General features: G+C 37.5%; 238 protein-coding genes, 1 other RNA gene, 1 pseudogene, 3 riboswitches and 2 other annotated features (2 of these 245 running past the window's edge). Of the genes and pseudogenes, 204 read left to right on the forward strand and 36 right to left on the reverse strand.

Annotated elements, in window-relative coordinates:
* Window positions 1–520 carry the 3' portion of a ThiF family adenylyltransferase gene (locus AC4BHP_RS03545; protein ID WP_490551307.1) on the forward strand. Its footprint begins 500 nt before the window's first position, so the window shows 520 of its 1,020 coding nt (coding positions 501–1,020); its start codon lies off the left edge, out of view; the stop codon is at window positions 518–520.
* Window positions 521–661: 141 nt separating this feature from the next.
* On the opposite strand, the gene moaC is transcribed toward AC4BHP_RS03545, so the two are convergent.
* Window positions 662–1,150 (reverse strand): cyclic pyranopterin monophosphate synthase MoaC, encoded by a 489-nt coding sequence (moaC, locus tag AC4BHP_RS03550; protein ID WP_066107605.1) that lies wholly within the window; start codon window positions 1,148–1,150, stop codon window positions 662–664.
* Window positions 1,151–1,215: 65 nt separating this feature from the next.
* Between moaC and AC4BHP_RS03555 the strand changes: the two genes are divergently transcribed.
* The 16 genes from AC4BHP_RS03555 (at window position 1,216) to AC4BHP_RS03630 (ending at window position 16,588) form a co-directional block, all read left to right on the forward strand.
* Entirely contained in the window at window positions 1,216–2,472 is a 1,257-nt protein-coding gene (locus AC4BHP_RS03555) for a molybdopterin molybdotransferase MoeA (protein ID WP_490551308.1), read from the forward strand.
* 181 nt (window positions 2,473–2,653) lie between these two features.
* Entirely contained in the window at window positions 2,654–3,100 is a 447-nt protein-coding gene (locus AC4BHP_RS03560) for a molybdenum cofactor biosynthesis protein MoaE (protein WP_066107853.1), read from the forward strand.
* Window positions 3,097–3,330, forward strand: coding sequence for a molybdopterin converting factor subunit 1 (gene moaD, locus AC4BHP_RS03565; protein ID WP_066107599.1), 234 nt, complete (start codon window positions 3,097–3,099; stop codon window positions 3,328–3,330). The genes AC4BHP_RS03560 and moaD overlap by 4 nt, the downstream gene beginning before the upstream one ends.
* Before the next feature lie 132 nt (window positions 3,331–3,462).
* On the forward strand, window positions 3,463–4,479 hold the full coding sequence (moaA, locus tag AC4BHP_RS03570; RefSeq protein WP_219847589.1) for a GTP 3',8-cyclase MoaA: 1,017 nt from the start codon (window positions 3,463–3,465) through the stop codon (window positions 4,477–4,479).
* 255 nt (window positions 4,480–4,734) lie between these two features.
* Window positions 4,735–5,517, forward strand: a complete 783-nt coding sequence (gene modA, locus AC4BHP_RS03575) for a molybdate ABC transporter substrate-binding protein (protein WP_490551309.1) — start codon at window positions 4,735–4,737, stop codon at window positions 5,515–5,517.
* Window positions 5,518–5,526: 9 nt separating this feature from the next.
* Window positions 5,527–6,183 carry a molybdate ABC transporter permease subunit gene (modB, locus tag AC4BHP_RS03580; protein WP_066107591.1) on the forward strand — a complete coding sequence of 219 codons (657 nt, stop codon included), beginning with the start codon at window positions 5,527–5,529 and terminating at the stop codon, window positions 6,181–6,183.
* Window positions 6,184–6,506: 323 nt separating this feature from the next.
* The gene (locus tag AC4BHP_RS03585) at window positions 6,507–7,634 is read left to right on the forward strand and encodes a D-alanyl-D-alanine carboxypeptidase family protein (RefSeq protein ID WP_066107848.1); all 1,128 of its coding nucleotides are present in this window, start codon (window positions 6,507–6,509) and stop codon (window positions 7,632–7,634) included.
* Window positions 7,627–8,220: a nucleoside recognition domain-containing protein gene (locus AC4BHP_RS03590; RefSeq protein WP_066107588.1), complete on the forward strand. Its 594-nt coding sequence runs from the start codon at window positions 7,627–7,629 to the stop codon at window positions 8,218–8,220. Before AC4BHP_RS03585 ends, AC4BHP_RS03590 begins: the two co-directional genes overlap by 8 nt.
* Complete coding sequence (locus AC4BHP_RS03595) at window positions 8,220–8,750, forward strand: spore maturation protein (protein ID WP_139891721.1); 531 nt, start codon at window positions 8,220–8,222, stop codon at window positions 8,748–8,750. The genes AC4BHP_RS03590 and AC4BHP_RS03595 overlap by 1 nt, the downstream gene beginning before the upstream one ends.
* A gap of 226 nt (window positions 8,751–8,976) precedes the next feature.
* Window positions 8,977–9,705, forward strand: coding sequence for a 23S rRNA pseudouridine(2605) synthase RluB (rluB, locus tag AC4BHP_RS03600; RefSeq protein ID WP_066107581.1), 729 nt, complete (start codon window positions 8,977–8,979; stop codon window positions 9,703–9,705).
* Window positions 9,706–9,791: 86 nt separating this feature from the next.
* Window positions 9,792–10,319: a thiol-disulfide oxidoreductase ResA gene (resA, locus tag AC4BHP_RS03605; RefSeq protein WP_066107578.1), complete on the forward strand. Its 528-nt coding sequence runs from the start codon at window positions 9,792–9,794 to the stop codon at window positions 10,317–10,319.
* Window positions 10,320–10,334: 15 nt separating this feature from the next.
* A complete protein-coding gene (resB, locus tag AC4BHP_RS03610) occupies window positions 10,335–11,993 on the forward strand; it encodes a cytochrome c biogenesis protein ResB (protein WP_066107574.1) in 1,659 nt (552 codons plus the stop codon).
* On the forward strand, window positions 11,974–13,152 hold the full coding sequence (gene ccsB, locus AC4BHP_RS03615; RefSeq protein WP_066107571.1) for a c-type cytochrome biogenesis protein CcsB: 1,179 nt from the start codon (window positions 11,974–11,976) through the stop codon (window positions 13,150–13,152). Before resB ends, ccsB begins: the two co-directional genes overlap by 20 nt.
* Before the next feature lie 338 nt (window positions 13,153–13,490).
* The gene (locus AC4BHP_RS03620; protein ID WP_066107568.1) at window positions 13,491–14,210 is read left to right on the forward strand and encodes a response regulator transcription factor; all 720 of its coding nucleotides are present in this window, start codon (window positions 13,491–13,493) and stop codon (window positions 14,208–14,210) included.
* A complete protein-coding gene (locus AC4BHP_RS03625; protein WP_066107565.1) occupies window positions 14,210–15,982 on the forward strand; it encodes an ATP-binding protein in 1,773 nt (590 codons plus the stop codon). The genes AC4BHP_RS03620 and AC4BHP_RS03625 overlap by 1 nt, the downstream gene beginning before the upstream one ends.
* Window positions 15,983–16,114: 132 nt before the next feature.
* Complete coding sequence (locus tag AC4BHP_RS03630) at window positions 16,115–16,588, forward strand: mannitol dehydrogenase family protein (RefSeq protein ID WP_181162015.1); 474 nt, start codon at window positions 16,115–16,117, stop codon at window positions 16,586–16,588.
* A gap of 87 nt (window positions 16,589–16,675) precedes the next feature.
* On the opposite strand, the gene serA is transcribed toward AC4BHP_RS03630, so the two are convergent.
* On the reverse strand, window positions 16,676–18,259 hold the full coding sequence (serA, locus tag AC4BHP_RS03635; RefSeq protein WP_490551310.1) for a phosphoglycerate dehydrogenase: 1,584 nt from the start codon (window positions 18,257–18,259) through the stop codon (window positions 16,676–16,678).
* Between the two features lie 383 nt (window positions 18,260–18,642).
* Window positions 18,643–18,773, forward strand: a riboswitch (FMN riboswitch).
* Window positions 18,774–18,950: 177 nt separating this feature from the next.
* On the opposite strand from serA, the gene AC4BHP_RS03640 reads away from it, so the two are divergent.
* Complete coding sequence (locus AC4BHP_RS03640) at window positions 18,951–19,538, forward strand: ECF transporter S component (protein WP_066107555.1); 588 nt, start codon at window positions 18,951–18,953, stop codon at window positions 19,536–19,538.
* A gap of 54 nt (window positions 19,539–19,592) precedes the next feature.
* Here the strand turns inward: AC4BHP_RS03640 and AC4BHP_RS03645 are convergent, their stop codons facing one another.
* Window positions 19,593–19,841 carry a ferredoxin gene (locus tag AC4BHP_RS03645; RefSeq protein ID WP_066107552.1) on the reverse strand — a complete coding sequence of 83 codons (249 nt, stop codon included), beginning with the start codon at window positions 19,839–19,841 and terminating at the stop codon, window positions 19,593–19,595.
* 219 nt (window positions 19,842–20,060) lie between these two features.
* Between AC4BHP_RS03645 and AC4BHP_RS03650 the strand changes: the two genes are divergently transcribed.
* From AC4BHP_RS03650 to AC4BHP_RS03880, 47 genes are all read left to right on the forward strand, one after another.
* Window positions 20,061–21,116, forward strand: coding sequence for a YpbB family protein (locus AC4BHP_RS03650; protein WP_066107549.1), 1,056 nt, complete (start codon window positions 20,061–20,063; stop codon window positions 21,114–21,116).
* A 2-nt stretch (window positions 21,117–21,118) separates the two neighbouring features.
* Window positions 21,119–22,594, forward strand: coding sequence for a RecQ family ATP-dependent DNA helicase (locus AC4BHP_RS03655; RefSeq protein ID WP_148629894.1), 1,476 nt, complete (start codon window positions 21,119–21,121; stop codon window positions 22,592–22,594).
* A gap of 4 nt (window positions 22,595–22,598) precedes the next feature.
* On the forward strand, window positions 22,599–23,192 hold the full coding sequence (locus tag AC4BHP_RS03660; protein WP_066107543.1) for a CPBP family intramembrane glutamic endopeptidase: 594 nt from the start codon (window positions 22,599–22,601) through the stop codon (window positions 23,190–23,192).
* A gap of 113 nt (window positions 23,193–23,305) precedes the next feature.
* Window positions 23,306–23,764: a YpbF family protein gene (locus AC4BHP_RS03665; protein ID WP_066107539.1), complete on the forward strand. Its 459-nt coding sequence runs from the start codon at window positions 23,306–23,308 to the stop codon at window positions 23,762–23,764.
* Window positions 23,765–23,857: 93 nt separating this feature from the next.
* The gene (locus AC4BHP_RS03670) at window positions 23,858–24,508 is read left to right on the forward strand and encodes a CBS domain-containing protein (RefSeq protein WP_066107536.1); all 651 of its coding nucleotides are present in this window, start codon (window positions 23,858–23,860) and stop codon (window positions 24,506–24,508) included.
* A gap of 83 nt (window positions 24,509–24,591) precedes the next feature.
* The gene (locus AC4BHP_RS03675; RefSeq protein ID WP_490551311.1) at window positions 24,592–25,377 is read left to right on the forward strand and encodes a metallophosphoesterase; all 786 of its coding nucleotides are present in this window, start codon (window positions 24,592–24,594) and stop codon (window positions 25,375–25,377) included.
* Between the two features lie 74 nt (window positions 25,378–25,451).
* On the forward strand, window positions 25,452–26,042 hold the full coding sequence (locus tag AC4BHP_RS03680) for an adaptor protein MecA (protein ID WP_148629889.1): 591 nt from the start codon (window positions 25,452–25,454) through the stop codon (window positions 26,040–26,042).
* A gap of 263 nt (window positions 26,043–26,305) precedes the next feature.
* Entirely contained in the window at window positions 26,306–27,571 is a 1,266-nt protein-coding gene (locus AC4BHP_RS03685; RefSeq protein WP_066107527.1) for a Glu/Leu/Phe/Val family dehydrogenase, read from the forward strand.
* A 181-nt stretch (window positions 27,572–27,752) separates the two neighbouring features.
* Window positions 27,753–28,727 (forward strand): YpdA family putative bacillithiol disulfide reductase, encoded by a 975-nt coding sequence (locus AC4BHP_RS03690; protein WP_066107522.1) that lies wholly within the window; start codon window positions 27,753–27,755, stop codon window positions 28,725–28,727.
* 37 nt (window positions 28,728–28,764) lie between these two features.
* The gene (locus tag AC4BHP_RS03695) at window positions 28,765–29,730 is read left to right on the forward strand and encodes an asparaginase (RefSeq protein ID WP_066107519.1); all 966 of its coding nucleotides are present in this window, start codon (window positions 28,765–28,767) and stop codon (window positions 29,728–29,730) included.
* A gap of 108 nt (window positions 29,731–29,838) precedes the next feature.
* Window positions 29,839–30,519, forward strand: coding sequence for a glutamic-type intramembrane protease PrsW (prsW, locus tag AC4BHP_RS03700; protein WP_066107516.1), 681 nt, complete (start codon window positions 29,839–29,841; stop codon window positions 30,517–30,519).
* Window positions 30,520–30,937: 418 nt separating this feature from the next.
* The gene (sleB, locus tag AC4BHP_RS03705; protein WP_066107513.1) at window positions 30,938–31,786 is read left to right on the forward strand and encodes a spore cortex-lytic enzyme; all 849 of its coding nucleotides are present in this window, start codon (window positions 30,938–30,940) and stop codon (window positions 31,784–31,786) included.
* A gap of 10 nt (window positions 31,787–31,796) precedes the next feature.
* Window positions 31,797–33,158: a germination protein YpeB gene (ypeB, locus tag AC4BHP_RS03710; RefSeq protein WP_066107512.1), complete on the forward strand. Its 1,362-nt coding sequence runs from the start codon at window positions 31,797–31,799 to the stop codon at window positions 33,156–33,158.
* Between the two features lie 121 nt (window positions 33,159–33,279).
* Entirely contained in the window at window positions 33,280–33,939 is a 660-nt protein-coding gene (locus AC4BHP_RS03715; RefSeq protein WP_066107509.1) for a flagellar brake protein, read from the forward strand.
* Window positions 33,940–33,988: 49 nt separating this feature from the next.
* Window positions 33,989–34,168: a DUF5359 family protein gene (locus AC4BHP_RS03720; RefSeq protein WP_490551312.1), complete on the forward strand. Its 180-nt coding sequence runs from the start codon at window positions 33,989–33,991 to the stop codon at window positions 34,166–34,168.
* Between the two features lie 128 nt (window positions 34,169–34,296).
* On the forward strand, window positions 34,297–34,977 hold the full coding sequence (cmk, locus tag AC4BHP_RS03725; RefSeq protein ID WP_066107501.1) for a (d)CMP kinase: 681 nt from the start codon (window positions 34,297–34,299) through the stop codon (window positions 34,975–34,977).
* Complete coding sequence (locus AC4BHP_RS03730; RefSeq protein WP_066107498.1) at window positions 34,974–35,555, forward strand: lysophospholipid acyltransferase family protein; 582 nt, start codon at window positions 34,974–34,976, stop codon at window positions 35,553–35,555. The genes cmk and AC4BHP_RS03730 overlap by 4 nt, the downstream gene beginning before the upstream one ends.
* 141 nt (window positions 35,556–35,696) lie before the next feature.
* Window positions 35,697–36,836, forward strand: a complete 1,140-nt coding sequence (rpsA, locus tag AC4BHP_RS03735) for a 30S ribosomal protein S1 (RefSeq protein ID WP_490551313.1) — start codon at window positions 35,697–35,699, stop codon at window positions 36,834–36,836.
* Window positions 36,837–37,250: 414 nt separating this feature from the next.
* Window positions 37,251–37,877: a YphA family membrane protein gene (locus tag AC4BHP_RS03740; RefSeq protein WP_066107492.1), complete on the forward strand. Its 627-nt coding sequence runs from the start codon at window positions 37,251–37,253 to the stop codon at window positions 37,875–37,877.
* 285 nt (window positions 37,878–38,162) lie between these two features.
* Window positions 38,163–39,473, forward strand: coding sequence for a ribosome biogenesis GTPase Der (gene der / locus AC4BHP_RS03745; RefSeq protein ID WP_066107491.1), 1,311 nt, complete (start codon window positions 38,163–38,165; stop codon window positions 39,471–39,473).
* A gap of 21 nt (window positions 39,474–39,494) precedes the next feature.
* Window positions 39,495–40,529, forward strand: coding sequence for an NAD(P)H-dependent glycerol-3-phosphate dehydrogenase (locus AC4BHP_RS03750; RefSeq protein WP_066107488.1), 1,035 nt, complete (start codon window positions 39,495–39,497; stop codon window positions 40,527–40,529).
* 264 nt (window positions 40,530–40,793) lie between these two features.
* Window positions 40,794–40,994 carry a DUF2768 domain-containing protein gene (locus AC4BHP_RS03755; protein WP_066107485.1) on the forward strand — a complete coding sequence of 67 codons (201 nt, stop codon included), beginning with the start codon at window positions 40,794–40,796 and terminating at the stop codon, window positions 40,992–40,994.
* The gene (locus tag AC4BHP_RS03760) at window positions 40,987–41,730 is read left to right on the forward strand and encodes a YphF family lipoprotein (RefSeq protein WP_254654730.1); all 744 of its coding nucleotides are present in this window, start codon (window positions 40,987–40,989) and stop codon (window positions 41,728–41,730) included. The genes AC4BHP_RS03755 and AC4BHP_RS03760 overlap by 8 nt, the downstream gene beginning before the upstream one ends.
* Window positions 41,731–42,014: 284 nt before the next feature.
* Complete coding sequence (spoIVA, locus tag AC4BHP_RS03765; protein ID WP_066107482.1) at window positions 42,015–43,493, forward strand: stage IV sporulation protein A; 1,479 nt, start codon at window positions 42,015–42,017, stop codon at window positions 43,491–43,493.
* A 393-nt stretch (window positions 43,494–43,886) separates the two neighbouring features.
* A complete protein-coding gene (locus AC4BHP_RS03770) occupies window positions 43,887–44,159 on the forward strand; it encodes an HU family DNA-binding protein (protein ID WP_049670554.1) in 273 nt (90 codons plus the stop codon).
* A gap of 173 nt (window positions 44,160–44,332) precedes the next feature.
* Complete coding sequence (gene folE, locus AC4BHP_RS03775; protein WP_066107479.1) at window positions 44,333–44,899, forward strand: GTP cyclohydrolase I FolE; 567 nt, start codon at window positions 44,333–44,335, stop codon at window positions 44,897–44,899.
* A 32-nt stretch (window positions 44,900–44,931) separates the two neighbouring features.
* Window positions 44,932–45,159: a trp RNA-binding attenuation protein MtrB gene (gene mtrB, locus AC4BHP_RS03780; protein WP_066107475.1), complete on the forward strand. Its 228-nt coding sequence runs from the start codon at window positions 44,932–44,934 to the stop codon at window positions 45,157–45,159.
* Between the two features lie 127 nt (window positions 45,160–45,286).
* On the forward strand, window positions 45,287–46,045 hold the full coding sequence (locus AC4BHP_RS03785) for a heptaprenyl diphosphate synthase component 1 (protein WP_066107470.1): 759 nt from the start codon (window positions 45,287–45,289) through the stop codon (window positions 46,043–46,045).
* A 45-nt stretch (window positions 46,046–46,090) separates the two neighbouring features.
* The gene (locus AC4BHP_RS03790; RefSeq protein WP_139891730.1) at window positions 46,091–46,804 is read left to right on the forward strand and encodes a demethylmenaquinone methyltransferase; all 714 of its coding nucleotides are present in this window, start codon (window positions 46,091–46,093) and stop codon (window positions 46,802–46,804) included.
* Window positions 46,805–46,837: 33 nt separating this feature from the next.
* Window positions 46,838–47,800: a heptaprenyl diphosphate synthase component II gene (gene hepT / locus AC4BHP_RS03795; protein ID WP_490551314.1), complete on the forward strand. Its 963-nt coding sequence runs from the start codon at window positions 46,838–46,840 to the stop codon at window positions 47,798–47,800.
* Window positions 47,801–47,889: 89 nt separating this feature from the next.
* On the forward strand, window positions 47,890–48,336 hold the full coding sequence (gene ndk / locus AC4BHP_RS03800; RefSeq protein WP_490551315.1) for a nucleoside-diphosphate kinase: 447 nt from the start codon (window positions 47,890–47,892) through the stop codon (window positions 48,334–48,336).
* A gap of 192 nt (window positions 48,337–48,528) precedes the next feature.
* Window positions 48,529–49,332 carry a CheR family methyltransferase gene (locus tag AC4BHP_RS03805; RefSeq protein WP_490551316.1) on the forward strand — a complete coding sequence of 268 codons (804 nt, stop codon included), beginning with the start codon at window positions 48,529–48,531 and terminating at the stop codon, window positions 49,330–49,332.
* A gap of 161 nt (window positions 49,333–49,493) precedes the next feature.
* A complete protein-coding gene (gene aroC, locus AC4BHP_RS03810; RefSeq protein WP_140461596.1) occupies window positions 49,494–50,666 on the forward strand; it encodes a chorismate synthase in 1,173 nt (390 codons plus the stop codon).
* Entirely contained in the window at window positions 50,666–51,781 is a 1,116-nt protein-coding gene (gene aroB / locus AC4BHP_RS03815) for a 3-dehydroquinate synthase (RefSeq protein WP_490551317.1), read from the forward strand. Before aroC ends, aroB begins: the two co-directional genes overlap by 1 nt.
* Window positions 51,778–52,143, forward strand: a complete 366-nt coding sequence (gene aroH / locus AC4BHP_RS03820; protein ID WP_139891735.1) for a chorismate mutase — start codon at window positions 51,778–51,780, stop codon at window positions 52,141–52,143. Before aroB ends, aroH begins: the two co-directional genes overlap by 4 nt.
* A 26-nt stretch (window positions 52,144–52,169) precedes the next feature.
* Window positions 52,170–53,276, forward strand: coding sequence for a histidinol-phosphate transaminase (gene hisC / locus AC4BHP_RS03825; RefSeq protein WP_490551318.1), 1,107 nt, complete (start codon window positions 52,170–52,172; stop codon window positions 53,274–53,276).
* A 20-nt stretch (window positions 53,277–53,296) separates the two neighbouring features.
* Complete coding sequence (locus tag AC4BHP_RS03830; protein WP_139891737.1) at window positions 53,297–54,400, forward strand: prephenate dehydrogenase; 1,104 nt, start codon at window positions 53,297–53,299, stop codon at window positions 54,398–54,400.
* Window positions 54,401–54,419: 19 nt separating this feature from the next.
* A complete protein-coding gene (gene aroA, locus AC4BHP_RS03835) occupies window positions 54,420–55,718 on the forward strand; it encodes a 3-phosphoshikimate 1-carboxyvinyltransferase (protein WP_066107439.1) in 1,299 nt (432 codons plus the stop codon).
* Window positions 55,719–56,154: 436 nt separating this feature from the next.
* Complete coding sequence (locus tag AC4BHP_RS03840; protein ID WP_254654729.1) at window positions 56,155–57,402, forward strand: tetratricopeptide repeat protein; 1,248 nt, start codon at window positions 56,155–56,157, stop codon at window positions 57,400–57,402.
* Window positions 57,403–57,429: 27 nt separating this feature from the next.
* Entirely contained in the window at window positions 57,430–57,987 is a 558-nt protein-coding gene (locus AC4BHP_RS03845; RefSeq protein ID WP_066107436.1) for a ReoY family proteolytic degradation factor, read from the forward strand.
* A 189-nt stretch (window positions 57,988–58,176) separates the two neighbouring features.
* A complete protein-coding gene (locus AC4BHP_RS03850; protein WP_066107433.1) occupies window positions 58,177–58,629 on the forward strand; it encodes a DUF2487 family protein in 453 nt (150 codons plus the stop codon).
* A 182-nt stretch (window positions 58,630–58,811) separates the two neighbouring features.
* On the forward strand, window positions 58,812–59,315 hold the full coding sequence (locus AC4BHP_RS03855; protein ID WP_490551319.1) for a Rieske (2Fe-2S) protein: 504 nt from the start codon (window positions 58,812–58,814) through the stop codon (window positions 59,313–59,315).
* Between the two features lie 13 nt (window positions 59,316–59,328).
* A complete protein-coding gene (gene qcrB, locus AC4BHP_RS03860; protein ID WP_066107427.1) occupies window positions 59,329–60,003 on the forward strand; it encodes a menaquinol-cytochrome c reductase cytochrome b subunit in 675 nt (224 codons plus the stop codon).
* A gap of 45 nt (window positions 60,004–60,048) precedes the next feature.
* Complete coding sequence (locus AC4BHP_RS03865) at window positions 60,049–60,834, forward strand: menaquinol-cytochrome c reductase cytochrome b/c subunit (RefSeq protein ID WP_066107424.1); 786 nt, start codon at window positions 60,049–60,051, stop codon at window positions 60,832–60,834.
* Window positions 60,835–61,083: 249 nt separating this feature from the next.
* Entirely contained in the window at window positions 61,084–61,689 is a 606-nt protein-coding gene (gene lhaT / locus AC4BHP_RS03870; protein WP_139891740.1) for a lipoprotein heptaprenylglyceryl N-acetyltransferase LhaT, read from the forward strand.
* 59 nt (window positions 61,690–61,748) lie between these two features.
* Window positions 61,749–62,543, forward strand: coding sequence for a sporulation protein YpjB (locus AC4BHP_RS03875; RefSeq protein WP_066107420.1), 795 nt, complete (start codon window positions 61,749–61,751; stop codon window positions 62,541–62,543).
* Window positions 62,544–62,644: 101 nt separating this feature from the next.
* The gene (locus tag AC4BHP_RS03880; protein WP_066107416.1) at window positions 62,645–63,322 is read left to right on the forward strand and encodes a zinc metallopeptidase; all 678 of its coding nucleotides are present in this window, start codon (window positions 62,645–62,647) and stop codon (window positions 63,320–63,322) included.
* Between the two features lie 45 nt (window positions 63,323–63,367).
* Here AC4BHP_RS03880 and AC4BHP_RS03885 read toward each other — a convergent pair whose 3' ends face one another.
* Complete coding sequence (locus AC4BHP_RS03885) at window positions 63,368–64,240, reverse strand: YitT family protein (RefSeq protein WP_066107413.1); 873 nt, start codon at window positions 64,238–64,240, stop codon at window positions 63,368–63,370.
* A 145-nt stretch (window positions 64,241–64,385) separates the two neighbouring features.
* Here AC4BHP_RS03885 and AC4BHP_RS03890 point away from each other — a divergent pair, with 145 nt between their 5' ends.
* The 18 genes from AC4BHP_RS03890 to AC4BHP_RS03975 all read left to right on the forward strand — a co-directional run bounded on the left by AC4BHP_RS03890 (window position 64,386) and on the right by AC4BHP_RS03975 (window position 80,808).
* Window positions 64,386–64,718, forward strand: coding sequence for a nucleotide pyrophosphohydrolase (locus tag AC4BHP_RS03890; RefSeq protein WP_066107409.1), 333 nt, complete (start codon window positions 64,386–64,388; stop codon window positions 64,716–64,718).
* A gap of 3 nt (window positions 64,719–64,721) precedes the next feature.
* Window positions 64,722–65,516: a 4-hydroxy-tetrahydrodipicolinate reductase gene (dapB, locus tag AC4BHP_RS03895; RefSeq protein WP_066107408.1), complete on the forward strand. Its 795-nt coding sequence runs from the start codon at window positions 64,722–64,724 to the stop codon at window positions 65,514–65,516.
* 13 nt (window positions 65,517–65,529) lie between these two features.
* Window positions 65,530–65,934, forward strand: coding sequence for a methylglyoxal synthase (gene mgsA, locus AC4BHP_RS03900; protein WP_066107405.1), 405 nt, complete (start codon window positions 65,530–65,532; stop codon window positions 65,932–65,934).
* Between the two features lie 10 nt (window positions 65,935–65,944).
* Window positions 65,945–66,652, forward strand: a complete 708-nt coding sequence (gene bshB1 / locus AC4BHP_RS03905; protein WP_139891741.1) for a bacillithiol biosynthesis deacetylase BshB1 — start codon at window positions 65,945–65,947, stop codon at window positions 66,650–66,652.
* Entirely contained in the window at window positions 66,649–67,800 is a 1,152-nt protein-coding gene (gene bshA, locus AC4BHP_RS03910; RefSeq protein WP_490551320.1) for an N-acetyl-alpha-D-glucosaminyl L-malate synthase BshA, read from the forward strand. The genes bshB1 and bshA overlap by 4 nt, the downstream gene beginning before the upstream one ends.
* Window positions 67,797–68,981: a CCA tRNA nucleotidyltransferase gene (locus AC4BHP_RS03915; protein WP_490551321.1), complete on the forward strand. Its 1,185-nt coding sequence runs from the start codon at window positions 67,797–67,799 to the stop codon at window positions 68,979–68,981. The genes bshA and AC4BHP_RS03915 overlap by 4 nt, the downstream gene beginning before the upstream one ends.
* Window positions 68,954–69,946 carry a biotin--[acetyl-CoA-carboxylase] ligase gene (locus AC4BHP_RS03920; RefSeq protein ID WP_490551322.1) on the forward strand — a complete coding sequence of 331 codons (993 nt, stop codon included), beginning with the start codon at window positions 68,954–68,956 and terminating at the stop codon, window positions 69,944–69,946. Before AC4BHP_RS03915 ends, AC4BHP_RS03920 begins: the two co-directional genes overlap by 28 nt.
* Window positions 69,947–70,237: 291 nt before the next feature.
* A complete protein-coding gene (gene panB / locus AC4BHP_RS03925) occupies window positions 70,238–71,074 on the forward strand; it encodes a 3-methyl-2-oxobutanoate hydroxymethyltransferase (protein WP_066107390.1) in 837 nt (278 codons plus the stop codon).
* Window positions 71,071–71,913, forward strand: a complete 843-nt coding sequence (gene panC, locus AC4BHP_RS03930; protein ID WP_490551323.1) for a pantoate--beta-alanine ligase — start codon at window positions 71,071–71,073, stop codon at window positions 71,911–71,913. Before panB ends, panC begins: the two co-directional genes overlap by 4 nt.
* A 20-nt stretch (window positions 71,914–71,933) precedes the next feature.
* A complete protein-coding gene (gene panD, locus AC4BHP_RS03935; protein WP_066107385.1) occupies window positions 71,934–72,317 on the forward strand; it encodes an aspartate 1-decarboxylase in 384 nt (127 codons plus the stop codon).
* Between the two features lie 260 nt (window positions 72,318–72,577).
* A complete protein-coding gene (locus tag AC4BHP_RS03940; RefSeq protein WP_490551324.1) occupies window positions 72,578–75,181 on the forward strand; it encodes an exonuclease domain-containing protein in 2,604 nt (867 codons plus the stop codon).
* A gap of 101 nt (window positions 75,182–75,282) precedes the next feature.
* On the forward strand, window positions 75,283–75,453 hold the full coding sequence (locus AC4BHP_RS03945; RefSeq protein WP_066107380.1) for a YpmA family protein: 171 nt from the start codon (window positions 75,283–75,285) through the stop codon (window positions 75,451–75,453).
* 17 nt (window positions 75,454–75,470) lie between these two features.
* Window positions 75,471–75,947, forward strand: a complete 477-nt coding sequence (locus AC4BHP_RS03950; protein ID WP_066107378.1) for a cell wall elongation regulator TseB-like domain-containing protein — start codon at window positions 75,471–75,473, stop codon at window positions 75,945–75,947.
* A 17-nt stretch (window positions 75,948–75,964) separates the two neighbouring features.
* Entirely contained in the window at window positions 75,965–77,161 is a 1,197-nt protein-coding gene (locus AC4BHP_RS03955; RefSeq protein WP_490551325.1) for a pyridoxal phosphate-dependent aminotransferase, read from the forward strand.
* Between the two features lie 312 nt (window positions 77,162–77,473).
* Window positions 77,474–78,766, forward strand: coding sequence for an asparagine--tRNA ligase (gene asnS, locus AC4BHP_RS03960; protein ID WP_066107371.1), 1,293 nt, complete (start codon window positions 77,474–77,476; stop codon window positions 78,764–78,766).
* Between the two features lie 100 nt (window positions 78,767–78,866).
* Window positions 78,867–79,553 carry a DnaD domain-containing protein gene (locus AC4BHP_RS03965; RefSeq protein ID WP_066107369.1) on the forward strand — a complete coding sequence of 229 codons (687 nt, stop codon included), beginning with the start codon at window positions 78,867–78,869 and terminating at the stop codon, window positions 79,551–79,553.
* Window positions 79,554–79,636: 83 nt separating this feature from the next.
* On the forward strand, window positions 79,637–80,296 hold the full coding sequence (gene nth, locus AC4BHP_RS03970) for an endonuclease III (protein WP_490551326.1): 660 nt from the start codon (window positions 79,637–79,639) through the stop codon (window positions 80,294–80,296).
* Window positions 80,293–80,808, forward strand: coding sequence for a YpoC family protein (locus AC4BHP_RS03975; protein ID WP_490551327.1), 516 nt, complete (start codon window positions 80,293–80,295; stop codon window positions 80,806–80,808). Before nth ends, AC4BHP_RS03975 begins: the two co-directional genes overlap by 4 nt.
* A 96-nt stretch (window positions 80,809–80,904) precedes the next feature.
* Here AC4BHP_RS03975 and AC4BHP_RS03980 read toward each other — a convergent pair whose 3' ends face one another.
* Window positions 80,905–81,930 (reverse strand): Gfo/Idh/MocA family protein, encoded by a 1,026-nt coding sequence (locus AC4BHP_RS03980; protein WP_490551328.1) that lies wholly within the window; start codon window positions 81,928–81,930, stop codon window positions 80,905–80,907.
* Between the two features lie 167 nt (window positions 81,931–82,097).
* On the opposite strand from AC4BHP_RS03980, the gene AC4BHP_RS03985 reads away from it, so the two are divergent.
* From AC4BHP_RS03985 to AC4BHP_RS04020, 8 genes are read left to right on the forward strand one after another with little or no spacing between them, the layout of a single operon-like run.
* Complete coding sequence (locus AC4BHP_RS03985; RefSeq protein WP_490551329.1) at window positions 82,098–83,078, forward strand: helix-turn-helix domain-containing protein; 981 nt, start codon at window positions 82,098–82,100, stop codon at window positions 83,076–83,078.
* Window positions 83,071–84,237, forward strand: coding sequence for a Gfo/Idh/MocA family protein (locus tag AC4BHP_RS03990; protein ID WP_490551330.1), 1,167 nt, complete (start codon window positions 83,071–83,073; stop codon window positions 84,235–84,237). The genes AC4BHP_RS03985 and AC4BHP_RS03990 overlap by 8 nt, the downstream gene beginning before the upstream one ends.
* On the forward strand, window positions 84,234–84,728 hold the full coding sequence (locus AC4BHP_RS03995) for a hypothetical protein (RefSeq protein WP_490551331.1): 495 nt from the start codon (window positions 84,234–84,236) through the stop codon (window positions 84,726–84,728). Before AC4BHP_RS03990 ends, AC4BHP_RS03995 begins: the two co-directional genes overlap by 4 nt.
* Window positions 84,725–85,693, forward strand: coding sequence for a Gfo/Idh/MocA family protein (locus AC4BHP_RS04000; RefSeq protein ID WP_490551332.1), 969 nt, complete (start codon window positions 84,725–84,727; stop codon window positions 85,691–85,693). The genes AC4BHP_RS03995 and AC4BHP_RS04000 overlap by 4 nt, the downstream gene beginning before the upstream one ends.
* A gap of 15 nt (window positions 85,694–85,708) precedes the next feature.
* Window positions 85,709–86,569: a sugar phosphate isomerase/epimerase family protein gene (locus AC4BHP_RS04005; RefSeq protein WP_490551333.1), complete on the forward strand. Its 861-nt coding sequence runs from the start codon at window positions 85,709–85,711 to the stop codon at window positions 86,567–86,569.
* Between the two features lie 23 nt (window positions 86,570–86,592).
* Window positions 86,593–87,837 carry an ABC transporter substrate-binding protein gene (locus AC4BHP_RS04010; protein WP_490551334.1) on the forward strand — a complete coding sequence of 415 codons (1,245 nt, stop codon included), beginning with the start codon at window positions 86,593–86,595 and terminating at the stop codon, window positions 87,835–87,837.
* A gap of 11 nt (window positions 87,838–87,848) precedes the next feature.
* Window positions 87,849–88,778: a carbohydrate ABC transporter permease gene (locus AC4BHP_RS04015; protein WP_139891754.1), complete on the forward strand. Its 930-nt coding sequence runs from the start codon at window positions 87,849–87,851 to the stop codon at window positions 88,776–88,778.
* A 12-nt stretch (window positions 88,779–88,790) separates the two neighbouring features.
* Window positions 88,791–89,618 carry a carbohydrate ABC transporter permease gene (locus AC4BHP_RS04020; protein ID WP_139891755.1) on the forward strand — a complete coding sequence of 276 codons (828 nt, stop codon included), beginning with the start codon at window positions 88,791–88,793 and terminating at the stop codon, window positions 89,616–89,618.
* 262 nt (window positions 89,619–89,880) lie between these two features.
* On the opposite strand, the gene AC4BHP_RS04025 is transcribed toward AC4BHP_RS04020, so the two are convergent.
* On the reverse strand, window positions 89,881–92,625 hold the full coding sequence (locus AC4BHP_RS04025) for a transglycosylase domain-containing protein (protein ID WP_490551335.1): 2,745 nt from the start codon (window positions 92,623–92,625) through the stop codon (window positions 89,881–89,883).
* 36 nt (window positions 92,626–92,661) lie between these two features.
* Window positions 92,662–93,279, reverse strand: coding sequence for a Holliday junction resolvase RecU (recU, locus tag AC4BHP_RS04030; RefSeq protein ID WP_066107357.1), 618 nt, complete (start codon window positions 93,277–93,279; stop codon window positions 92,662–92,664).
* A 667-nt stretch (window positions 93,280–93,946) separates the two neighbouring features.
* Between recU and AC4BHP_RS04035 the strand changes: the two genes are divergently transcribed.
* The 3 genes from AC4BHP_RS04035 to AC4BHP_RS04045 all read left to right on the forward strand — a co-directional run bounded on the left by AC4BHP_RS04035 (window position 93,947) and on the right by AC4BHP_RS04045 (window position 95,354).
* The gene (locus AC4BHP_RS04035) at window positions 93,947–94,201 is read left to right on the forward strand and encodes a hypothetical protein (protein ID WP_066107354.1); all 255 of its coding nucleotides are present in this window, start codon (window positions 93,947–93,949) and stop codon (window positions 94,199–94,201) included.
* Window positions 94,202–94,271: 70 nt separating this feature from the next.
* On the forward strand, window positions 94,272–94,634 hold the full coding sequence (locus AC4BHP_RS04040) for a YppE family protein (protein WP_066107351.1): 363 nt from the start codon (window positions 94,272–94,274) through the stop codon (window positions 94,632–94,634).
* Window positions 94,635–94,700: 66 nt separating this feature from the next.
* The gene (locus tag AC4BHP_RS04045; protein WP_490551336.1) at window positions 94,701–95,354 is read left to right on the forward strand and encodes a YppG family protein; all 654 of its coding nucleotides are present in this window, start codon (window positions 94,701–94,703) and stop codon (window positions 95,352–95,354) included.
* Window positions 95,355–95,387: 33 nt separating this feature from the next.
* Here the strand turns inward: AC4BHP_RS04045 and AC4BHP_RS04050 are convergent, their stop codons facing one another.
* Complete coding sequence (locus AC4BHP_RS04050) at window positions 95,388–95,828, reverse strand: Hsp20/alpha crystallin family protein (RefSeq protein WP_066107346.1); 441 nt, start codon at window positions 95,826–95,828, stop codon at window positions 95,388–95,390.
* A gap of 333 nt (window positions 95,829–96,161) precedes the next feature.
* Here AC4BHP_RS04050 and AC4BHP_RS04055 point away from each other — a divergent pair, with 333 nt between their 5' ends.
* The 7 genes from AC4BHP_RS04055 to rnpB all read left to right on the forward strand — a co-directional run bounded on the left by AC4BHP_RS04055 (window position 96,162) and on the right by rnpB (window position 102,730).
* Window positions 96,162–96,944, forward strand: a complete 783-nt coding sequence (locus AC4BHP_RS04055) for an alpha/beta fold hydrolase (protein ID WP_066107345.1) — start codon at window positions 96,162–96,164, stop codon at window positions 96,942–96,944.
* A gap of 91 nt (window positions 96,945–97,035) precedes the next feature.
* Window positions 97,036–99,330, forward strand: coding sequence for a DEAD/DEAH box helicase (locus AC4BHP_RS04060; protein WP_148629863.1), 2,295 nt, complete (start codon window positions 97,036–97,038; stop codon window positions 99,328–99,330).
* Window positions 99,320–100,621 carry a ribonuclease H-like domain-containing protein gene (locus AC4BHP_RS04065; protein ID WP_490551337.1) on the forward strand — a complete coding sequence of 434 codons (1,302 nt, stop codon included), beginning with the start codon at window positions 99,320–99,322 and terminating at the stop codon, window positions 100,619–100,621. The genes AC4BHP_RS04060 and AC4BHP_RS04065 overlap by 11 nt, the downstream gene beginning before the upstream one ends.
* Before the next feature lie 290 nt (window positions 100,622–100,911).
* On the forward strand, window positions 100,912–101,274 hold the full coding sequence (locus AC4BHP_RS04070; protein WP_490551338.1) for a CotD family spore coat protein: 363 nt from the start codon (window positions 100,912–100,914) through the stop codon (window positions 101,272–101,274).
* A gap of 68 nt (window positions 101,275–101,342) precedes the next feature.
* A complete protein-coding gene (locus AC4BHP_RS04075; RefSeq protein WP_148629859.1) occupies window positions 101,343–101,897 on the forward strand; it encodes an SLOG family protein in 555 nt (184 codons plus the stop codon).
* A 72-nt stretch (window positions 101,898–101,969) separates the two neighbouring features.
* The gene (gene gpsB, locus AC4BHP_RS04080) at window positions 101,970–102,278 is read left to right on the forward strand and encodes a cell division regulator GpsB (protein ID WP_139891762.1); all 309 of its coding nucleotides are present in this window, start codon (window positions 101,970–101,972) and stop codon (window positions 102,276–102,278) included.
* Between the two features lie 68 nt (window positions 102,279–102,346).
* Window positions 102,347–102,730, forward strand: an RNA gene (rnpB, locus tag AC4BHP_RS04085) — RNase P RNA component class B.
* A 144-nt stretch (window positions 102,731–102,874) separates the two neighbouring features.
* Here the strand turns inward: rnpB and AC4BHP_RS04090 are convergent.
* On the reverse strand, window positions 102,875–104,119 hold the full coding sequence (locus tag AC4BHP_RS04090) for an MDR family MFS transporter (RefSeq protein ID WP_490551339.1): 1,245 nt from the start codon (window positions 104,117–104,119) through the stop codon (window positions 102,875–102,877).
* Window positions 104,120–104,224: 105 nt separating this feature from the next.
* Between AC4BHP_RS04090 and AC4BHP_RS04095 the strand changes: the two genes are divergently transcribed.
* From AC4BHP_RS04095 to AC4BHP_RS04105, 3 genes are all read left to right on the forward strand, one after another.
* Window positions 104,225–105,874 carry an ABC transporter substrate-binding protein gene (locus AC4BHP_RS04095; protein WP_490551340.1) on the forward strand — a complete coding sequence of 550 codons (1,650 nt, stop codon included), beginning with the start codon at window positions 104,225–104,227 and terminating at the stop codon, window positions 105,872–105,874.
* Between the two features lie 120 nt (window positions 105,875–105,994).
* Window positions 105,995–107,134 carry a THUMP domain-containing class I SAM-dependent RNA methyltransferase gene (locus tag AC4BHP_RS04100; RefSeq protein ID WP_066107325.1) on the forward strand — a complete coding sequence of 380 codons (1,140 nt, stop codon included), beginning with the start codon at window positions 105,995–105,997 and terminating at the stop codon, window positions 107,132–107,134.
* Between the two features lie 904 nt (window positions 107,135–108,038).
* On the forward strand, window positions 108,039–109,547 hold the full coding sequence (locus tag AC4BHP_RS04105; protein ID WP_490551341.1) for a carboxypeptidase M32: 1,509 nt from the start codon (window positions 108,039–108,041) through the stop codon (window positions 109,545–109,547).
* Between the two features lie 528 nt (window positions 109,548–110,075).
* Here the strand turns inward: AC4BHP_RS04105 and AC4BHP_RS04110 are convergent.
* The 3 genes from AC4BHP_RS04110 to AC4BHP_RS04120 are packed head-to-tail and all read right to left on the reverse strand — an operon-like array spanning window position 110,076 to window position 112,379.
* The gene (locus AC4BHP_RS04110) at window positions 110,076–111,731 is read right to left on the reverse strand and encodes a b(o/a)3-type cytochrome-c oxidase subunit 1 (RefSeq protein ID WP_490551342.1); all 1,656 of its coding nucleotides are present in this window, start codon (window positions 111,729–111,731) and stop codon (window positions 110,076–110,078) included.
* Window positions 111,731–112,207, reverse strand: coding sequence for a cytochrome c oxidase subunit II (locus AC4BHP_RS04115; protein WP_066107315.1), 477 nt, complete (start codon window positions 112,205–112,207; stop codon window positions 111,731–111,733). Before AC4BHP_RS04115 ends, AC4BHP_RS04110 begins: the two co-directional genes overlap by 1 nt.
* A 22-nt stretch (window positions 112,208–112,229) precedes the next feature.
* The gene (locus AC4BHP_RS04120) at window positions 112,230–112,379 is read right to left on the reverse strand and encodes a cytochrome c oxidase subunit 2A (RefSeq protein ID WP_066107311.1); all 150 of its coding nucleotides are present in this window, start codon (window positions 112,377–112,379) and stop codon (window positions 112,230–112,232) included.
* 313 nt (window positions 112,380–112,692) lie between these two features.
* A riboswitch (purine riboswitch) is annotated at window positions 112,693–112,809 on the forward strand.
* Window positions 112,810–112,947: 138 nt separating this feature from the next.
* Between AC4BHP_RS04120 and AC4BHP_RS04125 the strand changes: the two genes are divergently transcribed.
* Together AC4BHP_RS04125 and AC4BHP_RS04130 are read left to right on the forward strand one after the other, a co-directional pair.
* On the forward strand, window positions 112,948–113,544 hold the full coding sequence (locus AC4BHP_RS04125; protein ID WP_490551343.1) for a xanthine phosphoribosyltransferase: 597 nt from the start codon (window positions 112,948–112,950) through the stop codon (window positions 113,542–113,544).
* Window positions 113,531–114,847 carry a nucleobase:cation symporter-2 family protein gene (locus AC4BHP_RS04130; protein ID WP_490551344.1) on the forward strand — a complete coding sequence of 439 codons (1,317 nt, stop codon included), beginning with the start codon at window positions 113,531–113,533 and terminating at the stop codon, window positions 114,845–114,847. Before AC4BHP_RS04125 ends, AC4BHP_RS04130 begins: the two co-directional genes overlap by 14 nt.
* Window positions 114,848–115,181: 334 nt before the next feature.
* Here the strand turns inward: AC4BHP_RS04130 and AC4BHP_RS04135 are convergent, their stop codons facing one another.
* The 3 genes from AC4BHP_RS04135 to AC4BHP_RS04145 all read right to left on the reverse strand — a co-directional run bounded on the left by AC4BHP_RS04135 (window position 115,182) and on the right by AC4BHP_RS04145 (window position 116,435).
* Entirely contained in the window at window positions 115,182–115,610 is a 429-nt protein-coding gene (locus AC4BHP_RS04135) for a spore coat protein (RefSeq protein ID WP_490551345.1), read from the reverse strand.
* A 34-nt stretch (window positions 115,611–115,644) separates the two neighbouring features.
* Window positions 115,645–116,076 (reverse strand): spore coat protein, encoded by a 432-nt coding sequence (locus AC4BHP_RS04140; RefSeq protein ID WP_490551346.1) that lies wholly within the window; start codon window positions 116,074–116,076, stop codon window positions 115,645–115,647.
* Between the two features lie 131 nt (window positions 116,077–116,207).
* Entirely contained in the window at window positions 116,208–116,435 is a 228-nt protein-coding gene (locus AC4BHP_RS04145) for a spore coat protein (RefSeq protein WP_490551347.1), read from the reverse strand.
* 250 nt (window positions 116,436–116,685) lie between these two features.
* On the opposite strand from AC4BHP_RS04145, the gene AC4BHP_RS04150 reads away from it, so the two are divergent.
* From AC4BHP_RS04150 to AC4BHP_RS04185, 8 genes are all read left to right on the forward strand, one after another.
* The gene (locus AC4BHP_RS04150; protein ID WP_257469017.1) at window positions 116,686–116,817 is read left to right on the forward strand and encodes a hypothetical protein; all 132 of its coding nucleotides are present in this window, start codon (window positions 116,686–116,688) and stop codon (window positions 116,815–116,817) included.
* A 199-nt stretch (window positions 116,818–117,016) separates the two neighbouring features.
* Complete coding sequence (locus AC4BHP_RS04155; protein ID WP_257469018.1) at window positions 117,017–117,142, forward strand: hypothetical protein; 126 nt, start codon at window positions 117,017–117,019, stop codon at window positions 117,140–117,142.
* A 110-nt stretch (window positions 117,143–117,252) separates the two neighbouring features.
* Window positions 117,253–120,894 (forward strand): dynamin family protein, encoded by a 3,642-nt coding sequence (locus AC4BHP_RS04160; protein ID WP_490551348.1) that lies wholly within the window; start codon window positions 117,253–117,255, stop codon window positions 120,892–120,894.
* Complete coding sequence (locus AC4BHP_RS04165; protein WP_490551349.1) at window positions 120,872–121,705, forward strand: sulfurtransferase; 834 nt, start codon at window positions 120,872–120,874, stop codon at window positions 121,703–121,705. Before AC4BHP_RS04160 ends, AC4BHP_RS04165 begins: the two co-directional genes overlap by 23 nt.
* A gap of 90 nt (window positions 121,706–121,795) precedes the next feature.
* Window positions 121,796–122,686 carry a 5'-3' exonuclease gene (locus AC4BHP_RS04170; RefSeq protein ID WP_066107294.1) on the forward strand — a complete coding sequence of 297 codons (891 nt, stop codon included), beginning with the start codon at window positions 121,796–121,798 and terminating at the stop codon, window positions 122,684–122,686.
* 147 nt (window positions 122,687–122,833) lie between these two features.
* The gene (locus tag AC4BHP_RS04175) at window positions 122,834–123,298 is read left to right on the forward strand and encodes an NUDIX hydrolase (protein WP_066107291.1); all 465 of its coding nucleotides are present in this window, start codon (window positions 122,834–122,836) and stop codon (window positions 123,296–123,298) included.
* 139 nt (window positions 123,299–123,437) lie between these two features.
* Window positions 123,438–123,707, forward strand: a complete 270-nt coding sequence (locus AC4BHP_RS04180; protein ID WP_066107287.1) for a DUF6123 family protein — start codon at window positions 123,438–123,440, stop codon at window positions 123,705–123,707.
* A 140-nt stretch (window positions 123,708–123,847) separates the two neighbouring features.
* The gene (locus tag AC4BHP_RS04185; RefSeq protein ID WP_254654728.1) at window positions 123,848–124,582 is read left to right on the forward strand and encodes a DUF5694 domain-containing protein; all 735 of its coding nucleotides are present in this window, start codon (window positions 123,848–123,850) and stop codon (window positions 124,580–124,582) included.
* Between the two features lie 164 nt (window positions 124,583–124,746).
* On the opposite strand, the gene AC4BHP_RS04190 is transcribed toward AC4BHP_RS04185, so the two are convergent.
* Together AC4BHP_RS04190 and AC4BHP_RS04195 are read right to left on the reverse strand one after the other, a co-directional pair.
* Window positions 124,747–125,142, reverse strand: a complete 396-nt coding sequence (locus tag AC4BHP_RS04190; RefSeq protein ID WP_066107284.1) for a VOC family protein — start codon at window positions 125,140–125,142, stop codon at window positions 124,747–124,749.
* A gap of 49 nt (window positions 125,143–125,191) precedes the next feature.
* Window positions 125,192–125,587, reverse strand: coding sequence for a reverse transcriptase-like protein (locus AC4BHP_RS04195; protein WP_066107281.1), 396 nt, complete (start codon window positions 125,585–125,587; stop codon window positions 125,192–125,194).
* Between the two features lie 130 nt (window positions 125,588–125,717).
* Between AC4BHP_RS04195 and AC4BHP_RS04200 the strand changes: the two genes are divergently transcribed.
* Window positions 125,718–126,383 (forward strand): reverse transcriptase-like protein, encoded by a 666-nt coding sequence (locus tag AC4BHP_RS04200; RefSeq protein ID WP_066107277.1) that lies wholly within the window; start codon window positions 125,718–125,720, stop codon window positions 126,381–126,383.
* Window positions 126,384–126,391: 8 nt separating this feature from the next.
* The gene (locus AC4BHP_RS04205; RefSeq protein WP_490551350.1) at window positions 126,392–126,607 is read left to right on the forward strand and encodes a zinc-finger domain-containing protein; all 216 of its coding nucleotides are present in this window, start codon (window positions 126,392–126,394) and stop codon (window positions 126,605–126,607) included.
* 24 nt (window positions 126,608–126,631) lie between these two features.
* Here the strand turns inward: AC4BHP_RS04205 and cspD are convergent, their stop codons facing one another.
* Complete coding sequence (gene cspD / locus AC4BHP_RS04210) at window positions 126,632–126,832, reverse strand: cold-shock protein CspD (RefSeq protein ID WP_066107270.1); 201 nt, start codon at window positions 126,830–126,832, stop codon at window positions 126,632–126,634.
* A gap of 212 nt (window positions 126,833–127,044) precedes the next feature.
* Here cspD and AC4BHP_RS04215 point away from each other — a divergent pair, with 212 nt between their 5' ends.
* Window positions 127,045–127,515: a hypothetical protein gene (locus AC4BHP_RS04215; RefSeq protein ID WP_490551351.1), complete on the forward strand. Its 471-nt coding sequence runs from the start codon at window positions 127,045–127,047 to the stop codon at window positions 127,513–127,515.
* Between the two features lie 38 nt (window positions 127,516–127,553).
* Window positions 127,554–127,886 (forward strand): HD-GYP domain-containing protein, encoded by a 333-nt coding sequence (locus AC4BHP_RS04220; RefSeq protein WP_490551352.1) that lies wholly within the window; start codon window positions 127,554–127,556, stop codon window positions 127,884–127,886.
* A gap of 231 nt (window positions 127,887–128,117) precedes the next feature.
* Here AC4BHP_RS04220 and metA read toward each other — a convergent pair whose 3' ends face one another.
* Complete coding sequence (gene metA / locus AC4BHP_RS04225; protein WP_066107265.1) at window positions 128,118–129,026, reverse strand: homoserine O-acetyltransferase MetA; 909 nt, start codon at window positions 129,024–129,026, stop codon at window positions 128,118–128,120.
* 151 nt (window positions 129,027–129,177) lie between these two features.
* Between metA and AC4BHP_RS04230 the strand changes: the two genes are divergently transcribed.
* The 11 genes from AC4BHP_RS04230 (at window position 129,178) to AC4BHP_RS04280 (ending at window position 139,718) form a co-directional block, all read left to right on the forward strand.
* A complete protein-coding gene (locus AC4BHP_RS04230; RefSeq protein WP_139891777.1) occupies window positions 129,178–130,866 on the forward strand; it encodes a formate--tetrahydrofolate ligase in 1,689 nt (562 codons plus the stop codon).
* Window positions 130,867–130,903: 37 nt separating this feature from the next.
* Window positions 130,904–131,410, forward strand: a complete 507-nt coding sequence (locus AC4BHP_RS04235) for a hypothetical protein (protein ID WP_066107259.1) — start codon at window positions 130,904–130,906, stop codon at window positions 131,408–131,410.
* Between the two features lie 59 nt (window positions 131,411–131,469).
* Complete coding sequence (locus AC4BHP_RS04240; protein WP_490551353.1) at window positions 131,470–131,946, forward strand: glutathione peroxidase; 477 nt, start codon at window positions 131,470–131,472, stop codon at window positions 131,944–131,946.
* Between the two features lie 122 nt (window positions 131,947–132,068).
* The gene (locus tag AC4BHP_RS04245; protein WP_181162011.1) at window positions 132,069–132,911 is read left to right on the forward strand and encodes a DegV family protein; all 843 of its coding nucleotides are present in this window, start codon (window positions 132,069–132,071) and stop codon (window positions 132,909–132,911) included.
* Window positions 132,896–133,522 carry an HD domain-containing protein gene (locus AC4BHP_RS04250; protein ID WP_225983583.1) on the forward strand — a complete coding sequence of 209 codons (627 nt, stop codon included), beginning with the start codon at window positions 132,896–132,898 and terminating at the stop codon, window positions 133,520–133,522. The genes AC4BHP_RS04245 and AC4BHP_RS04250 overlap by 16 nt, the downstream gene beginning before the upstream one ends.
* Window positions 133,519–135,411: an ABC-F family ATP-binding cassette domain-containing protein gene (locus AC4BHP_RS04255; RefSeq protein ID WP_490551354.1), complete on the forward strand. Its 1,893-nt coding sequence runs from the start codon at window positions 133,519–133,521 to the stop codon at window positions 135,409–135,411. The genes AC4BHP_RS04250 and AC4BHP_RS04255 overlap by 4 nt, the downstream gene beginning before the upstream one ends.
* A 72-nt stretch (window positions 135,412–135,483) precedes the next feature.
* Window positions 135,484–136,629 (forward strand): conserved virulence factor C family protein, encoded by a 1,146-nt coding sequence (locus AC4BHP_RS04260; RefSeq protein WP_490551658.1) that lies wholly within the window; start codon window positions 135,484–135,486, stop codon window positions 136,627–136,629.
* A gap of 202 nt (window positions 136,630–136,831) precedes the next feature.
* On the forward strand, window positions 136,832–137,263 hold the full coding sequence (locus AC4BHP_RS04265; protein ID WP_066107248.1) for a BrxA/BrxB family bacilliredoxin: 432 nt from the start codon (window positions 136,832–136,834) through the stop codon (window positions 137,261–137,263).
* Window positions 137,264–137,393: 130 nt separating this feature from the next.
* Window positions 137,394–138,170 carry a class I SAM-dependent methyltransferase gene (locus tag AC4BHP_RS04270; RefSeq protein ID WP_490551355.1) on the forward strand — a complete coding sequence of 259 codons (777 nt, stop codon included), beginning with the start codon at window positions 137,394–137,396 and terminating at the stop codon, window positions 138,168–138,170.
* An 87-nt stretch (window positions 138,171–138,257) separates the two neighbouring features.
* Complete coding sequence (locus AC4BHP_RS04275; RefSeq protein ID WP_066107243.1) at window positions 138,258–138,851, forward strand: YpjP family protein; 594 nt, start codon at window positions 138,258–138,260, stop codon at window positions 138,849–138,851.
* 102 nt (window positions 138,852–138,953) lie between these two features.
* Complete coding sequence (locus AC4BHP_RS04280) at window positions 138,954–139,718, forward strand: TerC family protein (protein WP_139891783.1); 765 nt, start codon at window positions 138,954–138,956, stop codon at window positions 139,716–139,718.
* A 45-nt stretch (window positions 139,719–139,763) separates the two neighbouring features.
* Here the strand turns inward: AC4BHP_RS04280 and AC4BHP_RS04285 are convergent, their stop codons facing one another.
* Window positions 139,764–139,919, reverse strand: coding sequence for a hypothetical protein (locus AC4BHP_RS04285; protein ID WP_180349947.1), 156 nt, complete (start codon window positions 139,917–139,919; stop codon window positions 139,764–139,766).
* A 309-nt stretch (window positions 139,920–140,228) separates the two neighbouring features.
* Between AC4BHP_RS04285 and AC4BHP_RS04290 the strand changes: the two genes are divergently transcribed.
* Both AC4BHP_RS04290 and AC4BHP_RS04295 read left to right on the forward strand, forming a co-directional pair.
* Window positions 140,229–140,927 carry an anthrax toxin lethal factor-related metalloendopeptidase gene (locus AC4BHP_RS04290; RefSeq protein ID WP_490551356.1) on the forward strand — a complete coding sequence of 233 codons (699 nt, stop codon included), beginning with the start codon at window positions 140,229–140,231 and terminating at the stop codon, window positions 140,925–140,927.
* A 17-nt stretch (window positions 140,928–140,944) separates the two neighbouring features.
* Window positions 140,945–141,901: a thymidylate synthase gene (locus AC4BHP_RS04295; protein ID WP_490551357.1), complete on the forward strand. Its 957-nt coding sequence runs from the start codon at window positions 140,945–140,947 to the stop codon at window positions 141,899–141,901.
* A gap of 220 nt (window positions 141,902–142,121) precedes the next feature.
* On the opposite strand, the gene AC4BHP_RS04300 is transcribed toward AC4BHP_RS04295, so the two are convergent.
* Window positions 142,122–142,451 (reverse strand): hypothetical protein, encoded by a 330-nt coding sequence (locus AC4BHP_RS04300; RefSeq protein ID WP_490551358.1) that lies wholly within the window; start codon window positions 142,449–142,451, stop codon window positions 142,122–142,124.
* Window positions 142,452–142,734: 283 nt separating this feature from the next.
* Here AC4BHP_RS04300 and AC4BHP_RS04305 point away from each other — a divergent pair, with 283 nt between their 5' ends.
* The 10 genes and pseudogenes from AC4BHP_RS04305 (at window position 142,735) to AC4BHP_RS04350 (ending at window position 149,022) form a co-directional block, all read left to right on the forward strand.
* Window positions 142,735–142,995: a metal-sensitive transcriptional regulator gene (locus tag AC4BHP_RS04305; protein ID WP_066107222.1), complete on the forward strand. Its 261-nt coding sequence runs from the start codon at window positions 142,735–142,737 to the stop codon at window positions 142,993–142,995.
* A gap of 68 nt (window positions 142,996–143,063) precedes the next feature.
* Entirely contained in the window at window positions 143,064–143,540 is a 477-nt protein-coding gene (locus tag AC4BHP_RS04310) for a DsrE/DsrF/DrsH-like family protein (protein WP_490551359.1), read from the forward strand.
* Between the two features lie 85 nt (window positions 143,541–143,625).
* Window positions 143,626–143,919 (forward strand): annotated as a pseudogene (locus AC4BHP_RS04315) (rhodanese-like domain-containing protein); the annotation flags it as partial.
* 49 nt (window positions 143,920–143,968) lie between these two features.
* Window positions 143,969–144,547, forward strand: coding sequence for a sulfurtransferase TusA family protein (locus AC4BHP_RS04320; protein ID WP_066107211.1), 579 nt, complete (start codon window positions 143,969–143,971; stop codon window positions 144,545–144,547).
* Between the two features lie 2 nt (window positions 144,548–144,549).
* Window positions 144,550–145,677, forward strand: a complete 1,128-nt coding sequence (locus tag AC4BHP_RS04325) for an MBL fold metallo-hydrolase (protein ID WP_490551360.1) — start codon at window positions 144,550–144,552, stop codon at window positions 145,675–145,677.
* A gap of 22 nt (window positions 145,678–145,699) precedes the next feature.
* A complete protein-coding gene (locus AC4BHP_RS04330; RefSeq protein WP_066107202.1) occupies window positions 145,700–145,927 on the forward strand; it encodes a sulfurtransferase TusA family protein in 228 nt (75 codons plus the stop codon).
* Between the two features lie 64 nt (window positions 145,928–145,991).
* Entirely contained in the window at window positions 145,992–146,771 is a 780-nt protein-coding gene (locus AC4BHP_RS04335; RefSeq protein WP_490551361.1) for a sulfite exporter TauE/SafE family protein, read from the forward strand.
* A 288-nt stretch (window positions 146,772–147,059) separates the two neighbouring features.
* Window positions 147,060–147,752, forward strand: coding sequence for an SDR family NAD(P)-dependent oxidoreductase (locus tag AC4BHP_RS04340; protein WP_395940465.1), 693 nt, complete (start codon window positions 147,060–147,062; stop codon window positions 147,750–147,752).
* Between the two features lie 12 nt (window positions 147,753–147,764).
* A complete protein-coding gene (locus AC4BHP_RS04345; protein WP_139892006.1) occupies window positions 147,765–148,211 on the forward strand; it encodes a MarR family winged helix-turn-helix transcriptional regulator in 447 nt (148 codons plus the stop codon).
* 271 nt (window positions 148,212–148,482) lie between these two features.
* The gene (locus AC4BHP_RS04350) at window positions 148,483–149,022 is read left to right on the forward strand and encodes a hypothetical protein (protein WP_490551362.1); all 540 of its coding nucleotides are present in this window, start codon (window positions 148,483–148,485) and stop codon (window positions 149,020–149,022) included.
* Window positions 149,023–149,280: 258 nt separating this feature from the next.
* Here the strand turns inward: AC4BHP_RS04350 and AC4BHP_RS04355 are convergent, their stop codons facing one another.
* Window positions 149,281–149,811, reverse strand: coding sequence for a CotY/CotZ family spore coat protein (locus AC4BHP_RS04355; RefSeq protein ID WP_066107185.1), 531 nt, complete (start codon window positions 149,809–149,811; stop codon window positions 149,281–149,283).
* A 121-nt stretch (window positions 149,812–149,932) separates the two neighbouring features.
* On the opposite strand from AC4BHP_RS04355, the gene AC4BHP_RS04360 reads away from it, so the two are divergent.
* The 12 genes from AC4BHP_RS04360 (at window position 149,933) to AC4BHP_RS04415 (ending at window position 161,229) form a co-directional block, all read left to right on the forward strand.
* Complete coding sequence (locus tag AC4BHP_RS04360; RefSeq protein WP_490551363.1) at window positions 149,933–150,292, forward strand: DUF1360 domain-containing protein; 360 nt, start codon at window positions 149,933–149,935, stop codon at window positions 150,290–150,292.
* Between the two features lie 562 nt (window positions 150,293–150,854).
* Entirely contained in the window at window positions 150,855–151,343 is a 489-nt protein-coding gene (locus tag AC4BHP_RS04365; RefSeq protein ID WP_490551365.1) for a dihydrofolate reductase, read from the forward strand.
* A gap of 25 nt (window positions 151,344–151,368) precedes the next feature.
* Window positions 151,369–152,097 (forward strand): lysophospholipid acyltransferase family protein, encoded by a 729-nt coding sequence (locus AC4BHP_RS04370; RefSeq protein WP_225983582.1) that lies wholly within the window; start codon window positions 151,369–151,371, stop codon window positions 152,095–152,097.
* Window positions 152,098–152,370: 273 nt separating this feature from the next.
* The gene (gene ilvA / locus AC4BHP_RS04375) at window positions 152,371–153,639 is read left to right on the forward strand and encodes a threonine ammonia-lyase IlvA (protein ID WP_140461575.1); all 1,269 of its coding nucleotides are present in this window, start codon (window positions 152,371–152,373) and stop codon (window positions 153,637–153,639) included.
* Between the two features lie 149 nt (window positions 153,640–153,788).
* Window positions 153,789–153,983 carry a twin-arginine translocase TatA/TatE family subunit gene (locus AC4BHP_RS04380; protein ID WP_066107160.1) on the forward strand — a complete coding sequence of 65 codons (195 nt, stop codon included), beginning with the start codon at window positions 153,789–153,791 and terminating at the stop codon, window positions 153,981–153,983.
* A 79-nt stretch (window positions 153,984–154,062) separates the two neighbouring features.
* Entirely contained in the window at window positions 154,063–154,806 is a 744-nt protein-coding gene (tatC, locus tag AC4BHP_RS04385; RefSeq protein ID WP_490551368.1) for a twin-arginine translocase subunit TatC, read from the forward strand.
* 330 nt (window positions 154,807–155,136) lie between these two features.
* Window positions 155,137–155,979, forward strand: a complete 843-nt coding sequence (locus AC4BHP_RS04390; RefSeq protein WP_490551369.1) for a DegV family protein — start codon at window positions 155,137–155,139, stop codon at window positions 155,977–155,979.
* A 142-nt stretch (window positions 155,980–156,121) separates the two neighbouring features.
* Window positions 156,122–157,732, forward strand: a complete 1,611-nt coding sequence (locus AC4BHP_RS04395; protein WP_490551370.1) for an ATP-binding protein — start codon at window positions 156,122–156,124, stop codon at window positions 157,730–157,732.
* Between the two features lie 125 nt (window positions 157,733–157,857).
* A complete protein-coding gene (locus AC4BHP_RS04400; protein WP_490551371.1) occupies window positions 157,858–158,958 on the forward strand; it encodes a metallophosphoesterase in 1,101 nt (366 codons plus the stop codon).
* A gap of 157 nt (window positions 158,959–159,115) precedes the next feature.
* Window positions 159,116–159,700, forward strand: coding sequence for an SCO family protein (locus AC4BHP_RS04405; protein WP_175354300.1), 585 nt, complete (start codon window positions 159,116–159,118; stop codon window positions 159,698–159,700).
* Between the two features lie 94 nt (window positions 159,701–159,794).
* Complete coding sequence (locus AC4BHP_RS04410; RefSeq protein ID WP_490551374.1) at window positions 159,795–160,658, forward strand: SGNH/GDSL hydrolase family protein; 864 nt, start codon at window positions 159,795–159,797, stop codon at window positions 160,656–160,658.
* Entirely contained in the window at window positions 160,633–161,229 is a 597-nt protein-coding gene (locus tag AC4BHP_RS04415; RefSeq protein WP_490551375.1) for a YpmS family protein, read from the forward strand. The genes AC4BHP_RS04410 and AC4BHP_RS04415 overlap by 26 nt, the downstream gene beginning before the upstream one ends.
* Window positions 161,230–161,282: 53 nt before the next feature.
* Here the strand turns inward: AC4BHP_RS04415 and AC4BHP_RS04420 are convergent, their stop codons facing one another.
* Window positions 161,283–162,020 carry a DUF4397 domain-containing protein gene (locus AC4BHP_RS04420; protein ID WP_490551376.1) on the reverse strand — a complete coding sequence of 246 codons (738 nt, stop codon included), beginning with the start codon at window positions 162,018–162,020 and terminating at the stop codon, window positions 161,283–161,285.
* Between the two features lie 166 nt (window positions 162,021–162,186).
* Between AC4BHP_RS04420 and msrA the strand changes: the two genes are divergently transcribed.
* The 3 genes from msrA (at window position 162,187) to AC4BHP_RS04435 (ending at window position 164,225) form a co-directional block, all read left to right on the forward strand.
* Window positions 162,187–162,711 carry a peptide-methionine (S)-S-oxide reductase MsrA gene (gene msrA, locus AC4BHP_RS04425; RefSeq protein ID WP_490551378.1) on the forward strand — a complete coding sequence of 175 codons (525 nt, stop codon included), beginning with the start codon at window positions 162,187–162,189 and terminating at the stop codon, window positions 162,709–162,711.
* Window positions 162,712–162,746: 35 nt separating this feature from the next.
* Window positions 162,747–163,136: a peptide-methionine (R)-S-oxide reductase MsrB gene (gene msrB / locus AC4BHP_RS04430; RefSeq protein ID WP_490551659.1), complete on the forward strand. Its 390-nt coding sequence runs from the start codon at window positions 162,747–162,749 to the stop codon at window positions 163,134–163,136.
* 318 nt (window positions 163,137–163,454) lie between these two features.
* On the forward strand, window positions 163,455–164,225 hold the full coding sequence (locus tag AC4BHP_RS04435; protein ID WP_490551381.1) for a DUF7683 domain-containing protein: 771 nt from the start codon (window positions 163,455–163,457) through the stop codon (window positions 164,223–164,225).
* A gap of 118 nt (window positions 164,226–164,343) precedes the next feature.
* Here AC4BHP_RS04435 and AC4BHP_RS04440 read toward each other — a convergent pair whose 3' ends face one another.
* Complete coding sequence (locus AC4BHP_RS04440) at window positions 164,344–165,444, reverse strand: SGNH/GDSL hydrolase family protein (RefSeq protein ID WP_139891805.1); 1,101 nt, start codon at window positions 165,442–165,444, stop codon at window positions 164,344–164,346.
* A gap of 148 nt (window positions 165,445–165,592) precedes the next feature.
* Between AC4BHP_RS04440 and AC4BHP_RS04445 the strand changes: the two genes are divergently transcribed.
* The 9 genes from AC4BHP_RS04445 to AC4BHP_RS04485 all read left to right on the forward strand — a co-directional run bounded on the left by AC4BHP_RS04445 (window position 165,593) and on the right by AC4BHP_RS04485 (window position 175,012).
* Window positions 165,593–165,754, forward strand: coding sequence for a YjcZ family sporulation protein (locus AC4BHP_RS04445; protein WP_066107118.1), 162 nt, complete (start codon window positions 165,593–165,595; stop codon window positions 165,752–165,754).
* 209 nt (window positions 165,755–165,963) lie between these two features.
* Complete coding sequence (locus AC4BHP_RS04450; protein ID WP_066107115.1) at window positions 165,964–167,427, forward strand: NAD(P)/FAD-dependent oxidoreductase; 1,464 nt, start codon at window positions 165,964–165,966, stop codon at window positions 167,425–167,427.
* A 320-nt stretch (window positions 167,428–167,747) separates the two neighbouring features.
* Window positions 167,748–167,972 (forward strand): YozE family protein, encoded by a 225-nt coding sequence (locus AC4BHP_RS04455; RefSeq protein WP_077248138.1) that lies wholly within the window; start codon window positions 167,748–167,750, stop codon window positions 167,970–167,972.
* A gap of 102 nt (window positions 167,973–168,074) precedes the next feature.
* On the forward strand, window positions 168,075–169,829 hold the full coding sequence (locus AC4BHP_RS04460; RefSeq protein ID WP_490551384.1) for an ATP-binding protein: 1,755 nt from the start codon (window positions 168,075–168,077) through the stop codon (window positions 169,827–169,829).
* Window positions 169,830–170,215: 386 nt separating this feature from the next.
* Window positions 170,216–170,914, forward strand: coding sequence for a germination protein YodN (locus AC4BHP_RS04465; protein ID WP_066107111.1), 699 nt, complete (start codon window positions 170,216–170,218; stop codon window positions 170,912–170,914).
* Between the two features lie 225 nt (window positions 170,915–171,139).
* Complete coding sequence (locus AC4BHP_RS04470) at window positions 171,140–171,460, forward strand: YodL domain-containing protein (protein WP_066107108.1); 321 nt, start codon at window positions 171,140–171,142, stop codon at window positions 171,458–171,460.
* A 102-nt stretch (window positions 171,461–171,562) separates the two neighbouring features.
* Window positions 171,563–172,267, forward strand: coding sequence for a purine-nucleoside phosphorylase (deoD, locus tag AC4BHP_RS04475; RefSeq protein WP_148629813.1), 705 nt, complete (start codon window positions 171,563–171,565; stop codon window positions 172,265–172,267).
* 390 nt (window positions 172,268–172,657) lie between these two features.
* Window positions 172,658–173,467, forward strand: coding sequence for a M15 family metallopeptidase (locus AC4BHP_RS04480; RefSeq protein WP_490551385.1), 810 nt, complete (start codon window positions 172,658–172,660; stop codon window positions 173,465–173,467).
* Window positions 173,468–173,530: 63 nt separating this feature from the next.
* A complete protein-coding gene (locus AC4BHP_RS04485) occupies window positions 173,531–175,012 on the forward strand; it encodes a S41 family peptidase (RefSeq protein WP_254654731.1) in 1,482 nt (493 codons plus the stop codon).
* Window positions 175,013–175,094: 82 nt separating this feature from the next.
* Here the strand turns inward: AC4BHP_RS04485 and AC4BHP_RS04490 are convergent, their stop codons facing one another.
* Window positions 175,095–175,343, reverse strand: coding sequence for a DNA alkylation repair protein (locus tag AC4BHP_RS04490; RefSeq protein ID WP_066107097.1), 249 nt, complete (start codon window positions 175,341–175,343; stop codon window positions 175,095–175,097).
* 227 nt (window positions 175,344–175,570) lie between these two features.
* On the opposite strand from AC4BHP_RS04490, the gene AC4BHP_RS04495 reads away from it, so the two are divergent.
* From AC4BHP_RS04495 to AC4BHP_RS04505, 3 genes are all read left to right on the forward strand, one after another.
* Entirely contained in the window at window positions 175,571–175,930 is a 360-nt protein-coding gene (locus AC4BHP_RS04495) for a FixH family protein (protein ID WP_490551388.1), read from the forward strand.
* Window positions 175,931–176,256: 326 nt separating this feature from the next.
* A complete protein-coding gene (locus tag AC4BHP_RS04500; RefSeq protein WP_490551660.1) occupies window positions 176,257–176,466 on the forward strand; it encodes a helix-turn-helix transcriptional regulator in 210 nt (69 codons plus the stop codon).
* Window positions 176,463–176,885 carry a hypothetical protein gene (locus tag AC4BHP_RS04505; protein WP_490551389.1) on the forward strand — a complete coding sequence of 141 codons (423 nt, stop codon included), beginning with the start codon at window positions 176,463–176,465 and terminating at the stop codon, window positions 176,883–176,885. The genes AC4BHP_RS04500 and AC4BHP_RS04505 overlap by 4 nt, the downstream gene beginning before the upstream one ends.
* A gap of 446 nt (window positions 176,886–177,331) precedes the next feature.
* On the opposite strand, the gene AC4BHP_RS04510 is transcribed toward AC4BHP_RS04505, so the two are convergent.
* Together AC4BHP_RS04510 and AC4BHP_RS04515 are read right to left on the reverse strand one after the other, a co-directional pair.
* Window positions 177,332–177,718, reverse strand: a complete 387-nt coding sequence (locus tag AC4BHP_RS04510) for a hypothetical protein (protein WP_490551390.1) — start codon at window positions 177,716–177,718, stop codon at window positions 177,332–177,334.
* 261 nt (window positions 177,719–177,979) lie between these two features.
* Window positions 177,980–179,029, reverse strand: coding sequence for an IS1595 family transposase (locus AC4BHP_RS04515; protein WP_490551393.1), 1,050 nt, complete (start codon window positions 179,027–179,029; stop codon window positions 177,980–177,982).
* Window positions 179,030–179,574: 545 nt separating this feature from the next.
* Between AC4BHP_RS04515 and AC4BHP_RS04520 the strand changes: the two genes are divergently transcribed.
* The gene (locus AC4BHP_RS04520; protein WP_490551397.1) at window positions 179,575–180,057 is read left to right on the forward strand and encodes a DUF6385 domain-containing protein; all 483 of its coding nucleotides are present in this window, start codon (window positions 179,575–179,577) and stop codon (window positions 180,055–180,057) included.
* A 41-nt stretch (window positions 180,058–180,098) separates the two neighbouring features.
* Here AC4BHP_RS04520 and AC4BHP_RS04525 read toward each other — a convergent pair whose 3' ends face one another.
* The gene (locus AC4BHP_RS04525) at window positions 180,099–180,593 is read right to left on the reverse strand and encodes an Hsp20/alpha crystallin family protein (RefSeq protein WP_490551399.1); all 495 of its coding nucleotides are present in this window, start codon (window positions 180,591–180,593) and stop codon (window positions 180,099–180,101) included.
* 129 nt (window positions 180,594–180,722) lie between these two features.
* On the opposite strand from AC4BHP_RS04525, the gene AC4BHP_RS04530 reads away from it, so the two are divergent.
* Complete coding sequence (locus AC4BHP_RS04530) at window positions 180,723–181,487, forward strand: SDR family oxidoreductase (protein WP_066107081.1); 765 nt, start codon at window positions 180,723–180,725, stop codon at window positions 181,485–181,487.
* Between the two features lie 109 nt (window positions 181,488–181,596).
* On the opposite strand, the gene AC4BHP_RS04535 is transcribed toward AC4BHP_RS04530, so the two are convergent.
* Window positions 181,597–182,961, reverse strand: coding sequence for an MATE family efflux transporter (locus AC4BHP_RS04535; RefSeq protein ID WP_490551402.1), 1,365 nt, complete (start codon window positions 182,959–182,961; stop codon window positions 181,597–181,599).
* Window positions 182,962–183,142: 181 nt separating this feature from the next.
* Between AC4BHP_RS04535 and AC4BHP_RS04540 the strand changes: the two genes are divergently transcribed.
* Window positions 183,143–183,292: a YflJ family protein gene (locus tag AC4BHP_RS04540; protein ID WP_077248137.1), complete on the forward strand. Its 150-nt coding sequence runs from the start codon at window positions 183,143–183,145 to the stop codon at window positions 183,290–183,292.
* Between the two features lie 64 nt (window positions 183,293–183,356).
* Here AC4BHP_RS04540 and AC4BHP_RS04545 read toward each other — a convergent pair whose 3' ends face one another.
* Both AC4BHP_RS04545 and AC4BHP_RS04550 read right to left on the reverse strand, forming a co-directional pair.
* The gene (locus tag AC4BHP_RS04545) at window positions 183,357–183,914 is read right to left on the reverse strand and encodes a GNAT family N-acetyltransferase (RefSeq protein ID WP_490551407.1); all 558 of its coding nucleotides are present in this window, start codon (window positions 183,912–183,914) and stop codon (window positions 183,357–183,359) included.
* A gap of 278 nt (window positions 183,915–184,192) precedes the next feature.
* Window positions 184,193–184,975 carry an undecaprenyl-diphosphate phosphatase gene (locus tag AC4BHP_RS04550; RefSeq protein WP_490551409.1) on the reverse strand — a complete coding sequence of 261 codons (783 nt, stop codon included), beginning with the start codon at window positions 184,973–184,975 and terminating at the stop codon, window positions 184,193–184,195.
* 162 nt (window positions 184,976–185,137) lie between these two features.
* Between AC4BHP_RS04550 and AC4BHP_RS04555 the strand changes: the two genes are divergently transcribed.
* The 7 genes from AC4BHP_RS04555 to AC4BHP_RS04585 all read left to right on the forward strand — a co-directional run bounded on the left by AC4BHP_RS04555 (window position 185,138) and on the right by AC4BHP_RS04585 (window position 189,996).
* Entirely contained in the window at window positions 185,138–185,461 is a 324-nt protein-coding gene (locus AC4BHP_RS04555) for a DUF4870 domain-containing protein (protein WP_490551411.1), read from the forward strand.
* A 124-nt stretch (window positions 185,462–185,585) separates the two neighbouring features.
* Complete coding sequence (locus tag AC4BHP_RS04560; protein WP_490551412.1) at window positions 185,586–186,392, forward strand: hypothetical protein; 807 nt, start codon at window positions 185,586–185,588, stop codon at window positions 186,390–186,392.
* Window positions 186,393–186,488: 96 nt separating this feature from the next.
* Window positions 186,489–187,472, forward strand: a complete 984-nt coding sequence (gene dapF, locus AC4BHP_RS04565) for a diaminopimelate epimerase (RefSeq protein WP_490551413.1) — start codon at window positions 186,489–186,491, stop codon at window positions 187,470–187,472.
* Between the two features lie 30 nt (window positions 187,473–187,502).
* Entirely contained in the window at window positions 187,503–188,180 is a 678-nt protein-coding gene (locus AC4BHP_RS04570) for a phosphatase PAP2 family protein (protein ID WP_490551414.1), read from the forward strand.
* A 150-nt stretch (window positions 188,181–188,330) separates the two neighbouring features.
* Complete coding sequence (locus AC4BHP_RS04575; protein WP_139891815.1) at window positions 188,331–188,669, forward strand: hypothetical protein; 339 nt, start codon at window positions 188,331–188,333, stop codon at window positions 188,667–188,669.
* A gap of 208 nt (window positions 188,670–188,877) precedes the next feature.
* Window positions 188,878–189,495, forward strand: coding sequence for an NUDIX hydrolase (locus AC4BHP_RS04580; RefSeq protein WP_490551419.1), 618 nt, complete (start codon window positions 188,878–188,880; stop codon window positions 189,493–189,495).
* 342 nt (window positions 189,496–189,837) lie between these two features.
* On the forward strand, window positions 189,838–189,996 hold the full coding sequence (locus AC4BHP_RS04585; RefSeq protein ID WP_490551420.1) for a hypothetical protein: 159 nt from the start codon (window positions 189,838–189,840) through the stop codon (window positions 189,994–189,996).
* A 209-nt stretch (window positions 189,997–190,205) separates the two neighbouring features.
* Here the strand turns inward: AC4BHP_RS04585 and AC4BHP_RS04590 are convergent, their stop codons facing one another.
* The gene (locus tag AC4BHP_RS04590; protein ID WP_066107055.1) at window positions 190,206–190,802 is read right to left on the reverse strand and encodes a class I SAM-dependent methyltransferase; all 597 of its coding nucleotides are present in this window, start codon (window positions 190,800–190,802) and stop codon (window positions 190,206–190,208) included.
* Between the two features lie 124 nt (window positions 190,803–190,926).
* Window positions 190,927–191,028: riboswitch (SAM riboswitch) on the forward strand.
* 94 nt (window positions 191,029–191,122) lie between these two features.
* Between AC4BHP_RS04590 and AC4BHP_RS04595 the strand changes: the two genes are divergently transcribed.
* From AC4BHP_RS04595 to AC4BHP_RS04610, 4 genes are all read left to right on the forward strand, one after another.
* The gene (locus AC4BHP_RS04595; protein WP_066107052.1) at window positions 191,123–192,982 is read left to right on the forward strand and encodes a bifunctional homocysteine S-methyltransferase/methylenetetrahydrofolate reductase; all 1,860 of its coding nucleotides are present in this window, start codon (window positions 191,123–191,125) and stop codon (window positions 192,980–192,982) included.
* Complete coding sequence (gene metH / locus AC4BHP_RS04600) at window positions 192,979–196,422, forward strand: methionine synthase (RefSeq protein WP_490551421.1); 3,444 nt, start codon at window positions 192,979–192,981, stop codon at window positions 196,420–196,422. Before AC4BHP_RS04595 ends, metH begins: the two co-directional genes overlap by 4 nt.
* A gap of 417 nt (window positions 196,423–196,839) precedes the next feature.
* Window positions 196,840–197,418 (forward strand): SDR family NAD(P)-dependent oxidoreductase, encoded by a 579-nt coding sequence (locus AC4BHP_RS04605; protein ID WP_490551424.1) that lies wholly within the window; start codon window positions 196,840–196,842, stop codon window positions 197,416–197,418.
* 214 nt (window positions 197,419–197,632) lie between these two features.
* Window positions 197,633–198,253 (forward strand): sugar transferase, encoded by a 621-nt coding sequence (locus AC4BHP_RS04610; protein WP_490551426.1) that lies wholly within the window; start codon window positions 197,633–197,635, stop codon window positions 198,251–198,253.
* Between the two features lie 668 nt (window positions 198,254–198,921).
* Here AC4BHP_RS04610 and AC4BHP_RS04615 read toward each other — a convergent pair.
* From AC4BHP_RS04615 to AC4BHP_RS04625, 3 genes are all read right to left on the reverse strand, one after another.
* Complete coding sequence (locus AC4BHP_RS04615; protein WP_490551428.1) at window positions 198,922–200,142, reverse strand: dicarboxylate/amino acid:cation symporter; 1,221 nt, start codon at window positions 200,140–200,142, stop codon at window positions 198,922–198,924.
* A 321-nt stretch (window positions 200,143–200,463) separates the two neighbouring features.
* A complete protein-coding gene (locus AC4BHP_RS04620; RefSeq protein ID WP_490551429.1) occupies window positions 200,464–201,207 on the reverse strand; it encodes an NADPH-dependent oxidoreductase in 744 nt (247 codons plus the stop codon).
* Between the two features lie 328 nt (window positions 201,208–201,535).
* A complete protein-coding gene (locus AC4BHP_RS04625; RefSeq protein ID WP_148629805.1) occupies window positions 201,536–202,213 on the reverse strand; it encodes a helix-turn-helix transcriptional regulator in 678 nt (225 codons plus the stop codon).
* Window positions 202,214–202,954: 741 nt separating this feature from the next.
* Between AC4BHP_RS04625 and sdaAB the strand changes: the two genes are divergently transcribed.
* From sdaAB to trhA, 19 genes are all read left to right on the forward strand, one after another.
* On the forward strand, window positions 202,955–203,653 hold the full coding sequence (gene sdaAB / locus AC4BHP_RS04630; protein WP_139891822.1) for an L-serine ammonia-lyase, iron-sulfur-dependent subunit beta: 699 nt from the start codon (window positions 202,955–202,957) through the stop codon (window positions 203,651–203,653).
* A 23-nt stretch (window positions 203,654–203,676) separates the two neighbouring features.
* Window positions 203,677–204,555 (forward strand): L-serine ammonia-lyase, iron-sulfur-dependent, subunit alpha, encoded by an 879-nt coding sequence (sdaAA, locus tag AC4BHP_RS04635; protein WP_490551433.1) that lies wholly within the window; start codon window positions 203,677–203,679, stop codon window positions 204,553–204,555.
* Window positions 204,556–204,778: 223 nt separating this feature from the next.
* Window positions 204,779–206,098 (forward strand): aromatic amino acid transport family protein, encoded by a 1,320-nt coding sequence (locus AC4BHP_RS04640; RefSeq protein WP_490551434.1) that lies wholly within the window; start codon window positions 204,779–204,781, stop codon window positions 206,096–206,098.
* 577 nt (window positions 206,099–206,675) lie between these two features.
* Window positions 206,676–207,899, forward strand: coding sequence for a beta-ketoacyl-[acyl-carrier-protein] synthase family protein (locus AC4BHP_RS04645; protein WP_490551436.1), 1,224 nt, complete (start codon window positions 206,676–206,678; stop codon window positions 207,897–207,899).
* The gene (locus AC4BHP_RS04650) at window positions 207,896–209,326 is read left to right on the forward strand and encodes a sensor histidine kinase (RefSeq protein ID WP_490551437.1); all 1,431 of its coding nucleotides are present in this window, start codon (window positions 207,896–207,898) and stop codon (window positions 209,324–209,326) included. The genes AC4BHP_RS04645 and AC4BHP_RS04650 overlap by 4 nt, the downstream gene beginning before the upstream one ends.
* A gap of 175 nt (window positions 209,327–209,501) precedes the next feature.
* Window positions 209,502–210,368 carry a GNAT family N-acetyltransferase gene (locus AC4BHP_RS04655; RefSeq protein WP_148629801.1) on the forward strand — a complete coding sequence of 289 codons (867 nt, stop codon included), beginning with the start codon at window positions 209,502–209,504 and terminating at the stop codon, window positions 210,366–210,368.
* A gap of 215 nt (window positions 210,369–210,583) precedes the next feature.
* Window positions 210,584–213,424 carry a 2-oxoglutarate dehydrogenase E1 component gene (sucA, locus tag AC4BHP_RS04660; protein WP_148629800.1) on the forward strand — a complete coding sequence of 947 codons (2,841 nt, stop codon included), beginning with the start codon at window positions 210,584–210,586 and terminating at the stop codon, window positions 213,422–213,424.
* Between the two features lie 16 nt (window positions 213,425–213,440).
* A complete protein-coding gene (gene odhB, locus AC4BHP_RS04665) occupies window positions 213,441–214,694 on the forward strand; it encodes a 2-oxoglutarate dehydrogenase complex dihydrolipoyllysine-residue succinyltransferase (RefSeq protein ID WP_148629799.1) in 1,254 nt (417 codons plus the stop codon).
* Between the two features lie 352 nt (window positions 214,695–215,046).
* Window positions 215,047–215,295: a binding site (T-box leader), on the forward strand.
* Window positions 215,296–215,337: 42 nt separating this feature from the next.
* Window positions 215,338–215,573, forward strand: a binding site (T-box leader).
* A 51-nt stretch (window positions 215,574–215,624) separates the two neighbouring features.
* Window positions 215,625–217,016 carry an anthranilate synthase component I family protein gene (locus AC4BHP_RS04670; RefSeq protein ID WP_490551438.1) on the forward strand — a complete coding sequence of 464 codons (1,392 nt, stop codon included), beginning with the start codon at window positions 215,625–215,627 and terminating at the stop codon, window positions 217,014–217,016.
* Window positions 216,997–217,590, forward strand: a complete 594-nt coding sequence (locus tag AC4BHP_RS04675; protein WP_066107002.1) for an anthranilate synthase component II — start codon at window positions 216,997–216,999, stop codon at window positions 217,588–217,590. Before AC4BHP_RS04670 ends, AC4BHP_RS04675 begins: the two co-directional genes overlap by 20 nt.
* Window positions 217,583–218,620, forward strand: a complete 1,038-nt coding sequence (trpD, locus tag AC4BHP_RS04680) for an anthranilate phosphoribosyltransferase (RefSeq protein WP_148629797.1) — start codon at window positions 217,583–217,585, stop codon at window positions 218,618–218,620. Before AC4BHP_RS04675 ends, trpD begins: the two co-directional genes overlap by 8 nt.
* Complete coding sequence (trpC, locus tag AC4BHP_RS04685; RefSeq protein ID WP_490551440.1) at window positions 218,605–219,396, forward strand: indole-3-glycerol phosphate synthase TrpC; 792 nt, start codon at window positions 218,605–218,607, stop codon at window positions 219,394–219,396. The genes trpD and trpC overlap by 16 nt, the downstream gene beginning before the upstream one ends.
* Window positions 219,393–220,010, forward strand: coding sequence for a phosphoribosylanthranilate isomerase (locus AC4BHP_RS04690; RefSeq protein ID WP_066106992.1), 618 nt, complete (start codon window positions 219,393–219,395; stop codon window positions 220,008–220,010). Before trpC ends, AC4BHP_RS04690 begins: the two co-directional genes overlap by 4 nt.
* Window positions 220,011–220,015: 5 nt before the next feature.
* Window positions 220,016–221,215, forward strand: a complete 1,200-nt coding sequence (trpB, locus tag AC4BHP_RS04695; protein ID WP_490551661.1) for a tryptophan synthase subunit beta — start codon at window positions 220,016–220,018, stop codon at window positions 221,213–221,215.
* A complete protein-coding gene (gene trpA, locus AC4BHP_RS04700) occupies window positions 221,208–222,008 on the forward strand; it encodes a tryptophan synthase subunit alpha (RefSeq protein ID WP_490551441.1) in 801 nt (266 codons plus the stop codon). Before trpB ends, trpA begins: the two co-directional genes overlap by 8 nt.
* 122 nt (window positions 222,009–222,130) lie before the next feature.
* Window positions 222,131–222,616 (forward strand): DinB family protein, encoded by a 486-nt coding sequence (locus AC4BHP_RS04705; protein WP_066106986.1) that lies wholly within the window; start codon window positions 222,131–222,133, stop codon window positions 222,614–222,616.
* A 563-nt stretch (window positions 222,617–223,179) separates the two neighbouring features.
* Window positions 223,180–223,797: a 5'-nucleotidase, lipoprotein e(P4) family gene (locus tag AC4BHP_RS04710; RefSeq protein ID WP_490551442.1), complete on the forward strand. Its 618-nt coding sequence runs from the start codon at window positions 223,180–223,182 to the stop codon at window positions 223,795–223,797.
* 434 nt (window positions 223,798–224,231) lie between these two features.
* Complete coding sequence (locus AC4BHP_RS04715) at window positions 224,232–225,692, forward strand: NAD(P)H-hydrate dehydratase (protein ID WP_490551443.1); 1,461 nt, start codon at window positions 224,232–224,234, stop codon at window positions 225,690–225,692.
* Window positions 225,693–225,759: 67 nt separating this feature from the next.
* The gene (gene trhA, locus AC4BHP_RS04720; protein ID WP_066106977.1) at window positions 225,760–226,404 is read left to right on the forward strand and encodes a PAQR family membrane homeostasis protein TrhA; all 645 of its coding nucleotides are present in this window, start codon (window positions 225,760–225,762) and stop codon (window positions 226,402–226,404) included.
* Between the two features lie 58 nt (window positions 226,405–226,462).
* Here the strand turns inward: trhA and AC4BHP_RS04725 are convergent, their stop codons facing one another.
* Complete coding sequence (locus tag AC4BHP_RS04725) at window positions 226,463–227,167, reverse strand: type 1 glutamine amidotransferase domain-containing protein (RefSeq protein WP_066106974.1); 705 nt, start codon at window positions 227,165–227,167, stop codon at window positions 226,463–226,465.
* A gap of 580 nt (window positions 227,168–227,747) precedes the next feature.
* Here AC4BHP_RS04725 and AC4BHP_RS04730 point away from each other — a divergent pair.
* The 3 genes from AC4BHP_RS04730 to AC4BHP_RS04740 form a co-directional block, all read left to right on the forward strand.
* The gene (locus tag AC4BHP_RS04730; protein WP_066106955.1) at window positions 227,748–229,043 is read left to right on the forward strand and encodes an ABC transporter substrate-binding protein; all 1,296 of its coding nucleotides are present in this window, start codon (window positions 227,748–227,750) and stop codon (window positions 229,041–229,043) included.
* A gap of 86 nt (window positions 229,044–229,129) precedes the next feature.
* The gene (locus AC4BHP_RS04735; protein WP_066106952.1) at window positions 229,130–230,089 is read left to right on the forward strand and encodes a carbohydrate ABC transporter permease; all 960 of its coding nucleotides are present in this window, start codon (window positions 229,130–229,132) and stop codon (window positions 230,087–230,089) included.
* Window positions 230,086–230,686, forward strand: partial view of a carbohydrate ABC transporter permease gene (locus AC4BHP_RS04740; RefSeq protein ID WP_066106949.1) — the 5' portion only. Its footprint extends 242 nt past the window's final position; only the first 601 of its 843 coding nucleotides appear in the window; it begins with the start codon at window positions 230,086–230,088; its stop codon lies off the right edge, out of view. Before AC4BHP_RS04735 ends, AC4BHP_RS04740 begins: the two co-directional genes overlap by 4 nt.

The following is a 230,686-nucleotide window of genomic DNA, read 5'->3' on the forward strand; positions in this document are numbered from 1 at the left end:
CAGATGTCTTTTCCCGGCTTTGCCCTCGTTAAATGAAACCTGTGATTCGGTTGGAGTTATTGCTCCAGCCGTTCAAATTACAGCAGCCCATCAATGTACAGAGGTTATGCAATGGTTAACTGGTCATCCGGAGAAGCTGCGGGGAAAAGTATATCATTTTGATGTTTGGAATCATACCAGCTTAGAGGTTGGAGTATCTCGTATTAAAAAAGAGGATTGTCCTACATGCGGGCATTGTCCTGTATATCCTTCGCTCGAAAAAAGTGAAGAAATGAAATCGATGGTGTTATGCGGGAGAGACACTATACAAATCATCCCTCAAGCTAATCGCCGTGTATCTTTAGAAGATGCAGAGCGACTGGCAATAAGGCAGGGATATCGATTTAAAAAGACTCCTTATTTTATCCAATTTCATACAGAACAATATCGAATAATCTTGTTTACAAATGGGAGATTGTTAATACATGGGTTGAAGGATAGCACGGAAGGACGAAATTTATTTCATCAAATGTTTGGGTAGTACAGTGTCGGAAAAAGGTCATGGAAGACTGGACAACTGTGTCTAGCTTGCTGCAGGAGAAATGGAAGGAAGTCCATTCGGTTAACTTTTATAAAATATATAGCTAACCGAAAAGTGTAGCTAAACCTTCAATTTATCTCTTCAGCTACGCGTGTAATCACCGTTTTTGCCACCAGTCTTTTTCAAAAGCATGGTTGGCCCAATGACCATTTCTTTACCGGAGGCTTTACACATATCATAAATGGTTAATGCTGAAACAGATGCTGCCGTAAGTGCTTCCATTTCGACACCGGTCGCACCTATTGTTTTAACTTCAGTAAGAATACTAATTTCATAATGGGAGTTTGCTTCATCTATTTCCCAATTGAACTCGATATTGATACCAGATAGCGGGATAGGGTGACACATAGGAATAATAGAAGATGTTTGTTTGGCAGCCATAATTCCAGCAACCTGGGCAACGGCAAAGACATCTCCTTTTTTATTTGAATAATCAAAAATTTGAGCATAAATATGTTGGTTTACAAGAATAGAAGATTTAGCAAGAGCAGTCCGAACGGTTTTATCTTTATGGGAAACATCAACCATTTTGGCACGACCCTGTTCATTGAAATGAGTGAATTCTGTCATGGAAAAACATCCTTTCTATATGATTTATCCATAGTATAGCATTCTATTTGTAAGGAGATAAAAGAATGGTAGAAAAAAGAATACCAATTCAAATTTCAGCAGCAATAGAGAAAATTATGAAGGAAATACAACCTGCTTCAGCTGAAATTGTCCCTTTGTCAGAAGCATATGGCCGAATTTTAGCGGAACCGATTATTGCTAAACATGATGTTCCTCCATTTGATCGATCGGCATATGATGGATTTGCCATTCATTCCTCCGATTCAGTTGGAGCCTCAGACGGGCATCACGTATCCTTTCAGGTAATTGATGAGGTTGGAGCTGGATATATTTCTAAAAAGACACTTGCTCCCAGAGAAGCCATTCGGATTATGACCGGGGCGATGATGCCTAAGGATGCAGATGCTGTTGTTATGCTTGAACAGGTGATAGAACAGGAAGATCACATATCTATTTATAAATCATTTGAAATGAATGAAAATGTTTCTCCTAAAGGAGAAGATGCCAGGAAAGATGAACGGCTTATTGAAGAGGGGGCGTTCATTACTCCAGGTGTGATTGCGTTGTTGGCGACCTTTGGATATACGCACGTGAAAGTAGCCAAGAAGCCAGTAGTTGGTATTTTATCTACAGGTACAGAATTATTGGCAGTAGAGGATGATCTTGTACCAGGCAAAATCCGCAATAGTAACGGACCCATGATTAAAGCACAGCTGAAACGGATGGGAATTGAAAATCATACATATGGTATTCAAGCGGATAATCTAAAGCAATCCCTACAAACAGTGGAAAGAGCAATTGAAGAGACAGATTGTCTTATTACAACTGGTGGTGTTTCAGTTGGAGATTTTGATTTTATGCCAGTCATTTATTCACATCTTGGAGCGAATGTCTTATTTAATAAAGTAGCCATACGCCCAGGTAGTGTTACGACAGTAGCAGTGAATAATGGAAAGTATTTATTTGGTTTATCTGGAAATCCATCTGCCTGTTATTCGGGCTTTGAATTATTTGTTCGTCCTACCCTGTTAAAAATGATGGGTAGCTGTAAACCGTTTATGCCAAACGTAAAGGCTGCATTAGCAGAAGATTTTTTGGATGCTAATCCGTTTACTCGTTTTATTCGAGCAACGTATGAAGTAACTTCTTCAGGATTAAGCGCGACTCCTGCTGGTTTTAATAAATCGAATGCGGTTACATCCATTGCTAGGGGAAATACATTTATCGTTCTCCCCGGTGGAAAAAAGGGCTGGAAGGCTGGAGATGAAGTTGATTTATTGCTATTGGGAGTAGAGGAAGGTGCATCTCGATGGATGCTATGAAAGTTTGATTAATCGTAGGTTTATAAAAATAGGGGAAAACAACACTTATGGGAACCGGTTGGATATTATCAAAAAATCTATGTCCGTCAGTAAACATATGATGTCGCAGTCGGTAGAAGAAGAGTCATTGAATAGATGGATGCTAGTGATGGATGCTAGATTATACAGGGATGTGATGATCATGAAACCATTTGAAATAGTTCAAGATCCAATAGAGGTTCAAAAATATGCAGATTATGTATTACACGAGGGAGCGGGCGCAGTAACCGTGTTCTCCGGTCATGTAAGGGAATGGACAAACGGTGTTCGAACATTATCCTTGGCATATGAAGCGTATGGACCAATGGCTGAAAAAAAGCTGGCGGAAATTGGTAGAGAAATTGAAATGAAATGGCCGGGTACACGAGTGGCGATTGCTCATCGTATTGGACAATTGGAAATATCAGATATAGCCGTTGTTATAGCTATTTCTTCACCTCACAGAAAGAATGCTTATGAAGCAAACGAATATGCGATTGAACGGATTAAACAAATTGTTCCAATTTGGAAAAAGGAGATTTGGGAAAATGGGGAAGTATGGGTGGGGAATCAACATAAAAAGCCATTATCAGAGGAGTCAATAAAATGATAAAAATTCTCTATTTTGCAAGTATGCGAGACTTGACCGGTAAAGCGGAAGAGAACATCGAACGAATGGAATGGTCTGTCCGAGAGTTGCTGCAATGGGCAGAAGAAACCTATCCAAACTTCGAAAAGCATTCAGTCCTTGTTGCGATAAACGAAGAATATGTGACAGAAGATGAGAAAATTAGAGATGGAGATGTGGTGGTGTTTATACCTCCAGTTAGTGGAGGTTAAAGAAAACGCGTTTTTACAACTGTTAAGGACAGTAAGAGTTAGATGGATAAATGAAATTCCGCCGGAGAATACAAAGGGTGGTATTTGATAATATCAATGACCTGGAAACCGAATGAAAAGAAGGGAATAACCATGACCTCACAGTCTTTATTGGATAAATTAAAAAGACCGATTCGTGATTTGCGGCTATCAGTTACGGATCGCTGCAATTTCCGCTGTACATATTGTATGCCTAAAGAAATCTTTGGAGATGATTATGCGTTTTTAAAGAAACAAGAGCTTCTGACATTTGAGGAGATAGAACGAACAGTCCGTTTATTTGCAGGTCTTGGTGTAAAAAAGCTGCGTTTAACAGGCGGGGAGCCCTTATTACGAAGTCATTTATCTAAATTAGTTGAAAGGTTAGTGAAAATAGAGGGAATTGAGGATATTGGTTTAACTACGAATGGTCTTTTGCTTTCAAAGTATGCTCATGACTTATACAATGCTGGGCTAAGACGTTTAAATATTAGTCTTGATTCTTTAGATAACGAAGTATTCGGTCAGTTGAATGGTCGTGGCATTCAGCCCTCTATTATTCTTCGTAATATAGAGAATGCCGTTAACCTTGGCTTTCAGGTCAAGGTTAATATGGTCGTACAAAAGGGAGTCAATGATCATGATATCATCCCAATGGCTTCTTATTTTAAAAAGATGGGTGTAACTCTGCGCTTTATCGAATTTATGGATGTAGGTAATGATAATGGATGGAGTTTCAAAGAGGTTGTAGCGAAAAAAGAACTATATGAAAAGCTGTCTAAGGTTTTCGATTTAGAGGCTGTTGATGAGCAATATTTTGGAGAGGTAGCTAAACGCTATCGCTATAAAGATAGCAAGAGCGAAATTGGTTTTATCACATCCGTGTCGGATTCTTTTTGTTCTTCCTGTACAAGGGCACGGGTTTCATCGAATGGACATCTTTATACGTGCTTGTTTGCCTCAAAGGGCTATGATTTAAAAGAATTAATCCGTAGAGGTGTAACAGATGAGGAACTGCTGGACCACATTCGTCAAGTTTGGGAATTGAGGGCGGACCGTTATTCTGATGAACGGACGGAACAAACGATATCTAATAGAAAAAAGATAGGGATGTTCTTTATAGGTGGTTAATAGATCAATTTACTAGATTTTTTTAGTGAAGTCCTAAGAAGGACTGGTCAAGGAACATAGGCTAAGAATATCACGTTATGAGGCTAAGCCTTTGTGACCCACACCCCCTGTTACCCATCTTAAAGGGGATCCATAAACCCTTGAGGAACCAGGAGACTAAGCTGGATTAAGTGAAATCAGAAACGCTCTTCATTAAAATTAGACTGAATCTTGAGATGATTTCTGTTTAAGTAGGTATACATCAAGGAGGATTACATGGAAAAATCTGTATCGTTTTTTACAATGCTATTCCTTTTAGTCATTACTCTAGTTGCATGTTCTGAACAAGAAGTTAAAGAAGAAAAAGTAGAACTAAGAATTTCAGCTGCAGCTAGTTTGCAGGATGCGCTAAGAGACATTCAAGCTGTTTTTGAAAAAGAAAATCCAGAAATGAATATTACATATAATTTTGCTGGCTCCGGTGTGCTTCAGCAGCAAATCATGCAAGGTGCTCCTGTGGATTTGTTTTTATCATCTTCAGAAGATAAGTTTGAATCATTAATTACGGCAGAAATGATTGCGGACGGGGAGCATATCAATTTATTAGAAAATGAACTTGTTTTAATTGCTCCGAGTCCTAATGAAACTAACAAAATTAGTGGTTTTGAAGATTTAATGAATGGAACAATCGATAAGATCGCAATTGGTATTCCTGAATCTGTTCCTGCAGGAAAATATGCCAAGGAAACATTAGAAGTACTAGAAATATGGGATGAGGTAAAGAGTAAACTCATTTTAGCAAAAGATGTTCGACAAGTTCTGTCGTATGTTGAAACAGGTAATGTAGACGCTGGTATTGTATATAAAACAGATGCTCTTGTATCAGATAACAGTAGGATCATCTCGACGGCAAATAAAGAAAACCATACACCTATTATGTATCCTTTAGGTATTCTAAATGATACAAAATTTCCTGTTGAAGCAAAGAGATATTATGACTTTCTTCAATCGAAGGAAGCAACGGCCATATTTGAGGAATACGGATTCATAGTGAACTGAGGAATGAATATGTTACATGAATTTTTATCACCTATTATTCTTTCAATTGAAATAGCAGTGGTTTCGGGAATAATTGTTATCATATCAGGGACATTTATTGGCCGCTATTTAGCTATGAAATCTTTTAAGGGAAAAGCGGCTTTTGAGACATTTCTTATGTTGCCTCTAGTTCTGCCGCCATCAGTAGTAGGATTTATTTTGATTGTCTTGTTGGGAAAGCAAAGTATCATTGGACAAGCAATTGAGTGGATTTTTGAGAAGCCAGTCATATTTACTTGGTGGGCGGCTGTCATTGCTGCTACGATTGTGGCTTTTCCCCTTATGTATCAATCAGCTAAGTCTGGTTTTCAAGGTATTGACCATGAAATCGAAGATGCTGCTCGAGTAGATGGAGCAAGTAAATGGCAGGTTTTTCTTCATGTTTCCCTTCCGTTAGCATCGAGAGCGCTTATGACGGGCGGTATTTTAAGCTTTGCTCGAGCATTGGGGGAGTTTGGCGCTACTTTAATGTTTGCTGGAAATATTCCAGGCGTTACGCAAACAGTTCCGATAGCTATTTATACAGCCCTTGATTCGGGCAACATGCTCATGGCATGGATGTGGGTTTTAGCTATATTCTTACTATCTTTTCTCATGCTGTTCGTGATTCAATTAAAAAAAGAGTGAAGATTCATCACTGATCGTAAATGGGCAACGAAGTTTACATAAACTTTTAGTTGCCTTTTTTTTATGTAATTATTACCTGAAGAATTTTAGCATCCTCCTTCATACATAATCTAATTCACTTATCACTCACCCTGAATAACCTGTCTTCGAATATTTAAGAAATTAAGCGCATAGACTTGTACAAAAACATGAAGGGGACGAGTGTGGTGAAAGTGTACTCTTTCAAATATAAACGTAAGAAATATAACTCGAAACGTAATCTTTCAGTAAAGAACGATCCAATCCGCTTAGTGTTATGGAAGCTGGCAGGCACCATCCTCATTATGATTTTGTGTTTGGCAAGTTTACTTTCGCCGATAAAAACAGTTTCTGCACAAGCGCAAGAACTTGAAAGAATCCAAACAGGGGCTAAAAGTGCAATTATGATTGAGCAGAGCACCGGCCGGATTTTATATGAGAAGGATGCCCATACAAAACGAAGGATAGCGAGTATTACTAAAATTATGACCGCAATTCTTGCGATTGAATCGGGGAAGATGGATAAAACTGTAACGGTGACAGATGCGATTTTAAAAGCAGAGGGATCGGCGATCTATTTGCAGGTAGGAGAAAAAATAAAATTAAGCGACCTTGTTTATGGACTTATGCTCAGATCAGGAAATGATGCGGCGATTGCCATTGCTGAATATGTGGGAGGAAGTGTGGAGGGTTTTTCTGCATTAATGAATCAGAAAGCAGAATGGATTGGCATGAAGAACAGTCATTTCACCAATCCGCATGGTCTTGATGATTCTGATAACCATTATTCCACAGCCTATGATATGGCAATCCTAACTAAGTATGCGATGGGGAATAAAATGTATCAGAAAATTGCCGGAACTAAGATCCATCGGGCACCCAACCCGAATGAAGTATGGGACCGTGTTTGGAAAAACAAAAACAGGCTGTTAACGGAAAAATATAAATACACCACAGGCGGTAAAACAGGTTATACAAAAAAAGCGCGCCGCACGCTAGTGACAACTGCATCCAAGGATGGATTGGATCTTATTACGGTTACTATCGATGATTCTACAGATTGGGCTGATCATATAGCTCTTTTTGAGGCGGGATTTAACAATTACACATTAACTGAAGTAGTACCGCGTGGAGACATAAAAACGATAAAAAAAGGATTTTATAAAAATAAAGCTTATTTAAAATCATCGTTATCCTACCCGCTTACGCAAAAAGAACAAGAGGAGGTCGAAGTAAAGTATGAACTGAAAAAGCCCAAAAAACAGTGGAAAAAAGGAAAAAATCTTCCGGCTAAGGTTGGAAAGGTGAATTTAATTCTTGATGGACAAACGCTTATATCTAAACCGGTTTATCTACATAAAAAAGATCAAACTGTCTTCGATATATGGAAAGACGTCTTCTATACTTTTTCAGGTGTAAACACAAATGGTTAATTATATATGGGTCGGAATCAGTATAATTGGAATCATTTATGCGATGTTTACTGGAACAATGGCGGAAGTTAATGAAGCGATCTTTAAGAGTGCAAAAGAATCGGTCACTCTATGCTTCGGCCTTATGAGTGTCCTTGTTTTTTGGCTGGGCATCATGAAGATTGCAGAAGAGGCAGGTCTATTGGATAGTTTAACACGTTTGACAAAGCCAATCGTATCCAGGCTTTTCCCAGATGTGCCGCCAAATCATCCGGCAATGGGATATATCGTATCCAATATAATGGCGAACACATTTGGACTGGGAAATGCAGCTACACCCCTGGGTATAAAGGCGATGGAACAATTAAAGGACTTAAATGGCGGAAAGGATACAGCAAGCCGCTCTATGATTACGTTTCTGGCATTGAATACCTCTGGGCTGACGCTTATTCCAACAACCGTCATAGGAATCCGCATTCATTATAATTCAGCCAATCCGACAGAAATTGTCGGCCCGACCTTTTTGGCAACCGTCATTGCAACGATAGCAGCTATTATTTTAGATCGGTACTTCTACTGGAAAAGAGTAAGAAAGGGGATGGATTGATGCACTGGATCTCAACCATATCAATTTGGATGATACCTGTGGTTATCTTGCTCATCCTTGTCATGGGTGCCATAAAGAAGGTCCCGACCTACGAGAGTTTTGTGGAAGGCGGAAAAGATGGGATAAAAATCACATTTTCGATTATTCCCTATCTCATTGGTATGATGGTGGCCATTTCTATTTTTCGTGCTTCAGGTGCTATGGATTTGCTGATAGGCTGGATGAAACCGGTATTAAACTTCTTAGGTGTGCCTTCAGAGGTAGTACCTTTAGCCTTAATAAGACCCATATCGGGAAATGCTTCTCTCGGCATGGTCAGTGATTTGATTGCCACATATGGACCTGACTCTTTTATAGGGAAGGTTGCTTCCACAATCCAGGGGAGCACGGATACAACCTTATATGTCTTAACTGTTTATTTCGGTGCAGTAGGAATTAAGAAAATGGGAGATGCTTTAAAGGTGGGATTGTTAGCTGACCTCGTCGGGATTGGTGCGGCAATCTTATTAGCTGCTATTATGTTCCAATAGACACAAATTTGTCACAAAATGCTAAAAGAAGTGAAAAAAAATAGTCAGATTTAACAAAAATCGGTATAAAAAGCCGATTTTTTTGTGTTTCTTAGTAAGTAATGAAATAATATGCGTGATAGGACATATCACTTTCTGCAAAAACAAAGTATAATGAACAACTAGGTAGAATGCCTATTATTTGAGTAAAGAATACAGAAAAAGTAAAATTAGACAGGTGATTAAAATGGAAAGATTACAAAAAGTGATAGCACAGGCAGGAATCGCCTCCCGAAGAAAAGCGGAACAGTTAATCGTAGAAGGCAAAGTAACTGTTAACGGTAAGATTGTAAAAGAGCTTGGCGTTAAGGTTGGCCCAAATGATCAAATAGAGGTAAGTGGAGTACCTGTAGAAAAGGAAGAACCGGTATATTTTCTGCTTTATAAGCCAAGAGGTGTCATTTCCGCTGCCAACGATGACAAAGGGAGAAAGACCGTAACAGATTTATTTCCACTGATCAAACAACGGATTTATCCAGTAGGCAGACTGGATTACGATACATCAGGTTTGATCCTGCTGACGAATGATGGTGAGTTTGCCAATGCCCTGATGCATCCAAAGTACGAAATAGAAAAAACGTACGTAGCGAAAATTCAAGGTATTCCATCCCGCGAAATAATAAAGAAATTGGAACGTGGTGTTCAATTGGAAGACGGTAAAACAGCCCCTGCGAAAGCTAAATTGCTATCAATGGATCGCAGAAAACAGTCCTCTATTGTAGAGCTGACGATTCATGAGGGCAGAAACCGCCAAGTCCGCCGTATGTTTGAAGCGATTGGGATGCCCGTTATCAAACTTAAACGTGAAAGATATGGATTCTTGACGTTGCACGGTGTTAGTCCTGGAGATTACAGAGAGTTAACACCACATGAAGTAAAGCAACTGCGTTCTATGGCGCTTCATAAAGATAAGTAAATACAACCGTAGCGCTGCCCTAAATTAGTGCCTTTCTGGCAGCGCTATATTCTTGTGTGTCTAAAGCATAGCGGGAGGGAACTTTTTTGACCAAACAAAAGCGTAAATGGATGAGAATAGGGGTTCTGGCCCTTTTAGCTGGAGCCGTCATTTATGTGGTATTTTCGAGTTTAACCATGGACAAGGAAAAAACCCTTAAAATGAATGAAACCGCTCCAAACTTTGCTCTGACAGATCTTGAAGGGGTTAAGCATGTGTTAGAGGATTATAAGGGGCAGGGAGTGTTTCTGAATTTCTGGGGGACGTGGTGTAAACCATGTGAATATGAAATGCCTTATATTCAAAGTCAATATGAAGTGTTCAAAGATAAAGGTGTACAGGTATTAGCTGTCAATGTAAATGAATCTGATTTTGTCGTGAATAAATTTGTTCAAAGACATGGGCTTACTTTTCCGGTTGTCATCGATAAGGACAATCAGGTGCAGCATCAGTATCTGATTAATCCCTTGCCGGCCACATTTTTAATTGATAAAAATGGTAAGGTCGTAGATTCAACCACTGGTAGTTTAACTGAAGAGAAGATTCAAAAGATGATGGAGAAAATACAGCCATAACAAGGGGTAATAAGGATGAAGGAAATAACTTGTGAATGTGGTCATGTTAATCCATATGGAACGATATTTTGTGAAGCATGCGGTAAGGTGCTCAATAAGGAAGAAGAAGAAAAAAAATTATTGGATATGAAATATGAAGGCAGTGCCAGAAGATCGCAAACCTACAATAAATCAGTAGTTGATAAGATTTGGAATTTTTTCTCATCCGTAAAGGTTGGCGTAACCTTAATCATTCTTCCATTAATTGCAGCTTCTATCGGTACCATCTTCCCGCAAGAAATGTATATTCCAAATGGAGAACCCGCTGAAACGTTTTATGAAAGTAAGTACGGCTGGTTTGGTGAAGTGTATTATGAGTTAGGATTACATAATTTATATAGTTCATGGTGGTTTTTACTGTTAGTGTCCCTCTTAGGAGTTTCACTTGTTATCGCCAGTCTTGACCGCTTTATTCCGCTATTCAGAGCTTTAAAGAATCAGAGAGTAATCAGGAATGAGGGTTTTTTACGCAGACAGCGGATTTTTGGTGAAGCTGATATAGCAGAGGAAAAAGAAAACTATGAATTAATCAAAACGAGATTAAAAGAAAAGCGTTATAACATAAGAGAAGAGAACGGCAATATTTTAGCAGAGAAGAACCGTTTTTCGAGGTGGGGTCCTTATGTTAATCATATAGGCCTGATCATTTTCTTAATTGGCGGAATGTTGCGTTTTATTCCAGGGATGTATGTGAATGATTACCTCAGAATTCAAGAAGGTGAAAAGAAAGCTGTACCTGGAACGAATGGTGAGTACTTTGTTGAAAACCATAAATTTACTGTAGAAGTTTATGATAAAGATAAGGAAAAAGAAGAGTTTGAGGCAACGCTTGACCGGGTTGGTACGGTCGTAAAAAATTATCAAACAGATGCCACTCTTTATCAAGCGGTAGGGGATACCTTGCCAGGGGAAGAAGTAAAGCTTGAAAAAGTTAAAGATTATCCGATACGTGTAAATGAACCTTTGAAATTTGATTCCTTTGCTTTATATCAAACATCCTACGAGGAAAACATGACTAAAATGTCATTCACCTTAATTGATAAAGCAACTGAAAAGGAGCATGGCAACTTAACCGTTGATTTGAATAATCCGAAAGATAGCTATGACCTGGGTAATGGGTACTCCGTGCACCTGGAGAGTTATTTTCCTGATTTTGAATTTAATGAGAATGAGCAGCCGACAACAAAGAGTCGATTTCCAAATAACCCTGCGTTTATCTTCAAAATGGTATCACCAGAGCATCCAGAAGGAGAAGTTAGCTTTGTTGCGATTAAACAAACCCTTGAGCCTTTGGGTGAGACCGAATATAAACTTAAATTCAAAAATATAGAGACAGGTTTTGCAACTGTATTAACAGTACGTAAAGACCTAACTTTATGGGTACTTGCGCTCGGAGGGCTTATCTTTATGATTGGCGTTATACAGGGGGCTTATTGGAATCATAGGCGTATTTGGATTCAAAAGAGTGGGGATAAAATATTTGTGGCCGCTCATACGAATAAAAACTGGTTTGGTATCAGGCGGGAGATTAATGAAATATTAGAGGGGACTTCTATTCCATTACCGTATGATCAAGCCGAAGGGGAAGAGATTCAAGAAAGAGGGGGAAAACAGAGTGGCGACTTTAAGCAGTAATTTGCTATATATTGCTTTTGTGCTGTACTTAATAGCAACTTTTGTATTTGCGGGATCCATAAAAGGTAAGAACGATAAGTGGAGTTATGAAAAATGGGCAAAAGCTGGAATTATTATCACTATTATTGGATTTATTGCACAGCTGGGTTATTTTATCACACGTTGGATAGTGTCAGGACATGCTCCTGTCAGTAATCTATTTGAGTTTACAACATTCTTTGGAATGATGTTGGTTGGAGCATTTATAATGATTTATTTCATATATAAAACAGCCATTCTGGGAGTATTCGCGCTTCCGATTGCGCTGTTAGTTATTGCGTATGCCAGCATGTTTCCACGGGATATCTCGCCGCTTATTCCGGCATTAAAAAGTGATTGGCTGTATATACATGTTACTACTGTAGCAGCGGGAGAAGCTATTTTAGCAATAAGTTTTGTGGCCGGATTAATTTATCTGATACGGGCTGTTAAACAAACGAAAGCATCAAAAAGTACGTTTTGGCTGGAAGCCGTTTTATTAGGATTAATTTGTACGATTGGTTTTGTTGTATCTACTACTATGTTTTCTATAGCTGATTATAAAACTGAATATACTTGGGTCAATAAGAGCGGTGCAGAGCAAACAGAGGAATATAATATGCCGGCGTTGTTTGTCCCGAAGGAAGCAAAATTGGTTTCCGGTACAGGGATGGATCCGTTAATTGAATTGCCATTAATAATCAATTCAAAAAAACTGAATACAGTAGTTTGGTCCATCATGATAGGTGTCGTGCTATATGGAGTGTTGCGTTTAATTTTACGTAAGCGTATAGGAGCAGCTATACAGCCGTTGGCAAAATCAGTGAATTTAGATTTACTTGACGAGGTTGGATACAGATCCATTCTAATCGGATTCCCTGTATTTACTTTGGGAGGGTTGATATTTGCCATGATTTGGGCCCAAATAGCCTGGTCAAGATTTTGGGGTTGGGATCCTAAAGAAGTATGGGCTTTAATTACATGGCTATTTTATGCAGCATTTCTGCATCTGCGCATATCGAAGGGGTGGCATGGCGAAAAGTCAGCCTGGCTTGCAGTTATAGGATTTATTATCATTATGTTTAATCTTATCGCGGTGAATTTAATTATCGTTGGATTACACTCATATGCTAGCAATTAAGAAAAAAGAGGACTTCCAAGTATGGAAGCCCTTTGTTCTTAACTCTTCTTTAGAAAATCAGGCTTAAGCTATTAACTGCAATTATATTCCGATTTATGATGCTTTTACTATTTTTAAGTTGGATGACAACTGAATAGGAAGTTAGGCAAAATCTTATATTAAAAAAATCTGGTTGTATGATAGATATTATTTTTCTATAAATTTAACTTTATAGAATCGCTTTATTTATGTAAATATTCACTTTTCTATTCCTAAATATTTAGTATGCATGTATAATAAAACTGATATCGTGGATAAATTTGTATCGTTATTAGTTAATGCTTAAGGAGGTCCGGGTGATGGAAGAGAACAACATACGATTGCTTATAGTAGATGATGAGGACCGTATTAGAAGACTATTGAAAATGTATTTAGAGCGCGAAAAATATACAATTGATGAGGCTGCTAATGGGGAAGATGCTTTAGAACTTGCTTTGGCGAATGATTATGATTTAATCCTTCTGGATTTGATGATGCCTGGCAAGGATGGAATTGAGGTTTGTAAAGAACTGCGTGAAAAAAAGGCAACACCTGTTATTATGTTGACTGCTAAAGGGGAAGAAATAAACCGAGTGCAAGGTTTTGAAGCAGGCACGGATGATTATATCGTAAAGCCTTTTAGTCCAAGGGAAGTAGTCTTACGAGTGAAAGCATTGTTAAGAAGGTCATCGAAAAATTCCTATATTCAATCAGAGACCTCAACTAAAGATGTTGTCGTCTTTAATCATCTAACGATCGATAATGATGCGCATAGAGTATTGGCGGACGGTGTAGAGGTTGCATTAACACCTAAAGAATATGAACTATTATACTTTCTCGCTAAAACCCCGGATAAAGTGTATGATCGGGAACAATTGCTAAAAGAAGTTTGGCACTATGAATTCTTTGGGGATTTACGTACCGTTGATACACATATTAAAAGATTAAGAGAAAAATTAAATAAAGTATCTGAGGATGCAGCTAGAATGATTGTAACCGTTTGGGGTGTTGGTTATAAATTCGAGGTAGTCAACGACTAATGTTTTGGAAAAGTGTAGTCGGGAAACTTTGGATGACCATTATTTTGCTGTTTTCCTTCGTTCTATTCATCTTAACTGTATTACTGCTGGAGTTTTTCCATAATCAAAGTATGGAGGAAGCTAAATCTTCTTTGTTTCGAACAGCCAAACAAGTTGAAATGATTTTAGAGGAACATTCAGATATCGAGCAATCAACACAAATTGTTTGGCAAATCATCGATCCGAATAAGGATATTGTTATTATTTTAGATGATACCAATATATACAGCAGTTTGAATGATTTGAATAAGAAAGAAGTCTATCAACTCTTTTCTCGTGATGAAACCTTAAAAAAGTCATTAGTGAATGATAGACAAGTTTCAGAAACCACTTATCTATCGTCTATTTTGGGCGGGGATAATGTTACTCAGGGTACAATTGTCGGAATTCCAATCACTAATGACGGAATGGATGGCGCCATCTATGCATTTCAGTCTGTAGACTCGAGTGAGAGTACAAACGCACAAACGACAATCTTCATCTTGATAGCTGTCGGGATAGGGATTGTTTTAACGACGATTTTTGCGTTCTTCCTGTTATCAAGAGTGACTGCTCCGCTTAGAAAAATGAGGGAAGCAGCATCTGAATTGGCCAGAGGAAAATTTGACATGAAGGTTCCCATTTTAACAAACGATGAGATTGGCGAATTGGCGATTGCATTCAATCAAATGGCACGGCAGCTGAAGTATAATATGACGGCATTACAGCAGGAGAAAGAGAATTTATCGAATATTTTAATTAATATGGCTGATGGAGTGATCATGTTTAACAGAGACGGTGAAATTCTTGTAACGAATCCTCCAGCAGATGACTTTTTAAGGTATAGTTTTTTGGATGAAACCAATCAAAAAAAACAGTCTGGAAACCAAGTCCCTGATGCATTAAGCGATTTATTCCTCGAGGTTAAGGGAACGGGAAAAGCTAAAATAGCCGAGATTACCACGCAGGGGCACGATTGGGTAATACTTATGAATCCCCTTTACCGTCAAAATGATATCCGTGGAGCTGTAGCTGTATTAAGGGATATGACGGAGGAACGCCGGCTTGATAAGATGAGAAAAGATTTTATTGCCAATGTATCGCATGAGCTTCGTACGCCTATTGCTATGCTTCAAGGATATAGTGAAGCAATTATAGATGATATTGCGGAAACAGCAGATGAGAAAAAAGAAATGGCACAGGTCATATATGATGAATCATTAAGAATGGGACGCTTGGTTAATGAACTCTTAGACTTGGCTCGAATGGAAGCAGGACATCAGACTTTAAATATTGAGGAAGTAGAAGTTGGCAGCTTTCTTGGTAGAATATCGAAAAAGTTCCAGCGGGCAGCTCAGGAAAAAAATGTTGATGTCTATACAACCCTTGACCATCCTGAGGCGCTTGTTGAGCTGGACCCTGACCGCATTGAACAGGTATTCACCAACTTGATTGATAATGCCCTGCGCCATACACCTGGGGGAGGTGAAGTGCAAATTATCCAAAGAACATTGGATAATGGTACTCAATTTGACGTGAAGGATTCTGGTGTAGGTATTTCTGAGGAAGAGCTGCCTTTTGTTTTCGAAAGGTTTTACAAGGTTGATAAAGCAAGAACAAGAGGGAGATCTGGCACAGGCCTTGGCCTTGCAATAGCAAAAAATATTATTCATGGTCATGGCGGTAAAATAGATGTCTACAGCAAGGTTGGACAGGGTACGACATTTACATTTTTCCTGCCAGCGAAAAAGTAGAATTAAGAAGATAATTCTTGTTACACAAGGAACTGTTTGATGAAAGCATATCACTTAGGTGATGTGCTTTTTTGCATTCTGATACTGGACATTTTATAGGAGAGCTATTGAATCCTGATACTGGTATTTAACATGAAAAACTCTACGGAACGGTGTACAAGCACTTTTCCGGATACACCTGGGAGGATCGCTACAGACACTTCGCAGAAATTAGGAATCCGATTTGGGGAGACTATCAAATTATATGCCGAAAGAAATGACCTTCAAATAACTGATTTAACATTTATTCCTTTAACGATTGCGGCTTGGTGCCGGTATCTACTTGGTGTGAATGATGCTGGTAAAAAAATGAACATCAGTCCTGATCCTATTTTAGAAGATTTGCAGCAGTATCTTCATGGAATCGAGTTCGGCCAACCTGAATCAGTCAGTAACCACTTACAGCCTATTCTTTCAAACGAAAGAATTTTTGGGGTGGACTTGTACGAAGTTGGCTTAGGAAATACAATCGAAGAATTTTTTAAGCAACTGATTGGGGGACCCGGAGCTGTAAGAGAGACATTGCATGAGCAAATCCAAAAACATGAGAATAAAGTGGCTTATTGAACTGAGACTAAGTAATTTTAATAGAATATAAGAGGAAAGGGCATCGATAAGCTAAGCCAGCTTATGAGATGCCCTATTCTTATTATTCTATGCCTCACTCAAATTAATTGCTTTGGCGACGGATATTTCATCATTGCCGGCAAGTTCATTTATGACGGAATGAGGAATTTTTTCATCAAACGTAAGGATCATAATGGCTTCACCGCCGGCTTCTTTCCGTCCTACCTGCATGGTGGCAATATTGAGATTAAGATCGCCGAGTTTTTTACCGACAATGCCAATCACGCCTGGTCTGTCGTGGTGCTGGATATATAGGATATGGCCATCAGGGTAAAAGTCGATTTTGAAGTCATCGATGGCAATGATACGCGGCCCATATTCTTTTATATAGGTTGCTTTCATTTCAATTTGTCTGGTATCGCCTTTAATTCTTACCGTTATACTATTTGAATAACCATATGTTTCGTTTGAGATTTTTTCACCTATAGTGATGGAACGTTCCTTTGCGTATAACAGGGCATTTACTTCGTTGATGGTGACATCAGCCCGTTCTTTAAAAAATCCAGAAACAAGTGATTTTGTTAAAATTGATGAATCAAAATCAAAAGCATCACCGCCATATGTAATGGAAATTTCTTTTATGCCTTCGTTTATATATTGTGATAGGAAAGAGCCAAGTTTTTTCACTAATTGATAATATGGCTGTATTCTATTAAATAATTCAGCAGGTATAGCTGGTAAATTGATGGAGTTTGACACTGGTATTCCATCCACAAATGAGACTACTTCTTTTGCCACCTGCTTAGCCACATTTAATTGCGCTTCAGCAGTGGACGCTCCAAGGTGAGGTGTTACAATGATTTGATCCAAGGACAATAATTTATTATTCACCGGAGGTTCTTCTACAAATACATCCAGTGCAGCTCCGGCTACTTTTCCCTCAAGAATAGCATCATATAAAGCGTCCTCGTCAATTATGCCTCCTCTGGCGCAGTTGATAAGATAGACACCATCTTTGCATTTATGTATCGTATTTTTGTTTAATAAGCCTCTTGTATCCTTATTTAATGGGGTATGGACGGTGATGAAATCAGATACTTGAAGCAGGTTATCGAGTGAACCGACCGTTATGCCTAATTCTTTTGCCCGATCTGTCGTAATGAAAGGATCAAAGGCAAAAATATTCATCTGAAAAGCTCTCGCCCGCTTGGATAATTCAGTACCAATTCTCCCCATACCAACGATTCCTAACGTCTTACCTTTTAATTCAGCTCCGGCAAAGCGGTTTCGCTCCCAAGCACCATTTTTTAAAGATTGGTGAGCCTGAGGAATGTTTCGGGCCAGGGATGCCATCATGGCAAAAGTGTGTTCAGCGGTAGAAATGGTATTGCCATCAGGTGCATTGACCACAATGATTCCACGACTTGTACAGGAAGGAACATCTATATTGTCGATCCCTACGCCAGCCCGGGCTACAATTTTTAGGTTTGTCATTTTTTGAAGCAAATCATTTGTTACTTTTGTAGCACTTCTAACTAAAATTGCATCAAACTGATGCAATTCACTGCTTACTTCATCTATCTTTTTTTGGACAACCTCGATGTCATTCCTGCCAATGAATGGTGTTAAACCATCAGGCTTTATTGAATCAGCTATGAGCACTTTAAACAATCTTGTCACCATCCTGTAGAAGTATTTAATCTTGTTTCCACTCTACAAGACTTATAATCTGTGTGTCAATCAAGATTCAATATTGCAAGCGCTTACTATTTTAAAATTTTGGAAAAGTCTAATTTTTGTTGCCGGCAGATACTAAAAAGACTTCATTTTCTATAATTTAGACTGCTTAGTTGGTTCGAGGAAAATAGAGGTGAGGCCATTAATTTATGAATTTTTTACAAATATATATTTTTTGATCTATTTATATAGTGATTCTAATCTCTTGTATTATTTAGTTTAGTGGGATAAAATCAATATAGAAATGGTCTAGTTAAATATACAGGTGGAATGTCTAGCCTGATTATTTTTCTAAAGCATTTTACTAATTAAATACGGTCTATCTTCGGGGCAGGGTGAAATTCCCTACCGGCGGTGATGATTTATAATCTAAGCCCGCGAGCCTGTAAAGGCAGGATTTGGTGAGATTCCAAAGCCGACAGTATAGTCTGGATGGGAGAAGATGGAGGTCTCTGTTAACGTTCAAAAAACGATCTTTCGTGAACGTTTTGTTTCACATTGCCTTTTTCTCCCTTTATCTAATTAAGATAAAGGGATTTTTTATGGCATGGCTTCATGATTGACGTTTTAGGCAGAGCCTTTCTTCTGGAAGAGGTAGTACCAAACCTAAAGGAGAGAGGAAATAATGAAAAGCAGTGGTGTAAGTAAGATTCAAAAAATGGTTACGATTGGGATGTTGGGTGCGATTGGATATGTTCTGATGATTATTAATTTTCCATTCCCTGGTTTTCCAACATTTCTACAAATTGATTTTAGTGATATTCCAGCTTTAATTGCGGCCATCATTTTTGGGCCGGTTGCGGGTATCCTGGTAGAATTATTAAAAAATATTCTGGATTACATGATGACAGGAAGCGACACAGGAATTCCGATTGGGCATTTTGCTAACTTTATCGGAGGCGTCGCGTTTATCCTTCCAGCCTACTATTTTTATAAAAAAATCGGCACCAAAAGAGGCATGGTGTACGGACTTGTAGGAGGCACAATCGTATTAGCTTTATTTATGAGTCTTGTCAATTACTTCATTTTGCTGCCAAGCTACAGTGTGTTAATGAATTGGAACATGTCTGGTACAGAGATTCGAGCAATGATCACCACGGCGATCATTCCTTTCAATTTAATAAAAGGAACCTTAATTGCCATTGTATTTATGCTGTTATTCACTAAAATGCAGGGCTGGTTTTCGAAGCAATCTGTATTGCGAAATGTATAAAATAGATTAAATAAAAGCCTCTGCGAAACCGCAGAGGCTTTTATTAATGGGAGACTATTCGAATTTTAATGCGTCTCCGTCAAAGGATTCGTCAGCAACTTTAATAGAATCTGTTGGGCAACCTTCGAAAGCATCCATCATGTCATCAAGCAGAACATCTGGAATTTCGACAATACCTTGGTTATCATCTAAAGTAACAAATGCAATACCTTCATCATCATAATCGTAAATATCTGGAGCTGCTGCTCCGCAAGCACCACAAGCAATGCAAGTTTCTTTGTCAACAATAGTAAATTTAGCCATGCTAAATACCTCCCAGGTAAAAAAATATATATTTTGATACCGAACTGGATATCAAACCCCTCACCTTATTGTAAAACTCATGGTATAACTTTTCAATAGCCAATATTTCGCGTGTTTTTAGCGAATAAAGGAAAAATAGGCTATTGAATTTTAAGCATGAGGGTACAACTATTTGGTAAGATAAAAAGTGTCAGACATGTAGGATAAAGGGGTTAAAACATGATTATACCATATTTTGACGGATTAATACTGTATTTAATAAATGCATTAAAGGGGCAAAGAACAGTATATTCCCCTTTACATATACTTAATGGGAAAAAATCCTCTCAGCCCATTCAAGATGCTCGTTTGTTTAATATATCTCGGTTTTTTGGCGTACTTCCAAAGTTAAAAAGAGAGACTTGGGATCAAAAGATTATTGAATTAACCAAAAAAGGATATATAAAAGAAACAGGTATTAATACCTATGTCTGTACGCAGCATGGTAAACAAGCACTTTCCTTTTGGGAAAAGGATTATCCTCAGTTAACTAACCTGGATGGTCGTACCTTTCAAGATGCAGCTCATGGATTTTGGATGAGGCTGCAATTATTGGTACAAACGTCGTCCTGTTTGCTAAATGGCAATCATTCTTTCATTGCGGTTTCCCGTAATCAAGAGGAACAACTGTTAGTGAAAAAATTATTTAAAAAGATTCCTCTCTCTTCAATGGAATTGGCCCAGCTTCTATATCAGGAGCTTGATGATTTATTAAGTAATGTAAATGAAGCCGGAGCAGAATTAATTGTTTCAGCCTTCTCAGGTCACCAGCATGCGGGTTTGACAATCGAACAGGCTGCACGAAAGCTTAATATAGATGTATTTTATGCGAGACTTCTCTTTTGGGATACTATTCATTATATGCTTAAAGCCAGTGTTCAGTCTCCTTATATACTATTGAAAGAACTTGTGCTTATAGGTAAACCTGTTCAATCTCTTTTAACTGCTTCTACGCAAAGAACATTAAAAATGCTGCAAGCCGGGATGTCCAAAGAAGAAGTAGCAGCCGTACGGAATTTAAAAACGAATACGATTGAAGATCATCTTGTTGAAATCGTTTCAAACGTACCTGATTTTCCGATAGATGATTTTGTAAGTGCAACAGAGAAAGAACAAATCAAACAGGCCATTGCTACTAATGAAACAAAACAGTTAAGATCTTTAAAAATGGTCCTTCCATCTGAGATAACTTATTTTAAAATCAGGCTCGTTATGGCAACTATAAAGGAAGTGTAAGTATGCAGCCGCTAGAAGCTCAATTAGAAAAAATGTTCGGATTCCAAACGTTTCGAACTGGACAGAAGGAAGTGATAGAATCCATTATCACCGGCAAAGATACACTTGCTATGCTGCCAACTGGGACCGGTAAAACCTTGTGTTTTCAGATGCCCGGATACTTGATGGATGGATTGGTTATTATCATTTCACCATTGTTGGCTCTTATGCAAGATCAGGTAGAACAAATGAAGGCGAAAGGCGAAAAAAAGGTTGCCTCCTTAAATTCATTTTTAACCCTGCAGGAACGGGATATGGTGCTGAGGTCATTATCATTATTAAAATTTTTATATATCTCGCCAGAAATGCTGCAATCCAGATTTATTTTAGATAAATTAAAAAAGCTCAACATTGCATTGTTTGTTGTAGATGAAGCGCACTGTATATCACAATGGGGTTATGATTTTAGACCGAGTTATTTGCAGCTCGGCCGTATTAGAGAAGAACTGAATAACCCATTGACCTTAGCTTTAACAGCTACTGCTACTCCTGAGGTTCAAGAGGATATTTTAAAAAATTTATGTATGGAGGATGCGGCGAGAGTAATCCATAGTGTGAACAGGGAGAATATCAGTATCCTGGTAGAAGAAGCCGCTGATTATCAGCATAAGCTTCAAATTTTAATTGATGCACTGAATAAAGTGCCAGGTGCAGGGGTTATATATGTATCCAGCCGAAAACTTGCTGAACAATTAAGTGGATTTCTACTAGAAAAGGGCTTTGATGGTGTTGCTTATTATCATGGCGGTATGGAAACTAGTGACCGAATCCTGATTCAGCAGCAATTTTTATCTGGGCAGTTAAGAATCATCGTGGCCACCAATGCATTTGGTATGGGGATTAATAAAAATGATATACGATTTATTTTACATGTAAACATGCCGTTGAGTGTGGAGGCATATGTACAGGAAATAGGCAGGGCTGGAAGAGATGGATTGCCGGCAGTGGCCATATTGTTATATTCAGAAGGAGATGAATGGCAAGCTTCCCATCTGATTGAAAGAGATTTTCCAATTCGTTCAGAAATTGAATGGGTTATTCATCATGAGGCCTCCAATCTTACAGCTGAGGAGTTTATTGGTGATGACAAAATAGAACGGATAAAAGAATTAAATAAGGCTTTATTAAAGGGGAATATTCTTGACCCCTATGAACGAATTGAGCGAATAGATGTAGAACTGGAAAATCGAAAAAAAGAAAAACTCATGAAATTATATCTATTGAAAAAATGGATTCTTTCCACTGAGTGCAGAAAGAGCAGCATCGCTTCCTATTTTAATCAGGAGCTACAGAATAAAACAAAGACTTGCTGTGACCGGTGTGGAGCAACACTAGATGCACTTATCGCTATCCTTCCAAAACAACGGCAAGACATTCCTCGGGAAGATCAAAATTGGCGTATGCAATTGAAACAATTATTTACTGGAAGGGCAGAGTAAACAAATGAAAAATAAACAGGCAGAGCTCGTGAGTCAGTTAAAGGATGAAGAACTATACAAGGCATTGATTCAAACTCAATTGCTTTTGCTTATAATCTCCTCTTTTTTGGGGATATGGGTCTTTGATGATATACAGGAGTTTTTATTGTTATTTGATTTTCAAGATTGGTCTATCCTTCTTATAGGAATCCCAGCAGGATTGCTGGTAGTTCTCTACGACTTACTTTCGATGAGGTATCTTCCCGAGAGATACTTTAATGATGGCGGAATCAATCAACGTATTTTTAGTTCTCTCAATGGACGGCAACTAGTCTTTATTGTCCTTTTAGTTTCTATCAGTGAGGAATTATTATTCAGGGGAATCATTCAAACATATGTTGGTTTATGGATGGCCAGCCTCATATTTGCACTAATCCATATAAGGTATTTATATAATGTATACTTGTTTGTGAATATCTTACTGTTAAGTTTCTTTATTGGGTTTATCTATGAGTGGACAGGCAATTTATTTGTTACAATCGCGATGCATTTCACCATTGATTTAATCCTTGGATTTGTCATAAATAAGCAAGCTGGCAAGGTAAAAGCAGTCTTATAATAGATTTAGTAAAAGTAAGCATGTATAGGGAACGGGTAAATAAATAATGGACAAGAATTACATAATTGACCGCTTCTTTTCATAAACATGATTATGAAAAGGAGAGGTGGTTTATGGAAGCGTATATCAATGATTTGGACGAACATACCGATGAGGCTACAAAAATAATGCTCAACAATGTGGTGAAAAGAAAACGCAAGTTCGATCATTATAAATCCCGTCATTTTTTATTTATTTACATTACATTAGGTTTAACAGCAATTCTAGTTGTTTATGTATATAAGAACATTATTCCTCTTTATTCTTATTCTTTTATGTCCATGTATAACTATTTTTTTGACAATGAGTTTATCATTCTCTGTATGCTAATGCTTGCCTTTATGTATGGAGGGATGCTTTATTACAAAAAAAAGATGGACAAGGCAGAAAAGGAATTTCACGCACTGCGATGTGAGATTATAGATAGGAGTAAGGATCTATGGAAAAATGATGTAGCTTGGAAAAATAGACATATCCTCTTTAATAAATTTAAAGATTTATATGATATTAATCTTTTTCACGAAAATAAATAATTTTTCACAAAATAGGCAGGTAAAGTCTGAGATTTGTCGAATAAGTATCAATTATAGGGAATGTTTATACTAGATTGCGGTGGGGGTGCTTTGATGTTTGTAAAGAATATCATGATTTCAAAATATCATTGTCATACGGTTTCTTACAATGATACTCTTCAAGAGGTTTTCTCGGTGCTGGATGAACATCAAATTGAGGGAGTGCCAGTTCTTAAAGGAAATAAGTATATAGGTACGATCACAAGGTATCGAGTATACAAAGCAGCCTTCTTATCAGAGCTGCCGAGAGATATTTTTTTAAAGGAAACAAAAGCAGAATCGATCGCTGAGGTAAACAAAACATTAAAAGAAGACGAAATATACGAAAATATATTTTTGGACTTAAAAGAGACACCTTTATTAGCCGTAGTGGATGATTACGAGTATTTCCATGGCATTGTTACGCGCTATGATATAATTGAACAATTCCAGAGTACCTTTGGCGTTCATGTACCTGGTGTGAGGATAGCATTAACTACAGTCGAAACCAAGGGGCGTATTGCCAGGTTAACTGAGATTGCAAGGCAATATCAGCAACAAATAATTTCATTAGTTACCTTTGATGAAACCGATAAACTTTTAAGGCGCATTGTCATTAAAGTAGTGAAAGCGCCGAATGTAGATAAATTTATCCGTAAATTAGAGGAATCAGGCTTTAGAGTCTTGCATATTGATGAAAAAGTTTTGCATATTGATCAAAAATAAAGATATAAATAAATGTAGAGCTAGTCATTTATTAGGCTGGCTTCTTTTAGTTATAAGATATAAAGGATTGAAAGGGAGATACTATGGCAGTGCTGTTCTTTTTTGGTTTATTAATTGCTTTATATGTGTGCTTACTCATATATATGTACAGGCTTGCGCATCAGGACCGAGTGATTGATCATACGTTTGAATTCAGTACATTTCCAAGTGATGAGACCATCACAATCTTTTTTATTTCAGATATACATAGGCGGGTCATCAGTAATGAAATTATTGGGCAGGTAAAAGGGAAGGCTGATTTTGTTTTAATTGGCGGTGACCTAGCTGAAAAAGGGGTACCGCTAGATAGAATAAAAGAAAATTTAACTAAATTAAAAAGTGTAGGTCCTGTTTATTTCATATGGGGTAATAATGATTATGAAATAGATAGACATGAACTGGATGCACTTTTTGTAGAGTTGGATATCCATGAATTACTAGATACAAGCGTACTGTTTGAAACAAAGGATGGCGGTAAAATACGCCTGCTTGGAATTGACTTTTATGATGAAGAGGAACAAACGGGGCGGCTTGATTTGGCAATGGAAGAAGTGGAATCTGACAGTTTTAGAATTCTAGCCAGTCATACTCCGAAAATTGAAAAGGAAATTGAGAAATCATATGGAATTGATTTAGTATTGAGCGGCCATACACATGGGGGACAAATTAGGATTTTTGGAATGGGCAGATATAAATTGGGCGGCGTCAGCGAGAGGAATGATACGACCATCCTAACAAGTAATGGATATGGAACAAGCTTACTTCCGCTGCGATTAATGGCAAAACCTGAGACTCATTTAATCCATTTAAAGAAGTTAACTCCTTCATGATTTTAAAACAAGGTACCGACTGTGACTCCCTTCATACAATGGAATGGAGAGAGTAGCTACAGGAGGATTTTTTCATGAAGCTTAAACAAATCAATCCGACATTGTTCAAACTATTTATTCCCTACGATGAATTGGAAGACAGAGGTGTTACCTGTCAGGTGCTAACCAGTCATTCGGTGGAAACCCATAGCTTTTTTTATCATATTATTCAAGAAGTGCTTGAAGAATGTGGGAATTTGGTTGCTGGATTTTTTCAGATGGATGTATACTCTTATCCATGCTACGGAATCTATATAATTTTAAAAAGGGATGCGTACAATTTAAACGAAGATCTCGAAGAAGAAGAAGAAATAGAAGGGTACCTATCTGTTAATATAATGAAGCGAGATCAAGTCATATATGAATTTGCGGAGTTTGATGATGTGGTACAAGCTTGCAGAATTATAAAGACTAGCTGGAATGTGAAAGGAATCCTTTATTTTTGGAAGTCCAAATACTATTTAGAGATAAAAGAAGATACTCTTATAAACAAAGCAACTCTTATGTCTATTCTTTTGGAGTTTGGAGAATTCTCGACCTTGAGTAAAGAATACCTGTCGGATTACGGACACAGGATAAGTAAAGAGAATATAATTACTATTATAAAAAAATATTTCCTATCATAATCGCATCTAAAAGATGTGGTTATTTTTATTTAATCTAAGCGTGTTTATAAAGGCCAAAACAGTACTCTTGCACTTTCCAGGCTTTATTAAGTATACTGAATTTATAAAAGCGAATAATAAATCTGAATATTTTTTCAAAAATTTTTGTTTTGTAATTTTTAACCCTATTATTCTATTATTTCACTTTCCAGACAATTGCCAAAGTTGTATACTTATGCTGGTAGGAAAATATTACTTATTATACATCTGTAGGAGGTACTATAATGACAGCCGACCATCATTCCACTGAGGACAAACTAGATGTTTTAAAATCGACTCAGACTGTCATCCATAAGGCTTTAGATAAGCTTGGATATCCAGAAGAGGTATTTGAATTATTGAAGGAACCGCTTCGTATGCTAACTGTGAAAATCCCTGTTAAAATGGACGATGGTTCTGTAACGGTTTTCACTGGTTATCGTGCTCAACATAATGACGCTATAGGTCCGACAAAAGGTGGAATTCGTTTTCATCCTAATGTTACAGAGAATGAGATTAAAGCTTTATCCATATGGATGAGTTTGAAATGTGGCATTGTAGACTTACCGTATGGAGGGGCAAAAGGCGGTATCATATGTGATCCGCGCAATATGTCTTTTCGGGAATTGGAAAGGCTTAGCCGTGGATATGTCAGGGCGATAAGCCAATTGGTCGGTCCTACAAAAGATATCCCGGCACCGGATGTTTTCACCAATTCACAGATTATGGCCTGGATGATGGATGAATACAGTCGTATAGATGAATTTAACTCTCCGGGATTTATTACCGGTAAACCGCTTGTTCTTGGCGGTTCACATGGCAGGGAATCAGCCACTGCCAAAGGGGTAACTATTTGTATCCATGAAGCGATTAAAAAACGTGGAATGGATTTAGTAGGAGCGAAAGTTGTTGTCCAAGGCTTTGGAAATGCAGGAAGCTTTTTGGCAAAATTCATGCATGATGCCGGTGCCAAGGTAATCGGTATTTCAGATGCAAATGGGGCTTTACATGATCCCGATGGCCTTGATATTGATTACTTGCTGGATCGTCGAGACAGCTTTGGTACAGTAACCAACCTATTCACGAATACGATAACCAACCAAGAATTACTTGAACTGGAATGTGATGTTTTGGTACCTGCCGCAATTGAAAATCAAATTACAGACGAAAACGCTCACAATATACGAGCGAAGATTGTCGTTGAAGCTGCTAATGGTCCAACCACTTTGGAAGGAACGCGTATTCTAACAGATCGCGGTATACTGTTAGTACCGGACGTTTTAGCTTCTGCCGGTGGTGTTACAGTATCTTATTTTGAATGGGTACAGAATAATCAAGGATACTATTGGACTGAAGAAGAAGTTGAGGAAAAATTACAAAAAGTAATGGTTAAATCATTTAATACCATCTACGATACAGCTCAATCCCGCCGTGTAGACATGCGCCTCGCTGCCTATATGGTTGGGGTACGGAAAATGGCCGAAGCATCGCGTTTCAGAGGCTGGATTTAATACTGTAAACAATAAGAAAGTTTTCTGTCCCTCGTGAGATAGAAAACTTTTTTGCATGTGGTGGATGAGTTTAGGTTCTAAAAATGTTATTCTAAAAGGGTTATTTAAATATTCATTGAGAAGTACTAGATACTACATACAAATTGAAATTCCAGTTTACGGTTATTTGGAGGAAAGAAGTATGCACTATGAAGAAGCAATTGTGATTGGCGGCGGACCATGTGGTATGTCAGCTTCCATTAGTTTAAAGGAAATTGGTAAAAATCCATTGATTATTGAAAAGGGGAATATTGTTAATTCGATTTATCATTACCCAACACATCAAACCTTTTTCTCAACCAGTGAGAAATTAGAAATTGGGGATGTCGCTTTCATTACTGAAAATCGGAAACCTATTCGACTCCAGGCATTAACATACTATAGAGAAGTAGCGAAGAGGAAGAATCTCAGAATAAATACATATGAATGTGTGGAAGTAATAGAAAAGCAGAAGAATGGATTATTTAGAATAAAAACAACCAAAAATGAATATGAAACACCATACTGTATCATTGCAACGGGCTATTATGATCAACCAAATATGATGAATATACCAGGTGAAAATTTGGATAAGGTATACCATTATTTCAAAGAAGGACATCCTTTCTACGATATGGATGTGGTTGTGATCGGTGGCAAAAATTCAAGCGTAGATGCTGCGCTAGAGCTTGTAAAAGCGGGAGCAAGAGTAACAGTCATATATCGGGGAAATGTTTATTCAAAAAGCATTAAACCTTGGATTTTGCCCGAGTTTGAATCATATGTCCGCAACGGAATTATCAAAATGGAATTTAATTCAGTCGTAAAAGAGATTAAAGAGCAAACTGTCATTTATGAAAAAGAGGGGCAAATAATCGAAATACAAAATGATTTTGTTTTTGCTATGACAGGGTACCATCCGGATTACAGCCTTCTAACCAATGTAGGTGTTGAAATACAAAGTGATACAGGGAAACCAATGATTGATGAGCAAACAATGGAAACAAACATAGAGAACCTATTTGTGGCTGGTGTGATTGTGGCCGGAAATAATGCTAATGAAATTTTTATTGAGAATGGAAGATTTCATGGTGGACAAATAGCAAATGCGGTAAAAGATAAGGAAGGGTTGGAGTAGCATTAAGAATGCTTGATTACTTGTTAAGAGGTGTAAAATGAAAAAAATTTCACTAATTACGACTGGTGGAACGATTGCCAGTAAAGAAATCTCTAAAGGACTTCTGAATTCGGGTGCTATGAGTGGTGAGGAATTAGCAGCACTCTGTCAGTTGCCGGAGGGTTTCGATATAAAAATTATAGATTTAATGCAAAAGCCTTCCATGCATATTGGTTTCGAAGATATGGTTTTAATAAAAGAAGCCATTGAAAAGGAATTGGAGGATGAAGGAGTTTGTGGAGTGGTAGTCACTCATGGAACGGATTCGTTAGAGGAAACGGCTTATTTTCTTGATCTAACAACTAAAGATCCAAGACCAATAGTGGTAACAGGCTCACAGCGCTCCCCTCAGGATGTCGGAACCGATGTATATTCCAATTTACGGAATTCAATCTATGTAGCCGCAAATCAACACTTAAAGCATAGCGGAGTTTTGGTTGTCTTTAATGAGCGGATATATTCTGCAAGATACGTGAAAAAAGTCCATGCTTCGAATCTCCAGGGCTTTGAATCATTTGGTTATGGATATCTTGGAATCATCGATAATGATGTAGTCAGCGTCTATCAAAAGCCGATCTATAATGAATCTTACAAAATCGGTCCGGAAATACCGCGCGTTGATATCGTAAAATGCTATACAGGTGCAGATGGGATTATGATTGATGCCGCTGTAAATGCCGGCGCACGTGGAATTGTGCTAGAAGGAGTCGGCCGTGGGCAAGTAACACCTTTAATGGTCAACTCAATCCAATCTGCTTTGGATAACGGGATAACAATTGTTATCAGTACAAGTGCGGAAGAAGGAAAAGTGTATCCTGCCTATGGATACCACGGCAGTGCGCATGACCTGCAAAATAGGGGTGTGATTCTAGGTGAGGATTATGACAGCAAGAAGGCAAGATTGAAATTGGCCATATTATTATCCAATGGTAATGTCGATATCAAGGCTGCGTTTAAGTTGTAGGGTTCGAATTACACTAATCACATGAAAGCTGTGAGAATTCTTGATTTTCTTTTTTTTTCGTCCGTGTTACGATTAAAGGACGAAAGAGTAAAAAAGAGAGGGTAATCCATGTTAAATATATTAACAGCGGGCGTTGCACCTGGTATAGCCTTGCTAATTTATTTTTACCTGAAAGATCAATATAACACTGAGCCTGTATCAGTTGTATTTAAAGTATTTATCTATGGTGCGTTATTTGTCATACCTGTTATGTTTATTCAATATGTCATCCAGGCAGAAGGGCTTTTTCTTTCTGTTTGGGCTGATGCCTTCTTTGAAAAGGGAATGGTAGAAGAGCTGATTAAGTGGGCTTTATTCCTTTGGTTGATCTATGGCCATGTTGATTTTGATGAACCCTATGATGGAATTGTTTATGGAGTTTCTATTTCTTTGGGGTTTGCAACATTGGAAAATATCCTCTATTTATTTTCGAATGGGCTTGAATATGCATGGGGAAGAGCGATGTTCCCTGTTTCAAGTCATGGACTGTTTGGGGTCATCATGGGCTTTTATTTTGGGAAAGCCAAATTCCAAACCCAGCCCAGGTTAAAGCTGACTTATATGCTGACAGCCTTGTTCATTCCGATTGCCTTGCATGGTTCCTTTAACTATATATTGATGGAGCAGGAAAAATGGTATGTATATTTAATTCCATTTATGTTCTGTCTATGGGGTCTCGGACTTTGGAAAGTAAAAAAGGCAAGAATTTTAACAGAAAAGGCTTTTAAACAGTCATTTGAATCAGTTTAATAAACTGTAAACTGCAGTAAAATAGAAACAAACACTAAATCTAAATCTGCTTCTTTTTAGGAGTAGATTTGATTAGGGTTTGTTTTTTTATTTTAAAGGATGTTTTATCTATTTATGTTGTCTGCGGCTTTAATCCTCCAGGGTAAATAAAGGTCATGAATTCATCCTGAAATTGTTGCTTATTATGTTACAAAGAATATGCTTCATACCCCACTGCTTCTACAATCCTAAATGATTTTTCCCTACCTCCATTCAACTTTGCTTTTCTCTGCTATCAGCTCAAAAAGCTTTTGTATGCAACTTATTTTTATAATCATCAATCCTCTAGTTTGAAAATGATTTTCATGTTGGACTGAATATTTTATATGTGTTTGCAAAAACTACCCTTACTGTCATTAATTCTACAGGAGGGCATGAAATGAAGGGTTTAGTAAGGAAGTTAGTATCCTTTTCAATAATTGGTTGTTTTTTATTCCTCTCACCCATTTTTGATATCCAGACTGAAGCATTTACCAATCAAGTGATTCAAAGGGGAGCTGTCGGAGATGATGTCATCGAATTACAGGCGCGTCTTCAAAATATAGGCTTTTATCATGGAAAAATAGATGGGGTCTTTGGATGGGGAACATACTGGGCATTGCGTAATTTTCAGGAACAATTCGGCTTACCTATTGATGGGTTAGGTGGAGCAAAGACTAAAAGTAAACTGGTTAGCGCCTCTAATTACAATGCTTCCTGGGTGAAAAAACAAATCAATTCAGGAAATGAGTTTACTTATTATCAGGGAACTCCAATTGAGCATCAAGTTAAGCCAAAATCATCATCGAATAAAACGACAAAATCAACAAATACGGCGAAAAAGAACACATCCACAAAGACGACCGGTACAGCTGCAAATATACCAGCTGGATTTTCGGAAAGTGATATAAAGTTAATGGCGAACGCAGTTCATGGTGAAGCGAGAGGTGAACCATACGAGGGTCAGGTAGCAGTTGCTGCGGTTATTTTGAATAGGGTCCAAAGTTCATCGTTTCCAAATACAGTTTCAGGGGTTATATTTCAGTCGGGAGCATTTACTGCGGTAGCTGACGGACAAATCTGGCTTGAACCTAATGAGAGTTCAAGAAACGCAGTTATAGATGCTATCAATGGTTGGGATCCGACCGGTGAAGCTGAATATTATTTTAACCCGGAAACAGCGACAAGTTCATGGATATGGAGTCGTCCGCAAATAAAAAAAATCGGCAAGCATATATTCTGCAACTGAGGTGAATGTAATGATAAGAAATATCGTGATTGCTGTATTGCTAATCGGTTTAGTTGGAACAGCGTACTGGGCATATCAGGATCATCAAGAAAAAATAGCTATCATGAATCAAACCGAGAATAATTATCAGCGTGCCTTTAATGATCTGAACTATCAAATTGATGTGTTAAATGATAAAATCGGGACGACATTGGCTATGAATACAAAGGATTCTCTATCTCCGGCATTGGCTGAGGTTTGGAGATTAACAAGTGAAGCACATAATAATGTTGGTCATTTGCCCCTAACATTAATGCCATTTCATGAAACGGAGAAATTTTTAACAAATATCGGTGATTTCGCCTATAAGACATCTGTGCGAGATTTAGATAAAAGTCCGCTATCTGATGAAGAATATAATACATTAAAAGCTCTGTATAGTGACGCAACGGAAATAAGAGATGAGCTAAGGAGTGTTCAAAGGAAAATCAGCGACAATGATTTACGTTGGATGGATGTGGAAACAGCCTTGGCGGATACGAAGGGGGACAGCCAACGGGACAACCAAGTTATTGATGGACTTAAAACGATAGATAAAAATGTAAAGTCAATTGGACAAAAAAGTGAATATGGACCTACATTTACATCTGTGGAGGAAAAAAACATAGATTATAAAAATTTGTCCGGAAAAGAAATAACCCGTAAGGAAGCAATTGAACTGGCAAAAAAATATACAGGTGTCTCTAATGCTAAAACTGTCAGCGTAACTGCAAATAAGGATGGTTCAAAATACGAGTTCTATCATGTGAATTTGAAGAGTGCTTCTACAGGTAATATGATTGGAATCGATTTGACTAAAAAAGGTGGACATCCAATTTATATTATTAATGATCGTCAAGTATCCGATGCTAAGATCGGGTTAAACGATGGATATAAGAAAGCTCGGCAATATCTGAATAACATGGGCTATCAGAATATGGAGTTATTTGAAAGTACTCAATATAATAATGTTGGTGTTTATACGTTTGTAACGGTTAAAGATCAAGTGAGGATCTATCCTGAAGCAATCCGTATCAAAGTAGCACTAGATAATGGAGATATCATCGGATTGGGAGCAGACGATTATCTTCAAAATCATGATAAGGAAAGAAAAATTAATAAACCGGCTATCACTGAAAAAGAAGCTGAAAAGCAAATCAGTGGAAAAGTAATGATTATGGAAAAAAGATTAGCCGTTATCACAAATAATTTATATGAAGATGTACTCTGTTATGAATTTATGGGAACAGTAGGCGATGATACCTACCGAATTTTTATTAATGCTGAAAACGGGCATGAAGAAAAAGTAGAAATCATGCATGAAGCAAGAAAAGTGTATGATGATGTCTCATAAAAAATAATCTAAGGAAAAGGCTGGAAACGGTCTTTTCCTTTTTTGTATCCTCTGTCATAATAGTACATAAGTCCTTTTTTTGGAATATTCTTACACATGTCAGAGGGGAAATGGTTTAACTATGTTAACAATCGGAATGACCATCATACTTGAGAAGAGCCAATTAGATCAGCCTGAAACATATAGATGCAAGTTAATGGATGTTAGAGATGGGATTCTTTATATTGATTATCCAGTTAATATATATACGAACAGAATAGATTACTTAATAAATGGAACGAATTTCAGGGGAACATTTGTTGGAAAGGATCAAAATACCTATCTGTTTAATACGGAAATCCAGGGAAGAGTAAGGGAAAATATACCTTTGCTGCTTTTAGATTATCCTGGTGATGAATATCTGGAAAAAATTCAGCGAAGAGAATATGTGCGTGTAAGCTTGTCCACAAAAGTAAATGTACAGCCCATTAATAATGAATTCCCCCCCTTTACGGCATTAACAACGGATATTAGCGCAGGAGGAGCAGCAATCATTGTTCCTCAAAATTTAAAGATTGATACTCATACTAATCTAATACTGCAGTTTACATTTGAGATGAGAAATAGGGAAGTGTGTGAACTACCCATTCAGGTACAAGTGAAAAGAATTGTCGAAGTTTTGAATAATAGAAAAAAAGTATCTGTCGAATTTACCGAAATCACTGAAGCAGAACGGCAAATTTTGCTGCGTTATTGTTTTGAAAGGCAATTGGAGGAAAGAAACAGAGGTTTTGGGGATTAAATACATATCTGTATGGACAAACTCATAAGTAAGAGGAGGATTGTTCCATATGAATGCGGTAGAGCGATTTATCAAGAAAATGGCTATCATTCAACTTTTATTTTTATTATTTTTTCAGCTTGTTTTTCATCGTGAACATACCTTTACTAAATGGAAAACACTCGCAAGATATGAAGGCGTCATCGAAAATAATTATACAGCAATTACGGATGCAATTTCCAATAAATGAATATTTAGGTTTTCTAAAGACAAAGTAAAGTACTTTGTCTCATTTTTTTACATTCATATTGATTTATATCCTGTAAAGCTGTGTTAAAATAGTCATGATTAATTTTTGTGTACAACAAGGAGGAACAAATGAAAAAGAAATTATCGATTGCTATTGATGGTCCTGCTGCTGCAGGTAAAAGCACAGTAGCGAAAATTATTGCTAGAAGGCTAACATACATATATATTGATACAGGTGCAATGTACAGGGCTTTAACTTATAAGGCATTAAATAATGGAATAGATCCGAATAACGAAGCAGCTCTTTATGATCTATTAATGTCTACGGATATAAAATTGCAGAATAGTGAACAAGGACAAGATGTACTGGTTGATGGAGTTATTGTATCTGAAGAGATAAGAACGCCGAATGTAACTAAAAATGTTTCCGCTGTCTCTCAGCATAAACTGGTCCGTGAAGAAATGGTTCGACGACAACAGCTCCTGTCTGAACAAGGCGGCGTTGTAATGGATGGCAGAGATATAGGTACTCAAGTTATGCCAAATGCTGAAGTCAAAATCTTTATGCTTGCAAGTGTAGATGAGCGTGCCAAAAGAAGACATGAAGAAAATATCTTAAAAGGGTTTGACTCGGATATTGAACAATTAAAACAAGATATTGCGGCCCGTGATAAATTTGATTCAGAAAGAGAAGTATCTCCTTTGAAAAAAGCAGCAGATGCAATTGAACTTGATACAACAAGTCTTTCAATTGATGAAGTGGTGGATGCTATTATGAAGATAGCGAATGAGAAAGGAGTATATGGATGAGCTTTTATAGATTTGCCAGGGGCGTAGTAAAGATAGCTCTAACTCCCTTATACCGTGTCTCAGTTTCAGGAAGAGAACATTTTCCTGAGACAGGCGGTGTTTTATTATGCTCCAATCATATCAGTGAATTAGACCCGCCAGTTGTAGGGATGACGTGCCCGCGGGATGTTCATTTTATCGCTAAAGAAGAACTGTTTAATGTACCTGTTCTTAAAACTATTTTACCGCGTGTTCATGCCATTCCTATTAAAAGAGGTATGAGTGACCGGAATGCCTTGCGAAAGGGATTGGGTGCTTTAAAAGATGGACATGTCTTAGGTCTGTTTCCTGAAGGAACTCGCAGTAAGACAGGCGAATTGGGAGAGGGTCTTGCGGGTGCAGGCTTCTTTGCGTTGAGAACGGACGCTAAAGTTATTCCCTGTGCCGTGATTGGTTCCTATAAACCATTTTCTAAAACAAAAGTTATATACGGTCCTCCAATTGACATGGAAGAATACCGTAGTCAAAAAGCCTCCCCTGAGGAAGTGACGAAAGTCATAATGGCTCATATAAAGCAATTGATTGATCAAAACCGCTAAACATCCTGCTTGACAAATAGTACAAATTATAAGAAGTTAGAAAAAAGAGATTATTTAGAATATTGTTTAATACTGGCGGATTAGTGGTATTAAATATAAATTGAAAGGTAATTGAACCCGTGATCGTTAGGAGGAGTACATATGACAGAGGATATGAACAATATTAATGTAACCGAGTTTAATGTAGGCCAAAGAGTGCGTGGGACTGTAACTAAAGTTGAAGAAAAACAAGTCGTAATTGAAGTTGAAAATAGTAAGCATGATGGCATTGTCCCTATCAGTGAGCTCTCCAGTCTGCACGTTGAAAAAGCTTCAGATGTGGTGAAGGAAGGGGACGAGCTTGAGTTTGAGATTATCAAAGTCGAAGATGAAGCTCTGATTCTATCGAAAAGAAAAGTAGATGCAGAAAAAGCGTGGGGAGACCTGGTTGTTTCATTTGAAAATGGTGAAATAATTGAAACTGAGGTTAAAGACGTTGTAAAAGGCGGTCTAGTTGTTGACTTGGGAGTACGTGGATTTGTACCTGCCTCGCTTGTCGAAGATTATTTCGTTGAAGATTTCTCTGACTACAAAGGGAGAGAGCTAGCGTTTAAGATTGTAGAGCTGGACCAAGAAAAAAACCGCTTAATCCTTTCACACAGAGATGTTGTGCGTGAAGAGAAAGAAAAGAAAAAAATTGGCGTTCTGGAATCTTTACAGGCTGGCCAAGTCCTTGAAGGAACGGTTCAGCGAATAACTGATTTCGGCGCATTTGTTGATATTGGAGGTATTGATGGTTTAGTTCATGTATCTCAGCTTTCTCATGAACATGTGGACAGACCTTCAGATGTTGTCTCAGAGGGAGACAACGTCCGAGTCAAGATTTTATCTATTGACCGTGATACTGAAAGAGTTTCATTATCCATAAAAGAGACCCTGCCTGGACCTTGGTCAGATATTACTGATAAAGCAAAAAAAGGCAGTGTTTTGGAAGGGACGGTTAAACGTCTTGTATCCTATGGTGCTTTTGTGGAAGTATTCCCTGGTGTTGAAGGTTTGGTGCATATTTCTCAAATTTCACATAAACATATCGGCACTCCTCATGAGGTTATGTCTGAGGGAGATGTTATTAAAGTTAAAGTGCTTGACGTGAATGAGGATGAGCACAGATTATCTCTAAGTATTAAAGAATTGCAAGAAAATCCAGCTGCTGAAATGGATAACTATGAACTCCCTGAAGAAACAAGAGGCTTCCAATTAGGTGAAATGATTGGAGAGCAGTTAAAGAATTTAAAAAAATAAAGTAATGTGTTAGATGCCCTTACAGGCTTGCATGCTTTAGGTTTAATATTAAGTAAAAATCAGCCCTTCTCAGGTATAGAGAAGGGCTGTTTCTATGTATAAACAAAAAATCGAATAAAGTTACCAATCAGCGTTATGCTTCACTCTGTATTATTTAGTTTTGTGAAATGACCCGAGGATTAGAGTGTAACTTGGTCGTGATTGCGATTAAAGGGCCAGAATTAGCGTGGCTGAAAAAATCTGTTATGTAGAATATCTGTTTATGAAAGTGAGGGTGTCTTTGGGTATCTACTGAATTTATAGAAAAGAATCGAATGCCCTGCTTACCGAAGATGTGTTAAATAAATCAATTTCCTATTACATTTGAAATGTTTAAAAAAATTGAAAGTTGGCATACTGCTAAGGGAGGTTTTTATGCATGAAGGTTATTTATTTTTCAGTTTAATGTGGCTTGGGTGTTGGTATTTTATTTTTATATCAGATGAATCGGTTAAGATAAGACGGAGAGGAATGATCAGACTATTGGCAGGGATTTGCTTTGCCGGTCTGTCCATCCATATATTCAGTATACATTTAAATCTGTTTTTTATTGCGGCCCTGCTTTGGTCTTTTTATCAATGGAGACATTGGACGAATAAAGAATTAATTAGAATGACAGTCGCTATTTTTTTTATTACTATTGCCTTTATATGTATTAGAATTTATTCAGTTCTATATCCAGTATGGTTTATTGTAAACTGGATTTATATTGCGGCCGGTATGCTGGTTGTACTGAGTATAATCTTTTTAGAATCAACTAAAAGGGTCAGTATACTTAGTGTTGCCATTATACTTGGTGAAGCAGTTTATTCAGGGATTTTATATGTTTACGGGTTTCCAGTTAAAGCGATAGGTACATTTGAATCATTGGACCTTTTGTTACTGGCGATAACCATTACTATCCTTTTAAATAAAACCAATAATCTATGGACAAAAAGAATACCGAGGCGAAGGATTTATCATCAGCAGCATGTAGGGTTAAAAGGTAAGGGCGTTAGATAAAAACCTGTTGGATAAATTCCATTAAGAAAAGTAATTTAGTTTACTTTTTACCGAGAATATTGAAAGGAAAACTCCAAGGGAGTTTAAATTTCACGTCAAAAATAGTAAGGAAATATAGCAGAAGAGTTGTTACTTTGCGAAACGTTTGCTATCATAATATAGTTAGACCCTTCTTTATGATTAAGAAGGGTTCTTTTTTCATAAAATATAAATACATTAAACATGCTAACAATTCAGTGAAAATAAACAGGAATTTAGCTAGGATAGTTGAAAGGATGAACGACCATGCCAAAACCAGTTGTAGCCATAGTAGGCAGGCCGAATGTAGGGAAATCTACAATATTCAATCGGATTGTAGGAGAAAGAATATCAATTGTAGAAGACGTAGCCGGAGTAACCAGAGACAGGATTTATAGTTCTGGAGAATGGTTAAACCATGAATTCAATATTATTGATACAGGTGGTATTGATATAGGGGATGAACCGTTTTTAGAACAGATTCGTCAACAGGCAGAGATTGCTATTGATGAAGCGGATGTTATTATTTTTATGACGAGTGGCAGAGAGGGATTGACTTCTGCTGATGAAGAAGTGGCAAAAATTCTTTATCGTTCAAAGAAACCAGTAGTCGTTGCTGTAAATAAAGTGGATAACTTTGAGATGCGCGATCAGATCTATGATTTCTATGCATTGGGCTTTGGTGAACCAATAGGAATCTCTGGCTCTCACGGAATTGGAATTGGGGATTTGCTAGATGCTGTTGTACAAAGCTTCCCTGATCACCAAGCACCTGACTATGACGAAGATGTGATTAAGTTCAGCTTGATCGGTAGACCGAATGTTGGAAAATCCTCATTAGTTAATGCGATTTTGGGTGAAGAGCGCGTTATTGTAAGTAATATCGCAGGAACAACAAGAGATGCGGTCGATTCTCCATATAAATATAATGGCGATGATTATGTCATCATTGATACCGCTGGAATGAGGAAAAAAGGTAAGGTATACGAAAGTACTGAAAAGTACAGTGTTTTACGTGCATTACGAGCTATTGAACGTTCAGATGTTGTCCTAGTGGTCCTCGACGGGGAAGAAGGCATTATTGAACAGGATAAAAAGATTGCTGGGTATGCCCATCAGGCAGGACGAGCTATCGTTATTGTAGTGAACAAATGGGATGCAGTTGAAAAAGATGATAAAACGATGAAGAAGTTTGAAGAGAAAATCAGGGCTGAATTCCAGTTCCTTGACTATGCTCCAATTGTGTTCTTGTCTGCTAAAACGAAAGCACGTATCCATACTTTGCTTCCAATGATTAATTTGGCAAGTGAAAACCATGCACAGCGTATCCAAACGAATGTCCTGAATGATGTTATAATGGATGCAGTAGCAATGAATCCAACGCCAACCCATCACGGCAAAAGGTTGAAAATATATTATGCTACACAAGTGGCCGTTAAGCCGCCATCCTTTGTTGTCTTTGTAAATGATCCAGAATTAATGCACTTCTCCTATGAACGCTTCCTGGAGAATAAAATTAGAGATGCATTTGGATTTGAAGGAACGCCTATAAAAATATTTTCTCGACTACGTAAATAATTTTTTTGAGGAGTGGAGTCTATGCAACAATCAGTCACCATTTTGGGAGCAGGTTCGTGGGGAACTGCACTTGGAATTGTCCTTGCAGATAACGGACATGCGGTAAAAATCTGGGGGCATGAGTTAGAACATGTCAATGAGATAAATCGTGAACAGGCAAATATTCGTTATTTACCTGATGTCAAGCTCCCTTCCGCTATTAAGGCATACTATGATTTGGAAGAGGCATTGTCTGGCTCAGAGGTTATTGTTTTTGCTGTACCGACTAAAGCAATTCGTGAAGTGGCCCGCAAGGTTAAAGCGATTGTCCAGGATAAAGTGACAATCGTCCATGTAAGCAAAGGGATAGAGCCAGATAGCTTGCTGCGTATATCTGAAATGATAGAAGAAGAAATTTTGGATATAGCAAAAGATATCATTGTTCTCTCCGGCCCAAGCCATGCTGAAGAGGTAAGCAGAAGGATTCCTACAACCGTTACGGTTGCTTCTAAAAATATGGAAGCAGCAGTGCGTATTCAGGATTTATTTATGAACCAAAATTTCCGCGTGTATACAAACCAAGACTTAGTTGGTGTGGAAATTGGGGGTGCCTTGAAAAACATTATTGCCTTAGCAGCTGGGATTACGGATGGACTTGGATACGGAGATAATGCCAAAGCCGCTTTGATGACTCGCGGTCTTGCAGAAATCACTCGTCTGGGTGTGAAGATGGGAGCAAACCCGTTAACATTCCTTGGATTAACAGGTATCGGTGACCTTATTGTAACATGTACAAGCGTCCATTCAAGAAACTGGCGTGCCGGTAATATGCTTGGAAAAGGAAAGAATCTTGAAGAGGTTCTTGAAAGCATGGGAATGGTTGTTGAAGGCGTGAGAACAACGAAGGCAGCTTATCAGTTGTCGGAGAAATACCAAGTGAAGATGCCAATTACGACTGCCTTGTACGATGTCCTGTTTAATGACAAGGATATTAAGACAGAAGTAGATGATCTTATGACTAGAAGCAAGAAGCATGAAATGGAAGATTTGATGGATAGCATGATTAATAATCATTAATTAATGATTTTGTCAAAAAATAGGCATTTGTTACTTGCTGAGATGGTCATTTAAACATAGTATACTTTATAAAAGACTGAGCCAGCATAAACTTAGTCTAAGTCTATATATTTAGTCCAGGACGGAAGTTTGGGTATATAAAACCCGAGCTTCCGTTTTTGTTTTCTTTTAGGTATATTTTGGGTTATAATAGCAAAGGTTGAAAAAATATTATTCTTTTTAAAAATATGGTAAAAAGAATTGATGAAAAAGGGGTGCCGAATATTGAGCATAGCAATGCAAAAAATGTGGATTTCGATTGCTGGGATGGGCTTAATGGCAATCGCAGTGCTGGCTATATATCTAAGCAGATATAAATTAAAGGGTATATTAAAATATCTTTTAGCCACGATAGCCTATGTATCTATGTTTATAGCAGCCATTATTATGGTCATTATTATTGTGAGTGGTCCTACAAATGGATAAAGTGTTGAATAAGAAACTACATAAAATATCTGGAATGACATTCTTGTTGTGTACAATTCTTTTTCTATCCGGGTGTATGTATCCGCAGGAGAATTTACAGCAAAACCAGGTACCCTATGAAGATCAGGTCGAATCCGTTCAGAAAGCTGTTTTGGAATATAGAAAAGATAATGGCGGCAACCTGTTGCCGATTGTGACAAAGGATCAAGATACACCGTATTATATGAAATACATAATTGATTTTCAGAAATTGGTTCCAAAATATATGTCTGAAATTCCGGGAAATGCCTATGAAAATGGCGGGATTTTTGAATACACACTCGTTAATGAAGAAACAAATCCAACTGTTAGGCTGATTGATTTACGTTTAGCCGAGACAATACGGGATACCAAGCTGCAAATTCAATCACAGGGCTATCCTGCGTTTGAAGAAAAAATTGGTACCAATGTCTATGCACTCAACTATAAAAATATGGGATTTGACAAGGAACCTACCGTGAAAAGTCCCTTCACAGGTAAATCGTTACACCTTGTTTTAGGCGAAGATGGCGAATTGTACATTGACTATACACCGGATTTATATGATTTACTTATTGATCGTTCGGCGGGATTTAAAAAGGGTGAAGATATAAGAGCAGAGTTAGTGAAAGACAGCCTCTTTGTTCCTGCCTATTCATTACCTTATACATGGGATCAAATAGCAAATAAACCTGTCTTTATGGCAATTGAGGAATAACCTTTCTTTTACAAAATATATTGTAAAAGAAAGGTTTTTTTTATTCCAGATTGTATTTTAAATTTTGACATCTCCTGAATAATTCGGTGCTTTATCATGATACTCCGAATAATTGGTTCATTTTTAATCAAAATAGCAGTCGGTTGTTTACATAAAAGGAGAGGAGAGAAAAAACTAGTCATAAGTTTAATGGGCTATAGCATAAATATATAGTGTCCAAGTTTATAAGACTATCAATAATTACGTATATGTACTCATATATGGAGGAATCGGGAGGGGATCTCTTGGAAAGGGTCGATATATTTAAGGATATAGCCGAGAGAACCGGCGGCGATATATATTTAGGAGTAGTTGGAGCCGTTCGGACGGGTAAATCTACATTTATTAAGAAATTTATGGAGTTGGTTGTTCTTCCTGGTATGAAAAGTGAAGCTGAAAAAGCACGTACGATTGATGAATTACCACAAAGTGCAGCAGGAAGAACGATCATGACTACGGAACCTAAATTTGTGCCGAACCAGGCAGCGCAGGTTCAGGTAGACGAAGGGTTAGAGGTCAATATTCGTATGGTTGACTGTGTAGGATATACCGTTCCTGGTGCGAAAGGATATGAGGATGAGAATGGGCCAAGGATGATCCATACGCCTTGGTATGAAGAGCCAATTCCGTTTCATGAAGCAGCTGAAATTGGCACTCGTAAGGTCATACAGGACCATTCTACAATTGGCGTTGTAGTGACGACAGATGGGTCAATAGGAGAGATACCAAGGTTAGACTATGTAGATGCTGAGGAAAGGGTCGTAGAAGAGCTAAAAGAGGTTGGAAAGCCTTTTATCATGATTATTAATACAGTCAGCCCTTATCACCCGGATACAGAGATTCTGCGTGCTAAGCTTCAGGAAAAATATGATATCCCGGTGCTTGCCATAAGTGTTGAGAGCATGCGGGAAGGGGATGTGTTAAATGTCCTGCGGGAAGCATTGTTTGAGTTCCCTGTTCTGGAAGTGAATGTGAATCTACCTAGATGGGTTATGGTGCTTAATGAAAATCATTGGCTGAGGGTCAGCTATCAGGATGCTATAAGAGAAACGGTTCAGGATATTAAAAGGCTTAGAGATGTTGATAGACTCGTCCATCTTTTTGAAGAGTATGAGTTTGTTGGTCATGCTTCATTGGCTGGGATTGAAATGGGCCAGGGAGTAGCCGAAATAGATTTATCAGCACCTGATGAATTGTATGACCTGGTTCTAAAAGAGATTGTGGGTGTTGAGATACGAGGGAAGGATCATTTGCTTGAATTAATGCAGGATTTTGCTTACGCGAAAGCGGAGTATGACCAGGTCGCGGATGCCCTTAAAATGGTTAAACAAACGGGTTATGGTGTTGCTTCTCCTTCTCTGGCGGATATGAGTCTGGATGAACCGGAAATCATTAGACAGGGATCCAGGTTTGGAGTTAGGCTGAAAGCTGTGGCGCCATCCATTCATATGATAAAAGTAGATGTTGAATCAGAATTTGCCCCTATAATCGGAACAGAGAAACAAAGTGAAGAATTGGTTCGTTATTTAATGGCGGATTTTGAAGATAATCCTCTGAGCATCTGGAATTCAGATATATTTGGCCGCAGTTTGTCTACTGTAGTTCGTGAGGGAATCCAAGCTAAATTAAGTTTGATGCCGGAGAATGCACGATATAAATTAAAGGAAACGCTTGAAAGAATCATTAATGAAGGATCTGGCGGATTAATTGCCATTATTCTTTAACAGATACAGAGGGTTTTACGGACCGTAACGGATCCGTAATCCTCTGTATTTTTTTGCAAAAATCAAGTGTTTTTATAAATGCTTTAACTTTCAAAATACCTCAAATAAGAAGATATGGCAATAAAAATAGAAAAATAACCTACATTATTCGAATAAATGCCTGTAAATTCGCCAATTTACTTGATATGGTCTATGGATTATGATAATCTTTTATCAGAAATCAAGTTCAAAGCAAAAACCCTTATATATCAATGTTTATCAATGGTTTTTTATGTTAAAAATGATTAATGACAAAATATTTCAAGTTTTTGTTTTGACTGATGAAAATATTTCATTACAACTTAAAAAGTATTGAAGTAGAATGGAAGCATACTTTGGGAGGAGGTGAATGGCATGAACAAAACAGAATTAATCAACGCTGTTGCTGAAGCTAGCGAGCTTTCTAAAAAAGACGCAACTAAAGCAGTAGACGCAGTGTTCGAATCCATTTTAGAAGCTCTTAAAAATGGAGATAAAGTACAATTGATTGGTTTCGGTAACTTTGAAGTTCGTGAGCGTGCTGCTCGTAAAGGACGTAACCCGCAAACTGGTGAGGAAATCGAAATCAGTGCCAGCAAAGTACCTGCATTCAAACCAGGGAAAGCACTTAAAGACGCTGTTAAGTAATTTTTACATACGATTTTACTTGAATAAGCGCTATACGCGATTAGAGTCATTACCAATTTCTTTGGTAATGACTCTTTTTCTATTATGAAGTCCATAATCTATGGCTCTAAGAATAAAATGTGCTACTATGGAAATAGTTGAAATTAGGTATAGCAATGGGAGGAAGACATAAAATGAGTGAAATCAATCGCGGTAAAATAGAAGAAGCAGTGACAATGATTTTGGAGGCTCTTGGGGAAGATCCAACAAGGGAAGGGCTCCTGGACACACCTAAACGTGTAGCAAAAATGTATGAAGAGGTATTTTCCGGATTGAGACAGGATCCTAAAGAATATTTTGAAACGGTATTCGGTGAAGATCATGAAGAATTAGTCCTTGTTAAGGATATCCCTTTTTATTCTATGTGTGAGCACCATCTCGTGCCATTCTTTGGAGTGGCACATGTGGCCTACATACCAAAAGGCGGACGTGTTACAGGTTTGAGTAAATTAGCCAGAGCGGTCGAAGCAGTGAGCAGAAGGCCGCAATTACAGGAACGGATTACATCAACTGTTGCAGATTCTATTATGGACACACTGGCTCCTCATGGAGTGATGGTCGTAGTTGAAGCTGAGCATATGTGCATGACTATGAGAGGTGTTAAAAAACCAGGATCGAAGACAATTACTTCCGCAGTAAGAGGAACATTGGCGACAGACTCAATCTCCCGTCAGGAAGTATTAAGCTTAATTAATAAATAATCATGAGATAAAAGTTGAAAAGGAGTAAGAGAATGGAGAACCTTCAATCAAATGATTTTGTAGTTATAAAAGCATTGGAAGATGGAGTGAGTGTTATTGGATTAACCAGAGGTGAGGATACTAAATTCCATCATTCAGAAAAGCTTGATAAAGGTGAAGTGTTATTTGTTCAATTTACAGAACACACATCAGCTATGAAAATCAGAGGAAAAGCGGTTATGTACACGCCATACGGTGAAATAGAAAGTGAAAAGGAATAACCGATTATCTATTCTCTCCTTTTAAACCATTCGACAGCAATTTAAAAGGATAGTAAGATAAGTATGATGAATACGTAATGTGCCGATTATGGTACGGAATCAGAAGTGGAAGCATGGGTGATTACCATTGGATAGCATCAATAATGAAGTCATACAATTTAATAGTGAGATAAAGAAACTTATCTATCATTCTTTAATATTAGATCATATTGATCGGCCAGTCATAAATGATGATATGATAGCGGTTATGGTTAAAATTCTGCGTGATGCTAATGTGGATCAAAAGTTTATGCCATATTACATAGTATCTGTCATGCTTATGCAAATTGCCCTGGATACCCATGAGGGAGTTTCAAACACAGAGGAATCCGAAAGTCCGGCAAAATTAAGGAAACGGCAGTTATCGATTTTGGCTGGAGATTATTATAGCAGTATGTATTATCATATATTGGCGAAAACAAAAGATATCGAGTTTATTAACCTAATGTCCAGGGGAGTTCAGGAAGTGAATGAGGCTAAGGTACACTTATATATGGATAAGGATGCTGATATAGATACATTAGTAAAGTATCTTAAACAGATTGAAACCATACTGGTCGAAAAAACAGCTGAGTATTTTAACGTAATTGAACAAAAGGATTTGTTTATAGACTTTTTATTATGGAATAGATTAATGGCAGAATTGGACGGTTATCAAAATAAGTGTAACTCTAAATTTATTCAAGCCTTACAATCAATACATAGTGTAAATGATGAAACTGCTGATAAAATATCAGATTTACTTAAAAGGGAAATTACAAAGGTAAGTGATAGATTAAGATCAGCTATGTTGCAATACAATTTTAAGGATGAAATGGTTTTACGGATTGAGACAAGTATAAGGTAATCTTGAAAACATATAAAAAGACGATGTGGGGAAAGGGAATTCATAATGAAACAACAAACAAAAGAGGAACGTGTACACGGTGTCTTTGAAAAGATTTCTGATAATTATGATTCTATGAATTCAGTAATCAGTTTCCAGTTACATAAGCGTTGGCGTGCCGATACGATGAAAAAAATGGATGTTAAACAGGGAGATCAGGCACTGGATGTATGCTGCGGTACAGCTGACTGGACGATAGCGCTGGCGAGACAGATTGGCGACTCTGGTAAGGTAACGGGTTTGGACTTCAGTAAAAATATGCTCAAGATTGGCGAACAAAAGGTTAAAAAGGAGCAGTTAAATAATGTGGAACTGCTTCATGGGAATGCAATGGAGCTTCCCTTTGAAGATAATACATTTGACTTTGTCACAATTGGATTTGGTCTTCGGAATGTCCCTGACTACTTAACGGTATTGAAAGAAATGAACCGTGTTCTGAAACCGGGTGGCATGGCTGTTTGTTTAGATACTTCTCAACCGACGTTACCGGTTTACAGACAGCTATATTATTTTTATTTTAAGCATATTATGCCTCTCTTGGGTAAATTATTGGCTAAGAGTTACAAGGAGTATTCCTGGCTGCAGGAATCTGCATCTGATTTTCCAAGTGCACCGGCATTGAAAAGACTCTTTGAAGAAGCCGGTTTTGTGAAGGTTAAATATAAACCTTATTCCGGTGGTGCAGCTGCGTCTCATTTTGGATTCAAACAATCAAAATAAAGGGCGCATATTAGTTTAACGGGAAGTGGAACTATGAAATTACCAAAATTGTATTCAATTTTCAGACAGGATATCCAATTAATCGAAAAAGAGCTGCGTTCATCGATACAAACTGAATGCAGACCACTTCAGGAAGCATCTATGCACACTCTGAAAGCTGGAGGCAAACGCATACGCCCTGTTTTTGTACTGCTCACCGCAAAATTTGGAGAGTATGATATTAATCAAATTAAGCATGCTGCAGTTGCTCTGGAACTTATTCACTCAGCATCATTAGTACATGATGATATCATTGACGAAGCCAAACTGCGTAGGGGATCACTGACGGTTCGTTCCAAATGGGATAATAAAATGGCTACTTATACAGGAGATTACATATTTGCCAGGGCTCAGGAGCTTATGACTCATATTAAAGATCCATTGGCACATCAGGTAGTAGCTAAAACCATCATGGAAGTCAGCATTGGCGAAATAGAACAAATACGTGATAAATACGATTTTGATCAAAATCTACGTAACTATTTAAAGCGTATTAAACGAAAAACGGCTGTCTTAATTGCGGCCAGCTGCCAATTAGGTGCGATCAGTGCAGGGGTATCGGAGGATATACACAAAAAATTATTCTTGTATGGATACTATGTGGGCATGTCCTTTCAAATAATGGATGACATACTTGATTTCACGGCCTCTGAAAAAGATCTGGGGAAACCTGCGGGTAGTGATTTGTGGCAGGGGAATATTACTTTACCTGTTTTGTATGCCTTACAGCAACCGCAATTGGCCAAGCTTATCCGAACTGTTCACGAAGATATGAGGTTAGAAGAGTTGCAGCCTATACTCGAATCTATCAAGCAATCAGGAGCAATCGAGAAATCCATCGACTTAAGCAATGCTTACCTGGATAAAGCATTTGATATTCTAGAATTATTGCCAGAGTCGAAGAATACGGATTATTTATATGAAATAGCAAGATTTATCGGAAAAAGGAAATACTAAAATGCTATTTCCTTTTTTGTTTGCTTTATACATGTAAATAATGGTATTATTCTTTCTGAAAGCCCATACATACGAACAGAGGTGTAATTATGGAAAAAACATTTTTAATGGTTAAACCAGATGGTGTACAAAGAAATTTAATCGGGGAAATTGTATCACGTTTAGAAAGAAAGGGCTTTCAGCTTGTTGGAGCGAAATTGATGATGATTCCAACAGAGGCGGCTGAAAAGCATTACGAGGAACATAAAGAGCGTCCTTTCTTTGGTGAATTGGTTGACTTTATTACATCAGGACCAGTTTTTGCAATGGCATGGCAAGGGGAAAATGTGATTGCGACTGCTCGTCAAATGATGGGATCTACCAATCCAAAAGATGCTGCTCCTGGTACAATTCGCGGAGATTATGGTGTAACGGTAGGCAAAAACATTATCCATGGCTCTGATTCACCTGCAAGTGCCGAGAGAGAACTTGGAATCTTCTTTAAAGAAGAAGAGCTTGCTGAATATAAAAAATTAGCGAATGAGTGGATTTATTAAGTAGATAGATAAAGATTAAGGGCTGTCAACAAGGTTGGCGGCTTTTTTAATTGCATATCTTACCGGTTTATGGGGGTTTATAGAATAGATCATGTGATCGTTATGGGCATACGTAATAAGTGTGGTTATATCATTGAATCTGCTAATTTTGTATACTTATAGTAAAAGAATTTATTGGAGTCGTAGGGGTATATGATAAAAATTAATGATGACTATCAGGGGTTTGTTAAAGGGATTAACTATTTAACAGGAATCAATTTATCTTTATATAAGGAAGCGCAAATGAAAAGAAGAATTACCTCCTTATATGAAAAACAAGGTTTTAATGGGTTTCAGGATTATTACAATCATCTTCGTAAAGACCAGTATTTATTAAATGAGCTTCTGGACCGTATGACGATTAATGTTTCGAACTTCTTTCGGAATTATAGAAGGTGGGAGGTTTTGGAGAAGGAGATTCTGCCAGAATTATTGTCTGAAAAAAAGACTTTGAAAATTTGGAGCGCCGCTTGTTCAACTGGTGATGAACCCTATTCACTTGCCATGGTGCTAACCCGCTTAAATGCCCTGAATCGTGTCTCTATCCTGGCAACCGATATAGATCAGAATGCCTTAGAAATTTGCAGGAGAGGCATTTATTCAGAAAAATCTTTGGGGGAAGTACCAGTAGAGTTAAAGAATAAGCATTTCGAATTCGTGGATGGATTTTATCATATTAATCAACAAATAAAAAATGCGGTCACGTTCAAGAAACATAATTTACTGGCTGATTCGTATGGCCAATCATACGATTTAATCATATGCCGTAATGTTTTGATTTATTTTACGGATGAAGCAAAGGGTTTATTATATAAGAAATTTTCCCAATCACTTCGTCCTGGCGGAGTTTTGTTTGTGGGCAGTACTGAACAGATCTTCAACCCAACTGTATATGATTTTATCAGTACAAATACGTTTTTTTATAAAAAGAGAAATTATCATAGGGTACATAGCTAATAGACATACTGAAATGAAAGATAATCAGGAGACGTCGGCAGAGAGTGAATGGTAGTACCTTGTTAATCTGATGTACAATATAAGCAAGAAAATTACCATAAGAATAACAGTATATGATATATTATTACATAAATGCTTTAAAGTGATGAAGGAGGAGCCTTATGAGATATATAACTGCTGGGGAATCCCACGGCCCCCAATTAACAACTTTAATAGAAGGATTACCTGCAGGAATGCCGTTGTCTGAGGAAGATATCAACAAGCATCTTGCCAGGAGACAAAAGGGATATGGACGCGGTAGAAGAATGCAAATTGAAAAAGATACAGTAGAGATTACAGCAGGAATTCGTCATGGCAGGACATTAGGATCACCTGTTGCTCTGCAAGTTAAAAACCGGGATTGGACTCATTGGACCCATGTCATGGGAATTGAGCCAATTGATGAAAAGGCAGAAGACGAAATTAAACGTAAAATCACAAGACCGCGCCCAGGGCATGCTGACCTGAATGGCGGTATGAAATATGGACATAGGGATTTGCGCAATGTTTTAGAGCGCTCGTCTGCAAGAGAAACAACTGTCCGAGTGGCAGCGGGAGCTGTTGCGGTGAAACTGCTTAGTCTGCTTGGTATAGAAATTGTTTCGCATGTTGTTGAAATCGGTGGCATTAAAGCAGCTGAAACAGAGGTTAAGGATATTAAAGAGATCCAACAGCTGGCAGAGGATTCTCCGGTTCGCTGTCTTGATGAAAAAGCTGCTGAGAAGATGATGGAAGCCATTGATTTGGCTAAAAAGAATGGCGATACATTAGGTGGTGTCGTTGAAGTAGTGGCGACTGGAATGCCTGCTGGTGTAGGGAGCTATGTTCATTATGATCGTAAACTAGATGCAAAAATTGCAGGTGCAATCCTTAGTATTAATGCATTTAAGGGTGTCGAATTCGGGATTGGCTTTGAAGCGGCCAGAATTCCAGGCAGTCAGGTGCATGATGAAATCATTTGGGAGGAAGGACAGGGATATAGCCGTAAAACGAATCGCCTAGGCGGTTTTGAAGGCGGAATGACAACTGGAATGCCTGTAGTAGTGCGTGGAGTCATGAAACCAATCCCTACCTTGTATAAGCCGCTCAAAAGTGTGGATATTGATACTAAAGAGTCATTTACAGCCTCGATAGAACGCTCTGATGCATGTGCTGTTCCGGCAGCGGCAGTCGTTGCTGAGCATGTGGTAGCATGGGAGCTTGCCAATGCAATCATTGAACAGTTTTATTCTGATCGGATGGAGACATTGGTTGAATCCGTTAATCAGCAAAGAATGTATGCGAGGGAATTCTAATGGAAACTATTCAAATTAAAACTTCTTCAAAGGAGTATCCGATTTTTATAGGTGATGGAGTGATTGAAGAGCTCCCCATATTTTTGGAGAAAAATTTCAAAGGAAAGCCAAAAGTATATATGATATCGGATGAACTGGTATCGTCTCTTTATTCTGAGCTGATTAAAACGTTGTTGGCCAAACGTGGCTATGAAGTAATCATCCATGCCGTACCAACAGGAGAAAGAGCAAAATCATTCTCTGTATACGAAGAATGTTTAACGGTAGGATTTGAAAATAAACTTGATCGTGACAGCCTCGTGTTAGCTCTGGGCGGGGGAGTGGTTGGAGATTTAGCTGGATTTGTAGCTGCGACCTATATGAGAGGTATTCCCTATATTCAACTGCCAACAACCTTGCTGGCTCATGACAGTGCAGTTGGAGGAAAAGTGGCTATTAATCATCAACTGGGTAAAAATCTAGTAGGCTGTTTCTATCAACCGGAGGCAGTCTTCTATGATAGTTCCTTTTTATCCACTTTACCAGAGAAGGAATGGCGCTCAGGATTTGCCGAGTTAATTAAGCATGCCCTACTATGCAGTAAATCCTTTTATGACGATTTAAGAAATCAGTATTGCAGTATTTCTGACCTGCAATCCAAATCATTGGCTTCGTATATAAAAAAAGGGATTTCTGTTAAAGCTACTATTGTATCGGAGGATGAAAAGGAGAAAGGCTCGCGTGCTTTTCTTAATTTTGGTCATACATTAGCTCATGCGATTGAAGGGGCAGCTGGATATGGAGTGGTAACCCACGGGGAAGCTGTAGCCTTTGGTATGTTATTTGACCTATATTTGAGCCAAAAGTATGCTGATTTTTCTTTTAATCTAACTGCATTTAAGGATTGGTTAACCAATTTAGGCTATCTACAAATACCAAAAGAAATTTTATCAGCAGAATTATTGCTGCCATTTATGAAACTTGATAAGAAAAATAAACAAGGGACAATAGCGACGGTCCTTTTAAATGATTATGGCAGCCCAGCCTTACATTCCTATTCTGATACGGAAATACAAGACGAATTAACCTATTTCTTAAACAATATAGTCGGAAGGGAGAATGGTTATTCATTATGATGAGAGGCATCCGAGGAGCCATTACCATAGAAGCAAATAAAAAAGAACTCATTGAAAATAAAACAGAAATCTTACTTCGAGAAATGATCGAACAGAATCATCTTCAGGCAGAGTCTATTGCATCTATATTCATATCTGTCACAGATGATATAGATGCAGGGTTTCCAGCTGCTGTTGTTAGAAAAATAGATGGATTTACATATGTTCCCGTTATGTGCATGCGTGAAATTCCAGTACCGGGTTCCTTATCATTGGCCATACGGATTATGATTCATGCCAATTTGGATACAGCCCAAAAGAATATCAAGCATATTTATCTGGAGGGGGCTACGGTCCTTAGACCTGATTTAACAGAGAAATAGACAATAAAAAAGGGGGAACTGGAGCTTTGAAATGGAAGAATCATTTATATACATTAGAGCCTTATAAGCCAGGCAAACCAATTGAGGAAGTAAAAAGGGAGTTTGGGTTGGAGGAGATCATCAAACTGGCATCAAATGAAAACCCATACGGATATTCATCCGAAGTCGCAAAAACGCTGAAGGAAACAGAATGGTCACTTCCCTTGTATCCGGATGGCGGAGCCGTTAATTTGCGTGAAGTCTTATCTAACTATTTAGGAGTTGAAAAAAATCAGCTTATCTTTGGAAATGGTTCAGATAATATCATCCAAATGATAGCAAAGGCGATTCTTGCTCCAGGTGTGAATACGGTTATGTCTACGGGTACCTTTAGTCAGTACAGCCATAATGCCATTTTGGAGCAGGCAGAGATCAGGGAGGTGCCGCATATAAATGGCAGACATGATCTTGACGGCATGCTTCGTCAGATTGATGCTGACACGGGGATTGTGTGGATTTGTTCTCCTAATAATCCGACAGGCGAATACATAAGAGGTGAGGAGCTTCTCCCATTTTTGAGTCAGGTTCCTAACGATGTATTAGTTGTATTTGATGCAGCTTATTATGAGTACGTCACAGCTATAGATTATTCTGAAATCTTGCCGTTAATTAATCAGTTTGATAATTTAATCCTATTGCATACTTTTTCCAAGATTTACGGGATGGCGGCTTTGCGTATTGGTTATGGAGTGGCTAATTCCGATATTATCCGTATGCTTGAGCCTGCAAGAGAGCCGTTTAACGTCAATGCATTAGCTCAAAAGGCTGCGATTGCTGCTATAAGTGATCAACAATTTATTGAGGAATGCAAACAAAAAAATAGAGATGGCCTTCAGCAATATTATGAATTTTGTAAGATTCATAACTTAAGTTACTATCCATCACAGGCAAATTTCATCTTAATCGATACAGGTCATGATGGGGATGAAGTCTTTCAGTATTTAATGAGAAAAGGCTTTATCGTTCGTTCCGGCCAGGCTTTGGGTTTCCCGACATCCATTAGGATTACAGTTGGTTCTGACCAGCAGAATGAAGCTGTTTTGAAAGAGCTGAAAAATTTCCTTTTGATGAAAGAAAATAAAGAAACCAAATAGATAGTAGGTGAGGTGCCTCCATGCGTGGGAATGTATTAATGATAGGTCTTGGTTTAATTGGAGGATCCATTGCTTTATCTATTAAAAAGGAACATCCGAAGGCATTGATACTAGGGTATGATGTGGATCGAAAACAGGTGCAGCTGGCAAAAGCATTAAAAGTAATAGATGAAGAGACTTTGGATTATAAAGAGGCAGCTGGAAGAGCAGATGTTATCATTATCGGAGTCCCGGTGCAAGCTACATCAACCGTTATGGAAAGCCTGTCAGCATGTACGCTGAAAAAAAGCGTTATAATTACGGATGTAGGAAGTACAAAGGCAAAGATCATGAAAGAAGCAGAGCGTTTGTTTAGCATGAATTATACGTTTATAGGCGGTCACCCAATGGCTGGATCTCATAAAAGCGGAGTAGCTGCGGCAAAAGTGCATCTTTTTGAAAATGCTTTTTATATATTGACACCTTCTGCTCATGCAGGTGTTAAAGAGGTTGCTGAGCTGAAGATGTGGCTGAAGGGGACGAAAGCCAAATTCATTGAAGTGGATGCTCATGAGCACGATTTAATGACAGGTGTCATCAGTCATTTGCCGCATATTATGGCAGCCTCGATTGTTAATCAGGCTGAACAGGCTGAAGCGAAACATGATTTAGTTGCAAGACTTGCTGCCGGAGGATTCAGGGATATTACCCGAATAGCTTCATCCAGTCCTCAAATGTGGAAGGATATTCTGATTCAAAATGATCAAGTATTAATCGATCTTTTGGACTCCTGGATAGATGAAATGTCAGAGGTGAGAGAATGGATTCGTACGAAGGATGAGGAAAGATTATATTCCTTTTTCCAAAGTGCAAAAATGTTTCGTGATGAGATGCCGGCCCGTAAAAAGGGTGCAATTCCTTCCTTTTATGATTTATATGTGGATGTCCCGGATTATCCAGGAGTCATTTCGGAGATTACCGGTTATTTAGCAAAATCTAATATAAGTATTACTAATATAAGAATCATTGAGACGCGTGAAGAAGTGTACGGTGTATTGGTGATCTCCTTCCAATCAGGTGAAGATCGCAAACTAGCGGTGGAATGTTTACGTGATGCAACTAATTACGATACTTATTATGACTGAGATAAAAAGGAGGAAAGGCATGGGAAAAATCCTATTATTCAAAAACCCCCAGTTGAAAGGCACGATTGAAGTGCCGGGAGATAAATCTATTTCGCACAGAGCGGTCATGTTTGGGGCAATAGCGGAAGGGAAAACGACGGTATATCATTTCTTAGAGGGTCAGGATTGCTTAAGTACTATTGAGTGTTTTCAAAAAATGGGTGTGGATATACAAAGAGAAGGCGATAAGGTCACCATCCAGGGTAATGGATATGGCGGTTTAAAGGAGCCGATTGGCTTGCTTGATGTCGGCAATTCAGGGACAACCATCCGACTGCTTATGGGGTTACTCGCCAACCAGCCCTTTTCTATCACTTTCACTGGTGATGAATCCATTGCAAAAAGGCCAATGAGAAGAGTGGTAGATCCGCTGAGGAAAATGGGAGCAAGAATATCCGGAAAAGAGGATGGTAACTTTATACCGCTTGAAATGAACCAAGGTGAGCTGTCAGGTATTGAATATGAGCTTCCGGTAGCAAGTGCCCAGGTGAAATCAGCTATTCTTTTGGCTGGATTACATGCGAAAGGAACCACAACGGTCATTGAAAAAGCAGCCACGAGGGATCATACTGAACGGATGATTGAATCGTTTGGGGGGAGCATCCATATCGACGGCAATATGATCAGAGTTACAGGAAATCAGGTGCTGAGCGGAAAGGATGTTCATGTTCCCGGAGATATCTCCTCTGCAGCGTTTTGGATGGTTGCCGGTACCATTGTACCAAACAGTGAGATTATATTAAAGAACGTTGGGCTGAATCAAACAAGAACGGGGATTATTGATGTTTTGAAAGAAATGGGAGCAAATATTGAAATTCAGTTAGACAAACTCGGAGAACTTGCGGAAGAATCCGGTACGGTTACAGTAAAAACTTCCTCTTTAAAGGGGATAACAATTGCCGGAGATATCATTCCAAGGTTAATTGATGAGCTGCCTGTTATTGCCCTGTTAGCTTCACAGGCTAAGGGAAAAACCGTCATTAAAGATGCTGCTGAGTTAAAGGTTAAAGAAACAAATCGAATTGATGCCATCGCTACTCAATTGGGTGCGCTTGGTGTTGATATAACTCCAACAGACGATGGTTTAATCATTGAGGGAGAACAAACCTTGCATGGAGGTACGGTGGACAGCCTGGGGGACCACCGTATCGGAATGACATTGGCGATTGCTTCACTGCTTTCCAAAGACTCTGTAGTATTAAACAATGCTGATGCCATTTCAGTATCCTATCCAGGTTTCTTTGATGATTTAATTAAGCTTGTATCCATTCAGAAATAAAAGAGAGGGGGACCTCTCTTTTTTGGTACTAAAATTTCTGATAGTTTCATAGCATGTCTAAAAGAAAGTCAATGAAACCCTTGCCTTTACACATGTAAAAATGGTTGATAGGGCGGTGAAAATGTAATCAATTAAATGGATAGATAGAATGAAATGGAAGAGTACGATTCGGTCGCTTTTTGTTAAATGATAAAGTATACTTATATAACCTTAAAATTAAGACTCCAAGCTCTATACCACAAAAAAATCATTTAATTTCCTTATCAGATAAATATTTTTTTCTGGAGTTTCCATTAGCTCTTTATACAGGTTAAAAAAAGTGAGTATAATAGGGGTAATAACAAAATTTTAGAGGCTCCGGATTGGACGAACATTATTTTGCCGAATGACCAGCAGATTTGTTATAGATTTAGGGAAACAGAAAGGAATACCAATGATGAAAATTGAATCAATTATAAAAAAACTGATGCAAGGTGAATTTGAAGAAGCTAAAAAACATATAAATCAGATTAAGCAATCCAACAATGATGACGATGTTTATACCTTAGCGGAAGAAATCGCTTCACTTGGGTTTATGGAAGAGGCAAAGGAGCTTTTTGAAGAATTGCTGAAGCGTTATCCCGATGAAGGAGAGATTTTATTTTCATTGGCTGAAGTATCAACTGAATTGGGGCAGGAAGAGGAGGCATTGTTGTATTTAGAGAAAATTGATCAGGAAGATCCGATGTACCCAGGAGCACTCCTATTATTAGGGGATTTATATCAGGGAATGGGTATGGAGGAGGTCAGTGTTCAAAAGCTGAAAGAGGCCAATCGAATTTTACCGGATGAACCTATTGTAAAATTTGCTCTTGCAGAACTTTATTATCAACAAGGACATTTCCGTTCGGCTGTAGAATTATATAGCAGTATCTTAAAGAATGAGACTGTAATAAATGGCGTTTCAATTTATAAGAGATTAGCCTTATCACTTGTATCATTGGGCGAATTTGAAGAGTCGCTCCCTTATTTCAAGAAAGCTGGCAGGGAGGATGATGACGTAAATTTATTGTTTGAATATGGATTTGCTGCGTATCATGCAGGAGAATTTCCAACGGCAATAGCTAAGTTTACTGAGCTTAAGGAAATAGACCCTGCCTATCATTCACTTTATTTGTATTTAGCCATGGCCTATGAAGAGTCCCTTGATTTGGAAAAAGCACTGGATGTTGCAGAAGAAGGGATTAAGGAAGATCCTTTCAATAAGGAAATATTCCTGTATGGTGCTGAGCTAGCAACTAAGCTTGGAAATACAGAGAAAGCTATTAAATGGCTATCGGAGGCTATTGCGATTGATCCGGGTTACCTCGAGGCAATTCTAACTTTAGGCAAGCTTTATTTACACGAAGAAATGTTTGACCATGTCATTGATTTGGTATCCTCTGTTAGAGCGATGGGGGAGGATGACCCGCAATTTAATTGGCTCCTGGCAACGGCATATTCAGAGCTTGAGGAGTATAGTGAAGCATTATCATGTTACAAAGAGGCACATGAATTTTTTGGAGATAATAGAGACTTTTTACATGAATACGGTTATTTCTTGCTGGAAGACAGTAAATTTGAAGAGGCCAGGTCGATATTTAAGACATTACTCCACGAAGACCCAAGCAATGATGAGTATATTGATATTTTAGAACGAATTTAACTAATTTGTACAGAGGAGGGCTCCACCTTGAAAACCCCTGTTTCTGTCGATGAGAAGAAGGAATTTATACGCTGGTTTCTGAACCATTACCAATTAAAGCGCAGAGAATGTGTATGGATATTAAATTACTTAATGAGTCATGATCAGCTCATGATGAATGTTCATTTCGTGGAAGGAGCTAAGTATTGTCCAAAAGGAATGGTCATGTCCACTCATTGTGTGGAAGATGTGCCATTTAGATTCTATAAGAGTAATATCATGACAACTGACGCAGAGAAGTCATTCCATGATATACGGCTTAATAAGGACGAGGATATCTACATACAATTGAATTTCAGGACAGCCTACTCATCCTATCAGTATGCAGCCGTACTTGAGGAAAATCCTTATCAGCCAAAAAACCTCCCCGGTAATGAACAGGATCAATATATTGCAGAAAATATTTTAAAAATCAGTCTATCAAGATTCGAAGAGGAACGGTTAGCACAGATGATTGATGAGGCAATTGATAACCGTGATATAGAATTATTTAATAAATTAAGCAGTCAGTTGAAAAGAATCCGATCTCAGGAATCTTTTAACTAATAGCAGCCACACATATTTCTTTGAGAGAAAGAGATTATGTGTGGTCTTTTTTATGCTTCCACGCTTGATTTGGCAGTTGCTTATCCCAGCAGGATGAGGAACAAAGATTTCTCCCTGAATTGTAAGCTTATTTGTATATATTTTACTTATTATGTTTTACAATGGAAAAAGAAGTCGAGGGGGAAAATTATGAAATATCAGTCAGTTGATACAGAATTATTTAGTAAATCCAAAGAATATATTGATACTATAGTTATCCCGTTAAATCCGGTTGATTTTGATGATACATTTAGCCAGACGGTATCATCCTATGAATTTATGACATTGCTGACGCATGAGCTCGAAAAAGAATTAAAGGGCCGTCTATTTTTAGCCCTACCTCTGCCATATATTAAAAATAGTAAGACAGAGGAGAAATTAAATCTCTTGTCTGTTTGGGTAGATTATTATAGAGGTCAGGGATTTAAATATATCCAATTTCTCACTACTGACAGTAAATGGACAAGTATAGATGAGAGCGGACATGTTTTATGGATACCGGCAATCCCCATCGAAAAAATGCCTCTTGATGCGATTAAAACAGTTATAAGTGATCAAATGAAACAGCTTGTTGATATACTAACAGAATCCTGGAATAAATGATGTTTTTGTAAGTAAATAGTATATTGGTATAAAACAGGAAAAATAAAACATGTATTTCCTTAACTGGGAGTTTATTGACCTATTAAAAATATTAGGATATTATTGTAATGTCCTAGTTTTATGGAGTTTGTGCAATTTTCTATTTTGTATGACTTTTTCGATATAAGGGGGGGAGAAATTTTATGAGCAGCCAAAAAGTATCAAGACGCCAATTTCTGAATTATACGCTTATGGGCGTTGGGGGGTTCATGGGAGCGGCAACACTTATGCCTATGCTGCGTTTTGCAGTCGATCCAGCTTTGAAAGCGAATGCATCTGGGGAGTTCATTAATACTGGAATGAAAATATCTGAGATTACTGAAACACCAACTCGTGTCGATTATAAAACTGAGGTTAAAGATGGTTGGTACGAAGCTGAAGAGACAAGAACAGCATGGGTTTACAAAGATGAGAACGGCAATATAGTTGCCCTTTCTCCGGAATGTAAACACTTGGGGTGTACGGTGAACTGGGAAGGATCAGAAGATCATAAGAATGAATTTTACTGTCCATGTCACGGGGGGCGTTACGAAAAGAATGGTAAAAACATTCCGAAAACACCTCCAATCGGGCCGCTCGATGTTTACGACAAGCAGGAAAAAGATGGAGTATTATACTTGGGCAATGCAAAAGAAAACGAAGTGTAGGGAGGCATAATCAATGCTTAATAAAATGTACGATTGGATTGATGAGCGATTGGATATCACGCCATTATGGCGCGACATTGCTGATCATGAAGTCCCTGAGCATGTAAACCCTGCCCATCACTTTTCGGCATTTGTTTATTGTTTTGGGGGATTGACGTTTTTCATCGTAGTCATTCAAATTTTATCCGGAATGTTTTTAACCATGTATTATGTGCCGGATATTAAAAATGCATGGGAATCTGTTTATTATTTACAAAATGAAGTTGCTTTTGGTCAAATTGTTCGGGGCATGCATCACTGGGGAGCAAGTGTCGTCATTGTCATGATGTTTTTACATACTCTTCGTGTGTTCTTCCAGGGTGCCTATAAAAAGCCACGTGAACTAAACTGGATTGTTGGAGTTTTAATTTTCTTTATAATGCTAGCTCTAGGATTGACAGGGTATCTGCTTCCTTGGGATATGAAAGCGTTATTCGCTACAAAAGTAACGTTGACCATTATCGATTCGGTGCCATTCATCGGGCCATACTTAAAAACGTTGCTTGCTGGTGACCCTACGATTGTCGGGGCGCAAACCTTAACGCGTTTCTTTGCGATTCATGTATTCTTCCTTCCAGCGGCGCTTATTGGACTAATTGCAGCTCACTTCTTAATGATACGCAAACAGGGAATATCAGGACCGCTATAAGATATTAGTTGAAAATGGAAATGTTACGAAGGAGGGGATATCCTTATGCATCGTGGTAAAGGAATGAGATTTGTAGGGGATTCAAGGATAAGCGCAGATAGAAAACCGAATATTCCAAAAGATTATTCAGAGTATCCAGGAAAAACAGAAGCCTTTTGGCCCAATTTCTTGCTGAAAGAATGGATGGTAGGTGCTGTATTTTTAGTAGGTTTTTTATGTCTTACAGTTGCCCATCCATCACCGCTCGAAAGGATTGCTGACCCAACAGATACGGGATATGCGCCTTTACCTGACTGGTACTTTATGTTTTTGTATCAATTGCTTAAATATTCATATGCTTCCGGGCCATATAATTTAATCGGGGCTTTGGTTATTCCGGGACTAGCTTTTGGTGCATTAATGCTTGCACCGTTTCTGGATCGCGGACCGGAACGCAAACCAACTAAACGGATTTTCCCAGTAGGTTTTATGTTGCTTGCATTTGCAGCTATATTTTACCTAACATGGGAAACTGTTTCTCAACATGACTGGGCAGCAGCAAAGCTGCAAGGACAAATTGTTGAGGATGTAGCAATCGATAAAGAGTCAGAGGGATATAAATTATATCAAGGCCAAGGCTGTGTAAGCTGTCATGGGGACTCCTTACAGGGTGGAAATGGTCCTAAATTACTTGGTACAAAATTAGAGGTTGATGAAATCGGTCATATCGCTGTAAATGGTACCGAAAATAAAAAAATGCCACCAGTTTTTAAAGGTTCTGATGAAGAATTAAAAACTCTGGCAGAATTTATTAAGGGAGCAAATGCAGGCGGAGATTCAAAAGGGGAATAATGTTTTTTTGAGGGGTACTCAGATGAGTACCCCTTTTATCTGCTAAGATGATTGTCATAGTCGTCGTAATCATGTTGACAAATGAGGTGTAGTTATTTGTATTATTAATAATATGGGACGGCCAGTGAGCTTCCACCTGAATTGAAAAGCTCATATTTAGAGAGAAATTTAGAGTAGGGATGATTTGGCTGAAAATCAAGTAATCGAGCAACTTTATTTGGAATAATTCAGATTGTGATGGAGGATATTATGAATAGCTGGCTTTATGCTGTATTAAGAAATCGGACATTTTTATGGATTTTATTCACTGTTAATCTTTTGGGAACAATATACGGATATTATTGGTATAAAGGGCAGCTTGAAATAACACCAGTAGCCTTTCTTGCTTTTGTACCAGACAGTCCAACTGCCAGTTTATTTTTTTGTATTGCTGTTATTGGCTGGCTTTTAGGGCGCAATTTTGGTTTATTTGAAGCCTTAGCAATCGTTTCTCTATTTAAATATGGTATTTGGGCAGTTGTCATGAATATATTAACTTTCTCTGTAGAGGGTTATGTATCTTTGATCGCTGTCATGCTGATTCTATCGCATGCTGCAATGGCAATTGAAGGAATTCTTTATGCTCCATTTTATCGGGTTAAACCATGGCATTTAACCGTGGCTGGGATTGTCGTGTTACATAATGAAATCATTGATTATGTTTATGGGATGATGCCGACGTATAGTGTTTTGAATCAGTATATCCCTCAAATTGCTTATTTCACTTTTTGGCTGAGTGTACTTTCGATTGGAGTAGGGTATTGGTTTACTCTTCGTAAAAATCGGGAAATATACTCCATTCATCTCAGGCAATAAATGGTTCTAGTCTTGTCCCTTCACACATACGATTAAGTAGTATGAGGAGGGATATTTTTATGAAGTTTAAATCTTTATTTATCTCAATAGCCATTATAATATCATCAGGATTCATTACGACCTATGCTAACGGACCTGATAAACAAAATTCGTTAGAGACCCTTGCTGATCAATCCCTTCAATTTGCAAAAGTAGATAGACGTGATGAAGCAGAGCGTTTATTGGAAGCATTTTCAGATAAATTTTATGATCAGGCAATTGAGAGCTCAAACTATACAATGGATGAAATTAATATTATAACGATTGCCTATGAGGAAGCCATTCAAACTGTGAAAAATAAAGAAAAAACAGATGATGAAGTAATCAATGAAATAACGAAATTCCGATTAGTACTTGATGCTGTTCATAGTGATGGCGCACCATTATGGGCGAGTTTAAAGGATAGCATGATCTCTGCTGCAGGGGAAACAAAGGTATCGATCCAGAAACAGGATTCCATTGCTTTTCAGGAAAAATTAAATCATTTATTAACGATTTACAATATTATATATCCATCGTTGAAAATAGATGTAACACCTGAACGTTTTCAGCAAGTGGATGCCCATATTCAATTCATTGATCAATATCGTCCGCAAGTCTTTTCTGATCAATCACAAACTGATATGATTTCCTTAGAGGAGCAGCTGCGTGATATATTTGAGGAAGCAGAAAAAGATGATGCAGATCCATCCCTTTGGTGGGTAATCATTTCAACTGGAAGTATTATAATTATGACCTTATCCTATGTTGGATGGAGGAAATATAAAGCTTCAGATGATCAGCTTCATACAAAAAAGAAAAAACAGAATTTTTGATAAAATTTTGAATAATATCTATCCATTGACAGATGTAATACGACATTATTACAATTACCATAACACAACTATAAATAACAGAAATGAAATGGAGGATATAAATGAGCTTTTTAATTTATTTTATACTGCTTTTAATTATCCCAATTTATGCACAAATGAAAGTTCAAAGGGCTTACAAGAAATATTCACAGGTTCCTGCATCGAATGGTTACACGGGTGCGGAAGTTGCCCGTAAGTTGTTGGACGAAAATGGTTTGTACAATATACGAGTAGAAGAAACACATGGAGTATTAAGTGACCACTATGATCCTACAAATAAAGTGGTAAGATTATCATCAAGTAACTATCATGGTCATTCACTCGCCGGCACCGCTGTCGCAGCTCATGAGGTTGGCCATGCCATTCAGGATAAAGAAGATTATTCCTTTATGAGAATCCGTCATAAGCTAGTACCAGTTGCTAATATCGGTTCTAACTTTTCCTGGATTTTAATTTTAGCTGGGCTGTTGCTTGGCAGCTTAAATCTAGCATGGCTGGGAGTATTGTTTATGGGGGCAGCCGTGTTATTCCAATTCGTTACACTGCCGGTTGAATTCAATGCTTCTAACCGTGCTATGAAACAGGTTGTTGCTTTAGGTGTAATCAGGGCTGATGAAGAAAAAGAAACGAAAAAAGTCTTAGATGCCGCAGCCTTAACATATGTTGCAGCTGCAGCAGTTGCTGTACTTGAATTGTTACGATTTGTATTTATGCTAACCGGCATGAATGGTGAAGATTAATAAGAGAAACCCCCTTCGTATATGAAGGGGGTTTTCCTATATTGCTTATTTTTCAAGCGGATTTTTATTTTCATCCAACGTAAATCCTTCACCAAGTACATCATGTACGACAGATACGGAAACAAATGCATGTGGATCAATGGATGTAATAATGCTCTTAAGGCGTACAATTTCATTGCTGCCTACAACGCAATAAATCACATCGCGCTCCTGTTTGGTATATGAGCCAACCCCTTTGAGTAATGTAACACCGCGTTCCATTTGTTGATTAATCTTTTCAGCTATCACGGAATTGGAGTTGCTTATGATCATCACACCACGGGCTGCATATGCACCCTCTTGGATAAAGTCAATTACACGGCTGCCAATATAAACGAGGACAAGTGTATACATGGCTTGTTTATATTCCAAATACGTTACGAGTGATAAAACGATAACGCAGAAGTCAAACATAAACATGGTTTTTCCCATGCTCCAGCCTTTATATTTGAACATGAGCCGTGCGATGATGTCGACTCCGCCAGTCGTTCCGCCGTAACGGAAAATAATTCCTAAACCGACACCAATGCACACACCTGCAAATAAAGCCGCGAGCATTAGGTCATCCTTTAAAGGAATATGTATTTGATATTTTTCGAAAATCGCAATAAATACAGATACAGCGATGGTACCGATAAGTGTATACAAAAAGGTTTTTTTGCCCAACAGTTTATATCCTACAAAGAAAAGAGGTATATTTAATAAAATATTGGTAATCGAAGGGCTAATACCAGTTAAGTTATAAATTAAAAGGGTAATCCCTGTAAATCCCCCTTCACCTAATGCGTTTTGCATATTAAAATGAACAAGGCCAAAAGACATTATTGCAGCCCCTAATAATATCAGTATGACGTTTTTAAGCTTTAAGTTGAAAAACACATTCTAACCCCTTTCTTGCTAACTCAATTATTATTATAGTGTACAATTGAGGAAAAATAATGAATGATATCCTTTTGCATTCTATCATATTTATTGTTCGATAACTAAGAAATACGCTAACATTAAGAGAAAAGGGTGTAACTGTATGGAACATAAGAAAACAATCGCTGACTTACAGCAGGAAGTAGATCAATACATAGGGCAATTTAAAGAGGGATACTTCAGTCCGCTTGCCATGACAGCGAGACTTACTGAAGAGCTTGGAGAATTGGCGAGAGAGATTAACCATTATTATGGTGAAAAACCCAAAAAAGAATCTGAAACAGAAAAAGCAATTGAAGAAGAATTAGGAGATGTTTTATTTGTGCTAATTTGTATGGCCAATTCGCTGAATATTGATTTACAGGATGCACATGACAGGGTGATGGAGAAATTCAATTCCAGGGACAAAGACCGTTGGACAAGAAAGGAAGAATGATTGATGATTAATGTCATAATTGCAGGGCCGCGAGGTAAAATGGGGAAAGCAGCAGTAAATTTAGTGATGAATACAGAACATTTTCATTTAGTAGCTGTATTGGATCATAAGAATGATGGGTTGAAATTAAGTGAAATAGATGGATTTACCGGTATAGATGTTCCAATTTATACAGATCATGAAAAATGTTTCTCTGAAGTTAAAGCGGATGTACTGATTGATTTGACCACTCCGGAGTCTGGAAGAATCCATACATTATCAGCATTATCACACCATATCCGTCCGGTTGTTGGAACGACCGGCTTTTCAGATGAAGATTTAAATGAAATCAAAAGAATTTCAAAAGAAAACGGAATTGGGTGTATTATTGCACCGAATTTTGCTGTTGGTGCTGTGTTAATGATGAAATTTGCCAAGCAGGCAGCTAAATATTTTCCGGATGTCGAAATTATTGAATTGCATCACGATCAAAAACTTGATGCTCCTTCAGGAACAGCTATAAAAACAGCACAATTAATTTCTGAAGAAAGACAAATAAAAAAACAGGGACATTTAAATGAAAAAGAAACAATAAAAGGTGCACGTGGTGCAGACTATGAAGGAATGAGAATACATAGTGTACGCTTACCTGGACTTGTTGCGCATCAACAGGTCATGTTCGGCGGAGAAGGTCAGACATTTACTCTAAGACATGATTCATATGATCGAAACTCTTTTATGAGCGGAGTTAAATTGTCGGTGGAAACCGTCATGAATATAGAAGAATTAGTATATGGATTAGAAAATATTATTGATTAAGGAGCACTGTTCCATGAAAATCGCATTGATTGCACATGACAAAAAGAAAGACGACATGATTCGATTTACGCTTGCGTATAAACATATCCTAAAAGAGCATCAGCTTTTTGCTACCGGTACAACGGGAAAGCGAATACAGGATGAAGCAGGCCTGTCAGTTCATCGTTATCAGTCCGGACCACTCGGGGGAGATCAACAAATTGGGGCGATGGTTGCAGTAAATGATATTGATATTATTATTTTCTTCAGAGATCCATTGACTGCGCAGCCGCATGAACCGGATGTGTCCGCTTTAATGCGTTTGGCGGATGTTTATTCCATTCCATTGGCAACTAATATGGGAACGGCTGAAATGTTAATACATGGTTTAGAACGCGGAGACCTTAAATGGAGAAATATTGTTAGGGAAAAGGAGTAATATGCCCACAATGAAGACAGACATACTATGTTTTGGCGCCCATTCCGATGATGTGGAAATCGGAATGGGGGGCACAATAGCAAAATATACAGAATTAGGCCATTCCGTTGTCATCTGTGACTTAACCGAGGCGGAGCTTTCATCGAATGGTACTCCCACAAACAGATTGAAGGAAGCCAAACAGGCAGCTGCTATCTTAGGTGTAAAGGAACGCTTGAATTTAAATATCGGAGATCGGCAATTATATCCCACACCTGAAAACATCTCAAAGATTGTTTCTGTTATAAGAACATACAAGCCTGAAATCATCTTTGTACCCGCTGTTCCTGACCGTCATCCGGATCATGGACATTGTGCAGCTTTGGTCGAAGAGGCTGTCTTTTCTGCTGGTATTAGGAAATATGAGGATGAAAGTAAGTTGGAGGCCCATAAGCCGAAGCATGTTTTTTATTACATGATTAATAGCTTTCATCCGCCCGATTTTTGTGTGGATATCAGCAGTTATTTTCATTGTAAATTATCCAGTTTAAAAAGCTATTCCTCTCAATTTATTAAAACGGATGATGGGGTTGTGACCCCTCTTACAGAAGGATATCTCGAAGCAATCGAAGGCAGAGAGCGGGCATATGGAAGAGAGGCAGGCGTGTTATTTGCAGAAGGATTTAGAACGAAAAAACCTCTCTTACTTGATCAAGATTTGTTAGGTGGAAAGAAATGAAACAGTTAAAAATTGGAATTGTTTGTTATCCTACTGTCGGCGGATCAGGGATTGTTGCGACCGAATTAGGAATTAAGCTGGCGGAGAAGGGACATGAGATTCATTTTATAACATCCAGTGTACCGTTCCGCTTAAAAAAGCGATACTCAAATATATATTTTCACCAAGTTGAAGTTAATCAATATGCTGTTTTTCAATATCCTCCATATACCTTGTCATTGGCCAGCAAGATAGCCGAGGTGGTTAAAATGGAAGAGCTTGATATCATTCATGCCCATTATGCGATGCCGCATGCCGTTTGCGGAATTTTGGCCAAGCAAATGACCTCCTCTGGCCTAAAGGTAGTAACGACTCTCCATGGTACGGATATTACGATACTAGGGTATGATTCTTCTCTGCAGGACATGATTAAGTTCGCTATTGAAAAATCTGATGCTGTTACGGCCGTGTCTCATGAACTTGTTAAAGAGACATATGATTTAATTCAACCGGATCAAGAAATTCAAACGATTTATAATTTTATCGATTATCCGGCGCCTGAACCGGATGCTGGTAATATGGCTAATTTAAAAGCAGAGCTTGGAATTAAAGAAGATGAAAAAATTGTCATTCACGTCTCGAATTTTCGGAAGGTGAAGCGTGTACCTGATATCATAGACACTTTTGGAGCCGTGGCAGACAAAATACCGAGTAAACTTTTATTAGTAGGCGACGGACCGGAAATGTCTTTTGTAAGTAAAAAAATTAAAGCAATGGGCTTACAGGAGAAAATAATTCTGTTAGGAAAACAGGAAAATCTACAGGAGCTCTATTCCATTAGTGATGTATGTGTCCTTATGTCAGAAAAAGAAAGTTTTGGGTTAGTACTTCTTGAGGCGATGATCTATGGCGTTCCATGTCTTGGAACCAAAATCGGGGGAATTCCTGAGGTTATTGAAGATGGGATTAACGGATACACCATCGAGCTAGGAGATATCGAAGCTGCCTCTATGCGGTTGTTGGAATTGCTTGAAAATGATTCGCTGAGAATGAATATGGGTAATAACGCTATTCATAAAATTAAAGATCATTTTCAAACCGAACATATCGTGAATCAATATGAGGACTTGTATTATTCATTATTGAAAAATGGGGAGAAGGATGAATGAACCAGGAATTTATCAGAGCGCGTCCTGTTTTGGATCAGTTAACGACGAAGGGGTATGAAGCCTATTTTGTTGGTGGAGCCGTTAGGGATACTTTAATGGGGAAGGAAATTGATGATGTGGATATTGCTACCTCCGCCACTCCCGAGCAAGTAAAGGAAATTTTCACCCATACAGTAGACGTTGGTATTGATCATGGAACTGTATTAGTGCTTTATAAAGGAGACTCGTTTGAGATCACGACATTTAGAACAGAATCTGCATATAAAGATTATCGACGGCCAGATTCAGTCATCTTTGTAACCTCTTTGCATGAGGATTTAAAGAGAAGAGATTTTACGATGAATGCAATTGCCATGGACCAGGATGGAAAATTGTATGATCCATTTGATGGAGAAAAAGCTATACATACAAAGGTAATCGAGACGGTTGGTCCGGCGGATGAACGATTTAGTGAGGATGCGCTAAGGATTCTTCGTGCTGTTCGATTTGTAAGCCAGCTAGGGTTTACATTGCATGAAAATACACGATCGGCATTACGGAAAAATGCCGATTTACTCTTACATATAGCACAGGAACGGAAAACAGCTGAGTTTCAAAAAATGGTTCTTGGGCAATATCCAGAAAAAGGGTTAAAAATTGCTGCAGACGAAGGTTTGCTAGCCTATTTTCCGGGTTTTGGTCAATTTGGGGCTCATATAGAGCAGTTTCTTGCACTACCCTTAAACCGTTGTGAATCATTTGAAGAATGGATGGCTTTGATTGCCCTCTTTAATGGTCAGGATCAATCCCTATACAGTCACTGGAAGCTTTCTTCAAGTCAAATGAAAAAAATAGGTCTGTTGATCCGTGAAACGAAGAAAAGAGAGAGTTCCTCATTTACTCCCTATACCATTTATCAGCTTGGCCATGAAAACACCCTGAGCGTGGAAAGGGTTTGGTCAGTATATCATCATGCGGACCCAGACTACGACGCAATCACTGATCTGCATGCTCGTATGCCAATTCATAAGGAAACTGTTATAGAGGTTTCCGGAAACGACCTGATGAAATGGGCTGATAAACCAGGTGGACCGTGGATTAAGGAGCTTATGCATGAAGTGATTAACGGAATTCTGGATCATAAGGTCCCGAATAAAAAGGAGTTAATTAAACAATGGCTCATTCAAGAGAACAAACTTTAAAGCATGAGATTGCCAAAGCATTTGCGAAAGCTGGAGAGGATTATATATCAGGACAGGCATTAGCTGATTTAGTTGGCTGTTCAAGAGTGGCGATATGGAAGCATATTGACCAGCTGCGTCAGGAAGGCTACGAAATTGAGGCTGTAAAGAAAAAGGGGTATCGGCTCTTGAAAAAATTAGATTTTCTAAGGGCCACTGATATTCTAATGGGGTTACAGACTGAATTTGTAGGACAATCTATATATTCTTATGATACAGTTTCATCCACTCAAGTTGTTGCCAGAGAACTTGCGGGAAGCGGAGCTAAAGATGGTACAGCTGTGATTAGTGATGAACAAACGGAAGGTACAGGGCGATTAAAAAGAAAGTGGCATTCTCCTTCAAATGGAGGGATCTGGTTAAGTATGATTATGAGACCTGATATTCCTCCCTACCATGCCCCTCAGCTCACGTTGTTAACAGCTGTAGCTGTTGTTCAGACACTAAACAAATTTGGTGTGAATGCAGGAATCAAATGGCCAAATGATGTGTTGGTAGAAGGAAGGAAGATTGCGGGAATACTAACAGAGCTTCATGCGGAGTCCGATCAAATTCATCATGTGATTATCGGCATTGGCATGAATATAAACCAGCCCCTTGAATCGTTTCCTGATGAGTTAAAAGAGATCGCTACTTCTGTCTTAATCGAGAAGAAACAAAGAGTAGATCGATCTGAATTTTTACAAAGCTTTTTTAAGAATTTTGAAGATATATATCTACTTTATTTAGAAAAAGGTTTTGAACCAATAAAACAGCTTTGGGAAAAGCTTACCATTACCATTGGGAAGAAGGTCACCGTCCAAAGCCTGCGAGGATCTTTAACTGGCTTGGCAACCGGAATTAATGATGATGGTGTATTGATTATCATGGATGATGAGCAAAAAAGCCATTTGGTTTATTCCGGAGATATAACTGTGCATCAATAATGGACAATATTAAGCGGTTGTTTTTAAAAAAAGAAATTAATTGAAAATGAGTTAATATATAGCATATAAAAATGACTGAATGTTATAATTCATAGAAGGGCGGGAGCGGAAACGACCTGCACCTTGTATAGTAGTCATTTTAAATAGATTTATAATTCTGCCTGTATCCAAGAAAGGACCGGGACAGAGGGATAAAAGCTATTATGCCAATCCATCCTTCTGTAATTAGAAGGATTTTTTATTTGGTAAATAGGTTTTTCTCTCCTCGGAATGAAAAGGAGGAAAGAAAAAATGAAATTTGCTGTGGATTTTTTGAAACTAAAAGAAAACAGAGAAAAAATTTCAATGCTGACTGCGTATGATTATCCATCTGCTAAACTGGCAGAACAAGCGGGGGTCGATATGATTCTTGTAGGTGACTCTCTTGGAATGGTTATTTTAGGATATGATTCTACTGTTCCTGTCACTATCGAGGATATGATTCATCATACGAAGGCTGTTAAAAGAGGCGCACCTAACACATTTATCGTGACAGATCTGCCGTTTTTGACGTATCACACAACAAATGAGGAAGCGTTAAAAAATGCTGCAAGACTTATGCAGGAGGCAGGGGCTGATGCGGTCAAAATGGAGGGTGCCGGAGATGTTATTAGCAAAATAAAAGCGATGACAGATGCAGGTATACCGGTAGTAGCGCATTTAGGCTTAACACCGCAATCAGTTGGTGTACTTGGAGGTTATAAAGTCCAGGGTAAAACAAGTGAGGCGGCAATTAAACTTTTGGAGGATGCGAAAAAGTGTGAAGAAGCCGGGGCAATGGCCGTTGTGCTCGAATGTGTACCTTATCAGGTCGCTGAACATATATCGAATGAACTAATAATCCCAACAATCGGGATTGGTGCTGGTAACGGTACGGATGGTCAGGTTCTCGTTTATCATGATGTTTTATTATATGGTGTAGGCAGAGTGGCCAAGTTTGTAAAATCCTATGCTAATTTAAATGATGTGATTGGCTATGCTTTGTCTGAGCATATAAAAGAAGTGAAATCGGGAATTTTTCCGGATCGTGATCACTCATTCACGATGAAGGAAGAAGAACTAGCCTCATTGTATGGAGGAGAAAAATGAAGATTATCAGCCAGATAAATGAACTGCGTGAAGTACTTGATTTAGAGAGGGAAAAGAAACATTCCATCGGATTTGTCCCAACTATGGGATATTTGCATGAAGGACATCTATCACTTATTCAAGAAGCAAGAGAGAAAAATCATGTGGTAGTTATCAGTATATTTGTAAATCCGCTTCAATTTGGTCCTAATGAGGATTTTGATAAATATCCACGCGATATGGAACGGGATGAAGAGCTGGCACGAAATGCAGGGGTGGATTATTTATTTTATCCAACAGTTCAGGAAATGTATGGGGATAAGCAAACCCTGACGGTAAAAGTGCATGAGCGCACCGATGTACTTTGCGGAAAATCCAGACCGGGTCATTTTGATGGAGTGGCGACTGTTTTGACAAAATTGTTCACTATTGTCCATCCGACTCGAGCTTATTTTGGGCTGAAGGATGCTCAACAGGTTGCTGTAGTAGAAGGGATTATCCATGACTTTAATTTCCCGATTGAACTGGTTGGTGTTGAGATTAAGCGTGAAGAGGATGGTCTTGCATTAAGCTCCAGAAACATTAATTTAACAGAGCAGGAAAGAGAAGAAGCTCCATTTATCTATAAAAGTCTTTGCAAAGTGAAAGCTGAGCTGCAAAAAGGTGCCAGTCCCGCGGAAACGCTTGAAAAGGGGAAAGAGTATTTACAGTCCCATATCAATGGTCAAATCGATTATTTTGAAGGATTATCCTATCCGGACTTGAGTGAGATTACAGAGCATGATCAAAAGATAATCTTTGCAGTGGCGGTTCAATATACGTCTGTTCGTTTAATCGACAACATTATCATAAATTTATAGTCATACAAGGGGGTAAGATTATGTTTCGCAATATGATGAAAGCAAAGCTTCACAGAGCAACAGTTACTGAGGCAAACTTAAACTATGTAGGCAGTATTACAATTGATGAAGATTTATTAGATGCGGTAGATATGCTTCCAAATGAGAAAGTTCAGATTGTAAATAATAATAATGGTGCACGTTTTGAAACATATATCATTCCCGGTAAGAGAGGCAGTGGTGTAATCTGCCTAAATGGAGCTGCTGCCCGTCTAGTTCAGGAAGGTGATAAAATAATCATTATATCCTATGGATTAATAGAAGAAGCTTATGTAAGAAGCCATCGGCCTAAAGTGGCTGTTCTTGATGAGTATAATACAATTGTTGAAATGCTTGGAGCCGAACCAGAGGCAACGATCATTTAATGACTTTGTTAATGAACAAACGCTGATCCCCTTAAATCTTTAAGGGAACCAGCGTTTGTTTTTTATTAACCAATAGTCTTCATTCTTCTTTGATTAATAAGGCTGGTTTTGATATAACAGTAGATAATGGGTAACGATAAATGATATGAAGAGTGTATGATAGGGGACCCAAAAAATAAAATGGAAAATAAGGTGCCATTGTGAATTTTTCCATCAGCTAAACAGAAGCAAGTTAGAGAAGAAGTGAGCAGGTGTTAAATATGAAAAGTAAGTATGTAGTAATCGACTTGGAGACTACAGGTAATAACCCTAAAAATGGTGATCGCATCATTCAAATTGCGGCTAACGTCATTGAAAATGGTGAAATCACATACCAATATTCATCTTACATAAATCCAGGGAGGTCCATCCCTCTATTCATACAGGAATTAACCGGTATTACGGATGCAGACGTGGAGAATGCACCGACATTTAAAGAGTTGGCACCCTACATTATTGGTGTATTGGATGAGGCTGTTTTTGTTGCTCATAACGTATTATTCGATTTGACATTTTTACAGGCTGAATTGGAACGTGTAGGGTATGAGCGTTTTCTTGGATATACCGTAGATACGGTGGAACTAGCAAAAATCGTCAATCCTGGAATGTCGAGTTTTAAACTAGAGGAGTTAGGAAAAGCCTATGGCTTTCTTCATGAGCGGCCACATCAAGCAGACAGTGATGCTTATGTAACGGCTCTTTTGTTTATCGAGTTTTACAAACAATTAAAGAAATTGCCGAAACCTACCATTAAATCATTATACAGATTATCATTTTTATTAAAAAGCGAGCTTAAAGAATTATTGGCTGAGATATTAAATGAATATTCAACGATGAGTGAGCCATGGAGACCAGATCTAGATATTTATCGTGGTATCGCAATTGTTAGGCAGAAATCAATTGAAAGCCTAACACAACAGGAGAATGAAAAAAAACATATTTCTCTTGATGAATCAGCGTTACATAACATATTAAAGAAGAGCTTTAAGAGTCATAACGTTAGTTTAGTAGAAGATGGGACACGGGATTTTACCGGACATATAAAAGCCTTTTATGAATATGCCAATGAAAATCATGTACAGGTAACCATAGCTGCCCATACTAAACATACAGCTGAACAGTTAATGGGTATTTTTCAGAGGGATTATTCTTCTAAAATGATTCAAAATCAAGTTAGCATATTGCATTCTAAGGAGCAGTATTTAAGTTTGCCGAAGTTCGAGCAATCGATGCGGGAAAAACAACAAAATTACGAAAGTACAATCGCAAAAATGCAAATATTAGTCTGGTTAACCATGACAAATACAGGCTGTTTGGAAGAGCTTAATTTATCCTCGGGGGGAAGAGAATATTGGAAGGAAGTAGCCCACCATGCCCATTTGCATCCACGCTTGCTTAAGCCGTGGACGGAACGGGACTTCTATTCGAGACAGATGCTGGCTGCTAAGCAGGCAAAGATTATTCTTAGTACTCATGACAGTCTAATTTCGGACATTCAAACAGGGGATTTCTTAAGCGAGTGCCCTAATATAGTACTTGAGGAAGCTAATTATTTTCCATCCTCTGTTCAAAGCGGATTAACGAAAGAGCTGAGCTATGTAGAAGTGAGGAATATCTTGAATAAAATTGGAACTTTGGATAATCGGCAACTATTGAGATCTGTCATATTGCTTTTAAAGGAAAAAACGACCGGTTCATATAATGAAAATCAACTGGCTGTTTTATTGGAAGAAATCGCATGCAGTGTGGAGAGCTTTTATGAGGCATTGTTCACATATGGAATGAAAAGCAAAAAGGATATGGACGGACCTAGAGTGCAATGTAAGCTTGATTTTTCTGAGCTGGAGAATAAAAAATACATGGATCAATTATTAAAAGAAGCCAATGATCTGTATGACTCTCTCGGTTTATTAGTAGTACAATTTCAACAGATCCTTGGTGAGTTGAACCAAGTACCAATTGAAAAATTAAAGCGAAGTCAATTTAACATTATTGATGAATTAACAAAATTATCGGGGGAAATAAATTTAATCCGAGTTACTTTAAATAGGTTTTTTAAGAGTCTGGATACAAATGATGAGGTTTGGGCGAGTTGGAATGTAAAGGGAAATAGAAATTCAGTCCAAATATATGCCCAGCCCTTATCGGTCTCAAAATGGGTTAATCGAAACTTATTAAAGCCGGATAGCCATATTTTATTTATTTCAGATGTCTTGACGGTAGGTGGATCCTTCCATTTTATTTCACAACAATTAGGTGTTCAGGAAAACAAGTTGAGTAGCCTGGTGATCCACCCGGTAAAAGAGCAATATTTAACGATATTGACTCCATTGAAGGAAAAGTCGGGATATACGCTGATTGATTTTGTGAAAAAGCAACAAAAGCCCTTAATCCTTCTTTTTCAATCACAAGAATCATTAAAAACAATATATAATGATATGAAGGGATTAGCAGAATTTACGCACATACAGTTGCAGGCTCAGGGACTATCCTCCGGTTCTGCCATGAAAATGCTGCGAAATCATCTTGCTGTTGACCAATCAATTCTCTTAATGAATTACACTGGCTGGGATCAGGTTTGGCATACTTATAATGGCCGATCAATGATTTTAATGGTTGAGCCTCCAGTCGAAATGAACAGCACGATTCCAAATGAGGATTTAATATCTGAGTTAATCATTAATTTAAGAAGCTTGCTTAATACTTCTCCGAATTATAAAAAAGACAGCAAATGGGTCTTGATCGAGAATGATTTGATTCGGAGTGATAGAAGTATGTTTGAACATGGTCTAAATTACGTAAAGCCAATATACAGGAATATGTAAGGAATTTAATGTTTGGCTCGCTTTTTTAGTAAAGTAAAGCTATTTGCAATTTTATTTTGGTATAATGTGTACGAGAGCGCTACGTTTTGGGAGGACTTACAATGGAGAGTAAGGTAGAGCTATTATCAAGTGTTAAATTGACATACACGAATGATTTATATAAAATCGTTGATTCTTTAAATAAAACGTTGAAAAAAGAGAATTTAATGTTTGGCTTGGCATTAGATAAACAAGATCAACAAACAGCTGTTTTTTCAATATACCGTACATAACTTGAAAGGAAATAGATATGAAAAAAGTAATTTGGAGCATAGTTATTATTATCCTGATTGGCAGTGGCTTTTTTATTCAGGCTATCTATGCTGGTGACAGCACCAGGAAAGACGCTGAAAAGAGTGCAGAAGATATTGCCAGAGAAACAGCTGGAATGACAGAAGTGGATGATTTCTATTTATATAATGGAAATGAGACATGGAGTGTAATAACTGGCAAAACAGCAGATGGCAAAAAAATCGGTGTTTGGGTGCCGGATGATAAGAAAAAGAAAAGCCAGATTATTGCCCTCTCAGAAGGTATTAGTAAAAATAAAGCCATTGCAATCGTGAAAGAAAAAAAGAATGTGAAGAAGATTGTGTCTGCCCATTTGGGAATGGAAAATAATCAACCCTTATGGGAAGTAACCTATAAAAATAATAAAGACCTTTATGGGTATTATTACCTAAATTTCAAAACAGGCAATTTAATACGTAATTACGATAATCTGTAGGATGGAGATGGAACCGGATGAAATTAGCAAAAAGAGTATCAGCATTAACACCATCATCAACACTAGCAATAACAGCCAAAGCAAAAGAGCTTAAAGCCCAAGGTCTGGACATTATTGGACTTGGAGCAGGAGAACCAGATTTCAATACTCCAGCTAACATACTCGAAGCAGCGCAAAAGTCCATGCGGGATGGCCACACAAAATATACACCTTCTGCTGGATTGCAATCCCTGCGCAAGGTTGTCGCAGATAAACTGCAAAAAGATCAAGGACTAACATACAGTAACGGCCAAATTTTTATCGCTTCAGGTGCCAAGCACGCTTTATATACACTTTTTCAGGCAATTTTGGATGAAGAGGATGAAGTGCTGATTCCTTCTCCATATTGGGTAAGCTATCCGGAACAAGTTAAATTGGCAGATGGAGTGCCTGTTTATATTGAAGGTAAAGAAGAAAATCAATTTAAGGTAACGCCTTTACAGATTGAAAAAGCAATTACTGAAAAAACGAGAGCGCTTATTATCAATTCACCAAGCAATCCTACCGGTATGATATACACAGCTGAAGAATTACAGGCGATTGGTGAGGTATGTTTAAAACATGATATTATTATAGTTTCAGATGAAATTTATGAGAAATTGGTCTACCACAACCATGAACATGTATCGATAGCAGAGCTTTCCGAAGAGCTTAAGCAGCAAACAATCGTCATTAACGGTGTTTCCAAATCCCATTCTATGACAGGATGGAGAATTGGTTATGCGGCAGGTGACCAAGCGTTAATTAAAGCAATGACGAACTTGGCAAGCCACAGTACGTCCAATCCGACAACGACCTCACAATATGCAACAATTGAAGCCTATACAGGACCGCAAGATCAAGTTGAAATTATGCGAAGTGCGTTTGAACAAAGATTGGATGCTATTTACGATCAATTGCTTGAGATACCGGGATTGACTTGTCTGAAACCTCAGGGGGCATTCTACCTGTTCCCAAATGTCTCAAAAACGGCAGAGATGTGTGGATTTAACAGTGTAGATGATTTTGTAGAAGATCTATTGGAAAATGCTCTGGTAGCCGTAGTTCCCGGTTCTGGCTTTGGTGCACCTGATAATATACGCTTATCGTATGCTATATCGTTAGAAGCACTTCAAGAAGCTGTTAAGCGTATAAAGGAATATGTGATAAATAAATCAGCAACAAAGGCTGAATAAATAGGATTCACAGGGAGACGGTAAACGAAACGACCCCTTAAGGAAAATTCCTGGATGATCTTAAAGGGGTTTTTTGAGTGAATGGTATTAATTTAAGCCGCTTCATTACCTTACTGACTGATGGTAAATGAGGGGGTTAAGGATTAATTTAAAAAACGAGTAAGCGAGAATGGATGTTTTCTGCAAAGGATCGATGAAATAATGGATTATTTCATGTACAGGTGAAATTTTGTATTTGCTTGTCCATTTTGGTACTTGTATAATGAATAGGGTACATAACCTGGTTTTGTTTAAGCTTTGGAGGGAAAAAATGTGAAATGTACAATTAATGAAGTATATAAATATGTTAATGAAGAAGTTAAGATAGGTGCTTGGATTGCCAATAAACGTTCTTCAGGAAAAATTGCTTTCTTGCAGCTGCGCGATGGTACAGGCTTTATTCAAGGCGTAGTTGTCAAAGCAGAGGTTGATGAAGAATTATTCAATACCGCTAAGAAGATTACTCAGGAAACGTCCGTATGGGTGAAAGGTATTGTTCAGGAGGATGAGCGTTCCCCATTTGGTTACGAACTACTTGTAACAGGACTTGAAGTAATTGCAGAAGCAGTTGACTATCCGATTACACCGAAACAGCATGGCACTGAGTTCCTTATGGATCACAGACATTTATGGCTTCGTTCAAAGCGCCAGCATGCTGTCATGAAAATTCGTAATGAGATCATTCGTGCTACGTATGAATTCTTTAATAAAGAGGGCTTTGTAAAAGTTGACCCGCCGATTCTTACAGGAAGTGCTCCAGAGGGTACTTCAGAATTGTTCGCAACGAAATACTTTGATGAAGATGCTTATCTATCTCAAAGTGGACAATTATATATGGAAGCGGCAGCAATGGCACTTGGGAAAGTATTCTCCTTCGGTCCAACATTCCGTGCTGAGAAATCCAAAACGCGACGTCATTTAATCGAATTCTGGATGATTGAACCAGAGATGGCATTTGTTGAGTTCAATGAGAACTTAGAAGTTCAAGAGCAATATGTTTCCTATATCGTTCAATCTGTACTGGAAAATTGTGTGATTGAGCTGAAAACGCTAGGAAGAGATACTTCCAAATTAGAAAATATCAAAGCACCATTCCCTAGAATTACCTATGATGATGCAATTAAATTCTTGCATGAGAAGGGATTTGATGATATCGAGTGGGGCGATGATTTCGGTGCTCCTCACGAAACAGCAATTGCAGAAAGCTATGATAAGCCTGTGTTTATCACCCATTATCCTACAGGAATTAAGCCGTTCTACATGCAGCCTGCTCCTGACCGTGATGATGTTGTCTTATGTGCAGATTTAATTGCACCGGAAGGCTATGGTGAAATCATTGGTGGATCAGAACGTATCCACGATATGGACCTATTAAAAGCAAGACTTGATGAACATAATTTAAGTATGGATGCTTACAAATGGTATTATGAATTACGTCAATATGGTTCCGTTCCTCATTCTGGCTTCGGTCTTGGGCTAGAGAGAACGGTTGCTTGGATAAGCGGTGTGGAACATGTTCGTGAAACGATTCCATTCCCTCGTCTTTTAAATCGTCTATATCCTTAATAGTCAAATAAAACCTGGCAATTTATTTTATTGTCAGGTTTTATTTTTCCGTACTTCAAAATCAGCATACATGGTATACTAAAAGGTGAGGTGTCGAATTATGACTATAAAAAATCTGTCGAATTGGATTAAGCAGGCGAATGTTGTCATACCCTCTTATTTGTTAAGCAGTTACAAAGAGATGGGATTAAATGAACAAGAGATGATGCTTTTACTACATGTTGAAAACTTTTCGATGAACGGGAATTCATTTCCCACTCCTGCTGAAATCTCTTCTGTAATGAACCTCACTGAAATGGACTGTACTAACCTGCTCAGAAAACTGGTTCAGCATGGTTTCTTAGATATTACAGAGGATGAAAAACCAGGTTATGAGAGCTATTCAATCAAGCCATTATTTGAAAAATTGGCCTATCATTATTTAAAAGAAGCTAAGCAAACCGACTTTGAAGAGAAAGTAATTAAGAGTGAATCCTTATATACCGTATTTGAAAAGGAATTTGGCCGGCCCTTATCACCCTTTGAGGGTGAAACATTAACGATGTGGCTGGATGAGGATCAGCATTCACCTGATTTGGTTAAGGCTGCTCTTAAAGAAGCCGTTATCTCCGGAAAGCTCAGTTTCAGATATATAGATCGTATTTTGTTCGATTGGAAGAAACACAGTATCAAAACGTTGGAACAAGCCAAGGCGTATAGTGAACGCTTCAGAAGCTACACGAAAAAAAGTCCTGCTAAAACTGTTCCCGTTGCTAAAGAGTTGCCATTATATAATTGGCTAGAATAGACTTTAATCGATAGACCAGGATAGATCCTTTTATCCGGTCTTTTTATTCGCGAAAAATAAAGAATAAAGGGAGGGGGATTTAGATGCTTACCAATACACAAATTCGTTATTGTCTCGACGAAATGGTAAGAATGTTTCCTGAGGCCCATTGCGAATTAAATCATTCCAATCCATTCGAATTAACCGTGGCGGTAGTATTATCGGCACAATGTACGGATGCTTTGGTGAATAAAGTAACGAAAAATCTCTTTCAAAAATATAAAAAACCAGAGGATTTCCTTTCTGTACCGCTTAGTGAATTGGAAAATGATATTCGTTCAATTGGTTTATACAGAAATAAAGCGAAAAATATTCAGAAGTTATCGCAGATTATTCTGGAAAAATACAATGGGGTAGTTCCGAATGACCGGGATTTATTAGTTGAGCTTCCCGGAGTAGGGAGAAAGACAGCGAATGTGGTTGTTTCAGTAGCGTATGGAACACCTGCAATCGCTGTGGATACACACGTGGAGAGAGTAAGTAAAAGGCTTGGTATATGCAGGTGGAAGGACTCCGTCTTAGAGGTTGAAAAAACGCTGATGAGAAGAATCCCAGAGGAAGAATGGTCGATTACCCATCACCGATTAATTTTCTTTGGTAGATACCATTGCAAAGCTCAATCGCCAAAATGTGAGGAGTGTCCTATGCTTCTACTGTGCCGTGAAGGGAAAAAAAGAATGAAAGCAGCAGGAAAAGGAAAATGAATATTCCAGAATTAAATCTTGAACCTTTTAATTTTGAGTACAATCAACTTGATAAAAATGATTTTTTGAGATGGAATAAAGATATTTTTAATCTTGGTTTTCCATATGATTATTATTATTATTATTATTATAAAGGCAATGATCTGTACAGGCCCTGGGAGGATTTCTCTGTTATAAGGGAGCAGCTGACGAATGAATGGGCGGAAATCGTTCGACAGTTGGAAATAATGTTCGCTAACAGAGAAAAGCAGGAAATTAAACCATATATGTTAAAAGGAATTGTACTATATGTTTCGTTTATGTATTGGTCGAATCAAGTATCTGTAAATTTATGCGGCTTCCCTGCATGTCTAAAGGAATTAAAGGGGAAACCGGTTAATGTGGAAGAGCGTTTGCCCTTTATATTGGCAAGGCCATACTTTTACCCAAGCTTTATGCAATTAAAAAGCCTAATGGAAGAGCAAATCAAGATTGCGGCCAAAATGGCAGCTTTAAATAAGTATACAAAATGATGTATGTTAATAGTAGTAAATAGAAGCCACACAGGTTTTAATAACTCTGTATGGCTTCTTTCTATATTGTAATTATATGGGATGGCTTTTGTCCTCCTATAAATATAGCAATTTTCCATATTGGTTTGCGGATTCTTGCTCTTTTTCTGCTATATATATGGTTTCTTTTGTGCTTTCTAACGGAATTGCATCTTGGGCACTGGTATTCAGCCTTATTGCTTCAGCGAAATGTTTAATTTCGAGATAATAGCCGTCTTCTTTTGATATATCAGGCACAAATTTTTTACCCTCGGCAGGATAGTCAGTTAGTACATTGTTTTCTAAAATAATGGTTCCTTTTTCAAAGTTCACTCTGTAGCGCATTTCAAATCCAAAATCACCTTTAATTGTCCAGTCATCCTGGGCATTTACTACTTTGCCATCGAGATAGTGATAGTTGGTAGAGACAATGTCATATCCATTACCTTCAAAAATCACTTTTCCGCTTGTAGATACAGCTACAGGTTTACCGAATAACCAATTGATAGTGTCCACATCATGGATATGTTGATCGAGTAAGCATCCACCTGATTTCTCCTTTTGCAGGAGCCAGTTTTCCCAAGACCATATAGGTGTTGAACCGCCTCGGAAGAATGAAGCACTTATTACAGGACCATATCTATTTGTATCAATTGTTTCTTTTAAGTACTGATAACTTGGGAAAAAACGAAGAGTCTGGCCTATCATTAATTGCCGGTCATATTTCTTAGAGGCTTCAATCATTAAGGAGCAGTCCTTTGTTGAGATTGCCATCGGTTTTTCACACAAGACATGGACACCTAATTCCATTGCTTGAACGGCCAGTGGAGCATGTAGGTACGTTGGAAGGCATAAGTCTACATAATCTAGTTTTTCTTCCTTAATCATGTCTTCCATTTTTTCATAGAAGGTGAACCGTCTGAAATCTACCTGCTCTTTACCAGTCTCCAAATTCCCCTCCACTACTTTACCATGCCGCTTTTTTTCATCCACATCACAAATAGATACTAATTTAATGGGGTATCCTTCCTTTTCCAGTCTCAAATACTTCTGTAAATGAGCATTTCCCATAAAACCTAATCCTACAATTCCTACTTTTAACATGGGCAACCTCCTCAGTCGGTTTCAAAAGTATTTTATTTAAGATATAAATCTTCTTTAACCTTACCTATCAAGAAGTCTTTTGATATTTAGAATTAAAGCCCCATTTCTTGTAAAAAAGGACTGAATTAGTAAAAAGTAGTACCTATATTAGGGAAATACTGTAATAATTGGAAATAAGTATTCTGAAATTTCCGATAAAGGTGGCGATTCTTCTGAGGGCTGATTTTTTTAAGAATATTTATCCACCGCAATATCTAATTGAAATTGAGAAGATTTTAACATTATATTATTTTGAGTTCTCTAAGGATTATCGGTATACGGGTGAAAAACATGATTTTTGGGAATTTGTCTATGTAGATAAGGGGAAGTTAGAGGTTTCTGCTGATCAAGAAGGCTACGAATTAAAAGAAGGAGATATTATTTTCCATAAACCGAACGAATTTCATAATTTGTGGGCGAATGGAATTTGTGCTCCTAATGTCTTAGTCATTAGCTTTGTTTGTAAATCTCCAATCATGTCTTTTTTCGAAAATAAAATCATGAGGGTCGCAACTGGAGAAAGAGAATTGTTGGCTAAAGTTTTAAAAGAAGCAAAAGATGTATTTCAGCCAAGTCTAGGAAGGATATATCGAGACGATATACGCCTGCCAAACCCTAGGGTTGGAGCGGAACAGATGATGTATTTGTACTTAAGTGAGTTTTTAATACGATTGATAAGAGATGAGACTTCGGAAATCAATCAGCAACGTGTCAGCGGAGCAACTAAGAAAAAGTTTGAAAAAAAGATTGTGAATGACATTATCGATTTCATGAATGAACGATTACATAAGCAATTATTTTTAGATGATATATGTACCCATTTTTTTCTTAGTAAGACATATTTGAAGAAAATATTTAAAGAAGAAACGGGATATACCGTGATGTCCTTCTTTAAGGCGCTTCGAATGGAAGAGGCAAAAGTCTTAATCAGAGAAAATAACTTGAGCTTTACACTTATTGCTCAAAATCTAGGGTTTGATTCAGTTCATTATTTTTCGAATTGCTTTAAACAACAAACTGGATTAAGTCCGAGTGAATATGCCAGGTCGATTCAAGCATTTGAACATAAATTGAGGCTGAAAGAAGAAGGGGAGAAAGCAGTTGATTAGGTTCGGAGTTATAGGATTAGGCAATCGAGGCAGTAAATTCGCTCTTCAGTCCCTAATTCCTCATCCAGAAATAGAAGTAGTCTATGTATGTGATCAACAAGGCACAAATTTTAACTTATTTGAAGAAAAACAAATTCGATCAACCACTGATTATCGAAACTTGCTAAAGAGCACGGAGGTGGATGCAGTTTTTATCGCTACTCCGGATGATACCCATGCTGAAATTATTTTAGAAGCGATAAAATTTAGCAAACATATTTTATGCGAAAAACCTCTAGATATTTCATTGCAAAAAATCTCTATGATTCGTTCCGCCTTAAAAGATTATAAAAAAGTTTTTCAGGTTGGTTATGTCCTGCGATACGCACCATTATATTTTAAAGCAAAAAGCTTAATAAGCAGTGGAATTATCGGCGATATATTCCTTGCAAATGGAACAGACCACATTAACTATGGTGGTTACGCATTCTTTCATGATTGGCATAGGCTTAAATCTAAATCCTACAGTTTATTACTTCAAAAGGCTACACATAGTCTGGATATTTTATCTTGGATGATTGGAGCCAAGCCGGTAAAGGTGGCAGCATTTGGAGGTTTAGAAGTGTTTGGTGAACTTGGGTCCATCAAAAAATTTGGATCTCCTTTAAAGGAAGAACTGCACTGTCGAACATGTCAGCATAAATGGACATGTGAGGAGAGCCTAATTAATATCAAGAAGCATAAAGGAATTGAGTGGCAAGAAAGTTGGCCAGATCACTGTGTGTTTGATTCTGAGGTAAATGTAGATGATCATCAGGCTCTGCTAATTCAATACCAAAATCGAGCGAAAGTTACGTATACATTATGCCAATTTGCAGCTTATTATCGGAGGGAATTTCAGTTTTTTGGTACGAAGGGTGAGCTATACTTTGATGATGAGAACAATAGAATCATAGTTCATGATCGTTTGAAAAAAGAAAAGTTAGTCTACGAAATAGAGAATACAGTTGGCCATGGTGGAGGAGATGCTGAAATGATTTTGGATTTTCTTCATTGTATTCAAACAGGGGCTCAACCGCGTTCTAATCTGGAAAGTAGTTTCACCGTTTCTGAGCTAGTCATTGCTGCACAACAATCAATTGAAGAGGACAAATATATTGTAATGGAGGGTTCTCTGTGAAGTTAGAAGATCAAGCTGCCCTAAGAGAAGTCCGGGAAGGAAATGTAGGAAACGTTACCTTTATTCGATATAACTTCCATGCTCCAGAAAAACCATTAGAAATCATCACCCAGCATATAAAGGAAGCTTTATATTGGATATCCAATATTCATATAAAGCAAGATTTAAAAGATATTAATACTTCTGCAAACCATGAAAAAAATGTTTGGCTAATCACTTGTCAATTTACAGATAGGACGGTAGCTAACCTTTTTTTTGATTTTTCACTAAGTCGATCAATCTACATAAAACAAATGGAGATAGCCGGAACAACTGGGTTGTATGTGTTTGATTCGTCTGTTGAACAAGCTTTACAATCAGATTTTCTGCAAGTGCTTGAGATTAATCCGGAATATTTGAAGGATGATCGTGTTGAGAAATGGTGGAGTAAAGCTCTCCAAAGTCTTCAGACTGGGCAAGTAGTTTTGGTGGAGAAAGGAGGCCATTCATGAAAGTCGGAATCATTGGTTGTGCTCATATGCACGTGTATAGCTACACATTATGTTTAAAGACACTTGGAGTTGAAATTGTCGGTATTTATGATCGGGATAAGGAGAAAATGTTTCAATTTAGTGAAAAGTATGGGATTGCCCCATATGAACAATTGGATGACCTTTTGCAAACAGATATTGATACGGTTCTGATCTGTTCAGAGAATGCGTTTCATTGTGAATATACTGTTTCAGCCGCTGCTTATAAGAGGCATGTGATTGTCGAAAAACCGATGGCACTTACGGTTGAAGATGCCGAAAAGATGATTTCGGATTGCTACGCCGCTGGTGTTAAATTGATGATTGCTCATCCAGTTCGCTTTTCTCAACCTATGCAGTCCTTAAAACAATTGATAGACGAAGGGACATGCGGAAAGCTAATTGCAATTAATGCCACGAATCATGGAAAATCACCTGGTGGTTGGTTTGTAGAGCAAAAACTCTCTGGCGGAGGAGCTATCATTGATCATACGATTCATATGGCAGATCTAGTAAATTGGTTTTTTGCTCCTCAAATAGATTCCGTATTTGCTAGAGGGGAGAATTTACTCGGTGAGTCATTTGTGGAGGATACAGGGCTCTTGCATGTGACATTTACGGATGGGACATTTATGAGTCTGGATACATCATGGAACAGACCTAAAGAGTATCCAGTATGGGGTGATGCCTCACTTACATTGGTCACAGATAAAGGGTGGATTCACGCCGATGGATTTGGGAGAAAGGCATTACTCTACAATCAAAAAGCAAGTCCGGCTTTTACATATTACGAAGAAGATATGGATATGGCCATGATAAAAGCTTTTAAAGACACCATTGATCAAAATATGCCTTCACCAGTATCAGGTGAAGATGGCCTATTCACTGTAAAGATGGCGAGAATGGCCTATCAATCGATTGAAAAAGGATACAGAGTAATTAATTAAAAGGAGGTTGGGAAAGTGAGAAAAGGTATAAATAGCTGGTGTTTTTCACCTGATTTATCATTGGAAACTACTTTTAAAGTAACAAAGGAAGCTGGATTCGATTCAATTGAACTGAATATGTCTGAAAGTATGCCTCAGGATTCCATTACTTCTGAATTAGGGTTAATAGATAACCCAGCTTTAACCCTTGAAACTACAGAGTTAGAGCTTGAGACAATCAAAAATTTATCAGTGACTTATCAGTTACCAATCAGTAGCATTGCGACAAGCTTACATTGGACATACCCTCTGACCTCATACGACGAGAAAGTAAGGGTAAAGGGATTAGAAATCGCTAAGAAAATGATTGAGGTATGTGCTGTCCTTGGTGGAGATACTGTATTAATCGTCCCTGGTGTTGTAACGGAAACAAATAGTTATGATGACTGCTATGACTTGGCTCAATCGGCTCTAAAAGAATTAGCTATATATGCAGAACCACTCGGAATTGTTATAGGTGTGGAGAATGTTTGGAATAAATTTTTACTTAGCCCACTTGAGATGCGTCGTTTCCTTGATGAAATCAATCATCCTTCGGTAAAGGCTTATTTTGACGCAGGAAATGTGTTGCAATTTGGCTTTCCAGAGCAGTGGGTGCGCATTTTAGGTGAACGAATCACGAAGGTACACATTAAAGATTTTCGCCAGGATATAGGGAATATACGTGGATTTACGGGTCTTTTAAGCGGAGATATGAAATGGTCGTCTCTTATGGAGGCTCTAAGGGAAATAGGATACAACGGGGATGTGATTTGTGAGTTAAGTCCTTACAAAGAAAACTCGATACAACTAGCATATGACACCAGCAATGCTATGAAATATATATTAAGCCAGTAAGATCAAATTAAAGGGGGATATTTATGAAAAAGAAAGTAAAGTGGTTAGCAGTCTTTTTCTTGATTATCAGTGCAATGTTGGTTGGGTGTTCGAATGATTCTAAGTCCAATGCTAAAGGGGACGGAAAAGAAATTACTTATGCTTTATGGGATAAGGAGCAAGCGCCAATTTATGAAGAGCTCGCAAAAGAATTTGAAGAGGAAACAGGTATTAAAGTAAAGTTTGAAATCACACCGTGGGCGCAATATTGGACAAAACTAGAAACAGCCATAACAGGAAATAATGCCCCAGATGTTTTTTGGATTAATTTCCCGCGTGTACCTGATTATATTGATAATGAGGTTGTCCTTCCCTTAGATGACATTGAATTTGATAAAGATAAGTTCCCTCAACAATATTTAGATTCTTATACAAGAAATGGAAAGTTGTATGCAATTCCAAAGGATTTCGATTCACATGCACTTTACTATAATAAAAAGATTTTTGATGAAGCAAACATCGCCTATCCGGATGACACTTGGACTTGGGATACATGGAGAGAAGTAGCCAAGAAGCTTACTAATAAAGACAAGAATATTTATGGCATGGCTGCGCCAGTAACGTGGCAGGGTGGATATTATGAAACGTTATTACAGAGTGGAGGAGCTCCGTTTGCTGAGGATGGGACAAAGTCTGGTTTTTCTGATTCAAAAACGATAGCTGGCGTACAATTTTGGTATGACTTTGTTAAAGAAGGATCCAGTCCAACAGTTGAAGAAATGGCTAGTACGACAGTATCCGAATTGTTTTTAAATGGACGTATTGCTATGACTCTGGATGGTTCTTATATGGTACCAACGTATTTTACTGATGAATACGGGATAGAGAATATTGATGTGGCACCTATGCCAAAAGGTGAAATCCGAGCTACAACGTCAAATGCCTTAGCGAATGCTATTTCTGCCAAAACAGAAAATGAAGAAGCTGCTAAAAAATGGGTTGCTTACCTTTCTACTAAAGAAGCGAATGAGCATACCGCTAACTCAGGAAAGGTTCTATCAGCCTATGAAGGCTCACAAGAGGGATGGATGAATGCTTATCCAGATAAAAACCTAAAAGTATTCATAGATGCTGTCGAGTATGCAGTACCGCTTCCGAATAAGAAAAATAACTCAGCTGCCATTGCAATTGAGGCTGATATACTAACAAAAGCATGGACAGGTGAAATAACAGTGGAAGAAGCGTGTTTAGAATTGGCCAAGCAAGCGGATGAACTATTGAAAAAATAATCGAGTAGGGAATGATTGATTTGGCAAAAAACGACGGTAACGTAATCCCTTATAAAAGATCGAAATATAAGAGAAGAGATATATTGGCAGCTATATTTTTTATCGGCCCTCTATTTCTTGGATTGTTCGTTTTCTATCTTTTTCCGATGATTCAAAGCGTTTTCTATTCATTTACAAAATGGGGCATGTTCGGTGGAAATACTTTCACCGGACTTGCTAATTATAAGAAGCTAATTGGAGATGGAGAAGTATTATCAGCTTTGAAAAACACCATAATCTATTCTATATTTACTGTACCTATTTCGATGGTCATTTCATTATTAATCGCAACTCTTTTAAATAACAAAATAAAGGGTGTATCTTTTTACCGGGTTATCTACTTTCTTCCGGCTGTTACGATGACATCTGCAGTCGCTATGATTTGGAAATGGATGTATAACTCAGACTACGGAATTATAAATCAAATCCTTGCTCAGGTTGGTATTCAGGGACCAGCTTGGCTGACAAGCTCAAACACAGCCATGATTTCTTTAATTATTGTAGGTATATGGAGTTCCCTTGGTACTTCAATAGTTATATTCTTAGCTGGATTACAAGGAATATCGAGATCTTTCTATGAAGCGGCAGAAATAGATGGGGCTGGTTCCTTGCAAAAGTTTTTTAAGATTACGTTACCGATAGTAACTCCGACAATCTTTTTTAGCTTGATTACGTCGCTGATTTCTGCACTGCAGGTGTATGACTTGATTTTTCTAATGTATTCCCAGACTAATCCGGCTCTTGAAAGTGTCCAATCCCTGGCCTATTTATTTTATAAGCATGCGTTTATATTAAATGACAAAGGATATGGCGCCGCTATTACCGTTGTTTTATTACTTTTAACTATGATCATTACCGTTATTAATTTTGGATTTCAAAAGAAATGGGTGCATTATGAATAAGAGGTGGACAAGATGATGAAGAAAAAAAACAAAGGAAAATGGGTTGTTCACGTATTACTTATATTTGGTTCCATTATGATGGTGTTCCCCTTTATTTGGATGGTGCTAACTGCACTCAAGACAAAAAGTGAATCAATCAGTATTCCTCCAAAGTTTTTTCCTGAAGTTGCCCAATGGAATAACTTTAGCGACATCTTTACACTTTTACCTTTTAGTCAATATTATTTAAATACTTTCGTTTCTACGGCGGTCATCACATTAGGACAAGTGTTTCTTTCTGCAATGGCGGCTTATGCCTTTGCACGAATTGAATTCCCCTTTAAGAAGACATTATTTATCCTGATGTTATCCGTTTTAATGGTTCCTGGGCAAATATTTTTACTTCCACAATACTTAATCATCCAAGATATGAATCTATTAAATACAATTCCAGCTTTATTTATTCCAGGTCTGTTTTCAGCTTTTGGTACATTTTTGCTGCGACAGTTTTTTATGACAATCCCAAAAGAATTGGAAGAGGCCGCCGTTATTGATGGTTGCTCCAGGTTACGTATATTTTTCAGTATTATCCTGCCTTTGTCTAAACCTGCGCTCATTTCAGTATCGATTTTTGCGTTGCTATATGGCTGGAATTCTTTGCTTTGGCCGTTGATTGTAAATACATCCCCAGACAAAATGACGCTATCTGCGGGCTTGGCAACTCTAAACGGACAATATGCTACTAATTATCCTTTAGTGATGGCTGGATCATTCATGGCAATTATTCCACTAATTATCGCCTTCTTTATTTTCCAAAAGCAGTTTATTGAAGGGATTGCATTAAGTGGATCAAAAAATTGATGTAGTAGTAATTGTATCTTTTGAGGATTGGAGTATATTGTGGTGAAGCAGGGGGGATGAAATAAAGGTGACTTCTGCAGTTAGATAACTTTATCTATAGGCAGAGTTATCTATTGTGATTAGTTTACAGTAGAAAGTTATTCGCATATATAGCATAAAAAAATGCACTTCATTGTTAGAATAAGTCTAACCATGAAGTGCATTTTAGTTATTGTTTATAGGAATTTGAAACTTTTCATTTCAAAATGTTCTGGTTTACGGTTTAGGCAATTTTACGTATATGTCTAGGCATTTCTTGAATAGCAGGTGGAATCAGATAGGAAGTTTCGTCAGGCTGGGAAGTACTATTACTTCTCGCAGCAGGCTGTTCTTGCCCATCCTCATCCTGTGGTTCTGGCTGGCCTTCACCAGGGTTAGTACCTTCGCCAGGATTGGTGCCTTCACCAGGGTTAGTTCCTTCACCAGGGTTAGTTCCTTCGCCAGGGTTGGTGCCTTCGCCAGGGTTGGTGCCTTCACCAGGATTAGTACCTTCTTCAGGATTGTTACCTTCATTCGGATCTTCTTCATTACCTGTGCCATTGTCTGGGTTAGGTTGGTTTGGATCCTCTGTATTGTCCTCAGTCGGCTCTTCAGGCTGTTCTTCCTCCTCTGGAGCAGCTTCAGGAATAGAAACAGATGTAGATGCTGAGTCACTCTCCTGGCCGTCTACAGTAGCTGTTACATAGAACGTATACTTTTTCCCGGCTTCTGGAGCATCGAGACTAAAGGAAGTTTCCTTTGTAGTGGTTAACGTTTGTCTGTCTCCGCCATCCACGACAACCTGAACATTAAATTCTGCGTCATTAGAAGAATCATATTTCCAGCTCACGTTTATTCGATTAGATACTTCATCAAAAGCAGCGTTGAGACCAGAAGGCGCATTTGGTTTTGTATATTTTTCTGATGTTTTAGTAGGTTCATGTCCCTTTACAAAGTACTCATATACAATTTGATCACTTGGTGTATATTCACTTGCTTTAGCGTTTGTTCCTTTTTCAAGGGCAACTTTGACAACCGAACTTGGCTGTTTGAAATTATAAGTTGTCACATTCTCAGACATTTTGCCCATCATTGTTTTAAAGATTTTTGCGGCTATTTTTGTTTCCTGCTTACTCATCGGATTTTTTAATTGTTGATCATAGCCCGTCCAAACAGACATGGTGTAATTCGTTGTATATCCAATAAACCACGCATCCGGTGAACTGCTCTTACTGATATTATATTTTGCCCGGTCTTCTGCAGAGTAGTTTGTTGTTCCTGTTTTTGCTGCAATGTGAAGACCTGGAATATTGGCTGCAGTTCCTGTACCTTTAGTCACAACATCCTGCAAAATGTTTGTAATCATAAAGGCTGTATAATCCTTCATGGCAACTTGTGGTTCCGGTGCCGTTTCAATAACAGTATCATTGTCTCTTAGAACTACTTTTTTTACGACATGCGGTTTATTATAGATACCCTCGTTACCAAATGCAGCATAGGCACCTGCCATTTGTAGAGGGGATGCTGCTTTGTCTACACCGCCGATTGCGGATGCTTCGTAAATTTCCCCAAAGTCAACACCTAATTTTTTTGCAAATTTACCAGCTTGATCTTCACCAACCTCTTGGAGTGTTTTAACTGCAGGGACGTTAAGTGATTTATAAAGCGCCTCACGAATCGTTACATTCCCTTTATAGGTACCCGTTGCACTACCAATTGATTGTCCGGAACTATATTTATATGGTTCATCTTTAATAATATGAGCAGTCGACCATTTCAAATATTCAATTGCTGGACCGTAATCAAGAATTGGTTTAATGGTTGAACCCGGCTGCCTTGTTTTTAAATCTGTTGCATAGTTAAAGCCACGGGCTACTTCTTGGTTTCTTCCACCGCCCATTGCGTTGATTTCTCCGGTCTTTGTATCCATAAAGACCGTACCAGCCTGGAATTTATCATTCGGGTAGTCGATATATTTATCGCTATTCAGTATTTCCTCCATTAGTTCCTGTGCATCAGGATCGATGGACGTATATACCTGAAGGCCATCTGTGTATATATTGTAGTCTCCAATTTCTTCCACTTCATCGATGACTTGATCAACAATAGCATTATATTTTGTGTTTGTTGTTTTCTCGCGTTTTTCTTCTGGTACTAAGCTATCTTCAACACTTTCGGCTAGCGCTTTTTCGCGTTCTTCCGCAGTGATGAAACCTGCTTTTTCCATTAGTTTAAGTACGATGTTTCTTCGTTTTTCCGCTTTTTCCGGATACGTAAACGGGTTGTAATTATTTGGGCTTTGCGGCATACCTGCCAGCGTGGCAGCTTCAGATAAGGTAAGCTCATTCAATTCTTTGCCAAAGTACAGCTTGGATGCTGTGGAAAACCCATGGACTCCGGATGACATATATACTTTGTTAACATACATTTCAAAAATTTGTTCTTTAGAATATTTTTGCTCAAGTTGAAAAGCAAGGTACATTTCCTGTACTTTACGTTTAATCGTTTTTTCTGATTTAAGGAAAGAGTTTTTCACTACCTGCTGGGTAATGGTGCTACCTCCCTGAGAGCCGAAGCCGCCTGTTATGTTTCCAATTAAAGCTCCGCCAACGCGAATAATATCAATTCCATGATGTTTATAAAAACGCACATCTTCAGTTGCCAGGATGGCATTTTCCATCAATTTAGGAACATCCTTATAATCGACGTAATCTCTTGTTTCTGAGCCTACTTCTGTATATATATCTCCGTTTTTATCATAGATTTTCGAAGAAATAGGATCAATCAGGGCGCTGTCATCAATCTCAGGAGCTGTGACAGCCCAGTATGCAAAAACTCCTCCAACTGAAATACCTGCAATAATAAATAGTGCAGCTAAAACAATTAAGGTTCTTTTTAATAATGATTTTGATTGTTTCTTTTGTTTTTTATTTCTTTTGGAATTTGCATATTTTCTTTTTTCTGTCCTTGTTTTATATTGATCTGACATTGTGTTACATACCTTCCTTTCAGGATAAAGGACCATTTAAAATAGTTGGGTACCATATTTTTTGTCAATTATCTTAATATAGTCAATTCTTGGTGAAAACCCAAGCGGAATCACTTCACCTGTATGTTCAATATCCTTTTTTGGTATAGATTTTCTACCGCCAGATAGCATCTCTTCCCAATAATAGATCAGTGTCTCAGCCGGTAAATAGTAAATTTCCTCTGTTACACTGAAGCGCATAATAATAAAGGCTATCCCACCATGTTTAATGATATTGCGCATATGGACAATTTGGTGTTCATGAAAATTCTTTAAAGGGAAAGAGGTTGTTTGTCTGGTTTCCTTCGCTTCAAAGTCAATGTATCTGCCTTTATATACACCATTATAATCCGTTGTGGAGGCTTGCTTAAAATAGGCTTCTTTTATGACTGCAGCGCTCCTCTTAGGATAAGACACATTAACAATCTGAACGGGTGTTGGCTTTTTGTGAACAATTGCGATGTTATTCTCTATATAATAAAGATTTGTTTCGTTTAAGTCATCCTCCAATGTCATTCCCCGATTAGAATAATTCACTTTTTTCTGTTTCAGTACTTTGCTGCCGGTTTTCGCAATCGGGTTATATTGTTTTCCATTAGGATATTTTATAGACATAGTATCCCTCCAAGCCCATCCTTATCATAACAAAAATAGCATCAAAATTGTAAAATTCATTATTACTTACATAGAAAGTTTAAATAATTAGTACAGATACTCATTTATGTAATTTTATTATAAGATAAACGTGTATTTCTCTTTCAATAAATACTAAATTGATAGAATGTAAACGAAACTAAGGCACTTCGAAGTTTATAATAAATTGGCTGGATTCGTCAAAGGTACTTTTTAGATAAAAAGGTTAGAGTATATGATTATATAGAAGAATGTTATCGAGGTCATCTTTTAAGCGACATAAGTAAAAGAGAATAATAAAAAGCCGGAGAATATAAAATCCTCCGGCTATTAAGTAAGTGGTAGCTAATGTTTTAAGTTGATGGTTTATCTGGACCATCTAGTTTTGGATTGCCTGTATGCTTGCTGGATGCGTTATTGCTTTTCTTTTTTTTCTCTTGAGCAGCTGATGTATTTTTCTTCATGACTACACCTCCTATTCATTAGGTTGTCTATGTTTAGAGAGTTTATGCAAGTTGTCGAAGGAAGCATTTACGTGCGCCGTCTCTGTTTTCTTTGCCGATACTCTTCTAGTTTTGTCGTCTATGAAGGGATTGAAATAGTTAAATCGAAACCTTAAGTGTATAAGAATGAGGAAAGGGTGAGGTGCATGAGTTCCAAAGAAAATATCATCACATTGCTAAGGGAATTGGAGCAGGAAATAATAGCCCTTGAGGAAGAAATAATTAGAAAAACAGATAATGAAGTAAATGATACAATAGCCGAGTTCACGTATACAATCAAAACTGAAGCCAGGAAGATTGATATGGATATGGCAGATATTCAAATTAAAATGAATAATTTTATTGATGATTACAAACATGATACACAACTGTCTATATTGAAATTGGCTCATTTAACGTAAAATACAAGATAGTATCATTTTTTCGGAAATTCTGTTTAGATTAGGTAAAAAGAACAAGGGTGTAATGTAAATGAAAGATAACTTTTATCAAAAGACAATCGATTTGATAGAAATCGTTAAAGATGCTGAAAAAATCTATAGAGAAGCACGCGAAACGGAAGAGCGTGCAGATTTCCACACTGTGATTAAGCCGTTTGCCGACCATACTAAGCAGCTGGCAGATGAATGGCTTATTGAGGCTGAGCAATGGGTAGCTGATAAAAGACCTAAATATCTATCCCTCATGCAGATTAAGAATACCCATAATAATGTTTTACAAGTTTCTGTCCATTGTTACTTTCCGGAGTCAAGCAAGTCGAGATTCATTAAACATTGCAATGCAGCTTTGTTTGTACTCGAACAGATTCGGATGGAAGAAGTGAACGGGGAGTAACGGTATAGCACCCAATCCCAGATGCTGCATACTGTATAAGTATATAGTTAGAGCGGAGGGAAAGTTATGCTTAAACCACTTCTTGAGAAGAAAGCTAGAAGGCGTAATGGTGATTTTAATCCTTATTATGGAATGCCGGCTGCATCCCGCTTGCCTCCATATGAATATCGAAACATCTATCCGGCTGGAACTGGGGCTCCTCAAGTTCAACCACAGGGTAGTTGGGGGCCGGAGAGCATTCAGCAACAACAATTGAATCCTTTTGAAGGAAACCTTGCTTACCAACCCTACTATCCTAACCAAATGTATCAACAGCCATCCTTTAATCCATACTATATGGAGCAATATCCAGGAAGTATGCCAATGTCAGGCGGTATGATGGAGGATCAACATTTTTACGGCTATCCGCAGCAGGAAATGCCGAATCAATACCCAAAAGAACAGGTGAATCCATTTCAAAACCCATTATACTCTAAGGATGAAGATTTTTATCCTTTACAGCAGATGAATACCGCTATTACTAATCCATATCCTAATCAAAGCTTTATGCAAAAAAATCAGGGCAGTAATTTTTCATCGGTTCTTAATCAATTTAAAACACAGGAAGGCAGTATCGATTTTAATAAAATGATTGATACTGCGGGAATGATGTTAAATTCAATGAATCAGGTATCCAATTTAGTAAAAGGTGTAGGTTCTATATTTAAAGTAACCACATAAAAAACTGCCGGTTATAGATCGGCAGTTTTTTATTTATCGGATAGATATGCGTTTCTTTTTTGATTTGGGGACTTTGACTGTTAATAAGCCATTTTCGTGGCTAGCCTCAATTTGTTCTTCGTCAATTGGGTAATGGAATGTAAAGCTTCTCGATTTCTTTTGTTTTTCTGTAGCATAGATTTGATCGCCTTTATTTACTTTTCGTACAGTTTCATATGATATTGTTAATTTACTACCCGATATATCAATTTCAATGTAATTTTTGTCGACACCTGCGATAGGAGCTTGAATAATATAATGGGTTTCTGTTTCTTCCCATTCAACGGGAAAGCTTGCAAACATTTTTTGGTTCTGGAAAAAATCATCCATAGACTGTAATAGTCCGCTCCTTGTGTTCTCGGTTAACAAATCATCCATTTGTGAAATGAAGTTACGGAGCGGTTCAAATGCACCATTCTTCTTGTTTTGAGCCATATATTCTCCTCCTCTGATGATTCTATCTTTAGCATATGCAGGCTATTCTTAATTGTTAAATAATTAGGGTGATAAAGGAGTACGATGTAAACGAAGATATCATAGTCATTTGGCTATATAATGGCGGTTTTGCTTTATATTTAAGCAATGTTATAACAGGAGGGATAATGGTAAAATGAATGGGTAAATATAGAGAAAGTTTTAGAAGTTGAGCTTGTCTCTTTTTAATATCGAATCATACATACATGTAAAAGACTCCACCCTGAACGTAGAAAATATGCGGGGACGGATCTTTAGATTTAATTATCATTAAATAAAAAGGTGTGGAAGTAAATGGAGAATAATCTTGTGAAATTAGCTTTTAAGGAAGAAGGCGCTGGAAAGCCTATTATCTTACTGCATGGTTTTTGCGGAAGCAAGGATTACTGGGAAAAAGTGATTCCTTATTTAAGGAAATTCTACCGAGTAATTGCTGTTGATGTAAGAGGTCATGGCGAAACAGATACTACAAAGATTGGATACGATATTCATGATATGGCAGAGGATTTGTATAATTTCTTTATTGAACATGATTTAAAGGATGCTTATCTATTTGGTCATTCAATGGGAGGATATATTACCCTTGACTTTGTGGATCACCATCCCGATCTTATCAGCGGATATGGACTCATTCATTCCACTGCATTACCAGATTCCCCTGAAGCAAAGAAAAAACGGTCAGCAGGTGTCTCTACAGTAGAAGAACAGGGAGTTTCCTTTTTCGTTAAGGATCTCATCCCTAAATTGCTGTCAAAAGAAACAAGGGAAAACGAACAAGAGATGCTGAAAACTTTGTATGATATTGGCGTTGAAACGAGACCAACAGGCATCATCGGTGCTTTAAAGGCTATGAAAAATCGTGAAGATAAGAATTATGTGCTGCAAAGGAACGATATCCCAGCTCTTCTCGTAGCCGGTGCAAGAGATGAGGTTGTACCGATAGAGAAAGTATTTACTGTGAGCGGAGAGCATATTACACAAATAGTTATTGATAAAGCCGGGCACATGGGAATATTTGAGACCCCGGAGCAAGTATCCACGGCTATTACCTCATTCATAGAAAAAGTGAATCAATAATTGGAAGGTCGTATCTTGAAAAAGATGCGACTTTTTCCTTTTCAAGGGAACGTTCATTCGGTACAATGATGACAGAAATGAGGTGTGCATCATGTTTGGGAAGAAAAATTTAGTGGAGTTCATAGATGATTTTTCACAGGATGAACAATACAAAGACAATATTGCTTTTTGGCATACCATCGATGAAAAAAAAGCTACGTATTCACCCTTTCCAACTGAATTAAATGAAAAGTTAAAGTCTGCCCTTGAAAAAAGAGGGATTGAAGCTCTATACAGCCACCAGGCCGAAGCTTATAAATATATAAGAAATAATAAGAATATTGTGGCGGTCACTCCTACTGCTTCAGGGAAAACATTGTGTTATAACTTACCGATTCTCCAATCGATTCTTGAGAATGCAGATACAAGAGCTCTTTATTTATTTCCGACAAAAGCATTGAGCTATGATCAAAAATCTGAATTAGAGGAACTGATTGATGCTGCAGATGCAGATATTAACAGCTATACGTATGATGGTGATACACCGACTAGTATCAGGCAAAAAATCCGCAAAGCAGGCCATATCGTAATGACAAATCCGGACATGTTACATTCCGGAATATTACCCCATCATACGAAATGGGTCAGTTTATTTGAAAATCTGAAGTATATTGTTATTGACGAGCTTCATACGTACAAGGGAGTATTTGGAAGTCATACGGCTAATGTGATCAGAAGGTTAAAGCGAATTTGCCGTTTTTACGGAAGTGATCCGATTTTTATTTGTACGTCTGCAACGATTGCCAATCCGAAGGAACTTGCAGAACAATTAACGGAATCTAAAATGATCTTAATTGAGCGGAATGGTGCACCAGCAGGCAAAAAGCATTTTGTGTTTTATAATCCGCCAATCGTCAATAAACCTTTAAATATCCGCAGAAGCTCCATATTAGAGGTCAGAAAGATAGCTAGCACTCTTTTAAGGAATAAAATCCAAACAATTGTTTTTGCGCGCAGCCGTGTCCGTGTTGAAATATTGGTTACGTACTTACAGGAATTAATTTCGAAACAATTGGGACCGAAGGCGATTACGGGTTATCGCGGGGGATATTTGCCGACACAAAGGAGGCAAATTGAAAAGGGATTGCGAGATGGATCAATCTATGGGGTTGTCAGCACGAATGCACTTGAACTGGGCGTGGATATAGGACAGCTCCAGGCATGCATTATGACGGGGTACCCAGGCTCGATAGCCAGTGCCTGGCAGCAAGCAGGCAGGGCAGGAAGGCGTCACGGCGAGGCGTTGATTATCATGGTTGCGAGCTCCAGTCCATTAGATCAATTTGTCATCCAACATCCTGATTACTTCTTTAATAAAAGTCCGGAAACAGCGAGAATTAATCCTGATAATCTGGTAATCCTTGTTGATCATCTAAAATGTGCAGCTTTTGAAATCCCGTTTAAAGAAGGGGAGGAATTTGGCGCTGCAGAGGTTACAGAAATTCTGGAATATTTGGCAGAGGAGCATGTATTGCACAAAAATAAAGATACATGGCATTGGATGAATGATGCTTTCCCAGCACATGAAATCAGTCTTAGATCTGCTTCGCAGGAGAATGTGGTCATTATAGACCGAACTAATCCAAAAGTGCAGGTTATCGGAGAAACGGACCGATTCTCAGCTATGACTCTTCTACATGATGAAGCCATTTACTTACATCAAGGAATCCAATATCAGGTAGAGTATTTGGATTGGGAAGAAAAGAAGGCATATGTACGCGAGGTCAATGTGGATTACTATACGGATGCAAATCTTGCAGTTCAGGTAGATGTGCTGGAAATTGACCGAACAAACGTTAATCCGAAAAGTGAAACTACATTTGGAGATGTTTCCGTTCGAGCAATGGCAACGATTTTCAAGAAAATCAGATTTGACTCACATGAAAATATTGGATCGGGACCAATTCACTTACCAGAAGAAGAAATTCATACGAATGCATGTATGCTCTCTCTTATGGAAGGGAGTGTCGATTGGAAGGAAGAGAGGCTCGAGGAGGGGCTGATGGGTGCTGCTCACGCTCTGCGAGGCATCATTCCAGTCTATGTGCTGTGTGATCCAGGGGATATTCATGTTTACCCCCAAGTTAAGGCAACGCATAATGAGCTTCCAACCATCTTTATTTACGATCATTATCCGGGAGGAATTGGTTTAAGCAAGCATATGTACGAAAACAGTGAACAAATTATTCAAGAGACGATTCAGGCAATTAGAGTCTGTCCATGTGAAAATGGCTGCCCATCCTGTGTTGGAATGGAAGGCACTGGCTCGTCTTTAAAGGAGGATTCCATTAAAGTGTTATCCATTCTTGGAAACCGAATGGCCGGTGACAAATTACATGTCCATTAAAAATAAACTAAACCGGATGAAAAAGCATTTGAATACAAATGTTGGAGAAGGCTCAAAAAAACGTATGGAAGTATGCTCTGAACCTGAACCCGATACACCTATTAAAAATGTTGACATCCCTTTCTTTGAGCAATGGAGCGAATTCGGGGCCTTTCCTGTTATTTACGAGAATGAATATTGCCTAATCAGGGAGGTCAGCTATCCACTTGATTATCAGCATGGAAAGTATACATTTGATATGCTTCCACAAATTGTGAAGATTTGGAATGAGAGCGATCTAAAGCACCCTCTTTCTGCCAAAGGATGTGAAGCAAATCAAATGTTTTTCTTCGATACAGAAACAACCGGTTTGGGTTGTGGTGCAGGAACTTCCATCTTTTTGCTTGGATATGCTTTTTTGGAGGATGAGAATATCAAGGTCAGACAACATTTTCTCCCTAGACCAGGGTTTGAAATTCCGTTTTATAAGACCTTTTTAGAAAAAGTGAATTATGAGACGTTGGTCACCTATAATGGAAAAGCATTTGACTGGCCGCAAGTAGTTACGCAGCATACTCTTTTGCGTCAGCACTTGCCAAAATTACCGGATTTCGGTCATTTCGATTTATATCATGCTTCTAGAAGACTGTGGAAAAACAAATTGGATCGCGTAAAGCTATCAGTTGTTGAAAAAGAGGTACTTGGTTTCGAGAGGAAGGATGATGTGCCGGGATACCTTGCCCCTATCATTTATTTTGATTATATTGATAGGAAGAATCCGGAAGCTATTTTTAAAATTATGAAACATAATGAATGGGACGTTTTATCTTTAATCACCTTATACATTCATCAATCCGCCCTATTATTAAATGATGATGCATTGGAGCATGAGGATTCATTTGAACTGGCTAGGTGGTTTTCTTATTTAAAGGATCGAGAGCGTGCTATTGGTTCCTTTGAAAAAGGAATTTCTGAATCCAAGCATGATGAAGAACGATTGAATGTACTATTTCATTTGGCAAACGAACATAAAAAGAATAAAAATGATGAAGCAGCAGTAAAGCTTTGGGAAGAGGCGTGCGATGCACAGACACCAGTAATCGTTTGCTGTTCCCTGATTGAGCTTGCAAAATATTTTGAGCATAAGAAAAAGGATTATGCTAAAGCTCTGGAGTATACAAATAAAGCTTTGGTGAAAATAAGGGAATATTCCTTTCATAAGCATGGTATTCATGAAAAATCAACTCTTCACCGCATTTGTCGACTGGAGCGTAAATTAGATAAAGAAGAAATTGGAATAAAAGAAAACTAAATAATGGTTGTTATGTTTGTCCATCCCATGTAAATTAATGTTATACACCTTTGATAATTTGCAGAAGGAAGTGAACATAAATCGGATGTATAAGGTTGTCTTTTATTTATTCTTTGTTGTTATTGGATTATCGATGGTAATTTTTAATTCTATTTAATTATAATGTAGCAGTTCTGATGCTGAAACATTTTTTTATAAACGGAAAATAGGTAATTGCCTTAGTACAGTCTTATCCATCTTTTCATAGTCTATTTATGTAAGCTATATAGATAATGAAAGGAGAGACGCGTATGTTCGGTCGTCGTCATCAACATCATTGTGGTCCTATTCAAGTACCAGGGTGTAACAAAGTGCAGGTGTGCCCACCGGTTTGCCACCAGCCGATTCAATTTGTTAAGGAAAATTGCTATACACATATAGTTCCGCATGTGCATCCTGTTCAAACTCTTGAAGTAAATAAGCATGTGTATCAACATCAACATCATTTCCCACATTCTTTCCAAAGTGCCAATAGTGTTCATAATCAATCTAATCAATTTGGTACACCAACTCCACCGCGACCTGGTTGCTCAGGAAGTGGTAGCGGACTAGGAAGTGGATTTGGAAGTGGAAGTGGATTTGGAAGTGGCAGTGGCAGTGGATTTTGCTGCTAAAAGTAAGGGGCGTAAAGCCTCTTCTTTTTATGATTTAATGTATAATGTATAAATGGATGTGAACTTATATGGGAAAAGTCGTATTTGTAACAGGATATAAGGCCCATGAGCTTGGTATTTTTGATCAAAATCACGAGGGTATCAAATACATAAAAAAAGCACTCCTGAGTCGCTTGTTAACTCTTCTCGAGGAAGGTATGGAATGGGTAATCATTACAGGGCAACCCGGAGTAGAACTATGGGCTGCACAGGTGATTTTTGACTTGCAGGAAGAGTATCCAGATCTTAAGCTAGGTGTTTTACTGCCCTATTTAAATCAGGAAGATAATTGGAAAGAACCGGTTAAAGAGCTGTATGAAGAGGTACTCCTTCAGGCAGACTATGTTGAGGCTATTTCAAAGAAACCGTATGAAGGACCGTGGCAGTTAAAGCTAAAGAACCAATTTATTGTCGATAAAAGCGATGAAATGTTAATATTGTACGATGATGAAAAGGACGGAAGCCCTAAATATAGCTGGTTTGAAGGTAAAAAAAAACAAAATAAACAGGATTATCCTATTAATCAAATAACATTTTGGGACCTGCAAAGTTTAATTGATGAGGCACAATGGGAAGATTATTAAGAGGAAATTGACAAACAGCACTTTTTTTGAAAAAATATTATATATTAGTCGTATGAATTTGAGGTGAATAAAATGCTCTCAGATAAAACAAAGTTGACCGCAAAGGATATCTTAGAGAAAGAATTTAAAACGGGTGTCAGAGGATACAAACAAGAAGATGTTGATCAATTTCTGGATCTAGTTATAAAGGATTATGAGGTTTTTCATCAGGAAATTGAAACACTTCAGCAAGAGAATATGAAGCTGAAAAAACAATTGGAAGAACAGCCGAAAAGAACTGTACAACCAGTTCAGCAAGCAACAGGTACCACCAATTTCGATATTTTAAAACGCTTATCCAACTTAGAAAAGCATGTGTTTGGAAGTAAGCTTTACGAATAAAATATCTTCCAAATGATAACAGTTGTTTTATAGTTGAAATGAGGGTATAATGAATTTTGCATGTGATAACGTCTGGGTAATCGCTGCAATGCAAATTGTAGAGGAAAGTCCATGCTCGCACAGGCTGAGATGCCTGTAGTGTTCGTGCCTAGCCCAATAAGCTAGGGCAGTCTGTTTCAGGCTGACGGCTGGGAAAGTGCCTAAGTTCTTTTAGAATATGGCACCGGTACCTATAAAAGTGCCACAGTGACGGAGCCTTTTTGGAAACAAAAAGGGTGGAACGAGGTAAACCCCGCGAGCGAGAAACCCAAATTTGGTAGGGGCGCCTTTCCCAAGGAAATGAACGAGGGGAAAGGGCAGACTCGTAGGAGTCTGAAGATAGATGATTACCACCGGAGTACGAGACATTCCAGTCGATTGCAGTACGAAGGAACAGAACATGGCTTACAGGACGTTATCTTGGAAATGTATTACCTGAATAAAACTACTTCCACTAAGGGAAGAATGAAAGGCTGCCGATTAGATCGGCAGCCTGTTTTAATGCGGTACTTTATGACAATCATTATGCTTCAGGTAAAGCTTGACTCAAATTATTACTATGTATTTGTCTGGATGTTTCTTTGATATTTTTCTTTATAAAAAAGGCTGAAATATACAAGAGAAGTTCCGACCGCAATAACCAGGCCGATATAAACGGACATCATCATCGGAGCGGCAAAAGCGCCTATTATGATGGTTGATCTTGCAATTAAGTCGGCGCCATTATAGGATATATTACTAAAAGCAGAATAAGAACCTCTTTTATCCTCAGGAATCATATTTGCCTGTTCAGTATTATAAACAGGTGAATACATCAATTCGCCAATCGTGGCAATAAACCCAAATAATAAGAGCATATACCAGCTATTGGCTGATGTAACAAATGTATACCCTACACCATAAATAAGCAGGCCAATGATTAACACACGTTTATTTGAAAAACGATTCGTAATATTGGAAACAATAAACGTTAAAAGGACGACTAATAACATATTTTCTATATTCATCAAACTTAACATTTGGACACCGCCAATTTGGTATCCGAATACGTTAACGACTTCAAAGGATTCTGATAATCGAACCCCAATATAACTATTTAGTGTGAATTCAGCGGAAAGGATAAACATGAATCCAAGTACCAGTTTTACAAAGCGAGTATCCTGGAGGGCAATTTTATAGTTATGAAGTAAATCAATCAGAAAGTTTTTATGTGATTGCTTTAACTGACGGACCGTACCTTCAATCAGCCAAATTTTATAAGCAATGGCAATGAAGGTGGATGTACACGTTAAGATGATAAATAATTCAAGTTGATGATTACTGTATAAAAGTCCTCCCATTGCTGCCCCAATGGCCATGGATAAATTAATGAGCCAATAATCAAGAGCATAAACAAATTTTCTTGTCTCTTTTGTAGTAGAATCCATAATAATTGCACTCATGCTTGGCCTTCCAAGACTACTTGAAATCATATATCCAACATAGCAAATTGCAAATAGCCAAACCCAGTCATTCTCAGGGATTAAGGTCAAAGTCATCATCAAAAACATGAAGGCACTTGTAGAGGAAGTCATTAATAAAATTTTCTTCCTTTTGAAACGGTCTGATAGATATCCTCCCAGCAGGTTAGCAACGAATGTAATAAGGACGGTAAAAATCAAGAAGACACCTGCCCAGATTTTGTTCAATTCATGAGCAAAATACAAAGCCATAAATGGCATCACAGAGCTTGATGCCATTCTGTTAAAAAAAGATGTGCCTAACCGTACTTTAATATTTTGTGGCAAATTCTTCAATTTCATATTGTTTTACCCCCTTTGTATCGATTATATTAAACTAGACTGATGCTTCTGAAAATAGACAATTAATTGATAAATGTCTACTTTTATGGTGAAAAGGGGTAGATGATGGAACCTAAACTACTGACTCTTTGGCAGCATATTCAAACGGGATATGTAAGACAGGCAGAGATAGCGGATTTACTCGAACTTAGTCCAAAGCAAACCTCCAGATATATGCAAAGATGGCATGAGGAGGGGTGGTTTAGATTGCAGCCAGGAAAAGGACGGGGACATTCAACTAAGATAGAGTGGGTCAAAAATGTGGAATCCATATATGAAAAAGAAATGGAATATATAATCAATCATGAATCAATTGAAAAAAGTGCAAAATGGCTAACTCTGCATTGGTCCTCTGAATGCAAACTACGTCTGATGAGACTCTTTCAAACTAAGCTTGGATTTAATGATGAGGGAAAGGATAAACTCATCATTCCTAGAAAGGATCCATTTTTGTCCTTTCATCCTCTTGAAGCTCTCGATATACATAGCGCTAACTTAGTTTCTAATATTTACAATCGCTTGATTTACCTGACTGAAGATAATGAAATATGGCCTGAGCTTGCTCATAGCTGGGAAAGCTCGAATCGCTTGTTAAGACTTTACATAAGAAAAGGAGTCAAATTTCATGATGGTTCCTACCTTTCAGCAGATGATGTTGTAAGGTGCTTGGAATCTTTGCGTGATCATCCAATTCACAGGGATATATGGTTTATTGTCCAAAGAATTCATTCCCCCGCACAGTATGTGGTAGAAATTAACTTGAAACAAAAGTGCAGCTATATATTGCATCTCTTAAGCACCATAAACTCAAGTATATATAAAGTAAACAATGGAAAATTAATTGGAACGGGCAGCTTTTATCTGGAAAAAAATGATGAAACAAAAACAATTCTTCGTGCGTTTGAAGACTATTACAAGGAAAGAGCTCTGCTCGATTGTATAGAATTTGTTCAGATGCCGATGGGGTTTGAGACTATTTATCGATCCTCTGTAAAAGAGGATGATATCGAAACATATAAGGTTGAGAGTGATTCAGGGTTTGGTATTGTGATTATGAATGCGTACCGCAATTCAGATATAAATAAGCAGGAAGTAAGAGATTATATCCAATATGTTATCAGTGCAAGGAGAAATGAAATTAATCAATTGGATCCAAAAATCATACCGAATCAAAGTGGTATTTTGCGCTCTCCATCTGACCCATACATAGTGGATCAAGTTCCATTTATAGAGGTATCCAAACCACTTGTTCTACAGACTAATCCATATACAGAAAAGCTTATCTTTTGGTTAAAGGGGATTTTGGAATCAGCAGATATTCCTGTTGAATTAAAAGAGATCACGTTTGAAGAAAGTCTGCAAAATGGATATACAGATCATGGTACAGATTTGTTTATTCATGGAGAAGTATTTGAAATGAATCATAGCTTATCTTTTTTTCATTTTTTATTGTTGAGTTCTTCTCCGCTTGCCCAAGTCCTAGGAGATCAAGGAGAGCGATTCGAGATATTAAACCAGTATGCTACTACTCCTTTTGAAAAGTGGAGTGAGCTTCATGAACAAATGGAACGAAGATTAATGAAATCTGCTTTAATATTGCCGTTATACTATTCCAAACGAAGTGTACTGTTTTCAGATGATATTATGAATATTAGCATTAAGAATTTTGGCTATGCAGATTTTTCGAAGCTATGGATGAAACCAACCACAATTTAATGCGGTAATATAGACGAGAAATGCTGATTTGGTTTGCATTCAAAATGTATGAGTTGTATGATAAAAGACGCGAACGACTTAATTTAATGGAAAAGTAATATGATTAGATAGGGTGAAACAATGAAGATTACATTAATAGCTACAGCAGCAATGGGTCTTGAGGCGATTGTCGCACAGGAAGTACGTGACCTTGGGTATGAATGTACAGTCGAGAATGGACGAGTACTGTTTCAGGGAGACGAGCTTGCCATTGCCAGAGCCAATATGTGGCTTAGAACAGCAGACCGGGTGAAAATTCTTGTAGGCGAATTTAAGGCCTATACATTTGATGAATTATTTGAAGGTACAAAAAAACTTCCTTGGGAGAATTATTTGGATGTCACGGCTGAATTTCCTGTATCAGGTAAATCGGTCAAATCTAAATTATTCAGTGTTCCAGATTGCCAGGCGATTGCGAAGAAGGCCATAGTGGACCGCTTGAAAAAAGCATATAAAAAAGATGGATGGTTAGATGAAAATGGACCATTATATCGTGTAGAAGTATCGCTTTTAAAAGATAAAGCCACATTAACGATTGATACAACCGGCCCTCAGGCCCTTCATAAACGTGGATACAGAACAGGGCAGGGTGAAGCGCCATTAAAAGAAACCCTTGCAGCAGCATTAGTGAAGCTGACGAATTGGACTCCGGACCGTCCATTTGTTGATCCATTCTGCGGATCGGGTACGATTGCGATAGAAGCTGCGTTAATCGGCCAAAATATTGCGCCTGGATTTAATCGTGATTTTATTTCCGAAGACTGGCCTATTATTGATTCTTCTATTTGGGATAAAGTCAGAGAGGAAGCAGAAGAACTGGCCAATTATGATCAGGAATTAGACATTTCGGGGTTTGATATTGACCATAAGATGATTGAAATCGCAAAAGAAAATGCTATGGAAGCAGGACTTGGGGATTTAATTAACTTTAAACAAATGCAGGTCCGTGATTTTACAACGACCAAGGAATATGGCGTAATTGTTGGGAATCCTCCATATGGTGAACGCCTCAGCGACCGTCCTTCCGTTGAGAAAATGTATAAAGAGATGGGGGAAGCACTCCGTCCATTTGAAACTTGGTCTGTTTATATGCTGACTTCTGATGAAAACTTTGAGCAGTTTTATGGCAAACCGGCCACTAAAAAACGAAAGCTGTTTAATGGTTTTATCCGTACGGATTACTATCAGTATTGGGGAAAGAGACCGCCGAGAAAAGGTTGATATGACGTCATTTCCAGAGATATTAAATAACCTGATTTTACGTTTACCACATTATAGATTGACGATTCTTATAGAGTCGTCTTTTTTTTGTCTTTCTCATCTTTTTTGTGTAGGAGCTGATTATTTTATGTGGTCAAAAATATAATTGGTACATGCCTAATTGGTCTATTTTGCGGCGTCTTGCTATACAAATAATCATAGTCACTACTTCTCTTCTATTTGAAAGGAGTTGATTCTAATGCTTTGGACTATCGCTGTAGTATTAATCATCATTGCTTGTTTGATTTACATTTTTTAGTTTCGTTTACTTCTTGGAAAAAGAAAAGCCCAGATATGAGGACTTACTTCTTGCCTTGTAATACAAAGCCTTAGAGACGCAATTAGTGACTTCATAAAATAAAGGAGGCAAAGGAAATAAGTTAGTCTTGAGGGCAGAAATAAGCACCCTTTAGGGATTTATTTTGTGTATACCATATTTCTATAGCTTTATCTGTCCTAATTAATTTTTTATCCAGCCTGTTTATGGTTTTTATATGCGAAAAAGTAATCAGGTAAAAATATCTGAAATAGTACTCGTAAGTGATCAAGAAATTCATGTGTTATCAAACACGCCACGAAAAAACGAAAGGTATTCAAGGATTTTATTTGTACAGATTTATTTTCAATATTGGGGAAAGATGCCGCGGAAAAAACACAAAGGGAATTTGAAGACAATCAGCAATAAAAGTAAACGCTAACCCCAAGGGTTGGCATTTTTTATTTAGTTTGAAATAGTGGAATACTAGGTAATTAGACTTTTTCAGGACTGGTAGGAAAAGTACGCATATTCGTATATAAAACTATCTACCTAGTATACTTAATATGGTAAAATATTCAGTATACTTTAAGGAGAAGGGGGATCTATATGACAAACCTATTAGAAAAAGAGTTTTTAGACTATATACATACCATGGATGCATTCAGAGAAGCATCTGCACTGATTGGATGGGACATGCGCACTGGGGCTCCAAAGAAAACGATTGATAAGAGAAGTCAAGTGCTATCCATCTTATCGAAAGAACATTTTGAAATGGCAACCGGAACTAAAATGGAACGATACATAGAAGAGTTATCAAAGCCTGAACTGAAGGCGCAGTTGGATTCAAATACAATTGCCATTGTTGAGGAATGTAAAAAAGAATACGAGAAGATGAGTAAAATCCCCGCAAATGAGTATAAGGAGTATGTTGAACTACAGTCCAAGGCTGAAAGTATATGGGAAACGGCAAAAGAAACATCTGATTTTTCGTTATTTATGCCATATTTGGAACAATTAATTGATGTGAATAAGAAATTTTTATCCTATTGGGGAAAAGCTGATCATCCTTATGATGGATTACTCGATTTGTATGAACCGGGTATGACAGTTGAGATATTGGATGATGTATTTGCCAGGCTAAGAGAAGAAATTGTACCGCTTGTGAAAAAGATTGGTGAATCGAATAAGAATCTAGAAACGAACTTTATATATAAGTCATTTAGTGAAGAAGCACAGAAAAAATTATGTATGGAATTGATTCAGGAATTAGGTTATGACCTGGAAGCGGGACGTCTGGATAATACAGTCCATCCGTTTGCTACAGCTTTAAACGCCAATGATGTGAGGATTACAACGAAATATGTTGAGGAAGATTTCCGTGTTGCTCTATTTGGTACCATACACGAATGCGGACATGCCGTATATGAACAAAATATTAATAAAGAATTAGAAGGAACACCTTTATGTACCGGTACATCAATGGGTATCCATGAATCTCAGTCCTTATTCTTTGAAAACTTTATCAGCCGTAATCTTAGCTACTGGAAACATAATTTTGATAAATTAAAAGCTGTCTCGCCTGAACAATTTGATAATATTGACCTCGATACGTTCTATAAGGCTATTAATGAATCAAAGCCTTCCTTAATTCGGATTGAGGCTGACGAACTCACGTATCCTTTGCATATTATGATTCGGTATGAATTAGAAAAGGGATTGTTTAATGGAGATCTAAAAGTAGCTGATTTGCCGAAGCATTGGAATGATAAGTATGAAGAGTACTTGGGAATCCGGCCTGAAAATGATGGTGAAGGAGTTTTACAGGATGTCCATTGGGCAGGTGGCATGTTTGGCTATTTCCCATCCTATGCACTCGGATATATGTATGCAGCTCAATTCAAAGCTGCAATGCTGAAGGACATTCCGAACTTCGATGGAATCATTGAAAACGGAGACTATGGCAAAATTACTGGATGGTTAACGGAGCATGTCCATCAGTATGGAAAGTTGAAATTGCCTTTAGAGATTATAAAGGATGCTACGGGAGAAGGATTAAATCCACAGTATTTGATAACGTATTTAAAAGAAAAATATACTGCACTGTATGATTTATAAACAATAAAAAGGTGTCCGTTAAGTAGAAGTTTAGATGCTTGACGGCGCCTTTATTTATTGCTGAGGAAAGGTTTTGGCTTGTTCACTTGCTGTGGAGAATGGATGACAGGGGAAGAAAGAGGCTGATTATGACGGTTGGAACGGATAAATTAGTTTAGCTCAATCCTTAAATAAATCGCTCAAAGGCTATTTTTAAAGCTCAATTAGGCTCAAAACTGCTCAATTATTTTCCCGTTCGCGCAATTAATTCTGATGATGCTCATATAATTAAGAATTCGCTCATTTAAGTTGAAAATCGCACATATATGATGGAATTCGCTCATATACTTCATTTTTCGCTCAATAATGGTTAGCTAATCAGGTTTCTCTTAGATTAGGTAGAATAATTGATACTTTAAAGCGTACACCAATATATGAAAATACAATTTTATAAACAAATAAACTCTCAATTATCAAAATAATTAAAATAACAGATGCAGAGAACATATTTGTCATCCGCATCTGCTGTAGTTTTTTGTCATAGCAACTTTACCAGAGCTTAAATCCTTTTGACCCAGGTGGTGAATTTTGAATCATGTCTACAAATGGCAGGGTATAGGCGAGAATGATTAAAACTGCTGTAATACCAATCCATAGCTTCCAATTTTCAAGGATGAAAGGTGTTTTTTCAGCCTTTTCTGATACTTCACCAATCGGAAACTCTTCATCACCTTTAGGGGCAAAGAAAGCTAGATTAACGAAGATAACTAAAATCAAAATGATACCAATGAAGAGGATGGAGCCTCCAACGGCCTGAGCGATTTGATATGGAATCCATTCAGCAGCCTGAGCGGAACCGCCATATGTGGAGTAGGATGATCTTCTTGGTGCACCCAGCAGACCTGCAAAATGCATGGCGCCAGACATAAAGGTCATTCCAACTGCCCATGTCATAGCTTGGATGATGGCTAATTTATTCATTTTTTTAGTAAGCTTACGGCCGGTTAAATGTGGAACCAACCAATACATGGCACCAAAGTAAGTTAAGACAACAGAGGTAGCAAGTGTTAGATGGAAATGTCCTGTTACCCAAATCGTATTATGTACAACTTGGTTCAATTGGTTGGAAGCATTGACAATTCCTCCTGCACCAGCAGGGATAAAAGCAACCATTCCGATAAAAGGAACCGTAAAGCGCGCATCACCCCAAGGAAGGGCTTTAAACCATCCAAAGATTCCTTTATAGCCTTTTGCACGTCCTGCACTTTCAAAAGTGGCGAACATGGCGAAAGCTGTCATTAAGGATGGAATGATGACCAGGAAGGTTAAAATAACCTGTAAAAATTTCCATGCAGGATCAATCCCAGGCTCCGTTAATTGATGGTGGAAGCCAACAGGTACAGAAAACAGTAAGAATAAAATAAACGATAATCTCGCCAATGAATCAGAGAATATTTTTCCGCCAATTACTTTCGGAATGACGACATACCAAACCATATAAGCCGGCAATAACCAGAAATATACGAGCGGATGTCCAAAATACCAGAATAACGTACGGCTAATAAGAACATTAATAGAATCAACCCATCCAAGTGACCATGGAATAATCTGTATCAACACAGTAGCCGCGACACCAAGAGTAGCTGTAAACCATAATACATTATTGATAATGACCATGAATGATAATAAAGGTCCAACTTTACCCTTATTTTGTTTTCTCCAGTTAATATAAGCTGCAACCATAGCCCCGCCATCCAGCCAGCTTCCCACTACAACAAATACCAGTCCAAAATAAAAAATGGGATGAGCCTGCAACGGCGCATAAAAAGTATAGAGGACGGATGCTTCATTAAGTAGAATCATTGTAGCTGACATAGCTGTACCGATGGTCATCATCCAGAAACCAATCCAACCAACCGTTCTTGCCTTTTTAGATAGTGTTCCGCTTGTTTTGCTGATTGCTGCAAATTGAAAGCCCATTATAAAAAATGTAGTCAGTATAAGTCCAAGTAAAACACCGTGAACAGTAAGAACTTGGTAATATGTAATTCCGGCAGGCAGGGTGTATTTTCCTGAGCGGACAAGAACCTGTAAAAGGCCAGCGAATCCACCAAGAGCCAGTGCGATAAATGCCACATAGAAGTGGGCCATTGCGAGCTTACCATCAGCTCTGTTTACTTTAAGATCAGTTTGATTCCTATTCATTAGTCAACCACCTCGATTTTAGACGTCATCATGGTATGGCCCGTACCACAATATTCATTACATAAAATTAAATATTCACCGGTTTTATCGAATGTCTTTGTATATTCATTCACATAGCCAGGCTCAATCATCATATTGACATTCGTTCCTGCCACTTCAAATCCATGAACAACATCCGTTGAGGTAGCCATGAATTTTACAGTTGCACCTTTAGGAATTTGAACTTCACCTGGGTCAAATTTAAACGCGGAAACAACGAATACTAATTCGTAATCCCATTCTTTCCCTTCAACTTTATGTAAACCCGGTTTATCAAAAGGTTTAGTTTCTGTTACTTTTTCCGGATCGATCGTCACCAGACAGCTTGCCGGTTGGTTTCCATCATAAAATGCACTGACCCCTAATACAGTTAAAAATACAAAAAGTGCTGTTACCCCTAATATAAGCCATATCTTTTCAAATTTATGGATATGCATGACCGATAATCTCTCCCTTCTTCTACAGACGATCTAAAAATAAAAAGTAAACGCTTGCCCATACAATTAAAATGAATGCCCCAAGTGTTAAGACAGAAATCAATGTTCCGGAAAGATTAGTTTCTTCGTTCTTCTTAACCTTGACGGGTACGTTTAATTTAGTTTTTGCCACGTTTTTCTCCCCTCTCGAAAATAATGGAAATGTGCTTTGAGTATATTCTACTAGATAATATTGGAAATGGATGATAGTTATTTCATTTTCACAAATCGTTCACCAATAAGGTTATTACTGTATTAATAGTGTAAAATTGATATAACAAGCGTTTTATGGGTAGGATGAATGAAATAAATATGGCTGAATTGTGAAAAACAGTTTCTTTATAGAAGATTCGTCTTTTATTTGGACACAAATATTGAACAATATAAAAGTAGTTTTTGACGAAAAAACACTTTGCAAACGAGTATTTTGTTGATATAATTCTCAACATACTAATTACATACGCACTCATATAATAGCAGGGATATGGCCTGCGAGTTTCTACCAGATTACCAGTGTGGTTCGCCACCGAAATAATCTGACTATGAGTGGGAAACAAGCGCCCGAGTTAATAATGCGCTGTTCATATTTGTCCGGATATAAAGGACCTATGAATTGTTGTACCCACTTTTAGGTAGGTGACAATTTGTAGGTCCTTTTTATTTGTTCATTTATTTGAAGCAAGGGATTGGAGGAGTAAAAGTTGAAATTGTTAAAAGCTAAAATTATGGAGGAAGGGCAAGTTCTTTCAAGTGAGGTCCTAAAGGTAGATACGTTTTTAAATCATCAACTGGATCCTGAATTAATGGTGGCGATAGGTAAAGAATTCGCGAAGAGGTTTAAGGATGCTGGGATTACGAAAATTTTAACCATTGAGTCATCTGGAATAGCTCCATCGGTTATGGCAGGGCTTGAGCTTCAGGTCCCAGTTATTTTTGCCCGCAAGAAAAAATCATTGACCCTGCAAGACGACTTATATACGTCCACTGTTTATTCATTTACGAAAAAAGAAGAAAATACGATCTGCATTGGCCAAAAGTTTTTAAATGAAGAGGATGTTGTATTAATCATTGATGATTTCCTAGCAAAGGGACAAGCTGCTTTTGGGTTGGTTGATATTGTGAACCAAGCGAACGCCAAAATTGCCGGACTGGGAATTGTTATTGAAAAATCCTTCCAGGAAGGCGGTGAAATTTTAAGAGATAAAGGATATCGGGTAGAATCACTCGCTCGTATCCAATCCCTTGAAAAAAATAAAGTAATCTTTTTGGAGGAGGAAACAGCCAATGCAAATGAATAAATGGAAAACCGCTTCACTGGGTATCCAGCACGTATTAGCTATGTATGCCGGAGCAGTTGTAGTACCTTTGATTGTTGGTGGAAGTATTGGCTTAACCCCGGAGCAATTAACACATTTAGTTTCAATCGATATTCTGATGTGTGGAATTGCGACACTTTTGCAGGTATGGAAGAATCGATTCTTTGGTATCGGGTTGCCTGTTGTCCTAGGCTGTACATTCACGGCAGTGGGTCCAATGATTGCTATTGCAGGAGAATACGGAATACCAGCTATTTACGGAGCCATACTAGCATCAGGATTATTTGTTATTTTAGTAAGCAAGTATTTTAGTAAGCTATTAAAATTTTTCCCTCCGGTTGTGACGGGATCAGTGGTAACGATTATTGGGATGACTTTAATTCCGGTAGCTATGAATAATATGGCTGGCGGGGAAGGCTCGAGTGATTTCGGTTCAACATCTAATATCCTGTTGGCATTTGGTACATTGCTATTTATTATTATTCTTTATAAATTTTCAACAGGTTTTATACGAGCTATCTCTATTTTACTTGGATTAATTGCAGGTACAGTCGCAGCAGCTTTCATAGGAAAGGTGAACATCCAAGCTGTTATCGATGCCGATGCACTCCTAACTCCTACTCCTTTTTATTTCGGGATGCCAACCTTTGAATGGGCTCCAATCATAACGATGATTCTCGTGGCACTTGTAAGCTTAGTAGAATCAACAGGTGTTTATCTTGCTTTATCAGATATATGTGAAAAGGATTTAAAAGAAGAGGATTTTGCTAAAGGATATCGCGCAGAAGGGTTAGCGATTGTGTTCGGTGGTATCTTTAATTCTCTTCCCTACACGACATTTTCTCAAAACGTCGGATTAATCCAAATGTCCGGTGTACGTTCTAACAATGTGATTTATACGGCAGGTCTGTTTCTGGTCCTGATTGGCTTCAGCCCTAAAATTGGTGCCATCACAACGATTATCCCTTCATCTGTACTGGGCGGAGCAATGGTTGCTATGTTTGGTATGGTGGTAGCGGCGGGAATTAAAATGCTAAGCCAAGTAGACCTGCAATCTCAGGAAAACTTGCTGATTATTGCATGTTCTTGCGGAATCGGTCTTGGGGTATCTGTTGTCCCGGAAATGTTTGCCAATCTGCCAGATACATTGAAAATCCTGACTGAAAACGGAATTGTGGCTGGAGGGATAACTGCGATAGGATTAAATCTATTGTTTAATGTAATCTTCAAAAAGACCCAAAAAGATAGTCCACTGATTCAAAATAAGGAAGAAATAGTTTATTAATTCGATTTATTTTGAGGTAAGTTTATCTATTTTAATGCCTAAAAACTGTTGGATTGTCCGCGTGTCCTATCAAATTACTGAAAAGGTAGTATTCATTTTGTTCAACAAAGTAAAGAATAATTAAATAGATGTGAAGAATCAAGTGATATTTGTTTGATAGAGCATAACTCTGCTAGAAGGCAGGGGAATGGCGAAAATGTAAGTGACCGGCTTATTAGTAAATTTCCAAGAGTTCATTTCAAAATAGTGATTAGAAAGTAAAAAGACATGAGCTAGTCATGTCTTTTTACTATATTATACAGGTTATCCATCTTTAGTATCTTGAACATCATCTTTATCCAATATCTAGTCTAGCAACAATAGCCACAAGAATTTGGATTAATACTTGTATATTTAAAGCTATTTGAGTATCCGTACTTTCGACCCTTACACACTTTGAACCAGTAATAATTGTTTTTTGGGTATTTCGTTGTTTAGATTTGAAAAATTGTTTTAAATCTTGAACTACCCCTTTGCCGGCTTCATTATCCCCAACTGATATACTAATAACAATTGCGATTGCTACTTGAATAGCTGCTTGTAAAGATAATGCTACTTGAGTATCTGTTGTATGCACTTCCACATCCTCAGAATCTTTGACGACGATCCATTCATAGGATTGTTGTGTGATTGATGTGATTTGATCAGCTTCTTGTGTGACTTCCGCATCATCATCGTTCTTGCAATTGAAATTATCTAATGCTCTCCAATTCTTTTCACTCATTTTTCTTCTCACCTCTTATTTTATTTTTTTAAATTTACGCGATATCTAATCTGGCTACAATAGCTAGAAGTGCTTCCAGCATTACTTGAAGGTTTGCAGAGATATCTGTGTCAGTAGTTGTAACCCTAACGTCCCTTGAATTTTCGATATGAATTTTCTGTACGCTCTTTTGCTCAGAATTAAAGTGCTGAAGAAGGTCTTGAACAACACCATCGCTATCATCTGAATCTGCAATTGAAATTTCAATTACCAATGCGAGTGCGAGCTGCAATGCTAATTGGAGGGACACTGCTGCTTGAGTTTCTGTAGTTTGAACAAACACGTTACCTGAATCCTTGATAACGATTAATTCATCTGATTCTTGGATTTCAGCAGTGAACTGATCAGCGTCCTGGGCTATCTCTGCCGAGTGCCTCTTGTTCTCATCCCTTTCACTTTCGTAATTGTCACCAAAATAATTTGACATTTTTCTACCACTCCTTTGTGATTTAGTCTTTATAAAATATGAGGATGTCCTTTGTTTTGATTGGACAAAAAGCTCAAATGTGTTTGTCCATCGAAAAAAAAAACGCCTGCTAATCAGGCGTTTTAAAATGATCATTTTTCACTGCTTTTGTTATCCTCGGTTGATGAGGATTTTACAAATGTCTCCACCTGGTTAGTCAAATCACTAACTAACTCTTTTATCATTTGCTTTTGTTCATCGGATAACTTTTCTTTAGCCTTCTCAGCGTTAATTCCATTTTTCCGAAAAAGATCACTTACTAGTAAATTAATTAGCTGCTGAGGGATCAACTGTGGGGATTGATTCTGGTCATCACTCACAAATTTCACTCCTTTTATTAAAATATAATCAGAATCATCATATGTACGTCATTAATATTATTCCTGTACAATCTACATAAAATTAGAACAGATAAAAGTAAATAGGCATATGCAATTGATATAATGCTTCTTTTTGGAGTGGTTTACAGTTTTAATAAAGAACAAAGAGAAATGAATTAATATACTCTAAATTAGGAACCAGCAACCATCATATTACATATACTGTATGTAAAAAAGGTGGATACACCATATGAAAAAGTATTATTGTATTCATTGCCATTCATTACATGAGATGCTGAAAGTCTGCCATGTCTGTGGACAGGACCGATTGAAGGAAATTTTTATAACGATTCAGCATAACGAAAAGAAGAGCGGCAATTAACCGGATAAATCATGAACAATCTGTCTTGGTATTCAGGGGAGATTGTTTACCTGTTGTTTAGAACTTACATAAAGCACAGGAGTGTATAGGTAATATCTGTTTTGAACAGAATTTTGATTGAAAATGATTATCATTGATGATACACTGGAACTATAATGAGAGACGTTATCAATTAACTACATGACAGGGAAGGTGCATGATGATGATTTGGGTATTTGTAGGTGCAACGGTAACAGCCTTTAGCGGAGTCATGGTTCATGTTTTAAATAATGTAGCAAATCCTAAAGTTATAGCAGCTCAATCACAAGCTAATCAAAGTATGTAAGTTCAGACAAAAGTCTGAACTTATTTTTTTACCAAAATAGATATTGATGGGCAACTATTCCAATTTTCGATAAAATAGATAGATAAATGATTATTAATAAGGGGATAAGTATGAGACTGCATACAAGGGAAGTAACACTTAACCAGCTTTACGCTATTTATAAGTACTTTGAACAAGATGGGGATCAAGTACGGGCACAAAAAACGATCGATATTATGAATAAGGTTAATGATAATGAGTATAGCTTGGCATTTTGCGGACATTTTTCGGCCGGAAAATCTACGCTTATTAATTATATTTTGAAACAGCCGATATTGCCTTCCAGTCCCATTCCGACAAGTGCTAATATCGTGAAAATACGGAGCGGCAATGGAGAAGCCAGGGTCACTTTAAATGATCAAAAATGTCTAATCTTTCAGCCGCCAATTGATTTTAACAAAATTAAAGAATTTGCGAAAAACGGCGGTTCTATTCAAAAAATTGATTTAATGATTCAGAATTTTCCGTATGAAAACAACTTAGTCTTATTGGATACACCAGGGATTGACTCAACTGATGAAGCCCATGAATTGTCGACTGCCTCCTCATTTCATCTGGCCGATGCGGTTTTTTATGTGACCGATTACAATCATATTCAGTCAGAAATAAATTTTCAGTTTACAAGAGATCTCGCACGTATGGGGAAAAGAATATATGTCATCATTAATCAAATCGATAAACATCAGGAGGATGAGCTTTCTTTTACATCTCTTAAACAAAGTGTAAAGCAAGCTTTTAAGGATTGGGATATACCAGTAGAAGAGTTTTACTTTACTACTATGAAAGCGGATGATCATCCCTTTAACCAAGCTCACCGGGTAACTGAAAAAATAGCTGAATTAGCTGGTATTGCCCCAGCTTATGATGTGAATTCACTTCTTAACCATTTAATAACGGAGCATCTAAATTGGAAAGAAGCCGATTCTAATCAAGCAAGAAATCATCTCGAGCAGAAGCTGCATGACAAACAGAATCATCACTTGTTAGAAATCATTGATTCTGCTGAAAAATTTAGTAAGAGTATCATTAATTTCCGTGAGCATGAGGAAGATATATTTGATGAACAAATTGGGCTTATTATTGAAAATAGCAATATCACTCCATATGAATCCAGGGAACTGGCGAAATCATATTTGGAGTCAAAGGTTACATCTTTTAAGGTTGGGAGAATATTTGGAAAAAGTAAAACAGAACAAGAAAAAGAAACTCGTAAAGCTAATCTGATTCAAAATATTAAACAGCAGACTGAATCGACGATATTGTGGAATTTAAATGAATATTTTCAAAGAATGATAAACGATTATCCAGGACAAAAACAGGAGAGTCAGAATATCATCCAGTCATTCGACTATGATATTCCCTATGAAACGATCATTGAGGTAGATCAGTTAGCTTCTGTTACCAGTGACTTGGTGTTGAATTTTTCCAAGGATTTGGCATCTTCCATTAAAAAAGCTGCGGGCAAGCAAGCGTTAACTCTTTTCAATACCTTGGTGAGTCAGTGGGAAGAGGAAAGAGAGCAGCGTCTCACCCAGGTGAAGGAGGAATTAAAGTCGGACCATTCTATTCTTCACATTTGGCAGGATTGGCAAGTACAGCTGACTAATCAGCGGAGCTATAAAGATAAAATTATGAATGAGTTGACTAAAAGATCCAGATATACCATTACAGAAGTCATGGGATTCCTGCAAAGCCAGCAAATAGAGGGTTCAATTGTGGAGATGGATATTAAAGAAGTTAAAGATATTGAACCTGAGCCAAAGCCTGAACTGATTACAAAAAAAGTGGAGACGGCACAGTCGATTTATACATCTGAGCAAGTGGCTTTAAAGCTGCAAAAAGCTTCCCAGGCTTTGAACCACTTACCTGGTCTTGAGAAATTAGCGCAGGAGCTGAAAAATAGGGCAGATTCACTGATGAATCAAACTTACACTTTAGCTCTCTTTGGTGCTTTCAGTGCAGGGAAATCCTCATTTGCCAATGCACTTTTAGGGGCAAACGTTTTACCCGTTTCACCGAATCCTACTACCGCTGTCATTAATCGTATTTTGCCGCCAACGAGCATACATAAACATGGTACAGCTACCATTCACGCTAAGACGGAGACCATGCTACTCGATGATTTAAATGAACTGTGGTATGAGGATGGTTTAAAAGTACAGGATCTAGCGATGGCAAGGAAACAGGCGCAAACCATGCTCGAGAAACAAAGCTATGCGCTAGGATTAAAGGTTTCTTTCCTGGAGGCATTTTTAAAGGGGATTGATTCCTTTGAAGAAAATCTTGGTAAAAGTTTTGCCGTTTCATTGGATGAGTTTTCTGTGTATGCAACAGATGAAACAAAATCATGCTTTATCGAACGCATTGATTTATATTATGACTGTGATTTAACGCGAAAAGGCGTTATTTTAGTAGACACTCCCGGAGCGGATTCTGTTAATGCGAGACATACAGGTACCTCCTTCAATTATATAAAGCATTCGGATGCGATTTGCTTTATTACGTATTATAATCACCCATTCGCACGGGCTGACCGAAATTTCCTTGATCAACTGGGACGGGTTAAGGATTCATTCAGTATGGATAAAATGTTCTTCCTTTTGAATGCGGCTGATTTGGCTGAAAATTTGGAGGAGAGAAAGGTGGTTGAGGGTTATTTACGCAGTGAATTGCAAACTTCAGGAATCCATCATCCACGGATTTATCCGATTTCAAGCCGTGCAGCGCTACAACAAAGGACTGAAGAACTCAATTCAGGAAATGAGGCATATATCGAGCTGTTTTCCCATTTTGAATCAGCTTTCTATTCATTTATTCAGGAGGAGCTTAAAGGTATATTAGTTAATGCAGCTATGCTGGATTTGGATAAGGCACTTCAGCTTACCAGTCGACTTGTCGAGCTGTCCAATGAAACCGAGGAGCAGAAGACGAAAAGACGTGTCCAATTGCATGGAAACTGGGAGCGAGTGTTAGTGATATTAAATGAAAAAAGATTTACTCATGAAATGGCCAGGATGAAGCAGGAAACAGAAGAATTGATTCATTATAGTAAGCAAAGGATTAACCTGAACTTCCCGAATTATTTTAAAGAATTTTTTAATCCCGGTACATTAAAGGACCATCGGCAGTCCCTTTTAGCCTGTACGAATCGTTTACTTGATCAAGTCAGAATTGAATTGGCCAATGAAATACTGGCTACATCCTTGCGTTTAGAGGTTATGGTCAAAAAGACCATGCATGATACCTATGTCCAGTTAGTTCAAGAGATTCAAACCATCCATAAAGATTGGTCATTCAGTGAGCCTAAGTCATATTTACAAAACGAATATAATACCGACCGAGCGCTATTAAATTTAACGGCAGATGATTTCAAAGAAGAACTGAGACTTTTCAAGGGTACCCAGCATTTCTTTGAAAAGAATGGTAGAAAACCAATGGCTGATGCCTTTTTGGAGAAGTTAAACGACTATCTAGATGTTTATTATACAGATCAACAGAACAAATTGTTTGAGCATTTTGAATCAGCCATTCAGTATATAAGTCTTTCATTAATTGAGGAGATGAAAACCGAAGGCAATGAACGATTGAAAAGTATGGAATTGACATTAAACAAGAAATCTAATCCTCAAATTTACCTGGAGGCTGAAAAGCAAATCAAGTTAATTTTAGAATCGGAGGAGGAGAATGCAGTTGCAGCTGGTAAAAGAGTCTGAATGGTTATTTGAACATTTGAGTGATCCTGATTTACGTATCATCGATTGCCAATTCCATTTATCCAATAAAACAGCGGGACGAGAACAATATAGAGAATGCCATATACCGGGAGCTGCTTTTATGGATGTTGCTCAGGATTTGTCCGGTCCAATTAAGGAACATGGAGGAAGACACCCGCTTCCTGCGAGAGAAGACTTTATTGAACTAATGAAAGCCATCGGTATACATGAACAGACAACCGTTATTGCTTATGATGGCGGCGAGGGAGCTTTTGCCGGTCGCTTTCTATGGACAGCCCAATTATTTGGATATGAGCGTGTATATGTACTTAATGGGGGATTAAAGGCTTGGCTGGAGAAAGGATATCCAGTAACCGAGGATATTCCTGTGCTGACACCAACAGATTATGCCCCTGTCATGAATAAGAATCTATTAGTCACTTACCCTGAAGTGAAAGACTGGGCAGAGAATGATAGACCAGGTTATTTAATAGATTCCAGAGAATCAGACCGCTATAAAGGAATCCATGAGCCGATTGATCATAAAGCTGGGCATATACCCGGTGCAATAAATATGGATTGGACTGAAAATTTCAGGAACGGTAAATATTTGCCTGTACCAGAGTTGGAAAACCGTTTTAATCACTTGAACAAAGATGAGCCAATCATTGTTTATTGCGGTTCCGGTATTACAGCAACTCCTAATTATATTGCACTCAAGGAAGCAGGTTTTACGAATGTGAAAATCTATGCCGGCAGCTTTAGCGATTGGATATCCTATCCGGAAAACAGAATAGAAACGGACCAGTAAATTGATTTGATGGGAAATTTTTAAGAAGAGAATAAGGCCCGGATATGGTACAATCTGATAACAGAGAATCAGAACATCAGGGGGATTAGGATGAATCAAAATACCAATACATTATTATTAATAGATGGTTTTAACTTACTTAGCAGAGGTTATTTTGCAACTGCTTATGGGAAAACAGAAGATCAATTATATCGAAATAAAAATGGGATTTATACCAATGCACTGCGCGTGTTTTTTCAAAAAATGTTCAGCCTTATTAAAACTCACCAAGTAACGCATTTAGCTGTTGCTTGGGATGTAAAGCGCGAAGAATCGTCCCGCAGACAAAAATTTGATTTTTACAAAGCGACACGCGGAGAATTGCCGGCACCGCTCATTATGCAATATGAAACATTGCGTTCAAGTCTAGAACGGATTGGCGTTAAGCAGCTGTCTGTGCCTTCCTATGAAGCAGATGATGTAATCGGTGCGATTTCTACTATGTGGAGTACGAATAACATGGGGAAATGCTTAATTTACAGTAATGACCGTGACCTGTTTCAATTGCTGAATGAACATACGAGTCAAATTATTGCCAGTAAAACAGGAGATCGTGTTTATACCATTGAAGATTTTCGTGAGGATTATGGAATAGAATCAGCGCAATGGGTCGATGTAAAAGCACTGCTGGGCGATGCAAGTGATAATATTCCGGGCTGTCCTGGTATTGGTGAAAAGACAGCTTTACCACTTATCCAGCATTACCAAACGCTGGAGGGGCTATATGAACAGCTGGAATTATTAGATCCAAAATTCAATCGATGCAAGAAAAAGCTGGCGGCAGGACAGGAATCAGCCTTTATAAGCAAAGAATTGGCCCAAATTATATGTCAAATAGATGTATTTGAGGATTGGACTCATGAACATCTCATGTATGAGATTAATCATGATATTTTGGCTGATGAACTGGAAGAATTAGAATTAAGAATTCGTGTCAGCTAAAAATATATTGAGTAGTCATGATCGAGCTTTATGCCTGAAGGTTTAGGGCTCGATTTTTTTTTTTTTGATTGATTCATATAAACATGCAAAATCTTCGCTGTTACATTGATTAGTATTACAGAGCGGTAAATAAAAGGAGAGATGAAATTGGGCTATATTGAAGATTTAAGAGCTATTGTGGGTCATCGTCCCTTAATATTAGTTGGATCAGTCGTCGTTATTTCTGACAAGGAAGGCAGGCTGTTGTTGCAGCAAAGAAAATTTCCGAAGGAGTCATGGGGGCTCTCAGGCGGCTTAATGGAGCTGGGAGAAACGACCGAAGAAGTAGCCAGACGTGAAGTGACAGAAGAAACCGGCCTTACGCTGGGCAAGCTGCATTTTATTAATGTATATTCCGGACCGGAGTATTTTGTAAAGGCTGCTAATGGAGATGAATTCTATTGTGTCACGATTGCGTATTATACAAATGAATACGAAGGTGAATTAGTTGTAGATGAAAGTGAATCTATAAAGTTTGAATTCTTTTATCCACATGAATTACCGGGAAGAATCGTTAAAAGCCATAAAAAAATCATTGATGAATATTTATTAAAATTGGATACCGGGAAATAAGGGAAGGGTTAATTCAGTTGTAAAAGTCACCTGGGTGATCAACCTTTTTCAGACAATTCGACAAAAACCTGTATTCAACTTTTTAAAAATGTTTTACAATAAAAGAGTAATTTTGTGAAGGAGTGTGTTTGGGGGATACATGGAAAAATTAGAAGACTATATTTGTAGATTATCTTCGAAAGGATTTCGTCTTGGAGAAGAGGCAATAGGATTTATCTATTTTGGAAAACAGTTGACTTCAGCACCAGACTGGATCGTAAACATTGCACTGGAAAATACATTGAAAGCTCAAAAGAGATTTGATGGAGGTTTTTATATATCACTGCTGGAAACCTTGGTGAATGGTAAAGTTTCCAACAGAAAAGAAGCAAATCAATTAATGAAGGAACATGGCTTACAGGTATCTTGATTTCAATAAATCAAGGTATTTTTTTGTGGCTATTAATCCATATATAAACTAGTATTGCCAGCTTTATTGCTAAAAGATAGCTTTTTAGGCAGGATTTTTCCTGAATATTGTCTAATAAATGGATGATTAGGAGGGATATCATGTCGAAAAAGCCAAAAGTAATGATTCTCGGAACTTTTCATTTGCGATATACACCGGATTTTCATCGCGGAGATTTCGATGAGTCTATCATAACGGATCAGCAAAGGGAAATTGAAGCAGTCGTTAAATGTCTGAAAGAATTTAAACCGACTAAAATAGCCCTTGAAGTCGTAAAAGAAGAACATACTTCTCTAAATGACGAGTATGATAAATATCTGAATGGTGAGTTGAGAAATGAGGTCAACGAAATCCACCAATTTGGATTCAGGACTGCTGCTGAATTAGGTCATAAGGAAGTTTATGCGGTCGATTGGATGGAATCGGTTGGGAATAGGGGACTTGGTCAGGTATATGATTGGGCAAAAGAAGAACAGCCAGATAAATATGAATTTATTAAGGACCATTACTGGTCAAAGTTAAATAAAAGCTTTGATCACATTGATATTTATGAGTTAGTTAAAGCGTGCAATACAGACTCAAGAATTAAACTAGAGCATGAATTGAATATGATGATTGCACAAATAGGAAAAGGAACAGACTATATCGGGATTGATTGGCTAAGATGGTGGTATCAGCGAAATTTAATTATTTATGCGAATCTTGTTGAAATGACTGTTTCACCCGAGGACAGAACACTTTTAATAATAGGTTCAGCCCATATTCACCTACTGACTCAGTTCATCAAAGAAAGTGGAACAATGGATGTTATTCCTGCTATAAACTATTTTAATTAGTCGTATCCTAAAGGGTTTTCTGAGTTTTTTATACTGAACTGGTAATGTATTTTGGTTATAAAAATGACATTCTTATTACTAAAATTCTCACTTAAATAGTTGGCAAGATGTTCTGGGGTTACAATTTCAACTACTATACATTAGAACAACTAACCTAAGGGAGGTTAGGGTGCTACTAATTCAACTTTAATTCTGTCAGGATCTTCGAAAAAAACGGCATAATGATTTTTCCCACCTGCAAATGGATGTTGATCCTGATAAAGAATTAATATATCCTTTTCTTTTAATTTCTTTGTTAGATCGTCTACCTGTTGCCTGGATTCGGCATGAAACGCCAAATGGTTTAATCCCGTTCCACATCTGTGATAAGGGATATCCATATATTTATCCTCCGTCTGAACGAAGACTATATAGGTATCCCCTATTCTAAAGCTTTGTCCACTATCCCACTCCTGGTAAAGTTCATATCCCAATTCAGCTAGAAGCCAGCCCCAAAAGTCAATGGATTTATTTAAATCTGATACATTGATTTCAATATGATGGATAAGCCCTTGCGACAATGATTTTTCCTCTTTTCTATTTTTATTCCATACCGTTTCAACCGAATGATTATTTCTGCTCGTTCATTTGCACAGCTTGCCGGGATAACAGATCAGCTGATTTGTTTTGCGATTCTGGAATCCATTTGATGAAAAATAAGGAGAATTCAGACGAAAGCTCCAGTGCCTGATTGAGTAATTGTCTAAAGGATTCTTTTTTTACATACTCTTTTTCCATTGCATCCGCCACGTGTTTTGAATCGGTTCGAACAGAGATGACATCGTAATTTTTATCCAGGCATATCTTCAAAGCATGGATCAAGGCTAAGTATTCAGCTTCATGATTATTATGGATGCCAAGGGGTATGGAATATCGGTGGACTTCACCATCTGCTTTTATAAAAATACCGGCACCGCTTGGACCTGGATTTCCTTTAGCTGCGCCATCTACATATACTTCTATCATAAGAAAACATCCTTTCAAGTTAAAAAGTACATGAATTTTTATTAAATGTCTACTGTCATAGTTTTAGTGGTATCAGGATAATTTATATATAATGAATTAATTGTATAAAGGATTGGGAAGGGAGAAAGAAATGAACGTAACAGTAAAGGGTATCTACAATAAATCCAAAATACCTCCTATAACCTTCACATCAGAAGAAATGGAAAGTCAATTTGCTTTAAGGCTTGTCAATGATCTCGAAAGCACGGGAAGATGGCGAGATTTTATTTTTATTGATGAACTGGGACAGGAATGGACAAAGAAACAGTTTCAAAAGCTGACAGAGGAAATAGAAGAAACCCCACAGAATGTAACGATTTATTTTGATGGAAGTCACAGACCGGGTGAAACCTTTGCAGGAGCTGGCATTGCGATTTATTACACACAAAACAATAAAAGGTTTCGCATACGGAGCAATGAAGTCTTTGATTATATAGAGGACAATAACGAAGCAGAATATTGTGCATTATTAGCAGCTGTCAAAAGGCTTGATGAACTGGGAGTTAAACATCAAAAAATTATGATAAAAGGGGATTCTCAGGTCGTATTGAAACAATTAACAGGAGAATGGCCTTGTTATGAAGAAAATTTAAATAAGTGGCTGGATCGGATCGAAGAACAGCTTAAGAATCTTGGCTTGCACTTTGAGACAATGGCAGTTCCAAGAAAAGATAATGAGGAAGCACATCGGCTGGCAACACAGGCACTAGAGGGAATTGAGATAGACGGTCAACTTGAATTACCAAAAATGGGGTGATGTTATCGATGAATAAAAAAAAGGAAAAAAAAGATGCTCTTAAACAGGTTGATTTTTTGTTAAGTACGTATTGTGATGGCTGCTTTCTACACAAACAGCTTGTTCGGGATAACGGCCGTACTCATGCACACCGTTTTTGTATCAATCAGTGTACAGTTGGTGAATCCTTGAAACATATAGGCGGAAATTTAAATAAGAAAACAGAAAAGCCGCCTATCCAATAGGCGGCTGTTAATTTTGGTTCATTATTAGGCTTTTTGTACGTTAGTAGCTTGAGGTCCTCTTTCTCCATCTACGATTTCGAAAGTAACTTCTTGGCCTTCTTCTAAAGATTTGTATCCTTCACCTTGAATTGCTGTGAAATGTACGAATACATCATCTCCGCCTTCAACTTCGATAAAACCAAAACCTTTTTCGTTGTTAAACCATTTTACTTTACCGTTTTGCATAGATTTATTCCTCCTAAAACTGTGGCTCAAAAGCCAATTACTATTTATCATAAACTTTAGATAAGTCATGATAATTTCAATATACAACATTCAAATATACAGTGTCAAAATGGATTTTAAAAAGTATTGAAAATTTTTAAGAGGTGACTGGATAATTGGGTAAATATGGTATAATTGTTAAAATGAAATGAAAACATATGTCGGGGTGTCTGATGGATACACATCATAATGGTTTTTCTAATTATTTGCTGGAAAGAGTTTATATGAATCAATTACAAAAAGAAATAAGAGATAAGGTGGAACAAAAAACACCTTCTATCAAAGATAATGGGGAATTCCGAATGATGACGACAGAAGAGGTTTCTTTATGCATGGATCAGGCATGTACGGATATTCGGCATATATTTAAGGATATAAAGAGACGTGGAGAAATTTCCGTCAATCGGGTTAAACAGGAGATTATCCCTGTTATCAAGAGTGCATCATCGAGTCCGCGAATTTTTGAATTGCTTCATCAAACTAAACGTAAAGAGGAGTATACATACTGGCACTCCATTTGCGTAGGAATTCTATCCGGTCTAATCGGGAGATGGCTGAGATTGCCTATAGATGAGCTGGAAGACCTTATGATTTCTGCTGTTTTGCATGATATCGGCATGACCATGGTTCGGAGAACATCTTAGATAAATCAGGTAAACTTACCTCTCAGGAATATAATATAATGAAACAACATACCGTCTATGGGCATGAACTATTAAGTAGTCTCGACCATATCCCTGATTCGGCTGCCATTGTTGCCTTGCAGCACCATGAGAGAGAAGATGGAATGGGGTATCCTCATGGATTAAAGGGTAAGCAAATTCATTACTTTGCTAAGATTGTCGCCATAGCAGATATATATCATGCGATGTCCTCAGAAAGAGTTTATCACGAAGCAACACCATTTTATTTAATCATCAAACAAATGCAGAATGATGTATATGGAACATTAGATGCTCATATTTTATTGTTTTCATGGATAGATTGCTTCAGGCGCTGGTGGGCAAAAAAGTAAAGCTGAATAATGGCGAATATGGTTCGATTCTTCTCATAAATCGATATAATCCACTTAAGTCTTTAATAAAGACTGAAAGGGGAATCATAGATTTAATGGCATTTAGGGATATTGAAATCGTTAAGATTATTAATTAAGTATAAGAGGATATTGGATATTAGAAGAAAAAGACAGCTGATAGGCTGTCTTTTATATTTTATATAAGAATTTCTATTGTAAGAATACTTATCATTATTTCCACTGGTAAGGTGTCGTCTGATAGACATAATAATTCAGCCAATTAGAAAATAGAAGACTTGCGTGGCTTTTCCATGTATGAAATGGGAGCTGCAGCGGGTCGTCCTCAGGAAAATAATTTTGAGGAATAGGGGCACCTGAGCTCTTTGATAAGTCACGCTTATATTCATGGGACAAGGTAGCCAAATCGTATTCTGGATGACCGGTTACCATAATTAATCGTTTATCCTTAGAAGCGACCAGGAACAAACCTGCTTCCTCCGATTCTGCTAAGACGATTAACTCCTCATGATTGCGGATCTCTTCTGCTTCAATATCTGTATATCTTGAATGCGGAGCGTAAAAAACATCATCAAATCCTCTTACAAGGCTTTCGAATGGTTTCAATACTTTATGCTTATAGATGCCTGTACATTTTTTATTTAATAATTGCTTTGATATTCCAAAATGATGGTATAGGGCTGCTTGGGCTCCCCAGCATATATGAAGGGATGAGGTTACATGCTCCCTTGACCAATCCATTATGTTGATTAGCTCATTCCAATAGTGAACTTCCTCGAAGTCTAGCTTTTCAACCGGCGCTCCAGTAATAATTAAGCCGTCGAAGCGCTTCGTTGATACTTCGGGGAAGGTTGAGTAGAATTGTTCCAAATGTGTATGGGGTGTGTTTTTACTTTCATGTGTTTCCATTCGTAAAAAGGTTATTTTGACTTGCAGAGGAGTATTGCTTAGTAATCGAAGCAGCTGTGCTTCGGTTTTCTCTTTTTCAGGCATTAAATTTAAAATGAGAATGTTTAAAGGTCGGATATCCTGACTAAGAGCTCTGTTATCATCCATTACGAAAATATTTTCTTCTTCTAAAATTTGTTTGACGGGTAGTTTATTTGGAATCGTAATCGGCAAGATATGGACCTCCTTGTTTGTTTAAATTTTCAAAATATTAAATAATATTACCATTGTATTCATATTTTTGAGAGGTTGTAAATAATAATGTGTGTTTGATATATATTTTTTGTTAAACTAATTATGACTATTGATTTTTAGGGGGCTCAGCATGAATTTGGACACAATTGTAAAAAGTGATATCGAGATTGCTTTAAATGCAAAAATGAAACCCATAAAAGAAATTGCTGAAACGATTGGATTAAAGGAAGAAGATTGGGAAGCTTACGGGAAATACAAGGCGAAAATCTCTCTTGATGTGTTAAAATCCCGCAGCACCAAAAAGGATGGGAAATTAATTCTCGTTACTTCCATCAATCCTACTAAAGCAGGGGAAGGGAAATCAACGGTAACCGTTGGTCTAGGAGATGCGTTTTCTCTTCTTGGAAAGAAAGCAATGATAGCGATGAGAGAACCTTCTCTTGGACCAGTCATGGGTGTAAAGGGAGGTGCAACTGGCGGCGGTTATTCACAGGTACTCCCAATGGACGAAATTAACCTGCACTTTACTGGTGATTTACATGCCATCACAACAGCAAATAATGCACTGGCAGCTCTGATTGATAATCATATACAGCAGGGAAATGAACTGCAGATTGACCCGCGGAAAATTATTTGGAAAAGGGTCCTTGATATGAATGACCGTGCTCTTCGGCATATTGTAATCGGGCTTGGCGGGGATAAGCACGGAATTCCCCGTGAAGATGGCTTTGATATAACCGTAGCATCTGAAATCATGGCAATTCTTTGTCTCGCGATAGATTTAGATGACTTAAAAGATAAATTAGGGAAGATTGTGATTGGATACACCTATCAGGATACACCTGTTTCTGTTTCAGACTTGGGTGTAGAGGGTGCACTAACTTTATTGTTGAAGGATGCTTTAAAGCCTAATTTGGTTCAAACTATTGAACATACGCCTACGCTAATTCATTGTGGTCCGTTTGCAAATATTGCACATGGATGCAACAGTGTACTTGCTACAAAAACAGCCCTTAAGCTAGCTGATTATTGTGTTACAGAAGCAGGATTTGGTGCGGACCTTGGCGGAGAAAAATTCTTGAATATTAAGACAAGCGCTGCTGATCTTACTCCGGATGCTGTCGTTATCGTGGCAACATTAAGAGCCTTAAAGATGCATGGTGGCGTACAATCGGATAAATTAAAAGAGGAAAATCTAAATGCGATTGAATTAGGGTTCCAGAATTTAGTGAAGCATTGTGAAACGATTCAAGCTTTTGGATTGCCTTTTATCGTCGCTTTAAATAAATTTTCTGCAGATACTGATGCAGAGGTGGAACGATTCAATACTTTATGTCAGAAACATGGATTACCTTTCTCTTTAACAGAAGTGTGGGAAAAAGGTGGGCAGGGCGGATTGGACCTTGCAGCAAAACTTGAAGACCTTATGAAGGAGAATACCAATACATTTAAACGTCTATACGAATCAACGGATTCCATTCAAGAGAAAATTGAAAAAGTCGCAAAAATTGTATATGGGGCACAAAAGATTGAATATTCTCCTGAAGCTCTGCAACAAATACATAAATATGAATCAGAAGGATGGGGGCAGCTCCCTGTTTGTATGGCTAAAACCCAGTATTCATTATCGGACAATCCAAGTTTGTTGGGCAGGCCTGAAGGATTTACATTGTATATCAAAAAGCTAAAGCCTTCTGTAGGAGCAGGTTTTATTGTGGTACTTACTGGAGATATTATGACAATGCCTGGATTACCTAAAAGACCAGCTGCTTTAAAGATGGATGTCGACGAGAATGGCAATGCGGTCGGATTGTTTTAATAAGGATAGGTAGATTATGTAAAATGGAGGTGATCTCATGTTTGATCCATCAGTTTTTGAAAACCTGAAAGTAGTAGTTGAAGGTGCCTTTTATGATTTAGACTTAGAAGGCGAGTTAGCCATCATAGACAGGCATGATTATGTTGACTTAGCCTATATGTCAAGAATTTTTGAGATTAGTACAAGGCTTGATGCTTCGATGGAAAAAGCGGTTGAATGTACACTTTCTTTAAGTGCAGGTTTACAAGCTTTCTCATCAGAAAAGCTATCATCCATAACGAAACGCGAGCCGGGATGTGATCTTAAAATTAAATTTAGGTATATCGATCCTGAGCATCCTCTCCGCAATATTCATATATTGAAGCAGATCTGGGATAAAGGGTATCATTACCGGGTTTTTAAACATACTCCGATTGGATTTAAACATGAAGATCCATTCGTAACGATTGAAATTAAGCAGGATAAGCCAATTTATGAGGATGAAATTGATCAATTACATACCTATGTCAGCCAAATCCATCATATACTGAAAGCAGAAGGTTAGATTTTTTTGAACGAAAGTAAAACTTGATCAGTCATGTATTTTTAGCGGGAGTGAAGATGATGAACATTTATGATTTTAAGGCTAACTTAATCACTGGAGATGAAGTTTCCTTTGAAAGATATATGGGGAAGGTCCTGCTTATTGTGAATACTGCCAGTAAATGTGGGTTTACTCCACAGTATAAAGAGTTAGAATCCTTTTACCAAAAATATAAGGAGCAGGGCTTGGTTATTCTTGGATTTCCGTGCAATCAATTTATGAATCAAGAACCCGGAGATGAAATGGAAATCCATTCATTCTGCCGAACTAATTATGGAATTACCTTTCCTATGTTCGCAAAAGTGGATGTAAGAGGAGACCAAGCTCATCCATTATTTAATTATTTAACAGAACAGGCCCCTGGTGTGATGGGTTCCAAGTCGATTAAATGGAACTTTACAAAGTTTCTCATTGATCGAAATGGAAAGATTGTAAAACGTTTTGCACCCTCTACAAAACTTTCTGAAGTAGAGAAAAGTATCGTTGATTTATTATAGGACAGACCTCTCCTTTGCTAGGAGAGGTCTTATATTTGTATCTTTTTAAAAACGCTTTTGGTTATAATAGGAGTAACGCCATTTATCGGTTATGTATTCCATGAGGTATGGGGGTTGGTTGCATGATGAAAAAAGTAGCGTGGGTAACAGACAGCTCTGCTGTATTAGATGATGAACTTAGAGCCAATAAAGATGTTTACGTTTTACCGGTCCACATGATGATTGATGGAAAGTCTTATTTGGATGGTGTAGATCTAACAACCGATGAATTAGTTGAACACATAGAAAAGGGATCCACTCTTACCTCATCGCAGCCATCGATTGGCGATTTCAAAAAGCTTTACGACAAGTTGGCTGTTACCTATGACTCTATCTTCTCCTTTCATATCTCTGATAAATTAAGCGGTACATATTCTACAAGTGTTCAAGCTGCCGAGCTGGTGGATATCCCGGTTTTTAATGTGGATACTCATTATCTTGCTTATCCATTGACGTTATTGATAAAGAAAGCTATTAAAATATGGGAAACTTCAAATGAACCTACAGAAGTTGTGGAAGCAATCCATGCGCTTAAATCTAAGTTAAGAGTGTATGTTTGGATAGGATCTCTTCAGCAGCTTCATAATAGCGGCAGGCTTAACACCTCAAGCTATTACCTGGGAAGTCTTTTGAATATAAAGCCAATCGTAACCTTTCAGGAAGGAAGTCTACAGATTAAAACCAAGGTTCGTACATGGAAAAAGGCAACAGAAAAAATCCAATCTTACTTAAAACAATCCCTGGGGTCCTACCAGATTGAAGAAGTTTTTATGCTGTATGGAAAACAGATCAGTCAAACAAGCGATTGGGTCCGGATGGTTGAAAGAATCAGTGAGGAATTATCAATTACGATACATCCGCTCGGGACTGCCCTTTGCCTTCACGCAGGCGTTGAAACAGTAGGAATCGGATGGATAGAAAAGTAAAGGAGTTTATTATGCGCGAAGCTATTAAGGCAGCGGAAGAATTCGTGAAAAAACGTTTTATTAACGATACAACGGGCCATGACTGGCAGCATATGGATCGTGTCAGAAGGCTATCCTTATTAATCTATCAAACCGAGCAAACAGGCGATCCTGAGCTAATTGAACTGATCGCCTTACTGCATGATCTATCCGATTCCAAATTAAATGGGACAAAAAAAGCGGGAGAAGCGGTACTTAGCGAATGGCTCGAATCTAATGTGAAAAATGAAGAAATTAGGGGAAAGATTAAAAGGGATGTCTCCAGTATCTCATTTAGTGAGGGTTTAAGAGAGGGCTTATCCCCTGAAGCAGCCATTGTGCAGGATGCGGACCGTCTGGATGCATTGGGAGCTATTGGTATAGCCCGTGCTTTTGCATATGGCAGTCATAAGGGGCATCCTATTTATTTACCGAAGGATGATTCTGCCCCTAGTACATTCACGCATTTTTATGATAAATTACTACTATTAAAAACCTTGATGAATACACGTACAGGTAAAAGGTTGGCAGAAGAACGTCATCAATTTATCTTGTTGTTTTTAGAACAGTTTAAAAAGGATATGATGGAATGAAAGTATTAAAAGGAATCGACATTAAAAAGGAATACGGAGAGAAGACTCTCTTTAAGGATATTAACTTTAGCATAAGTGAAAACGAAAAAATTGGTTTAATCGGCTTAAACGGAACAGGGAAATCTTCACTTTTAAAAATCATTGCCGGCATTGAAGAAATGGACGGAGGATTGATTGATAAGCCAAAGGATTACCGGATTTCATATCTAGGACAGAATGTTGAAGTAAACGAAGATGAAAAGGTATCAGCCTTTATTTATAGAAATGACTCACCTGTATTTCAAACTGTACGAAAGTACGAAGAGCTATTGGAACATATGAAGGAGTCCCCAAATGATTCAGCTCTTCTTGATAAAATGTTTCATTTGCAAGCTGAAATGGATGCAAACGGTGGCTGGGAGATCCATTCAAATGCACAAATTATGTTAAATAAGCTAGGAATCAAAGACCTTAATGTTAGAATGGGTTCTTTATCCGGAGGGCAAAAAAAGCGTTGCGCTTTAGCTAAAGCATTAATGGAAAAAGCAGATTTGCTTATTTTAGACGAGCCGACAAACCATTTGGATTATGACAGTATCGAGTGGCTGCAGGAGTATATCCAAGGATATCAAGGCTCGGTTTTATTTGTAACTCATGATCGATATTTCTTAGATGCCGTGACTAAAAAGATTTGGGAGCTTGATAAGGGGCAATTGCATTCTTATGACGGAAACTACGAGAAATTTTTAGAAATCAAAGCGATCAGAGACGAGATGGAAGCAAAATCAGCTCATAAAGTTTCAAGGCTGTTCCAACAGGAATTGGCCTGGATGCGGAAAGGGGCAAAAGCGAGAACGACGAAACAAAAAGCGAGAATTCAGCGCTTTGAATCCTTGCAGGAGGAAGCGAATGCTGGTAATGCAAGTGACGATTTAAGTTTGGATGTTGCTTCAACCAGACTTGGGAAAAAGGTGTTGGAGCTGGTTAATCTTTCAAAATCCTATGGAAATAAACTCTTAATCGATCAGTTTTCTGTCATTTTACAAAAGGGAGATCGAATTGGTATCCTTGGAGCCAATGGCAGTGGAAAAACAACCATATTAAGAATGCTTGCCGGTTCTGAGTCTTTAACTAGTGGCTCAATTGATCGGGGTTCTACGGTATTGATTGGCTATTATACTCAGGAAAATGAAGATTTACCACTCAATAAGCGAATGATTGAATATATCCGGGAAACAAGTGAAGCGGTCACGCTTGCAGATGGTGAGCGAATTTCGGCCGCACAAATGCTGGAACGTTTCCTTTTTGAGCCACATACGCATGGGACGGTCATCGGGAAGCTTTCAGGCGGAGAAAAAAGAAGGCTTTATTTATTGAAGATATTGATGGAGTCTCCAAATGTACTTTTATTGGACGAACCGACAAATGATTTGGATATTCAGACATTAACTGTTTTGGAAGAGTATCTTCAGCATTTTCCGGGTGTTGTTATAACCGTATCACATGATCGATACTTCTTGGATAAAACATGTCATAAATTATGGGTATTTACAGGGAATGGACAGATTCAGCAATACTATGGGCAGGCAAGTGATTACTTGGAATGGAAACAGGAGCAGGAAAGACTTGCAACTGCCGTTGAGAAAGAGTCAACTCCTAAAATAAAACGTGCAGAAGAGACAAAAACGAAAAAACGTCTATCCTATCATGAGATGAGAGAATGGGAAGGCATCGATGAAAAAATAGAAGCGGTTGAAAAACGACTGGAGGAAGTAGCTGCCGAACTAAATAAAGCAGGCAGTGATTTTGAACTGGCGAATAAATTAGCTGAGGAAGAAATTCAATTAAATGAAGAACTGGAACATTTGATTGAACGATGGTCCTATCTTTCAGAAATACAAGAAGGCTAAATCGTAAGTATGTAAATATTTTGATAGATATGCTACAATCCCCCTAGATAAATAGATCAGGGGGATTTTATGATGAGGATTGTCTCAATTGAGCCTACACCGAGCCCGAATACGATGAAGGTTATCTTAAATGAAGAATTGCCGGCTGGTAAAAGTACGAATTATAAAAAGGATACGATTGATACCGCACCTTCATTTATAAAAGAAATTTTACATATTGAAGGTGTTAAAGGTGTATACCATGTAGCAGACTTCCTGGCCGTTGAAAGAAATGCTAAATATGATTGGCCTGGTATATTGGCACAGGTTCGAACCGTTTTCGGTGAGACAGTTGAAGACACTGGAACTAATCCAATTAATTCTGGCAAAGGATTTGGAGAAGTGAAGGTCCAAATTCAAGTTTTTAAAGGAATCCCTATCCAGATTAAAGCAAATAGTGACCTGGAAGAAAAACGATGGGCTATGCCGAAAGCATTTATGGATGCTTTCCAAGTATCTCAGCTTGAGGATGATAATGCTGTGTTGATCCGAAAATGGATTGATTTTGGCAATCGTTACGGGGAGCTTGAGCAGATTGGGAAAGAGGTGATGGATGAAGTCATCGCCTTATATCCAGAAGAACGGTTAGCGAAGCTTGTTGCAGACGTTCAGGACACCACCACCAAGAAGTCCGAACCCGTTAAGGTGAAAAGAAGAAAGCTAACGGAAGCTGATTTGGATCAGGAAGACTGGAAGGCCAGATTTCAAGCATTGGATCAGATGGAGGATCCGGAAGTTTTGGATCTGCCACTCCTCAATAAGGCATTGGAGGATGAAAAAGCATCTATCAGAAGGCTTGCTGTGGTCTATTTAGGAATGATTGAAGACACGATTGTTTTGCCATATTTATATAAGGGACTAAAAGATAAGAGTGTAACGGTCAGAAGAACAGCGGGAGACTGCTTGTCTGATTTAGGCTTCCCGGAAGCTGAACAGGCTATGATTGAAGCTTTAGCTGATAAAAGTAAGCTAGTACGCTGGAGAGCGGCCATGTACTTGTATGAGGTTGGTGGGGAAAATGCTTTGCCAGCGCTTCGAAAAGCGGAAAATGATGAAGAATTTGAAGTGGCTCTGCAGGCGAAGATGGCCAGTGAGCGTATTAAAAATGGTGATGAAGCCCTTGGGTCTGTATGGAAACAAATGACTGAAGCCAGAAAAAATAACAAGGTTCAAGAATAATAGAGCATATCAGGAAGGCAGTGTCGAATCACTTGGCAGCTGCTTTAGTTGAGCATAGGAAAGAGTATATGCCTCTGTTTAAACGGGGAGTTTACATCTATATTAGGTAATGTTACATACAATATTAGGGAATACATGGATTGCACATGTAAGCTATCTAATGTATCCTACAAATGTAATACTTTGAATGGGGGAATTATGAATGTCTATGGCATATGAAGAATATATGAGACAAATGGTTAAACCAATGAGAGCAGAGTTGACTGAAGCAGGCTTTGAAGAATTAACGACTTCGGAACAAGTAGATGAATTTATGGAAAAGGCAGAAGGTACTACATTGGTTGTAGTCAACTCCGTATGCGGATGTGCGGGCGGCTTGGCAAGACCGGCTGCAGCAGAAGCAGTAAATGCTGAAATTAAACCGAATCATTTTGTAACAGTCTTTGCCGGTCAGGATAAAGAAGCAACAGCCAGAATGAGAGAATATCTTGGGGAAGTTCCATCTTCACCTTCAATGGCTTTATTAAAAGGAAATGAAGTGGTTCATTTTATTCCAAGACATGAGATTGAAGGACATACTTTAGAAGACGTTAAAGAGAATTTATTAAATGCTTTTTCTGAGTATTGTAAATAAACGTAAGGGAATGCTCACATGAGTATTCCTTTTTTTAATATGAGCCTGAGGGTAAATAAGTTTCTATCGGTTTAGATTTAAAGAAGCCTGCTCAACAAGAAATCTTGCTGATTTTAAAGGAGTTTTTTATGTGTTTGTCACTACAATTGAAAAAACGAATCATGTGCTGAATCAAAAAGCATTAAAAACAGCTGAACAATTAGGGATCCCGTATATTGAACGCAATAAAAAAACAATTAAACAGTTGCAATCTTACTATAACCAGCCATGCCTGGTAGTGGGGAAGATGAAAACAGAATTATATGACCTGCATGGAATAGATCCATTATTTTTCCATCCAAATATGGCCGCAGTCCGTATGAAGAGAATTGAGAAAGGGGAAGTGGATCCATTTCTCAGGGCAGCCGGATTAAATCAAGGGATGTCTATTCTTGATTGTACACTTGGTATGGGAGCGGATGCCTTGATTGCCTCTTATATCATAGGGAGTAGTGGGAAAATAACTGCTTTAGAGTTAAATCCGTTTGTTTACTTTGTTATTAAGGAGGGACTGCAAAATTATCCTTTTAAGAATGAGAAATTTGGCGAAGCTGCTGGGAGAATTGAAGCTGTGAACATAGACTATTTAACCTTTCTTAAAAAAGCTGAGGATCGCTCCTATGATGTCGTTTATTTTGATCCAATGTTTACAGAAAGAGTCATTGAAAGTACTGGAATTCAGTCTTTAAGTTCATTTGCTTCCTACAAGGAGTTAACAGAAGAAGCAGTAGTGGAAGCCAAGAGAGTTGCCAAAAAGAGGATTATTCTTAAGGACCATTTCAGGAGTGATCGATTTTCCCGGTTTGGATTTAGCGTTGAAAAAAGAAAAACTGCAAAATTTCATTTTGGTGTGATAGAATTAGAATAGTTAAAAAAATCAAAATTCGCTCTTCCAATATTAATAAAACGGGGTGAAGAAATAGCCCGTTTTGCTGAATAGGCAGGTGATTTTAATTTGAAAAATTGGTCAAGTATTCTTAAGAAATCCTTGGTAGTTGGGCTTTCTGTTTTAAGCTTTGGAATTATATCTCCATCTCAGTATCAGGAATGGTATGAAGGAAGTACTGTCAAAGAAACCAAAAACAATCCTGTTATTGGCCAAACTGATTATGTAAGCAGCGAATCTCCTGTAACGGTATTTAGTCAAAGTGATTTTTTATCGTATGCTATGCTTCGCGCTGAGGAGCAATCCTTTGAAAAGTTTGGGAGTAGAATTGGTCCCCATATAAAAGATGAATTTTATACGAGTGTATTACCGAACATTGAATCCGCCTTGCAGGAATTTTCATCTGATGTACCGGAAGAAAAGCTGCTGAATATGGCGATATCAGAAAAGCCAAGCGGCGGTTTAAGTGAAAAAATATTTCATGTTTATGATCGGGAAACCAATGAAGACCTCATCAGATTTCATGTCAGGAGAGAGAACCCGCCTGGAGAAGGCCATTGGTTTGAATTTCATTACCATACATACAAAGATAATTTTGACGCCCATCACTCGATGGCAAGGATTTATTGGAGTCAAAACACTCCTCCTAAGTGGATTAGCTAAGCAGATCATTAATTGATAGATTACTATTTTCAGGTTAATACGTTGTAATCAACGTATTTTCTTTTTTGTGTTAAAGAAAATAATCAGGAGATGAAGACAACCATGAATGAATTCTTTTCACAGTTAATAGAAACATACGCTATGTTTTTTGATGGGCAGATGTGGATAGAGGTATTGTCTGACCCAGTCAGTTGGGGATTAATTGGTACACTGGTTCTGATGGAGGGCTTGCTATCATCCGATAATGCGCTCGTCCTTGCTGTAATGGTAAAGGATCTTCCGGAAAAACAACGAAAAAGAGCTTTGTTTTATGGATTGATTGGAGCTTATTTATTCCGTTTCCTAGCTATAGGAGTAGGTGTCTATTTAATTGAAATTTTGTGGGTGAAACTGATTGGAGGAGGTTATCTTGCATGGCTTTCCATTCAGTATTTTTACAAAAAGTATAAACATTTTGAAACGACTCCTGATGTTCCGGACGTAAAAAAATCTGGCTTGCTCAAACGATTGTTCGGTAACTTTTGGGGGACAGTTGCATCCGTAGAGTTGATGGATATCGCATTCTCTGTAGACAGTATACTGGCTGCCTTTGGTGTAAGTAATCAAGTCTGGGTTTTGTTCGTTGGAGGCATATTAGGTGTTTTAATGATGAGGGGTGTGGCAGGTGTATTCTTAAAGTTAATCGATAGAATACCAGAGCTTGAAAGTGCTGCTTATATTTTGATTGCCTTTATCGCTGTTAAAATGGTTGGTTCCAATTTTGGTCTACATATCGATCATACTATGTTCTTTTTCATTATCATTGTGATTTTTGGCGCAACCATTCTGTTGCACTTTTATAAGAAAAGAAAGAATCAGTCGGCATAGAATATGTTAAAAGAATTCCTGATCAGGATATGATCAGGAATTCTTTTAAGAGAGATGAATGAAAATAAAGCCTATGCAAAATCCAAGAGCAATTAGACTATCGAATACCACTAATCTCCAATCTGTCATAGCAGAATACAAATCTTCCATTAATTCGTCATCAAGATTATATTTATCAGGATGGAACCGTATCTTAACCACCTCTCCCTGGATACTTTATTGTAAAAGGGGATTGCTGGAATGCTGTGATGGTGCTGTTTAGCTGCAAACGGTCAGATGAACTTCCATAATTTTTATGACCACTCGTTCACTTCGAAACTCTCATCATATGGTATAATTTTTAATGATTTGTCGAAATGGATATATGCCATTGTTGATAAATAGTTAAACCATACATATACGCCTATCTGGATTTCTTCACGAAGTTTTATACATAACCCTATATATTCTTCAATGACTGGTAATAGGGTTTTTTTATGATATAAAAATTAATCTTCGGAGTGAATTGTGATGAAGGCCAGAAATTTACTTGTATTCATTATGGTAGCCACTCTTATATTATTTCCATTAGGGCAAAATTATGCAGAGTCAGTTTATTTAAAGAATTTATCTGGCATTGAGAATAAATCATTGGTATCAACTATAATTGTTTTGCCTGATGATCAAGATCAATGGGATGAGGCTGAGGTTATTATAGAAAGAATAAGTGGGTTACCTGAAGGCTTACTTCAAGTATTAAAAAAGAATAGAATTAAGATTAAGTTATTTACGGGATCATTGACGGATCAACGGGAGGCTGCCCATTTAAAAGGAGTTCAGCCAAGAGGGTATTCCTCGAAAAATTGGGATGAAGTACCCGGAATGGGTGGCAGTAAAACAGTCTTAGTAAAAATCGGGCACAGTGAAAAAGGAGCGGGCCATGGTTCAACTAATCTAGAACTACATGAGCTTGGACATTCAGTCGATCAAATTATATTGAATAATATTAGTGAAACGGGCTACTTTCAAGATGCTTGGTTAAAAGAAGTGCAACAACTATTCCCGAATCAAGCATACTTTATTGATTATCCAGAGGAGTACTTTGCTGAGGTTTTTGCGATGTATTACTTCAATCAAGAAACTAAAGCAGAATGTTTGGAAAAGGCCCCTCTCACATACGAAATCATAAAAAATATTGAAAAGAATGGGTACACAGTAAAAGAACAATAAAATAGGAGGATCAACAAATGGTGAAAAATGAACAGGCCTATTTAAATCTTTGCCAGCATGTTCTAAATAACGGGACAAAAAAAGAAGATCGTACAGGGACAGGTACAATCTCTGTATTCGGCCACCAAATGAGATTTAATCTGAAGGATGGTTTTCCATTATTAACAACCAAAAGAGTACCATTTCGCTTGATTGCAAGTGAATTACTGTGGTTTATTAACGGAGATACGAATATCAAGTTTTTGCTACAGCATAATAATAATATTTGGAATGAATGGGCCTTTAAAAAATGGGTTGAAAGCTCAGAGTATAAAGGTCCTGATATGACTGATTTTGGTATTCGTTCTTTACAGGATGAAAATTTTAATCAATTATATTTGGAACAAATGGATTTATTTAAAGAGAAAATCTTAAATGATGATGCCTTTGCGGCGAAGTATGGAGAGCTTGGCAATGTATATGGGAAACAATGGAGAGAATGGAAGACGTCAACAGGTGAAACGATTGACCAGCTTAAAGATGTGATTGAACAAATTAAAAGAAACCCATCTTCCAGAAGATTGATTGTATCTGCATGGAATCCGGAGGATGTACCAACTATGGCTTTGCCGCCATGTCACAGTTTATTCCAGTTTCATGTGGCAGACGGCAAGCTGTCCTGCCAGCTGTATCAAAGAAGTGCAGACATCTTCCTCGGTGTACCATTTAATATTGCCAGCTATGCATTGTTGACTCATTTAATTGCAGCTGAATGTGGTCTGGAGGTTGGTGAATTTGTCCATACTCTTGGTGATGCACATATCTATTTAAACCATGTAGAACAAGTGAAGACTCAATTGGAAAGAGAACCAAGATCGCTTCCTGAGCTGGTGATTGACTCTTCATTTACAAGTATTTTTGATATGAATCTGGATCAAATAAAAATTGAAGGATATGACCCGTATCCAACGATCAAAGCACCGATTGCTGTTTAATTTAGAGTGCTTACGGACAGCCTCATAACTGATAGCAAAAAGGCGTACAGAATAGTGATATTCTGTACGCCTTTTTATATAAAACTGCAGGGATATGAGTTTGTTTCATAATTTCAAAAAGTAATGAGTACTCGAATCTTATCTATTCATTTATCGGGTGGAAATAATAGAGATATTGTGATGCAATTGGATTAGACTAAAGGGTTACTCAGTTACTAAGTCACTTAATTAAGTGGATATGGTGAAACGAACTTTGCATTTCATTCCAATATTCCGGATAGGTATCCGTAAATTTTTGGAAAGCTTCGTGAAGATTTATTACTAAATAATCATAAGTAACCTTACGATCTTTTCTGGTTTTTTTTAAATCAAAATATAAGGCAAACGGGCGTGTATAATAGCTGGTAAGCTGATGGGGATTTAAGGTTGCAATTTCTATATTTTTTTGACAGATAAAATCATTGACAGATTTTAATGGGCAATGTTTCACAAAATTTAGGACTTGGATAATAGGACATTTCTCATCCAATAATATAATACCTCTATACATAAATTTCTCCTTGAAAAATCAAACAAAGTTAAGCATAGTATGGCCAAATTTTTTAAAAATATACGGTTTGCTAGTGTTTAAAAAGCCCATAACATAAACAAATACATGGCAACTAATGAATATAAAATATGAATCTAAGTAGGTACTTTTAATCTAGAATGTCAGTAATTTTTTAGGGCATGAAAGGATGTGAAGAATTTATTGAGCATTCTGATTGACCAATTACCCATAGGGGTATACGATGGGCATATCGATATAATACAACTGAGAGGGGGAATGATGAATGAATTATGATGATAAAACGAAAGTGAGATTAAGAAGAATGGAAGGTCAGCTTCGTGGCATACAACGTATGATGGATGAAGGACAGGATTGTAAGGATGTGATCACCCAGCTTTCAGCGGTACGTTCCGGAATAGAGCGAACAATTGGTATCGTCGTCAGTGAAAACTTAATTGAATGTGTACGTGCGATTGATGGAGATGAGGAACAGATGAATGAATTAATTGGACAGGCGGTAAACTTGCTCGTTAAAAGCAGATAACAGGAAAAGATTATATTTTTTTACAATAATAAATACCTATAGGGGTATATGTATTCTAAGGAGGAGCAATGGAACAGAAATCAACTAATATCATTTTATTCAGCGGGGATTATGATAAGGCGATGGCCGCCTATATTATTGCAAACGGAGCGGCTGCCTATGACCATGAAGTGACAATCTTCCATACATTTTGGGGAATCAATGCATTACGTAAACTGGAGCCAATGAATGTAAAGAAAAGCCTCCTTGAGAAAATGTTTGGCTTTATGATGCCAAGAGGTGCTGAAAAACTAGCGCTTTCTAAAATGAATATGATGGGCATGGGACCAAAAATGATTAAGCATGTCGTGAATAAACATAATGCACTCACCTTAACGGAGCTGATTGACATGGCACGGGAACAGGATATCAAGCTTGTTTCATGTACAATGACAATGGATTTATTGGGTCTTAAAAAAGAGGAATTGCTGGATGACGTTCATTATGCAGGAGTTGCCGCCTATCTTGCAGACGCAGAAAATGGAGCAGTCAACTTGTTTATTTAAATTCAAGTAAGATCTGTTAGTTAGATCTGTTAGTTTTCTAAGGTTTAATTTAATACTTGTAAGGATTTGAGGAAGGGTGAGCTAAATGAAGGAAATTACAGCAAGAGAAGTTCAAGAACGCTTAGAAGCAGGGAAGCTACTAAATTTAATTGACGTACGAGAGCTAGAAGAGGTGGCTGAGGCTCATATTGAAGGCATTATCCATATTCCGCTTAGTGAGCTTCAGGACCGTATTGGTGTACTGGATAAAAATAAGGAATACATTCTCGTGTGCCGTTCAAGCGCTCGAAGTGGCAATGCTGCCTCTTATCTGGAATCGATTGGATTTCAGGCAACTAATATGGTTGGAGGTATGCTTGTTTGGAAAGGGAAGACGGTCAAAAATTTTAAAACAATAATATACCCTATGGAGTATAGGAGGAATCATAATGTCAATCAAAGCAGATGTTCACTTGGACGCAAAAGGACTCGCGTGCCCAATGCCTATCGTGAAAACGAAGAAAGCAATGAAAGAATTAGCTGTGGGCAAGGTATTGAAAATTACGGCAACAGATAAGGGATCAAAGGCCGATCTTGCTGCCTGGGCGGGATCAGCTGGCCATGAATATATTGGTACAAATGAAGATGGCGAAATCCTTATTCATTATATCCGTAAGGGTGGTGCAGATAGCGAGGTTGATAAACCATTTGAACGAACAATAACAAATGAAGATCTTGCAACAAGTGAGGGTATCATTTTAGATGTTCGTGAGGAAGCCGAGTATGCCTTTGGGCATGTGCCTCAGGCAAAGTCAATTCCTCTTGGGGAATTGGAGGAAAGAATGAGTGAACTAGATTCCAATCAAAATATTTACGTCATTTGCCGTACAGGCAGACGTAGTGAACTAGCTGCTCACAAACTTGTCGAAAGCGGATTTCAAAAAGTATTCAATGTATTCCCTGGCATGAAAGATTGGAAAGGCGAATTAATAAAAGAAACGAATAAAATCACGTCAGGAGGTAACTGAAAATGAAAGTTTTGAAATGGACAGCTACCGATGTGGCTAAATATGTGATTGAACATAAGGACTTATTTATTTTGGATGTTCGTAATCAAGATGCATTTAAGGATTGGAAGATTGAGGCTAAGAGCTTTGAATATATGAATATACCTTATTTTGAATTACTAGATGGTGTAGAGGAAATTCTTTCTGAAATCCCGGTGAATAAAGAAGTTCTTGTAGTATGTGCAAAAGAAGGATCATCTGTCATGGTTGCTGAAATGCTGTTAGAGGCTGGCCGACCTGTTGCCTATTTGGAAGGTGGTATGAAGGCATGGAGTATGCATCTTGAGCCTGTAAAGGTAGATGATTTGAAAGGTGGAGGAGAGATCTATCAATTTGTACGCCTTGGCAAAGGCTGTCTCTCCTATATGGTCATCTCTGGTGAGGAAGCGGCAATCATCGATGCAGTCCGATTCACGGATGTATTTATCGACTTTGCCAGAGAAAAGGGAGTGAAAATCAAGCATGTATTTGACACACACTTGCATGCTGATCATATCTCTGGTGGGCGCCAAATTGCTGAACAGACAGGTGCACAGTATTATCTTCCACAGCAGGATGCTGAGGAAGTTGTATATAATTATACGCCATTAACAGACGGGTTAACGGTGAAGCTTGGCGAATCAGAGATTGAAGTCAATGCTATATACTCACCGGGGCATACAATCGGCTCCACTTCTTTTGTCATTGGCGGAAGTTACTTACTTACGGGGGATATTCTTTTCATCGATTCAATTGGGCGCCCGGATTTAGCTGGTCTTGCCGAGGATTGGGTGGACGATTTACGTGAAACATTGTATGAAGGATACCGTGTGCTTGCGGATGAATTAATTGTCCTTCCTGCTCATTTCATGATTATGGATGAAGTAAACGAAGACGGTACTGTTGCCAAACGGCTTAGAACTTTGCTGACTGAAAATCATGGTTTAAATATTGATAATGAAAATGAATTCCGTAAGATAGTCACAGAAAATCTGCCACCGCAGCCAAATGCATATGAGCAAATCCGTCAAGTGAATATGGGTAAAATTATACCCGAACTAGATGAACAAACTGAAATGGAAATTGGTCCAAACCGCTGTGCAGTTCGCTAATTTAACAAAGGGAGAGATTGATATGAAAATCACTAAAACATTAGATGCAAAAGGGCTGGCTTGCCCAATGCCAATTGTTAGAACAAAGAAGGCAATAGCAGCAATTCAATCCGGAGAGGTACTGGAGGTACTTGCCACAGATAAGGGTGCGTTGAACGACTTTACCGCATGGTCTAAATCTGGCGGGCACACCATCGTAGAGCAAACAGAAGAAGCCGGAGTACTGAAATTCTATATTCAGAAGGCATAAGAATATAGCGGACGTCCGTAACTTTGGAAGTCCGCTTTTTTTATTGGAAAGGAGTGTAATGCATATGGATATTTTATTTTTAGTAGTTATTTTTATGATAGGTTTCATCGGTTCTTTTATCTCAGGGATGCTGGGGGTTGGCGGTTCAATCATCAAATACCCGATGCTCTTATATATTCCGCCATTATTCGGTCTTGCCGCATTTAGTCCGCATGAAGTTTCCGGTATTAGTGCAGTCCAAGTATTATTTGCCTCCATTTCGGGTGTCTGGGCTTATCGAAAGGGCGGTTACTTAAACAAGCAGCTCATTCTTAATATGGGGGGATCCATCCTGGCGGGAAGTTTTATAGGAAGCTATGGTTCTCTTTTTTTATCAGAGAGTGCTGTCAATATTGTATATGCTTTGTTGGCCGTTATCGCGGCAATTATGATGTTTATTCCTAAAAAACAAATCGATGGCCAGCCGCTTAATGAAGATACGTTTAACAAGCCACTCGCCGCTATTCTTGCCTTTATTGTCGGGATTTCTTCAGGAATTGTTGGTGCAGCAGGAGGATTTATGCTTGTACCAATCATGCTTGTTGTTCTAAAAATACCAACAAGAATGACAATCGCGACAAGCCTTGCGGTTACATTCATTTCCTCTGTCGGTGGAAGCACTGGTAAGATTCTGACAGGACAAGTTGATTATGGACCAGCTTTGATCATGATAATCTCAAGTATCATTGCTGCACCACTTGGAGCAAGGGTGAGCAAATCAATGAATACAAAAGTTTTGCAGTGGATTCTTGCAGTCATCATTGCAGCTACAGCGGTTAAGCTTTGGATGGATATCCTTATGTAAGTAAAGTGCTCAATCAGTAAATGTGTATTATGTTAAAAGCAAATTAATTATGAAGCAAGAAAGCTCATATCGTTTTCTTGCTTTTATTATGCCAGCACGTTTTATTTTATGAAGAAGTTTTTATAAATGAAAAAACAAGCAAGCTATTAAAAATGTAAGCGTATTAGTTTATTAATAAATAGTTTATTGTTAAAATATAGTTGAATAAGAAAATAAAGGGGAGATTTTTTGAAACTTCAAGAAAAAGTTGTCATTATTACAGGTGGTGCGGGAGGTATTGGGCTTGGTATGGCGAAAGCAATGGCCAAGGAAGGTGCTATCCTCGCGATTGTCGATGTAAATGAAGAAACAGGCAAAGCGGCGGAAAAAATTCTGCAGGACATCTCTCCAAACTCCATGTTTGTGAAAGCTAATTTAATGGATCGTGAAAACTTACCAAATATTATTCAAACAGTTGTTGATAAGTATGGCAAACTGGATGTGTTAGTCAATAATGCACATGCATGTAAACAAAAATTATTTGAAGAGATTACACATGAGGACTTAGAGCTGTCACTTGGAACAGGATTCTTTCCTACATTCTACTTGATGCAGGCAGCCCTTCCTTATTTGAAGGAAACAAAAGGAAACATTATTAACTTTGCCTCTGGAGCGGGTATTAATGGTGACCAAACACAAGCTGCCTATGCAGCTGCGAAAGAAGCTATCCGCGGAATCACTCGTGTTGCCGCTAATGAATGGGGACGCTATGGTATTAATGTTAACCTGATCAGTCCGATTGCTGATTCTGAAGGCGTACGTACATGGGCAAAAGCGCAGCCGGAATACTACCAGGCTGTTGTGAATAAAATTCCGCTTGGCCGCTTCGGTGATGTAGAGGAAGATATCGGCCGTGTGGCAGTCTTCCTAGCGAGCGCAGACTCTCAATATATTACTGGGCAAACCATCATGGTCGATGGTGGAGCAACTATGCTTCGTTAAGAAGTGATGATGATGGAACAAGATAATCTATTTGACTTAATTCATTCCATTGAACAAGTCTCCAATGAGCACATCGTGGATTTCACGTCGCGTTACTCTTATCCAATCGGTGTATCGGCAGTACTCGTTCTGGCTGAACTTAGTGATGGCAAGACATTAAGGCAAAGTGAACTCGCTGATATGCTTGGCTACACCAAAGGAGCAGTCACGCATATTGCCTCAAAACTCGTTCATTTTGAGCTGGCTGAGCGGCTATATGATGAAGGAGATCGACGCACTGTTTATTTAAAGATTACCGAGCAGGGATGTATAGCTTTAAACGAGGCCCAAAAGATTGGTGAATCGATTTTTTTAGAACTATTCGAGGTACTTTCCAAAGATGAACTGCTTGAATATTTGCGCCTTCAACAGAAATTGCTAGAGGGGATGAAGAACAGGCGGTTATCTGGGAAGAAGTGAGAAAATAAAGAGAACAAGGCCGATTGCTTTAACTTGCAATCGGCTTTTCTTTGTCGATAGGGTGAGTTTCTATCCTTAGAGCATAAGAAGATAAGGTTACCACTGTTATAACAAAAACAAGACGTAAACCAATTCACACCTCACTTCTTGTCTCAGAAAATGTGTCCTTTAGGCTAAATGATAAGGCTTGTTTGTTACAACTAATTTGTCAAAGGACAAAGGCCATATGCATACATATAAAAATGACCCATTAAGGAAAGGAAGAAAAACAATGAATGATAATGAAATGGAAAATAATAAAAAAGAACCGATATTTTATATTATCCAACCAGTGAATAAAGGTAAATTGATTGCTCAGAATATGCAGGAAGTTTATCACAGTAAGGGAAGTATCAAAGAAAAAGAGGATAATAAATTACAAGAAGAATATAGTCTACAAGAGGACGAACCAGCTGTAAAAAATGAACTTACAGAGAAGTTGCATGAAGAAGCATTAAAAAAAGATACTGATAATATCACAGAAAATTTGTTTATAGGAAAAACAAGCCAAGGTGAAGAAGATTTCAAGTCGGATGAAAATATTGAGGTTCAAGTCGAAAGTGATCCTCTAAAAGATGATCTTCGTATGAAATTAATAAGGTTAGCAAGGTATCCATCAGTAGTGGAGAAGCCTTTCTGTGAAATAAAAATTGAGGGAGAAACCCTTGTTGGGCAAATAGAGAGTAAACGTGGAGAATTTTTAAAGGTAAAAGTAGATGAAAAAATTAGATTAATTGCCATAGATGATGTTGATGAACTTTCTATTATATAGATTAAACATAACAATGACCTTATTTTTCTTGAAATTGAAAAATAGGTCATCTTTTTATGAATATGTTGGCTATCGCCTAATCAAAAAAAGGTAAATTTCATAAGATGTATCAGAAGGAAAGGATAAGCCTAAAGAGGATAAGCCTAAAGATAATAAATCGAATCAAAAGTGAAGGTAATAAAAATCAAACACAAAAAGAAAACCTGAGGAGATACCCCCAGGCTGTAAATATATGAAAGTAAATTATAACCTGCCAGTTTATTTACAATCATGATGGATAGCTACAGGACAAAGGCAAGTAACTGCACCAAACATCTTCAAATCAACAGTAATATAAGCATCGGTTCCTTCGAGTTCCTCAAAATAATGATCTTCTTTATGATTATCTTTATAATCATCTTTATGATTTTCATAATGATGGTCATCTGAGTCTATACCTTTTGGAAAATGATCTTTTTTCTTTAATAATTCTAAGGTTGCACAACAAGAATCAGAATCAACATTGTCGATGCGGAAAATTTTGGATTCAACAAAATAACATTTTCCCTTCTTTTTAGTTGTTCCATGCCCCTCAAATAGTTTTCCGGTGTTAAATACAGTAAGCATAATTGGAATCGTGTTATATTTGTATCCTCCAAAAAGTTTACCATTATTTAATTCGTTAATTGCTCTTTCGCAGCCTTTTCCAAGAGTTTCTTCATCGGGTTTTACTAAATCTTGAGCTTCCACAATAGCTAGTAAAGTATCACAAATACAACTGGATGTTTCAAATTCAGAACCGCAGCTCATATCTTCTCCTCCTTGATGAAATCATTTCTCTAACAGGTTATGAAAATAAGAGTATAGTTGTTTGAGTATATAGCCTATTTTTAAATGTATTTATAAAAATTGAAGAAAAAGGGGATTAATAATGGAGTTGGATATTGTGAAAATATTTATAATAGGATTAGCAGCTTTTCGATTAACACGCCTATTTGTGTTTGATAAAATCACTGAATTTATCAGAAAGCCATTTTTTGAGGAAATCAGTGAAGTTGATGAAGAAGGTAATGAAATAATTTTATATATGGTTAAAGAAAAGGGAATCAAACATTTTTTCGGAGAATTACTAAGTTGTCATTGGTGTACTGGAATATGGGTTAGTATAGGCCTAGTAATGCTCGATTATTTTATTCCAGTGGTTGGTAATTTTGTGTTGATGGTTCTGTGTGTTGCTGCAATTGGTTCAATAATTGAAACAATTATTGGAAGGTTAAATACAGATGAATAAAACTTCTCATATGAAGTAGCCCGATAAGTAGCTTATATTCGTTAAAGAGATAATTAATTATATATAGAAGAGAAAATATTAGGATAAAGAACCTGAAATGTGTTGCTGAAAATCTTGTTGAAGCATTATAGAAACAAAGTTATGATAGTGTATAGTGCAATAAATACTTAGATTTTTATATCATTTCAAAATGAAAAATATTGGTGTTGTGTTAATACTTATGAATTCATGTGAACATGTATAAATTGTGAATAATTTGACATAGCAAATCAGCTATTTAATTGGTTAAATAAATCCACTGATAATTAAAATAATTAGAATATGATATGCTTCGTATATGATAAATAATTTTTCTTTTTAATTATAATGGAGACGGTTAAATGTTGATCACCTTGCAAATTTAGCCGTTCCCAAGCTAGGGATCGGTTTTATTACTTATGTAATGATTTAAAAAAAGGTGGCATTAGATTTGCAACGATTATTAGATTCATTAGTCTAAGAATATGATCCGGAATATTTTTTCATCATTGCACAAATCAGATGAAGTAAAAGGGGGAATAACATGTTTTCAATAGTTGTAGCACATGATCGTAACCAGGTCATTGGTGTAAATAATAGTCTTCCATGGCGTATTCCTGCCGACATGGCACATGTGAAACAAACCACGATGGGTAAAATTTTAATTATGGGTAGGAAAACGTTTGAGTCTATAGGAAAGCCTCTTCCTGGCAGAACGAATGTCGTTTTAACGAAAGATCCATCTTGGGTCGTTGATGGAGTAAAAGTCGTACACTCAGTGGATGAAATTCTTCAAATAGAAAAAGATACCGATACTGAATGTGTCATATTCGGGGGACAAGTATTATTTGAACAGCTTCTTCCGTATGTTTCAAAAATCTATTTGACATATATTGATCATCATTTTGAAGGAGATACATTCTTCCCGGTTCAAAATTATGATGAAGAATGGGAATTGCTTTCATCTGAAAAAGGACCAAAAGACGAAAGAAATCCATACGATTATTATTTTAAAGAATACATACGCAAGTAGGGTTCGATACAGGAGGTTTATTACATTGCTACGGTTAATTTATATGGTTATTTATTTATGCGGCTTTTTATTGTACAGCTTACCAGGACTATCTAAAATGAAGAAGGTTTATGAGAAAAATAATGCTCATGACGATGTGGAAATTCAACAAATTCCGAAAAAATGGGCAAAAGGATTTTTAAAGAATTCAGGCTGTGAGCTGGAAGTCGTAGGGGCCGAAAATATTCCGGATGGGCCAGTATTATTTGTAGGAAATCATGAAGGGGATTTTGATATACCCGTATTAATGGCTGGTATCTCCAAGCCGTTTGGCTTTATTTCAAAAATTGAAGTAAAAAAAATTCCGATTGTTGCTGGCTGGATGGAAGTGATGGGCTGCGTGTTTATGGATCGTAAGGATCGACGTGCTTCTATACAGGCTATTAGAGAAGGGGTACAGAAATTAAAGGATGGCCACTCAATTCTCATTTTTCCAGAGGGTACTCGCAACAGAGGTAAGGAGATTGGTGAATTTAAAGCGGGCTCATTGCGTCTTGCTAAAGATACTAGGGTGCCGATTGTACCTTTTATGATTACAGGTACTGCGGACTTGTTTGAGAATAACAATAATAAGATAAAGCCAGGGAAGGTTAAACTTGTTATATTGCCTGCGATTACCTCTGAACAATACGAAGAAGAGGGAATGACAGCAGTGGCTGAACATATTCATACTAGAATCAAAGAGGAAAGAAGCAATCTGTTAAAGGGTGCATAAATCAAATCAAAGGCATACGTATCATTAGTGCTAGAACGACAAAACAGGTGGAGAAAATTCTACCTGTTTTGTCGTTTTTTTGAAGCTTTGAAAAAGTGGTCAGCATTTCATCAAGTCATCAATGTAGCCCAATTAATCACACGGAATTAATTTGTAAATTATTAAAAGTATATCAGTTAAATTCTATTATATTGATTTTTCTAAAAATTCTGTTGATTTATTATTCGTACCTGCTATAATTTATAAATTAATAAAAGTAATGGAGGAGAGCATATGAGGCATCTGGTGAAAACAAATGAAGGAGTATCACCTGAACAAATTTTAATTGCGTATCAGCAATTAAAAGACAAGGTTGCTCACACTCCTTTGCAAAGAAATAAGAGGTTGTCAGAAAAGTATCATTGTAATGTTTATTTGAAAAGAGAAGACCTTCAATATGTACGTTCTTTTAAATTGCGTGGGGCATTTTATGCGATGCTAAATCTATCGAAAGAGGAATTGCAAAATGGCATAGTATGCGCCAGTGCCGGCAATCATGCTCAGGGAGTTGCTTACGCATGTAATGAATTAAAGGTAAAGGGTAAAATCTATATGCCTACGACCACTCCAAGACAAAAAGTTAATCAGGTGGAGTTATTTGGCAAAGAATATGTGGAAATTATCCTGATTGGTGATACGTTTGATGATTCATTTATAGAAGCAAGGAAATGTGAGGAAGCAGAAAATAGGGCGTTCATTCATCCGTTTAATGATCAAAATGTGATTTCAGGACAAGGTACGGTAGCTGTTGAGATGTTTCAGGATATGGATGTACCTGTTGACTATATTTTTGGTAGTGTTGGCGGCGGCGGATTGATGTCAGGTATAGCTGCATACAGTGCAAGTGTCTCTCCCAATACTGCCTGTATCGGTGTGGAGCCAGTTGGGGCACCATCTATGCAAACTGCGATCAAAGAGGGACAGGTGGTTAAACTTCCGCAAATTGATTCCTTTGTTGATGGAGCTGCAGTAAAAGAGGTTGGAGAGAAAACATTTGCTATTTGCCGTGACTTGCTTAAGGATGTGGTTACTGTGCCGGAAGGGAAAGTATGTACCACGATTCTGGAATTATATAATGAACACGCGATTGTGGCTGAACCGGCCGGAGCTATGTCCGTTGCAGCACTGGATTTGTATCAAGAGCAATTGGTAGGAAAAACGGTCGTGTGCATCATAAGCGGAGGTAATAATGATATTGGAAGAATGCAGGATATCAAAGACCGCTCTCTTCAATATGAAGGTCTCCTGCATCATTTCATTGTTCATTTTCCACAGCGAGCGGGTGCACTGCGAGAATTTCTCGATGAGGTGCTTGGACCAAATGATGACATAACCAGGTTTGAATATACGAAGAAGAATAATAAAGACAATGGTCCTGCACTTGTTGGCATCGAATTGCAAAAAAGAGAAGATTATAATGGACTGATGCAGCGAATGGAGAATAAAGGATTCCAATTTGTTGAAGTAAAGAAAGGAAGCAGCCTTCATCAATTTTTAATATAAGAAGAATGGGTGATTTATATATAACAAAATGCATTCCTAAATAAGTAAAAGTTAACATATTCTGTTTGTATATGAAATTATTACTTTTCTTTACCTTTAAAACAATTATAATAGAATTAGATTCATTTCAGCTTGGGAGGGAGAAAAGAATGTTTTCAAATATTGGTGTACCAGGATTACTGTTAATCCTTTTGCTTGTCCTGATTATCTTTGGACCTAAGAAGCTACCTGAAATCGGCAGGGCCTTCGGTCAAACATTACGTGAATTTAAAAATTCTACAAAAGATTTAACCAGTGATGTAGTGGATGATATAAAGGATGTTAAAAAAGAAATCAATAAATAATTTAATAGTTTATTTAAAAGAGGTGTGAGAATTTATTCTTGCACCTCTTTAAAGGGATTCAGAAAGGCGTGACTCTAGTTTGGAAGAGAAAGAATTAAATATGATAGAGCACCTTGATGAATTGAGAACAAGGTTAATCATCACAGTAACTGCTTTTATACTGTTTTTATGTGTATCTTTTTTCTTCGTTAAAGACATATATAAATTTTTTACTCGTAATGTAGATGAGAAGCTTATTGTACTTGGCCCTAGTGATGTTATGTGGATTTACTTTACAATAGCCTCCATAGTGGCTATTGCCTGTACAATACCTGTTCTAGCAATTCAACTCTGGCTGTTTATTAAACCTGCACTTTTGAAACACGAACAAAAAATTGCATTATCCTATATACCTGCATTATTTCTTCTGTTTATAGCAGGATTATCCTTTGGCTATTTTGTCATCTTTCCAATCGTTATGAGTTTCTTGACAGATTTGGGTAATGATGTGATGACGACATCCTATACGGCAGATAAATATTTGAAATTTATTATTCATATGTCATTGCCGTTTGCATTTCTCTTTGAATTGCCTGTCGTCATGATGTTTTTGACGTCCTTGGGTATCTTGAATCCGTATATTATGGCGAAGTATCGGAAATACGCATATTTTGTGTTAATCGTGGTTGCGATTATTATTACACCGCCTGAATTTTTATCTGATTTTGTAGTTTCAGTTCCGTTATTGCTGTTATATGAAATTAGCATTTCACTATCAAAATTTGTATATAAACGAAAGCAAAAAAAAGCAGAACAGTACGAACTGGAACAGGATTTAAATTAAGTACGAAATTTGAATGCAGCAGAGTGTGAATCTACAGTGATTCACACTCTTTTTATTTTTAATAATAGAATAGCTTGGAGTTTATATACATGATGAGGGGAAATAATAAATAGTTAAATTTAGGAAATATATATTTAGTACAGCTGCATGCCAGTTATGCTTTCGTTTAACGTAAATCGATTAACAAATTTACATGGTAGGATTTGCTGGAATTGAGTATTTGAATTATAGGAATTTTTCATAAACTTATATTAAGGAAAATGAAATTCATTTAAATTTAATTTTCTACCATGTATAATATGATTAGTCATACATATAGGAAGTGAAACTATGCCAAATATTAAAATTGTTACTGATTCCACGCTTGATCTGCCAAAGGAGATCATCGCAGAAAATGACATAACAGTTGTACCACTTTCAATAACAATAAATGGCGAAACATACATTGATGGAGTAGATATTACATCTAAAGAATTTATTACCAAAATGCAGCAATCAGAAGAATTGCCAAAAAGTTCACAGCCCCCAGCGGGTGAATTTCTGGAAGTATATAATAAGCTTACAGAAGATGGAAGTGAAGTGTTGTCTATTCATATGACTGCTCAAATGAGCGGTACTGTACAATCGGCTCAAACTGCTGCCAGAATGGCTGATGGGAAAGTTACTGTAGTTAATTCCAAGTATATATCCAATGCATTAGGATTCCAGGTACTAGCGGCATCTGAAATGGCAAGAGAAGGTATAATGATGGAAGAGATTGTTGAACGATTGGATCATATTAGGGAAAATACTCGACTTTTTGTTGTGGTGGATACCCTTGAGAATTTAGTTAAGGGCGGCCGAATTGGAAAAGGAAAAGCAATGTTAAGTTCTCTCTTAAATATCAAACCGATTGCTTCACTTGATACGGGAGAGTATACCCCTGTAGCGAAAGTGAGAAGTCAAGGTCAAATCGTGAAATTCTTAGTGAAGCAGCTTATGCAGGATATTGAGGGGAAAGTTCTAAAGGGGATTGGTATAACCCACGCAGATGCAATGGAACTTGCAACAAAATTGAAAGAAATGATAATCCGTGAACTTGGTATAGATGATGTACCAATTTATGAAACAACACCGATTATTAGTACACATACGGGAATTGGGGCAATCGGCTTTATGTATTACGCCGACTAATTTAACAGTAAAAGAAATGCACTATCCAAGATGGAGATAGTGTATTTTTTTTGGATTTTGTTATTATTTTATATTTATTACAGGAAAACTGCCTAATTTTGTCTAATTATAGATAGATACTATGAAATTGTGTGAGGGATCTATGAAGAATATAAAAAAGCCGATGTCAATCAAACGCAAAATTTTGACGCTAATAGTTTTGATAATGCTCATTACTATCATTCTTATCTCAATTATTGGGTATAAATTAATTAATGGTTATACAGAAGATATATTGTATGAAAGAGGTAAGGGGATGGTTATGGTTGGCTCATCAATGATTTCCTCCCGATTAATAAATGAAGCTTCAGTTAATACTGATTCCTCAATTGGTGCAAGGTCTAAACTGAAAACCTATCTAAACGAAATGGATAAACAGAGTAATCACTTATATTCCGGACATATTATTTTATATAACGAAAATAAAAAGCATTATGAAATCATCAGTGCATCAGATGGTACTCAACCTAATGGTATAAAGGAGGGGTCCCCCTTTATGCCAAGCAAACGAACCCTACCTTATATTCAAAAGGTCATACATGGTGAAAATCCGCAAATAACAGAAATATATAAGGAATCTTCGAATAAATGGGTCAATGCCTATGCTGGGATTGATGGATTAGAAGGGTCTAATAAAGCTATATTAGCGGTGACAATCAATGCAGATGAAGTGCTCACGAAAAACTTGTATTGGACACTCCTATTCATTGGAAGTATATTGATCATTTTTTGTATGGCATATGGTGTCCTTCATCATTATATAAATAAATTAATGAGCCCTGTTCATAAGCTGATTAAAGGGATAACGAAGGTAAGTCAGGGTGAGTTTAATATAAAGTTAACCGAAGATTCCTCAACAGATTTTGAGGAGCTTTTTGAACAATTCAACTTTATGGTTCATCAGCTTCATATTTTATTTGAAAAGCTTTCAATTACTTCAGTACAAATTGGTTCCAAATCTGATAATGAAATGCTGATTAATAATTTTGATGAAGCCATAAAGGAAATTGATAATATTGTATATAGGACGAGTATCCAAAAAGAGCTGCAACAAGCTGAAAAAATGAATGCCATTGGACAATTAGCAGCATCTGTTGCTCATGAGATTCGAAATCCTATGACCGTTGTGAAAGGATTTCTGCAAATCTTCCAAAATAAAAGCAAGTTATCTGAAGAGGAATTATCATATATAAAATTAATGGTGGACGAAATCAATCGGGCTGAAGGAATTATTAACGATTATCTATCTCTTGCCAAGCCGGACTTAGGATCGAAGGAATATGTGATGTTATCAGAGTTCTCCGCTCATATTGTTGATTTAATGAACGGATATGCCTTAATGGTCAGCAATATTCATTTACACTTCGAATTGGATTTTGACTTGGAAATATACATAAATACAAACGAAGTGAAGCAGGTATTAATCAATATTATGAAAAATGGGATTGAGGCAATGAAGGATGGCGGTGAACTGACTTTATCCATTCAGAAAGAAGAAGAGTGTATAGTCTTTTCGGTATCAGATACAGGTATTGGTATGAGTGAGGAACAAATAAAACGTTTAGGCACAGCCTTCTACTCATTAAAAGATAAAGGAACCGGCATTGGATTGATGGTTTGTTATCAAGTTATCGAGAGAATGAAAGGGAAAATTGAAGTCGAAAGTGAGAAAAACAAAGGTACAACATTTAAAGTTTATGTCCCTTTTAGTTGATATGGAATAAAATAAAAATCAAATAAATTAACAATCAAGAATAGGTAAGTCATAATAAAGTAGGATGTTACCTTATTAAACTAAAACGATAAAAATCATGTAAAAAGGAGTCTTTCGGAATACATATGTTCATTCTTATTCTGATTATTGCACTGCTGCTTTATGGTGGCCTCGTCTACTATATAGGCTGGCGGGGATATCGTTGGCTACGACCGGAATCTTCAAGCCGGCGATTTAAGATCCTATACAGCCTCATCATTATCCTTGCAGCAAGCTCATTTATAATTGGCCGCTTTTCTGGGCTGACATTTTTAAATATTGTTGGTGCTTATTGGATGGCATGCTTTTACTTACTGTTAATGCTAGTTCCTCTTGCTCATATTACAGTTATTCTCCTACGCCTGACACGGCTGCATCGGCCCAAAACGCAGTTATGGGCAGGGATCATCACTGTAGGGCTGTTAATAACATTTATGATATACGGTACATATAATGCCTATAGCCCAGTCGTACGCAACTATGAACTTAAGATGGATAAAGGTTCCTCGTCCCTTGAAAACTTACATATCGTATTGGCTGCAGATACACATTTTGGGTTGCTATCGGGTAAAGACCATGCGGAGCGTTTTGTAAAGAAAGTTAACGAGCTGAATCCTGATCTAATCCTTTTGCCTGGAGATTTATTTGACGATGATGTTCAACCATTCCTTGATCAGAAAATCGATCGGATATTATCCAAGCTACAGGCACCATATGGGGTGTATGCATCCCTTGGAAATCATGATAAGCACGATGGTACGATGCAGGAACTGATTGAAGCGGTAGAGCGCAGCGGAATTCAAGTGCTGTACGATGAAACCGTAGAGGTTAAAGAAGAATTCACTCTCATTGGGCGCAAGGATCGAACTGAGGAAGATAGGTTGCCTTTAGAAAAATTAATGAGCGGTGTAAATCTCGAAAAGCCCGCCATTTTGTTGGAACATCAGCCCTATGAACTTGATATTGCGCAGCAAGAAGGCGTTGACTTAATGGTTTCCGGTCATACCCATCGCGGCCAGATTTTTCCGGGAAATCTAATTACTGAAGCGATATATGAAAATGATTGGGGCTATTTAAAAAAGGGTCAGATGGACTCGATCGTAACATCCGGTTTTGGTTTTTGGGGACCGCCTATTCGGATTGGTACACGCTCTGAAATTGTGACGATTCAAATTCAGTTCGAGTAGGGTTTTATAACGAGTCAAAGAAACTCAAACGAAACTACCAATGTTTAAATCTCAAAAGGATAAAACAATCTGTCAATCAAAGGCAAAATACTTTTGTGAAAATACAGATTTTGATAAAATTAACAGTATTAGAGATTAAACACAGGGTGGTTAATTCATGAACTATTTTGGCAAAATAGCAATGGTATTTTTTCTGGTTTTCATTATTAATGGTTGCTCTCAACAAGAAATACCTAATGCGGTAAATTGGAAGGTAGAAGATTTTACTTTTACAGACCAAAATGAACAAAAAGTATCAAAAGGTGATTTAGAAGGAAAAGTATGGATCGCTGATTTTATCTTTACAAATTGCAATACAGTATGTTTGCCGATGACTTCCAATATGAAAAAGCTTCAAAATATGATTACTGAAGAAGGTCTTGAAGATGTACATTTTGTTTCCTTTAGTATCGATCCGGAAGTAGACAATCCTTCTATTTTGAAAAAATACGGGGAAAGCTTTCAGGCGAATTTCGATAATTGGAGCTTCTTAACAGGGTATGACCAAGAAACGATTGAAAGCCTGGCGAAGGATAGCTTTAAAGTATTGGTGCAGAAGCCTGCTGAAGGGGACCAGGTAATTCATGGAACGAGCTTTTCATTGGTCGATCAAGAGGGCACAGTTGTTCAGCAATATTCTGGTGTTGAAGGTATTCCATTCGAGGATATTATTAAACATATAAAAATACTACAGTCAAATTAGGGGCAGGGGAAACCTGTCTTTTTTTATATGATAAGGATATTTATTGTAACTATAATGAATATAATAAAGAGTAATCTTTAGGCAGGTGACAGCTATGTTTTGGAAAACCTTGATAACTGTGATTATGATATTTATGCTTTCAGGATGCAGTCCTTATCAATATTTTTTTGGAAAGCAAGTGGAAGAACATTCAGCCTCATCTATAACAAAAGCATTAAAGCGGGAAATTCCGAATGATTTCTTTCCAACCGATGTGAAGGTAGTTTCACTGGGGGATTCATTGACCCAGGGTGTTGGGGATAGCAGTGATCAAGGGGGATATATTCCTTATTTAGTCTCCTATTTAGAACAAAATAAGGGGATAAGAGAAGCGGAATTTACCAACCACGGTATCCGCGGCAATCGATCTTCAGATCTTTTAAGACGGCTGAATACGCCACAGTTAATAGCCGATATACAAACTTCTGATGCCATTATCATTACGATTGGCGGAAACGATATCATGAGAGTTGTAAAAGAACAATTTACAAATTTAACCATACAGGATTTTAATCTGGAAGCTATTCAATATGAAGAGCGACTGAAAGAAATCTTTAGTATAATTAGACAATATAATAAAGAAGCAGAAATTTATTTTGTTGGCTTGTATAACCCTTTCGGGAAATGGATATCAGCATTTCAGGAACTGGATATTATCATGGATGATTGGAATAGAGTCAGTGAGGGAATAGTTTCTGAGGATCCAAATGCTTTTTTTATCCGAATTGATGATGCATTCTCAAAATCAAATGAAAATCTTTTATACAAAGAGGATTATTTTCATCCGAATGACAAGGGCTATGAGATTATTGCTTCACGTATATATGAGAAAATGAAAGAGAGTACTGTTAAAAACATAAATACGATGAGGATGGTACAAGAGGGGGAGAAGAATGAGGAGAATCTTCAAAATAGATAACAAGTGGAAAGGACTTTTTTTGGGGCTATTGGCAATCAACCTAATTGCAGTCTGTGTTCTGATTTATTGGACGACTCGTCCGATAAAGGATGAAGAATCATTAAATAAACTAGCCACTAACGATGAAAAAGTAGAGATACCGTTTACATCCAATAAGGAAGACCTTAATCGGATTATTAATTATTATATTGAGGAAGAAAGCTCAGATAGTCCAATTAAATATGAGGTGCTATTAAAGGAAAGTCTTGAATTGTACGGAACACTATCCGCGTTTGGCAGAAATGTCGAAATCAAGGTGTTATTTGAACCAGTTACACTCACAAATGGGGATTTACTTTTAAAACATGAAGCTATTCAAATTGGCGGTATGAGCTTGCCGGCAACATTTGTATTGAATTATATTAACGAAAAATATGATACACCTGAATGGGTTATGATACGACCTAAAGAAAAAACCATATATTTGGCATTAAGCCAAATGGATCTTAAGAGTGGAATCACAGTTAAAGCAAAGGCTTTTGATCTCAAAAATGATGATATTGAGTTAAGCTTGTTAGTTCCGGTGGAATAATTGTAAAGAGAGGAATTGTACCATGAATCCATGGATACAATTCCTCTCTTTTTTTAGATAAACACAATTTCAGGATCTTTATGTTCATTTCCCGAGCTTAAAATAACCATCGTATATATTTGGTCGGGATGCAGGGTGACGGAAAAAGGATCAAGAATCATTTCTTTCAATCTTGAACATTTCACTAAAATTTCTACTGTCATCGGAGTCAAGCCAAGATACGAGCTGGGCTTTTTATAGGCTAAATTAGAAAATATGGTATCTCCACCTGTTACAGCGATATCGATACCAGCTGAATCAGGATTTAGATTTAGGCAGTTTAACTTTGTCTCCCTGGTCGGAAGAGTAAGATTATCCTCGATTGAAAAGAGAGAATATCCTTTTTGATTTGCTGCAGCAATAATGGTATAAGGGGTTCCTTCTTTAATGTCTACTTTTCTGCTTAACAAAGCGGAATGTGATTGGCCGCTCGGATAAAGATCAAATTCATATTTCCCCTCAGGCAGTGATAAATAATGACTAACAGATTTAGAGGGGACGTTCTTGAAAATTCGTGTTCCGTTTATATATAAATCTATGCTTTTTACAGATGGAAGGGCATGAAAAAACCTTATCTTACCAAGCGTAGTCCGCTCATTTCCTGCCCCTTGATGAAGTAACTGATCCATATAATGCAGATGTCTATAGTAATACTTAATATACAAATCAGGATTTGTATATTTGTAATACTGGGAGAGTAAATCGTATTCCTTTGCCTTCTGATAATAGCTTTGTCCATTCATAGAGGACATTGGTCTCACTCCTCGCACTTCCAAATTATATTCTAGCTATATGCAAGAGAGCTTAGGCATGTGTCTTTATATAAGAAAAGTCTTAAGCAAACCATTTTCTTAATTGACAATAAAAGGGTAGAATATCTATACGTTTATAAATATAAACTCAAAAGGAGGTAGGATGATGGAAAAAGCAATATTTGCCGGTGGGTGTTTTTGGTGCATGGTAAAACCCTTTGACACATTTCCAGGAGTAAAAAGTGTTATTTCAGGCTATACAGGCGGACATAAAGAAAATCCTACTTACGAGGAAGTTTGTTCAGGTAGTACTGGACATGTAGAAGCAGTAGAAATTACATTTGATCCAGCTATTATAAAATATAAATTAATTGTGGAGCTATTCTGGCAGCAAATTGACCCAACAGATGCGGGCGGACAATTTTGTGATCGAGGAGACTCCTATAAGACAGCCATTTTCTATACAACCGAGGAACAAAAGGAAATTGCGGAGCAATCCAAAAAAGAGTTGGGTAACAGCGGTAGATTTACAAAGGAAATTGTAACACCGATTCTTCCTGCCAAAACCTTTTATCCAGCTGAGGAGTACCATCAGCATTTCTATAAGAAGAATAAAGATCATTATGAATCCTATCAAGCAGGTTCAGGGCGTTCTGGGTTTATTAAAGAGCATTGGGGTGAAAATAATTGACCAATTATTCTGATCGTCTAAAAGAATTAACACCTATGCAATATGATGTAACACAGCGAAGCGGTACAGAACCGCCTTTTCGAAATGAATACTGGGACAACCAACAAGAAGGGATTTATGTGGATATCGTTTCGGGAAAGCCACTCTTCAGTTCAAAGGATAAATATGATGCGGGGTGTGGCTGGCCAAGTTTCACAAAACCTATTGATGAGTCTGAAGTAATCGAAAAGGACGACTATTCACATGGCATGCGTCGTGTAGAAGTCAGGAGTAATGAAGCGGATTCCCATTTAGGGCATGTATTTCCCGATGGTCCGGGTCCTGAGGGGATAAGATATTGCATTAATTCTGCCGCACTAAAGTTTATTCCAAAAGAAGATTTAGAAAAAGAAGGATACGGGCTATATAAAAAGTTGTTTAGCTGATATTAAAGTGTAAAGGATAATCTCTCTGAGTTAGGGCAATATTGCCCGCTCGGGTGATTGTCCTTTTTGTTATGTAATCCGTATTCGTAATAGAGCAAATGGGTTTTGGAAAATGTGAATCTGTTATTTTTTCTTTATGATATATTTTTACATCATTATACCTAACGGGTTCTCGTTTCATTGTAAGAGCTTTTACAACCTTAAATTTCCTTGCAAAACACGAGATGTTAAAAAGCAAACTCCTGCAATTTGGAATTTCAAATATGAAATTTAATGTAAATGATATACTTTACTTACGGAGAATGGAGGAGGGGCAGGGTGGTTAAACAAATAAATTTTCAGTGGTGTGTCACAAAGTATAATCCAGATTTTAGGGATGAAAATGGATACTATACCATAGCGGAGGAATGGACTTGTCCATCTGAAATAGGGAAATTTATTAATGGGAAAGAATTCACTTTTGATGAATATCTTCAGGTTGAGACAGCTTATATAAATTCCATCATTAAATTCATGGAGGAAAGTAATTCACTAAGAATTTTACAATTGGAAAAGATGATTTCTGAAGAAGATCGGACAGCACCTTTATACGAACAGGAATTTGAAAAGCTGGTTCTCAAAGAAGACCTGATGGTAAACAAAAATGAATCGCGCTTGATTTGCAAAATGGTTATGCGAAATTTTTTATGGTGTAAACTCTATAGTAAAGATCAATTCTTCATACACTTTGGTTGGGATTACTATATGTATATTGGATCCAATGTAAGTTGTCAATCTGCTATTCGATTTGCTGAAAGTAATGGGTTGTTTGTTGAACCATGTACGTCACCATATTTTTTCTCTGAGGAAGAAACAACTAGGATGATTCAATGGAACGAAATTGATGATGAAGATAATATAGTTATTGGTGAAGAGGAACTGGTATCTATTCCGTTAGATGAATATCGCAGGATTTTTAACTTATCAGCAGAACATCCAGTTACTGGATATTTTGAAATTAAAAAAGAACAAATGGGATTTTTTCAAACATTTTTGGAGCACAGGATGAATTTTGGTAAATATGAGTATTGCTTTTGCGGTGAAAAGTAATTGAAAAGAGGAAGCATATTCGCTTCCTCTTTTGCTGTTACGTGTTATTTTTTCTAGTGGAAAATGAATTGAGATTCTAAATTCAAAAAGAGAAACCGTAACAAACAGTAGTTCCTTATTAATCTTTATCCTTTTCAAGTATCCCAGAAATCCTAATATAAGATTCGTTCGTTGAATTGTATTTACTTTGAAGTCCGGTAGGAACAATCTTTAGTTCATGTGTACCTTCCCCGAGGTTATTGGCCAGATAAATATATCTTTCTTTTTGAAAGGGCCACCAAGTACTGATGGTACTATGAAATTGATCATCTATATAAATATTCGCCGTACCACCATCTGGACCGCGAAATAAAACGGCGCCAACAATTGGTCCATTAAATTGATAGATTAATTGACTCTTTTCTTTATTTGAATGGAGAAATCCATTATGTTTCGTAAACCCGTTATTATAATTGTATCGACCATTCATTTTTAATTGATACTCGTTTTGAATATATTTGGCTTTAGGCAGAGTCACTGATTTTTGTGCGTGATCCAATGTACTAAGGGTGTTAAAGATTTCATTCGCATATAAAGAGTACCCTTTTCCATTTGGATGAACGGAGTCCTTTGTTAATTCAGAAATCGATAATGGCGACTGTTTAAAGACTGGTCGCATATCTACTGGGACAGCTCCATAATGCTGGCTGATATCCTTGATTGTTTGGGCAAACCCCTCATCCGGCAAGCTGCTCTCAATCACAGTTATTACGTTTGCTTGTGGTGCACTGATTTTAGCGTGCCTGATTAGATTCTCATACAATTCGGCAAAATCGTCTTTCAGCATGTATTTCCTGTCATTTTCACCAAAAACAATGAAGATTAAATCTGTGTATGGGGAAACCTTTGTTTCTTGCAATTTATAGATGCCTTCAAATGAAGTGGCACCGCTTTGAACAATATATTGTCCGTTCATTTTGCTTCCATATTTCTCATGAATCATGTTTTCTAATTGGGAGAACCAAGTAAGTTCAGGCTTTTCTGCTCCCGATCCGCGACCAATACTGTCACCTAATACTAAATAGCGAATTTTTTGTCCATTCTCTAATTTATCCATTAAGCCTTGTGTTTGGCTTTTGCTGTAAAATACATTAAAACTGAAAAAAAACAATAAACCTGTGGCAACCATCACAACAAGTAATAACCCTTGCTTGCGTTTGAAAATACGATTAACCCCCATTTTTCTTTCTATAATCTAGTCTGATGTTACAATAATGTTACAATATTTACATAAAAAAGGCAATCAAATTAGGCGAATGCACATACCTAAAGGGCGAATAACACATATAGTAAAAATGTAATGATGAACTTCTAAAGGAGTGAAACAAATGTATTACGGTGGTCAAGATGGATGTTTCAGCGGTTGCGGTGGATATGGTTACGGTGGAGGTTACGGACACGGAGGAGGTTTTGGTTCCGGATTCGCATTGATTGTTGTGTTATTTATCCTCCTTATTATTATCGGTGCTTCTTTCTGCAGCCCTTGCTGATTAAAGGGAAAAAGGACGGTTATCCGTCCTTTTTTAATGGATTGGTAAAAAAATATCTTATGTTTGGATAAAAACTACATATAAACACTTTAAAGGCGAACAAAAATATAATTTACAAAAATAATGTTCGTATTTTCTGTTGACGGTTCATGTTCGCTTTGGTATGATTTTTAGTGCGGAGCAGACCTATAAATGGAGGAGATCCTCATATGAAAACGAATTATGATGTAATTATCGTGGGTGCCGGTCCTGCCGGAATATTTGCTGCCTACGAATTTACTCTAAAATTACCGGAAGCGAAGGTTCTTTTAATTGATAAAGGTCATGATATATATAGACGGAACTGCCCAATATTACAGAAGAGAATAGTTAAATGTCCGCCACCTACTAATCGAAAGAGCTTTGCGGGTTGTTTGCCTGCTTGTTCCATTACGAACGGATTTGGTGGAGCTGGTGCGTATTCTGACGGGAAATTTAATATTACAAGCGAATTTGGCGGGTGGATGACAGATTATTTATCAAAAAATCAAGTTGTGGAACTGATAAAATATGTAGATGCAATTAACATAAAGCATGGTGCTACTGATACGCTTACGAATCCAATGAGTGAAGAAGTGCGCCGAATTGAGAAGTCAGGCTATGCAGCAGGGTTAAAGCTATTGCGAGCTTATGTACGTCATTTAGGAACGGAACAGAATCTTGAAATTTTAAAAAGTATTTATGAATATTTAAAAGACAGAATAGATATGGTTTTTAAGGCAGAAGTAGAAGATGTATTAACTGAAAAGCAGGATAACCAATATGTAGCCAAAGGAATTGTTCTTAAAGATGGAGAAAAGCTATATTCTGATTATGTCGTGGTCGCACCGGGGAGAGACGGTTCCAAATGGTTAACAGAGATTCTTAAAAAACGTAAATTTAAAATGACGAGTAACCAGGTTGACATTGGTGTGAGGGTTGAAACATCCAATGTGGTAATGGAAGAAATCAATAAACATTTATATGAAGGTAAATTTATCTACAATACCTCTGTTGGTACGCAGGTTCGCACATTCTGCTCCAATCCTTCCGGGCATGTTGTAGTTGAAAATCATTCTGGAATTATGCTGGCGAATGGTCATGCTTATAAAGATCCTGAACTTGGCAGTGATAATACAAACTTTGCATTACTGGTATCCCATAAATTTTCTGAGCCGTTTGATAAGCCTACAGAATATGCCCATGAGATATCAAAACTGGCAAATGCCCTTTCAAATGGCGGTTTAATTATTCAAAAGTACGGCGATATTTTAAAAGGAAGACGATCTACTGTTAAGAGAATAAAAGAAGGTTTTATCGAGCCTACTTTGAAAGAAGCAGTTCCAGGAGATTTAGGCTTGGTTTTACCCTACAATACAATGAAAAGTTTAATAGAAATGACCGAAGCATTAAATAAAGTAACGCCAGGATTAGCATCTGAGCACACATTGTTTTATGGAGTAGAGGCAAAATTCTACTCAGCAAGACCAAATTTAGATGAGCACTTTCAGTCAGACATATTAAATTTATATGTAGGTGGAGACGGAGGCGGTATTACAAGGGGATTAGCGCAGGCAAGTGCCTGTGGGGTCTGGGTAGCGCGTGATATTATCCGTAAAGTTCAGGAAGTAAAAGTAGAACCGGTTTTAGTATAATGAAAACCTCGGGATATTCCGAGGTTTTTTTGTGAATTAATGTTATTCTGCAACATTTAATTGTTTTATAATATATGGAAATGTATTGTATTCATGTATACTTGTTACAGAATAGAAAGAAGAATTATCCGCAATATACATAGTACCAAAAAGATTTGGTGTCATTGTTGATTAACAAAATTATTATATAAATGAAGGTAATTCGTATCATTATTCGCGTGAAGTACCCCAAATCAACAAGGTAAATAATAGCATTATGTAGTTTTTTTAGGTAATATGTATAATGCATAATTAATGTTAAATGAGTGGAGCGAAAGCAAGTGAAATCTTTTTATCGATTTTTAAACACATATAGGCATGCCCTGGAGAAAAGTGAGATGTCCATGTTTGCTGAAAATGTTTTTCATGATCCCGGTTTTCCTAAGAATTCGTCTGATTATCATGAAATAAGTCTGTATCTAGAAATGAATGTTGACTATATATTGGACATGAGCCTATTTGACGATGCCTGGAATCTTTACCTTCAGCATATTGGTGAGTTATAGTTTGTAGAAAATCAGATTAACCATATCAAAGCTTTATTAAATTTTTAGTAGGATTCTTAGCTTTTTAGCAATTGAATTTAACAGAAAGAAACAGGTGTTCCTATGCCAGTTCGATTACAAACCCGTTTGTTAAGTTATTCTCTTATTATTTCAACGGTTCCTTTACTATGCCTTGGGATTATTTCGTATTCGACCCAGCGATCGTTAATTGAAAATCAAGTTAGAATGACATTGCGAACGGCCGCTTACCATGCGGCAGATACAACAGATCGTTTTATAGATGAGAGAATCAGTGATCTAGTTTATTTAAGTCGGCATACCGATATAGAAAGTGACAATAAAACGCATTCATTGAATTTTTTGAAGGAATATGTTGAATCAAAGCCGATTTACTCTGGATATATCTATGTTAATAAGGACGGGGATGTAATTCCCTCGGAGGAGTATAATGATATCACTCCTTATTTTATAAATAGTAAATCCTTCGAAAAATCAAGTGCAGGCATTCAGTATTTGTCTAAAGTGTATAAATTAGATCGTGAAAAGCCATTTTTTTTGATTAGCACACCAATTTATACGAATGATAATGAAATAAATGGAGTATTTGCTCCAACATTTAATTTATTTCATCTGTGGAAAACGATAGAGTCCAATTTAACACTTGAGCGTGAAAAATTTCCTTATACAGCTTTTATGATTAATCACGAGGGCTGGATTGTATCAGAGCAAAATGAAGATAATATTATGAAAACAAACTTTCTGGAGGAAAATAATCTTTCACTAGATGAATTGATTTACTCTGATAAGCAAAATGAATTAATTCAATCTAAGGATGGCAAGCAGTTATTTGCTGTGAAACCAATCAAGGAAAGAACTGATGCCCAGGAGCAGTGGTATGTGGTTACCGAAGCTAGTAAAAAAGTTGTATATGCTCCATTGCTGCAATTAATTGATCGTTATCTAATGATAGGGTTAATACTGCTGATTGGTATTTTACTATTTGTCTATTATATATCTAAAACAGTAGTTAAGCCTGTTGTCAGGATGGCAGAAGGTGTGGAGAGATATACGAACGGAAAAAAATATAACCAAATTGAAAGTACATATCATGAGCTAAATGTACTTAATAGGGCCTTTATTTCCATGATAGAAACCTTGGAACAACGGGAAAAGGAGATTCTCAGAACGGAGAAGCTTAAATATGTTGGCCAATTAGCGGCCGGGGTAGCCCATGAAATCAGAAATCCTATTACGACGATTCGGGGGCTTTTCCAACTATTAAGAGATCATCCCTATGATGAAAAAATATTTAAAAATTATATTGATATCATTATAGAAGAATTAAACCGTATGAATAGAATAGTCGGCGAATTATTGAATCTATCAAAACCATATCAATTACTCTTGAAAAAATATTCAGTTACTGAGTTGATTGAAGAAATTATTTTACTGCAAAGAGCGGAGTTAAATAAAAATAATATTACAATATTAAAAGATATTCATCATGAAGGAATCATTTATACAGATCGAAATCGTCTTTATCAAGTAATTTTAAATATAATCCAAAATTCTCGAGATGCTATGAAAGATGGCGGAACGATCAGCATTTTAACAGATTGTTTTGAGAATAAAATGAAATTAATCATTAAGGATAATGGACCGGGTATTCCAGCAGAAACGTTATCCAAGCTTGGTACCCCATTCTTTACGACTAAAGAAAATGGTACCGGATTAGGACTGGCAACGAGCATGAAAATCATGGAAGAGTTAAAAGGTACATTTGAAGTAACAAGCGTAGAAGGAGAAGGAACGAGCGTTATTCTAACCATTCCTTCCGATGAAGATATTTCTACTTAACTATCGCATGAAAATTTCATAGCAATCTGCTTATTCATATTTACTTGAATAAGTGGATTGCTTTTCTTTTTTACGAAAAAGATTGTATTAGTTGAAATTAAAAACTATGTCTTTTTCCGACAGTCATAGAATGGGTAACAATTGATTTACTGTAAATACAGTAGGGGACAGGAAGAAAGCAGCTAACTCTGTCACAAATCCAGTCTAAATCGGTGAATTAAGCCAAAGTCAAAAATATAAATCTTTCCCCAATTTAATCCTTTTACTGAATCAAGTATTGTTTTTTCGGGAAGATGGCTAAAAGAGTTTAAATAATAGGCTTCCCCTCAATTAAAGAGCTGCATATACTGATAAAAATTCTACCCGAACTGCGAGGGGTGGCAGCAATGGGCAAGCGTAATAAACCGAAGTTTGCAATTGGTAATTCAGTAGTCATACTTGTGAACGGAATCGTGGGTAAAGTGAAGTCTGTTCAGGAATTTAATCAAACCTATGTATATGAGGTCCAAGGTGCTGATGGAGTATTTACGGAATCATCCTTAATGCTTGTTGAGGATTTTGAAGGGCTTTTATTTGAAGCAGAACATGTAAATATTGATTACAAGTATTTTTTTGGAGATTTAGTGCAAGTGAAAGGGTATGGAAAGGAAATCTTTAAAGTCATTGGGTTTCGAACTGAAATTTGGAGATATAAAGAAGAATCGTGGGAAGATATTATTTATGAATTATCTAGAATTACAGACAATGAATGGCTAGAATGCAATGAGGATGATTTGATTTTTCTTGCAGATGCGAAAGATGCAGAACAATTTTTGAAGAAACATGCTCTTAATCAAAAATTGAAATCAAATCAGTATAAGAAACTAACAGAGCCCTCACCGCTCGCACATTTAAATAAAAATGGTAACCAGGAGTCTGATCATCAAGAGAAAATTAATCATCTTCTCGATATTTATAATGATTATCGAATTTTACGTGACATGTTTGGTGATGAAACCTATGGGAAAGTGATGAAAACTGCTATAAAAAAACTAGAAAAATTAGTGGCCGATCAAACAACAAGAGAGAAAAAAGAGCCTCACTAAACAAAAAACAGACTTCTCCTGGTCTGTTTTTTGATTCAACAAATATATGCAGATTGTAAATTGTTCTCTAACCACAGGGGTGTAAGCATTTAACAGCATACTTTATAAGAAAAGACTAGGCCAAAACTCATAAATTTAGGATTCGACAAAACTAGAAGTTTTTCATTGCAGGAATTTGTTATAGGAAGGGTAAATTTAAATAACAAACGTATTAGGAGGGAAATTATGCTTAAACAAAGAATTTTAAAGTGGTCGGCTTTGCGAAGAAGAGAATATGAAATCGCCATTTTTCAAACAGAACACCCTCGGGATAAGAAAGGATATAAACAGGTATATCAAGGCTACATAGATGGAGAAAGTCATACGGAAGTCATTAATAAATTGTTTAGAAAGTTTAATATAAGAGATTTAATACCTGAGAATTATAAGGGAAGAACCATATCAAGTGGTGATATCATTATGATCGGGGATAAGTACGAGAAAAAGAGTTATTACCAGCTTCAATCTGGCGGTTGGGCTGTAGTGAACCGAATTCACGTTTGTTAAAATCTGAATTATCGGTAACTTTATCTTTTTAAAAAGCCTATGGTATAGTTATAGTTGAATATAGACATTTTTGTCTTTACATAAAGGAGGAAATATTCAAACATGAGTATACATATAGGCGCTAAAGAAAACGAAATCGCAGAAGCTGTGCTATTGCCGGGAGATCCATTGAGAGCAAAATATATAGCTGAAACATTTTTGGAAAATCCTGTTTGTTATAATGAAGTTAGAAACATGTTTGGTTATACTGGGACTTATAAAGGGAAAAAAGTGTCTGTTCAAGGGACAGGCATGGGAATTCCATCCATCTCTATTTATGTAAATGAATTGATGCAAAGCTATGGTGTACAAAAATTAATTCGTGTAGGAACATGCGGTGCGATTCAAAAAGATGTAAAAGTGAGAGATGTTATTTTAGCCATGACATCATCAACTGATTCCAATATGAATAAATTACTTTTTGATGGAATCGACTTTGCCCCTACAGCTGATTTTGGCTTATTAAAAAAGGCGTATGACACAGGTGTGGAAAAAGGCCTTAATTTAAAAGTTGGTAATGTATTTACTGCAGATCAATTTTACAATGATAAAGCAGACCATGAAAAATGGGCACAATATGGCATCCTAGCCATTGAGATGGAAACCACTGCGTTATACACTTTAGCTGCTAAATATGGCAGACAAGCATTATCCATTCTTACTGTCAGTGACCATATCCTTACAGGTGAAGAAACGACAGCTGAAGAGAGACAAACGACATTTAATGACATGATCGAAGTTGCTTTAAATACTGCTATTGAATCTTAATATTATAAAAACAAGAAAGCTCTGGTGAAAACCAGAGCTTTTTTTTATAATTGTACTATTGATGTATTATTTGAATTTTTGTATTGGATTATCAACTTAGATTTTTTAAAAAAACCGAGCAGGTTTGGAACATTTCAGCTATACTTGAAAAGGATTGGCGGAAAAATCAATATATCACTATTTAAAGCAAATGTATTCGAGTGACCAAATAGTACACTCCTTGATGACTAACAACCTGTTTGAATCTTCAGAAACTTAGTATAATACAAACAAAACTTAAAAACATATCAATTTAAAAAGTTACTAAAATAATAAATAACATAGGCTGATTTAATGGGTTTTTTTTGAAACAATAAACAGCTAGAGAGAGAGAATTGTGAGGGACGAGAAATGAGAAAGATACTTCTTGGGATGATGATGGCAACGGCTTTATTACTCACAGCATGTAATGATTTATCCATTGACACAGATCAATCGAAAAAAGAAGAGAATGAGAACCATACGCAGCAAACGATTGGAAATGAACAAGGGAATCAAGGGTCGGAAGAGGATGATAATAGTGTGAATCTGGCTGCTGAATTCTTAAATGATATTAAGGTTGAGGATGGAGTGAACTATATCCAAAATCCTGATAATATTCTTGTGTTGGTTAATAAAGAAAATAGTCTGCCGATTGGTTACCGAGCAGATGATTTGGTGAAACCCAATGTTACTTTTTCGTTTATAGGAGAGCATGAAAAACAGCTGATGAGAAAGGAAGCTGCAGAGGCGCTTGAGAAGATGTTTACTGCAGCCAATGAAGAGGGAGTACAATTAGCAGCCGTGTCAGGTTTTCGTTCCTATGAAAGACAGGTACAGCTATATAATGCGGAAATTGAAGCATCCGGTATAGAGTATGCCCAACAATCGGTAGCGGAGCCTGGTAAGAGTGAGCATCAAACAGGTCTAACAATGGATGTATCGAGTGCAGAGAATAATTATCAGCTTAATGAAGATTTTGGCTCTACAACAGCCGGACAATGGCTTGCCCAAAATTCTGCAGAATATGGATTCATCATCCGCTATCCAAAGGGTGACGAGAAAACAACAGGGTATATGTATGAGCCCTGGCATATTAGATATGTGGGAAAAGCCTATGCCACTGATATGAAAAAACGCGGCTTGACCTTGGAGGAATACATCCAGCTGGCAACAGAGTAGGATATCATTTGGAGTTCTGATATAATATAGTTAATTTTAAGGCAGTATAGTTCAGTGAAAGTGGTGAACCAGTTGGATTCAGAACAAGATCAAGAACAAGCAAACAAGCCGAAGGGCTATATTAAAGTTAGATGGATTTATCTTATTTTAGGATCAGCTTTACTCATTATCCTTAGTGTTTTTGCAACAAGGTACATAATGGATAACACACAACAATCAACATCAGGAATCAAGATTCCGCTTAGCGGATCTAAAAACGATATGGAGAAAATCAAAAGTGCTATGGATACCTTGGAAAATAGTTATTTCCAAGAAGTGGACCGCGATAAATTAATTGATGGTGCCATTAATGGAATGGTAGAATCACTTGATGATCCATATTCGGACTTTATGACACAAGAAGAAGCCGCCAGCTTTCATGAAAGCATTTCCTCTTCTTTTGAGGGAATTGGGGCAGAAATAATGTCAGAAAATGAACAAATTGTAATTGTTTCACCGATAAAAGGTGCACCTGCTGAGAAAGCAGGATTAAAAGCGGGTGATATTATTTTAAAAGTAAATGATAAAAGCCTGCAAGGGATGTCGTCCAGCGATGCCGTGCTCTTAATCCGTGGGAAAAAAGGGACAGAGGTTAATTTAGTAATCCAGCGTCCCGGTGCAAGTAAGACAATGAACGTTAAAATAATACGTGATACAATTCCTGTAAATACAGTTTATAAAGAGAACTTAACGGATGATATTGCAAACATACAGATAACCAGCTTTTCTGAGAATACAGCTGAAGAGCTTGAAAAAGTATTACGTGAAGTGGAAGAGCAAGGTATGAAGGGAATTGTGCTTGATTTAAGACAAAACCCGGGCGGATTGCTTGACCAAGCTGAAAAAATAGCGAATATGTTTGTTCCAGCCGGTGAAAATCTCGTACAGATTGAAGACCGCAGCGGGAATAAACAAGTAGCAAAAGCGACAGATACCGGTTATAAATTTAAATTGTCAACGGCTGTACTAATTGACGAAGGCAGTGCCAGTGCTTCTGAAATAGTGGCTGCAGCGTTAAATGAATCTGCTGATATTCCGATTATTGGTGTGAAGTCATATGGGAAGGGAACTGCTCAATCAGCAATGGACTTCACAGATGGATCCAATTTGAAGTTTACGTATGCAAAATGGCTGACACCGGATGGCAACTGGATTCATAAAAAAGGCATCAAGCCGGACATTACTGTCAAAATGCCTGATTATGCAAATTTATCGTTTATTGATCCTGAGGAAAAGCTAGAGCTTTCAAAAATGTCGCCAGAAGTTGAGAATGCTGAAAAAATGCTTAAAGCACTTGGATATAATCCAGGTAAAGCCGATGGATATTTTGATGAGAACACTGTAACAGCGGTTAAAAAGTTCCAAAAGGATCATGATTTAAAAGAAACAGGTGTGATCCAGGGAGACACCACAAATAAATTAATGAATGAATTAAGAAATAAAATTACTGAAGAAGATCCACAGCTAGAAGCAGCTAAGAAAAAATTGGCTGAGGATATAAAATAAAAAAATCGCTTCTCCATTCCAGGAGAGGCGATTTTTTTGGTTAATGTTTCAGGAAAGAATATGAATGTGCTTTGAATCAACATTATTTAAACGAGCGTTCACCAAATGCAATAAATGTTTTTTCATCTTCAATTAAACCGCAGGCAGCGCACTGGATTCTTCTGACAGGTCCATTATAGGGTAAATGAAAGGCGTCTAATTCATCGTCTGCGTACATTTGAATAACAGTGCCTGATTGGGGATCAAGTTTCACGTAAATGGGAGTTTGTTCAATCACATTAAAACGTGACCGGTTTGTTTTACAGTTTGGACAACAATATGGATGGCTCACATGTCTAACCTCCTTTTAGTATAGGTTTTGTAACCTCATCCAGAAATATACAAGTAGGGAATAAAGAAAAAAATGAGAAAGAGAAAACCTGAATATTTGGGGAATTTTTCAACTAATTACTGGTCTCTAATTCCAGTTTTGGAGTATGATTAGAATTAGTGGATTGTGAATGATAAGGGGTTGGAATTAAGTTGTTTAAAAAGAATGTATTATTTTTGAGTCTATGTATGATCACAGTAATAATCCTGTTCGGATGTCAGGACAAAGCAGCAGATGAAGAAATGCCAGCTATCATTGATGTCCAGGTAAAACTTTCACCTGAGGCGGCCATAGTGAATGAAAATGTACTTTTTGAGGTGACCGTAACACAGGGGAATGATAAGGTGACGGATGCTGAATCTGTCGAATTTGAATTTGGCAAAAAGGATGGTTCGGAAAAAGAAAAAATTGCCGTTAAGCATAAAAAGGATGGTATATACAGTCTTGAAAAGTCATTCTCTCAGGAAGGGGACTATTATATGATCCCTCATGTGACAGCAAGAGGAATGCATGCAATGCCAAAGAAAGAATTTACTGTTGTTAATTAACGATTAATGGATGATCTCAGGATGATTACTCTTTCGTAACCATGATTGCTAATAGTTTGAAATAGAGGAGCAGCTTCTTTGCTGTCTCCTTTTTCTGTTTACGTACCAGATAGTTTAAGGCAATTTTCACAAAGATATCCTATAAAAGTAAGAAACCTATTTACTTAATTCATTGCTAGAATAACCTTTGTAGGTGTATATACGATGAGTTTTTAATATTGAATAAATAGAATAAAGCCTAATTATGTAAATATATCTTTACATATTTGGATTTTATTGGTATAAAATTATGTAAAGATATATTTACATCTAAAGGAGGGATATGTATTCCCGTTAAAAATAATATTCGTGAAATTAGAAAAGAAAAAGGTATTACTCAATTAAAAATGGCTGAGGATTTACAAGTTACTAGACAAACGCTTACTGCAATTGAAAAAAATAAGTACAATCCCAGCCTTGAACTTGCACTAAAAATACTAAAGTATTTTGAGGTTTCCATTGAAGAGATTTTTATTTTAGAGGGGGATGACGAATGATTGTTAAAGAAAGAAAAAACTTGAGAAGGATTATGGAAAAATGGACACCATTCTATATTATTATTTGTACGTTTATAGGTGCTGTTTTAGGTTCATTTCTTGCTTATTTTTTTCAAGGTGAATTTCCATATGAAGTGCTTATGGGTGGTTTTGCAGCAACTATCATTTTGACAGTAATACAATTGATTAAACAAAAACGTAAAAAGGATAACTTACCTGAAGCAGATGAACGAGTCATACATAATATTTTCCGTTTTTTTGCATTTGCATCACATATTACTTTGGCTATCTTATTGATGGGTTTAGCGGTATTCACACTTTTAGGAAATGAGTCGATTTCAATTCTTTATCTATGGATTTTTTTCTTTGCGTATATTTGGATTGTAGGTATAGGTACCTTAATCATTAAAGTTAGATGATCTTATAATCTTCTTTTATTACTGAATATTTGTGCTAACTCTATTATTAGGAGGCGTTTTTAAATGTTTAACTTCCCAAAACTAACAATGATTAGATTCACTAAACTGTTAATTCATTCCGTTATTCTTATTATCACCCTTACTTTTTTAGCTTTATTAAGTGCAGACATAATTGCGTGGGTTATTGGAAGACCTATTGAAAATAGCACAGGTTACGTAACTTTAATTACGATAATTTGGGTTTTCTTTGCTTTACAAAGCGAAAAATATAAGAAACAGTCTGTGTGAATCATTTTAATTATTGGCTCTGTTAAAGTTCAATGTTGATATCACTTATAAAAACGGAACTGCCTAATTTGGAAGTTCCGTTTTATAATATTTGCTTAATTTTACTAACGCCCCCGTTAGTTGAAAATAAATTTATTGTTTATATACTCATTGTGTTATTAGAGAGGATTCTTTTTTAAGAAGTCAATAAGGTCGTTTAAGCTAGTAGTTTGATGTCGTAGTCCCTTGTGATCAAATGCAAGATAATTTGGTTTGTCCTCAACAAATTCAATAGATGGTAAAATTTCTTGTGCGGCTTCAAGAGAGCTTGCATTGGTTATTTCACTTACATAATCAATGCCTTCTTGTTCAAATTCTGAACCATCAAGTTCATCTCCAGCCACATATAATACGTACTTATCTTTTTCTTTCGATTTGATTATGTAGTTTTCATCAAGATTACATCCAGATACAATGAGGGAACTAAATATAAATAGATAAAGAAATAGAAATCTTTTATTAATAGTAATCACTCCAATCAACAATTTGTAACAGTTCTTGTTCAACTAAACTACCTCGTTTTTGAAACAAGATATATTAATGTTTATCGCGTATTTCCTTTAAAAGTTCTATGACCCTAGCATTTTGTTTTTCAATCGACTTTAAACTCTTTTCTATTGTACTGGTAGAGATAACTATCACAATTAGAATTGCTATTCCAACAAAGACCAATCCAATCTCCTCCATTCCAACTCGTTTTGTAATAGTTTACCATTAAAATCCCTTATTGAGCTAAACTGCTTCGTTAGTTGAACAAACAGTAATGTTTATATCGTGAATCTAGATAACCTAAGCGTATCATACGTTTCGATATTTTGTATTAAATTCCCTTTAATCATCAAGTCATTCATAGTAATAGGATTCCTTTGATGTTGGATGGATTCTAACACCTGAAACCAAGTAAGGTAATTATTCAGATATTTAGTTGCAACTCCATTAAAACGTTGTATCCATCCTTTAAGCCTTCGGTGATAATTGTTAACGTTCTGGATATGGTATAGTCCCTTTGTGCGAACCTTACCATCAGACTTGAATTGATAAATATCCATCCCTTTTTCAGCAGCATATGTTTTAAAGGCACGCCAAGAATCAGTGCATAAAACATTTTCATTTGAAAGTTTATGTCCGATAGCTTTGTCTAACTGCTCTTTTGTTAATCGACCCATTCCCAATGTCCGCGAAAAAGTCATCTTTTCACGGTCTCTTGCGACTAAGACACAAACTTGTTCGTTGCTTATACCCCGTTTCTTAGCGGAACCTCCACGTTTGCGGGGTTTTCTGTCTTTTATCTTTCTTTGTCCTTTTTCTGAGTATAGGAAATAGGTCTCGTCCATTTCAACGATACCTTCAAAATTAGATATTTCAATTTGTTTTAATGATGATAAGAGTTTATGCCTCCAGTAGAACAATGTAACGTGAGTAACATTACCAACTAATGCAGCAGATTTACGCAGAGAATATCCCTCTATCATACATTCGATGAATTTAATCCATTGATTGAGATGGCGTGTTCGATATAGAGCAGTATTTGTTAGGTCAGTAAATGTCTTTTTACACGCTTTACAGCGATAACGTTGCTTTTCTACTTCATCGCCATCAACAATCGTTGAGTATGTTCCATACCGAACGATATGTTCCGATTCGCAGTCAGGACAATGATAACCGCTCTTATTTTTGCGTTCAGATATTTCTTGCAGAACAGTTCCTGTCGAAGAAGATGCAGTAAGTACATCAATTAAATACTCTCGTAGTCGGTGCTTTTCTGCTGGATTTAGTTTTTGAATGGCTTTAAGAATATCAGTTGCTCTCACGTTCATCACCAACTTTTATATAGTTAAACCTATTATAGAACATCAGTTCCTGTTAATCAAATTATCAACAACAGACTTTAACAGAGCCTAATTATTAAAAATAGAATCGTATAAATAGAAGAAATCTGCGAATATCTTAGGGTAGAAATTTTCAAATGTATGTTTGTGTGATTGTTCCTTTATCTTGCCTTATTCGGCTAAATGGACAGTCATCGGAGCATTAATATCGGAAATAGAAATATGGTTAACGAGACATTTACTCCAAGTAGGATCAATGCCCCATTATATGTTGTACTCCTTATAATACAAACTGGTCAGGTAAGCACAATAAGCATGTTTAGAACAGTTACAGTCTAAATGAAGAGGTTTTCCTCCAGGAGAGTGATAACATTGTATAAAAAATGAGTGACATAAATTTTAAATATTCTATTGGTCAAAAAGTTATAGAAGTAGACACTGATAAGAATTCATTTATGCCTTCTTTTCCGAAAGATTGATGCATACACATATAGTTAATTACGTTATGCATCGATAGAAAGGAAGGGTCTATCTTGACAATTCAGGAGAATGATAAAAAGGTAATTGAACCATCTCAGGTGTACAAATTACATAGGGAAGAAAAACAATATACCGCTGAAACGCATAATCAAACAGAATTCAGGATAAAAGAGATTGCAGGATTGGATGTTGGAGAGTTTAATAATAATGCGCATATAAAAAGGGAAAATCATGAATTTGTTAATATAAAAAAAGAGTTGTTTTTTAAATCAAATGGCAATGCACATATCATTTTTGATGTCCACAAATTCAGGTATTTTACGGTTGCAACTGCAAATCCAAATGATAAAGGAATCCATGTTTCCTTATCAGTAAGCCCTGATAACACGATTTATGCCTCTTTGATTGAAAAGCGATTGGTTAACCAGGGTAAATTAGAAATATTGGATTGCCCTAACAGGCTTAAATATATGAAGGTGGCATTCAATGGGAAACCGGGAGATAAAGTTCTTGTATTTTTACAGGGAGAAAAATAAAGGATAGTAAAAAACTGGCCCTGTCATCCAAGCCAGTTTTTTTACCATTCAGGAATAGAAATTTCTGAATAGTTTGATTCATTCACCTTAAAGAGAATGATTTCCAGGATTTCATCCCGATATGAAGATTTCGCTCCCTTTTTTTTTACCGGAGCAGGTAGATGAAAAGAGTGTTTCTCCTCTGGATCCGGGGGTAAACCGGATAGGAGAAGCTTTGTAGAAGTATGGTATACCTTAACGTTAGGTAAATGATCCTCTTTTATTGGGATTCTAATGAAAAGATAATCATGTGTTTCCAGAATATCTACGGAATGTTTTGAATGGATCACCGTTTGCTCATCTGGTTCTGGACTTGATTTAAATTGTTGGTTGATCATTCCTCCTAATTGATCAGGTGATAGCATGGAGAATAATTGTTCCATCTGCTTTTCCATACCTGGCTGATTAAGGAACTTCATCCAATCTGGCATTTGGTTTTGATTTTTGGGAAAAAGGCTCCACGGAAACAATTGATCACCTCGACTTTCAAGAGACATATTAGGTTAACTTACTATATGCGATAAGGGTAATTGTCGTTAATGCAGAAGTCAGCTTTTGATTAACGGAAATGTCATTTTTCAATGTATAATACAGATAGTAAATACTGCCTGTAGGGGGAGAAGAAGTTGACTCGGAAAACGGCTTTAATTACTGGTTCAGCAAGAGGACTGGGCAGAGCTACAGCAAGGCAATTAGCTATGGATGGGATAAATGTCATTACGACCTATCGTACTAATCAAAACAGTGCCATCCAAGATATGCAGGAATTAGCTCAAAACTACAACGTGCAAGCTTATGCTTTGCCATATGATGTAACAGTTCAAGATCATCATCGCAAACTAATTCATCAATGCTATGAATTATGTGGTGGAATTGATATTCTGATACATAATGCTGGTCCATATATACAGGAACGTAAACCAATGATGGAATATATGGAAGAAGAATGGGAATATCTTATTAATGGGAATTTATCGAGTATGTTTTACTTAGCCAGATTGGTTATTCCCTATATGCGAGTGAATAAATGGGGAAGAATTATTACCATGGGGTTTGATCAGTCAGACCACGCTCCGGGCTGGAAATACCGTTCTGCTTTTGCTGCTTCCAAAACGGGATTAACCTCCTTGACAAAAACGCTGGCTTTGGAAGAGGCGGAGTATGGAATCACAGCCAATATGGTTTGTCCAGGGGATATTGTGGATCCTTGGAAGGAAAGCTTTCGTGTAGAAGAAGGTATAGTATCAGAAAATGTTCCGGTTGGAAGGCCTGGAACTGGCGGTGATATCGCACGTGTCATTTCGTTTCTATGTGCAGAAGAAGCTGACTTTATTACAGGAACGGTTATTCCAGTAACAGGTGGGCAGGATGTTTTATCAAAAACCAGATAAGCAGCTTGACCTTGAAAATTTAGTATGTGTAACTTTGTCTGAAAAATCATCGTAATAGATAGTAAATAAAAAAGTTCGCTTGGTTTATTCAAGCGAACTTTTTGTATGGTTAGCTATTTGAAGTGTGCACAAATTTTCTTTTTTGAACGTATAACAATCTCAATGTTAAACCAGTTGCCCCAACAGCTAGGCCGGAGATTAATCCAATCCAATATCCAAATGCTCCAAGGTCGGTATAATTAGCAAGGAATATGCCAAGTGGCAGCCCTATAATCCAATAGGATAACAGGGACATAAAGAACGTGATATTCACATCCTTATAGCCTCTCAAAGCACCCTGGATTGGTGCCTGAAGAGCATCGGAAAGCTGGAAGAAGATGGCGTAAATTAAGAACTGAGCTGTTAATGAAGCTACCACAGGATCTTTAGTGTATAGAAGAGCAATATAATCTCTGAAAATAAATAAGAAGATAGCACTAATGCCTGCAAAACCAATCGCACAAAAAACACCAAGTATTGAATATTCTTTAGCTGCTTTATAGTTCTTGGCACCTGCCTCATGGCCGACAATGATTGTCAATGCCATCGCAAAGCTAAGTGGTACCATATACAAGAAGGATGAGAAGTTCATGGCAGCCTGATGTGATGCAATCGTAATCGTATCATATGAGCTCATAGCCAGCGTAACTGCTGCAAAGATACTGGTTTCAAAAAAGATGGACATACCTATTGGGAATCCAATTTTCATTAATTCAACCCATTCCTTAAAAACGGGCAATGGCCATGATTTTAAAATGCCAAAACCGGAGAAAGGCTGTAATCTAATGATAATCACTGCTGCAACCAGAGTGATAACCCAATAAGTAATTGATGCAGCGATTCCTGCACCAATACCGCCAAATGCCGGAACACCTAACTTTCCATAGATAAACATATAGTTAAGTACCACATTGACTGGGATCGCAATAAGGGTGATTAGCATGGAGACGGTAGTTTTCCCTAGTGCGTCAATAAATGAACGAAGTACATTGTAAATCATAATTGGTAAGATTCCGAATGCCAAAGCAACTAAATAACCATAGGCTATTTGATAAACATCCGGCTCAAGATTCATGCCTGTTAATATCGGTTTAAGCACTAAAGCACCAGCGCCAATTAGAATGATGGACATTGCGACAGCTACATAAATCGCCTGCATAACAGAAAAGCGAATTTTATCCGCTTTTTCTTTAGCCCCAATTAAGTGGGCGACGATTGGTGTTACTCCCAGTAAAATGCCGGCAAGTCCATTATAGAAAGGACTCCATATAGACGTGCCTATGGCTACTCCAGCTAGGTCTTTAGGACTTGCTTGCCCGGACATAAACGTATCAAAAAAGCTGATAGCGAACAGTCCCAGCTGTGTAATTAATATCGGGAGGAATACCGAAATTATTCTTGAAAAGTTACTCTTTGTAAAAATAGATAAATTCATATCCATGCCCCCCGTATAAAGTAAGTATGACAATAAAAAATTATACCACAAAATAATTCTGCTTTTTAAACTTTAATTTTTACTTAAATTGGCTGGATTATGTTTATTCAGTTATGTGTCATATTAGTTAGAATCACTCATATATTGTATAACGAATAAAACAGAGTGGAGTGAGGAGAGAATGGCATACATAGGTTCGAAGGGTTGGTATGTGGCCAAGCTAAAAGAAAATGGTATAAGAAGGCATCCTGTTGAACGGAGAAAGCTGGAGTTGTACAAAACATATATCTTGAGAAAATTATACGAACAGCAAAAGATAACAAAAGAATAAGGGTCGCTATTACGAAAAAAGGTGTATGCACAGTCTATTAGGCAGACTATGCATAACACCTTTTTTAAGCTTCTTTTATATCAAATACAGACACCTCTGCTGGTTGTCGCATTTGTGATAAAGTGAAGTGGTCCTTTGTTATCTCGAATAAATCAAATGAATACTCCCCTGAGTTGATTTCTTCATATAAGGCTTTTCGACTTTCGTTTGCAAGCATAGTATAGGGCATCTTTTGAGCTGCTTTAAAAGAACGAATATTTTCTTTCTTTATTCTCAGAAAGACCGTTTCAATCTCAAGCTCAAAAAACAATTCTTCAAAGAAATGCTGTTTAGCCAATTGGTTATATCCTTTTCCATGATAGGGTTTCCCTAACCAAGTACCTAAAAAGCCAGCCTGATTGGATACATCATAAAGCGTTATCGTGCCAATTGGATTTCCCCACTCATCGAGAATGGTACGTGAAATCAGTTCGCCACGCTCCTCAGCTTCAATCATTTGTTTAGTAAGAAAGAGATATTCTTCATATTGATGCGTTTTATGGCGCACAAAGGGGAAGACATCGGGGTGAATCATTAAATCAAACAATACAGGACAATCAGATAAATCACGTTTTTTCAACATACAGATCCCTCCGTATGAGGGCAGCCGCTAACTGCGATTTCCCCTCGAAATTTTTTAATGTAATATCAAAAAATTTCGGGGTGGGAATCGAACCCACTAGGACCATTACTGGTGGCGCACCATTTGCCTTCCCTAATTTTCGCTTATACAATTTTCAAAAATAAACTATTTCTGAAAGTATCATACAAGAATTTTTAGTAAAATGATATATTTTTTTTTCGTCATTTTTTGTACATCTTTTTAACGGAATTTAATGCCTATTTTTATCCCATAATAAATTAAAATATATTTAGGTGCTGAAGTATTAATATGACAGCTCCCAATAGAATGACATAGATAGCAAAAGGCTTTAACGAATGATTTTTAATGTATTTAATCATCCAGGAAACAGCCAGATAACCAAATATAGCAGAAAAGATTGTACCGAGAAATAAACCTTGAAATGAAATCGCTTCGACGGGTCCTGTGAATAAATCTCTACTCTTAAATAATATTCCTCCGAATATTACTGGCATGGAGAGAAGGAAGGAAAAGTAAGCAGCGGTTTCACGGTTAAGCCCGCTGAAGAGTCCAGCTGCCATCGTAAAACCGGATCGAGAGATGGCTGGGAAAATGGCGGCCGCCTGGAAAGTTCCAATAAATAACGCTTGTTTATAAGTAATGCTCTCTAAATTTTTATTTTGTTTGGGCATAATATCTGCATACCATAAAACAATTCCAGTTATAAGGAATTCCCAACCAATTGTAACCCCGGATTTAGAAATACCTTCAAAATAATCATTGAATAGTACACCTGCTAATACTGCAGGGATTGTCCCGATTATCAAAAGGAATGTCATTTTCGAAAATGGTTTTTTAAGAAGTTTTATAATTTCATGCCAATAAAAAATCAGCAATGCAATTAGTGTCCCTGTATGCAGCAGGGTATCCAGTAATAATCCTGCTTCATCGAGACCGAATAAATGTCTCCCTAAATATAAGTGACCCGTACTGGAGATAGGGAGAAATTCAGTAAGTCCCTGGGTGATCCCCAGTACTATTGCTTTCCATTCTTCAAACAAATTAGTCAGCCTCCTCATGCAGGTTACAAAACCAAATTTTTATACTTGTCTATAGTTTCTGTATAGAGTGTATGAAGAACTGAAAGAAATCATGAAAGCTTTGAAACCTAAATGAGGAATGAATCGTATAAATTTATATAGAAGTACAGGAGGTTTTAAATAATGAAAAATACAAATGATAAATTATGGGCAGTAGCCATCTATATCAGCAGTTTTTTCTTAGTGCTTGTTGGGCCACTCGTTATATGGTTAATTAAAAAAAATGATTCAGATTTTATCGATTATCATGGTAAGGAATATTTAAACTTTTTAATCAGCTACACGATTTACACCTTTATAGCATTTATATTGGCGTTCATCGGTATTGGTTTTATCCTTGCTTGGCTGATTGGAATATATGTGTTGGTATTTACAATAGTGGCTGCTGTAAAGGCATATTCTGGAGAATATTATCAAATCCCATTAACACTTCGAATATTGAAATAGCAATAGCTAAAGACCTTGGCATTATTTCTGCCGGGTCTTTTTTAAATCCGTTACTATTTTGGAAATGTCCAGCATAGAATGTATGGATGGTTATCAGGTTTAAAAAATTGGCGGTGAAAAATCCTTGACTACTAAGCATTATTACCAAAAAATTCATAGTATATATACAGCAGAATTAGTTGCATACTTTGTAGTCGGTCTTCTCTGTTTTTTGTTTGCCTGGTTGAATGGATTCGATATCATATTAGCTGCGTGTGTTACCTGTCCTTTTATAGTGCTGGTTCTTTTTTCTATGAATCGTAATTTCAGACTGAAAAGCAGAATGAAGAAACTTCCGGAAGCGAAAGAGGCTGATGAGGAGGGCTCACCGCTGACGAACAGCCAATATTTCCTTGGATTTTTACCAGCCCCGACCCTTCATATGGCTATTTTCTCACCAGAAGGTAATCTGGTTGGATCTCTTAAAGATAAACGGGAAAATATTTGGATGTGGATTATTCCAGCTTCATTGCTTATTTTTTTACCGAGAAGATATATCTTATCTGACAGCAACGGTCATGTATTATGTGAGTATCGAAGCCGTTTTGGGTTAAATGGGGATATTGAAATTTTAACGTCTGAGCAAGAACAATTAGGCAGGTATAAGCAATCTAAACAACTGGGAAAAAAAAGTACAAGCAATGTGGCAAACCCATATGGAATCCGCCAATATGGCGGTGAAATCCTACATGGATCTGAATTCATTGTTGAACAAACATATGATAAGCGGAAAATTGTACATTATTCTTGCGGATGGATGCCGGCATACTACAGTAAACATTTTCTTGATCCCAATACACCTCTCCTGACATTTACGGAAGGAGCAACAGAGGATGAAAAGAGAATAGGCTATTGCTTTTGCCTTGATTACCTTCAGCAGCAAAACCACTGACCACTCCTATAAACGTCGCTAAACTTTAGCTTGTTGCACAATATGTTTTATAATGGTGAAATAGTGAAGAGAATGTTGTTTGAAGGGAGCAGGAGAATGGATATAAAGATAATTAAAGTACATGGTTCTAACAATGATTTTTATTTAATCGATGAAATGGATACCAAGCTGTCATTAACAGATGAAGAACGAAGCCAATTGGCTATAAATATGTGCAAGCGGACGGGCACAGAGGGAGCAGATGGAATTCTCTTTGTGTTAAACAGTGAGGCCTCAGATGCCAGAATGAGAGTCTTTAATGCAGATGGTTCAGAAGCATCCATGTGTGGGAATGGACTCCGTTGTGTAGGTCGGTATGTTCAAGAAAAATTGAAGAAAAATAACCTGCTGATAGAAACGATGAAAGCCACCCTACAGGTTAAGAAAGAGCCGGACATGTATAAGGATATCCCTACATACCGCGTCGAAATATCTCCGGTTATCAAGGCAACGAGTGCATTGCCCATGAATACTGAAATGGACGAAATCATCAATCAAAGACTGCCGTGTATTGACGAGAATCTTACGTTCACAACCCTGTCAGTACCAAATCCACATCTGATCAGTCTTGTTGATAAAGAGGTAATCCATTCGGATAAACAAGAGAAAATAGCAACTATGCTGAATGGTGAGAATGACTGGTTTACAGATGGTGTGAATGTCAGCTTCGTGTCCCGTCTGGAGGAAGGATCCATTTTTGTTCGCACATTTGAACGAGGTGTTGGCTTTACGGATGCTTGCGGAACGGCAATGTCAGCTTCAAGCCTTGTTACGAAATGGATTGATGAGTTGGCTGATGAAGCAGTTCTGCACGTCTATAATCCAGGCGGAATGGTACTGTGCCAGGTCCATGATTTGCCAGATGAAACGTGGATTGATTTGATTGGCAATGCAACGTATGAGTATGAAACGGTTATTCAGTTAAATTTGGATACACTACATGTTAGCTTTGGAGAAAGGAAAGTCTATAAAGAAGAGGCAGATGCTTATTCAGCATTCCAACAACATGCTAAAGCATTTGTAGAATCTAAAATAGGCTGAGCTAATACATATTAGAATAGGAGGGCAGAAATGAAGAAGCAGACGAATACCTTTTTAAATGTTCATGTAATCACCTTTTTCGTATTAATCGCCCTCTTTATTGTGTGTACCATCCTATTCGTAGATATTGCAGAGAACATAAATGAGAATGAGCTTTATCATTTTGATATGACAATCATCCAGGCTGTGCAGGGGAGTATTAATGAATTAAGCACAAAAGTACTTACCTTTATAACTAATCTTGGATCAGTTGATGGCAATATTCTATTGGTTATCCTATTCTCTGTGTTTTTATTATTTAAAAAACGTGTATTAAGTGTCATATTCTTAATCATCACGACATTATCGGGCGGTTATGTTAACCATTACTTAAAATGGATTTTCCAGCGCGAGAGACCAACATTGAATCCATTGATCGAGGTAAATGGCTTCAGCTTTCCGAGCGGTCATGCTATGTCATCCTTTATCCTATACGGCGCACTTATGATCATAACTACTAGAATCACGAAGAATTGGTCCATTAGATTGGCTGTCTATGCGATTTGTATTTTTATGATTTTAACGATGGGCTACAGCCGAATCTACTTGGGTGTCCATTATCCGAGTGATGTAATTGCAGGGTATATTGCAGGATGTGCATGGCTTGCTATCATTGCTACTGTATTTACGTTTGGGGAATATCGGAAAATAAAAGGTTCGAAATCGTAATAGGCTGTCCATAAGCCATAATGGCTTATGGACGGCTATTTTTTATGGAAATCTTGGCTGTCTGAAAATAACAAAAGGTTTCTAAGGAAATATTTGTTATAATAATTTATAAAGAAAAATTCTGGAATAAGTAAACAAGGGGATTTTAGTATGATTGATTTGATTATTGGGTTGTTAATCAATGGGTTAGTAATAGTTGCGTTTTTAAACATCAACAAATTTAATGCCCAAAAACTAAAATTATCAATAGTAAGTCTTATATCAACTATTATTGTTGTAGTTGTTCCTACCTTAGGTTATCGATTTGATAAGAGTATTGGTGATTATTATTTCGGTTTTCCTGCTGATATTTTAGTTTATCATGGTGGAATGCTGTTTTCTTTAGTCTCGTTTGGCTTTTTGTTTAACTTCTTTTTCTTTTATTGGGTGTTTAAACTAATAGTTAAATTAGGAGTGCTTATTAGGCCTGTGAACAAGGGAAATTATTGATGTTATTTAAAAGGGGTTGCTTAGGCTGCTCCTTTTCTTATAGTGTTAGCATTTCGCTTAAAGCAGCTAAAGTTAGGTTACTTCAGTGTGGAATAAAAGTTCAGTAAAACTGAAATAGAGATTAACAATGTTAAGTAAGGATAGCTGAAAGAGAGAAATATAATTTTTAAGGTAATATTAATTGATAATCCAATGGTGGTGAATAAGATTGGAACCTAAATGGCTAGAATGGGCTAAACAGCTTCAATCCATTGCCCAGGCAGGACTAACCTATTCTAAAGATGTGTATGACTTAGAAAGATTTGAGATGATAAGAAATATAAGTGTTGAAATATTGACTCAGCATACAAATCTGGAAAATAAAACAATAAAAGAACTTTTTGCAAATGAAACAGGGTATGCAACACCAAAAGTTGATATTAGAGCTGTTGTATTTAGAGAAAATAAAATTTTAATGGTGAGAGAAAATCATGATGGAGATTGGTCATTACCAGGAGGCTGGGGTGATATTGGATTAACTCCGGGTGAAGTTGTGGTTAAGGAAGTAAAAGAGGAATCAGGTTTTGATGTTAAAGCGAAAAAAATAATAGCTGTTCTCGATAAAAAATGTCATCCTCATCCACCATCCCTTTATCACGTCTATAAAATATTTATCCAATGTGAAATCATAGGCGGGAAACCACAAGAGGGTATCGAAACAAATGCAGTTGAATTTTTTGCGGAAAATGAACTGCCATCTTTATCGCTAGCCAGGAATACTGTATCGCAAATTGAATTAGCGTTTAAGCATTTATATAATCCACAGGAACCTGTTTATTTTGATTAACTATTCCATTTATTGGTATTTATTCGAAAAGGATTAATGCCTTTTTGTGTTGAATTTCGTATGGCAGAAGAGGTTCAGGATAACGGAAATGAATTTTCATAAGAATATAGGAATTGATAAAAATCGATTTAATAGGAGAAATACTAGTTGGATAACGGCGACAACAAAAGAAAATAAAAGAGATTAAGTAGCAAGAGATATGGATATTCAATTACCTTGAAAAGACAACCAGAGTCATTATGTTATCAATAACATATATGGTATAATTTTCATACAACTACTTGGTGCGGGTGGTATGCACCTTCTTTTCCTTATATAAAGGAGAAGGGAGGTGATATACTTATGGATTTTCTAATAGCTCTGGCAAAAGATGTAGCAATGATCTTTTTTACGACCCTTGCTGCTGGCATCGCCACGCGATTCGCCAATCTTCGGCTAAAGGGCAAACGAAAAACCACCCCGCGCCGACCAAAGCATAAGGGTGGTTCCTCTAAGAACTAAACTATTTGCATACCACTCGCTCTATAGTTGTACCAGGGAGTATCCAGCTCTCTGGTTTTTTAATATATGTGTATATGTTTATAATATACCCTAAATAATAGAAATTCAATCAAAACTGATGGAGGAGCTTATGGTTTTTATAGGTTGAAAAGGGTCAGATAGAAAGAGTGTCTAAGCTTGAGTGGAATTTCTAATATTCATAAAAAGGGCTATTTGATGGCTGTGACATTTATAGATAAGCACGGTTTGAGTGGTTTCGTTTGAACCTTAATAGACTTAAAGCCTGTATTAGTTAGCACCTCTCTAATCTCTTCGGCAAAGGCATGAGCCTGTTCTTCGGTTGCTTCTTCCTGCCTTGGCTGCACGGTTATAGTCAATTTGCCATTTTCTTTTAATAAAGAATGTATTTTTTGAATACAAGCCTCTTGATCTTCCCATAATGGATAGCTATTTACACTAAATATTTTATCGTACACCATTGGATTGGGAATCCCGAGAACAGTTCCATTAAACAAACGAAGCTGATTGCGGTTGAGTTGTTCTTGATTTCGTTTGCTCGCATTTTTCACCATTTCTTCTGATGGATCGACACCATCTATTTGGATGGTAGGGTACTTCTCAAAAAGCATGTGCATTCCTTCACCTGGGCCAAAACCAACTTCTAGCAGTGTGTCATTTGGGGTAATAGTCAATTGATCAAATGTCCATTCGTATAATTCCTCATTTTCATAGGCCATTATTTTACCTGCAATCTTTCCGAGGACACCAGTTGGATTTTTAAACTGATTCGTTATTATTTCCTTCATCTAACATCACTCCTACCCCATACATACCCAAAATACTAAATCGTTAACTCTTTTGGATTAATTATCAAAATAGATTGAAATAACTGAAAATTTATAGTAAATTAAGTAAATATATAATTTCATATTCTTATCTAGAGAGATGGAGGGACTGGCCCGTTGAAATCTCAGCAACCTGGATGGTAATCCAAGGTGCTAAATCCAGCAAGCAATGCTTGAGAGATGAGAGACCTTAGGAAAGAGGGCTTTCATGATGAAAGCTCTTTTCTATTAGTCTGTTTTCCTCATCAGAGACATTAACCAACTAATTAGGGGGAAAGACAGTGAAACTACTGGAAACGTTAAATGAAAAAATTCTAGTCGCAGATGGGGCGAGTGGAACACTTTTATATTCATTTGGAATTGATAGTTGCTTTGAAGAGCTTAATTTGACAAACCCCAATCAGATCAAAAAGATGCATAGAAGTTATATTGAGGCTGGTGCTGATGTGATTCAATCGAATACATTCGGCGCAAATTTTCATAAATTAAAGCGCTATGGTCTCGAAAGGGAAGTTTCTCAAATTAATAGAGCCGGAATGAAAATAGCGAAAGATGCGGCTGATCCAAACACATTCATCATCGGCACGATTGGCGGCTTGCGGAGCTTTAGGAAATCAGAATTAACACTAACGGAAATTAAGGGATATTTCGATGAACAGCTGACCGCTTTATTGGAAGAAAAGCCGGATGGCATTTTACTTGAAACCTATTATGATTTAGACGAATTATTAACGGTAATAGAGTCGGCTAGAAAAATGAGTGATCTTCCTCTTATCGCGAATATTTCTCTGCATGAAACAGGCCTTTTGCAAAATGGTATGCATGTCAGTGAGGCGTTTTCTCTTATGAAAAAAACAGGCGCTGATGTGTTAGGCATCAATTGTCGGATGGGTCCATATCATATGATTCGCTCCTACGAAGAAGTACCTTTATTGGAAGATACCTATTATGCGGCTTATCCAAACGCCAGCTTACCTGATTTATCAGATGGAAGATATGTCTATTCGACAGAAGCGGATTATTTCATTAATAGTTCAAGGCAGCTTGTGAAGCAGGGGGTCCGGCTGCTAGGTGGATGCTGTGGTACAACTCCTGCCCATATTCAGGCCATTCGTAAAGGAATCGAAGATCTTCATCCTGTAAAGGTGAAAGATTTTGTAGCCAAGCCGAAGCATCAGCCTATATCATATGAAATCATTCAATATAAACGAAAAGGTCCAGATACAATTTCAGGTAAGGCAAAAAAACAAACGACGGTTATCGTGGAGTTGGACCCGCCAAAGACGTTCGGCCTGGAGGATTTTTTAATAGGAAGTCGCTACCTATTAGATTCGGGTGCCGATGCGATTACACTTGCGGATAATTCATTGGCGTCACCGAGAATATCCAATCTTGCGGTAGCGTCGATTTTACAATCAAAGTTAAATACGGTGCCTCTTGTTCACTTAACTTGTCGAGATCATAATCTGATTGGCTTGCAATCTCATTTAATGGGCATGCATTCCCTTGGATTATCAGAGGTGTTGGTGGTGACTGGGGATCCTTCAAAAATTGGTGATTTTCCGGGCGCGACTTCTGTATATGATCTTTCTTCAATGGACCTGATTTCATTGGTTAAGCAATTGAATGAGGGGCGCTCCTATTCAGGAAAATCGCTGGGTAGCCGGGCGAATTTCGATATCGCAGCTGCCTTTAATCCAAATGTAAAGTACATAGATAAAGCTGTACAGCGAATGGAAAAGAAAATTCAGGCTGGAGCTGATTATTTCTTAACCCAGCCCGTGTTTAGTATTGAAAAATTAGAGGAAGTATACGCGGCAACCAGGCATATAACAAAGCCGATTTTTATTGGCATTATGCCTTTAACGAGTCACCGGAATGCAGAGTTTTTACATAATGAAGTGCCAGGTATTTCATTGCCGGTTCATGTTAGAGAGGCGATGGAAAGAGCCGGAACGGATAAGGAAGCCTGTGCTCGCGAAAGCTTTGCCATTTCAAAAGAATTAGTGGACGCGGCAAGTGAACTATTTAACGGTATCTATATTATTACACCTTTTATGAAATATGAATTAAGCGGGCATTTGGTTCGGTACATCAAAGAACAGAAATCAGTTGTAAATAAGGAAGTGCATCTATCATGAGAACAGAAAAATTGAAAGAGTTATTGGCTGAAAGAATAGTTATTCTAGATGGAGCAATGGGAACCATGATTCAGGCGCATCAATTAACAGAGGATGATTTTGGCGGGGAAAAATACGATGGGTGTAATGAGTATTTAACGCTAACCCGCCCGGATGTAATCCAATCGATTCATGAAGAGTACTTGGCAGCAGGTGCGGATATTATTGAAACAAACACATTCGGGGCAACTCCAATTGTACTGGATGAATATAATCTTGGTCACCTGGCATATCAGCTGAATAAAGAATCAGCTCAATTGGCTCGAAAAGCAACTGAACAATTTGACAGTCCTGACAGCCCTCGCTTTGTCGCAGGCTCAATGGGACCTACAACCAAAACCTTATCCGTAACAGGCGGAGCCACTTTTGAACAATTGTCAGATTCATATGAAGAGCAAACGAAGGGCCTGCTTGATGGGGGAGTTGATTTGCTACTCTTGGAAACATCGCAGGATTTATTAAATGTGAAAGCAGCTTATATTGGAATGCAAAGAGCATTCTCATCTTTAGGCAGGGAAATACCATTGATTATCTCAGGAACAATTGAACCCATGGGAACTACTCTAGCCGGTCAAACTATTGAAGCTTTTTATATATCGTGCGAGCATATGAATCCTCTTGCAATCGGGCTTAATTGCGCAACCGGTCCCGAGTTCATGGCTGACCATATCAGGTCTTTATCTGAATTAAGCACTGCAGCAGTAAGCTGTTACCCAAATGCGGGATTACCAGATGAAAATGGCCAATATAATGAATCACCATCTTCACTAAGCAAGAAGGTTAAGCAATTTGCCGAAAAAGGATGGATTAATCTTGTTGGCGGCTGCTGCGGAACGACTCCTGACCATATCCGTGCTATTAAAGAAGCGGTTACCGGAATTGAAGCAAGACAAATGAAAGGCAAACAGGGCAATCATGCGGTCTCTGGTATTGATGCCTTAATCTATGATGATTCAATGAGACCTTTATTTGTAGGTGAACGGACGAATGTAATCGGGTCCAGAAAGTTTAAGAATCTGATTAAGGACAGGAAATTTGAAGAAGCGTCCGAGATTGCCAGACAGCAAGTTAAAAAAGGAGCCCATGTAATAGATGTTTGCCTAGCTGATCCAGATAGCGATGAAGTTTCTGATATGGAAGCATTTATGAAAGAAGCAGCTAAAAAAATAAAGGTGCCCTTTGTCATCGATTCAACAGATGAAATGGTCATTGAAAAGGCACTTCGTCATTCTCAGGGTAAAGCAATCATTAATTCAATTAATTTAGAGGATGGGGAAGAACGTTTTGAGAAAATTGTTCCATTGGCAAAAGAGTATGGTGCAGCCTTGGTTGTTGGAACAATTGATGAAAAAGGGATGGCCGTAACAGAAGAACGGAAATTGGAGGTTGCCCGCAGATCGTATCAGCTGTTAACAGAAAAGTATGGAATCGTACCGGAGGATATCATTTTTGATCCGCTTGTTTTTCCGGTAGGCACTGGTGATGAACAATACCGGGAAGGTGCAGCGGAAACGGTAAAGGGACTGGCGGCCATAAAAAAAGAACTTCCAAGAACATTAACGATTTTAGGTATCAGTAATGTATCGTTTGGACTGCCAAATGAGGGAAGAGAGGTCCTGAATGCCGTTTATTTATACCACTGTACAAAGGCCGGATTGGACTATGCGATTGTCAATACAGAAAAATTAACCCGATTTGCTTTAATCCCTGAGGAGGAAGTTAAATTATCAGAGAATCTTTTGTTTCATAACTCAGAAGAATCTCTTGCTGAGTTTGTTGCTTTTTATAGGACTAAAAAGCCTGTTCAAAAGGAAACAAAAGAAAAACTTCCATTAATGGAGCGCCTGCCTGAATACATTATCGAAGGGACAAAGGACGGGTTGAAGGAGGATATTGATGAAGCTCTTGAAAAAGGGATGGAGCCGCTTGATATCATCAACGGTCCATTAATGGCCGGTATGTCGAAGGTTGGGGAACTATTTAATGATAACCAGTTAATCGTAGCTGAAGTATTGCAAAGTGCTGAAGCTATGAAAGCAGCCGTTTCGCAGCTTGAACCATTGATGACTAAATCAGGTACAACGTCTACAAAAGGAAAAATGGTGCTGGCAACCGTTAAAGGGGACGTACATGATATCGGGAAGAATCTCGTTGATATCATCATGAGCAATAATGGGTATGAAGTGGTTGACCTAGGGATTAAGGTAGCTCCGCAAACCTTGATTGAATCCGTCCGAAAGGAGAACCCAACTATTATTGGCTTGTCCGGCTTGTTGGTAAAATCAGCCCAACAGATGGTTATTACCGCTCAGGATTTAAGAGAAGCGGAAATTGATGTTCCGATTGTAGTAGGAGGAGCAGCTCTTACCAGGAAATTTACTAGGGGGCGAATTGCTCCTGAATATAATGGACCGGTCTTTTATGCAAAGGATGCCATGAATGGACTCGATTTAATCAATCAGCTCCATGACGAAGAAAAAAGGCCATCCTTTCTCGCTCAGCTAGAGGCAGAAGCGAATAAGCAAGCAGAAGTGATTTCGATTGAAACAAAAAGGGATATTCAAGTGGCAGAAAAACGTGATAAAACAGTGAAGGATCAAGAGAATGTACCAGTCCCCGAGGACTTAAACCGGCATATTCTACAGGATTACCCACTATCTCTGGTGTACCCATATGTAAATAAACAAATGTTATTTGGCCATCACCTTGGAATGAAGGGGAAAGTGGATCGGTTGTTTGAGGAAGAAAATCCAAAATTATTGGAACTTGCAGCTATAGTTGATGAGATTCTCGAAAACAATCAGATTAAATTATCAGCGATGTATCAATATTTCCCTGCTAAAAGTGATGGAGAAATCCTGAAAATATGTTCTCCAGCTAATCCGGACGAAGTACTCGAAACATTTAACTTTCCGAGACAATCTAAAAAGCCTTATTTATGCCTATCTGATTATGTAAGGGACCAGGAATCAGGTGTACAGGATTATGTAGGATTGATGATTGTCACAGCTGGTAAAGGCATAAAGGAAATAGCAGAAGGATGGAAAAAAGAAGGGCAGTATTTAAAGAGCCATGTCATCCAATCACTCGCACTCGAATGTGCAGAAGGATTAGCCGAACGAGTCCACCATCTTATGAGGGATGCTTGGGGAATCCATGACTCTATTGATATGACAATGAAAGAACGTTTGAGTGCTAAGTATACCGGTCAGCGTTATTCGTTCGGATATCCAGCTTGTCCGAATCTCGAAGATCAGGAAAAGCTGTTCAGGTTGCTAAAACCGGAGGATATCGGAATTCAATTGACGGAAGGATTTATGATGAATCCTGAAGCATCAGTTTCTGCGATGGTCTTTTCGCATCCGGAGGCGAGGTATTTTAATGTGGGGCGGAAAGAGTAATCGCTAAACTTAAGAATTATATGTTGATGAAACGTTCTTGTATAGATAATTAGAAAGGTACAACTTACTATAATGTTGGATTTATTAGTTATATAGAAAGCTACAATAGCATGTAATCTTATATTTAGAAGCATCCTTAATTTTGAACTGCCCCTCCATTTAGATTTGCGTCTAACTTTGAAGGGGCTTTTTATAGGTCAGTTTAATTACTTTTCAGCTACTTCCGATGATTGATAATCAATCAATATCGTGACCCTCTCATTACACATTACACTTTATTGCAGTTTGCTTGAATATGTGTAGATTCTGTATCCAAAGTTGGCTTTGGCCAGTATGTGTAGATGTCAAGGCTGCATCAGTAAAGGAACCACTAATGAAGATAGATTTATGATTGTATTCAAGTAGTTCCGTTTAAAAGTGGATGTATCGGATGAAAATCAAGTAAAGGATATGGTGTCACACGTGGTTGAAAAATATGGACACCTTGACATTATGATTGCCAATGCAGGTATAGGAGGAGGAGGTTCTACACTAGATCTTCCAACTGATGAATACGAAAAATACATAGGGGTTAATCAAAATGGTGTATTTTATTGCAGCCGTGAAGCGATTCGACAGATGGTTGCACAAGGCATGGGTGGGGCGGTTATTAACGTTTCTTCAATTCTTGGCTTAGTAGGTTCAGCAGGTGTATGTTTCTACAATGCTAGTAAAGGAGCTGTAAGATTAATGACAAAATCATTGGCTTTAGAATTTGCTCCATATAACATTCGTGTAAACAGTGTCCATCCTGGCTATGTTATTACAGGTATGGTAAATGAGGATGTTGCAGGAACAGAAGGAATTGAAATGTTAAAATCACTTCATCCGCTATCAAAAGGAATCGAACGCTTGGGTAAACCGGAAGAAATTGCACATGCAATCATTTTTGCAATAGAAAATACTTTTTTGACAGGAGCAGAAATTGTTGTAGACGGAGGATATGCTGCTCAATAAAGGAATACATAAAGAGATAGAATGGACTGCTGGTATTGATAAGAGATTTCACAAATGTGAAATCTCTTTTTTGTGCCTTCATTAACAAGATTTGTCTACATTTAATCCTTACTGTGGGGGTATTTGGGCTTAAATGGTGATGTTCAATCCGAACGTATAAAATTTTTTGAAATATATATAGGATAAATACTTTGGACAAAAAGGAGGGGATATAGTGAAACGGCTATTTGATTTTGTCATTTCTTCTGGTCTGATTATAGTTTTATTACCCCTAATAATCGCAATAATGGCAGCGATACGAATAAAGCTTGGATCTCCTATATTATTCAAACAGATGCGGTCAGGATTTCAAGGGAAACCTTTTTATATATATAAGTTTCGTACGATGACAAATGAAAGAGATCAATACCAACAATTATATTCAGACGAACTAAGATTAACAGCATTTGGGAAATTTTTGCGGCATTATAGTTTAGATGAATTGCCACAGCTTTTTAATGTCCTTAAGGGAGACATGAGTTTTGTTGGGCCAAGACCGTTGTTGGTAGAATATATGTCATTATATAACGAAGAACAGCTCCGTCGTTTTGAGGTTAAACCTGGTATTACAGGATGGGCACAAATCAAAGGAAGGAATACGATAAGCTGGGCAGAGAAATTTAAATTAGATGTTTGGTATGTTGATAATCGTTCTTTTTTCTTAGATACAAAGATTTTTTTCATTACGGTCATACGTATATTTCGTCCTAAAGATATTAACCAGCCAAGTAAAGCAACAGTAGAACGTTTTGGGGGAAATGTTGAAAAGACAAGCCATGATAGGGATCATAATTAAAAACCAAATTGGCATATTTTTAACATATTTAACGGCCTTAGTCCACACCGATTGTGGGTTAAGTTCTAACATAATTAGTTCTTGTCCCTTCGGAAAAGCGCTTGAGGCATACTTTATTTTATATGAATCAAAATGATAAAACGTGATAGGATCTTTGAAAAATAGAGTGAAGCCCATCCAACTTATGGTTACGATTATTGTTAGTCAGCCTCACTATAGTCATTGTTTTCAATCACTTAAATTTTAACTTCTAGTTTTTTGAGAATTTTCTGTGGAACCATCCATACCATATCATTAGATTAATTCTTGTCAGGGTTCATCAATTCAAAAAGTGTGCTAACTTGAAGTGTGAAGGTATAATCTTGAAGGGTTTGGATTTTGCTGGGTTTTGCGACCATAATGAAGAAGGATGTATAGAGGATTGAATCAACTTCAAGGGTTAAGGTTTAAATGAATTGAATCAATACAAATAAATAAGTAAAAAGCTGTAAATCCACAAATATATTTTATGGAATTACAGCTTTTTGCTTAGCGTGTAGCAGGTCCATGATACACTAAAAATAGAGCATTAAATAAGAAAACTGCATCTTTATTGGTCAGGATTATCACAATAAAGATGCAGTGGATATAAGGATTATACAAATAAAATAGAATATTAGAATTTATGACTATGCGGCATTTTCTTTTCTTTTTTCTTGTTCGTTGATCATGACAGCACAAGCTGCATCACCAGTAATATTGACAGATGTTCGTGCCATATCAAGAATACGGTCGATTCCGAGGATTAACCCAATACCTTCTACAGGTAAATTAACTGAGCTTAGTACCATAGCAAGCATGATCAGGCCTACACCAGGTACACCTGCTGTGCCGATACTTGCAATGACGGCCGTTATCACGACTGTAACTAAGGCAGTGAATGATAAATCTACACCATAGACTTGAGCGATAAAGATGGTGGCAACACCCTGCATAATGGCTGTTCCGTCCATGTTGATTGTCGCACCCAGAGGCTGAACAAAGCTAGATATTTCTTTTTTAACACCTAAATTGTCCTGTGCGGCTTCCATGGATAGAGGTAAAGTTGCATTACTGCTTGAAGTACTGAATCCTACTGTCATGGCCGGTGCAAAGCCTTTAAAGAACCATAGTGGACTTTTACGTGCAAAAAAGAGAATGGTTCCACCATAAACAAGGATAGTATGAATGATTAGTCCAAGTACAACGACAATCATATATAATGCCATCGCTTTCATTGCACTGTAACCTTGTTCTCCAATTGCTGATGCAATAAGACCAAAAGTTCCATAAGGAGCTAATTTCATTACCCAGGTTACAAGAAACATAACCAATTCATTACCTTGTTCAACCAATTTTACAATTCCTTCTGTCTTTTTTCCTAAAACAGTTAATGCAAATCCAATTAAAGCAGCCATGAAAATGATTTGGAGCATATCACCTTCGGCCATAGCCATGATTGGATTATCAGGAATAATGTTAAGGAACGTTTCTCCGATTGAAGGGGCTTCTTCAGCCTCAAAAGTTGCATTTTCTGTATCAAATTCACCTTTTGTTCCCGGTGAAATTACCATAGCAAGAACGATAGCCAATATAATGGCTATGGCTGTAGTGCATAGGAAGTAGAAAACGGTTTTAAAACCGATGGATCCTAATTTTTTAGGATCTCCCAGGCCAGCTACACCTAAAATAATAGAAAACAAAACTATTGGGACTACTAACAATTTAATCAGATTGATAAAGATGGTACCTAAAGGATCGAAAAGAAATTTGTTGAGTGTTTCAAATAAAGATGGGGAGAAAATATTTAGGGAAAGACCTACAAGGGCACCTAGTATCAGTGCAAAGATTATCTTCTTTGTTAAGTTCATATGATTCCTCCTAGCTCTCAGCCATAAATTCTGACACTAAACTATTATATTTATCCTTATATTCCAAATTCCGAGAATTAATAGATATTTTACCATGGAATTTGAAATTACTCATCTAATATAACTTTTAGAGCATATTAATCTTCTTTATAGTGAAATAAGGAGTATTAAGTCCTAGAATAATGTGAGGATATTTCTATCAATTTTTATTACTAAAGCAATCAAGGCAAGGTGAAGGGACCATCAATAGATTTGGGAGATACAAAGTGAAAAATAAAAGGAAGAGGAGCGTTTAGGCTTCTCTTCCTTTATCTTTAACATCTATTTTTTTCGGTTAATCTGCATTTGTTGATTAATTGCTTCATCAACGCCCGGATAATAAATTTTACTATAAAAGCTGGCTACAGCTTTAGTCCATGTCCCAGTCTGTGTACCCCGGGAACGCTCTGACAGGTAATCTGAAAATGTTTGATTATATGATTCGATTTCGTCTTTTATATCATGCTGATAGGTTTCGCTATGATAGACCGCTTTAACTGGCAGGCGTGGTTTTAAGCCGGGATCCTCTGCAGGATAGCCGATACATAAACCTGAAATGGGTAAAACAAATGGAGGAAGGTTGAGTTCCTTTATGACTTTATCTAAATTTCTGCGTATACCGCCAATGCAGACTGTACCAAGGCCTAATGATTCGGCTGCAGTAATGGCTGCTTCAAGAGCAATCCCAACATCTGTAGCACCGACCAATAATGTATCAATATTTTCTGAGACAGCAAATGGTGTTTTTTCGATTTTACTGGATACATATGCTCTATAAAAGTCTGAGCAGAATACGAGGAATACAGGGGCCTCTTCAATATGCTTCTGCCCGCCGCATAGCTCTGCAAACTTCTTTTTCCTTTCAGAATCTTTAACAGCAATAATGGAAACCTGTTGTCCATTTATCCAGCTTGGGGCAGATTGGACAGCTTTAATGATTTGTCCCAGTTGTACATCCTCGACTGGTTTGTTTTTATAAGATCGGATGGAGCGGTGAGATAATAAGGTTTGCATTACTTCGTTCATGTTGAGGTCTCCTCCTTCGGTATAGGGTTCTTTATTAGTATAGTACAAACAAGTATATGGTTCATAATAGAACCCATACAGTCGGACTGTTATCTAAGTGTTATATTGTGTTAAATGGGGTATCCTCAGAGCTTCGATGAATGAATGAGTTACTTCTTTTAAGAAATCAAGCATTCTTGGTAGGTTTCGGGATGTATATTTTTCTGTAGGATGACAACCTGTAGGACTTTGTGAGGTATAGAGGGATACTGAATGAAGAATAAGCTGGGAAGTCTGCGAGATATCTAGTCTTTCCTCGGACTCTCCAGCTTAATTGACATGCACTTTATTATACCGGTACTGCTTTTTTGCTTCGTGATACCATTTGAAGGTAACGATAAACACTGGACTCGGACATTCCCATTATATCTGCCACTTCACTTATTGTGCCTTTCATATCAAATATCCCATACTCTTTTAATTTTGAAATAGCAAGCTTCTTTTGGTCAGGTGATAATTGGGCTCCAGATTCGAGGATATCTCTATCTATTACTGTATAAATGATATTACTTACATTATCTTGAAGCTTTTCTACAGGTTTCTCTTGTTCAGTTTTCATTTCAATATGTTTAATATCAAAGCTTAGATTGGCTAAACTTAATATATCCTTGGCGACTTTTCGATAAACGTCTGCATCAAAATTTATACATAAAAGTCCCTGTAATTGACCTTCATGATCTTTTATAAACAAAGTGGATGAACGAAATTTTTTACCCCGCGGTCCTTCCCCAACATATCCAACAACATAATCATTGTCTAAATAAACCTTATCGTTGATTAACTTTTTTGCATAGTTAGTCAATGGGCTATTTAAGGACCTTTCGCTCAAGTCAGCATTGACAATATGACCGATATGAGAACCTCCATTAGGATTTAAAATATGTAATACAAATTCATAATTAGGTCCTAAAATTTCACCAAAATAATTCATTATAGTTTGATAATGTCGAAATAGATCTTTATCCAATTAGGTTTTCCTCCTTTTAGGAAACTCTTTTTAATGGAACATCGAGATCAAAGAATAGTTACCAATTTAACTACAAGCATTGTAAGTTAAAACCTACATGCAAGTCTTCATTTTTGCACCTGTATTTATGCGCTTGCTCAGTGGTTAGGGAAGGTTGGGGATTATCAATGTTATTAAGCAACCCTTAGATAATAGAACCAATTGAAACATAATCTACCAATAATTATAGCAGATTGTAAAGGCTTTCTAATAATAAATTTTTACAAAAATAAGTTTTTATTAAATCGTATTGACATATTAAACCAATTATGTGATACTTTGAGCGAGTAGTAAATAATAACTACTGTAATAAATTATTGGAAATTAATTAATAGATTTCCAAGGTCAGCTTGAAACACTTTATAAGGATTTTTTAGAGCAGTTGCGGTACCGTTTTTAACCTTATGCTTTCTAAATTTTGCTAAAGGTGGTGTATCTGGAATCGGATTTATGGAACAACTAGGAATTGCTGTTAATTATGTTTTGAAGGCATTAAGTTGCAAAAGAAATGATGGCAATGTTAGTTAGTATTCGAGATAAATACGATTCGATTTTATTGGTTAGTAATGAAAACCTTTTCAATTAAAGCGGAGTTAAAACTCTATTAAGCTCACTGGTACAAGCCATGTTCATCTATTGAAAGTTTACAGTGCAAGATCAATTTTAAAGATCAAGTAATTTAATGGGGTGGGGGAATTTTATATGAGTATTAATGTAGCACCCGTTAAAGAAAAAAAGATTATTAATTATAAAAGTTGTTTTGATGTAATAGGTCCGGTAATGATAGGGCCCTCGAGTTCGCACACAGCAGGTGCCTTAGCTATTGGAGCAGTTGCCAATAAATTATTTCAAGGTCTTCCAAAAAAAGTTTTGGTCCGGTACTATGAATCATTTGCTGAAACTCATAAAGGTCATGGAACTGATTTTGCCATTGTTGCTGGTATATTAGGATTTGCCGCTGATGATAGCAGAGTGCCTGATGCTATTAAAATAGCAGAATCTAAGGGAATTAAGATTGTTTTTATTGAAGAAGTGATTGATAGTCCTGCCGGTCATCCCAATACTGTAGATGTCTATTTGGAGGATGAAAATAGAAGTATTAGAACGATGGGAATTTCGGTCGGCGGCGGTATGATTGAGGTCAAACAGATTGAAATGGACGGGTTTAGATTGAATCTTGAAGGACCATTACCAGTTATACTAGCGATTTCTGAAAAAGATGACCTTGAATTTGGGTTACGCAGGATCCTTAAAGAAAATGATGTGGATATTAATAGTTTTACCAGTTTAAAAGAAGATGGAAAACACCTCTTTGCATTTACATTGGACTCTCAGTTACGTAACGATGTTCAGCAGAAATTGAAGGAACTTAGCAATACAGCTACTATTATAATTCTTTAATATCCTAGGGAGGTGAAAAGTTTATGTACATGACCATAAAAGAAATCGTAGATGCAGCTAATAAAAGGCAAAAACCCATTTATGAATTAGCCATTGAGCAGGAAATCCAACAAACTAAATCTACCTATGATGAAGTTTGGAGCAAGATGGAAAAAAATCTACTCACTATGGAAAATGCCATAAATAAAAGTATTGAGGGAGACGGGGTATTTTCTCCGACCGGTTTAACTGGTGGCGATGCTGTTAAAATCAAAAAATATCGCGAACGTGGAAAAACTCTTTCTGGAGATATGATGGTATTTGGGGTTCAACATGCAATTGGTGTTAATGAAGTAAATGCTTCGTTAGGGGCAATTTGTGCAACTCCAACAGCAGGCGCGAGCGGAACAGTTCCTGGGGTCCTATTCGGTATTAAAGATACGTTGCAGTTAAGTCACGAAGATATGGTTCATTTTCTATTCACTTCTGCTTTATTTGGAATGATAGTAGCAAATAATGCTTGTATTGCTGGAGCATTTGGAGGATGTCAAGCTGAAGTAGGCAGTGCCTCGGCAATGGCGGCAGCTGCCGCAGTAGAAGTTGCCGGCGGAACACCGCAGCAATCATCGGAAGCGTTCTCAACCGCCCTTCAAAATTTGCTTGGTTTAGTATGTGATCCAGTCGCTGGATTGGTAGAGGTTCCTTGTGTAAAGAGAAACGCTATAGGAACTGCCAATGCATTAGTTGCAGCGGACATGGCATTGGCCGGCGTAGATAATATCATAAGTGCCGACGAAGTTGTTGAAGCCATGTATAAAATAGGCAGACAAATGCCACGCGAGTTAAGAGAGACAGGTTTAGGAGGAGTGGCAGCCACACCAACTGGAATTGCCATTAAAAATAAAATTTTTGGAGAAAAGTAAGAAGAAAAGACAAATATAGAAATAAAGGAATTTAATACTATACAAATACAATATTTTGCAAACGCCAACAAATAAACTAGAATGGTAGATAAACCAATTTCTCAGTGCTAGCATTCTCATTTAATAATTTCTATTGTCCGAATCTTATAAGTAATTTTAAAAAATATCCATATTTATAAGCCTTAGTTAGAAAGCTAGGGTATATATAAGGAGGAACCTTATTATGCATGGAAATACAGCAAAAAAACTCGAATTACCAGTTGAAGATCATTCAGTAATACAAGAGAATTTTCCAGATGCGAAGAAATGGCATAAACAAGATACAACCTGGGCATTGAGCCTTTTTGGAACAGCAATTGGAGCGGGCGTACTTTTCTTACCTATTAATGCAGGATCAGGGGGATTAATATCATTATTGTTAATTACTATACTAGCCTTTCCGGTAATGTACTACTCGCATAGGGCACTAGCTAAAATGATAGCTGCTTCAGATTCTGCTGATGAGGGAATTACAGGTACGATAAGAGAGTATTTTGGAAATAAGGCAAGTATAGCCTTTAACATCGTTTATTTCTTCTCTATTTATACAATCGTACTGATGTATTCAGTTGCACTTACAAACACAGCAAGTAGTTTTATGGTAAATCAATTGCATATGAACGAGCCGCCAAGAGCCATTTTATCACTTGTATTAATACTCGGTCTTATCGTCATACTAAATTTTGGACAAGATATAACTGTAAAAGTAATGAGCATGCTAGTTTATCCATTTATAGCTTCTCTGTTATTTATCGCAGTATCTTTAATTCCACAGTGGAATACATCGATTTTTAGTTCTGCAAGTGTTTCTACTGCTTCATCAGGATCCGGATATTTTGGAATTATACTGTTGATATTACCGATTATAGTATTCTCGTTTAACCATTCTCCTATTGTATCGTCATTTGTAATGAAACAGCGGGCAACTTATGGAAAAGATGCGACTGACGCGAAATGTGCCCAAATACAAAAAGTATGTTATATTATGACATTCTCTGTTGTCATGTTCTTCGTTTGGAGCAGTGTCTTGAGCTTAACTCCAAGTGATCTTGCCATGGCAAAGGAACAGAATTTATCAATCCTATCTTATCTTGCGAATGAACTTGGTTCACCAATAATTGCTATTGCAGCGCCTATTATTGCATTCGTGGCCATCACAAAGTCCTTCCTTGGTCATTATGTAGGAGCTTACGAAGTAATGCGTGACATGATTGTGGCATCAGGAAAAGCACGCGGAAAAAGTATTAAAGAAAAAACAATTAAAACTGCAATTCTAGTATTTGTGGTATTAACATGTTGGTTTGTTGCTTATACAAATCCAAGTATTCTAGGATTAATTGATACACTCAGCGGACCTCTAGTTGCTGCTATCTTATGTGTATTACCAATGTATGCAATCCGCAAAGTACCAGTACTAGCTAAATACAGAGGGAAATTGAGCAACGTATTCGTCATTGTTGTAGGTTTGCTTACGATCCTAGCAAGTATTAAAGTATTCTTCTAAATCACTTTAATGAATGAAGGTTTTAGAAGAGGATTGCAAGTGTTAATAAGTAGTTGATACTTTAGCTAAGATTAAGCTGTATTCCGAATTTACCTGAATGCAGCTTTTTTTATATTCAATCCATTCCTATTACTCGAAATTTGTCCCCAGTTGGTTAGCTCATAACTGCTTTCTATAATATTGACTAGATGTTAGCAAGGAAATCTGACAGATAAAGAATATGTATTAAAGGATATTTTAGAGCATTCTTTTATTATGGCGGTAATGTGATTCCACAATACGAGCATTGCTATACACCAATTGTGATCTTATTTAATGAAAGAAATCCGAAATCTCACTAGAGTTTCAGGTACTGTGAACATCTGAAATTAAAGTTACTTTATCAACTAGGCTAAAGGCTCAACGGCATGTGTTATCAACAACGCTTTTAATTATTTCATATGGTAGTATTAACTATTTATTTAAACTATTTAGATTATTTAAACATATTTTTAATAGTTTTTTCCTATAGTCATTCTGAAATATTATCTGCTATAATTTTTTTAGGTAAATATTCTCAACTGAGGCGGAAAATTACATGAAAATAGTAGTTAGTGGCTACGGGACAATAGCCCCGAAAACAAGGAATATCGACGAATTTTTATATAATTTACAGCATGGTGTGAACACACTGGAGCTAATAGATGGAGAAGGGTATAAGGGCGAGTCAAATATAGTGGGTTTAGTACAAAATGGATTAGAAGAGTTAGAGAAAGATAGGAGAATTAATCGATTGCCCAAAGTTTCTAAATTGGGAATCGTGGCCGGGCGAGAGGCATTGGAATCAGCAGGAGTGGATTTAGTAGGTAAAAAAGTAGGGGTTTTCTTTGGAACTTCACTTGGATCCTCCGTAGATCAATATTCTCTGGACGCAGTTGTACATGCGAACAATGATGATTATAGAAAAATGCCTATTACGTTTTCTCACTATGTCAATTATCACAGTACGACCTCATCTATCGCATACTTTTTAGGAGTAAAAGGTGTGACAAAAACAATAAGCACTGGCTGCACTTCCAGTTTGGAAGCAATTGAAGAGGCTTTGCTCTATTTAAAAGCCGGTAAAATAGATGTGGCTATAGTAGGTGGAACAGAGAGTCCGATTGGTAAACTAATGACTTATGCTTTTTCTAAAACAAGAATATTACCTTTGAATCAAGCAATGGATGTAGGAGCTGTTCCATTTCATGAAGATAGTAAAGGGTTTGCTGCTTCTGAAGCTTCTGGTGTGATTGTTTTAGAGAGAGAAGATGATGCCATTAAGCGAGGAGCTCATATTAAAGGAGAAATTGTTGATATTATCTCGAATAATGATGGAGCTTATATATTTGATTCGGATGAATCAGGAGAACAGATGATTAATGCATTAAAAGATGTCACGAGTGGCCGCAATCCAGATTATATCAACAGCCAGGCACTTGGAATCCAGCAGAATGATCGGATAGAAGAAAAGTGCTCAAGGGAATTATTTAATCATCAAACACCATACAGCTCGATAAAAAGTATGTATGGAAACCCTCTAGCCGCCATTGGTATCTTGCAAGTGATATCTTCATTATTAAGTGTGGAACATGATTTTATTCCTCCAACAATAAGAACAACTAAAAAAGGCTATGAAGATATGAATATTGTTACCGAAACGATTTATCAGGAGGTCAATGAAGTAGCTGTTACCAATCATGGACATGGCGGGAATAATGCATGTGCTTATATTAAAAAATATAGACCTGATCATACAGCAATGGAGTGCAAAAATAAATGATTATCGGATTATTAATATGTACTATTGGGTTGATCCCTTTGGTTGTTTCATTCGTTATAAAAAGTATGTATAATGAATCAAGATTAACAATGGGTATCGTTTTATACATGCTCTTTGTTTCAATTTGGCAAATTGATGTTGGGGTTCTTTATTTTTCAGATATTCTTTCTGAGAGTACCATTCTTGTATTATTTAAATTGCTGCGTTTAGGGCCAACTTTTGGAGTGCCGATTGTTCTCTATGTAGCATATTTGATTATAAAGGATCAGCCAACAATGTTAACAGATACTCCTTGGTTAGCAAAGGTATCGAGGTTATTACTTGATAAGAAGTCACTCATCTTTTTTATTATTTTAAGCGGAGTGGTGTATATAATCAATCTAACGGAATTAGGGATTAGTGGGTTAACCGTAAAGACCAGTTTCTCATCCAGTTTTTATTACCCAGTGTATGGGCCTTTAGGATGGATATTCATTTTACATATGATTGGTTTTATCATCTTTCTAATTCTTGTCTATTTAGTTTCGAGAAATATATCTAACACGAGTTTCAGAAAATTCTTAAATGCTTTCTGTTTAGCCTCTATTTGGCTAATCTTATCGGGATATTTAAACCTTTCACCAGGGACAGGTGCCATAACAAGCAGCATCGGGGTAATCGTATTCTCTGTTTTTATGGTGCATTTCTTTGTTAAACTGAACACGAGTCTAAAAGATAGTCATTATCAACTGCTGGAAAGACAAAAAAAGCTGGATTATACCGGGAATTTAGCGGGAAGTTTAATTCATGAAGTGAAAAATACCAATCAAATTATCAAGAGTTTTTCAAATCTTCTTAGTCTGAGCAATGACTTAACAGAGTCAGATAAGAAAACACTAGATATGATTCAAAAGTCATCTGAACATTTAGGTAAACTGACCAATAATTATAAGGATTATATGAAGTCATCCAATCTAGTACTGAAAAAGGAAAATTTAATAGAGGTTATTCTGGATTCCATTAACATGTCTTCTGAAATGTTGCGTACAAATCAGGTGGATATTGAATTGGTTAACAATTACGTACCTTTGAATGCCTATATTAATAAAACCAATTTGGGGCAAGTCTTTATCAACTTAATCAAGAACAGCGTGGAGGCTATGCCTGAAGATAGAGATGATAAGAAAATATTGATTAAGACCGAATTGGAAAATGAACATATTATTATTCATTTTATTGATACAGGCAAGGGAATCCCTCCAGCTAACTGGGAAAGTGTATTTGACCCATTTATCTCAATAGACAAGCGGGGAATGGGATTGGGATTACCATTTGTTAAGAAAACAATCATAGAGCATTTGGGGAATATTACAATTTCTAAAAGCTCACCTGAAGGAACTCATTTTATAATCGAGCTTCCACAGAATGGAATATTAGACATAAACTAATTTGCAGCACACAGTCTACTATAAATTAAGCAGCAATCCTCTATAGGGGTTGCTGTTTTTGTTATACAATAGTAGTTAGTTATAAAAATATTATGTAAACTCACAAGATTTTAAATTAAATTGTTTTGAAATATATAGATTAGAAGGATAATAGAGACAAGGAGGATGAGCCAAAATGAATATCGTATTCTATGACACGATTAAACCTTTTAAGGACAAAGTCGAACCTATTCTTTTAAAGGAAGAAGTGAAGCATAATGTCATCCTGGGATTGGTGAATAAATTGATCCAAAATCCATCAGATACTATAAAACTTTTCATGTGTACAGTGGAGGTAAAGGATCAGACTGTCCTGATTTTTTTACGAACTCATCCACATAATCTGCTTATTGCAGGCGACCCAAACCAAAAAGAAGCTATTTCCTTTGCTGTAAATAAATTTGTTGAAGAAGGGTTCATGTTTCCAGGGATAACAGGCGAAAAGCAATTAGCGCATTTATTTGCTGATGAATGGAAGTGTGTAACGGGAATTGAGGGCTCTATTGGCGTGGAACAGGGAATCTATAAACTGACAAAACTGAATTCTGTTCAAATCACAAAAGGGTATTTACGTATGGCAGGCCATGAAGATGCTCCCTTAGTAGCTGATTGGATTAAGGAGTTCACTAAATATACGGTTGATAATCTCACTTACGAAGATTGTCAGGCAAGGGCAAATGATTATATCAAGGAGAAGTCCTTACATTTATGGATTGATCAGAACAGACCGGTATCGATGGTGAAGTGGGCTCGGCCAACGCAAAATGGAATTGTAGTCTCGCTGGTTTATACTCCCGATGAAGAGAGAGGGAAGGGGTATGCGAGCTCGGCCGTTCACACTTTTTCGAAACAACTTCTTGAAAACTATTTATTTTGCAGTTTATATACGGATTTATCAAATCCAACTTTAAATTCAATTTATCAAAAAATTGGCTATGAATGGGTATGTGAATCCAGCATGATTCAATTTGGAATTAATCAGAAAGGAGAGTTGGTTATATAATCAATTCTCTTTTTTTGCTATTTCATAATAGCTGATTTTTTAGAAAGTTTTGATTTTCTCGTAAATTAAGTGCAAACCTTTGGGTATATTCACCAAAACATGGTAGAATAATGTCGGAAATGTTTTATCCTTCCGACTCTTTCGATAACATTATTATTATATATTATTCAGTCGCAGGATTAAGGCAAAACAATGTTTAACAGGGGGATTTCATAATGAAACTTGATACACCTGTAACAAACCCTTGGCTAGAGTTTCAGGGGCCAAACTTGGGTTACGTCCAGGAAATGTACGAAGTTTTTTTACAGGACCCAGAGCAAGTGGATCCGGATTTGGTGAGATTATTTGAAGAATGGGGACCTCCAAGATTAGAGGAAACCGAACAAACAAGGGGTAATCAAAGTAAGGAAGTTTCAGACGGTCAGTTCACAGCAAAAATGATGTATAAAGTATCGCAGGCTGTCAAATTGGCTGAGGATATTCGAATAAACGGACATTTGGCCGCTGATATTTATCCATTGTACAGTAAGGTAAAGAAAGATATTAATTTAGGATTGGGTAAATATGATTTAACGACTGATGATTTGAAAGCGATGCCAGCTTCCTTAATCAGTGATGTTTTGCCTGCAAACATTCAAAATGGCCATGAAGCCATCGAATATTTAAAAGTTTTATATACGAGAACGATTGCTTTTGAATTCGATCATATCCATGACATGGAAGAGAAAAAGTGGCTTACACAAATGGTTGAACAAACAGCCTCCGGTTTTGCAATCTCGGCAGCTAAAAAGAAAAATTTGTTGAAGCGCTTAACTGAAGTGGATGGATTTGAGCGATTCTTACATAAAACCTTTGTTGGACAGAAGAGATTCTCAATTGAAGGTGTAGATTCTTTAGTTCCACTTCTTGATGAATTAGTTTCAAGATCCGTTCGCGGCGGAACTACTTCTATTAATATCGGAATGGCACATAGAGGCAGATTAAATGTACTGGCTCATGTGCTGGATAAACCGTACAAAAAAATATTCTCTGAGTTTCAGCATGCTCCGGATAAAAAATTGGTGCCATCTGAAGGATCCATAGGTGTTACATTTGGATGGACGGGTGATGTGAAATACCATTTAGGCGCAGGTCGTAAAATTAAAGAAGAGAATACAAGAGAAGCGGTTATAACGTTGGCAAATAACCCGAGTCACTTGGAATTTGTTAATCCCATCGTAAATGGATATACAAGGGCTGTACAGGATGACAGAAGCCGAAAAGGATTTCCTGTACAGGATTCTAATTCCAGTATGTCAATTATTATTCATGGAGATGCAGCATTCCCAGGTCAGGGAATTGTGGCGGAAACCTTGAATCTAAGTCGCCTTAAAGGATATCAAACAGGAGGCACCGTTCATATTATCGCGAACAATATGATTGGATTTACAACAGAAAGCCGGGATTCCCGATCCACTCGATACTCAAGTGATCTGGCGAAGGGATATGAAATCCCGATTATCCATGTCAATGCGGATGATCCAGAGGCTGTATTAGCAGCAGCTTATGTAGCTATTTTATATCGTCAAAATTTCAAAAAAGACTTTTTAATAGATTTAATTGGATACAGACGTTATGGCCATAACGAAATGGACGAGCCAATGACAACAAATCCGGCCATGTACAAGATGGTGCATGAGCATCCAACACCTAGAGAGGTGTATGCAAAGAGACTAGTGGATGAAGGACTTGTAACGGAAGAAGAGGTCGCTCGTCTGGATCAGGAACATTTTGATATGTTGAAAGAGTACTATAATCAAGTGGGTGAAAAGGAAGATTCTCCACTTGAAGCGGCTGATGTTCCAAAAATTATTGAATCCGGGATTCCGAAGGTAGATACAAAAGTAGAGCTTGACGTATTAAAGCAAATAAATGCGGAGCTTTTAAAACGACCTGAGAACTTCAAGGTATTTAATAAACTGGATAAAATCCTTATGAGAAGACAGAATGCTTTGGAAGAAGGAAATAAGGTAGACTGGGCTTTGGCTGAAACGTTAGCATTTGCAACTATCTTACAGGATGGTACACCGGTCCGCCTTACTGGACAGGATTCCGAGCGAGGTACATTTGCTCATAGAAACATTGTTTTACATGACAGTGAAACGGGAGAAACCTATTCTCCATTACATGGACTTGAAGGGGCAAAAGCTTCCTTTGCGGTTCATAACAGTCCATTGTCTGAAGCAGCTGTGATTGGATTTGAATATGGATACAATGTTCAATCACCGGATACGCTCGTTTTATGGGAAGCCCAATATGGTGATTTTGCTAACACTGCTCAAGTATTATTTGATCAATTTATTGCTGCAGGGAGAGCGAAATGGGGCCAAAAATCTGGCTTAGTCATGCTATTGCCTCATGGCTATGAAGGCCAGGGACCGGAACACTCCAGTGCGCGTTTGGAGCGATATTTATCATTGGCAGCAGAGAATAACTGGACTGTAGCTAATTTAAGTTCAGCAGCTCAATACTTCCATATTTTAAGAAGACAAGCAGCTATTTTAGGAAAAGAAGAAGTACGCCCACTGGTATTAATGACGCCAAAGAGCTTGCTGAGAAATCCGACTGTTGCGAGTACAGCTGAAGAACTGAGTGACGGTGAATTCAAGTCCTTTATTGAACAGCCAGGCTTAGGAACCAAAAAAGACAGTGTGAAAAGAATCGTTTGCTGTACAGGTAAAATGGCAATTGATTTATCTCAGGCTATTGAAGCTCAAGAAAATCTTGATTGGCTTCATATTGTGAGAATTGAAGAAATCTATCCATTCCCACTTAAAGGGGTTCAAGAATTATTTGCATCCTACCCGAATCTAAAAGAGATTGTATGGGTACAGGAAGAGCCTAAAAATATGGGCGCGTGGAATTTCGTTGAGCCACGTTTAAGAATAGCAGCACCAGAAGGGGTTAAAGTTGAGTACATCGGCAGAAGAAGACGATCCAGTCCTGCAGAGGGAGATCCAACCATTCATAAACAAGGACAAAATCGTATTATTGACAGCGCATTAACTCGCGAATAGAGGAGGAAATAGAGAGATGGCAGAGGTAAAAGTACCAGAATTAGCGGAATCAATTACAGAGGGAACAATTGCACAATGGCTTAAACAACCGGGTGAAAAGGTTGAAAAAGGTGAATATATCGTTGAGCTTGAAACAGATAAAGTAAATGTTGAAATCATCTCCGACTATGAAGGAGTTTTGACAGAGCAATTAAAAGAAGAGGGAGATACAGTTCTTGTTGGGGAAGCAATTGCGATGGTAGATGCTGATGGAGCGCCTGCACAGAGTGAAAAACAAGAACCTGTTGCAAAAGAACAAGTAAAAGAAGAGCCAAAAGCAGCACCTGCTCCTGAACCAAAAGAAGAAGAGAAAAAAGGAAATAAAACAGTTGCTTCTCCGGCTGCACGTAAATTAGCAAGAGAAAAAGGAATCGATTTGGATGAAATCCCTACAGTAGATCCACTTGGAAGAGTGCGCAAGCAGGATGTAGAATCCTACAATGGTCATGCACAAGCCAGCGCGCCTGCACCTAAGCCTTCAAAACCGGAAGCTAAAAAAGCAGCATCAGCACCGGCTCAGGTATCTGGTAAACCGGAAGAACGTGTGAAAATGTCACGCAGACGCCAAACAATCGCGAAACGTTTGGTTGAGGTTCAACACAATACAGCCATGCTGACTACATTTAACGAAGTAGATATGACGAATATCATGAACCTTCGTAATAAACGGAAGGATGCATTCCAAAAAGAAAATGATGTGAAATTAGGGTTTATGTCCTTCTTTACAAAAGCCGTGGTTGGTTCACTTAAGAAGTATCCACTGTTAAATGCAGAAATCCAAGGTGATGAGCTGCTTATCAAAAAATACTATGATATCGGTGTAGCAGTATCTGCTCCAGAAGGCTTAGTAGTCCCTGTTGTTAGAGATGCGGATCGTATGAACTTTGCTGAAATTGAAAAAGAAATTGGCAGCTTGGCTAAAAAAGCACGTGATAATAAATTGGCCCTATCAGATTTACAGGGTGGAACCTTTACTATCACAAATGGCGGTGTTTTCGGTTCCTTAATGTCAACACCTATTTTAAATGGAACACAAGTAGGTATTCTTGGAATGCACGGTATTAAAAAGCGTCCGATTGCTGTTGAGGATGACAAAATTGAAGTTCGCCCAATGATGTATATCGCATTATCTTACGATCACCGTATTGTCGACGGAGCAGAAGCAGTTAGCTTCCTAGCGAATGTGAAAAAATTAATCGAAGACCCTGAATCTTTATTGCTTGAGGGATGATTGTTTAACTAACAAAATAAATTAATAATTAATGTTGTATCATACAAATGATATTTACTTAAAGAGTGCCAGTTCTTACTGAATTGGCACTCTTTTTTTGAAAATCGTATAAACTACACCCTTCTATCAAGCCTTTGTATTGTAATTAGAGGATAGGAAAACGCAATAATACTTAAAGTTGCTTGTTTCTAATAGATAAATTAATACAAAATCTATGAGAGAGATGATCCCTTTCATTAACATATAGTCATTTTTTACTTTGTCTGACTAAAATGCATCATTTTGCCTATTTTTAACTGAATAGATTGACAATTCAAAAGAGTTAATTTAATATTAACAACAACTTAAACATAATAATGCGTTGATGAAGAGTAGTAGCATTTGAAGGAGTTTTAGAGAGCCGATGGGGGTGGGAATCGGTATGATTTCATTTGTGAATGGACTTCGGAGTTGCCGAGCAGAACGTGAGTTATTCAGTATGCTTTGGCCGATTTAGCCAATCGTTAAAATAGGCTGACAGTTATTTCTATAGGCTGTCATAAAGTGGATTGCTGAATTCAGCAATCAATTAAGGTGGTACCGCGGGTCTCTCGTCCTTTTTTCAAGGATGTGAGGCCCTTTTTGTATGGGATAAAATTGAATAAATAAAACGTTAAGAAAGAGGAGTAGCATAAAAACATTGCACTACAGAGAGCCGGAGTGGGTGAGAACCGGTATGCAGGCTTTATGTGAATGGGCTTTCGAGTGATTCCCTGAAAGGTTAGTAGGGGAATACGGGATTCCGCCGTTAAAAGGATAGGATATTAAATGATGGATTCTTTCCTCATCGTATCTGAAAGAGATCCAACGGGGGTGGCACCACGATTATACGTCCTCCATAAGTAATTTATTTGCTTATGGAGGATTTTTTTATTTTCAGGGGGGATTAGATTGAGAAAACCTAACATAATCAGGCAACGACTGAAAGCCGAGGAACAGAACAAACTTAGAAATATAGAAGACATTGCTGAGTCTTATAAAGCTGTGCTTGAATTTCCATCTTCGAGCGGTGGCAGGACAAAAATTGTTGCCTTTAACCTATATGCAGAAATCATGACGAGTATAGATGGTACGTTCTTTAAAAAAGGTCAAATGAAAAAGAAAGTGAATAATCCGCATGAGTTTATAAAAGCGTCCCTTGCAATCGATGATGCCCTTTATCCTGATCTGCCATTTATAGGAGGTTCCATTGGATTTGCCGGTTATTCGTACAGTTTTCTCTTTGAAGAAATAGATTCGCCGGAAATGAATCCGGTTGGTATTCCGGATTTTCATTTTCTCTATCACACAGATTATTTTATTTACAGCGGTGATGATTTCTCCGAATGCAGCCACCTCCATTTAGACTATGAAGGTGAACGATCAGAGGAAGAATTGGCTAAAAACATGAAGTACTTTCGGGAAAAACTATCCACATATAGCCAGGCTTCTGGAAATGAAATGTATTTGATTCACGGAATTAAAAGCAATACGAATAAGGAGAAATTTATTGATACGGTTAATGAATTAAAAGCCAGAATACGGAACGGCGATATATTCCAGGCTGTCTTGTCGCAGCGATGGACCGGTTCATTTAGGGGAGACCCGGAAGATTATTATGGGAAGTTAAAGCACGAGCATCCTGATACATTCCACTTTCATATTAATTTTGGCTCCTATCACATTGTGGGTTGCTCTCCTGAACGATTGATAGCGATCAATCAGGGCATCATTCACTCTAATCCGATAGCTGGTACAAGACGAAGAGGCTCTACTATTCAAGAAGATGAAGAACAGATTGCCAGTTTAATAGCGGATGAAAAAGAGAAGGCAGAACATGTCATGCTGGTGGATCTTGCTAGAAATGATTTGGGGAAGATTTGTAAGCCGGAAAGTGTAAATATTAAACGGTTTATGGAGATTGAATTATTTAAAAATGTGATCCATCTTGTTTCAGAAATTACAGGCCTATTAAACGAAGCGATTCATCCAATGGATGCAATTAAAGCCTGTTTGCCGGCTGGAACCGTATCGGGCGCGCCAAAGATAAGAGCAATGCAGTTAATCTCAGAGGCTGAACAGGAAAGAAGAGGCGCTTACGGCGGCGGTGTTGGTTTTATCTCCTACGGTGGGGAATTAGACCTCGCCTTAGCAATCCGAATGATGGTAATTAAAGATCAACAAATTCATTTCCAGGCTGGCGCTGGTATTGTCTATGATTCCATTCCGGAAAATGAATGGTATGAAACACTTCATAAAGTTGGATTTAAGGAGGATGGGATAAATGATTTTACTTATCGATAATTTTGATTCCTTTACGTATAACCTCTATCAGCTTTTATTAGAACTGGGGGAAGAGGTACTGATTAAACGAAATAACGCCCTTACGATTCAAGAAATAAAAGATTTATCACCAACATCAATTGTCTTATCACCCGGACCTGGTCGGCCTGAAGAGAGTGGGATATGTAAAGAAATGATTAAAGCTTTTTATAGCCATATTCCTATTTTAGGCGTTTGTCTAGGGCATCAGGCCATTGGCCAGGTGTTTGGTGCTACGGTAAGTCGAGCTGGAAAGATCAAACATGGTAAATCATCAAAGATCATCCATACAGGAGATGAAATTTTTAAGGGTACACCTCAAGGGTTTCAGGCAATGAGATACCATTCTCTAATTATAAAAGAAGAGACATTGCCAAATGAGTTTAAGATTATAGCAACTTCAGAGGATGATGACGAGATTATGGCCATTCGTCATAAGCAGTATCCCTTATACGGCGTTCAATTCCATCCTGAATCAATAGGAACGCCCTATGGAAAAACAATAATTACTAATTTTCTTAATAGTACTGTGAAGGAGGCAGTCTTGCATGAATGAGTATCTTTTCAAATTAAGTAAAGGAAAGAGTTTATCAGAGGGCGAAATGACAGATGCTGCAAAACAAATGTTAAATCCAACTGTTTCTGAAGCGGAATTGGCTGCATTTTTGATGGCTATTGGATTGAAGGGATACGGGAGTAAGGAACTGTATATTATCGCAGAAATGATTCGAAAGGAATCGACACATCAGCTAGGAACTATCCCGGAAGCCATGGATAATTGTGGTACCGGAGGCGATCGCAGCAATAGCTTTAATATCAGTACGGCATCAGCATTTGTTTTGGCAAGTGCCGGAATCAAAATGGTGAAGCACGGAAACAAAAATATGACGAGTCAATCCGGCAGCATGGATGTGCTGAACGCATTGGGCATTAATACGATTAATCAAAAGGAAGAAGCCAGGAAAGCTATTCATCAAGCTAACTTAGTATTTTTGAATGCTGGACATATCCACCCAAAATTAAAAAGAATCGCTGCAGTTCGGAAGCAATTGGGTATTCCTACGATTTTCAATGCAATCGGACCCTTAACAAACCCAGTCCATTTAACCTATCAAATGGTTGGTGTGTATGATGTAAAACTATTAAAGCTGTATGGAGAAGTATTGTTAAAGGCTGGGAGAAAAAAGGCTGCCATTATCCATGGAGCGGGTAATATGGATGAAGCTTCATTGTCTGGCGAAAACAAGCTATATTTTGTTCAGAGTGGTCTAATAACAGAAGAAGCCATCCATCCCAATGACGTTGGATTGAAAGTGTCGGACAATAGCCGTTTGACCGGTGGTGAGCCGTCTGAAAATGCAAAAAAAATGATTGGTATCTTCTGTGGGGAAAAGAATCCATGTCGTGATGCCGTCCTTCTAAATGCAGGAATTGGTTTATTTGTATCAGGGAAAGTTTCTACGATCCAGGAAGGAGTCATGTATGCGGCTGAATTAATTGATTCAGGTGCTGTCTATCGGAAATTACTTGAAGTTAGGGGACCGGTTCAAACGAAAGGGGCCAATGATATATGCCAACCTATTTAATGAATATCGTGGAGCACAAGAGGAGAGAGTTAAGCAAATCAACCGCAATTGAATTGTCAAATGACATCAAACGAATGCAGGTAAGAGATACTTTTGCTGAACGAATCAGAAGTCAGTCTACCCTTGGTGTGATTGCAGAATTTAAACGGTCATCTCCATCAAAAGGAATCATTCAATCTTTGGCCGACCCAATAGAGGTAGCTAATCAATATAAGGAAGGCGGCGCTGACGGCATATCTGTTTTAACGGATACAGAATATTTTAATGGAAGCTTTGAAGATTTACAGGTTGTAAGCAGTCATATAGATCTGTCAGTCTTATGCAAGGATTTTATATTGGAAGAATCTCAGATTAATCAAGCCTTTTTATCGGGGGCAAGTATAGTCCTGTTGATTGTAAGAATTTTATCACCTGGAAAATTAAAAGCATTGTATGAGTATGCTCTCCATCTACATTTGGAAGTTTTACTGGAAGTGCATGATGAGGAGGATTTAATGGCAGCTCTGTCCCTTAAACCGCAATTGATTGGCATAAATAATCGAAATCTTCAAACATTTAACACGGATTTAGCTGTTACTGAAAATTTAATCAAATTGATTGACGATCCGTCGACTATTGTCATTAGTGAAAGTGGAATCAAGAATGTTAATGATTGTTTACGTGTTGCCAATGCAGGCGTGGATGCAATCCTAATTGGGGAGGCATTGATGAAGCATCAAGATCCCGCTCAATTTGTAAAAGAAATCAAGAAAATTGAAAGAAGGTACAGTCGGTGAAGGTGAAAATCTGTGGAATACAAACCGTCGAGCATGCATTAGCAGCTGAAAAAGCAGGTGCGGATGCCCTTGGATTTATGTTCGCCGAAAGCAAGCGAAGAATTATTCCTGAGAAGGCCAAACCAATCATCTCCAAACTGGAAGGTGAAATCTGGAAGGTCGGTGTCTTTGTTAATGAAGAGGTAGAAACGGTGAAACAAGTGGCACGATATTGTGGATTGACAGCCATTCAGCTTCATGGAGAAGAAAAGCCGGCAGACTATTTGGAGGTTGGATTGCCGATCATTAAATCGCTAGGAATTAAGCCTGCTCAGGCAGACTTAGATGTTGGTGATGTTAAGCATGCTGATTATATTTTATTGGATGCTGAAGCACGGGAATATAGAGGTGGAAACGGAGTGGCATTTGATTGGGAAAAGGTTAGAGGACTAGGAGCTAAATATCCTACTATCATTTTAGCGGGAGGCTTGAATTCTGAAAATGTAAGAGTTGCGATTGAGGTTGTAAATCCGTTTATGGTTGATGTGAGCAGTGGTGTTGAGGTAAATGGGAGAAAAAATACGAGAAAAATCTTTGAATTTATAAAAATGGCAAAAGAGGGGGAAATCAAGTGAATCAAATAAAAGAATATCCAGATAAAACTGGCCGATATGGGGAATATGGAGGAAGATTTGTACCGGAAACTTTAATGCCGGCTTTGTTCGAATTGGAGGAAGCCTATAAAACGATTGCGCAGGAAGAGTCATTTATTACTGAATATCAATTACTTTTGAAGGATTATGTAGGAAGAGAGACTCCGTTATACTATGCGGAAAATTTGACCGAACATTTAGGTGGTGCGCGGATTTACCTTAAAAGGGAGGATTTAAATCATACCGGGGCTCACAAAATTAATAATACACTTGGTCAGGCCCTGCTTGCCAAAGCGATGGGCAAAACAAGAATTGTTGCGGAAACAGGTGCCGGCCAGCATGGAGTCGCGACTGCTTCAGCCTGTGCCTTGCTTGGTTTGGAAGCAGTAATCTTTATGGGTGAAAAAGATGTGAAGAGGCAAAAACCGAATGTATTGAAAATGGAATTGTTGGGTGCAAAGGTAGTGCCTGTACAACAAGGAAGCTGTTCACTGAAGGATGCCGTAAATGAAGCTTTACGTTACTGGGTCGGTCATATTGAGGATACACATTATTTATTGGGATCTGTGATGGGACCCCATCCCTTCCCGCAAATTGTACGAGATTTTCAGAGTGTAATAGGTCGGGAAACCAGGGAGCAATTCTTAGCTTTACACAGTCGATTGCCAGATGAAATTATTGCCTGTATCGGCAGTGGCAGTAACGCGATGGGGATGTTTTACGAATTTTTAGAGGATGAACAGGTTACTTTAGTAGGCGTGGAAGCGGCTGGCCAAGGGTTAGATACGAATGAGCATGCAGCGTCTCTTACAAAAGGAGAAAAGGGGATTTTACATGGCGCACTCATGTATCTCCTGCAGGATAAAGCAGGACAGATAGAGGAAGCCCACTCTATATCGGCTGGACTTGATTATCCGGGAGTCGGGCCAGAGCACTGCTTTTTGAAGGATGAGGGAAGAGTTGAGTATACATCTATTAGGGATGATGAAGCATTGGAAGCTTTTAAGCTGTTAACAAGAAAGGAAGGAATTATACCTGCGCTGGAAAGCTCGCATGCGATAGCGGAAGCAGTCAAAAGGGCACCTGATATGGGGAAAGATCAGTCTATTGTAATTTGTTTATCCGGGAGAGGAGATAAAGATATGGATACCGTCATGAATGTAATTGGAGGTGTGGAGCATGCCTAATAAGCTAGTAGACTGTTTTTCAGAGGCTAAAAGGAGTGGAGAAAAAGGGTTTATACCCTATATTATGGGCGGTGATGGAGGGATCGATCAGCTTGTTCCGACTATAAAGTACTTTGAAAGATTAGAGGCATCCGCCATTGAAATTGGAATTCCATTTTCTGACCCAGTAGCTGATGGACCAAGTATTCAGGAAGCAGGTTTACGTGCCCTGGAACAAGATGTTACTTTGGAGGATATATTAAATGAATTAAGGAATACTGAGGAAACTATTGAAATTCCGTTAATTATTATGACATATGCAAATCCTGTTTTACGACTTGGGATTTCAACGTTTGCTGCAAAATGCAGAGAAGCCTCCATTAGTGCCTGTATCATACCAGATGTTCCGCTGGAGGAAGAGCAGATGTTTAAGAAAGAGCTCAGTAAGGAAGGCATTGTGTTAATCAGAATCTTACCTTTAACAGCAAATCCAACTCGAATGGCAAAGCTTTGTGATGGAGCGGAAGGTTTTATTTATGCAGTAACGGTAAATGGGACAACAGGAGAACAGGCACAGTTGAATGATGAAGCCTTTAAAGAACAAATCCTACAACTTAAGCAGAATACGGATTGTCCAATCTATGCGGGATTTGGAATATCCAATGCAAAGACGGCCAATCAATTGTATGACTATTGTGATGGAATTATTGTAGGGAGTAAGGTTGTAAGTTTACTGCATCAAAAGGGCCATAAGGAATTGGAGTCCTTTGTTAAAGAATTGATTAGAAATAAGGCAAAACAAACAACCAGCTAACAATTTGTATGTTATCAGTCCAATAAGCCGTTTCACTTCTGTTTTTTTTCAGGAAAGATAGGGTATAAAGGATAGCAACCCATATCTTGTGAAGGGCAAAAAGAATTAGTGGAGGGGATTATATGGAAACGACTGGTATGCAAAAACAATTTGAGTTGACCAGAAGTAAGCTACAGGAAATTTTAGAGGATTTATCTGAAGCGGAGGCTGATCTTCAACCAGAAGGTTTTAATAATACGATTCGCTGGCAATTAGGGCATGTACTGGTAAGTGCGGAATCCTTCTTGTTTGATTATCCTGGCAGCGGTTCACCGCTTTCAGAGTTATATGGAGAATTTTTCAGAAGCGGAACTTCGCCAAAATATTGGCAAAGAAGTGCACCTTCTTTGAATGATATCAAGTCCAATTATCAATCTCAGGAAAAGAGAATTAAAGATTTACCGGAGGAATTCTGGAGAGAAGAGGTAACAGGTCCTCTTGCAAAGTTTGGTATTAAAACAAAAAGCGAATTGTTTCACTTTTTACTGAGCCATGAAGCGATGCATCTAGGTCAGATTCAATCATTAAAAAAATTAGTTGAACGACATAAGACTACTAATCAATATTAATAAAGAGAGCGGGGAAGTTGTCATACCCTAAAAGTTAGAGTAAAACTAACTTTTAAGGGGCGGTATCGCATTCCCCGCTTTTTTTATGTTTCTATTTATTTATTAAGCAAAAGATCTGAGAAATTCTTTGCACCCGTATCTATAAATAGAACAAGAATGATACCGATCATCAACAAAATAAATGGTTTTTTAAACAAGAATATCACCCCTATATTTATGAATATTAGTCTTATGAATTCTAAGATATGTATACCAATGGAGATAAATAGTTTTACAATTCGGCTCCTCATAATAAAGACCCTGATTAAAGATTAAAAAATTTCTGGAAAATAGGTTTATTCTGTAAATTCCGACTGATAAAATGTTCTGTTTTGCGGTTTCTTTGAGGATGTTTAGTAGTATTTTAATAAGAAAAAGATAATTCTAAATCAATCAGTAAAGATCTCAAATGAGGTCTTTTTTTCGTATCCAATACCTACTTTATTTAAGCAGATTCGCTATTCCAATATAAATTTTTCATGAAATGAAAAGTCTTTGGAAAAACTGTTCGAGAGGTGATTGGAATGAAAAAGAATGGCATCAGAAAAGGAAGTATACTTATTACTGTATTTAGTGTTTGGATAAGCTTACCTATGAACTGGATAGAAGCTAGTCCGTATAAGAATCAACAAGAAGAAAATATAATGCACGTCCTTAGGTACCAACAATCTACGACTGATGCGTCATTTAGTAAAGGTTATAAAGTGGCTAAACATAGACTCGATCGAGCTCTGCAACAAAAGACGGATGAGGATAAAGCCATTATTTTAGATTTAGATGAAACCGTATTGAATAACCGCCCTTTTTTAGCTAAGTTGGCTCAAAAGAAAAGCTCCTTTAATGATAAAGAATGGGATGCATGGGTCTACCAAGCAAATGCGAAACCTCTGCCTGGTGCATCAGAGTTCCTTCAATATGTGGATATGAAAGGAATCCAAATCTTTTATGTGTCAAACAGGAAAAAACATTTATATGAGGCTACTGAAAAGAATCTGAAGAGGGCTGGATTACCGCAAACGGATCAAGGACATCTTATTTTACTGACAGATGAAGTGAATACAGAATCAAGAAGGAAAGCAATCGAAAAGAATCATAGCGTCATTCTGAACCTCGGTGATAATTTGATTAATTTTTCCAAGTAAATTGATACTTATGATCATCAAGAACGAATGCAGCAAGTTGGATAAAAGAACAGGCAGGAAATAAGTATAAGTGTTATCAACTTCATACAGGGGAACTGGAAAAAGGAGATACGTTATTTACTGGAAGTTGATGGTTAAACAAATGTCAGTTCCGATTGTGGAGCTGACTATTTTATTTTAAATCGAAAACTTATACCGGAGCTTTACCCCACCTATATCACACCTATCTCCGGTCAAAGGTGGCGTAAAGGTATGGGAAAGGTGGGAGAAAGGAGGAATCCCCTGGCTATGGACCATCTATGCCCCACCTATGCTACCTCTCTCCTAAACCTATATCTGATCAATAGATATCAGATCCCTTACCTTACTATATCGTTTAAATGTCCTATTCCTATTGTTGTATACTAAAAATATAAGAAGAGAGGTGGTCGATGATGAATATTTATTTTGCGAATGATATCAGAGAAGTCGACAGTAAAGCTGACGCGGATGGGCTATCCATCTTTACTTTAATGGAAAACTCTGGACAGGCTTTGTTCAGAGAAGTATCCAGTTTAATTCAGAGGGAAGATGAAGTTGGAATCATCGCTGGGCAAGGAAATAATGGAGGCGATGCGATTGTCCTTGCGAGATTATTGCTGAATCACGGTTATAAGGCGACGCTTATTTTGCCGTTTGGATTGCCAAAGTCTAAAGTTGCGCAACAGCATTTTTCTTATTTTATTACTTGTGGATACCCATACACCCAAACGATTGAAAATGAATATGATGTTCTGGTAGATGGGCTCTTTGGAATTGGGTTTAAACCGCCGTTTTCCAGTCATGCGGATCGAGTGCTTGCCTACTGGAACCAATCATTGGCTCTGAAAATTGCGATTGATATTCCTTCAGGTGTTGAAGCAGATAGAGGTAATGTAGTGACTGCCTTTAAAGCAGATTACACATTATGCTTACATGGGGTTAAGCCTTCAGCTTTTTTAGTGCCTTCGGCTGAATACTATGGGACAGTCAAATCGTTGGATATTGGATTGGTACAGCAATCAGGCTGGAGAGTATGGACAGAGGAAGATGTTAAACAAACATGGCCTGCTTTACCAAATAATCCGCACAAAGGATCATTTGGAACCGGATTATTAATTGCTGGCAGTGAGGAAATGCCAGGTTGTGCACTTCTGTCTGGTCTTGGTGCTATGCGTTCCGGAATTGGCAAACTGACAATCGCAACCGATAAAAGTGTAGCACAAATTGTTTGTCAGAGACTTCCTGAAGCAACCTATTGGTATCACACGCTTCAACAATTAAAAGAAAATAAACAGCTATCCAGTATGAAAGCAGCAGCAATCGGTCCTGGTTTGGATTTGGATGAACAATTGGAGGATAAAGTTCAATTTTTATTGAATCAACCTGATTTGCCTCTTATTTTAGATGCCGCTGCCCTGCAAAAAAGAGAGTATCCAAAAGGGCGTCCGGCACCGGTCATTTTGACACCTCATCCCGGAGAGATGGCTCGAATTACAGGATTATCTTCTAGGTGGATCAATGAAAACCGCATTTCGGTTGCTCGTGATTTTGCTATTGAACATGAGGTAACAGTTATTTTAAAAGGAGTAAATACGGTTATCGCTTTTCCAGATGGAACTGGCTATATCAATCAAACGGGAAATCGCGGTCTTTCAAAAGGCGGTTCTGGAGACACATTGCTTGGAATTATTTTAGGATTACTGTGTCAATCTGAACCTTTCTCACACTATACAACAGCCGTGTCGAATGCGGTTTATCTTCATGGGAAATCGTCAGAATATTGGGCGATTGAACGTGAACCTAGCGCAATGCTAGCAACAGATATTATGGAGGTCTGGCCATATCTTTTAAAACAATTAAATCTTAAAAAATAGGTAGAAAGGTATTAATTTAGCAAAAAAACGGGAATAGACAAATAAAAACATGGAAAGGAGTCTCTTGATGAATCGAGTCTATACTTACACCAAGAAAGAAGAAGTCGTCAATGCGATTACGCATGGGATAGGAGCAGCTTTATCCTTTGCGGCCCTAATCTTAATGATTGTTTTTTCTATAACGAATGGAGCTGGCGATAGGCTATCAGTTGTTTTGGTCTATGGAATATCGATGTTGATGCTTTTTACATTCTCGACTCTGACTCATGCATTTCCTGAGGGCAAAGTCAAAGTGATTATGGAATTCTTTGATCATACCTCCATCTATTTATTTATTGCAGGAACGTATACACCGTATGCAATCATTGCAATTGGAGGGAAAACAGGATATGCATTATTGGCGATTATCTGGACGTTGGCAATAGCCGGAATTGTTTTTAAAGCCATTTTCCTAAGGAAATTTGTCATTCTCTCTACAATAATCTATATCATCATGGGCTGGTTAATTGTTGTAGCATGGGAGCCGTTAAAAATGGCAGTTCCTCCAACTGGATTAATGATGCTTGTGTATGGCGGATTATTATACACGGTAGGAAGTATCTTTTATGTATGGAGAGGGTTTCCATATCACCATGCGATTTGGCATCTGATGGTCTTGGTTGCTTCTATTCTGCACTTTTTATCTATCTTTTTGTATGTATTACCTATGTAAATTAAAAAAATGTCGATTCAATACTCCAACAAAGGTTTGGAGTTTGAATCGACATTTTTTAATATCTTTTTTGATTTTGTAAGAAATGTAACGTTTTCTCACCAACTGCTCGCGCGCTTTGTGGATTTTGTCCTGTAATCACTCGCTCATTTTCCACCACATGTGATGTGAAAGGAACGGTTGATTTTGTGAATTTTCCAGCTTTAGCGGTTAACTCATTTTGAAGCTTGAATGGTATTTTATGTGATGCAAACATGATCGTTTCTTCCATATTTGTATAACCGGTTACTGTTTTTCCTTCCAAGAGATGAGTCCCATCTGATAATACAACATTTAATAAAGCAGCAGGTCCGTGGCAAACAGCCGAAACGACACCGCCTTTTTCATATATTTCAGCGGTTAACTTTTGAATGCTGGACTGGTTAGGGAAGTCCCACATCGTTCCATGTCCGCCGGCAAAATAGATGCAGCCATACTCGTCAGATGTTATTTCATCGATAGAAGTGGTTTTATCCAATCTACTAATAAAATACGGATCCAGATAGTATTCCTTTGTCCTGTTATCCAGCAAGACAGGGAGAAGGCTTTTCGGATCAAGTGGTACTTTTCCTCCTTTTGTGGAAACTATATCAACCTCATATCCTGCCAATTTTAAACAATCATAAAAATGTACAAGTTCGCTTAACCATAAACCCGTTTTGTCTTTTTTATTTTTCATATATTCATGGCTCGTCACAACAGCCAATACTTTCTTTTTCGCCATTAAAAATCCTCCTATCTGTAAAGTGTAATTTTAACATAAATTGACTCTATTGACCTATTATTATGGTGTTGTGAAATAAAGGAAGGGGTAAGGTTTGTTATTTGGTACTTATTATGGAACGTTGCCACACTAAGGACAAGTTATAGTGCTGTATTTCTTAAAAATTGCTAAATTTCATTGGTTAACTTTCCAATAAAAAAAGAATAAAAGCTCTAATCTACTCTAGAAACTCAAGATACAAGAGGAACGATACTTCCAAGTTTTATCTAGATTTAACCAAAGAATATTTAATATAAATTAATTACGAAAGCGATTTCCAAAATAATGGTCATTTTTCCCAATAAATGGTTGATTTTTCCGAATAGTCGATTTATAATCACTAATGAAAGCGGTTTCTAATCTCTGATAATGATATGATTTAAATTCTTTTTGGAAACCGGTTTCTAAACGGTGGTGCTATTATCATTTTTTTAAAGATTAATATGGTAAAGGGGGTTAAGCAGTACAGAATCCAAATTTATATTTATTGCATCATCCATTGGATGATGGTCTGACCAAATTATTATAGGGGGTTTTACAATTGAAAAGCTTAAAAAAATTGGCTGCAATCGGATTATCAACGGTCCTGGCGCTGTCGTTGGCAGCATGTAAGGATGATGAAAAGACTTCTTCAAACGGTGGTAAAAGTGGGGAAAAAGTTACTCTGGATTTCTGGACTTTCGGAGCTACGAATTATGAGGATCTTGCGAAGGAATATGAGAAGGAAAATCCAAACGTCACGATTAAAGTAAGAGCAGCTGAAACAGCAGATCATCATGATGCTTTATTTACTGCTTTATCTGCTGGAAGTGGAGCACCTGATATCACGATGTTGGAAATTGACCAACTGGACCGTTTTAAAGGAGCGCAGGATCGCTTTGAAAACTTATATGATCTTGGTGCAAAAGATATTCAGGATCAGTACTTAGATTGGAAATGGAAAACAGGGGAGAATGATAGTGGGGATTTCCTGATTGGTCTGCCAACAGATATTGGACCGAAAGCCTTATACTATCGTGCAGATTTATTTGAAGCTGCAGGTCTTCCAACAGATCCTGAGGAAGTAGCCACACTGATTAATTCACCAAAAGCTTTTGAAGAAGCTGGTGTGAAGGTGAAGGAAAAAACAGGCAAGGTATTTATAGATAGTATCGAAATGGCATTCAGAGCTTACTTGGATGGTGCAGAAACAACATTCCTTAATTCTAAAGGGGAGTTATTGATCGAAGAGGATGGTAACGCTGTTAAAGAAGCTTATGATTATGCTGTGAAATTGAATGAAATGGGTATTGTTGGTAAATTTGAAATGTGGTCTCCGGAGTGGGCAAATGCTGTAAATAAAGGTGAATTTGCTGCTGAATTAGGGGCTGGATGGTTAAAAGGCTGGATGGAAGGGAATGCGCAAGAAGCTTCCGGTAAATGGAGAGTTGCGACATTGCCATCTGAATTTGCGGCAAACTGGGGTGGCTCATTCATCTCCATACCAAGCGAAACGAAAAATGCGAAAGAAGCATATAAATTTACTTCATGGTTAGTTTCTCCAGACAATCAACTAAAATCCTTCCAAGACAAGGGACTTTTCCCTTCCGCACAAGCTGTATATGAAATGGATGCTTTCAAAACAAACGAAGATGCTTTCTTTGGCGGTCAAGCAACAGCACCTGTATTTGCAAAAGCAGCACAGGATATCAGTGGGGCTGTTTATAAAGGAGAAAAATACTTCCCAATCTATTCAGAAGTATTGAATGGCTTAAAGAACGTTCAAAATAAAGGAACGGATCCTGAAAAAGAATGGAAAGCCGCTGTTAAACGCTCCAAGGGCTTACTAAACCGGTAATTTCAATAGATTACTAATAAGGTGGGAATCGGCGTGACTTTCATGGATACGTCGCTCCCATCTTTGATAAGAAAAGAGGTGTGAAAATGGATCCAGTGAAAGCGAATCCTAGTATGAACGAAATCAAAGTTAAAAAGAAGCGAGCTAGATCTGAGGCAAAAAAAGATATGTATTCCGCTTATTTATACATTGCTCCTTTCTTTATCATTTTTGCGATTATTGGTTTATATCCTATGATTTTCAGTATTTATTTAGCATTTCAAAAGTGGAACGGTCTCAGTCCCATGGTCTCAGTGGGGTTGGATAATTTTAAGGTTGTTTTAACAGACCCTCTATTTTGGAAAGCTGTTTATAATACGATTGTTATGGGCATTATGGGCACGGCTCCGCAAATTGTGTTTGGAATCATTTTTGCTTATCTGTTAAATCTAGCCTTCCTAAGATTTAAAAACTTCTTCAGAGTCACTATTTTTATGCCTTATATTACATCAATGGTTGCGGTAGCCTTGATTTTCAGTGTGCTGTTTAGTAATCATGAATCCTCCTTAGCCAATTATGTTCTTAGTTTAGCAGGTCTTGATCCAGTAAGCTGGGCAAGTTCAGAATGGGGAACGAAAATTGCGATATCCATTATGGTCTTTTGGCGATGGGTTGGCTATAATACAATCATTTACCTAGCAGGGATTCAGAGTATTCCCAATGATTTGTATGAAGCTGCCACGATTGATGGGGCAAATAAAACCCAACAATTTCGTTACATAACCATTCCTATGTTAAAACCATTTATTATACTGACTGTCTTTACTTCTACCGTTGGAGCTTTGCAGCTGTTTTCCGAGCCTACTATATTTATGGGAACAGGCGCCTTTACAAGAGATGAGGCTATGACGATTGTTATGTACCTGTATCGTGATGCTTTCAGATTGCAATCCTTTGGTACTGCTTCTGCAACAGCTATTATTTTGCTGGTATTAATCTCAGTGATTGCAGCAATCAATGTATACTTAACTTCTGGAGTTGGAAGAAAAAGGAGGGGTGGGAAATGAATAAAAATAAAAAAGTGAGGAAATTTTCCATAAGCAAACTATTAGTTTATACCTTATTGGGCATCTCCTCCTTATTATCCTTGTTCCCGTTTTATTGGATGTTTGTAATGGCGACTAGTCCAAGCTCGGCCTTTAACTCGATTCCTCCCACCCTTACACCGGGGAATATGTTAGTTGAAAATTTTAAAAAGGTATTAAATCAAATTGATTTCTTCGGTTCGATGTGGAACTCATTTGTCATTTGTGCCATTGTAACAATCGTTGTTCTATTCATTAGTTCATTGGCCGGTTTTGCCTTTGCTAAGTTTACATTCCGGGGAAAAAATGTACTATTTATCGCGATTTTGCTAACGATGATTATTCCGCCTCAATTGGGTTTAATCCCTCAATATTTCCTTATATCAAAGGCGGGCATGCTTGATACTTTACCAGGTGTAATGGTGCTGTTCTTTTTAAATCCTTTAGGTATCTTTCTTATGAGGCAATATATTAGTAAATCGGTTCCTGATGAACTTATCGAAGCAGCAAAATTAGATGGCTGTTCTAACTTTAGAATTTATCGCAGTATCATCGTGCCGATTACGCTTCCTGCATTTG

Source organism: Pradoshia sp. Z4_20, from assembly GCF_058216035.1.

Bases quoted from the DNA above. Each gene is read 5' to 3' on its own strand.
- AC4BHP_RS04045 (WP_490551336.1), top strand. From the start codon at position 94,701: ATGCTTAAACCACTTCTTGAGAAGAAAGCTAGAAGGCGTAATGGTGAT.
- trpC (WP_490551440.1), top strand. From the start codon at position 218,605: ATGCCAACCTATTTAATGAATATCGTGGAGCACAAGAGGAGAGAGTTA.
- AC4BHP_RS03880 (WP_066107416.1), top strand. From the start codon at position 62,645: ATGAGCTTTTTAATTTATTTTATACTGCTTTTAATTATCCCAATTTAT.
- hepT (WP_490551314.1), top strand. From the start codon at position 46,838: ATGAAATTACCAAAATTGTATTCAATTTTCAGACAGGATATCCAATTA.
- AC4BHP_RS04035 (WP_066107354.1), top strand. From the start codon at position 93,947: ATGAGTTCCAAAGAAAATATCATCACATTGCTAAGGGAATTGGAGCAG.
- aroB (WP_490551317.1), top strand. From the start codon at position 50,666: ATGGAAACTATTCAAATTAAAACTTCTTCAAAGGAGTATCCGATTTTT.
- panC (WP_490551323.1), top strand. From the start codon at position 71,071: ATGAAGATTATCAGCCAGATAAATGAACTGCGTGAAGTACTTGATTTA.
- AC4BHP_RS04715 (WP_490551443.1), top strand. From the start codon at position 224,232: ATGAATATTTATTTTGCGAATGATATCAGAGAAGTCGACAGTAAAGCT.
- msrA (WP_490551378.1), top strand. From the start codon at position 162,187: ATGGAAAAAGCAATATTTGCCGGTGGGTGTTTTTGGTGCATGGTAAAA.
- AC4BHP_RS04620 (WP_490551429.1), bottom strand. From the start codon at position 201,207: ATGAACGAAGTAATGCAAACCTTATTATCTCACCGCTCCATCCGATCT.
- AC4BHP_RS03675 (WP_490551311.1), top strand. From the start codon at position 24,592: ATGGCAGTGCTGTTCTTTTTTGGTTTATTAATTGCTTTATATGTGTGC.
- AC4BHP_RS04260 (WP_490551658.1), top strand. From the start codon at position 135,484: ATGAGGATTGTCTCAATTGAGCCTACACCGAGCCCGAATACGATGAAG.
- AC4BHP_RS04170 (WP_066107294.1), top strand. From the start codon at position 121,796: ATGAATCAAAATACCAATACATTATTATTAATAGATGGTTTTAACTTA.
- AC4BHP_RS04090 (WP_490551339.1), bottom strand. From the start codon at position 104,119: ATGAAATTGAAGAATTTGCCACAAAATATTAAAGTACGGTTAGGCACA.
- AC4BHP_RS04065 (WP_490551337.1), top strand. From the start codon at position 99,320: ATGTCCATTAAAAATAAACTAAACCGGATGAAAAAGCATTTGAATACA.
- AC4BHP_RS04240 (WP_490551353.1), top strand. From the start codon at position 131,470: ATGAACATTTATGATTTTAAGGCTAACTTAATCACTGGAGATGAAGTT.
- cspD (WP_066107270.1), bottom strand. From the start codon at position 126,832: ATGCAAAACGGTAAAGTAAAATGGTTTAACAACGAAAAAGGTTTTGGT.
- AC4BHP_RS03585 (WP_066107848.1), top strand. From the start codon at position 6,507: ATGATTTTGTGTTTGGCAAGTTTACTTTCGCCGATAAAAACAGTTTCT.
- AC4BHP_RS03830 (WP_139891737.1), top strand. From the start codon at position 53,297: ATGCGTGGGAATGTATTAATGATAGGTCTTGGTTTAATTGGAGGATCC.
- AC4BHP_RS04105 (WP_490551341.1), top strand. From the start codon at position 108,039: ATGACAAACCTATTAGAAAAAGAGTTTTTAGACTATATACATACCATG.
- AC4BHP_RS04705 (WP_066106986.1), top strand. From the start codon at position 222,131: ATGGAAACGACTGGTATGCAAAAACAATTTGAGTTGACCAGAAGTAAG.
- aroH (WP_139891735.1), top strand. From the start codon at position 51,778: ATGATGAGAGGCATCCGAGGAGCCATTACCATAGAAGCAAATAAAAAA.
- AC4BHP_RS03840 (WP_254654729.1), top strand. From the start codon at position 56,155: ATGAAAATTGAATCAATTATAAAAAAACTGATGCAAGGTGAATTTGAA.
- AC4BHP_RS04220 (WP_490551352.1), top strand. From the start codon at position 127,554: ATGAAACAACATACCGTCTATGGGCATGAACTATTAAGTAGTCTCGAC.
- AC4BHP_RS04320 (WP_066107211.1), top strand. From the start codon at position 143,969: ATGTCAATCAAAGCAGATGTTCACTTGGACGCAAAAGGACTCGCGTGC.
- AC4BHP_RS04505 (WP_490551389.1), top strand. From the start codon at position 176,463: ATGATTGTTAAAGAAAGAAAAAACTTGAGAAGGATTATGGAAAAATGG.
- recU (WP_066107357.1), bottom strand. From the start codon at position 93,279: ATGTCTATAAAATATCCTAATGGAAAACAATATAACCCGATTGCGAAA.
- AC4BHP_RS04015 (WP_139891754.1), top strand. From the start codon at position 87,849: ATGATTGATTTGGCAAAAAACGACGGTAACGTAATCCCTTATAAAAGA.
- AC4BHP_RS04615 (WP_490551428.1), bottom strand. From the start codon at position 200,142: ATGAACTTAACAAAGAAGATAATCTTTGCACTGATACTAGGTGCCCTT.
- AC4BHP_RS04305 (WP_066107222.1), top strand. From the start codon at position 142,735: ATGAATTATGATGATAAAACGAAAGTGAGATTAAGAAGAATGGAAGGT.
- AC4BHP_RS04280 (WP_139891783.1), top strand. From the start codon at position 138,954: ATGAATGAATTCTTTTCACAGTTAATAGAAACATACGCTATGTTTTTT.
- dapF (WP_490551413.1), top strand. From the start codon at position 186,489: ATGGATATAAAGATAATTAAAGTACATGGTTCTAACAATGATTTTTAT.
- rluB (WP_066107581.1), top strand. From the start codon at position 8,977: ATGGAAAGATTACAAAAAGTGATAGCACAGGCAGGAATCGCCTCCCGA.
- AC4BHP_RS04360 (WP_490551363.1), top strand. From the start codon at position 149,933: ATGGAGTTGGATATTGTGAAAATATTTATAATAGGATTAGCAGCTTTT.
- AC4BHP_RS03850 (WP_066107433.1), top strand. From the start codon at position 58,177: ATGAAATATCAGTCAGTTGATACAGAATTATTTAGTAAATCCAAAGAA.
- sleB (WP_066107513.1), top strand. From the start codon at position 30,938: ATGAAGGGTTTAGTAAGGAAGTTAGTATCCTTTTCAATAATTGGTTGT.
- AC4BHP_RS03625 (WP_066107565.1), top strand. From the start codon at position 14,210: ATGTTTTGGAAAAGTGTAGTCGGGAAACTTTGGATGACCATTATTTTG.
- AC4BHP_RS04645 (WP_490551436.1), top strand. From the start codon at position 206,676: ATGAAAATAGTAGTTAGTGGCTACGGGACAATAGCCCCGAAAACAAGG.
- AC4BHP_RS04215 (WP_490551351.1), top strand. From the start codon at position 127,045: ATGGATACACATCATAATGGTTTTTCTAATTATTTGCTGGAAAGAGTT.
- moaA (WP_219847589.1), top strand. From the start codon at position 3,463: ATGACCTCACAGTCTTTATTGGATAAATTAAAAAGACCGATTCGTGAT.
- moaC (WP_066107605.1), bottom strand. From the start codon at position 1,150: ATGACAGAATTCACTCATTTCAATGAACAGGGTCGTGCCAAAATGGTT.
- AC4BHP_RS04290 (WP_490551356.1), top strand. From the start codon at position 140,229: ATGAAGGCCAGAAATTTACTTGTATTCATTATGGTAGCCACTCTTATA.
- gpsB (WP_139891762.1), top strand. From the start codon at position 101,970: ATGCTCTCAGATAAAACAAAGTTGACCGCAAAGGATATCTTAGAGAAA.
- AC4BHP_RS04570 (WP_490551414.1), top strand. From the start codon at position 187,503: ATGAAGAAGCAGACGAATACCTTTTTAAATGTTCATGTAATCACCTTT.
- AC4BHP_RS04710 (WP_490551442.1), top strand. From the start codon at position 223,180: ATGAAAAAGAATGGCATCAGAAAAGGAAGTATACTTATTACTGTATTT.
- AC4BHP_RS04355 (WP_066107185.1), bottom strand. From the start codon at position 149,811: ATGAGCTGCGGTTCTGAATTTGAAACATCCAGTTGTATTTGTGATACT.
- AC4BHP_RS04185 (WP_254654728.1), top strand. From the start codon at position 123,848: ATGTCGAAAAAGCCAAAAGTAATGATTCTCGGAACTTTTCATTTGCGA.
- panD (WP_066107385.1), top strand. From the start codon at position 71,934: ATGTTTCGCAATATGATGAAAGCAAAGCTTCACAGAGCAACAGTTACT.
- AC4BHP_RS03975 (WP_490551327.1), top strand. From the start codon at position 80,293: ATGAATATTCCAGAATTAAATCTTGAACCTTTTAATTTTGAGTACAAT.
- AC4BHP_RS03940 (WP_490551324.1), top strand. From the start codon at position 72,578: ATGAAAAGTAAGTATGTAGTAATCGACTTGGAGACTACAGGTAATAAC.
- AC4BHP_RS04555 (WP_490551411.1), top strand. From the start codon at position 185,138: ATGAAAAATACAAATGATAAATTATGGGCAGTAGCCATCTATATCAGC.
- AC4BHP_RS04480 (WP_490551385.1), top strand. From the start codon at position 172,658: ATGAGAAAGATACTTCTTGGGATGATGATGGCAACGGCTTTATTACTC.
- AC4BHP_RS04675 (WP_066107002.1), top strand. From the start codon at position 216,997: ATGATTTTACTTATCGATAATTTTGATTCCTTTACGTATAACCTCTAT.
- AC4BHP_RS04250 (WP_225983583.1), top strand. From the start codon at position 132,896: ATGGATAGAAAAGTAAAGGAGTTTATTATGCGCGAAGCTATTAAGGCA.
- sdaAA (WP_490551433.1), top strand. From the start codon at position 203,677: ATGTACATGACCATAAAAGAAATCGTAGATGCAGCTAATAAAAGGCAA.
- AC4BHP_RS03770 (WP_049670554.1), top strand. From the start codon at position 43,887: ATGAACAAAACAGAATTAATCAACGCTGTTGCTGAAGCTAGCGAGCTT.
- ypeB (WP_066107512.1), top strand. From the start codon at position 31,797: ATGATAAGAAATATCGTGATTGCTGTATTGCTAATCGGTTTAGTTGGA.
- AC4BHP_RS04735 (WP_066106952.1), top strand. From the start codon at position 229,130: ATGGATCCAGTGAAAGCGAATCCTAGTATGAACGAAATCAAAGTTAAA.
- AC4BHP_RS04310 (WP_490551359.1), top strand. From the start codon at position 143,064: ATGGAACAGAAATCAACTAATATCATTTTATTCAGCGGGGATTATGAT.
- AC4BHP_RS04245 (WP_181162011.1), top strand. From the start codon at position 132,069: ATGATGAAAAAAGTAGCGTGGGTAACAGACAGCTCTGCTGTATTAGAT.
- AC4BHP_RS04195 (WP_066107281.1), bottom strand. From the start codon at position 125,587: ATGATAGAAGTATATGTAGATGGCGCAGCTAAAGGAAATCCAGGTCCA.
- AC4BHP_RS04450 (WP_066107115.1), top strand. From the start codon at position 165,964: ATGAAAACGAATTATGATGTAATTATCGTGGGTGCCGGTCCTGCCGGA.
- AC4BHP_RS04140 (WP_490551346.1), bottom strand. From the start codon at position 116,076: ATGTCAAATTATTTTGGTGACAATTACGAAAGTGAAAGGGATGAGAAC.
- AC4BHP_RS03685 (WP_066107527.1), top strand. From the start codon at position 26,306: ATGACAGCCGACCATCATTCCACTGAGGACAAACTAGATGTTTTAAAA.
- AC4BHP_RS03865 (WP_066107424.1), top strand. From the start codon at position 60,049: ATGCATCGTGGTAAAGGAATGAGATTTGTAGGGGATTCAAGGATAAGC.
- AC4BHP_RS04055 (WP_066107345.1), top strand. From the start codon at position 96,162: ATGGAGAATAATCTTGTGAAATTAGCTTTTAAGGAAGAAGGCGCTGGA.
- ilvA (WP_140461575.1), top strand. From the start codon at position 152,371: ATGAGGCATCTGGTGAAAACAAATGAAGGAGTATCACCTGAACAAATT.
- resB (WP_066107574.1), top strand. From the start codon at position 10,335: ATGAAGGAAATAACTTGTGAATGTGGTCATGTTAATCCATATGGAACG.
- AC4BHP_RS04415 (WP_490551375.1), top strand. From the start codon at position 160,633: ATGAGGAGAATCTTCAAAATAGATAACAAGTGGAAAGGACTTTTTTTG.
- AC4BHP_RS03805 (WP_490551316.1), top strand. From the start codon at position 48,529: ATGATAAAAATTAATGATGACTATCAGGGGTTTGTTAAAGGGATTAAC.
- AC4BHP_RS04340 (WP_395940465.1), top strand. From the start codon at position 147,060: ATGGCGAAAGCAATGGCCAAGGAAGGTGCTATCCTCGCGATTGTCGAT.
- metH (WP_490551421.1), top strand. From the start codon at position 192,979: ATGAGAACAGAAAAATTGAAAGAGTTATTGGCTGAAAGAATAGTTATT.
- cmk (WP_066107501.1), top strand. From the start codon at position 34,297: ATGAAAAAGAAATTATCGATTGCTATTGATGGTCCTGCTGCTGCAGGT.
- AC4BHP_RS03740 (WP_066107492.1), top strand. From the start codon at position 37,251: ATGCATGAAGGTTATTTATTTTTCAGTTTAATGTGGCTTGGGTGTTGG.
- AC4BHP_RS03915 (WP_490551321.1), top strand. From the start codon at position 67,797: ATGAACCAGGAATTTATCAGAGCGCGTCCTGTTTTGGATCAGTTAACG.
- mgsA (WP_066107405.1), top strand. From the start codon at position 65,530: ATGAAAATCGCATTGATTGCACATGACAAAAAGAAAGACGACATGATT.
- AC4BHP_RS04640 (WP_490551434.1), top strand. From the start codon at position 204,779: ATGCATGGAAATACAGCAAAAAAACTCGAATTACCAGTTGAAGATCAT.
- AC4BHP_RS04405 (WP_175354300.1), top strand. From the start codon at position 159,116: ATGAACTATTTTGGCAAAATAGCAATGGTATTTTTTCTGGTTTTCATT.
- AC4BHP_RS04255 (WP_490551354.1), top strand. From the start codon at position 133,519: ATGAAAGTATTAAAAGGAATCGACATTAAAAAGGAATACGGAGAGAAG.
- AC4BHP_RS04445 (WP_066107118.1), top strand. From the start codon at position 165,593: ATGTATTACGGTGGTCAAGATGGATGTTTCAGCGGTTGCGGTGGATAT.
- AC4BHP_RS04330 (WP_066107202.1), top strand. From the start codon at position 145,700: ATGAAAATCACTAAAACATTAGATGCAAAAGGGCTGGCTTGCCCAATG.
- nth (WP_490551326.1), top strand. From the start codon at position 79,637: ATGCTTACCAATACACAAATTCGTTATTGTCTCGACGAAATGGTAAGA.
- trpA (WP_490551441.1), top strand. From the start codon at position 221,208: ATGCCTAATAAGCTAGTAGACTGTTTTTCAGAGGCTAAAAGGAGTGGA.
- AC4BHP_RS03670 (WP_066107536.1), top strand. From the start codon at position 23,858: ATGTTTGTAAAGAATATCATGATTTCAAAATATCATTGTCATACGGTT.
- deoD (WP_148629813.1), top strand. From the start codon at position 171,563: ATGAGTATACATATAGGCGCTAAAGAAAACGAAATCGCAGAAGCTGTG.
- AC4BHP_RS04160 (WP_490551348.1), top strand. From the start codon at position 117,253: ATGAGACTGCATACAAGGGAAGTAACACTTAACCAGCTTTACGCTATT.
- AC4BHP_RS04100 (WP_066107325.1), top strand. From the start codon at position 105,995: ATGAAGATTACATTAATAGCTACAGCAGCAATGGGTCTTGAGGCGATT.
- AC4BHP_RS04000 (WP_490551332.1), top strand. From the start codon at position 84,725: ATGAAAGTCGGAATCATTGGTTGTGCTCATATGCACGTGTATAGCTAC.
- AC4BHP_RS03920 (WP_490551322.1), top strand. From the start codon at position 68,954: ATGGCTCATTCAAGAGAACAAACTTTAAAGCATGAGATTGCCAAAGCA.
- AC4BHP_RS04070 (WP_490551338.1), top strand. From the start codon at position 100,912: ATGTTCGGTCGTCGTCATCAACATCATTGTGGTCCTATTCAAGTACCA.
- modA (WP_490551309.1), top strand. From the start codon at position 4,735: ATGGAAAAATCTGTATCGTTTTTTACAATGCTATTCCTTTTAGTCATT.
- AC4BHP_RS03730 (WP_066107498.1), top strand. From the start codon at position 34,974: ATGAGCTTTTATAGATTTGCCAGGGGCGTAGTAAAGATAGCTCTAACT.
- AC4BHP_RS03680 (WP_148629889.1), top strand. From the start codon at position 25,452: ATGAAGCTTAAACAAATCAATCCGACATTGTTCAAACTATTTATTCCC.
- AC4BHP_RS03720 (WP_490551312.1), top strand. From the start codon at position 33,989: ATGAATGCGGTAGAGCGATTTATCAAGAAAATGGCTATCATTCAACTT.
- AC4BHP_RS04095 (WP_490551340.1), top strand. From the start codon at position 104,225: ATGGAACCTAAACTACTGACTCTTTGGCAGCATATTCAAACGGGATAT.
- AC4BHP_RS04115 (WP_066107315.1), bottom strand. From the start codon at position 112,207: ATGCATATCCATAAATTTGAAAAGATATGGCTTATATTAGGGGTAACA.
- AC4BHP_RS04460 (WP_490551384.1), top strand. From the start codon at position 168,075: ATGCCAGTTCGATTACAAACCCGTTTGTTAAGTTATTCTCTTATTATT.
- AC4BHP_RS03630 (WP_181162015.1), top strand. From the start codon at position 16,115: ATGAAAAACTCTACGGAACGGTGTACAAGCACTTTTCCGGATACACCT.
- AC4BHP_RS03590 (WP_066107588.1), top strand. From the start codon at position 7,627: ATGGTTAATTATATATGGGTCGGAATCAGTATAATTGGAATCATTTAT.
- AC4BHP_RS04205 (WP_490551350.1), top strand. From the start codon at position 126,392: ATGAATAAAAAAAAGGAAAAAAAAGATGCTCTTAAACAGGTTGATTTT.
- AC4BHP_RS03855 (WP_490551319.1), top strand. From the start codon at position 58,812: ATGAGCAGCCAAAAAGTATCAAGACGCCAATTTCTGAATTATACGCTT.
- AC4BHP_RS03950 (WP_066107378.1), top strand. From the start codon at position 75,471: ATGAAAAAAGTAATTTGGAGCATAGTTATTATTATCCTGATTGGCAGT.
- AC4BHP_RS04235 (WP_066107259.1), top strand. From the start codon at position 130,904: ATGTTTGATCCATCAGTTTTTGAAAACCTGAAAGTAGTAGTTGAAGGT.
- AC4BHP_RS04540 (WP_077248137.1), top strand. From the start codon at position 183,143: ATGGCATACATAGGTTCGAAGGGTTGGTATGTGGCCAAGCTAAAAGAA.
- ndk (WP_490551315.1), top strand. From the start codon at position 47,890: ATGGAAAAAACATTTTTAATGGTTAAACCAGATGGTGTACAAAGAAAT.
- AC4BHP_RS04075 (WP_148629859.1), top strand. From the start codon at position 101,343: ATGGGAAAAGTCGTATTTGTAACAGGATATAAGGCCCATGAGCTTGGT.
- aroC (WP_140461596.1), top strand. From the start codon at position 49,494: ATGAGATATATAACTGCTGGGGAATCCCACGGCCCCCAATTAACAACT.
- AC4BHP_RS04470 (WP_066107108.1), top strand. From the start codon at position 171,140: ATGCTTAAACAAAGAATTTTAAAGTGGTCGGCTTTGCGAAGAAGAGAA.
- AC4BHP_RS04390 (WP_490551369.1), top strand. From the start codon at position 155,137: ATGCCAAATATTAAAATTGTTACTGATTCCACGCTTGATCTGCCAAAG.
- AC4BHP_RS04350 (WP_490551362.1), top strand. From the start codon at position 148,483: ATGAATGATAATGAAATGGAAAATAATAAAAAAGAACCGATATTTTAT.
- AC4BHP_RS03980 (WP_490551328.1), bottom strand. From the start codon at position 81,930: ATGTTAAAAGTAGGAATTGTAGGATTAGGTTTTATGGGAAATGCTCAT.
- AC4BHP_RS04440 (WP_139891805.1), bottom strand. From the start codon at position 165,444: ATGGGGGTTAATCGTATTTTCAAACGCAAGCAAGGGTTATTACTTGTT.
- AC4BHP_RS04725 (WP_066106974.1), bottom strand. From the start codon at position 227,167: ATGGCGAAAAAGAAAGTATTGGCTGTTGTGACGAGCCATGAATATATG.
- AC4BHP_RS04465 (WP_066107111.1), top strand. From the start codon at position 170,216: ATGGGCAAGCGTAATAAACCGAAGTTTGCAATTGGTAATTCAGTAGTC.
- AC4BHP_RS03695 (WP_066107519.1), top strand. From the start codon at position 28,765: ATGAAAAAAATTTCACTAATTACGACTGGTGGAACGATTGCCAGTAAA.
- AC4BHP_RS04400 (WP_490551371.1), top strand. From the start codon at position 157,858: ATGTTCATTCTTATTCTGATTATTGCACTGCTGCTTTATGGTGGCCTC.
- AC4BHP_RS04230 (WP_139891777.1), top strand. From the start codon at position 129,178: ATGAATTTGGACACAATTGTAAAAAGTGATATCGAGATTGCTTTAAAT.
- AC4BHP_RS04200 (WP_066107277.1), top strand. From the start codon at position 125,718: ATGAACGTAACAGTAAAGGGTATCTACAATAAATCCAAAATACCTCCT.
- AC4BHP_RS03760 (WP_254654730.1), top strand. From the start codon at position 40,987: ATGGATAAAGTGTTGAATAAGAAACTACATAAAATATCTGGAATGACA.
- AC4BHP_RS04300 (WP_490551358.1), bottom strand. From the start codon at position 142,451: ATGTATAGAGGTATTATATTATTGGATGAGAAATGTCCTATTATCCAA.
- AC4BHP_RS04265 (WP_066107248.1), top strand. From the start codon at position 136,832: ATGTCTATGGCATATGAAGAATATATGAGACAAATGGTTAAACCAATG.
- AC4BHP_RS04050 (WP_066107346.1), bottom strand. From the start codon at position 95,828: ATGGCTCAAAACAAGAAGAATGGTGCATTTGAACCGCTCCGTAACTTC.
- AC4BHP_RS03790 (WP_139891730.1), top strand. From the start codon at position 46,091: ATGAAACAACAAACAAAAGAGGAACGTGTACACGGTGTCTTTGAAAAG.
- AC4BHP_RS03660 (WP_066107543.1), top strand. From the start codon at position 22,599: ATGAAAAATAAACAGGCAGAGCTCGTGAGTCAGTTAAAGGATGAAGAA.
- AC4BHP_RS03715 (WP_066107509.1), top strand. From the start codon at position 33,280: ATGTTAACAATCGGAATGACCATCATACTTGAGAAGAGCCAATTAGAT.
- AC4BHP_RS04525 (WP_490551399.1), bottom strand. From the start codon at position 180,593: ATGTCTCTTGAAAGTCGAGGTGATCAATTGTTTCCGTGGAGCCTTTTT.
- sucA (WP_148629800.1), top strand. From the start codon at position 210,584: ATGAAACTTGATACACCTGTAACAAACCCTTGGCTAGAGTTTCAGGGG.
- lhaT (WP_139891740.1), top strand. From the start codon at position 61,084: ATGAATAGCTGGCTTTATGCTGTATTAAGAAATCGGACATTTTTATGG.
- AC4BHP_RS03965 (WP_066107369.1), top strand. From the start codon at position 78,867: ATGACTATAAAAAATCTGTCGAATTGGATTAAGCAGGCGAATGTTGTC.
- AC4BHP_RS04010 (WP_490551334.1), top strand. From the start codon at position 86,593: ATGAAAAAGAAAGTAAAGTGGTTAGCAGTCTTTTTCTTGATTATCAGT.
- AC4BHP_RS03955 (WP_490551325.1), top strand. From the start codon at position 75,965: ATGAAATTAGCAAAAAGAGTATCAGCATTAACACCATCATCAACACTA.
- AC4BHP_RS04380 (WP_066107160.1), top strand. From the start codon at position 153,789: ATGTTTTCAAATATTGGTGTACCAGGATTACTGTTAATCCTTTTGCTT.
- AC4BHP_RS03640 (WP_066107555.1), top strand. From the start codon at position 18,951: ATGAAAAGCAGTGGTGTAAGTAAGATTCAAAAAATGGTTACGATTGGG.
- AC4BHP_RS03690 (WP_066107522.1), top strand. From the start codon at position 27,753: ATGCACTATGAAGAAGCAATTGTGATTGGCGGCGGACCATGTGGTATG.
- trpD (WP_148629797.1), top strand. From the start codon at position 217,583: ATGAATGAGTATCTTTTCAAATTAAGTAAAGGAAAGAGTTTATCAGAG.
- der (WP_066107491.1), top strand. From the start codon at position 38,163: ATGCCAAAACCAGTTGTAGCCATAGTAGGCAGGCCGAATGTAGGGAAA.
- AC4BHP_RS03650 (WP_066107549.1), top strand. From the start codon at position 20,061: ATGATTATACCATATTTTGACGGATTAATACTGTATTTAATAAATGCA.
- AC4BHP_RS03655 (WP_148629894.1), top strand. From the start codon at position 21,119: ATGCAGCCGCTAGAAGCTCAATTAGAAAAAATGTTCGGATTCCAAACG.
- folE (WP_066107479.1), top strand. From the start codon at position 44,333: ATGAGTGAAATCAATCGCGGTAAAATAGAAGAAGCAGTGACAATGATT.
- prsW (WP_066107516.1), top strand. From the start codon at position 29,839: ATGTTAAATATATTAACAGCGGGCGTTGCACCTGGTATAGCCTTGCTA.
- AC4BHP_RS03750 (WP_066107488.1), top strand. From the start codon at position 39,495: ATGCAACAATCAGTCACCATTTTGGGAGCAGGTTCGTGGGGAACTGCA.
- AC4BHP_RS03555 (WP_490551308.1), top strand. From the start codon at position 1,216: ATGGTAGAAAAAAGAATACCAATTCAAATTTCAGCAGCAATAGAGAAA.
- AC4BHP_RS03890 (WP_066107409.1), top strand. From the start codon at position 64,386: ATGGAACATAAGAAAACAATCGCTGACTTACAGCAGGAAGTAGATCAA.
- AC4BHP_RS04495 (WP_490551388.1), top strand. From the start codon at position 175,571: ATGATCACAGTAATAATCCTGTTCGGATGTCAGGACAAAGCAGCAGAT.
- AC4BHP_RS04135 (WP_490551345.1), bottom strand. From the start codon at position 115,610: ATGAGTGAAAAGAATTGGAGAGCATTAGATAATTTCAATTGCAAGAAC.
- AC4BHP_RS04590 (WP_066107055.1), bottom strand. From the start codon at position 190,802: ATGAAGGAAATAATAACGAATCAGTTTAAAAATCCAACTGGTGTCCTC.
- bshB1 (WP_139891741.1), top strand. From the start codon at position 65,945: ATGAAGACAGACATACTATGTTTTGGCGCCCATTCCGATGATGTGGAA.
- AC4BHP_RS04395 (WP_490551370.1), top strand. From the start codon at position 156,122: ATGAAGAATATAAAAAAGCCGATGTCAATCAAACGCAAAATTTTGACG.
- AC4BHP_RS04585 (WP_490551420.1), top strand. From the start codon at position 189,838: ATGGATTTTCTAATAGCTCTGGCAAAAGATGTAGCAATGATCTTTTTT.
- AC4BHP_RS04130 (WP_490551344.1), top strand. From the start codon at position 113,531: ATGCAAATGAATAAATGGAAAACCGCTTCACTGGGTATCCAGCACGTA.
- AC4BHP_RS04325 (WP_490551360.1), top strand. From the start codon at position 144,550: ATGAAAGTTTTGAAATGGACAGCTACCGATGTGGCTAAATATGTGATT.
- AC4BHP_RS04020 (WP_139891755.1), top strand. From the start codon at position 88,791: ATGATGAAGAAAAAAAACAAAGGAAAATGGGTTGTTCACGTATTACTT.
- AC4BHP_RS04545 (WP_490551407.1), bottom strand. From the start codon at position 183,914: ATGTTGAAAAAACGTGATTTATCTGATTGTCCTGTATTGTTTGATTTA.
- AC4BHP_RS04345 (WP_139892006.1), top strand. From the start codon at position 147,765: ATGGAACAAGATAATCTATTTGACTTAATTCATTCCATTGAACAAGTC.
- AC4BHP_RS04335 (WP_490551361.1), top strand. From the start codon at position 145,992: ATGGATATTTTATTTTTAGTAGTTATTTTTATGATAGGTTTCATCGGT.
- AC4BHP_RS04180 (WP_066107287.1), top strand. From the start codon at position 123,438: ATGGAAAAATTAGAAGACTATATTTGTAGATTATCTTCGAAAGGATTT.
- AC4BHP_RS04150 (WP_257469017.1), top strand. From the start codon at position 116,686: ATGAAAAAGTATTATTGTATTCATTGCCATTCATTACATGAGATGCTG.
- AC4BHP_RS04110 (WP_490551342.1), bottom strand. From the start codon at position 111,731: ATGAATAGGAATCAAACTGATCTTAAAGTAAACAGAGCTGATGGTAAG.
- sdaAB (WP_139891822.1), top strand. From the start codon at position 202,955: ATGAGTATTAATGTAGCACCCGTTAAAGAAAAAAAGATTATTAATTAT.
- AC4BHP_RS04575 (WP_139891815.1), top strand. From the start codon at position 188,331: ATGATTGATTTGATTATTGGGTTGTTAATCAATGGGTTAGTAATAGTT.
- AC4BHP_RS04025 (WP_490551335.1), bottom strand. From the start codon at position 92,625: ATGTCAGATCAATATAAAACAAGGACAGAAAAAAGAAAATATGCAAAT.
- AC4BHP_RS04410 (WP_490551374.1), top strand. From the start codon at position 159,795: ATGTTTTGGAAAACCTTGATAACTGTGATTATGATATTTATGCTTTCA.
- aroA (WP_066107439.1), top strand. From the start codon at position 54,420: ATGGGAAAAATCCTATTATTCAAAAACCCCCAGTTGAAAGGCACGATT.
- AC4BHP_RS04295 (WP_490551357.1), top strand. From the start codon at position 140,945: ATGGTGAAAAATGAACAGGCCTATTTAAATCTTTGCCAGCATGTTCTA.
- AC4BHP_RS04155 (WP_257469018.1), top strand. From the start codon at position 117,017: ATGATGATTTGGGTATTTGTAGGTGCAACGGTAACAGCCTTTAGCGGA.
- AC4BHP_RS04060 (WP_148629863.1), top strand. From the start codon at position 97,036: ATGTTTGGGAAGAAAAATTTAGTGGAGTTCATAGATGATTTTTCACAG.
- trhA (WP_066106977.1), top strand. From the start codon at position 225,760: ATGAATCGAGTCTATACTTACACCAAGAAAGAAGAAGTCGTCAATGCG.
- mtrB (WP_066107475.1), top strand. From the start codon at position 44,932: ATGGAGAACCTTCAATCAAATGATTTTGTAGTTATAAAAGCATTGGAA.
- dapB (WP_066107408.1), top strand. From the start codon at position 64,722: ATGATTAATGTCATAATTGCAGGGCCGCGAGGTAAAATGGGGAAAGCA.
- AC4BHP_RS03560 (WP_066107853.1), top strand. From the start codon at position 2,654: ATGAAACCATTTGAAATAGTTCAAGATCCAATAGAGGTTCAAAAATAT.
- modB (WP_066107591.1), top strand. From the start codon at position 5,527: ATGTTACATGAATTTTTATCACCTATTATTCTTTCAATTGAAATAGCA.
- qcrB (WP_066107427.1), top strand. From the start codon at position 59,329: ATGCTTAATAAAATGTACGATTGGATTGATGAGCGATTGGATATCACG.
- panB (WP_066107390.1), top strand. From the start codon at position 70,238: ATGAAATTTGCTGTGGATTTTTTGAAACTAAAAGAAAACAGAGAAAAA.
- AC4BHP_RS04420 (WP_490551376.1), bottom strand. From the start codon at position 162,020: ATGTCCTCTATGAATGGACAAAGCTATTATCAGAAGGCAAAGGAATAC.
- AC4BHP_RS03645 (WP_066107552.1), bottom strand. From the start codon at position 19,841: ATGGCTAAATTTACTATTGTTGACAAAGAAACTTGCATTGCTTGTGGT.
- AC4BHP_RS04650 (WP_490551437.1), top strand. From the start codon at position 207,896: ATGATTATCGGATTATTAATATGTACTATTGGGTTGATCCCTTTGGTT.
- rpsA (WP_490551313.1), top strand. From the start codon at position 35,697: ATGACAGAGGATATGAACAATATTAATGTAACCGAGTTTAATGTAGGC.
- AC4BHP_RS04535 (WP_490551402.1), bottom strand. From the start codon at position 182,961: ATGAATTTATCTATTTTTACAAAGAGTAACTTTTCAAGAATAATTTCG.
- odhB (WP_148629799.1), top strand. From the start codon at position 213,441: ATGGCAGAGGTAAAAGTACCAGAATTAGCGGAATCAATTACAGAGGGA.
- bshA (WP_490551320.1), top strand. From the start codon at position 66,649: ATGAAACAGTTAAAAATTGGAATTGTTTGTTATCCTACTGTCGGCGGA.
- moaD (WP_066107599.1), top strand. From the start codon at position 3,097: ATGATAAAAATTCTCTATTTTGCAAGTATGCGAGACTTGACCGGTAAA.
- AC4BHP_RS04655 (WP_148629801.1), top strand. From the start codon at position 209,502: ATGAATATCGTATTCTATGACACGATTAAACCTTTTAAGGACAAAGTC.
- AC4BHP_RS03595 (WP_139891721.1), top strand. From the start codon at position 8,220: ATGCACTGGATCTCAACCATATCAATTTGGATGATACCTGTGGTTATC.
- AC4BHP_RS03875 (WP_066107420.1), top strand. From the start codon at position 61,749: ATGAAGTTTAAATCTTTATTTATCTCAATAGCCATTATAATATCATCA.
- AC4BHP_RS03620 (WP_066107568.1), top strand. From the start codon at position 13,491: ATGGAAGAGAACAACATACGATTGCTTATAGTAGATGATGAGGACCGT.
- msrB (WP_490551659.1), top strand. From the start codon at position 162,747: ATGCAATATGATGTAACACAGCGAAGCGGTACAGAACCGCCTTTTCGA.
- AC4BHP_RS04040 (WP_066107351.1), top strand. From the start codon at position 94,272: ATGAAAGATAACTTTTATCAAAAGACAATCGATTTGATAGAAATCGTT.
- AC4BHP_RS04515 (WP_490551393.1), bottom strand. From the start codon at position 179,029: ATGAACGTGAGAGCAACTGATATTCTTAAAGCCATTCAAAAACTAAAT.
- AC4BHP_RS03945 (WP_066107380.1), top strand. From the start codon at position 75,283: ATGGAGAGTAAGGTAGAGCTATTATCAAGTGTTAAATTGACATACACG.
- AC4BHP_RS03665 (WP_066107539.1), top strand. From the start codon at position 23,306: ATGGAAGCGTATATCAATGATTTGGACGAACATACCGATGAGGCTACA.
- AC4BHP_RS04365 (WP_490551365.1), top strand. From the start codon at position 150,855: ATGTTTTCAATAGTTGTAGCACATGATCGTAACCAGGTCATTGGTGTA.